Here is a 230,686-nt window from a genome sequence, read left to right on the forward strand (position 1 = left end):
CATGGGTGCCCCCGGGAGCAATACTGACCGTACTTAGCGGACCTCCGTAAGTCGTCTCAGAGCCAGGTGCCTGCGCTTTGGCTTTTATACTCCCCAAGACAATCATCCATAATAGCAATTTTATAAAAGTATTCATGATAATTTCAGTTTAGATCTCAAAATCAATAGATAGTAACCATATTTTCACTTTGGAGGAGCTCCCTAGTAATGGCTTTTACGGGGTTAGCGTAACTCTATACTTCCCTTTCCTAATTATCTAACTTTGGACCTTCTCATTTTTATCACTTGCTTACTCTTCATGAATTCACATGAAAGGCTTATTGGCAAGCAACTAGCGAATTGCCTTATCAGAATAATTACTATAGTGTCGGGAATATATAAACCTTAGAAGTTTGGATCCGCAACAATGGTAACATGATCAAACTGACTACCGTTAAAAGTAAGCGTAGCAGGCCCACTCGGAGAGTAGAGTCCTCCTCTTAGCTCTACTGTATAATTTCCAGGCTCCAGTACCAAACGAGCAGAACCGTTATGAAAATAGAATCCGGGAGAGCCTTCGTTAGACGTAGAGGTCATAGGAGTTCTAATATTTGCGAATGGTGTACCCAGCAAAATAGTACTCGCGGGGGCCTTAGAGGTGAATTCGAAATATGTAGCAGCCATTCTTGGCTGACCATTACTTATAGCAGACAAACTTCCCCAGGAATAACTGACATCATAATCAAATGTTACCAAAGACTTTTGAGTAATAGTAAATGTAAAGGATTTTAAAAGCGAGGAGGTAAACGAATTGCCCCCTGCCGGTGCCGTAATTACTGTCGTGGATGTAAAAGGTTTGGACAAATCTCCCCCCACCAATAAAGCATTTTGCTTAGGCATCGTTTTAAGAACCCCGTTTGCATCGGCAACGACCATTTTATCGGTGGAAGCTCCCGCTAAAGTATTAATATCCCGAATCCTGACATTACCAGCCCCAATATCCAGTTTTTGAGTGGGCGTCCCGGTAGCAATTCCAAAATCACCCGCCGAAGTAAGCGTGGCATTCGTATTACCATTGGTAACGAATGATAAATTTTGAGCATTATTTGTACCAAGCACTAGGCCTGTGGAAGTGCCTGAAGTAATTAATTGTCCCTTATTGCCATTATCAACATACATATCCAATATAGACCCCCCGGCGGCTACTGACATGGTTCCCCTATTAATGCCCGTATTTAAGATCCGGGCTTCCCCAAAATTATGGGTAAATAGAGTACTAGTTCCGGCATTATTCATCCTTAGGGTATTGCCAGCCATGGTCATTGTTCTATTAGATGTCAAAGTACCATTATCCTTGTAGATATGGATATCAGACGCTGAAGCACCTGATACCCAGCGTGTACCATCATTATAATAATATCCAGGTGTTACATCTCCAGAAGTTGCCGTATTATACACGGCCATCCCAGCAACATGAGCACTTAATGGTGCTGCCACAGTCGTACTGCTCAGTGCTACTCTAGGGAGTAACAGTCCTTTATTAGCACTTTCCAAGTCTAATATAGCGTTCGCATTGGGTAAGGAAGATGTTCCTGTAACGGTACCATCTTTGATCTTTGTCTGCGCTAATAAACTCGTGGAAGCCATTAATGATAATCCGAATAATAGAAATTGCTTTTTCATGATAAATGATTTTGATGAAATGGAAATGATTGAAAATATTTTACTAGGTTAAGGTCACATATTTGGCCAATATGGCCTAGCTACTTACATTATATAACTAACAAATCCTGGGAAGGGAATTGTCTTTCTACTTTCCGGGACGAATAAGGAAGTTTTAACAATTTTTATTTTTGGACCTTATCTACCGTAGATTCAATCCTGGAATACTATTAATACAACACTATCAAAATAAAATATGCGAGAAATAAAAATTCATTTCAGCGTTTGGCTAGCCCCTGCTACTGACCATCCCCGAACTACCAAAAATGAAATGAACATTCTTGATAAACCCATCTCACTAAACGTCAATTTATAGGCAGCTCACTCCTCAACATTAACTATTAATAACTTCTGATAGAAAATTTTCTATCAATTGATAAGACATATTGAAAATGTCAAAAAATAGAAATCTGTCTAATATTCTATAAGACTATCATCGAATTAACAAGTAACAAGTTTTCTAAAGTTTTTTATATTATAGGATGCACGCTCCCCAGAAACATAAAAAAAAGGCTGTCCTATCCAGACAGCCCTATTAAATTATTTAGTCCCTACTCTATTTAAGCTTAAATACTTTAAGTCTTTCCTGATTACCAGCTACAACAAGGGCATTCCTAGAGGGGGAAGGTCCTAAACGTATCAGGCCCATACCCCGAATATCTCCGTTCAATAAAAGACCTGAGTGCTGAGCAGTGACATAATCAGCAATCCCTTCCGGACCTCCTAAGGCGATCAACCCTGTTCCTGCATCGTTACGAGGTGTTTCTACCTCCGACTGGTATTGATTTCCAGCCAGTATAAAGTCAGGGAAAGGATCACCATTATAATCTATAGCCACAATCTGATTGATTGAACTAATCTGCCCTACTCTAGCCATGGGATGAATAATAAATTGACCTTTCCCATCATTTTCCATCCAAACGCTAGTAAAGGTATATGCCTTCAGGTGCAGGGAGGCATCTAACATTTTTTTCCCATAAATATCCTCTAGTGAGGCATCTGCAAATGAGGCATAAGTTTCGAATCGCTTGCCAATGGCCGGCACCTGTTGGGTAGAACATTGCCGTCCACGTAAAGGCAATCGGCGCCCTTTCTTTTCATAACTTAAAACGATATCCTGCTTGCCATTCTCATCAAAGTCATTAGCATATATTTCGAAAGGAGATTCCTGACTCGCATGATATTTATAATTTAGTCCTAGATTCCCAGCAATTAAGTCCATATCACCGTCTTGGTCGATATCAGCCACCTTCAGGCTATACCACCATCCATGGGTATCCATTAGTCCATATGATTCTGTTACTTCGGAAAACTTCCCCTGACTATTCTTCCAGATTTGGATGGGTGACCATTCTCCAGCAGTTACCAGATCGAGCTGCCCATCCTGATCAATATCACACCATTCGGCAGCTGTGACCAAGCCTGCTTTACTCAATTCCGGAGGTATGGACTGATCTTTTGTAAATTGTACGGCCTGATTTTTCCCACCCATGTTTTTCAAAAGATAGCTCTCGGGACTTGAAGGGTAGTTCCCAGGTACAAGACGCCCGGCGACAAATAAATCGAGGCGGCCATCCCCATTATAATCCGCAGCCCGGACAATCTGTCCACTGCTAGGCATATTTGGCAATGGTACGGGAACAAATCCTTCGGCTGTCTGCACGAAGAGCCGGTCCTGATAGAAATCCTTGGGTTGAGAAGGGTCATTCCCCCCACGCACTACATACAAGTCCAGATCGTTATCACCATCGATATCCAGAAATAATGCGCCCGTATCTTCCAGATTTACATCGTCCTCCCATGGGCCTGTCATGACCTCAAATTTCCCATTAGGTTGTTGCAGATATAGCCTTGCTTTAAATCCACTTCCATTGCCTACAAATAAATCTTCAAGGCCATCCCCATTCACATCGCCCATGGCTAAGGCTGGTCCTAGCCGACTATTCCGATGAGGAAGAAGAGGTTCGTTTTCGAAATCGTCGAAGGAATCTTCCTGATGCAGGAAATTCAGGCCCAATGCCTCACTTATTTCATCAAAATGAGACTTTTTATGGTTAGCTATTTTCATAGTTTTCGCCTTATCGTAGGCAATTACCAGTATATCCTTCTCAGAAATGTCATTGGTAACTTCGGTTATTTTTCCGTCTGGCCAGGTAATCCTGACCGACTTTATAGAAGCAGAGGCTCCATAACCAATATTCATTAGCGGGGAAAGGCTCGACTGGAACCCTCTGCTTAAGGTTAGCTGCTCGGTAATAATACGCTCATCACTCAAAACGATTTGCACCTTGCTATCTATTCCCAGCGGGTTGTTCCTAGGCCCCTGAAGTCGCAGCCTTATACTCCTGTTGTCTCCCTTTTCTGCCGTATTCTCATAGATAGAAGCGAAATCGTCAATATTATTAATGACCATATCTAGGTCCCCATCCCCATCAAAATCGGCATACGCTATACCATTCGAAAAGCCCTTATATTCAAATCCCCATTCCTTTGTACGGTCACTAAACTGGAAATCGCCTTCATTTTTAAAGATAAAATTATCTAAAGGGGTGCTTGGTAAATCTTCGTAGTTATAGTCTTCATTCTTTTCAAAAAAGCTCCGAGATTGAAATTGCTCATTCATGTCATTATTATTGACATCGCGCTTCATCCCATTGGTAACGACAATGTCCTTATTTCCATCCATATCGAAGTCAGCAAATAATACCCCCCAGCTCCAATCGGTAGTGGCGACTCCGGCCAATCGAGCTACATTTCCAAAAACAGGATGACCATTCGTATCATTTCCCTGATTGAGTTGCAGGCTATTTTGCATGTACTGGTAATGGAATCCGAAATCAATACCCTGGTAAAATGTCTGCGGACTCATGCTGGCCATATTGGTTTTAGCCCTTTTATAGTCCATCGGTGTCATGTCAACCTGAACAAGATCCATCAGACCATCATTATTGAAGTCGCTTGCATCGACTCCCATCCCAAACTGAGAATTCTGTCGGAAAGAATGTTGCAGGACTTCTGAAAATGTACCGTCTCCTTGATTTAAATAGAAATAATCAGGGACGTTAAAGTCATTGGATAGATATAAATCGGTTAGTCCATCACCATTAAAATCCTGGGCTAATACTCCCAGAGTTAGCCCGAACCTTTGCAAACCAGCTTCGGTGGTAACATCTTCGAAGTGCCCATTGCCTTGATTGCGATACAAATGACCTGACTCTTCATAACGATTTTCCTTTATTTTATCACGATAATAAGTATTACCCATACTCACATTAATAATGGGATAATTTCCTACAAAAACGTCTAGCAGCCCATCCTGATCATAATCAAAAAAAGTAGCCTGAATAGAATGAGAGGCATCTGCTAAGCCATATTCGGCAGCCTTTTCGGAAAACGTATTATTTTGATTATTAACAAAGAGTTGATTTTCTGTCGATCCATATTTTCCTGACACAGAGAGATATAAATCCAACCAGCCATCGGCATTGATATCAACCACCGTTACTCCTGCATACCAGCGGTCATCCCCAGCCAAGCCTGCTTGATCGGTAATATCTTCGAAGGTAAAAGGCAGTCCATCGCGCGCCCCCCGGTTCAAATACAGTTTGTTAGGGGTCATATTTCCGGTAAAGAATACATCCTCCAGACCATCATTATTGAAATCTCCTACAGCGACACCTCCTCCCATATAGAGATAGGGAAAAGAATAATAATTTAATGTGTCGTTTTCCAGAATGTTATTCTTAAACGGTATTCCTAATTTACTGGCTTCATGTCGTTTCAACAAAGATTCCTGCTTCTGTTCACAGCCCATTATCAATATAATGGCAATAAAGAAAAATGAGGATCTAAACCAGATCCGGGCAGCTGTTAATGGAGTCGTCAAAGCTTTGGTACTTGTCATTACATTCCTGGCGATAAAATAAAAAGGGGATGGGCGATCCTATCACTCGATTGCCCATCCACCTATCTGATCATGAATCAATATCCTGGATTATGCTTAAAATTCGGATTTCCGTCTATTTCATTCTGGGGTATATCAACATATTCGCGGCCAGGTTTATAGGATTTGGTCCCCCCGCTTTCCGATTTAAATTCAGGATGGTCGGCAATTCGCGACTTCACCATTCCCCAACGAAGTAGATCAAAATAGCGTGTACGCTCCAGTGTCAACTCTTTGACCCGCTCATCTGCCAAGTCCTGCATGGTCATATTAAGATCAAAAGGTTTCATATTGACCCTTTTACGAACCAGATTTACTGCGTCCACAGCAGCTTGGGTAGCAACATTTCCAGCCCAGCTTCCCATTTCGGCTTCAGCATACATTAATAGCACATCGGCATACCGCATTAGCCTTAAATTGTTGCCAGACTGATGCCATCCATTGGTCTGAGACGCCTGATATCCCTTTCGAGTATCCAAATGCTTGCTGGCAAATATTCTACCTACATTCTTGTCACCATATGCCTCTTTAAAAGATTTGTTTAAATAGGTATGGGAAGTCAGTACGCGTCCTGCATGGGTTGTCTTTTGATCTGTATCCCAGAACAGGGTCTCAAATGCCCGGGGATCTACTTGATTGTCAATGGTCTTTTCGTCTAAGAATAAATCAAGCACCCAACTATTGATACGCATCCCATCCTGACCCGTAAATCCGGCAGGAGCCAGGTCGGGATGAAAGGCAGCACCTTTGCCCACACCAGCCGCATCGCCCCCCCAGCCCTGGTTGCCGTCTGCTTTAAGCTGAATCTCAAAAATAGATTCGCTGTTATTTTCTTTGTCTTCAGTAAAGTTATCCCCATAATCCTTAGTCAAGGAATACAATCCACTGTCCATTATTTTTTTAAACTCGGTTTTGGCACTGGCGAAATTTTTTCGATATAAATAAGTTTTACCTAAATAAGCCGTAGCCGCTCCCCAGGTAGCACGTCCAACATTGGCATTGTCCCAAGTTTTCGGAAGCAGTTTTTGTGCTTCCTGAAAGTCCAAAACGATTTGAGCCCACACTTGTTCAGGATCCGCCTGAGTAATGGCTTCTGGATCTTTTATTTCTCCTATTGGCAAGGTTATCAATGGGACATTAAGCCAATTATTTACCAGCTGAAAATAATTATAGGCCCTTAAGAATCGCGCTTCGCCGAGGATAGCATTTTTGGCAGCTTCCTCCATCTGGATATTCGGCACATTAAAGAGTATTTCGTTGGCTCTGGTGATCGCCTGATAATTAGTGCTCCACACCCAAAACGTACCATTAGTAATAGAAACCCCATTGAAATTCCCTATGGCCGTTCTTTCGGAAGTGGCAAACCCATTCACCACGTCATCTCGGTAATCGGAAAGGAAAATCTCAAAACGAGAATAATTCCAAATATGGGTAAACGGGCTATAGGCGCCCAAAATGGCCTTATTTGCATCATCCGCTGATCTCCAAAAGGTCGAAGGGGTGAGGGCATTTGGATTGCTTTGGTCCAGAATATCTTCATTACAACTGGCCATTACACCTACCACAAGCAGTATGGTAGGAGCCAGCACCTTTTTTAGATTATTAAATTTCATATACGTATTGTTTATGCCTAACGGCTATTCATTTTTCTTAAAATCCAACCTGAATTCCTATCTGGAAGTTACGGGCCGTAGGGTATGAACTTTCGTCTACTCCTGCACTAAATAGTCGGGTGGCCGAACGGGTATTGCGCCCCACCTCGGGATAATAACCTGTATAACCCGTGATTGTAAATAGGTTCTGGCTCGAGAGATATAGACGCAGACGATTCATACCCACTTTTTCTATTATATTTTTGGGAAATGTATAGCCTATCTGGGCATTTCTTAAACGGAAATAAGCTCCACTTTCCAGATAAAAATCGGAGAACCGGCGATTAAACCCTGGATCTGTCTGAGTATTTCTAGGGATGTTGGTATCAGTATTATCCGGCGTCCAGGCATTCAGTGCATCGGCCAGATAATTACCTTCCGTGTCAAAATATCCTCTGTACTTGTTGGCATTCAAGTTTTTATTTCCTGCTACACCATTAAAAAACAAGGTAAAGTCGAAACCTTTATATCCTGCATTAACATTGAGGCCATAAATAAAGTTGGGGGTAGGATTTCCGATATATGACTGATCGGCCACATCAATTTTACCATCCCCATTCATATCTTTAAATTTTAAGTCACCCGCCTTAGGTGAATTGGCATCATTGGCGGCTGTAGCCTCGTCGTTGGTTTGGTATATCCCATCGACGGTATATCCATAAAATGAGCCGATTGGCTGTCCTACATCAGTCTTGGTGGAATTTAAACCATTAGAGGTAAATGAGCCCCCAATGATAGGAGTGGCACGCCCTAAGGCCGTTACTTCGTTGGAGAGGATGCTGAAATTACCCGATATATCATATGTAAATCCGTTATTGGCGGAGCCATAGTAGGTTGTAAGGAATTCAAATCCTTTGTTTTTTATACTGGCCGAATTGAAAGGTACTGGATTTCCAAATCCGGTATAGAGCGGAAGATTCAAGGATACCAATACATCGTCTGAATTTTTTATGAAATAGTCCATGGTAAACTGCAGCTTATTGTTCAGCATATTAAACTCCAAACCTATATCGGTAGTCCGGGTAGTTTCCCATTTTATATTTGGATTCACTCCTTTAGTTATCGAGTAGCCCTGCAAACGAGTCTGATCGGTCCCAATTATATAGTCAGAGTTCAGATTCAACTCAGGATTAATGGCATAAGGCACTACGTTATTTGAGCCAATTTCACCATAACTGGCTCGCAGCTTCATATTGGAAAAGCCTTTAAAATCCCTCATAAATGGCTCGTTAGAAATATTCCAGCCTAGGGCAGCAGAAGGAAATACTCCCCAGCGAAGATCCTCCCTAAATAAAGAAGATCCATCCCTACGTAAGGTAGCCGTAACAAGGTACCGATCGTCATAGGTGTAATTAACCCTTCCAAAATAGGACAATAGGCCTGTTACAGATTCATTCGAGGGCATTTGAGATCTATCTGCTGCTGCAGATGCCACGCGGATTTCGTTGGAAGGAAAATTCCTGGCGATTACTCCTAGAGATCGGAACTGGGTAGTCTGCGACGATTGTCCCAAAAGTATATCTAAACTGTGGCGATCGAATTTGCGGTTATAGTTCAGTGTATTTTCAATAAGTTTAGATAACAGATTTGAATTGGTCTCAGCGAGTTCGGCATAAGGAGTATTCCCTACCTGTGATCCATTGTAAAAATATTTAGGTGTAAACCGGTAATTATTATCTGCGGAATATTCCGCTCCAAAATTTAACTTATATGTAAGTCCTTTTACGAGTTCATATGAAGCATCAATATTTCCAATCAGACCATTGCTGGTCACCGTCCGATCTTCTAAGGTTGCAAGCCCCAGTGAATTGCCAATATTACCTACGCCGTAGTACCCCGCCAGGCTATAGGATGATCCTGCAGGTATATTATTGGCCGTGAAATTGCCCGAGGCATCACGAATAGCAATCGTTGGAAGCAAATCCCTCTCTCGGTTAAAATAATTATTTGGGTTATTGACTGTACGTGTTAAACCCATTGTCTGCTGTAATTTAAATTTCCCCTTCGAAAAAGCTGAATTCACCCTTGCATTAATCCGTTTAAAGTCCGATTCCTTTACAATACCCTTTTGGTCCAGGTAATTTAGTGAAACACTGTAGGTACCATATTCGCTGCCCCCCGAAATCCGTAAACCTGCATTGCTCATAGGAGCATTTCTTAAACTTTCACGTTGTATATCGGAACTGATGGCAGGGTTAAACTCACTGTCATTGGCCGGAAACCTTGGATTGCCATCATTATCCCTCGCCCGATTGACAATGTCGGCATATTGCCGGGCATTGGCCCAGTCCAGATACTTCGTTGGCGACTGCATAGCTGTGGACAGGTCAACATCTATATTCAAATGTCCGCTTTTTCCTTTCTTAGTAGTAATAATTACCACTCCATTGGCTGCCCGTGAACCGTAAATGGCACTTGCGGAAGCGTCTTTCAACACACTAATCGATTCAATATCCTGGGGATTAAGCGACCCCATTCCTCCTGTTAGCATTCCGTCTATCACATATAATGGGCCTGAGTCGGACAAGGTACCCGTCCCTCGTATGGTCACGAGCTGCGCCGCACCAGGTCCGCCACCATTGGCTGTAACGTTCACACCAGCTACCCTTCCTTGAATGGCTGAAGCCGCATTGGAGGTAACAAATTTAGATAACTCTTCACTCCCGATCGAAGCAACAGCACCGGTCATGTCACTTTTTTTCTGACTACCATAACCGACCACAACTACCTCCTGGAGACTTTTCTGATCTTCCACCAGTTGTATATCTATATTACTTCTGTTGCCAACGGATATCTTTTGAGGGATAAAGCTAATATAGCTAATGACCAGCGTATCGTTGCTTCCCGACACCATGATACTGTAATTGCCATCCATGTCAGTCACCACTCCCGTGGTTGTGCCGGCTAAGGTCACGTTGGCACTCGGCAATGCGCCTGAGTCTGATGCGGATGTCACCCTGCCTGTTACCTTTCTTTGCTGAGCGTGCAGGTGCAGTGTAGTCATTAAAAATGCAAGAAGGAACATCCCTAGCTTGACACCTGATGAGCATAATTTAAATTGTCGAATTTTGTCCATTTAGATAAAAGGCTTGATGAGCGAGAACCTGGAAGCGTCCAGCACAAAGTAGGGATATACGCTTATTGAGGTAAACCCCATATTTGGCTAGCAGACACCATCCAAGCAGAATCTTGATTAAGACGCCTTTGCAAAATTCTATTAAATGGCCATATACTACTATGATTAGCTCAGCATTTGCCTATACTATATTGGCAGAAATTGCTTTTAGATCCGAATCTATCATTGCTTAGGCCTCCCATGCCGAAATTGCCCAATAGCTTCGCTGACTCGCTGCACAGGAAGCTTACATACCTTATCCTTGCAAACAAAGATCATATTTCGGCCCAAAATATTCTTATCTTTCAATAATGGAATGGTATCAGAATTTCCTCCAGCGACCACGATATTCGGCAGATAATGTCTCTGAAAGGCCTGTCCCAGGGCTGAGGATGCCCCACCTGTAATGGCTACCTCATAAAACCCATAGCCATCATATGCCGCCAATTGAGCCCACGAGCTGTAAAATACCGGTTCAGTAGAAATAGTATTTTTCATTTGGTTTAATAAATTCGTCGATTCCAATAATAATGCATCGTCATAAAATATTTTCCCAAGTCGAAACTTCAGCTGAGCCATAATCGCAATGGGTGAGGGTAAAATCTGGTCGCTTACCACATGACTGGGAACAAGGGGCTTTTTATGATCAGTAGGGTTAAAAACATAAAAGGGATTTCCATCTTCCAGAAAGCGACGGTCAATGGTCATAACCAGGCTTTTAGACATGTCCAGCCAGTGTGCATCAAAAGTAGCCTGGTATAGGGCTAGATAAGCGTCCGCCAGGTAGGCATAATCTTCTAAAAAAGCAGTTCCAGATACCTTACCTTGTCGAAAAGTTCGAAATAATTTCAAATCCGGGGTCAGCATTTTCTTTTCTATAAACCTTGCCGTTTTAAGTGCGGAATGTAAATATTTATCCTTTCCGGTAGCCTGATAGGCCTCCGTCAGCCCTTTTATCATAAGGGCATTCCAGGCGGTCAATATTTTGTCGTCTGTGGCCGGGCGCTCCCTTTTCGAACGTAGTTTGTATAATTTGGCCTTTACTTTGGAAATTTCGCTTTGGTCCATGAGCGGGACATCTTGTTTTTTAAATAAAATGTTGGTCGACTTTTCCCAATTCCCTTCTTGACTTATTTCAAATACCCGTGATAAAAGATCAAACTCTTCGACGGTTAGGGCATGCTTCAGCTCATCGTATTTCCAGACATAAAAAGCCCCCTCATCTCCCCCACTGTCGGCACTGATAGACGAAAAGTATCCTCCATCTTCCTGCTCCATTTCCCGGGATAGCCAATCGTACATTTCGGTTATCACTTGTTCATAGCGCTTATCTGAGGTATACTGGTAGGCATGAGCGTATAGTTTCAAGAGTAAGGCGTTGTCATAAAGCATTTTTTCAAAATGAGGAATCTCCCATTTCTCATCGGTAGTGTACCTGAAAAAGCCACCTCCCAGTGCATCATAAATTCCGCCATTCATCATAGATGCCAGGGTGTTCTCAACGGCTTGCCACAAAATTTTATCCTTTTTCAGACTCGACATCTGCATCAAAAATTCCCATTGCTGTGGCTCCGGAAATTTTGAGGATCCCTTTAGTCCTCCATATTGATGATCATATTGCGACAAGAGACTATCTTTCACCAGAATAGCCAAATTATAATTACTTATGGAAAAATCTGTAGACCTTCCTGATTCAGTTTGTATTTTAACAATTTCCGCCGTAAGGTTTTCCGATTGTCTCCTTACCTTTTCATAATCCTTGGTATAAGCCTCCTGAATATTTTGCAATAAACGTAACCATTGAGGTTGAGTAAAATAAGTCCCGGCATAAAATGGTTTGCCATTTGGCAGAGTGAAGGCATTTAAGGGCCACCCTCCCTCACCATGAATAAGCTGTGCTGCATTCAGATAGATATCGTCCAGATCGGGACGCTCTTCACGATCTACTTTTATGGATACAAAATGGCGATTCATATAATTGGCCACCGCGGTATCCATAAACGATTCACGTTCCATGACATGGCACCAATGGCAGGAAGCATAGCCAATACTGACTATAATGGGTTTGTTTTCCCTTTCAGCCTTTTCAAGTGCCTCCTCTCCCCATTCGTACCAATTAACTGGATTATCGGCATGCCCAAGCAAATAGGGGCTTGTGGCTCCTCTTAGGCGATTGCCCTCCCTACCTTGCTTTTCTGATTGACAACAAACGACAAAGCCCATCAGTATCAGAGAAAAAAGTTGCAATCGCATAAGTAGACGTGTTAAAAAAAAAGGAATCTAAAGTTTCGAAGTTTTTGCTACAAAAAAAAGAAACCATCGGGAAACCCGATGGGATGCTTTGCACTAACTAACCATTTCAAAAAAAATATTTTCATATCACAGCTACGACTTCATCAAACAAGGACTGGGACAAGACCCCTGCTTTCCAATCCTGGAGGGTAGATTCGATCTGGTCTATATTTCTGGCGCCCATCACCACCCGATTTGCCTGCCGGGTAGAAAACAAAAAACGCTGAGCCAGCGATGACAGTTTCATCCCCTCTCGATAGGCAATAGCCTTGATTAACTGGGCATTATGAATATCCTGAGCACTTATCCAACCATCGTTCGGCGGGCACTGAACAAACTGCTCATATCGGTTGCCTAATAAGGAAAAATGAAGGGCAGAAGCTGCATAGTAGGCTACCTGCTCTCGTTCTATATGAGGAATATCTCTATCAAAAGCGCTAAAATTACAAGCATCTAATTTCAAAAAACCAGACACGACCTGAAAATTCTCCTTGGTAATATAAGGCCTAAACTCATCGGTAGGATTCCCTCCTACCCCTAGCATGCGACAGTATCCAGAATCAACAAAACCATGAAGGGTTTCCAGTACTTCACGTATCCGATCTAGAGGCACTAAATAAGGTTCGTGTAAGAATAAAAGATCTACTTGATCAACGCCCAGTGTGTCCAGACTCTCTAAAACACTCCGTCTCATACGTTCCGGACTATAGTCCACGATCGTCTTATGTGCATCAGAACTCTTCAGACGACCTACTTTGGTACTGATAAAAGGACGGGGGCCTTTCCACTTCGCTAAAGCTTTGCCAACTACCTTTTCCGATTCATTATAAGAAGGAGAGGTATCCAAAGCGCTGATCCCATTCTCAAAAGCATAGAGAAGGCAGTCTACAGACTCTTCATAATTGGTCGTTCCCCAGACACCACCTAGGCCGGAACATCCGTATACCAGCCGGCTACCATGGCCAAAATCGTAATGAGAATCATGAATATCAGATATATATGTGGGCTTCATAGCATTGAAGAAGATTGATAAATCAGGCCCTGTGATGCGTAAACTGACAATGAAAGTCATGAATTTACGGCCGATGGACTAAACGATGCAAAACTATGGAGAGTCCTCAATCATTTCCATGTCTATGTTGGCATGCAGTAGTACTATTTTAGTATATATTTTCATTTCCGGCTGAGATATATTACCCAGGAGATTAGGCATAGTAGATAGCTAGCCCCATGGCTTAAATACTATAGCCAGATCAGCCATTATATCGAAAATGGAAAGCATAGAGGATTCAGAACGTTTCTCAGCCCTGGATATTACTTCTTTAATATGCCCCGTTCAACACTTTTATCAAGAAGTTCTTCTGCGTATTCCCATAAACTATTTGAGCCTTGCTCGATTACCTTTTTCTTATTGTAAACCGCTTGATACTTCACACCAAACTCCTTCCAGGTTCCCCCGTTATTTGAAACATTCTGCAGCAGCGGTTCCAGCCGATCCATGGACTTTGCAAATTTTGCCTCATTACTATGTCCAGCTTCAAATTCTTTCCAAAGCTCCATCATTTCCTTTGCCTGAGCCTCGGGTAGCAGCCCAAATATTCTTTCCGCACCTTTCATCTCTTCGTCTGTATTGTCATGGTTCTTATGTTGATCATAAATAAAGGTATCACCCGCATCTATTTCGACGATATCGTGTATAAGAACCATTTTAATAACCTTTAGAAGATCAACTGGATCATCCGAATGTTCATGGAGAACCATGGCCATCATGGCCAGATGCCAGCTATGCTCTGCATCGTTTTCTCTTCGATCGCTATTAAACAGCTTCGTTTTCCTTTGAATATATTTTATTTTGTCAATTTCCCTTATAAAATCAATCTGCTGGAGCAATTTCTCATTTTTCATATTACTTTTCTGATTAGGAGCGCATGGCTCTGACTTTTACCAACTGTTGGTCTTTCAAAAAATTCTCGTACGCTTCAGTTTCCATACCATAAATGGCCACCCTGCCCATATGATCAAAATGAACCCCAAAACCATAATTTTTTGTCAGTGGCGAGGCCCGGAGACAGGCTTGGCCTTTGGAGAAAAACAGGTCTCTGGCAGGTAAATATTCCGATTCTCCCAAATCATTTCTATCGGCATATATCTGAAATAATATTTCATCCGAAGTAAACTGATAGGGCTGAGCAGATATGAGGGAATACTGTCTTTCGGCAATTGTCCTGTTCTGTCTGACCGGGGGAGCCACCCCACAAACAGCTTTTGTATTGGCAGCAACCTCAATAAAGGTATTAAAATAATTGGTGCTATGCTGTTTCATAATCCTAAGGTTTCTATATAACAAATGGTTGAATACCTTTATCCGTTCAAAAGCTAATCGCTTTCTATCAGCAAGTATATGGAATTCCCTTTCAACTGAGAACTATTTTGCATCAGAGACATACTGAGAAGGTGTCTTTCCGGCAATTTTTTTAAAATACCTGTTAAAATTCGAAAGGTTATTAAATCCACTCTCAAAACATATTTGAGAAATACTCAGATCCGTTTCCAGAAGCAGCTTACAGGCATGGCCAATTCGGACCTCTAAAAGAAAATTAGAGAACGTTTTGTTGGTTTTGGTTTTGAAATATCGGCAAAAGGAATTGACACTCAGATTGGCCACATTAGATATTTCATCAAGGGTGATTTCCTTATCGAAATTCCCTAATACGAAATGATAGATATTATTGAGACGCTCACTGTCTACGGCGTCGTATCGGTACATATAGCCAAAAGAAGCTAGCTTCGTTTCGGATATAGCGGTACTTAGCTCAGCAAATATGGTTAGCAGATTGATAATTCTGTAAATTCCGGAAGAATCATGGAGATCAGCCATCCTAGTCCCAAACTGGTCGGTGGCATCTTTCTTAATATGTATACCCTGCTGCGACTTCGCTATAAATTCTCTTGCGGCCTTCATTTCCGGAACCCTAAAAAATTCTTCACTAAGAAAATTGGGAAGAAAATGAATCACATATGCATCCGAATATATCTCTTCCTGATCGTGATCGTAACGAAATAAATGGGGAAGATTAGGACCCAGGACAAAGATATCATTAGCCTCAAATGAGGATATGCTATCTCCAATAATATAGGTTCCTTTGCCCTTTCTGATATGTATTATTTCTATCTCCGGATGATAGTGCCATCGATTATGATAAACGGGCACAATATCGTGTCGTATGCTAAAGGATTGCTCTAACTTATTAGATATTTTCAGTAACTGGGCTTTCATATCTGGGAATAGAATTGTTAAATTATGGCAATATAATATTACATAATGCCAACGATGGGGCTGTACGCTCCATCTTAAGGGACTAAATTTGCCAATATTCTTGACATAGCACTAGAATAGATCAAATTATTTAAATAAAAAGCAAAAATACGACCTTTCAAACTTACAAACTTTAATACTATTTAAACAAGCAGACTCCAAAAAATCAGCAAAAAAAATGTAATAATATGTCGCATTTAAGGCAAAATAGTACAGGTTTTTAGCAAAAACATATTCTGATTACCAACTCAAAATCCATATCCCAATAATGAAAAAATTATTTCTTTCTCTCCTATTTCTTCTGTGCCTGGTTGATCAGGTCTCAGCACAACAAAAATTTCAGGAAAATTGGCAGTCTATCAAGGACAACTATCAATATCCTGAATGGTTTAGGGACGCCAAACTAGGTATTTTTATTCACTGGGGCGTATACGCGGTACCTGCTTATGGCTCCGAGTGGTACCCCCGCAATATGTACCAGGACTCCATTATCAGGGGTGGACATGGTGAAATATTAAAAAAGCAGGCTTCACCTATCTACCAGTATCATATAGAAAAATATGGTCCTTTAGACCAGTTTGGATATAAAGACTTCATACCCCAATTTAAAGCCGAGAAGTTCGATGCCGAAGAATGGATAAGCCTATTTAAAGAATCGGGGGCAAAATATATCATTCCTGTTGCTGAGCATCACGATGCCTTTGCCATGTACAATTCGTCCTATACCCCCTGGAATTCTGTCGATATGGGTCCAGGTCGTGACTTCTTGAAAGAGCTTCGGGAGGAGACCTTGAAGCAGGGAATGAAATTTGGCGCATCTTCCCATCTCGCTTTCAACTGGGATTACTTTAACAAAAAACCTTCTTTTAATAATACTGCCCCCAAATACGATTTGCTATATGGTCCCAATCATGAGCCCTATGCCCCAGCATCAGCGGATTTCCGTAGTTTATGGTGGAAGAGAACCAAAGAGATTATTGACAATTACCAGCCGGATGTATTATGGTTCGACTTCGGTTTTGACCGTCCGGAATATGCCCCTCAACATCTGACACTAGCAAGTTATTACTATAATAAGGCTAATGAGTGGAACAAGGAAGTAGTCCTTCAATCTAAGAATCTTAAACATGAGTCCTTCCCCGAAGGTACACATATGCTCGATATTGAGCGAAGCAAACTGGCCGACATTCGTAAATTACCTTGGCAAACCGATACCTCTGTAGGAGCGAATTCATGGGGCTATGTTACCAATTGGGTCTCAAAGAATCCTAACACCATCGTAGATGATCTTGTAGACATTGTCAGCAAAAATGGTTGCCTGCTCCTGAATGTTGGTCCTCGTGCCGACGGAACCATCCCCGACGACCAGAAAGAAGTCCTAATGGAACTAGGAAAATGGCTCAAAATTAATGGAGAGGCCATTTACGGGACTCGCCCATTTAGCATCTATGGAGAAGGACCAACCAAGATCGTGGAAGGGCATTTGTCCGAAGAAAAGAACAAAGACCTTGGCGCGAAAGATATTCGGTACACGGTGAAAGGCGACCAGCTATACGCTACCATGATGGCCTGGCCTACAGATGGAAAAGCCAATATCCGTACTCTAGCTAAAGGTAATAAGCTAATGGCCAAGAAAGTATCAAAAGTTACTTTGATCGGGAACGAAGGAAACTTAAAATTTAAGCAAACCAAAGACGGACTATCTATTGAGATGCCTGCAAAGGAAGTCGGAAAATATGCGTATGTTTTCAAAATAAATTAATTGAAATATACCTCTCCAAGTGCACCATCGATCTGAAATCGGTGGTGTATTTTTTAACATTAATATGATCGTTTATGATTGAAATAATGGCTTAAAAGGTGTCGTAATGGGCCTTCACATGGAAAGATTCAGCAGTCCTGGCATGTACCTTATAATTTTATCAAACGATCCGGATTTATTATCCCAACCCTTACTCTTATCCCTCATCCTAAATAAAATATTCCGTGAAACCCCTTCCACATCACCGCCAAGGGAAAATGATTGTCATATTCATAAACATGCCCCTTTATTCTAGGAAACGGCATCCCGATATCGGAAGTGACGATGATCATGGTATTGTCCAGCTCTCCTTTTTTCTCTAATATATCTAGAATTCTGTCCAGATTCTGATTGAAATATTCTTCTTCACAAGCATAATCTAACCTGTCATTTCATACAGGGTATTCCGGTCATTTTTATAGATTAATTAATATTTCAAGGCAGCATTCGGAGGTAAGGGCACGGCATTGCTTTGCCTCCAGTGGACCAGATCGGCCAATAACCGTTTGGTAAGCAATGGCTCTTTCGTCACCAAATTGTCCGATTCCAGAGGGTCCTGAGCCAAATCGTAGAGCTCCAGCTCCCCACTGGCCAAAAACTGAATAAGCTTATAGGGACCACTTCGTATTACCGAGCAGGTGCCATGCTTATATTGACTGGCCAAGTGCCAATAAATATTTCTTTTTTGTAGTTTACGATCATCCTTTTTAAACAAGGAGGTCAAGGAATGACCATCCAGCGGGCCTGTATAATTGTCAACACCGGCTAGTTCCAGGAATGTAGGGTAATAATCGAGCACTGTAATAGGCACCTGGCTCCTACGGGGCTCCACTTGGCCTGGCCAGTTGATCAGCGCCGGAACCCGAATGCCTCCTTCGTAGATATACCCCTTCGAGCCGCGCATCAAATCGTTGCTACTCTGACCACCGTTATAGCCATTATCGGAAGTGAGAATGATGACGCTATTCTGGCGGAGGCCTTCGGCGTCAAGAAAATCGAGGATCCGTTGTAAGTTTTGATCTACCGATTCGACCATCGTAGCGTAAGCGGCCATTTCCTTTCGCCGTGGGCCAAGTCCTTGTCCGGTCACCGCATCCCCCTCTTTTCCCATATACTTATCCATCAGCGTTTGGCTACGGCTGGTTACAGGTCTGTGAACGGCATAGTAATGCAGGTTGACGAAGAAGGAGGAATCTTTATGCTCTTCCATAAATTCCAAGGCTTCGTCAGTCAGCCGATCGGTTAGCCAGGAATCGGTGGGCTTAGGCTCGATAAATGGATTACTAAATGGGGCGTGGTAGCCCATGGTTTCACTCTTATATCCACCGGCTTCGAGGGCAGGATCACCCCGATAGGTTCCCCCTACGTTCTTCACAAATCCCCGACCTTCAGGATAATATTCCTGAATGGCCTTGGACTTATGGGCAGCTACCCAGCTAAAATCGCCAGGTTGAGGTTGTGTTAGCTTTTCCTTAAGGGGGAACTTCATGTGTAACTCATGAAGTGGGTCGGGGCCCACAATATGCCACTTGCCCAGATGAATGGCCTGGTAGCCAGCCTCGGCCAGGGGCACCGAAAAAAGAGTATGCTTCTTTTCGACCGTCCAGCGAGAAAAAATATTCTCTTGGTCGGTTCCTGTTTCTAAGACGGGGACGGTATACACACCGGTCCTAAAGGACTGCTTTCCGGTAAAGAAGGCCGTTCGAGAAGGAGAGCAGGTCGGATACATATAGGCATTTTCCAGCACTAGGCTTTGCTTGGCGAGGGCATCCATAGTTGGAGTTTCGAACCATTTGGAACCATTAAAACCCACGTCGGCATATCCCAGGTCATCGACTAGTATAAATATTATATTGGGCTTCTTGGGCCTTTTTTCCGCATGCAGCAGGGAAGGGCAGCTTACCATGAACAGCCCCACTAAAATGCTTTTAAGATGGATTGGTTTCATTCTCACTAAAAAATTCATTTCTAAAAAAGAACACGCACATTACTTTAGTTTAATATTATATTTCAATACTCCTATACTTCATATTTGGATAGCGACATTAAAGGTAGAGCCAAGGTCTCATTTATTTGTACCTCCACGTACTTCCTTTGTAGTCCCCAGTAAACAATCCTTTAAATGAGTTAATTCGAAATATCTACTCCCCTATTTCCTATCTGACTCTCATACCCGTCCTAACAGATCACCTATACTATTTGAGAAGATAAATACGTAAAACAACATCTTGAGGACAATGGAATACGCTGTGTGTTTATATTGTTTAGAGTTTTGTGGCCGTACCTATTCTTAAACCTATACTGTTGAAACGTATTTGCTTCGATAGTATTGGAATACACTTGTCCATCGTCTTCTGCCAGATAAGCCTTTAAATACAGTATTATATTGTCATCCTTAACACCTATGAACAAGCTCACCCTAATTTTTAAAGTCTTCGGTTTATTGATCTTTCTCATTTTAGCCGGCACCTCATCCCTGGCTCAGCCCAACAGAAAACCCAATATCATCTAAATATTAGCCGACGATCTCGGTTATGGTGATTTGAGCTGTTATGGACAACAAAAATTCAGCACCCCCAACATCGACAAGCTGGCGAAGCAAGGTATCCGATTTACCAAATACTATAGCGGGTCCTCGGTATGTGCCCCTTCCCGGTCATCTCTGATGACAGGCCAACATATCAATCCTGAAAATAGGATAACCAGATTTTCCTTGTAATTCTCAGTATGTCGTTATAATTTTACCGATAGTATTTCGAATCGTTTCAAACGATACCAACCGGGTGTAGGCACCACGGTGGTAAAATAATACGGGTTTCAACCAAAAAAAACGTATCATCATCGCTTTCGTATCGAAATACAAATTCATTTATCTCTAACCATTTAAATTGTATTTGTATGTCCTTTTCCGATCAAAATTCTTTGACCCGGTTCTTCTCATCCCGCTTTCGCAAGGCCAGTGACCTTGAACTGATAGCGGACTTAAATCAGGAAATTCAATTAAAATCAAGTACCAGAGCGCGGGCAACCTACCTTCAGGAATTACAAAGAGAAATAAAAAGAAGGGGATGGGACTATAATTCGCTGACTGAAGGAGCTCGCCCCTATGCTCCACATCGAAATCAAGGATAGACCTTCACTACAACCATTTCTTGTAAGACTCCCCGCAGTATTTCTAATAAGGAATGGGTAATATTATAATGGTGCAGGGTGTATCGGCAATGGTCCGATACACCCTTTCATTTTGCCATTGATCTATCATAACAAAATCTTTGACATCCTCTTATTTCTCCCAAAATGCAGCAGGTAATATACAAGGATACCAGAAGTAGGAAGCTTCTATAATGGTCATATTGCCAATACTTTTAGTCTATTATTAAAATTATTTTAATCTTTTTTTAGCCCGTAATAATTACATTTTACCATTTTACCTTGACCGAAGCATCAAAGGCCTTCTCAGACTCCAAAAATGCATTTGCAACCGGTTGAAAATTTTTCGCTTCATTTTGAGGTACGTACACATGCGTCCTTATCCTCTTCAACCAATTTCGGATAAAATCCTATTTTACTATCCACGGTATATAGAATTACTTAGCAATCCATTACTCCTCCATCATTAGAATAAAACCTGGCTCAACTTTATATTAATTATAATATTCAATGATTTCTTTATAACGTACTAATCCAGATGCCTATGATAAAATATTAAAGAGTCATAATTTTCAATAACTATTCCTAAAAAACAGACGTATGAACAAAAGACTTCTACCACACACCTCAACGGTGTTGTACAGTGGTACCAGTAAAGTACTACTCTTTTCATTCTATTTATTATTCGTTTTACTGACAAAAGATGCTAATTCTTCAGGTTCTTATGCCGATAAAACCATCAGCGGTCGTGTAACCGACCCCGGAGACGATTCCGGGATTCCGGGAGTAACGGTATTGGTAAAAGGAACTACTCTTGGTGTCAATACCGATGCAGAAGGAAAGTATAGAATCACAGTACCCTCCAATCGAGACACCCTAATATTTTCTGCTGTCGGATATATTACACAGGAAGTAGTAATGGGCAACAAATCGGTGATCGATATCCAGCTACAAACCGACGAGAAGGCTCTGGATGAGGTGGTCGTGGTAGGATTCGGAACTATCAAAAAAGATGCCGTGGTTGGCGCCATGACTTCTGTCAAGCCTGGGGATCTAAAGGTTCCTGCCAGCAATCTTACCACTGCCTTGGCGGGCCGGGTTTCAGGTTTGATTTCATATCAAACTTCAGGAGAACCCGGAGCAAATAATGCCCAATTTTTTGTCCGTGGTGTGGCTTCCTTTAATAATCAGAATGGCCCCTTAATCCTGATTGACAATGTAGAGCTTACCGTGGACGACCTGGCACGCCTTCAGCCTGACGATATAGAGAGCTTTTCCGTGTTGAAAGACCCCACGACTACGGCAATCTATGGTGCACGAGGTGCAAATGGTGTAATATTAGTGAGCACCAAGTCGGGCAATAATGGTCCGGCGGTGGTAAGTGTACGGGTTGAAAATTCGATCAGCTCACCAGTTTCCCTCATCAAGATGGCCGACCCTATTACCTATATGCGGCTTCAGAACGAGGCCGAGAGGACTCGAGGGCGATTTGCTACCTATACAGAGGAGAAAATCAAGGGCACGGAAAGGGAATTAAATCCTAATGCCTACCCAGCCGTCGACTGGTACAAACTGCTGTTTAGAGAAGCTACCACACAACAACGTTTCAATATGAACGTCAGAGGTGGAGGGGTGAAAGCGAGATATTATGTGGCTGGATCCTACACACATGATAATGGGCTCATCCGGTCGGACCCTAACAACCCATTTCAGAGCAATATCAACCTTGACCGGTTCCTTCTACGGGCCAATGTAAATATAGACCTAACCCCCAAGACGGAGATGATTGTTCGTCTTCATTCTACTCTGGACAACCTTAAAGGACCTCTGCAGGGGGGGAATGCCATGTATAATGCGGCGGTACGAACGAGTCCCGTTCGATTTGCCCCGGTTATTACTCCTACGAGTAATTTAATTGGGGTTCCCCATATTACTTTCGGGAATGATTATGGACCCAGAGGATCGACCACCTCGGCCAACGAAGCCGCCTGGTTTAATCCATATGCGGAGCTGCAAAGAGGGTATCGCGATACCAGAAGACAACTGTCCCTGGTGCAGCTTGAGCTCAACCAAAAACTGGATGACATTACCAAAGGTCTGAATCTACGCTTTCTGGGCAATGCCAATACAACCTCCTATTTTGAGAATCGACGCTCCTACATACCATATTTCTATCGGGTGCAAAACTACGACCAGCTAAACGACACTTATAGCATGGTCAGAACCAAAGCCGGTTTGGAGGCATTACAACTAGAGCCCGGATATCGCGAAAACTCTTCTGTATTCTATGCTCAAACGGCTATTGACTATGTCCGATCCTTCAATAAGCATAATACGCAAGGGTTAATTGTGGCCCTTGCACAAGAATTTTTGAATGCGAATGCAAGCACTGTGTCGGCCTCACTACCCAGTCGAAACCTGGGTATATCCGGTCGTTTCAATTATGACTATAACAATACCTACTTCGCTGAAGTCAATTTCGGTTATAATGGTTCGGAACGCTTTGCCAGGAACAACAGGTGGGGTTTTTTCCCATCCTTTGGTGTAGGATGGTTGGTATCGAACGAAAAATTCTTTACAGATCTGGGCACAAAAATCAGCCGACTGAAGTTTAGAACCTCCTTCGGCTGGGTTGGGAACGATAAAATAGGTAGTTCTGCAGCCAGCGACAGATTTTTTTATCTCTCTGAAGTAAATCTGGCATCCGGGCAGGCAGGATCTGTATTTGGAAAACGCTTTGAAAAAAACATCAATGGGGTTTCTATTTCGAGGTACGCCAATGCAAAAGTAACTTGGGAAAGAGCACGTAAAATGAACGTCGGTATGGACCTTAATCTGCTGGAGGATGCCATTCAGCTCAGGGTAGATTATTTCAATGAAACCAGATCGAGTATACTTCAAACACGATCCGACATACCTTCCACCCTTGGACTTCAGGCTCTCCTTAAAAGCAATGTAGGATCTGTAGAGGCTTGGGGGGTAGACGGCTCCCTGGACATCAACCATAGTTTTGCTAACCAACTCTGGTTAACGGCTAGGGGCACTTACACCTTTTCGGACAATCGATATAAAATATTTGAAGAGCCCAATTATGCGGCGATCGGTGCTCCATGGGTATCTAATATTGGTAATAATGTCAATGTTCAAAAAGGCTTTATTGCGGAACGGCTTTTTGTAGATGATGAAGAAGCGCGGAATTCTCCTCAGCAATTTGGAACCCCGGGGCTCGATTATGGAGGCGGAGATATCAAATATAAGGACTTAAATAAAGACGGAGCTATCACCTCCCTTGATCGGGTCCCGATTGGCAAACCTACGGTTCCCAAGGTCACTTATGGTTTCGGTGCGTCAATGGGGTATAAGAAAATAGATTTTAATGTCTTTTTTCAAGGCCTAGCGGAAACATCTTTTTCCATAGATCCTCATCGTACCGGCCCCTTTGTAAATAGTATTACGGGGAGTCTCTCCAATGATCCGCTTACCCTCTCATCTGCCAACGGATTGCTTTCGGAAAATGGCCTCATTCAAGCATATGCTGATGATCACTGGTCGGAAGAGAACCCGAATATCTATGCCCTCTGGCCCCGCCTCTCCACTACGGTGAATGTCAATAATAATCAGAATAGCACCTGGTGGATCCGTGACGGCTCGTTTATTCGTCTCAAGCAACTGGAGGTGGGTTATACAGCCATCAAAAACACCAGAAAATGGGGTATGTCCAATCTTCGTGTTTATCTCACGGGAACTAACCTCCTGACCTGGTCTACATTTAAAATGTGGGACCCGGAGCTGGGTGGAAATGGCTTCAATTACCCACTTCAAAAGGTGTTTAATTTAGGAATTCAAGTTGGATTTTAATCTCGATAATTATGTTTAACAGATATAAAACAGTATTTCTCGCCCTACTAATAAGTCTGACGGGCGGATCCTGCGGAAAATTCCTGGATGTAGTGCCCAGCAATATTGCCGTCATCGAAGAGGCCTTCGAAACCAGAGACAACGCTGAACGCTTTTTGGCGACACTATACAATTATTTACCCCCGTTCGTATCGGATTTGAACCCTGCATTTACAGCCAGTGACGAGATTGCTGTAAATGAAAATATCTCCAGAAACTGGGCAGGCCACATACTTTCACGAGGTGGCCAAAATAAGGTCGCCCCTTTATTAGGATACTGGGGTAACACAGGGAGTGTCAGTAATTTATTTATAGCGCTTCGGGATTGCAATATTTTCCTGGAAAATGTAGACAAGCCTTTTGACATATTGCCCAGCGAACAGGAACGATGGACGGCCGAAGCAAAAATATTAAAGGCCTATTTCCATTTCTATCTGATGCGTATGTATGGGCCAATACCCATCATTCGTCGAAATATTGAGGTAAGTGAAGGGCTGGAGGCAGTTCGGGTATCCAGAGACCCGGTAGATCAGGTTACAGACTATATCATTTCATTACTAGACGAGGCTATAGAAAACCCCGAACTACCCCTTACCATCACGGATGTCGGAGCCGAACTAGGCCGACTTACCAAGGTGGCAGCCTATGCTTTAAAAGCCAGAGTTCTCGTTACGGCCGCCAGTCCGATGTTTAATGGAAATACCGATTATGCGGCCTTCACCAATAAGGATGGGACTCAGCTGTTTTCAACTGCTTATGATGAATCCAAATGGACCAAGGCCGCTGAGGCCTGTAAGCAGGCTATCGAAATAGCAGAGGGTAATGGCCACCATCTTTTTCGGTTCGACAAAAATGAAATGCCGGGTTCTAGTGACTCTACCTATACCAAATTAACGGTGCGAGGGGCACTCACAGAGCCTTGGAATAACGAATTGCTCTGGGGAGGGTCTAACAGCACCTTCACTCCAGGATTTCAGGGGCGTGCCCAAGCAAAAATAAACCCTTTGCTGACGGCAGAAAGCCGTGAAAGTACCAGCTCTTACTGGTCGCCCCCCCTTCGCATTGCCGAAATGTTTTACTCCAGCCATGGGGTACCTATTTCGGAAGACAAAACCTACAATTATGCTAACCGGTATCAGACCAGTACAGCAAAGGAAGATCATAAACATTATATTAAAGAAGGGAAGATCACGGCCAATCTTAACTATAATCGGGAACCTCGTTTCTACGGTTTCTTAGGCTTTGATAACGGCATCTGGGAAGGTCATGGTCAAACAGAAAAAAATTCATTTTTCGTGGAAGCCAAAAAGGGTCAGAGAGCAGGTATACTAGATGCTACACGCTATTCTCTGTCAGGTTATTTTACAAAAAAACTGGTGCATTATGAGGCGGTACAAAGTGCTCCTAATAGCGGCTATTCCGCTGAGCGCTATCCCTTTCCTATTATCCGCCTTGCCGACCTGTATCTGCTCTATGCAGAATCGCTTAACGAAATTGGTCAGACGGCAGAGGCTCATGTATGGATTGATAAGATCAGGGAGCGGGCAGGCTTAAAAGGCGTTGTGGATTCATGGAGAGATTTTTCCATCTCCAGCGCAAAACCCTTAAATAAAGAGGGATTGCGCGAGATAATTCATCAGGAGCGCATGATAGAACTATGTTTTGAAGGTCAACGGTTTTGGGATTTGCGCAGATGGAAAAAGGCAGAGGCCCTGATGAACTCAACGATCAGGGGATGGAATATACAGGGTGAAGACACGGAAAGTTATTATAATATAATCGTGTCGGGCCGGTATCAATTTTCAAGCAGGGACTATCTCTGGCCATTGTCCGAATCGGATATCCTTGCCAACCCTAATCTGGTTCAAAATCCTGGCTGGTAAATCATTAAACGATCAAGCATTATGAAACTATATGAAAATCTTAAGCGAATTTCTACGCTTTTAATGGTCGCCATGCTGCTCGCCTGCGGCGAAGAAAACAGCAGAGGTCCAATAGAAAAAGACAATACTCCCCCAGCCCCGGTTTCGGAGGTTTTGGTAAAAAACACCCCGGGAGGGGCAGAACTGGTGTATGTACTGCCCTCAGATCCAGATCTTTTGCGTGTTGAAGCGAGCTTTGTACGTGGAGATATCAAGATCACCAAAACCTCCTCGGTCTATAAGAATATGATAAGTCTGGATGGTCTAAAATCGGGTCAGCAACTGGAGGTTACGCTTACTACAGTCGATCGAAGTAACAACCATTCACAACCCGTTGTGGTGACGGTGAGTCCTCTGAAAGCCCCCATTGATGAACTTTACGATAGTTTTACCTTAAAAGAGGATTTTGGTGGAGTGAGGCTATCCTACGACAATAAGAACCAGGTTCAAGTAGAGCTTCAGATCCTAAAGAAGAATGGGCAGTCAGGTTTGTATGAATACCAGTCTTCTGCCTTTATTTCTAATAATCAGCGCTCTGGCTACAGCTTCCGGGGTTTTGATCCCACGGAAGCAGAATTTGCAGCAGTGGCCATCGATCGATGGAATAATATTAGCGATACCATCTACGCCAAAGTTACGCCCATCAAGGAGCAACTGTTGGATATTCAAAAGTTCAAGAAAGTAGTTCCCGCTATTCCCAACGACTCTAAAGACGCCTTTGGATGGGTTATTGAGAACCTTTGGAATAATAATGTGAATGGCTCCGGCTTCCATACCAGCCAAACGGACGCCGGCGCATTGATAGTACCATATACCGAACCATATCCTGCTTTTTCCTTTGATCTGGGCGTTACGGCTAATATCAGTAGAATAAAATTCTGGCAAAGACAAGGTACCTGGATTTTTGCGCATGGGAATCCCCGCTATTTTGAAATTTGGGGTATCGATAAAATACCGGATAATTACGATGGAACCTCCATGATCGGATGGACCAAACTCGTCGAAGATGGCGAAGTACTAAAACCATCGGGAGCTCCTTTAGGACAAAATAGTGCCGATGACGTAGCTCAGGCTGCTGCAGGGGAGGAATTTGAAAGCATCGACCCTTCCAAACCTATCAGATACATTCGGGTCATCAATAAGAAAAATTGGTCGGGTGCCAAATTCCTTCATTTGATGGAAATTAATTTATGGGGTAAAGTCATTGAATAGACTTCTTCAGTCATATCTAAAATTTACAAACATGATCTATAAACTAATTTTAAAATTGACGGGATCTGCCGTGCTGCTGATATTTATGGCGGCATGTACCTCACTAGAAAATACTTTTAGTGAATTCAGCAAGGTTCCAGAAGCCACCTATGTAGGCACAGCCGATACCATTATTACCCAATCAGGCAAGGAAAAAGTTCGCTTTTCTATCGTCTACAACGCTGATCCTAAGATAGCTAAAGGTAGTCTCCGTATCCTAAATAACACCTTGTCTCATCAGTTTGTCATCAATAGGCAACATAGCGGTAAAGACACGGCACGAGTGGACTTGGATCTGCAGGAGGGCACCTATCGATTTATAGCTACCTTAATGGATAACCATGGCAATATGTCTCTGGAAAAATCACTCCTGGTAACCGTTTTAGGGGATAGTTATATCAAAACTTTATTATCCAGAGAGATCAGCTCCGTTCAATTTCAAAAATCAGGGGAGCCTGGGAAAAGTGGTGCTCTAGTAAATTTTGGAAAAAGCCATGATGGCTTACAGGACGTACGCATCAAGTACACGGATTCAAAAGGAAAGCCTAAGGAGGTGATGTTAGGAAAATTCAATTCCAGTATCTTGATTACAGATTTTGAAGTAGGTGGAAGGTTAGTAGCCGAAACTATTTATGCACCCATCAATCCCTTTTACGAGTTTAAGCCACTTATATCTTCGGAAGGAGTATTTCCGGTCTGCAGCCAACTGGCTGAGGTGACGTCTACAAGGCCTGTATTAGACTTTGGGGTTACCAGTAAAGTAATAAGTAAAATCAACACGGCTCAGATCACGTCGACCGACTGTGTAATTGACAAGGTAAGTCTGTCTACATCGGCTCCATTCGGTCTTAGCACGTCGGAAAAGGGACCTTTTACCACCAGTATAACCTTAGATACAAGCGTGGTTAATAAGCCAATCTATGTGTCTTTCGCTCCAGTATCGGGCTCGGCCAAAACGTATGAGGGGGCAGTAACGGTTAGTGCCAAAAATGTGATGGATGTAACACTAATTACCTTAAAAGGAGTGGAAGAATAAGCCAGACGTCCTGTTCACGCAGTAGTTGGTCAGATTTAAGTTAGAAGGCCTGCCACCCCCTAAGGGAATAAGGGCAGGCCTTTTCCTATTTACTAAACTCTTATACTAATACTAGTCATTGGTATCCTTGCTTATTTTTTCATCGGCCTCTGCTTGTTCTTCCGCATCTGCCTCAGGCTCTTCCTGCTCCAAATGCGCAGCGGGCTCGTATTGCAAGGTAATCACGATTGGAAAGTGGTCAGAATTAAAATTGATTCCCCTGATCAGTTTAATTAATTTAAAATCTGTAGAACAGAACACATGATCCAGAGGAAATCGCAGTAAGAACATTTTGGCATGAAAGGTATTGAAAAATCCCCTCCCTACCCTGGGGTCAAGAAGTCCACTGATTTTAGTGAATAAATGAGTGGTATGAGACCAGGCCACATCGTTCAGGTCACCGATAACAATAGTGGGTTCATCTGCCTCCTTAGCCTCCTTACCAATCAGTAACAACTCTTTATCCCGTTCCGTGGATCGGACATTTTCGCCTGGAACAGGTGGCGTTGGGTGTACGCAATAGAGCCGTATAGACTCTCCAGACGGAAGCTCTACCCAAGTTTTAATGGATGGTATATCTTTCTCTACTAAAAACCGCTTTTCAGTATCTCTCAGTTTATACCTTGAATAAAATAGCATACCGTATGTATTTTCCTGAGGAATCAGCATAGAGTAAGGGTATTTTTCCTTTAATACCTCCGTCCCTTGTTTCCAGAATTCATTGGTCTCTAATAAAAGGAGGATGTCGGGATCATATTTTTCTAACATGTGCAAACATCCTGCAACATCAGTATTATCCTGAAATACATTGGAAGATACGATCCGCACCTGGTTTTTAGGATCGGACCTCTCCGCTCTTTTTATAACCGTATTGGCAAATATGGTAAATGGGAAAATCTGATAGATCAGATAGCAGGCATTGAGTAATAAGGCTCCAAATAAAAGGTGATCAAAACTGGTCTCCAAAAAATAATAACCAAAAATACTCACCAAAATAACATTCAAAGTCAGCTTCTGAATCCGAGGGTATTCAAATACCCTGAAAGTCCAGTAATCACTTCTGATCATCGGCATCAAGGTGATCAGGAGCACCACTACGCCCAATGTTTCTAAACAAATTTTTAGTATATACATCCAATAGAATTCCTTACTTGTTCATATTTTTTATAGAATAACACTAAATATTTTACTAGCGCTAACTCAAACTCTTAAAAAGTTGTTCAAGGTAGCATATTTGGAGCACAGGTTGTCCAAGGTACCCCAAATTTAACTGGTGAAAAATGTCTTAGAATAGTGTGCCTAAACACTTAGGTGACCTTATACAACTTATGCAAGGGCATAAATGTATGCAACGAATACCTATCCGAGCTAAGAATATGCTTATATTGTGAAGTTAATCCTTTCCCCGTTCAGTCCATTTTTCTAATGTCAGAGATACACTATTTGAATAGAATATTTAGTCCGGAAGATTTTACTACTTCCGAATTGAAAACTATATTATCAAAGTTCACTAGTGTTCAGTTTACTAAAAATTCATATTTCCTCCAGGAGGGCATCATAGAAAACCATTATTGGTTTATAGAGAAAGGTTTTGCCCGAGCCTATGCTACCGATCCGGAAGGAAGAGATATCACCACTCATTTCTTTACCCCGGGAGACATCGTTATTGACTGGCCATCAATTTTCCTAAGAAGCCCTACCCGGGAAAATATACAGGCACTCACGGATTGCTATTGCTGGCAAATTGACTATGAATCATTCCAGGAACTTTTTCACAGCATAAGAAATTTTCGGGAGCACGGCAGAAGCATTTTGGTATCCAGTTATTTCAGTCTAAAAAAACAGCGTGTCTCTATGATTTCAGACCAAGCCAGGGAAAGATATTTAAATATGCTTCACGAAAAGCCTGAACTAATTCAAAACGTTTCTCTAAAATATATAGCTACCTATTTGGGGATTACCGATACCTCCTTAAGCCGAATAAGGAAGGAAATTTCCGAGTGAAATGATTTTCTTGTCATAGGACAATTTTTTTATACGTCGGGCCTTTTAGTTTTGTCATTCACTATAACTATCAGGTATGAAATCTATTTTTGATCCCGAAACCCGTAAGGCTATCCTCGCCAGAATAAGCAATATTAGTGAACATGATACGGCCCTCTGGGGGAAAATGACACCATATCAAATGGTCAGACATTGCTATCTGACGGATGAAATGACCCAGGGGCACAGACAATACAAGCGCCTTCTGATAGGAAGGCTGTTCGGATCCTTGGCCCTTAAACAGATTCTGAAAGATGATCGGCCTATTTCAAAAAATCAGCCTACGCATCCTCAAATGAAAATAACCGATATGGGCGATCTGGAAACTGAGCGAAACAAATGGCTTGCCCTTATTGAGGACTACGCTCATTTTGAAAGGACAGAAATGATACATCCTTTTTTTGGCAAATTAAACAAGGATCAAATCGGAAGATTAGTCTTTAAGCATACCGATCATCATTTACGTCAATTCGGCAAGTAATTATGGAACTTAAGACTCCGGTGCTTTTTCTCGCAATTAGCCTTCTTGCTATCGTTCTGTTCTACCTGGCTTCGGGTCGAAAAAGATGGGTGCTAACGGGTAGCTTCATCTGGCTAACCGTCATTGGTCTATTAGCCTATTTCAGGGTTTTTATAGATACCAGCATACCACCTAGGATACTAATAGTAATCCTGACAGCTTTTATATTAGGCATATTCACATATAGAAAACTGGAGCTAAGCACCATGAGCCTGCCCTTCCTTATGGCCATTCACGGGCTACGTTTGCCAGTAGAAATCGTGTTACTTCAACTATATCACCAAGGACTTGTCCCCGAGGTGATGACCTTTCAAGGATGGAATTTTGATATTTTCATAGGTATTACCGGTCTATTATGGCTCCTGTTCCATGGAAGAATCAACATTTTGAACCATCCCATGCTTCTGCTAATATGGAATGTTCTGGGTTTTTGCATGTTAACGATCATAGTTCTTCTGGCCATTCTCACTTCTCCTCTTCCTTTTCAGGTCCTGGCCTTCGATCAGCCCAACAGAGCCGTGCTACAATTTCCTTATACCTTTCTACCCGCTTTTATTGTCCCCCTTGTTTATCTTGCTCATATATTAGAGATAAATAGATTAACAAAATATTTCCTTGCAAACACGTTTCTAGAAAAAAAATCCCTTTTCGGGGGAGTCACTTCTTCTAAGCTCAACATTACTGATAATTCGTCATTTGAATAATTTAAAGATATTATCCAAGAAAATCAATAATTGATAGCACGATTTTAATAACTTTTAAAACTATTTGCGGCCTCCCCCCTCTTCAATTTACCTGTTAGTACGAGTAAGGTACTGATACGTAAATTAAGAATTGATGAAGCATCATAAAGGAACCGGCTTTTTAGCTCTATTGCAGCGCTATATTGGCAATTCTACTACTTCCCAGGAAAAAAAGGCAATGGATATATGGTACGATTCCCTGGGAGATCCGTCGGAAAATATGCCAACCTCTGAAGAAAAGTCTGTGATAGAGAAGCGGATATGGGGAAACGTAGAAAAGTTAACCACAGATCGTAACCCGCTGCCTGCAAGTCGTCCTGTGAGCTATTGGAATCATGGCATCTTCCGGATTGGATTAGCAGCTTCTGTAATTCTGACGCTAGGATTTATATATTTCTTTACCGAATTAGGTCGAACCAGCAGCTTCCCCGCTGAGGTTATTTCTAAAGAAGAGATAGAATCCCTGGAGAAAGTCATCAATGATGGTTCAGCGCCGAAGACAGTAAATTTAGCTGATGGAAGTAGCGTTGTCTTAGATGCGGATGCCACCTTATATTTCCCCAAGACATTCCACGAATCGCATCGGACCGTTTATCTGGATGGTGATGGATTTTTCGACATTGCCAAAGACCCACAGAAACCGTTTTTAGTATACAGTGGGGATATCGTAACAAAGGTCCTGGGCACCAGTTTTACTATTCACCGGGATAAGGAATCAGGCAAGATGGAGGTGGCCGTGATTACCGGAAAAGTTATTGTAGAAAAATCAAATAAGAGCAGTAAATACTTCGAATCTAAAGATGAGGGATTTACGCTACGACCTAACGAAAAAGTATCCTATCTCCCCGAAAAACAGGAATATGTTACCGGATTGGTAGACAAACCCGTGTTGATCGAAAAAAGTGAAGGTTTCATAGCGCCTAGTGCATTTATTTTTGACGATACGGCCCTATCAACGATTTTGGGTAAGCTGGAAAGGGCTTACGGAGTGGAGATTCAAGTACAGAATAAAGCGATCATGAACTGCACGGTTACAGCGGATTTAGGAACTGACGACCTGTTCTCCCAACTCGATATACTCAATGCACTTCTAAATGCAGAATCAACCGTAACCGGAAAAGTGATCGTCATACGTGGCGGAGAGTGTAAGCCTTTTATTAATAAGAACCGTATGCCTATGTAAATACAAATTTTGCTACCAAAAAAACCGAAGATGTTACAGCATCTCCGGTTCAAATCAGCCCAAAAACCAGTTATCAAAAGGGTCCTTCATCTCTCACAATGAAGCCGGGCTCCTATTGTTGAACCTTTCGAAATCCAACTAAGACAAAACAATGAAAAAACCTAGACAATTCATAGCACCACTTGGTACTATTATGAAACTTTCATTTATTCAATTGATGTTGGCAGCCATTGCCAGTACCTCCTCCTTCGGCTATGAGGTGCGTGCGCAGGAGCTTTTAAATCAAAAAGTTAATTTATCTGTCCAACAGAAAGATATTAAAACCGTACTGGGAATATTAGAGGCCAAATCGAACATTAAATTCGTATACAGCCCCAAGTCTCTCCCGGTAGAGCGTCTGGTTACCCTTTCGCTTCAGAATAAAACCGTGGCCGAAGCCTTGGAGGAGCTTTTTCAACCCGACCAAATTACGACCAAACTGGTAAAGGATCGGATTGTGCTAAAACTAGCTAATGATGCGGAAACCGGTATGACACATCAAGCTCCAGCGTCGTATCAGTGGACCATCACGGGCAAGGTTACAGACGAAAAACAAGAGGCCCTGCCCGGTGTTAATATAGCCATAAAAGGCACCAATAAAGGAACTTCCACAGGCACAGATGGTAGCTACTCCCTTCAGATTCCGGAAGAAACTTCTGTATTGGTATTTTCGTATGTTGGATTTCTACCTACGGAAATTACTGTAACCAAGTCTGGCACAATCGATGTTGCTCTAAAAGTAGACACCAAGTCGTTGGAAGAAGTGGTGGTGGTAGGCTATGGTACCCAGAAAAAATCGACCCTTTCGGGTGCTGTTTACCAAGTTAGCGGCGATGAAGCCCTGCAAGGACGCGCTACCACTAACGCAGCAGCAGCTCTGCAGGGACAAATTCCGGGTTTAACAATCACCCGTTCCTCTTCGCGACCAGGTAATGAAGGAACAAATATATCCTTAAGAGGCGGAATTTCGGTTAATGCGGTAAGTCCCATGATCGTTATTGACGGTATCGCCTCCTACCAGTGGGAACTGTCTCAGATCAACCCTAATGACATCGAAAGCATCTCAGTACTGAAGGATGCTGCCGCATCCATTTACGGAACCCGTGCCGCTGGCGGGGTGATATTGGTCACCACCAAAAGAGGAGAAACGGGCAAGGTACAGGTAAAGTATACAGGCAGTGCGCATTTGAACTACATCGGCAACCGATTCCCTGTGGCCTCCGGCCAGGAATGGGCATTAATGAATATCGAAGCGAATAAGAACGATGCCATAGCCTCTGGAAGCCAGAACAACTGGTGGCTTTTCACAGAGGAAGAATATAGACGTCTGGCCAATAATGAGGCATTTTGGAGAAATGATGGCAAACTACGGTTAGACCCAACCGCTAATCAGTTTGATGCCGTGTATGGCAACACCTGGGGCCAAAACCATAACCTAAGTTTCTCTGGAGGAACAGACAAAATCCGAACCTATACTTCCCTTGGTTTTGCTAATGACCGCTCCTTGATCGATGTGGTATATGATGGCACAAAGAAGTACAATTTTAGAACGAACCTGGATTATACAGTCAATAAATTCCTAAAAGCGGAGGCCAATCTTTCTTATGATAAGCGTAAGGTAAGCTCACCATTAAGGGGAGTAGGAGAAGGTATTCAGGATATGTTTATCTTCCCACTGTACAACCCCGCAGGTCAGTTTTATGATGCTTTCGGAACCAACAACATTCTAGCCCGCCTCATCGAGGGGGGAAGAGCCAATAATACCGAAGCGTTTTTCCGATTGGCGGGTAATGCCACTCTGGACATGGGATTTGTAAGACCGCTAAAGGGACTATCCTTCACCGCCAATGCAAATGTGAAAGAACGCAATGGTATCGATATCGATCGTAGCAATATGGTAACCATGTATGACTGGGCGGGAGAACTGGGTAAGCCAGATAATATTTTCTTTCAAACAAAACCTAATGATCAATGGGTAACCAATACGAGTAGAAGAAATCTTTATACCAGTTATGGTGCATTTGTTAACTATAACAAGTCCATTAGCCGTCACAACTTCTCATTCCTGGGAGGGGTAACCAGCGAGATCGAGCAAAGCGATGATCTCTATGCCCGCCGAGCCTATATGGCTTCCAACGATCTGGACGCTATTAATACCGGCGATGCTACCTACGATGACAACAGTGGAAACTCCAACGCCTGGGCTTTAGTCTCCTATCTCGGCCGACTCAATTACGACTTCAATGAGACCCTTTTGTTACAGGTACAGTATCGTCGTGATGGTTCTTCCAAGCTTGCCGTAGAGAATAGATGGGCCGATTTTGTGGGTGCTGAAGCTGGTTTGAGGTTAACTCAATTTAAATTCATGCAAAACCAACGGTTTATAGATAATCTTAAACTTAGAGCATCCTATGGTGAACTGGGTTCCCTATCCGGAATAGGCAATTATGATTATGTTTCGGCCATTGCCATGGGAACGACTGTATTTGGCACTACACCAAGCCAGACCCTTACGGCCAGGGTTAACGGACTTTCTTTTCGCGACAGATCCTGGGAGCGGGTAGCCTCTACCAACCTGGCAGTTGACTTCGCCCTGTTACAGAATCGCTTGAGCGGATCCTTCGATTATTTCGTACGTAAGAACAAGGGTATGCTGGTGAAATTGGTATATCCCTCCACATTAGGTACCGGTTCCCCATTTACCAATGATGGACATTTTGTAGCAAAAGGTTTCGAAGCTACCCTAAACTGGCAAGATAGAATAGGTAAAGAACTTAGGTATAATATAGGTGTAAACCTTTCCGATGCTCGTACCGAGGTAACCAAATTTAATGGTACAGTGGCTATCAATGCCGGGACCAACAGTGTGATAGAAGGGAAACCCCTCAATTCCATATATGTTTATAGAACCAACGGCTTTTTACAAAATGAAGAGGCCGTAGCTGAATACTATAAGGCAAACAGTGGCCCGGGTTCTTTTATTCCCTTGAATGGAACCACCAACCGATTAATTCCTGGTAGCGCAGCCAAAGTGGACTTGAATAATGATGGTGCCATTACTACAGACGATTTAGACTATTATGGCGACGCCAATCCCCATTATACTTTTGGGATTAATATGGGTCTGGCCTACAAAGGATTCGACTTTAATGCCTTTTTCCAAGGGGTCGGCCAACAGTACCTGGTAAGAACCGATAAGATGTCGGCTCCGTTCCGTTGGGCATGGACCAACCAAAACAGAATATATTTGGGCAACACCTGGACACCAGAACATCCGGATGCCGATTTTCCGGTTCTGACGCGCAATGGTGGACGTAACGATTGGAATTACTCTAAAGTTAACGACTATAACGTTCAGAACATATCTTACGTACGCTGCAAGTCCATGATTTTGGGCTATACCATCCCCAACCCTTTGGTGAAGAAAGTGGGTCTTGAGCGCTTAAGGTTATGGGTATCCGGTGATAATTTGTTTGAATTCCATAATGTAAAAGATGGATTCGATCCTGAGAGCCAGGCCGGATCCGGTCAAGGCAGCGTAGATGTTTACTCTCGTACTGTTTCGTTTGGGATTGATTTAGGATTTTAATTTTGTCGTAATCAAAATGATGATAAAAATGTCACATAAAAATATATTGGCGGCTCTTATCGTATTAGCTACCGCTAACGGCTGCACCGACATACTTGACCAGGCTCCTCAAGCCACGTTAACAGAAGCGGCATATTTCAAAAATGTCAACGAAATAAAGGCCGGTGCCGACTTTCTCCATACTACGGTATATGCCTGGGATGGCAATACCACCTATGCTATCAACTTCGATTTTGGCTCAGACATTAGTGCTACCGCCGGGGAAGAAGGTAGTGGGATCAATACGGCCAATACTACCGATGTATATTGGGATAAGGCCTATTCTTCTTTAAGGTTTGTCAATGTATTTCTTTCCAAAGCGGAAGACTACAAGAACAAAGATGAAATAGCTGGCTATACCGGACAGGCATATTTCTTCCGTGCATGGCATCATTTCTTCTTGCTAAAACGTTATGGTGGAGTCCCTATCGCCACAGAGGTTACCGATCCGAACTCTGAAATTATCAATGGTCCCAGGGCATCGCGTTATCAGGTAATGAATCAGATTATGGCCGACCTTGACGCGGCCATCCAACTCATGACCAAAGCTGGTGTTACAAAAGCCAGTACTGCCAACGACGGTCATGTTACTGTAGAAGCCGCCAAGGCGTTAAAGGCGCGAATAGCATTATATGAAGGCACCTGGGAGAAGTATGTTAAAACAAGTACCGATGGTGATGGGTCACAATCGGGAGCTGGATCGGCCGGATATGATGCGAATAAGTATACCGAATATCTTACCATGGCTAAATCCTTGTCTAAGGAAATCATAGATGGCAAGCAATTCTCTTTATGGAAAGGCATGGAAAAAGTAACAGCGGGGGGCGTGGCCAATGCGGATATGTACAAAAACACCAGCACCTATTATCTGTTTAACCTGGAAGATGCCGGATCCAATCCCAACGGTCTGACTAAGGTTTCTAATAACGAGGCTATTTACAGAAGTGTTTATGATTTCAATCTTCGAAGAGGAGGTGTAAATATCACCCATAGTAAACCAGCCAAGCCCACCCGTAAGCTTATGGATATGGCCTTATGTACAGATGGGCTTCCAGTGCAATACTCCCCCCTGTTTAAGGGATATGATAGCATGACCTCAGAATTTGAGAATAGGGACTATCGTATTACCGCCAATGTAATGGCTCCAACAAAATGGTATTGGGGATGGGGCTCAATTAATGCAGGAGCAATGTATAATACGGATATCACTACCCTAGCCTCTCCAACCTACCAGTACTTCCCTAACCTGAATGGAATTGGAGGATATCTAAGCAGGAAATTCTCTACAGAAAGCAATGACAGGGTGACCAATCAGGAGTCTGCTGACTATCTGCACATTCGCCTGGCAGAAATCTATTTGATTTATGCTGAGGCTACGGCGGAATTGGGCGGGGGAGAAATTTCGGATGCTGACCTGGATTACAGCATTAATGTGGTTAGAGAGCGGGCAGGAGTGGCTCCTCTTAGCCATGCCTTGATAGCGCCTTACCCTCAGCTTTCATTGCTTGGAGAAATACGCAGGGAAAGGGCCGTGGAATTTCTTGGTGAAGGACACCGTATTTCTGATCTCTGTCGCTGGGGCATCGCTCAAGAAGAAATGGCTGGCCAACCGGTCTGTGGAGTATACATTCAGTATGAAGGTGACGAAACTCAATATTCAACCGCACTCAATCCAAATACCGGCAAACCCATTTTGACTAAGGCCGCCTACGGAGCATCTAATGTTGTACAGAATACAGTAGACGTTTCCAAATATGAAGGAATTGTAGACACTAAGCCAGGAGCTGTGATAACAGAACTAGCGGCTAACCGTAGATTTTCTCTTAAAAACTACCTACAGCCCATATCTACGACTCAGATTAATCTCAATCCTAATCTAAAACAAAATCCAGGCTGGTAGGTTAAAGAAAAAACTTGCTGACCTAGAAAATAATCCCTGCAGTCAACCGGCTGTCAGGGATTATTTTTTTGGATATAACACTTCAGAAATAGCTCCAGCCCAGAAGCTCAGCCGCTACAGAATCTCCTTTTTTCTATAGGTGGATCCTAAAACTAGTTACCGATTTTAATATTGAGGCAGAAGCAGATGTAAACTCATAAAGATCAGAGAATGCCAGAGCAGTTCCATCCATCATTTTCATTTCACCGTATACCGCAGCCGATTTTCCATGGGTAATGATACTTGTGATCCGTAACTCCGCAACTTTCGACTTTGTCAATGCCTCCACCTCTTTCAGGAAATTAGTTTTGCCTTTACAATGAGTCTGACCGACATTATCCCATTCCAACTCATCTGCTAAGTATGCACCCATTTCAGGTACATTACCTGAGGCCCACAATATCGTGAGCTTTAGTACTAACTTTTTTTTAGGTGCATTTTCACAATGCTGAGCGATATGTACCTTCATAGTTAATATTTTAGATTATTATTAATACTCGGCCTTCACATCTATCCAATTTTTTTGCATCAAATAAATATAAAAAAAATCCTCCTAAACAATCTGATCAAATATGTTATGGACTTTAATTTGCGAGAAATTCTGGTGTTATTTCAAGTCTAACTTCACTAAATAGCTTAAAAGTCTATTTTTCCGTTTGTCGTCTGTGCATTTTCTGCTGGAAATAGACCTCAGGTTTGTGCCATACCCCCGTATCCTTCATACGTGGGTCGTCAAGATCCAGACTCAGATCACAATCAAACCGTGCCATAATAGAGTATCCTTTTCCAGGTGATCCAGCGTTAATAAAATGGCAAAGTCCCCAGGATATTCCCCTACCATATTTACTATCAGTGAACATATCAGGCGCATAAGGAGCAGCTGCGGTTGGCGTTAACGAAAGTGTTGAAGCCACGCTAAAATTAACTCCGTCCGGAGCATACTGCATCGTTTCTCTTTCATTACCGTCTTTAATGGCCAAGGCTGCCACACCTTCTTTAAAGGGAAAATAAGTGGTTTCATGGCCAGAATTCAAAACTGGATTAAGCGCATGTTTGACGAATGGCCCCAACGGATCGGTTGCCGTAGCCAACCCCTGCGCCACAGCATAATGTTTGCGATTTTCCGGCCATTTATTGTAGGCAGACTTGTAATACATATAGATCTGTCCTCGATAAACGATTGGGTAAGGATCATGCGTAGCGTCCTGATCCCATTCCCCTTTCTTTCCAAACGGAATTATCTGATCGCCGCCATGCGTCCAGGGGCCATCGGGCGAATTTGCATAAGACACCGACACCGGGCACCAGTCTCCCTTTAAACCGCTTGGTTCATCAAAGGCTTGATAATACAGATAATATTTCCCCTTCCAGACAAGGATATCGGGTGTGCATACAGAACGCCATCCCGGCTTGGGTTTGGCAGGCCGTTCCACAGCCAAGCCCTGTTCCGTCCATTCTATGCCGTCTATGCTTGTTGCATACCAAATCTCTGCCAGGTCCCAGTCCGTAGAGGGTATTTCGTCGGTGGCCTCGTTAGCTCTTTCAGAACCTATAGGAGGAACCTTCGTATCCCGCTTGGTATACCAAATATAGTACAAGCTATCTACCTTGATAGGCCGGGACGGGTCGCGACGAGAAACTGTTCCGTCCCCTTGTCTGTAATCAAATCCCCGGAGTGGTGTGTATTTGAATTGAGAGAAAAGTTCATTGTCTTGTGCCCTGGGAGCGGGGTAGTCAAACATACGCGCTGTAGCGATGCTCATTGGAAAATCGGGCTTTTTATCAGGCATTTTATGTGGAAAAACCTGAGCCGTTTGCACGCCATTACTATTAGCGGTGTTGACGGGCCTCGAACATGACAAGAATCCATATGCCAGCAGTAGCCCTAAGACCATTCCTAAAATAAAGTTAATCCTATCCAGTTTCATTTATTGTCGCGTTTCAGTTGGGAAGTATCATGGTGGTATCTCTTGCCTAATTTTTCTATCAACAAAAAGTTCTCTTCCGAAATAATTATTTCTAAGGAATTCAGATGGTTCACCAGCGTTGTAAAAGATTCGTTACCGATTCCTGACAAAACCAGTGATAATATTCTTTGGTTTTGAAAGCCATTATCTTCCTGAATCAGGAAAATAAAATATTTCCGGAGTGAATCACCCAAGTTCACCAGCTTAAGTTTTTTCAAGATGGCTAGCTGGGCATAATAATCCAGCGTGTTATAATGGGAAATAATAAAATTTTGCACTGACAGTGTTTCGAAAAGTAGTTCGGGTAATTGTTCAATCGCGTTTTTGCTAAAATACCCCTTCCCCTCGGAAATAAGCATAAGAAGATCATCAATATGCTCTTTCATCTGCTGGCTATCCAACCAGTTAATCAAATAATAATGCACGAACTGATTTTCATCACTGAGCATTTTTTTGATTAAATCCCTGTTCAGAGATTTGTGGGTATGCTGTCTGATCGCATCGACTACCTCTCCATTTGCGATATGCCAGAGCGTATAACAGGTGTATAATGCTCCTTCAATCACTTCTTTTTTAACTGTTGCCTTCGTAGCTCCAGTATATCCGTCAACTTCCGAAGAGTCCGATTCAGTAACTAATTCATTTTTTGGAATGTGTACAAAACTCAGATCTTGATTGGAAAGGATTTGCTGTAATTTTTTATAATCCTCCGGAGCAAAGGGCTCATGATCCATCTTCGTGAGCGGATCATGTGCTGCTATTACAAACTTTTCAAACTGCCCAATCAAGTTCCAGCGAAAGCGAATATTTACATCATAACAAACACGATCCTCACACACCGGCGCCTTAATGTTTGCTTCATAGCATTGAAGCTGTCCCAGACTATCTCGAATGGTCCTTACATCAAAAATACCCCCATCCTCAATTTTTATATAAAAAGCGACCTCTCCCTGCCCTGAAGCAGTTCCGATGAAACCCGTATATAAAAAACAAAGTAATAAGGCGATTCTCATTTCTTCTTCATTTCCATCAATGTCGCCCCATTATTATAGCCCTGCACGTAAGGCAGAGTCGGATCACCCACCCCTTTCATCATCAAGGCTTCCAGTTGGTCGAAATACTTTTGATAAAGGCCTCGGGGAGTTGTATTTTCTTTTTTAATAACCGAGGCAGCCATACCCAGCACTTCTCCCATCATCCCAGTTGTTCGCATCACCCGAACGGTGCCTAATGCCACATGGGAAACACTAATGTTTCTACCAGCCATCATCAAATTATCAACATTGTTTGAGTACAGGCATCTAAAAGGAATGGGATATGGATAAATTTTGATATGTTTGGCAATGGATTTGAAGGCTGCTCCAGGAAACAATTTCGAATTTTCAGGATCGGGATAGTGTAAGTCTATCGTCCATGATGTAGGAGCCGTTCCATCAGGATATATTTTGCGTTCAGTCATATCTTGTTCGATCAGAACATAATCACCTTTCAGCCTCACGGACTCTCTTTTTCCGGCGATATACGCGACCCACTTAAGACTTTCGTGAGCAAATTTCTCTTTATTTTTAGAATGATTTTTAAGGTAATTCCAGTTGGAGTAAACCGCCAACATTCCATAATCTCGAATCTGTTCAAAATCCAATTTCATGTCAAGACCCATGCCTGTTTCCCATTCCCAATCTCCTTTGGTAATTTCCTCAGACTTCTCCTCGTCCCAATCCAGCGCCCATTTTATATTAGGGAAACTCACAGGTTTGTCTTTTTTTTCAGAAAACCACTGAACAGATGCGCCCATTGTCAGATTATCTGCCACTTCCGGTGCAGTCGGTTCGTTATAAACGGCCCTACTTTCCCTGCCTGTCATATAATCGGCCCCGGCCAAAAGACCAATGGTGCCATCGCCAGTACAATCAGCAAACAGCGGTGCCTTGAAGAGAACCTTTTCTCCAGTTTCGATATTGGTAGCAGTAATACGCTCGATCTTACCATTTTTTGTCTGAACTTCATTTGCATGATGGTTTAGAAATAAGGAGATATTGGGTTCATTCAATACCGCCCTCAGCTTCTTGTCGTCTTCATAAAATTCCTTGGGTTGCGCATTGCCACCTTCCTCAGGACCAATTTCATTGACTAAGTTTCCCAGAGCTGGATAAGGTTCGAGATTAATTCTCCCGCCCAGATGTACTCTCACTTCCGAACTATTATTCCCCCCTAGCACCGGCCTGTTTTGCACCAGCGCTACCTTAACACCATTGCGCGCAGCAGAAATGGCAGCGCAGGTCCCAGCCATTCCCCCTCCAACCACAACAAAATCGAAGTTTCCAGCATCTTTCGGATTTCGATCAAAACCGAAATAATCGTTGCGAAAATCACTTAGTTCATCAAGATTTTCAATAGGTTGGTAATTAAGATCTTTGGTGAATAAAATAGCATCGCAGCGCCCATTAAATCCCGTCAGATCTTTCAGTCCGAGTTCAATTTCTCCTTTTTCAATCTTTATCGTTCCTCCGTCTGTCCATGCCCATGCTTGTTGATCCTTGCCAAAAGTCTTTGGCAGAGCTCGCCCTCCTACTAACAGCTGAAACTGCCCCGCAGCCTCTTTCGTAGACCATTGCGCAGACCAGTTACGAGTCCGTATAAATACCTTGTAAGTACCCGCTTCCGCAAATTTCACCTTAGTGCTGGCATTTTCAACCGGGCTGCCCATTCCATGTGCCATCAGAAACGAAGAGCCCATTACATCCATAAATTGTTGATCGACCACCCATCCTCCTTTATTTTGGAAACTTTCTGCTTCAACAAAGACCGTGGCAAGCTTTTGAGCGTGGACTCCGGTGGCCCAGAAGAGTAGTAAGTAAATGATACTATTAAATTTTAGATTCATCAGGCAATGATTAGGGTAAGGGACAAAAAAATGAAAGTCAAATATTTATCAAATACATTTTTGAAAAACCCTAAAGCAATGACTGTCTAGAATTTACTTGATGGTCAGAAAATAATATTTCTTAAAAAGATAGGTAAGCTCTTAAAATTGCATCTAGCCCGCCCCCTCCAATTTTCTTTGAGAAGGTAAAATCTACTTAAGGAACAAAAGGGTGATCCTAAAGGGTGATCCTACCGGGCATTCGCAAAAAGGCAACAAAAAAACCACCCTCCCGCTTCTGTGAATGGATGCGAAAGGATGGTTGGAATCAAACTGCTTCGAAAGGGTTTAATTAAAATCGTTCAATAGATCTTTCAGATCCATAACCGGCCTTGACTTACTGTTTGAGGATGAAAGAATTGTTTTTGCATCGGAGTTAGATCCGTAAAAGGCAGAGTTGGCATTTGCATCAACGGCTAGAGCCGCTCCATTAAGCGTGATGCCTGCAAATAATCCTTTACTTCGTGAATAGGAATACACTTCTGCTTCCAATTTATAATCGGTTTGCGCTGAAGAGCTTCGGCCTATAGGGCCAGCCGCTACCGAAAGATCACCTCCCAGGGTAAAACTTCCTGTACCAATTTCTTTCAAGGTTTTGCTATTTTTAAACACCAGAATGAGGTCAGTTGACTGAACACCAATCTGAGCACCTACACTCCCACCCGTAATAGTAACGAAAATGGGATCGCTCCATTCACCGTTTTCACCTTTTATCATTGCGATGCCTTTACCCCTTTTACCCCCAATCATCAGGCCCGCATTAATCATTTTCGGAACGATAATTATACCTTGGGATATAGCCAAAAGCTGTTCAGGAATATTTTCTTCCATTTCAGAAAAACCAGATAGAACGGCAATAGAAGCCTTGATTTTTTCATTTTCCTTCTCTTGTGCATAAAGCGGAGAAGCGAGTAGGCCAATGACCATCATGGCCATTATAAACGGTTTCAATATTAATTTACTAGATAACATAAGTGGTTTTTGTTGATGGTAAAACTTATTTAACAATTGTAGAGCATGCCCTTTTAGAAACAAAGTCCAATAATCATGCCAATGCTGAGGTTTGCCGCTCAGTAAACGACTGACCTTTAGCTTTATTGAAAACCCTGGCTTTCATTCATTTAAATATTATCCTAAGTCATTATCCCATAAATACTTATAGGACTAAATTATTTTCCGTTAAAGAGAGCCATCTAATAATTAATCCCGTTTGAAAAAGGAATTCCTTGCCAGGAATGTGCTTTCGACTGGTTTTAGTATTTTTAGCTTTTAAAACTTTAAGTAAACTATCAACTTGAAATATTTACAGCTCCTTGAAAGGTGGACGAGACAATCTATTCAAGATGCCAAACTGATGATTTTGCTTGGTTCATTAGCCGCTGGGGCCACCTTTATTTCCTGGGTTTGGCCTTCTGCTTTTAGTGACGGACTATCTCTGCCCTTAGGTCTATTAGCCCTATTTTTATTATTTTACGGAGGCTTTACACTTAAAAATCGCCCCAAGATTGGCGGAGCGCTTTCAAAGGCGTTTCATGAGTCCCCTAAAGCCGCACTGAATGCCGAAAAACGAAGAGTTCTTCAACATCGAAATAGCCAGTACAAAGTATTGGGTTCCTGGGGGCTTATTATAATTGCTGGCTTCACCGGCTATCTTTTGGCACTGTCAGAATACCTGCAGGGGCTTGCCGTAGGTTTTATAGTATTAGGAGCCATACTTCTAATGAGCGATTTATGGTCATTGAAGCGGTTAAAATCGTACGCGGAATCTTTAGAGTCCTTGCAATAGGAATATTAGCCAGAATTAGCGGAGCCCAAAGGATTCAAATAATTATTCAGTGGTATCAGATGCCATTTAGCTCCACTCATATCCCGGTTGAGAGCCAATAACCACGGGGACTAATGGAAAGTCCTTAACTTGTAAGCCTGATAGTTTACTTCTGACGCATGCTCAATTCAGTACCCGAAAACAATAACCGGCTATCCCTACGATTGAGACGCATGACGGTGATCCACATTTTCTTATGGATGCTGCATGGCGCCAATGGAATGGCGAACCCATTCCAAGGATTAATTTATGGCACCATTACCCTTACAAATGGAACCACCAAGGTCGGTATCATACAAGGAAAAAACCGACAATTATTCTGGGAAGATATATTTATGACCGTCCGTAAAGACAATCCTTCTCTGGAATTTTTAAAGAATAGCGAAATCAGGAATCTTAGTGATCAGGAAAAAAAAGAAAAAATCGAGTGGGGTTTTATGCAAATATGGGAAAACAAATATCCCTCACGTACCAACCGATACAGCTGCCGATTTGGAGATATTGCTTCGATTACCCCTACCAAAAATCTGGAAGCTATTTTAAAATTAAAAAATGGGAGTAGTCTTCGCATAGAAGGCAATGATAGGTATAAGGATATTGGCAAATATTTTTATATCTCCAATCCGGCTGGCAATTGGCACCGAATCGAATGGAAGAAAATTCGAAGAATTGACTTTAGTCCGACACCCAAAAGCGCTCTTAATACGGCTGTAAGACCCCTCTTTGGCACCGTAAAAACTAGATATGGACAGCTGACGGGCTATATAAAATGGGATCAGGATGAAGGCATGACTTCTTCCATTTTAGATGGGAAAACGGAAGACAGCCTAAAAAAAATTCCGTTCTGGCAAATAGCCATGATCCGTCGTATTCATGAAAACAGCTCTGAAGTACGCCTGAAAAATGGCTCCCGACTAACCCTTTCGGATACGGACGATGTAGGGAAATCTAACCATGGTATCACCATATTTCTCAAAGATGTCGGCAATATCATAATCAAATGGAAGGACTTCCAAGAAATTATTTTCAGTTCGAATCAAGGAGCTCCCGCCTTACCTGGTTATGAATCCTTTAGGCCTAAAGAGGCACTGAATGGATCCGTTATCAGCCTCCATTCTGAAAAAATTTCAGGTCGTATCGTATACGATCTGGACGAACAGTGGGGCAGTGATATATTAGAAGGATATAAAAATGGACTTTACTACCGTATACCCTTTAGCAACATCCGGAACGTGGAAAGAAAAAATGACCAGCATTCTTTAATAGTCCTGAAAAATGGGCGAAAACTTTTGTTAGGAGGACAGTCGGATGTCAACGATAAAAACTGGGGCCTTCTGGTATGGAGCGGTCAGGAAAAGCCAAAATATATTCCATGGAAACAGGTAAAGCTTTTGCAACTGAAATAAGCGCCTATTTGAATAGCCAGGACGATGAAAAACAGACCCTTAACACGATTTCGGTGAACAAAATTCGAATCCTATTACTGCTCATAATCTCCTTGATCATGGTCGCTCTGGCGTTTCTTACCATGGCCTCAACCCTCCCTAGCTCCTATCTGATCGCCTTATTCTGGATCATTGGCGTTATTGCCGCCTTATGGTTTGGAAATCGATATATATCGGTATGGCTCAATAAAAATTACCCTTGGAACGATTACGATTCAAGGCGATTTTATATCCAAATTTTCCTCAGCACCGTATACTCCCTATTTTGTATCAACCTTAGCTATTACCCTGTCAAAACGGAGTTAATGGGCTTTCCACCCGATCAGGAACAACTCCTACTCCTTAATATCTATGGGCTTATTCTCACCGTTCCGATCCTGTCCATTCAATTTGGCATCTACTTTATGATGCGCTGGAAAAAAAACTTTAGTTATTCCAAAGAGTTGGAAAGTCAAAATCTTAAGGCCGAATTTGATTCCCTGAAAAGCCATATTTCCCCGCATTTCCTTTTCAACAACTTAAACATCCTTTCTTCACTAATTGATAAAAATCCGGCCATGGCTCAACAATTCCTGGAAAATTTCTCGGATGTATATCGCTACGTACTGCGGATTAATAAGCAGGAATTGGTTACCGTAAAATCCGAATTAGAGTTTATTGATGCATATATATTTATGTTAAAAATACGATTTGTTGATCAGATGCAAATCAGTATTTCCGTGTCATCGGACTACCATTCCCACCTATTACCTCCCCTATCCTTACAGGCCTTAGTAGAAAATGCCATCAAACATAATAAAGCTTCCGACTCTCAGCCACTAGCTATAGAAATATTTACGAGCGAACCAGGGCAACTGACCGTTAGAAATAACTTACAGCCGAAGAAGAAGGAGCGATATAGCTCCGAATCAGGATTAAAAAACTTAACAAAAAGATATGAGTTCCTGGCCAGTTCACCCATAGTTGTACAAAAGACCGATGCACATTTCAGCGTAATCCTCCCCCTAATCAGACCTTGAACCAGATATGCAAATCATTATAATAGAAGACGAAAATCTTGCTGCGGACCGGCTATTAGGTCTTGTTCAACAATATGACCCTGCGATTCGGATACAAGCGATCCTTTCTTCGGTAGAAAAGGCTATATTATGGTTAAAACAAAATCCTATGCCCGACCTGGCTTTCATGGATATCCAGCTTTCTGACGGCCTGTGTTTTGAAATTTTTGAAACAGTATCCGTAACCTGCCCAATCATTTTTACGACTTCGTATGAGCAGTACGCCCTGGAGGCATTCGGGGTCACCAGCGTGGCTTACCTGCTTAAACCGGTTAAGTATGGACAGCTTGTAAATAGCTTTCAAAAACTCGAAATAATGAAGCAGACCTTTTCCAAAGGGTTGGCACCGGTGACTGAATCTGGCATACATTCCATAGAGGCTCATTTTAAATCCCGGTTTTTGGTAAAGAATGGACTACATATTCGTGCCATCAAATGCGAGGAGATAGCCTATTTTTATTCAGAAGATAAGGTCAGCTTTCTGGTGAGCTTTAATAAACAAAAATTCCCCGTTGATTATTCTCTTGAAGAAATAGAAACGACACTCAATCCAGATATATTTTTTAGAATCAGCCGAAAGTACATCGTTCATGTGGATGCCATTCAGGAGATAAGACCGTACTTCAAAGGTCGCCTCTCGGTGGCTGTATCCCCTGCCGGTGAGGAAGACATTATAGTTAGTGCCGACCGTACCCCTTCTTTCAAAGCCTGGCTGGATCGGTAATCCCAACAGATTGAGGGCGGGTATTTCTCATTATGGAGGCAGAATAGACCGGTTCGTCGGAATTGTCTGTACTATCCAATGGATACACCGTATTTTTATATTTATAAACGTACCACCCCCAACCAAAATCATCTGGAAGCAATCCTACCTTCCTTACATTTAATATGGCAAAAAAGTATATACCTTCCTTATTGCTGCTCTTCATTATCGCCATTACCAATGGACATGGTCAAGGAACGAATATCAAGGGAAATGTTCTAAGTAAAACTGACTCAACAGCCCTTCCTGGTGCAACTGTAACCATTCAAAAGGAAAACGGAAAAATTGAACAGGGTGTAATGGCTAACCAGGAGGGAGCATTTCAACTTATCAAAGTTCAGAGCGGCGCCTATATACTTAAGGTAAGCTATATGGGGTTCCAGACTTACACAAAGGACCTCTTGCTCGTAAGCGGGCAGCAGCAAACCTTGGAAGTACTCCTAGAAGAAGAAGCCAATACCCTAACAGAAGTAAAAATTGTTGGCCAATTATCTGCAGGAGAACAAATCGGGGACAGTACCCAGTACAATGCTGATGCTTTCAAGACTACCGCAGATGCTTCTGCCCAGGAATTGATTGAAAAGCTACCTGGCATTACTATTGAAAATGGAAAAGTACAAGCCCAGGGTGAGCCAATTCAGCAAATTTTGGTGGATGGCAAAATGTATTTTGGCTCGGATGTGGCCAAAGCCTTACAGAACTTACCTGCAGAAGTGATCCAAAGTATCCAATTATTTGATAAAAAAAGTGATAAGTCGGAGCTTAGTGGCTTTGATGATGGAAACCAGATTAAGACTATCAATATTGTTACCAAGCCCAATCGCCGAAATGGACAGTTTGGAAAAGCATCTGCTGGATTGGGCACAGACCATCGATATGCTGCTGGGGCGAGTGTCAATCATTTTAACGAAGATATGCGGCTTACCTTCACCGGTCTGACCAATAATGTCAATACTACAACCTACCAGACGGGTCAAGGGAGCCAGGACGAAGATAGGCCCAGCAATGGAGTCATTGTAACGAACTCATTGGGCGTGAACTATTCGGGGAACTGGTCACCAAAGTTAGAAGCCAGTGGAAGTTATTCCTATACCAATAGCCATAATACCTCCCTGCAAACTAAATTCCGAACTTATGCCAATCCTGCAGATTCAGGCAGAGCCTATACCGAGCAGAATACACGCATCGACGAAGACCGAATTCACAGAGCCGAAATGCGCATTGACTACAAGATTACCGACCGGGATAGGCTACTAATCCGTCCCAATTTTTCACTTGTCGAAAACGATGACTTCTCTCACTTTACAGGGCGAACAGTGAATGAAAGTGCAGCGCTAAACCAAACGGAAAATCAATCTAAAGGCAAAAGCCATAATCTTTCTTTCAGTAACTCAATGGTATATAGCCATCGCTTTGAAAAACCAGGCAGAAGCGTCTCTATAAAGCTTAATACTGCTTACCGAACCAATGATTTTGCAGGAACCCGTGTTTCTGAGAATGTATACTTTCGACAACCCGATAGAAATAAAATCTTGAATCAATATACCAGATTCGATAAATCAGGTTTTTCTTGGGAAGGCGAAGTCTCATATTCAGAACCATTAGGCAACCACGGTCGCATGCAGCTTGGCCACGAGAGAGGCAATCGCCGAGATGATTCTGACCGGCAACTTTTTGATTATCAAGATCTAGAGAATGCCTATGATTCACTCAATATAGGCCTAAGCAATACTTTTAAAAGTGATTATTTAACAGAGCAAACAGAACTAACCTATCAATATCGTAAGGAAAAGGTTCGACTTCAGATATCGGGCAAATATGAAGTAGCAAATCTGCAAAACGAGCAGAAATTTCCGACTGAGTATAGCATGCGCAGAACTTTTCGGAATACACTCCCTGCCGCTCGTTTGGAATACCGCTTTTCCAAAACCCAAAACTTGCAGTTGGACTTCAGGACAAGTACCGATGCTCCCTCCATAAACGAGTTACAACAGGTAGTCAATATCTCGAATCCGCTCTATGTACGAAGTGGAAACCCGAATCTGGTACAATCGGTCAGGAATAGGCTTCAGGCTAAATATAGAACCCAAAATAGTGAAAAAAGCCGCACCTTTTTTGCCATGTTGGAGACATCGGTCATCCCCAACTTTCAAACTAACAGCACCTTTACAGCTCGCCATCCCATAGCACTTACCGTAACTGACACGCTGCAGACCGGGTCTCAGATGACTATGCCCATTAATATGAGTGGATATTGGACCGTAAATTCTTATTTTAATTATGGTCAGCCTTTCAATTTTATTAAGTCCAAGGTCAGTTTTAATGGCCAGGTCAATCATACCCAATTACCCAGTATGATAGATTCACTGCGCAATATGACTTATACCACCAACTTTAGAGTTGGTACCACGATAAGCAGTAATGTCAGTGAGAACCTAGACTTTCAAGTTTCAAGCCGGTCGGGATATAATATGGTAAAAAGAACGCTTCGTGAAACCCAGAACAACTCATTCAGTCAGACGAGTCGAATCAGGCTAACCTGGATTATATGGAAGGGGCTGGTATATCGCTCCGATGTAATTCACCAACTAAATTCCGGACTTTCAGCCGGTTTTAATACCAATTATACGATATGGAACATGAGCATTGGAAAGAAAATCCTTCCCAATAATCGTGGAGAAATTAGTCTGAACGTGTTCGACCTCCTTAAGCAGAATGTCAGTGTCAAACGATATATCTCTGACAGTTTCGTTCAGGATACCCAGTCCAATGTTCTTCAACGATATTTTCTGCTAACTTTCACGTATAATATCAGGCGCTTTCCTGACGGGGCCGAAAAGGGGCAGCTTGGCAAAAAGCCGCAGCACTAAGACTGCGGCTTAAGGAAAATTACCAACCAGGATTCTGAATTAGCTTTGGATTTAGGGATAGTTCGTCTAGGGGTAATGGAAGAAAATAGTTTTTATTCTCATCGTAGGTGCGTCCGGAGGGTAAGGATTTTCCATAGGGTAAAATATAACCTTCAGCGTTGACGAAAATACTACTGCCAATAACGGCTTTAGGATAGACAGACTGGATAAATTTCATACCTAAAACCGGCTTATTCAACAAGGCACCAGCCTTCCATCTTAACAAATCGTCGTATCGTAGAGCCTCAATGGCCAGCTCCACCCTTCGCTCCCGGCGTATTTCGTCTATTAAAACATCCAGTTGCGGAAAGTCAGACTGGCTATCTTTTTTCAACTCAGCTATGACCATATTGGGCATTCCCGCACGTTTGCGTAACAGGTTAATCGTCTTGTCTATTACCGACTGATTTGCCTGACCCAGTTCAGCATTGGCTTCCGCATTGATCAGGAGTACTTCCCCATATCTAAATATGGGAGCATCCAATATCCCATTCTGTATACGGACATACTCTTGCTGGTCTTCCACCCAGTATTTTTGTATTTGATAACCTGTAGGCACGATTCCCACCCCACTGATACCGGAACCAGAGATAGCCGGAATCTTCGACGTCTGTTGAATCCCCGTCCCGGGAAAGGTAATGGTCTGCTTCAATCGAGGGTCCCTATTAGTCATCTCCTCTTGAATAGACTGATCGCCCCTGTATAAGGGACTTTGGGAAATTGGCTTTCCGTCGGCACAGAGGTACGATTCTACCAAGGACTTGGAAGCACTGGTATTAAAATTATTACTCTGTAAGTTCCAGGATGTAGCCGTCCCTAGGAGCCCGGTGGCGTAAATCTTATATAATATCATTTCCTTATTGGTCCCAAGATCCAGAGAGTTGAATAGGGATGCATAATCCGTAGCGGGGTTGCCAGTTTCATGTATTTGATAATGGCCTTCTGTAATGAGTCTTTGAGAGGCCTGTACAGCTTCTTTCAGGAATTTTTCCCCACCTTCTATTCCTCGGTATTTGCGAAAAGTACCTTCGAAAAGACACATTCGGGCCTTCAAAAATAAGGCTACGTCCTTGTTGATACGTCCGGCATCGGCTACATTTTTAGCAGGAAGGGTAGCAATAGCCAAATCTATATTGGCTAATAAAGAATCCATCACCAGCACACGGCTGTCACGGGGAGCATAGAGCTCAGGAGAAGTAAGCTCTAAATCCTTAGTCAACCAGGGGACATCACCAAAATCCCGCACCTTTTCAAAATAATCCAATACCTTAAAGAAACGTATTTCTCCCGCATATTTATCTTTTGTTTCCTTCGCTATGGGGGTTTGGTTGTAGCGTTGTAGGAAATAATTGCAAGATCTTATGACCGTCCAGTTCCATCCACCACCAGAAGTTGGAACAATATTTTTTCCTGCCGCCACGAGATTAAAGTCCAAGGGAACCATATTGTCACTTTGATTGTCCCCGGTAATCAGAGGACTATGGCCCGTACCTGTATTATGGCCAGAAAAAACACGATAGAAATCGTTGGCATATTGCTTCAATTCGTTCTCGTTATGCCAAAAGTTTTCCTCGTTAAGGGAATCCGTTGGATATCGATTTAAAAAATCGTCATTACAGGCCGCTGACAATATTCCAAGAAAGAGTAAGAAGGATTTTATTATATTTTTTTTCATCATGAGGATCGATTAAAATGTTACTTGTAGACCAAAAGAGACAACTCTTTGAAGTGGATAAAATATTCCCAAGCCGCCATTCCCAATAACCTCAGGATCGAAATTGCCTTTTAATTTTGTATGTTCCCAAAGATTTTGGCCCGAAAAATAAACCCTTGTTTTCGAGAAGCCGGCATGCTTAACGAGTGAAGCAGGCAAGGAATATCCCACGGCCAGGTTCTTAAGACGGATATAAGCTGAGTTCTGCATATACCTTGTCTGAGCTTGAATATTATAATTAGAACCCGATTTATAAATAGGGTAATATGCATCTGGACGTTCGGGAGTCCAGGCGTTACGATATACTTCTTTGGTCCCCACAGCTCCTCCGTTATTTATAGCTCCCCAAAAATAGTTTCCAGTAGGAATATAATCCCGTTTACCCACTCCCTGCATTAACACGGCCAGGTCAAATCCTTTCCATGACATATTTGCAGTGATCCCGAATTGATACTGCGGAGTTGCATTACCAATAATCTTCTGATCCCCGGGATCGTCGACCGTATTAGCTCCTCTGGTAATCAGATTATCACCATTTAGATCCTTGTACTGAATATCTCCTGCTCCCCACTTGCCTGAATTTCCGATTTGGTTCTGATCGGCAGCATTGGCTACATCGCCGGCCTGCTGAAAGATACCTACCGTTTCGAATCCCCAAATTTCGTTTACATCCCGGCCCACATAATTGTTGCTGATGATTTTGTTAGGATTATTATCGAACTTGCTGATTATCGCCTTGTAGTTGGACAGAACTATGCCTACATCATACTGCAATTGATTGGCTACCACGTCGGTCCATTTGGCGCTAAATTCAAACCCTGTCGTTTCCAATTCGGCCCCATTGCGCTGTGGTACGGCTGTACCTAAAACCGCAGGTAACTTATCTCCCGCAACCAGCATTCCTGAAGTAACACGCTTGTACCAGTCAAAACCTAGATTTAGCTTTCCAAACAGATTGGCATCGGCACCGAAATCCAGGGTGGAAACCTTTTCCCATGATAAGTCAGGGCTTACCAATCCAGGGGCTGAAATTCCTAGTGGCAAAGCATCTCCTATGATATAGGGCACCTGATTGTTAATTCCAAACAGGGAGATATACGGAAAATTACTGGCAACCAGCTGATTGCCGAGGCTACCATAAGATGCCCTTAGCTTTAATTCGGGTAGCACTTTACGGAAGGGTTCCATAAATTTCTCTTTCGTGAGCCTCCACCCTGCCGAGACCGAAGGGAAAAAGCCAAAACGACGGTTTTGCGGGAAACGGGATGTTCCATCATAGCGACTATTGAATTCCAATAGATATTTACCCATAAAATCGTAATTTACCCGGGCAAAGACGCCACGTATGGCCCAGGCCGTTTCACTATCGTCGGTCGTAAGCAACCCAGTAGCCAGATTCAATACTGGCACCTCGCTACTAATCAGATCCTGCTTTTTCACCATGGTGCCCAAGGCCTGATACCATTCCTGATTATATCCTACCAGTGCAGAAAAAGTATGCTTATTGTCGATTACACGGCCATAATCGGCATATATATTGCCCGCAAAATAATCGGAAGAGTTGAAGTTACGTTGAACAAATGAAGGTGAAGTTCCTGAGATCTGAGGAATCCATGTATCTCTGATATATGGAAAGGCAACCTGATTTTCTTTGATATTCTGCCGGCGTGAAGTATAAGCGAAATTTCCACTGATCTTTAGATCTTTGAAGGGATATATTTCTGCATCGACGCTATAAATGCCTGTGGTGGCATTATCGACTCGCCTCGAGCCGCTTTGCAAAAAGTTGGCAAAATTTTCGGTCGCAATACCAGCTCCTACGGGAGAGTCGGCAGGTGTAAACTGTGGAAACAAAACCTGAGGCTCCCCTCTAGTCATCTGCTCCCACCAATCCGAACCCTTATTGGGGTATTTGTGAGGCTCATCATAGCCGGTAGAGGCGAAATTCACTTTCCCTCCCAGCTTGAACCAGTCGGTGATTTGTGTAGAAATATTGGTTGTGAAATTATATCTTTTGAAAACATCGGTTGAGGTTTTGAACAATCCATTTTGTTTGAGTACCGCACCAGAGAAGTAATACGAAGTTTTGGCATTCCCTCCTGTAACATTCAGGGTATGATTTTGCCCTGGAGCCCAAGGTTGTACCATGTTCTTGATCACATCATTGGGATAATTCCAGAAAATTTTTCCATTAGGCAAAATGTGATAACTGGGATTATTAATCGGATCATCAATATAATCCTGAACCCACTTAATCTGTTCATCACTATATTTCTGCCCACCATTAACGTTGAATTGTGCTACATTCTGAGATTCCAGAAACTCAGTTGTACTCAGTAAATCGGGCAGATAGGTTGGCTTATTAAACTGCACACTACCTGAATAACTAATCTGTGCCTTTCTATTGGTCGAGCCCTTTTTGGTGGTAACCAATATCACCCCAAACGCTCCCCGGGCACCATAAATGGCTGCGGAAGCGGCATCTTTAAGCACAGTAATACTTTCTATATCAGAAGGATTCAATAAATTCATATCCATCTGAATCCCATCTACCAGTACAAGGGCACTTCCACCACTTAATGAGGTAGTACCCCGAATGTTAAAACTAGGGTTAGCATTGGGGTTGCCGTCTGGGTTGGTTACGTTCAAATTAGGTATTAGACCTTGTAAGGCCTGGCCCACTTTTGTAATGGGACGGCTGGTAATGGCATCACCACTGATTTGTGCAATTGCACCCGTTACATCTTCCCGTTTTTTGGTCCCGTAACCTACTACTATTACCTCGTTCAATACGCTTTGGCTCGTTTCCATCAATACTGAAATAGTAGTTCTAGTGCCTACCGTAATTTCCTGACTATTAAAACCGACAAAGGAAAATATCAAAACGTCCTCAGGGCTGTTAATGTTGAGGGTGAACTTGCCTTCGACATCTGTGGTGGTGCCCACCGACGTTCCTTTAAGCACCACACTTACCCCGGGCAAAGCCTCTCCAGATTGATCTGTAACAGTTCCAGAAAGTCTCTCAACAGTAGCTTTTTGAACCTCTACTTCTGGAACTTCGTTTTTAATTTTTGGCACCGTTTGCGCCTTGGGAGCTTTCAGAATAATATAAGACCGTTCATTAGCCTTTTTATATTTTAGCCCCAGAGGAGTTAACAACTTGTGGAGATGGTACTCAATGCCTCCTTTCTCTTTAAAATTACCAATAGTTGCTTCCAGCCCTTGAACGGTAGCAGGTTCGTACATCAGCTCTACCTTATAGTGTTCCTTGAGTTCATTGAGCACCCCAGACAGAGACTTGGTAGCAGCGGAAGATCTGTCTTGGTTTGCAGTCTGCGAAAAGGCCAATATCTGCCCATGAGCATTCCAGCCCCAGAGTGTTAGAACGATCACAAGCCTGAGTAAGCCAGTTACTGATAAACGTTTCTTCATGATGGATTAATTAATAGTGGAATAATTAGATATAATATTGTTTCCCGCTCATGTGACTGGACCTTTCATTAAATGGTCAGTTCACAGGAGAAATACCGCAAGGAACGATGGCTCTGCGATGATCAGAACAGGTGAATAGGCAGCGCTAACCTTTTCAACCTTCTCTAAACTAAACTGACAAGACTCAGGAGGTAGAAAAACCCCTGAGTCCAGTGTAAATATTTTTAAAAAAAGTAGAAAGTATCTAAGGGATATAAAAAGAAGATTGTTGGGTCTGATGCATAATAGATATAAAAATGCCCCTGACCGCCAAGGCGACCAGGGGCAGAAAAATAAAAAATCGAGGCCATCAACATCCGACAACCCCGATTCTAATTCTCTCCATTTAAAGCAAACTGATAGCTAGTTAAAGCAAACTGATAGCTAGTATTCTATTGATAACCTTCATTTTGGGAAAATTGGTCACGGTTGGTTACGGCATCCAGCTGGGTTCGGGGAATAGGACGATTGACATGAAATGGTTGTATGGCTTTGGCACTTGGATTATAGGCCTTTACTCGATCCAGGAGTTTTCCCGTTCTTTTCAGATCGAACCATCTCATCTGCTCTCCGGCGAATTCCCGAGCCCTTTCATCCAATATAAAGTCTAGGGTAACTTGTGAAGGAGTAATTTGCATTTCCGCTGCTCTTCCAGGTTTCGCGGCACGGGTGCGGACAATGTTAATGTTGATCGCTGCCGAATCGAGCTTTCCCAGCTTCATTTGAGCCTCTGCGGCAATAAGATAAAGCTCAGCCAGTCGGATCACATAGGCATCCCGGGCGCTTTGAGCTTCGTTGGCACTGGAGCGTGTAGGATCCATATGTTTGGTCAGGGTTGGATATACCAAATTGTTTTTCGTAGTTCCATCTTCGTTATATATCGCATTGCGGTCTACCAAAGTATATAAAGCACCCGATGGCTTTGTCATGGCTTTTCGGGTAGCAATTACGGCCGTATCGCCAAGCTTCATGCCCGCTGGCCTGGTACCCGAATTGGCAAGCCATACTTCCATAAATGAACCCTCATAACGGGAATCGGCATCAGCATATAAGTCCAGTAGGAAACGGGTAGGCATATATCGGTTGAAGGGTCGGCCATAGGTTATGTCCCGAAGCATTCCAGGAAGGTTATCATATTTCATAAGAAAATGTAAATGACCATTATTACTTCCTCTACCATGCCCAGTTACATTGGTGCCCGAATTATATAAATCATTTAAGGTAAGATTGGAGGCATAGTTGACGGCATACAAAATCTCTTTGTTCTGGTTATTACTCATTTTCCATAAATCAGCGTACTGAGGCTCCAGTTTATATCCGAATCCACCATTTATAACAGCACTTGCCATATTATTCGCCTCCGCAAACATCCCCCTGGTCAGATACATTCTTGCCAAAAAAGCCATGGCAGCTGGTTTGGTTACACGACCATAGTCAGAAGTTGAATTTGCCAAATTCTTAGTGGCAAACTGAAGATCTTCAAAAATCTGCTTGTAAAAGGTTTCAACGGGAGTTTTATTAGCCGTGGTGGCAATACCCTTGGTTTCTTCTAAGGTAAAATGCACTCCTCCCCAAGTCTCTACAATATGCCAATAATAGAATGCTCTTAAGAAACGAAGTTCAGCTTCTCTTTGGGCTTTGACAACTGGGGTAAAATTCACCTTTTCGATTCGGTTTATACCAGCATTGCAAAGGTTGACGCCGGCATAAAGTGCTGACCATTCTGCAGCCAGGGGCGAATTGGTACCTTGTAAATTAATATATTGGGACAAATCGGGAAAGACGTCACCCGCCGCACTGGTCCAAATGTCGGTTCCCATTTCAGATATATTATAGGCCTCTTCTTTCCCATACCACCAACGTTGATAGCCATATGCCGCATTAACGAGGGATTCAAAACCTTCGGGCGTTGAATATACGGCTTCGGCTGTCAAGCCGCTAGGATTATATTCCGTAATTAAATCCTCGCAAGAGACAAATAGTACTGCGAGCAAAACGATTATTATTGATGTTCTTTTCATTTCAAACAGCTTTATTCTTGTTAAAATCCAATGTTAAGTCCAATCATAACATTTTTAAGCATAGGGCTACTTTCTCCACCACCTCGTTCCGGATCGTATTCAGTTAATTTGGCGCTTTTGGTCCAGGTGAACAGATTAGAACCAGTCACATACAGACGGATATTATCAAAATAAGCGCTCTTAATGGTCGGGAAAGTATATCCCATCGATAGGTTTCTAACTCTTAAGTAAGAACCATCTACATATCCAATGGTGCTCCAGTACAGGGTGGAAGCACCCGAAATATTGGCATTAGGACGAGGATATTCATTGGTAGGATTTTCTGGAGTCCAGTAATCAATAGCCTTGGAGCTGTTGCTCAAATTGGATTGACGATCGTACCTACCTAAAAAGGAAGGGTTGATGGTTTGTCCCCACCGTGCAAAGAGATATACGCTCAGATCAAAACCTTTATAGCTCAGCTTATTGTTCAGACCACCGAACCAGTTCGGACGGTTTTCCCCTGCCAGTACCACCCTATCGTTAACGGCGTCAATTTTTCCATCCCCATTTTGATCTTTAACTTTGATATCTCCGGGTTTTTGTCCAAAAACTGCCGCTTCTCCTTCCTCTGCCGTTTGCCAAATTCCTAATTTTTCGTAGTCATAAAAAACGCTGATAGGTTTACCCACAAACCATCCGTTCCCAATATCATCTATGCCTTCTGTAACCAAGGAAACGATGCGTTCCCTGTTGTGAGTAAAGGTAAGGGTGGTATTCCAGCTAAAATCGTTTGTGCGCACATTAACGGAATTAATTCCAATTTCTATTCCGTTATTTCTGGTTTTTCCAATATTTTGGTAAACCGTCTTCACACCCGTTGTCGGCGGCAATCCACGAGGCAATAACAGGTCCGAGGTACGCGTATCATAAATATCTATATTGGCAGTAAGGCGGCTCTTAAAGAAGCCCATATCAATCCCAAGGTTTTTAGTCTTAGACAACTCCCAACCAGCCTCAGCATTTCCGAGTAGAGGAGAAAAAGTAAACCCCTGGAAACTTGTCTCTCCAAATGCCATGGGGACACGGGTCAGGGTGCTTTGGGTACCATAAGGAGAAATTCCGGAATTACCCGCTACACCATAACTCAATCTAATTTTCAGATCAGAAAATATATTTTGACCCTCCATGAAAGCCTCATCTCCTACTTGCCAGGCTACCGCTGCCGAAGGGAAAAATGCCCATTTATTTCCAGCGGAAAGTCTGGAGGCTCCATCGGCTCGGTTGGTCAATGTCAGGAGATACTTACTCTTATAATTATAATTTAAGCGCCCGGCAAATGAGAGCACATTCCACTTTTCGTATTCACTACTGATCATGATATTAGTAGGTGCATTTCCTAGCGCATAGTATAACTGAGCAGGGAGTAGCTGCGATTGTCCCTGCGCCGATACCCCTTCCGAAATGTTCTGAACATAGCTGCTTAGCGCAGTTATGGAGAAAGAGTGGGCATCAACTTCCTTATTAAAAGTCAAAATATTATCCCAGTTAATAAAACTTCCGTTGCTGGCCGTAATAGAAGATTGACTGTTGCCGCCATTACGGCTAATGGTATTGGAGGCTTCAAATAAGCCAACTCTAGATGATCCTAAGTTAGCACCGAAATTAGAGCGGAATGTCAAACCTTTAAGCGGTTTTAGTTCAAAATAAGCATTGGCAATAATATTGGTTTTCCTGCCCGTGTTGGAGAATACATCGGGTTGTTCATCGGCTAAAGGACTTATGGATGACCCACTCAACGGATAGGGAATAAAATTGCCATCCTTATCGTAAATAGTACCTAAGGGAATGATCTTATTAGCCATATTTAAAGGGTCCCTTCTGTAACTTTCATCACGAAGGGTCACCTGACTTTGCAGTCCTACCTTTACCAAACGATTAATGGTTTGATCGATATTGGCTCTGAAGGAATATCGTTTCGCCTGATCAAATTTCAGTATTCCCTTTTCATTAAAATAGTCCAAGGAAAAAAACACTTTGGTCTTCTCGCTTCCTGCATTCACCCCTACATTATAATTTTGCTGAGAGCCGTTATGTAGCAATTCTTTCCGGTAGTCAATCCATTCGTTATTCTTTATGGCATCAAGTTCCTGAGTATTAAATATGGCGGCATCGTCTGCAACTGAATTCCATCTTCCTGCGGCTCTGTTTGCCTCCCGCTTGATGGCCACATAACCAGGACCGTCCAAAACTGAAGGGTATCTCGACACCTTAGAGACGCCATAATAAGTATTAAAGGTTACTCTGGGTTTACCTGAAGCACCTTTCTTCGTGGTTACAATAACGATCCCATTGGCTCCCTGCCAGCCATAAATAGCCGTAGAAGAGGCATCCTTTAAAAACTCCATTGATTCAATGTCGTTAGGATTGATATTATTGATATTGCCAGTCTGAATACCATCTACGATAAATAAGGGTCCATTTCCGGCACCAATAGATCGGTTTCCTCGGATGGTAATATTGATGCCCGAAGAGGCCGACCCGTTGCTTCGGGTAATATCTACACCGGCCACCTTACCTTGTATGGATTCCAATGGGCTCTGCGCCGGCACCTGTTTAATGTCTTCGCTTTTGATAGAAGTTACTGCCCCGGTCAAATCGCGTTTTTTTACTGTCCCATAGCCGATTACCACTACATCAGCCAATTGAGCGGCATCTTCTTCTAAGCGAATGTTAATAACCGTTTTCGAGTTGACTTCAACCTTCTGGGTCAGATAGCCTACGAAACTAAAAACAAGCTTTGCCGATTTGTTGGGAACACTAATACTGTAGTTTCCTTCCCCATCTGTTGTGGTGCCGGTATTGGCACCTTCTACAATAACTGAAGCTCCCGGGAGCCCTTCTCCCCCTTCTATCGTAACCTTTCCGCTTATCTTATTCTGTGCCATGATACCCGTTACGGAGGTGAACACTATGGCCAGTATCCAGAACAGTTTCCAGGCATAGTACGCCCTTTTCTTTCCTTCCGAATAAAAATGTAAAACATCTAACATCATAAAAATATGTTTATAAAAGTGATGAAAACGTTATAATCCCCTTTCTTTCAAAAAATTTCAATACTATTTTTTGAAGGAAAAAAGTAAATAATCGGATAAAAGTAGGTTATAAAATGGACCATAACAATATATTTTTATTATTTTTTTCTTTTATTATTTGTTTTATTTGTCTTTTAAGAAACATACAATAGTATTAGATAGTTTTCACACCATTAAAACCCGGATTTTCTCCTCGTGTGTTCGAACCAAAACCTTAATAATTATAGAATATTGATACTGAATAAAATACATGTTTTTTAGAAAAAATAATTGGAGTTATGGTGCTCATATTTGCATAAAAAAAATGAGCCTATAATTACAAATTAGTAATATAGGCTCGGGTCTAACTCCTTAATAATAATCTTTACATTCTAAATTTTACCATTCTTAAGGATTTAAAAGCATCTAAATTCCTTGCCAACCCTTTCATTTTAATACTTTATGATAAATTATAGTTAGTTTTAGAAAATATTCGTTAATGTTATTCAATCGTAATTATCAGCCGTTGATATCTGGTAAGTGCTGGCTCTCCACCATCTTTGACTTCACATATGATATGTATTTTATGGCCAGCCTTCGCATTGGTCGGAACCACCAGCGTTGCTCTGGGATTATTCGAACCTTGAATAGATACTTGAGACGGATATGAACCTGCCTCCCGATAAGGCCACCATTTAAATTCTAGCGGGTGCCCATCAGGATCTGAAGAGCTTGTAGCATCGAATTGGAGGCGCTCACCTGGTTTGGCATTAATATCCAAAGCTGAGTTCAAGCGAACAATCGGGGGGTGATTGGCTTCTGCATATAATTTGACACACCAATCGGCACGGGCAGCAAAATCATTCTGTAATACATCAGACCATTGCCAGGTAGGTTTAAAATAGGCTTTATACGCTTCATTATTATCTACCGTGGCACCTTCTCGGGTGGCGTTACGTCCCCAACCTGAACTACCATACCATCGACCTTCAGGATATACATAGTCCTTTAGAGGCACCGGGTCAAGCCAGGTATTTTCCCGCACCTTGACATACCGGCCACCCCAACCTCCCCAGTCTGGAGACTCCATACTACGCAGCCCGGTAGGAATTGTATGAATAAATGCTGGAGAATCACCTTCCGACCTAAAATCACCCCGTTCAAAGCCCTTTTCTCCTTCAACATGCGCCTTATACAAGGAACATAGCGCCCCATGACCATGTAAAATGTTCTCTTTCATCCATGAGGCTCTGAAGTAAGGTAGCATCTCTTTGGGCTGGATGGTTTTCCATCTATATGCCAAAGCTTCAAATTGATCCGAAATTATGGTGAGAATATTATATTTTCCCCATTGAGGCCGTATATAAGTTTGAAAGGTATCGTCTTGTTCCCAGATCAAAAACAACCTCATTTTATTGGCTACATACGACATTTTCTCGGGATGTTGCTCTTCAATTGTTTTCAGTGCGCGGGCAATCGTATTGGTTCCACCCCAGGCCTGAATCCAAACAGGACGATTGTCTGTTTGGTCGAGTAAGACTTTGACAATATGTGCGGAACCTTCCGTAACTTTTTCCATCTCCCCCTCACTTTCTACATTACCCAGAAAGTTGACCGATTTTAGATGAGCAGGAGTCGGAAATCCCGGATCATGCTTAATAAGATTTGGATATACTTCGGAGTAAGCCTTTAGATACGGATCTAACCAGTCGTCTCCAGCCCAATTATGGCCCTGCCAATGGTATTGCGAGCTGGAGGTGATGATCCCTTCTATATCCCATTCGTTAGCGTAGAGTAAGAAACGGACCATAGAGCACTCATCATCAATTTCCCCATCCGAAGTCACTATAACCCGGGGTTTATGGGTTCTTTCGGGATAGACCATCTGTCCCTCACATATAGTTAAGCCTGCCCACAAGAAGACTAGGCTATAGGAGAGTAATTTGGCTGCAATTTTCTTTGTTCTCATATTCCAATTAATATATACCACACTTATAATTTGTTTAACCCAAGTACAGACAATTACCCTCAGTCGTCTTTATTTAAATACAGCTCCAGCATCGTATATCCGCTGCCGTCTATACGATTTCCGTCTTTTGGATCATGAGGATCCAGCTTATATTTAAGCTCCCAATCATCAGGCATACCGTCATGATCTGTATCTGAAGGTGCCGCTGTCGTTTTCAGCACGGGCCAGCCCCCTACATCCACCTGGGAATCTATTATTCCTGTTTTTTCATAAGGATCGCTCAATTTTTTTGTTAAGCGGTAAGAGCTCCCTTCATAGGTTGCCGTACCCTGACGAACTTCATTGATAATCCTTTGGTCAACCTTATCTCTACGGGGCAGACTCGCACCTGCTTTGGCTAACACCAGTTGGTATGCCTCTACAGCCGTATGCTGCCGTATGGGCATAGACGTCCAAGGTTCATCCAGTTTTACATATTTCAAATTGGCTTCGCCACCTGTAGGCTGCACCCCTCCCTTCCAGTTATCTAACGTTACAGCATCACTACCTTCCAAAACATTTTCTGCCACATACCATTTTCCAAAATCTGACACAACTTTGCGCATAGATGGCGCCACTAGCCGATGAGCGTTAGTTCCAGGCTCCGTTCCCGGACCCGGTTTATAGTAATTGCCTACCATATTGATTAAGGACTTATTGTACTTCTCGTTGCCTACTTGCTGATTTTCACCTCCGTAACAACTATTATATCCCCAGTTGTAGACCACATTATTACGATAATCGGTATGACCTGAACCCGAAGCCATGCGCGGATTACGGCTTCCATGATGAGCCAAAAGATTGTGATGGTAAGAACTATAATCCCCTCCCCATATACCACCAAAACCATGGGCGCCCTTTATATGATTGGAATTGAACATGCTTTCTGAAATAATACAATATTGCACAGTTATACTATCACAGTGATATACCGACATGGTTTCATCTACACTCCAACTCGCAGATATATGATCGAGGATAATATTTTTGGTGTAGCGACTAGATACTGCATCCAGATCTTCACCGGACTCATTGCCCAGGCGAACCCGGAGGTATCTCAGAATGACGTGGTCAGCTTCAATCACAACGGGGTATTTTTTTATACAAATCCCATCCCCAGGGGCAGTCTGTCCGGCAATGGTCAGATATGGATGTTTTATACGCAGTGGCTGTTCGAGTGTAATAGTTCCTGACGTTCTAAAGACAACAGTACGAGGCCCTTCCGCCTCAACTGCGGCCCGCAAACTGCCTTCGCCCCGATCGTTAAGATTAGTCACTTCATATACCGTACCTCCACGCCCTCCTTTGGCAAACTTCCCATAGCCTTCTGCTGAAGGAAAAGCCAATTGTTGTGCTTTTGCATGGACAGACGTAAGTGCCAACACGAGCATAAAAATATGTCTAATTTTTTTCATTTTTTTTCATGTTTTATTTGAAGACCACATTAATTTCCCCTACCGCTCCCGACTTTTATTTCAGGTTGATAACCACACGTTGATATCGGGTCAATGTAGGTAAACCACTGTCGCTTACCTCAAATATCATATGAATCGTATTACCTGCTTGAGCATCAATAGGAATAAGTAATTTTGTTTTGGACCTTATTTTATCAGGAACATCAATATTGCCCCTATAGCTGCCGGCTTCCCGATCATGATACCATTTAAATGATAACTCATCACCATCCGGATCGAAACTTTCTTGCCCGTCCAATACAAGCTTCTGACCGGCTGCGGCGGTAATATTGATGTCGCTTTTTAAACGAACAACAGGAGGATGATTGGCTTCTGAATATGGTTTTACACACCAGTCGGCTCTAGCGGCAAAATCGTTCTGAATGGGCGCTATCCATCGGTACATCGGCTCCATATATGTCTTTAATAAAGAATCATTCGGAATTTCCAACTTCATTCTGTTCCGCCCCCAGGCAGATTTCGTCCACCAACGCCCTTCGGGATAGTTATAATCCTGAACTGGAACCGGATCCATCCAAGTATTACTTCTGACCCTTACATACCGTCCTCCCCAGCCACCATAATCAGGAGATTCCAGACTGCGCAATCCAGTGGGGATGGTGTGAAAAAATGCAGGAGAATCTCCTTCGGAGCGGAAATCTCCATTTTCATGCGCCTTATATAGACTACATAAAGGGCCATGGTGGGTTAAAATATGTTCGTTCATCCAGGTTCCTACCAGGTATTCTTGTTGCTGACGAGGCAGAAATTGCTTCCAATTGTAGAAATATGCAATAAATTGATCTGAAATGATGGTCAATATTCCATATTTACCCCAGTGGGGCTTGATATAATTCTGATAGGTTTCATCTTGTTCCCATATCAGATACAACCTAATTTTGGAAGCCACCGAACTCATTCTTTCCGGATGCTTCTCTTCAATAGTCTTTAGCGCTCGTGCTATAGTGTTAGTCCCGCCCCAAGCCTGAAGCCAGATTGGCCGCATATCAGACTCGTCCAAAAGGACTTTAACGATAAGTTCTGAGCCCGGTGTGATCTGTTCCATTTCGCCCTCTGCAGCAACATTGCCCAGTAACGTTCTTGACTGCAAATAGTTTGGGGAAGGATATCTAGCGTCATGTTGAATCAGATTCGGATATACCTCTTTATAGGCGTCCAGGTAGGGCTGAGTCCAATTATCTCCAGCCCACTTATGCCCTTGCCAGTGATATTGCGAACTACTCGTAATGATACCTTCCACATCAAACTCATTGGTATATAGCAGAAAACGCACTAAAGAACATTCATCATCGATTTCCCCATCAGTGGTCACCAGTACTCTTACTCTCTCCGATGACCTGGACTGATCAACCTGGGCTAAACTGGGAGAAAAAGAGAGAAAAAATAAAAAAACAACGCCTACGAATATACCTGGATGTAAAACCAAAAACCGCAAATTTCCAATTTTATGACTAAGCTTTAATTTTCGGAATTTAAAAATTACTTCCATTTTTATTAAGTCAATTTCTGTAGGGTACACCATAGTTGATTCGTCATTTATAATGTTGGTGGATCTAGGAAAGTAGTCCTTCCCTTTTCATCACCCAAACATATTTATATCTTTTCAAGGCAAAGGTATATGGTTATTCTAAATAATACACAACTTTTGTTTCGTTTTTTTATTTTTAATTTCGTTTGTTTTTCTTTTTTGTTATATTCGCTCCTCTTTTAATAAAATAATGATAATAATTCACAGGGTTTAATTCAGCTTGTATAAATGGCCTTTTCCTTAACATTAAGACGACCGACAAAAACATTATTGATTGTATTCTCTCTGATATATGGGCCCATTCTATCCCTATTCACCCCCCTCAGTGCCCAAACCGTACCCAAAAAGCGGGTAATTGTAAGTACAGACATCGGGGGTACGGACCCCGATGATTTTCAATCGATGATCCATTTAATGATGTACTCGGATTTATTCGAGCTGGAAGGTCTTATTTCCTCTCCATTTGGCGAGGGGACGACTAAGGATATATTAAAAATGATTGACTTGTACGAGCAAGACAGGCCTCAGCTGGCCCGACATATCAAAGGACTGGCAGCACCAGAATATTTACGGAAAATCACGAAACAAGGGGCTAAAAAAGAGGCTCCATTTCAAGGCTACACCAAGGCTACTGAAGGATCGGAATGGATAATCAGCTGTGCCAGGAAAAAAACCGATCAACCCTTATGGGTCTTAGTCTGGGGGGGTATAGAAGATATCGCCCAAGCCCTACATGATGCACCTGAAATTGAAAAAAATATCAGAGTATACTGGATTGGTGGACCAAACAAGAAATGGAGTGTAAATGCATATGCTTATTTGGCTGAGCACCACCCTAATCTGTATATGATCGAGTCGAATGCCACCTACAGAGGGTGGTTTATGGAAGATGAAAATGCCCCTGAAAACATGAGTGGAGGAGCCTACTATTCTAATTTCATAAAAGGGCATGGAGCAATGGCCGACAATTTCGTGGACCATTATAAGGGCCATATTAAGATGGGAGACACCCCTTCGCTAGCCTATCTGATGCAGGGCAACTCAGACGATCCTACCAGCGAAAGCTGGGGAGGGCGCTACAACCCGATTAACAGAAGTTCCAGATATATTCTGAAAGGCAATTCTGCAAATAAAGATACCGTGTCAGCTTATGGGGTAATTGAATGGCATTTCAGCGGCCCTGTTATCAATATTCCACCCGATTCAATATGCTTTACCCTTATGGTCCAGAATCAGGAATGGCCTGGGTATTATCTTGGCAATGGTCAGTATTCTGTTCGTTACTCCTCCAAAAAACCTGAGACAGGCACCTATGTAACAAAGAGCTCAATCAACGCACTTAATGGCCTGAAAGGTAAGTATATCAGCACGGCACCGTGGCCTGGCAAACCAGCGCCCCACGATTATCTGCTAGGCCCTCATTGGTATAGCGATCTGCCGGATGCCGAATATTTTCTGGAGGGGCAGCAAGGGGCACGAACGATCTCCAAATATCGTAAGGAATTTCTTTCCGACTGGGCCAGGCGTTGGTCTTATATTAAAAATTAAGAACTTATCCCTTCAGTAGCTATCAGACTGATCCGGTGTTTCCATTTATCTTTCCAATAACCCGCCTAAACTATGAGACCGATAATAATCAGCTTACTGGCATGTATTTTATCCAACTACAGCGATCTATATGGTCAAATTACCGAAAAAAACTGGTCGGAAGTCGTCTATAAGATGCCCAAGTCGTGGTATGGATCCGAGGAGGCAATCCGAATTGCCGAGAACCTGCTCATTGCGCAGAAAAGCATTGGGGGTTGGGAGAAAAACAAGCCCTATCACAAGATGCTAAGTACTCAGGAAAAGATTCAATATCACGACTCTAAGAATAAGCTTGGCGCCACATTCGATAATGGAGCAACTACAAGCGAAATGCTTTTTTTGGCAAAGGTATATGGGCAGACTCGCAAAGAATCATTTAGAGTAGCATTTAACAAGGGTTTAGACTATATCTACCTTTCGCAATATAAAAATGGCGGCTGGCCGCAGTTTTTCCCGGTTCGAACGGGGAGTGTGCAGTACTCGGCGCATATTACTTATAATGACGACGCAATGGTAAACATCATGAAATTCCTAAAAAAGGTCTACACCAATGATTCGGACATCACTCCTTTAGAACTAAGTCAATTAGATAAAGAAAGAGCTTTAAAAGCCTATAGAAATGGTATCCGGTGCATCCTCGATACCCAGATCCTAGTCAATGGAAAACCTACGGTCTGGTGTGCCCAGCATGACGAAAAAACACTGCTTCCAGCTCAGGCCAGAAGCTACGAATTACCCTCTTTTAGCGGAAGTGAGTCTGTAGGGATTGTAAACCTTCTGTTACAAGAAGAATATCCCAGTCAGAGAATAAAAGAAGCTGTTCAGGGTGCAATGATCTGGTTTGAGTCGCATAAGATAGAAGGCATACGGATAGAGACTGAAACTACAGCCCAAAATACCAAAAATCGGGTTGTGGTAACGGATCCCGATGCCCCTGCCGTCTGGGCCCGGTTTTATGACCTGGAAACGGCTCAACCCTTCTTCTGTGATAGGGACGGCATAAAGAAAAAATCACTGGCAGAAATCGGCGACAACCGACGCAACGGTTATAGCTGGTATACTTCCAGACCTGCCAGCCTATATTCACAGTATGCGCTTTGGAAGGAGAAATTTAATTAACACATAATCGCAGACCGGCCTTGGCCAAAATCCCCTGACAATGAAAACCACTGTATTCCTTTTTGCATTTTATTTATCCTCACTTCTGATTGCATCGGCACAAAATTCTGAAAAGAATCGAGTCATCATCCTGACCGACATTGAAGCGGATGTCGACGATGCACAATCATTGGTACGCCTATTATTATATTCCAATCAAATAGATATCAAAGGAATTGTAGCAACGACTTCCTGTTGGCAGCAAAACCGAATAGAACCTGAATCCATTCGAAAAATCTTTAGGGCATACGGAAAAGTGCAACCAAATTTACTCAAGCATGAGCCCGGCTATCCTACTGCTCATGCCCTAGAACGCCTACTTAAGAATGGCCTTCCTGTATATGGCATGCAAGGAGTAGGCGATGGTAAGGACTCCGAGGGCTCAGAATTGATCATCAGCGAACTAGAAGTAAAAGACCCCCGGCCCTTATGGATCTCCGTATGGGGGGGGGCCAATACCCTAGCACAGGCGTTGTTCAAGATAAAAGCCACGAGAAATGCAGAGGAAGCCAGGAAGTTAATAGCTCAGCTACGGGTCTATACAATATCGGATCAGGACGACTCAGGTATCTGGATTCGTAACAATTTTCCCGAATTGTTCTATATAGTCAGTCCTGGAGACGATTACGGTGCCGCCACCTGGACGGGCATCAATACCTTCGTGAAGGGTATTGACAATAAAACCATAGGAAATAGCTGGCTAGCCGAGCATATACAACAGGACCATGGCCCCCTAGGATTGGAGTATCCCGATGTAGCTTGGGGCGTAGAAGGGGACACTCCTGCCTTTCTTTCCCTGATTCCTAATGGCCTTAACAGGGCCGAACATCCCGAATGGGGTGGATGGGGCGGTCGCTACGAGCTATATAAACCCGATTTCTCCAAAGTGAAGGAGGGCGGATCTATCGTCAGAATCGCTCCCGAAACCAGGGCGATCTGGACCAACGCCATAGACCGCTACACTCCATATATTCCTAGTGAATATGGAAGGGCCATAAAAAAAGATAGTATTACCTTCACCAACGACAAAGTGACCTTATGGAGATGGAGAGACGATTTTCAGAATGACTTTGCAGCGAGAATGGATTGGTGCACGCAATCTTACGAGGCTGCCAACCACGCCCCATTGATTGTGCTCAAACATCCGGAAATACTAACAGTAAAATCTGGGGAGAACATCAGTCTGGATGCCTACGACACCATTGATCCTGATGGAGATAGCTTTAGCTTTCTCTGGTTTCATTACCCCGAGGCAGGTACCTACAAAAAAGAAATACCGGTACAAGGGGCTGAAAATATCCATAATGTCAATTTTAAAGCACCACAGGTTGACCAACCGTCCACGGCCCATTTTATATTAAAAGTTACCGACAAAGGCAGTCCGAGGCTAAGTAGCTACAAGAGAATTATCGTCACCATTTTACCTTAAAACAATCACCAGTTAAAGTAATCCTGAAGTAGATTAAAATAAATATCCTATGAAAATAAAATTGATGGCATTGGCTTTAATAGCGCTAACCTACCTAAATGGGAGGAATAGTATGGCCCAAAAGAGTAGAACAAGAGCACTGTATTCAGGTATCGAGTTTTCCATGCCACAGGTACAGGAGCCCAGGATTCCGAATAACACGGTCAATATTAAGGATTTCGGAGCCATTAGCGGGGGCGACTTTCTGAATACCCAGGCTATAGCGGAAGCCATTGATGCCGTCAGCAAAAAGGGAGGCGGCAAGGTTATAATCCCTGCCGGCATCTGGCTGACCGGGCCTATCATTCTCAAAAGTAATATTGAGCTTCACGCTTCCTCGGGAGCACTCATCCGTTTTTCTACAGATAAGGATTTATACCCGCTTATCGAAACCAGTTTCGAAGGACTGGATACCTGGCGTTGCCTGTCCCCTATCTATGGTAAGAACATCGAGAATATTGCCTTCACAGGTTCAGGCATATGGGATGGCTCAGGAGAAGCATGGCGCATGGTGAAAAAGAGCAAACTCACTGAAAGCGAATGGAAAAAACTAGTCGCTTCCGGAGGGGTTGTAGACCAAAAAAATGGGTATTGGTATCCATCGGAACAATTTAAAGTAGGCGCCAATGGGGCCGACCAGAACGTTCGTTTTGACCTAACAACTAAAGAAGAATTCCAAGCGATCCGAGACTTTTTAAGACCAGTAATGGTAAGTATTCAAAATGCCAAAAGAGTAAAATTTGATGGTCCCGTTTTTCAGAATTCACCAGCGTGGTGTCTGCATCCATTTATGATAGAAGACCTGATTGTACGCAATATCACGGTAAGAAACCCTTGGTATTCTCAGAATGGGGATGGTCTAGACGTGGAATCTTGTAAAAATGTCATCATAGAAAATTCAAGCTTCGATGTAGGTGATGATGCCATTTGTATCAAATCAGGAAAAGACCAGGATGGCAGGGATCGTGGAGTTGCCTGTGAAAACCTGATCATAAAAAACAATGTAGTGTATCACGGTCATGGGGGTGTAACTGTAGGAAGCGAAATGTCTGGAGGGGTAAAGAACATGCACGTATCTCATAATACGTTTATAGGCACCGACGTAGGACTACGTTTCAAAAGCACCAGAGGTCGAGGTGGAGTAGTCGAAAATATATACATCTCAGACATTTACATGGTTAATATCCCTTCTCAGGCCATCTCATTTAATCTATACTATGGAGGAAAATCGGCAGCGGAAGTCATGGCAGAAGGCGGAGATAAGCAACGTTCTACACCTATGGCCGTCACAGAGGAAACCCCACAATTCAAAAATATAAGCATCAAAAACATTGAAATCAAAGGAGCCCACCAGGCTGTACTATTGCAGGGACTTCCAGAGATGAACCTTGAGAATATCGAACTTAGCAACCTTACTATCGATGCAGACCAAGGCCTGGACATCGTGGATGTAAGTGGCTTGACGATTAATAACATGTCTATCCGTACCAAATCGCCACAGGTGCTGGAAATTTATAATAGCAAGGAGATCAACATTAATAATTTAAAGCATTATTCAACAGCCAAAAACGCATTTACTATAGGCGGACCGGAATCGAAGAAAATCCTGATCAAAGGTACCTCTCAGGCTGGTCAACAAACATCATTTGCCGAGGATCTCCCAAAAGATTCCGTTCAGTTTCAATAAATAAACCCAATGCAATCTGACTGAAATGAAATATATACAACTTTGTACTGCATTCTTTTTTATCCTGACAACTATAAGTTCTAGGGCTCAGCATACCAATAGCAAGCCTAGAATAATCGTTTTAACAGATATTGAAAACGAACCCGATGATGCCATGTCTTTGGTGCGGTACCTTACTTATGCCAACCAATTTGACACCGAAGGGCTGATCGCTACCACTTCTATACATCAGAAAAACAAGCTAGCCACCTGGCGGATAAGAGAGATAGTGCAAGCGTACAAGAAGGTCTATTCCAACTTGATTCAGCATGAGGATGGATACCCAAAGGCCGAAGTCTTATTGGGACTCATCAAGGAGGGTAAAGCAGATTATGGAATGCAGGCAGTGGGCAAGGGTATGGACTCTGAAGGCTCACAGCTTATCATAGATGCCGTTGATAACGATGACCCCCGCCCTGTCTGGGTACTTGCCTGGGGTGGGCCCAACTGTCTGGCACAGGCCCTATGGAAGGTAAAAGAAACACGAAGCCAGGCCCAGCAGAAAAAGTTCATTGCGAAACTTAGAATCTATACCATCTCCGATCAGGATGATTCCGGACCTTGGATACGCAAAAATTTCAAAGATCTATTCTATATCGTCAGTCCAGGATTTCATTCTCTAGGTGGTTATCATCATGCCACATGGACGGGAATTAGCGGCGACAAATTCCATGGTCGCTTTCCTGGCGCTAACTTCCCGATCGTTGACAACCCTTGGCTCGATACCCATATCCGAAGCAAAGGAGAATTAGGAAAGCAATACCCTCATATGGAGTTTCTGATGGAAGGTGACTCCCCAAGTTTTATGTATCTGATAAATAATGGACTCGGCAACGCCGAACATCCAGACTGGGGGAGTTGGGGCGGAAGATATGAACGATATCAACCCAGAACTGAAAAATGGTTTTTGGAGCCCGAAACGAGGCCAATATGGACCAATGCCCAAGACGAAGTCTTAGGAAAGGATGGTAGCTGGCATACGGGAAATAAGGAAACCATATGGAGATGGCGTGAGGCTTATCAAAATGATTTTGTTGCCCGAATGGACTGGACTATCCTACCTTTTGAAAAAGCCAACCATCCGCCGGTGGTAAACCTAAAGTCCGCTGAACTTATCAAAGCAAAGATCGGCGATAAAATTGAACTAGACGCCAGTGATTCCACCGATCCAGATGGAGATGTTCTACATTATAATTGGTTTCACTATGGAGAACCAGGCGGCTATACCATCTCGTCGGGACGAACCGCTGAACCTGTAAAGATAACGGATGCTAACAGAGCCAAAGCATCGCTAACCATCCCAAAAGCAGGGCGACTGGGCATGATGCATTTAATTGTCGCTGTAACAGACTCGGGGCAACCGGCACTTACCCGATACAAACGCGTGGTGATAGACGTACAGCCATAAAGACCCATAAAATTATTTACAAGGTAGATAACGGTTTCTTTTTACAGGGATCGCTATTTACCTTTTTTAGAGGATAGCACTACTGACGAGTTAAAACGCTCCACTTAAATTCAAGCGATCCAGGCATATGCGTAGTATAAAATGCTGAGGAAACGGAAATACTCATTTTCTTATTTCTTTACGATGCGCCATCCCCCACTCCGCCAGATCGTTGATGAGAGGAATTAATTTTTTGCCATATTCCGTTAATTCATAATTTACTTTAAGCGGACGGGTCGCTTCAATCCTTCTGATAACCAACAAATTCGTCTCCATATCCTTTAGCTCCCTACTTAACATTTTACCGGAAATACCAGTAATGGCTGAAAGGAGATCGGAAAACCGCTTCTCACCAAAACATAATGCAGCAATAATATGTATTTTCCATTTTCCACCTAACACATACATGGCATCATCTATCGCCATGATCTTGTGTTTGCAGGAATTTATACTTTCATGTTCTTTTTCCATTCCATGTTACTTGGTTACCTGAATGACACTGTTACTTTTTGTCACTTACTAACAAAAGTATCTAATTCAGCTGTAAATTTGTTATCCAAAACAAAAAACAAATGATATGGACTTAATAACAGCACTCAATTGGCGATATGCCGTCAAGAAATATAAAGATGAAAAAGTAACTGACCAAAAGATTCAGAAGATTTTGGAAGCCATACGACTATCTGCCTCCTCCATTGGTTTGCAACCTTATCGCGTTTTCGTGATCAAAAATGAAGAAATCAGGAAGAATTTAGGCAGCGATTCCTTTAACTCCCAGATTGTGGACGCCTCGCATTTAATAGCTTTTGCGGCTTTCGATTCAATTACAAAAGAAAGAACCAGTAGTCTAATTGCCCTCATGGCTAAAGAAAGAGGGGTCCCGGTTTCTGATTTGGCAGACTATCAACAAGCCATGGAAGGATACCTCTTGCCTCGCTCCGATGAGGAAAACTTTGTCTGGGCCTCCAAACAAGCCTATATTGCCCTCGGCACCGCTCTTATAGCTGCCGCCGAACTTGAGGTGGATTCTACTCCTATGGAAGGTTTTAATACGGAAAAATTGGACCAGCTATTAAATTTGAAAGATAAGGGTTTAAAAAGTGTGTTCCTTCTAGGATTGGGTTACCGGGATCCGGGTTCCGACATTTTGGCCAAGCAGAAAAAGGTTCGAATACCCATTCATGAACTGGTTACAGAGATTTAAGCCTCGCCCTTTACTAATAGGCTTTTATTGGGAACAATTTAAATTGTTCCCAATAAAAGCCTAGCATCTGTCAGATAAATAATGGATAGATCCTCATATCTTCCCCCGGTCATCAGTGGGGTATATCCTATTGAAGTAATCAAACCTGGCGGATCATATATCCAAAGAATTATTAATAATTTCTATAAATACTTGCTTATATCTAACCGATTGTTTAGTTTTGCATCATAGACGAATTAAATATGCCTAGAAAAAAGGAATATACAGAAGAGGAAGTAATTGAAAAAGCCATGCGCCTGTTCTGGCGAAATGGTTTTGAGAGCACTTCCATGCAGATGCTCGAAAAGGAAATGGGCATCAACAAATTTTCTATCTATTCCAGTTTCGGAAACAAACAAGGTGTTTTTACTGCTAGTTTAAAATGCTATAAGGATAAATTAGATGGCATATTTAAGAAGTTTAGAGAATCGTCAAACGGAGTGGAAGACATCAAAACTTTTTTTTATGACTCCGTCGAGATTAGCAATCGACCGGGCAACGAAAAAGGCTGTTTGGTAACCAGTACATATAATGAGTCTCACCGTCTGGAAGATCAGACGATCAAAAAAGATATGCAGGCTTTTATGGAAATCCTTCGGAATCTTTTTATCCAGAAACTAAGTATGGACAAATCTAAAACGGAGGAAGAAGTCTTAAAGCAGGCCAACTTCTTGCTCTTGGCCAAGCATGGTTTAGCCGCTGCTTCCCGGGTCAATACTGCTCAGGAAATCGAGGACTATATTGAATTGACTTTCAGAAACATCTAAAATTATTTTTTTACCCAATATCTAAACGATCGTTTAGATTAATTACTTCAATTTAAAATTAATATTCATGACTGCATTAACCATTCATAATTTAGAAACCGCACCAGAAGGCAGCAAAGCCTTGTTAGAACAATCCCTTAAGACCAATGGAATGATACCGGGTTTGCACGGAGTATTGGCTGGTGCTCCCGGTTTATTAGAAGCCTATCAAACCCTGCACAAATTATTTACACAATCATCCTTTAATAAAGAAGAGCTGACCGTTGTATGGCAGACTATTAACGTTGCGCATGAATGCCATTATTGCGTACCAGCACATACCGGTATAGCCCATATGATGAAAGTAGATCCGGATCTTAGTGAGGCCTTAAGAAACCACACGGCTATGCCTACTGAAAGGCTACAAGCGCTCCATGAATTCACCTTGAAGATGGTGCATAGCAGAGGCCGTGTTGACCAAGACGATCTGGATGCCTTTTTTGCAGCGGGGTACGAAGAAAGGCACGTTCTAGAAGTTATTTTAGGCTTGTCACAGAAGGTAATTAGTAATTATACCAATCATATTGCCAATACGCCCGTAGATGCACCGTTTGAAAAATACCTATGGTCCAAGGACGCTGTAAATTCATAAAATAGTGTTGCCTTGCCACAATTGTCTGATCTTCCGATTTTACCCGGAAGATCAGACTTTTTTAAGTAATAAATAAAGGATTTGACCTGCATCTGGCATCCTTTGAGGGCAGCTATATTACTCCACAAATCTAAAGTCTAAGTCCAAATGAGCCATCTAGGATAAGAGGGTCAACGATTATGGATGAGGGTTCTGACCTTAGCGGGTGGCAAGGGCTTTCAGACCGGTTTTAAGCCCACAAATAAAGTGATCGAACCGGGTATCATATCAGATTTTTTCCAACCAGCCTTGATAACCCTTCACTACCATTTCATTTGACGAATTCGGAATAATTTGGCCGGAATTTCCTGCAACTAATTTCTGGATAGTGTTCAAGCTTGGGAAAATCCCACTCTCCAGCCCTGCCAGGTAAGCGGCTCCAAGTGCGGAGACATCAGGATTCTCTTGCTTATTCAGCGGTATGCCAAGTAAATCGACCAAAAATCTAATTACAAAGTCATTCTTAGTCAGCCCTCCATTCACCGAGATGCTATGCAGATCAGCCCCCATATCCTGCCGCATAGCGCCAATAACGTCCTTTATTTGATAAGGTATACTTTCTAAAGCCGCTCTGACAATATGGTTTTTGGTGGTGCCAAAGGTCATTCCTTCTAACGAAGCCCTCCGATCCATCTGCCAGTGCGGAGCCCCCAAACCACTAAAGGCCGGAATCAGGTAAACTCCGGCATTATCCGGTATTTCGCTAGCCATCCGACTCGTTTCACTTAAGTCATCGAATAGAGATAGCTCATTTCTCAACCATTCTATAGTGGACCCACAGGCTACAATTGCCCCTTCCAGGGCGTAGCTTACTCCATGAGCCGAACTAAAGCAGATGGTCGTCAACATGCCGTTACCTGAGAAAATGGGTTCACGACCCGTATTCATCATAATTGAGCTGCCTGTCCCCAGGGTCACCTTCGCTGTACCCTGCTCGAAACATCCCTCCCCAAAGCTAGCTGCATGTGAGTCCCCTATAAGTGCAGTTACAGGCAATGACAACAGTACAGATTGGGGGCCAATTCCTAAATCCAAGATCAAATCGAGCTGAAAATTCCCATAGGAGGCAGAAGAAGCGCACACCTCGGGTAAGTGCAGGTTTTCCAACCCCCATTCAGCCAGAATTTCCTTATCCCAGTCTAAAGTCTTGATATTAAAAAGCAGGGTACGATGAGCATTGGTATGATCCGTTTTGTAGACCTTTCCACCCGTCAATTTATAGAGCAACCAACAGTCTACAGTACCAAAATACACTTCTCCTCTCTGCACCTTTTTCTTGAGTTCCGGATCGTTATAAATCAGCCAAAGCAACTTAGTAGCTGAAAAATACGGATCGATCTTAAGGCCTGTTTTTTGACTTATCCACTCGTCCTGGCCCCTGTTCACAAGATCCTGACAAATAGAAACAGACCTTTTACAGGCCCATACTATGGCCGGGGAGAGTGCCAGCCCCGACTGATCCCATAGGAGAAACGTTTCCCTTTGATTGCTGATGCCACAGGACTTTATTTGAGAAAGCTCGAACCCATTTAAAATGTAAGTCTGTATACAGAAGGTTAAGGAATCCAATACGTTTTTGTAAATACCTTCCGGGTCCTGCTCTACAAAACCATTATCATAATAATTAGTTTGCAAATCCACATGACCTTTGGCCACGGCCTTTCCCTCCCGATCGAATACGAGGGTTTTGGTACTACTAGTCCCTTGGTCAATAGCTAAAATATACTCCACGGAAATAACTGTATTTATATTAAATAGTTGGACCTATCGTTTACTTCTTTTATCGATAATGACGGCCAGTAAAATCACCAGCCCTTTCACTACTTGCTGCCAGAATGGTGAAACATTTAACAGTACAAGACCGTTATTCAATACGCCTATTATCACTGCCCCAATCACTGTTCCAGACACAGTGCCTACCCCACCCGATAGAGAAGTACCGCCAATAACGACAGCGGCAATGGCATCGAGTTCGTAACTTAACCCGGCGTTGGGCTGGGCAGAATTAAGCCGGGAAGTAACGAGAATACCCGCAACAGCCGCCATCATACCGGCAATCCCGTATACCGCAATTTTGACCTTATGAATACTAATTCCTGAAAGGAAGGAGGCTTTTTCATTGCCTCCAATGGCGTAAATATAACGTCCAAACACTGTTTTCTTAGTTATAAAGACCATAGCCAGCACCATGATTACGGAAATCCAAACGGGAACAGGAATTCCTAATATCCAGCCCGAACCAATAAATTCAAACCCTGAACCCAGATTGGAGATAGGTATTCCCTGAGTATAGAGCATAACGCCTCCTCTTGCGATGGTGAGCATTGCCAGGGTGGCCACAAAGGGTGGCAGGTCAAACTTGGTAATGACCCATCCATTGAAAAGTCCAAGCCCCGTTCCTACGGTAATAGCGGCCATAATACCTCCCAGGACCGTAAAGCCTATATAGATATCGAAGGCCGGAATGGCGATGCCGTGGCTAATAAGGCCTGCACAGATTGCCGAAGAGAAAGCCAGTATGGAACCCACTGAAAGGTCGATGCCCGCCATAAGAACAACCAAGGTCATCCCCATGGATATGCATACATTAACGGATATTTGCCTCAATACATTCCAGAGATTATTAGTCGTTAAAAACTTGTCCGACAAGAGACTGATCATCAGACATAGGATGAGAAGGGCAATAAGGGACTGCGTTTTTTTAAGTATTTCCTTGTTCATATTCAAAAAAGTAGGTCGGGCGGTAAGGCTTAAATAGCATATTTTAATAAATCATCTTCACGGGCTTCCCCTGCCGAAAACTCAGCGGTAATACGCCCCTCGGCCATTACCAGAATCCGATCGGACAGCGCTAATATTTCTGGTATTTCTGAGGAAACTAGAATAATGCTTTTCCCCGAGTTAGCCAGCCGTTGTATTAATTCGTAAATCTCACTTTTTGCATTGATATCAATTCCTCTGGTAGGCTCATCAAGTATTAGTATCTGCGGTTTCGTGGCCAACCATTTGGCCAAAACAACCTTCTGCTGATTCCCACCGCTTAAGTTATTACAAAACTGATCTTCGGACGGCGTTTTTATAGCCAGCTGCCTGATATAATCCTGAGCAAATTGTCTCTCCTGATCAGTATTCAATAACTCAGTGACTTTAAGAGTAGTTAAACTGATATTTGAGCTAATATCCATACCCAGAACCAAACCCTCCATCTTACGATCTTCTGTGGCAAATGCTAGTCCCTGGCTGATGGCATCTTTTGGGGAGTTGAATTGGCATGGTTTACCGTCAATCGCGAGCATGCCCGACATCCGATCGGGAACCATTCCAAAAAGACATTCCATTAATTCCGTACGACCGGCGCCCATCAGGCCAAAAAAGCCTAGAATCTCCCCTCTTTTAAGTTCGAAGGATATGTCGTGAAGTACATTCTTAGCCTTTACCAGGGGGTGTTGCAAATGTAGGTTCGCAACTTTAAGGATCGTAGAACTTTCCTTACATTTCTGACCCTTAGGCCTGATTACCACTTCCCGTCCTACCATTTTACGGATTAGATGAGCCTCCGACACTGCCTTCATTTCTCCAGCCTCCACGGTGATTCCATCACGTAAGACCGTATAATAGTCGGCAATACGAAATAGCTCTTCCATTTTATGAGAAATATAAACAATAGTCTTGCCTTCGGTCTTCAACTCCTGAATGATACGGTGCAAATTGTCTATTTCCGAATCACTCAATGCCGAAGTAGGCTCGTCCATTAATATAACCCCCGCATTGGCCAGCAAAGCCTTGGCAATTTCGATAAGTTGCTGTTCACCGACCTTCAAATTTTTGACCAGGGTGGAGGGATCCTTCTCCAGTTGCACCCTCCGTAACAAAGATCGCGCTACCGATTCCATTTCTGAAGTTCTCAGCACTCCCAGTGAATGATGGAGCTCTCTTCCTAAAAATAAATTTTCCGTGATACTCAGAGAGGGAATGAGATTGAGCTCCTGATGAATGATAGCAATACCTGCATGTTGAGCATCCTTAATATGTTTGAATTGCATATTCTCCCCATGAAGTCTTATTTGACCTTCAAAATCGCAATATACCCCTGTAAGAACCTTTAAAAGTGTTGACTTACCCGCACCATTCTCCCCCAGAATAGCGTTTACCTTGCCGGGATAAAATAAAAAATTGACCTTGTCAAGAACCTTCACACCCGGAAATGATTTGGAAATATTGATGGCCTCAAGCATAAGTATGTCAATAATTTGTTGATAGATTATCTGGCACCTGCGGCCACTATTTCAATTGGATAAATGCTAAATTCGGGCTTGCTCCTTTTGCTCAATTTTATTGCCCCCTTGTAGGTAATGACATCTCCAACTTTCAAAGCTCCTAACTGAGCGGGAAGGATTTGTTCCCTGATCAAAGTATTTAGGGCTTCTGTGAGCTCATTAAATTCCTTATTATTTTTAAAATCAGATAAGGATACTTTTTTTGAAGCATCACGAATAGCGTTGCCAAATAAAAACTTGGTCTCTAACTGTACCATTTGGCCTTCTGTGGACAGGACCGTTAAGCCCTCATTATTTTTTTGAATCACTTTGCCTGAATCCTTGACCATAAAGTAGGCCGATTGGCCAATACCCAATCGGTTCCCATGCCGGGCGAAGGCAGAATCAACGTTTTGATCGTATTTATTTAGTAGTTGACCCAGGCCAATAATTGAATCTTCTGGCAATATACCTTTATGAAATAAGGAATCGGCATAGGCGGTGAAGTCAAACTGATGGGATTGCTGGCTATGCATTTCACTTAATTTTTGGATATAAATGGCATTATAAACCAAAATCATGATGACTACTACCCCAGCTAATTTGTAATATATTTTATTCATACTAATATTCTTTAGCGTTTGCTGCGGTGATAAGCTCCACTTCTACCGGCACCCGCTGTGGAAACTCGCGTCGCCCTCGTAAATAATCCGCAGCAAATTGAGCAGCGGTTTGTGCCATGACCTTAGGAAATTGCATTCCCGTGGCTACTATTTTGCCTTCCTTTATCTTGTCGACTACCTCATCGGCTCCGTCAAAACCAAAGACTTTTACCTTGTCTGCTTTTCCAACTCCCTGGAGCGCTTGGTATGCACCTAAGGCCATTGCATCGTTACCGCAGAATACTGCTGCAATATCGGGATGTGCCTGCAAAACGGTCTCTAGTACTTCCATGGCCTTATTGCGATCGAAATCACCACTTTGTTGTGATACCATTTGTAGGCCAGGAAATTTATCGACCACCGAATGAAAGCCCCCAGATCGCGCCCAAGTATTATTATCTCCTACCAAGCCTATAATCTCGGCATATTTCCCTTTTTCATTCAGGGCTTTTACAAATTCAACTCCTAACTCTACACAGCCCGAATAATTGTCAGATAAAATTTGACTCGTTGCGGCGTCATCCGAATTCACCTCCCGGTCCATACAGAAAACAGGAATCCCTGCTGATTTCGCCTTGAGGATATTGGAAATGGATCCATCGGCATCCGTAGGATTAAATAATATCACATCGTAGCCCGATGCAATCAGATTTTCAAAATTATCGGATTCCAGGGCAGAGTTATTTTGAGAGTCAAATATCTTGGCCTCGTAGCCCAGCTGTTCTACACTGGCTGCTGCGGATTCCGCCATCACAACGAACCAGGGATTATTAAGGGTAGAAATAACCACAGCCACTTTTTGCTTTTCACTCTTCGTACCGCAGGAAATCAGCAGACACAAGGCCAGGGCGGCACAGAGAACGACGCTATATTTTTTCATATTATTTAAGGATTTCCAAGACTTCATGGGTCAAACCCTCGGCTGAAAGGCCATAATGACTAAATATTTCGGCCTGAGAACCTGAGACGGTATGATCATCGGGCAAGCCCATGATTTTAAACTTATTGTGACATCCCGACTGTAGTAATACAGAAGCAACTGCCTCGCCTAAACCGCCATGAACAGAGTGCTCCTCGACAGTGATGATGGGTTGTCCGGAGGAAGCTGATTCTAAGATCAGTCTAGTATCCAAAGGCTTAATGGTATGAATACTAATCACTTTACAAGATATATGATGCCGATCCTGGAGTAATTCCGCTGCCTCCATACAGGGTAAAACCCCTTCTCCACTAGCCATAAAAGTTAACTGTGTTCCATGACGAAGTATACGGCCTTTCCCTAACTGAAAATCATCGGTTTGCTCGCCCATACCCTGGCTATCTTCACCTGCCCCCCCTTCTACCTGCGATGGACGCCTAAAAAGTGTTTCGGGCATGGCCTTCTTTCCAAATCTTATATAAATGGGAGTCGTCATTTCTGCAGCGAGCCGGATCGCATGAGCTGTTTCATAATGGTCGGCCGGGGCAACAATGGTAATATTGTGAATAGCTCGAAGCACTGCATAGTCATGAAGGGAATGATGCGTGGTTCCCAGGGCCCCGTAACTGACACCGGCAGATATTCCCACCAGCTTCACTGCATTATCAGAATAGCAGACATCATTTTTAATTTGTTCTAAGCTCCTTGCTGTAAGAAAGCAGGCTGGAGAAACCGCAAAGGTCTTCTTGCCCATGCTGGCCAGACCACTGGCCACTCCCACCAAATTTTGTTCTGCAATACCTATTTCCACGATCTGATCCGGAAATCTTTGACCAAATGGCACCAGTTTACCGGAACCTCTTGAATCACTGGTCACCACCGTAATCTGTCGATCGGTTTCCGCCAGGTTCTGCAACGTTTCTGAAAAAATTTCTAAATTAGACTTGCTCATAATGAGATATTTAAGCCTTAATGGCCTGCTTGCCCTGAAGCTTGGATTTATAAGTGAAATACGGTACGGAATTTAAGCCAACTCCGTCATGGCTAGTTCATACTGCTCTTCGGTTGGCACGCCATGGTGCCACTTCAATACGTTTTCCATATAACTTACCCCTTTCCCTTTAATGGTATGCGCTATCACAAACGAAGGTTTCCCCTCTTCAAATGGCATGGCTTTAAAAGTTGCGGAAAGCTCTTCCAGGTTATGTCCATCCACATGTCTTACGGCCCAACCAAAAGCTTCCAGTTTCTTATCAATAGGTTCCAGTCCCATCACCTCAGAATTGCTGCTGGTAATCTGTAATTTATTGTAATCCAGCACCGCACAAAGATTATCCAGATGGTAATGGGCAGCAAACATCAACGCCTCCCAATTGGACCCTTCGGCTAGCTCTCCATCGCCCAAGATCGTGTAAACCTTCACGTCGGAATGGTCTTTCTTGGCGGCTAGTGCCATTCCGGCACAAATTGATAAACCATGACCCAGCCCTCCCGTATTTTGTTCAATACCATTCACATATTTTGTCGGGTGACCAATATACGCAGATTCATATTGACAGAGCGTACGCAGATCTTCCTCGGGGAAAAAGCCTAAATCAGCTAATACAACATACAGGGCCTCTACACAATGTCCTTTGGATTGCACATATCGATCCCTTGTGGGCGAAGTGAAATTTTCGGGAGAAACCTGCATAATCTCATTGTAAAGCACATTCAATATGTCGACTATGGACAAACTTCCACCCGTATGACCCGCCTTGGCATGATAGATATACTTGATAATATTACGTCTGTACAGCAGCGACTTCTCCCTTAGAGAGGTCGCAATTAAAGTGTCTTCTTTCATTTTCGTTAGATATTAATGATGTGCATATACGTCCCAGCCCATATAGTTCTGAAGGGCCTCTTCCAGAATGGAGGCAGTTTTGGAGGCATTCATCACTACATGATGCTCGAAACCATTTTTACAAATATGTTTCATAAGTCCCTGCAGATCGTTAATCTGGGCGACGGCCCTATTACCAAAGGTACTTAATGGATCGTTGGTCAATTCGCCTTCTCCTATATAGGCCTTAATAATTCCTTTAGGATCATCGGTACTAATCCGGCCATAGGTAAGAGGCATAGCAGGGGTTCGACCGTCTAACGCTCCATAGGTATTTTCTATTCCTACGGTAGTACCTAGTATGGGGGCATTGCTTATTTCTGCATCGGGGATAAAGGATTTGGCCCAGTTCCCGCAATGAAATAGCACGCATTTTTCTGGGTCGTCGGCATAATTATTATTCCAGTCAACTAGCGCACTAGGCGAGCCCGAGGCCAACTGCATCGCATACATACTCAAGGTACCTGTTACGTCGACTTCACAGGCACTGGGCAGCATATTTTCCGACATTATACTCATGCTGGTACATACATTACAACCGTAATTTTGCTGTAAAGAGGTCCAGCACTGGATGGCGGTAGCATCCAAGGCATATTCTTCCATAACCTCCTTGAGTACCACATCTAGTTTTGCTATCTGAATCATTGCCTCATTGGGTGTCTTACCCTTAGGGACGTAGGCATTGATTGCCTGAAGATGTTGCTTTACCTTTTCATCGGCTCCGTGCATTTTATTGGCCCTACCCAATATCTCTGATAGGTCGAAGGTGGTGACGGTAATCCCATTTCTTTGTAAAATTTTCTCGGAATATCTTACCGTGTTAAAGGCTCCAGGACGGGCTCCTATGGCACCAATACGTACCGTGCGCATTCCCTTTACGACCCTGCAAACCGATACAAAGTCTAATAAGTCCTTTTGAAAACCAAGAGAGGAAGGTAAGCTCACATGCTGGCTCGTCAGAGAATACTTGATTCCATACTGGTAAAGATTATTGCATACCGATATCTTTCCACACCAGGAATCCCGGCGGTTCGCCACGTTTAATTTGCTTAAATCGTCAGGATAAGCCTGAATTAAAACAGGGACATTCAGCCCGGCTAGTTTTAACGTATCGGCCACCCCCTTTTCATCCCCAAAATTGGGCAATAGCACTAATACACCAGCGATATCCTCGCGGTGTTTCTTAAAGAGTTGGGCACATTTATGTGCTTCATGGTATGTCTCTACCCCACCCAGCTTCGTTTCGGTGTTCTCCAGTACGACGGGAGTCAGATTCAATTTCTGGAATACATCCAAAATTTCGGTCCGAGCCTTTTCTACCAAACTATCAGGGAAAAAATCTCTGTTGCCAATTATAATACCAAGCGTCATGTAAGGTCTTTTAATATTGAAAAATACTATTCATTTAAACGTATCCACCTCACGCCTCGAATAGTACTTTTCAATACAATTACTACTGAGACGCTAGGCTATAATTACTTCAATTTCATTCTGTCTGAAAACTTCTCTGTGTTTCTCATCTAATTCCGGGTCGGTAATAATATAATCTATTAGCCCTAGTGCCCCCAAGCTAGCCAGAGCACTTTTGCCCATTTTGGTACTGTCTGCTACCAGGTATACGACCTCTGCGGACGTGATCATAGCCTTTTTTACAACCAGATCGCTAATGCTAGGGTATGTCAGACCGGCCTTCAAAGAAATTCCTGCTGTGGCCAGGAATAATTTCTGAACATTCAGGCCACTAAAAAAGTCTGCTGCCTTCTGGCCGGTCAGAGATAAAGTCGGGGGCTTAAATTCACCACCCGTCATAATCACCTCGATTCCCGGCTCCGCACCCAGCATCATAGCAATATTCAAAGCATTGGTAATTATGGTTAAACTCTTGTAATCCGCCGTTTTGATCTTTTTAGCTATCTCTGTTGTGGTCGTGCCAGAATCCAGAATGATGGTGTCTCCATCTTCAATGTACTCCAGACATTTTTCCGCCACCTGGGCCTTTTTATCCATATTGTCCTGGTTGACCAAAGAAAAACTCTTTACCTGATCCTCCACATTTTTCAAATAGGCCCCACCATGCTCCTTCACAATCAAGTCTTCCGCCTCCAACTTTTCAAGATCCTGCCTGATGGTCACTTCTGTAACCTTAAACAATCGCGCGAGATCTCCCACTTTTGCCGATCCATCTTCTTTCAAAAGATCCAGGATCTTCTCCCGCCTTTGATTTGGTAGTAATGCCATAATTACAAAACAAAAATAATCGAAAATATAATAAAATAAAAGAAACTAAACGTAAATTTTTATCCTGCTGCCAAAATTCCTGATGCTTCAATTCTTCAGTAAGAAAACGCCTCAACGTGGAAGTTATATCTTTTTTATCAATTCTGTCCAGTATTAAGTTAAAATTGATGCTATAAACGAAGAAAATCTCCTTAAGAATCTTATAATTCGTATGACTCTAATTTTTCAACTAATAAGACAAAGAAAGATAATGCAAACAAGAAATAGGTTTATCAAGGACCGTACGTATTGGTTTTCTGCCCAATCTTTTTATTACCAGAACTTGACTATGATCTTTTTTCACGAAGCGTATAAGAGCGTAAGGGTCTGATAAATCTCATTAATAATTAGATTGGAGACTTTGATACGATTTCTATTTTTATCATTTATATTTCGAATTACAAAAGGGAAGTTTAAACTATTTCAAACGAGGAATAATTCAACTACATTTCTATTAAGGCTGAATAGGAAATAGGCCATTTCCTATAAAATTGTATGGATAATGAACCAAACCAACCCTAGAAGTGCTTGTATCAGTTAATAAAGTTACATCATAGAAGGCCCAGTCAGATTGGAAAATGAAAATACTATTAGTAGAAGATGAGCCCAATGTTATTTCAGTGATTCAACGTAGTCTTACCCTGGCAGGGCATGAGATCACCGTAGCTATGGACGGCAGGTCGGGACTAGAAATGTCTAATAATCATCGATTCGACTTGATAATATTAGATCTGATGCTTCCAGTTATCAACGGAATGGAAGTGTGCCGAACGATTCGGCAAAAACACAACCGTGTTCCTATAATCATGCTTACTGCCTTAGGAAGCACGGAAAACATAGTGTCCGGATTGGATGCTGGTGCCGATGATTACCTAACAAAGCCTTTTAAGCTAGCTGAGCTGGAAGCGCGGATTCGGACTCTGACCCGTAGGGGACAAGAGATGGAGCCTCAGCAAAAAAGTAACGATCTATTGACTATTGACGACCTCACCCTGGACCGAACGGCAAAATTGGTTCACCGCAACTTGAAGCCCATCGAACTCACTGCTACAGAATTCAGGTTATTGGAGTTTCTCCTGATGCATCAAAATAGAGTCCTCAATCGCGTGGAGATCTTAGAAAGTGTCTGGGATATAAACTTTAATCTTGGTACCAATGTAGTAGACGTCTACATTAATTATTTACGTAAAAAGATCGATAAGAATTATGGTAGAAGGCTCATTCATACGGTTTTTGGCATGGGGTATGTAATGCGATTTGACTATGAAAATTCAAAATAGAATTACGCTTATCTTTACGATCCTAACGGCAGGGATCATTATTTCTCTGAGTATTTTCATCTATATCTTCACCTACGAAAGCACTCTCAGTAGCTTCTTTCATCGACTGGAAGTACGGGCCGATATCGTGGGTCATGCGGGCCTGGATGAAAATAAATCGCAAACTTCTATCTATTACGATATCAAAGAAAGACACCTGGGGGATCTTCCTGAAGAAGCACACCGAATATTAAAGAATCAGGATGCGGCCAGCATAAAGCGTTTAAAAAACTCCCTGCCCATGCCTCCTACTTTTTATGATCAGATTATTAGAAAGGTACCCGCCCGGTATTTCAAAAATGACACTTCCTATGTTGGCTTAAATATCACAGGAACTGGTGAAAACATTATTATCATATCTTCGGCTGTGGATCATTATGGCCTCGAAGAACTGAAAAATCTTAAAAAACTGCTGTTGATAGGATTCTTCATTTCCTTGATATTCGTTTTTACAATTGGTAAAATATTTTCGAAACAAGTATTTCTCCCTATACGGCGGATCATTAATAATGTTCAGGGAATTAGTGCCTATAACCTGAATCAGCGCTTAACTCATGATCAGAATGGGGATGAAATTTCGGATCTATCACGCACCTTTAATGATATGCTGAACCGGCTCGAAATCACTTTTGACATCCAAAACAATTTTGTAAGTAATGCTTCACATGAATTTAAAACCCCGTTAACGGTAATCAGCGGCGAGGCACAATTGGCCCTTTCCAACCCCTCCATCCCCCTTTCCGTTCAGGATTCATTCAGAACCGTACTAAGAGAATCAGAAAAACTCGAACTGCTCACCAATAGTATGCTAAGCCTGGCGCAAACCGGCTTCGACGGCAAAAAGGATGAAAAAGGACCAGTAAGGATAGACGAACTGATACTGTTGGTAAAATCCACTGCCGATCAGATAATACCTGATAATCAAATTCATATTAATTTTGACCACCTACCCGAAGACGAAAGAAAGCTGATCCTCCTGGGCAACGAGACTCTTTTGAAGGCGGCACTCTCCAATATTGTACTTAATGGCTGTAAATACTCGGATAATAAACCCTTACAAATAAGCATTATCACCGACGAAGAAAATATCATCGTTACCATTATTGATCAGGGAATAGGAATACCTGACCTGGAATTAAAGCAAATTTTCATCCCTTTCTTTCGCGCCTCCAATACCCGGAAATACAAAGGATATGGCATCGGTTTGCCACTTTCTAATAATATTATTCGGATGCATCATGGTCGGATTGTGGTAAAAAGTACCGTAGGGGTGGGCACTGAATTTGCCATTCATCTCCCCTTTCTCAAATAGATTCTAATCTGATTTTAATATTCTTAAAATATTTTAATGGGTTGCACATCATATCTTAATTTGGCTCTTAAACGATCTTAATGTTCCAGGCCTAATATTGCATTATCAATTTATTTATTGGTAATCAATCATTTAACCGAACATAAAGATTATGAAAACGATCGTAATTCCCTGTGATTTTAGTCGCCATTCCGTTCAAATTGCCGAGACAGTTCTCAGAAATTCGGAAGAACCTATTAAAATAATTTTCACCCACCTGTTCCGATTCGAGCATGATACTCACGAATTGCTCTTTTCTAACTTCCGGAGTAAAGAATACGAATATGTTTCTGAACAGTTTAAGCGTGAATGTCAAATGCTTCAAGACTTGTTTGCCGAAAAATTCATCAGTTACAGGGTAGAATTTTTCTATGGCAATCGATTGGCTCCATTCAAAAACTTTTTAGATTACCTAGAAGCCGACCATATCGCCTATTCATCCAAATATGGTGTCCCTGCCATCAGCAAAAGTAGCTTAGAGGCAATCGCTATCATACAAAAAGCAGGTCTTCCGCTCATAGATGTGAGTGTTCACCGAAGCGCAGTTGCAAAGGTCAGCTGAGTAACTGACGCCCTTTTTTCACGCCTTTAAATACCATTAGTATGCTATTAAAGAAGAATATTCCAATTGCCTACGTATTTGGAAAAATCAAATACGAGATCACCTTTGTAGCTTTATACGGTCTACTGGTCGAGGTTCTTTATCAACATTATCATATTACCAGTATCACCATTCCTATAACGGTTACTACAGTGCTTGGAACCATAATTTCACTCTTATTGGCCTTTCGCTCCAATCAGGCCTATGACCGTTGGTGGGAGGCGCGTATCATATGGGGCGCCATCGTCAATGACTCCCGGACACTAGCCCGGCAGACCTTGACCCTGATGGAAAGCCCCTACGGACAGGCAGATATTCAACCCTTTAAGAATCGAATGATTAATCGACAAATCGCTTGGTGTTATGCGCTGGGAAAAGGTTTAAGAAATACGGACCCCTTGCCATTAATCCGCAAATTCGTAAATGAAGATGAATACGAATTTGTAAAGGATTTCGAGAATAGACATGTGGGTCTTATACAGCTTCATGCCCGAGACCTGAATAATGCTCTGAAACAGGGTTGGGTAAATCCCTATCAACAAATCGAACTGGATAAAACCTTAACCAGATTATGCGACTCGATGGGAAAATGTGAAAGGATTAAAAACACCGTTTTCCCTTCTACCTATAGCCTTTATATCCATTTGGCTTTGATGTTTTTTATATTACTACTGCCTTTTGGACTGCTGGATTTATTCGGTTTTTTAATGGTTCCTGTCTTGGTAGTACTCTCTGCCTGCTTTCTTTTGATTGAAAAAATGGCCATTCATTTGCAGGATCCATTCGAGAACAAACCCACGGATACGCCAGTATTGGCAATTACCCGAAATATTGAAAGAGACCTAAAGCAACTCATGAGCGAGACCTATGTGCCACAAGCCCATATCCCTGATAAGTTCTATATTCTTTAATGGCTATTGAGTTCTCCTCGCAAATAAGTATGTACTTATAATCTAAGCAAAGCGTACTCCTTAGGCCATTGACCCTATACTGGCCTAAAGAGTACGCTCAAACTTAACCATTATTTGACGGCCCTGCTTTCAACCATAATTTTATTTACACCAGGAAGAAGACGCACACTACTGAATTGAGGATTGACAAGTGCACCATTCAGGGTGATTTCCTTATTTGAAAAATGTTCCACATCGAATACGCCAACCATATTGGAGGGGATAGTAATTCTGTACTCATCATATTTCATTTTCCGATCATATTCGGCTATGATAGCTCCCCGAATGGTTGGAAACTTAAGGGCATTTTTGGAAAGGGTGCCCATCTGCGGTTTGATTTTTACAATTTCAAAACCCGGCTCTATGGGATTGATGCCCCACATGCCTCTAGCGATAATATTTCCGGGAGTGGCACCCCAGGCATGATTCCAGTCTGCATTTACTTTATACTTCATATCCCATGCCTCTAAGGTCATGGTAGAGCCTATCTTAATCATATTATACCAACTCCGATCGTGCGTAGCAGCCATCAGACTGAGTGCATAATCTCCTTCCCCTGCCTTATATAATGCCTCCATAAGATACTGTGAGGCATAAACACTACAGGCCATACCGCGGGATTTAACAAAGGCTACCACACTTGCCATTCTACTTTCTGGTACCACATCGAAAGCTAAAAGTATCATATTAGCATGAAGTGAGGCATGATCCGTCCCTACCCCATCGACATAGTAGCCCTTTTTCTGATCGTATAGTTGCTCATTTATGGATTTTTTGACCCTTGCTGCCCTTAAATCAAAATCTAAGGCTTCATCTGGCTTTTGAAGGATACGAGCAAACTTGGCCATAATGATCATATTATGATAGTAAAATCCATTTACCACGGTATTGATTCGCTTGAAAACATAGCCATCCTGCTCTCCTTGCTGTGGCTTGTTGAATCCTCCAAAATTTTTTGATGGAGGTGGCCAGTCTACAATGTCCTTTAACCGCTGAGTAGAATCACTGAACCCTAATTGCGACATGAGTTCATTATTATGATTTTCCGATTCGATACTGATGAAACCATCCTCCACCTCTAAAGCCATAAGGGTTTTAGATTTCAAACGTTCATAATACTTCTCAATGAGTTCAGTGTTTCCTGTATACATATAATCCTGATACATCATCATGGCCACATGTAACTGCCATTCAGTAGGCCAGGTGGGCTTGCTCACAAAAAAATATTCTATTGTTTTTCTGGCTATAGCATACTCATTATCTACTGCATAATGGCTCAACTGGTTCAGATACGAATCTGCTTCATATGGAATGCGTTCCCTATCTCCATCCACATAATAGCCGGCGAAAGTAGTCGCCTTCATACTATACTTACATAGATCCCAGACTCGATTTAAAACGGTATCAGAACTTGAAAAGGAACTGGTGTTTGAATCAAAATAATTAAAATATGCGACCTGTTCCTGTTTAGTCGGATCCAAATGGGAAGTCATCCCTTCCACTTCGGCATATCTGAAAGGCAGAATCACAGGAAAGCTGTCGGGCATGGCCAGGGCCAGATGATTGGTATTACGTTTGTCTGGGAGCAGACTGATTGGGTAATTTTCCCTTCCGGGACTCACCTCTACCTGAACCTCCTGATAACGAATGGTTCCGCCGGGTTGACGATCAATCTGAACACCATCTAATTTTTCCCCTACTCTGACCGTTAGTATTTCCTTCTGTTTGGGTTGATAATGAAGGTTAAAGGTTGCGAAGGCCGCCTTTCCAAAATCAAGAAAATAACTACCATCAGCATTTTTTCTATGCTCAACCGGTTTAATATGCTCGATTTGTGCAATATTGGAGGTCGTAATTTTGTCCGAGTATATCCCTGTTCTAAACATCTGTGGTTGCGACCAGGCCGATACCTTTCCCTGCTGTCCATAACATCTCACCTTCCAGAAAAAATGCCGTGCTTCCGGCAAAGGCTGCCCCTTTAAACTTACGTTGGTAGACTGAGAACTCCGCACCCATCCGCTATCCCAGATGTCTCCCTGATTGGCTTCCAAAGCTTCCTTACTGGTGGCTACCAATATCTGATAACCCACTTGAAAGGCCATTTTTTTGGGTAAAAGCCAGCTAAATTCGGGGCGACTATCCATTAAGGGTGTATTTTCAGGTTTTCGAATAAATTCGACCGAAAGCCCATGAGGGATCTCTTCCGAGGCCATATTTACGTCGCTGACCTTAACCATTGGTAGGTCTGGATCTCCTGAATACACCAGCTCACTGGACAGGCAAATTAACAAGGCCGTACCCAAGAAATTTAAATATTTATTTTTCATCATTTATATTGTTGCATTGGTAAAACCTGAACCTCTTGATGGGTAACTTCCACATACCTTTGGTCTTGGTTATATACTGCTCCGAAGAACTAACTAACTATTACACTTTTTCCATCCCCCTTTCAACCGATCTTTGTGATCTTCAAAATAAAACTGAAAGGCCTATAAGGGTTAAGATCACTTATGGCATTTGGCAGTCCTCATCGGCGAAAGCCCCCCCAATCCATTCTGGTTCGGCTATTTAATTTTACGGGACATCCCACAAGTAACGTTTTTCAGGTATCGGGCCAAAGTCAGGTGCCCTCACTCTGGACATATTCCTTAGGCCGGAAGGGGCAGAATTATGAAAAAGTTTCCCCACTCCCATCTGGTGATACCCAATATTCCTGAAATACTCAGGCATTAATATGATCCCTTTCGTAACAGGATTTTCTGATCAAATTTTTTCCAAAATCCTATCATATCAATATTACCTCTTGAGACCCGTCGAAGGCTAACCACCCTCATGGCTCTCACCACCTAATACCTTCAAGCTAATATCGACTGCAGGCCCCAGGCATAGAACCCATTTTTTTCGATAAGTAGACCTATTCGTCTCTCTTTTTAAAAAATGATTTCCTGGAAGACCTTCCGAGGATCCGGAACAAAGCTATTTCAGAGAATTTTACCTTCCATCCTGTGGTATACTGCTATTAACCTTAAGCATTTTACTGAATACGGACGGCATATTCAATAGATACAAGGGCTCTAAAACCCGCATATATCCACTGGAACACTTTTGTTACTTAAAGTCAGGCAACTAAGCGCCTATTAAATATAAAATATTCAAAAACATGGAATTAAATCCTGAAGTAATTATACATGCGGCACGACTAGGTGAAGTTGCCGTTTTAGAAGAAATCATCAACAAGGGGGGAGAAGTAAATGTGCAGGATGAGAAAGGGTATAGCCCTCTGATTATTGCCTGTTATAATAATCATCCGGAGGCTGCTGCCCTACTTTTGAATGCCGGAGCGGATATTAACGCTTCCGATTTTGGAGGCAATACCGCACTTATGGGAGCCTCATTTAAAGGATACCGCCCTATTGTGCAAATGCTCATTGATCGGGGGGCCGATCTTAACTTACAACACGGAAATGGTGGTACTGCTTTGATGTTCGCTGCTATGTTTGGTAGAAATGAAATTGTGGAACTTTTAGTCGAAAGTGGAGCAGACTATAGTTTAGTAGACTCGCGTGGTATGACTGCCAAAGATCTGGCCATTCAGCAGGGGAACGAATTTGCGGTCAAATATTTATCTGCTCTGGAATCTACATTTTGATCCTTAACAATCAGGCAAATTAAAAGGGGCCTTCTGATAAAGAAAGCCCCTTTTACTATTATGTTCTCACCAATATTTTAAGCTTTGGCAACGTCACGTAGGGTTCTGATCCGGTCGTGAGCCATGTTGATTTGCTGTGCTTGAGCCCTAACGGTCTCTACCGCCCGAATAGGCAGTACACCCTCAGCAAGTGCATCCTGATAGGCCTTTTTGATAGCATCTTCGCCCCGCTCGGCTTCAGCCAGAATACTGGCACGATCGCTACCTCCAAATAAAGACTTTACATCGATCCAGGCACGGTGCAAGGTTCCGCTGACACTGTTTCCTGTTTCTACTTCGTCTACTGAGCCTACTAAAGCGGCAAGTTCCTGGCTGTTTTTACGACTTTGCTCGGCATAGCCTTGAAACAGCTCTTTTAAATCAATATTTTCGTCATCAATATCTGAAATTGCTTTTTCAAAACCCGCAATACGATCATTGTTAATTTCGATCAAATCATTAATTACATTGTTTGAATTTTCTGTAGTTGCCATAATCAATTTTTTTTATGTGAATTTTCATACGCTAATGACCTAGACTTTAAAAATACTGTGCCACCTCCACACTTTTTGGTTTGGGGAAATTCCCCCATCCCGGCGATTATGTTTCTATCAGGTACAGTTTTTTCTGACGTTTATTCTAAAGCTTACAACTTATGAATGACGATATTTCCAAAATACTTAAATGGGTACTCTTATTAATTGCCCTTCCTGCCGGCCTATATTTGGGCAAGGCGTTCCTGGCACCTCTGGCCATCGGCATAGTTCTCTCCATGATGCTTATCCCCATTATGGACTGGCTCATCAGCAAAGGTTTTAGTAAAGGCTGGGCTGTATTTGGCAGTACGCTTTTATTGATTCTCTTTTTCGGCTTTCTGGGCGCTCTGGTTTCCATTCAGGTCCGTATTATTTCTAAAGACTGGCCGCAGATTGAAGAAAAATCTGCTTCTTTGTTGGAAGACACTCAGTCTTTTATACAGGACAAAACTGGGGTGGATCCCGACAAGCAGTTACAGCAGGCAAAGAGTATATTATCTAATCTGGGTCAAGGGGGACCTGCCGCCCTGGGTAGTATAGGTGGCGCATTGACCAGCCTGATACTGGTGATCGTATATGTGGTACTCTTACTTTCGCAACGAGACAGATTTAAAGAATTTATTCTGATGTGGGTACCCAAATCTCAACAGGAAGAAGGAAGGCGGGCACTCAAGGAAATAAGAAAAACATCAGGAGGTTACTTTTGGGGTATGTTTAAAGCCATGCTCATATTAGCTGTTTTATACGGAACTGGATTCTTGATCGGGGGGGTAAAGTATGCCCTGTTATTGGCACTTATTGCCGCCGTATTCTCATTCATCCCATATCTGGGAAATGTACTGGGAGGAGGCTTGGCGGCAATATTGGCTCTCGTATCCGGAGGATTCTCCAGTGTTCTGGTAGTTTTTGGAGTGATGTTTGCCGCCCAAATGATCGATAATTACATTACCCAACCCTATGTGGTAGGTAAAGAGGTAGAGCTTAATCCCTTTGTTACAATCACTTCCGTCATTGGATTTGGAGTATTATGGGGCGTACCTGGAGCAATAATTGCAATCCCTATGACTGGAATGATCAGAGTGGCCTTTCAACATATGCCAAAATACAGACCTTTCGCATTCTTACTCGGAAATCAAAAACCTAGCGAACCCTGTGCTTAGCCTGCCTGCTAGCCTGTCAGGAGTTCTATTTTCCCATATTTATGATTCATCCGGGCCAGACTAACAGCTTCTGCGATTCGCTTGATACGGAATTTGGAACATTTAGCGGGAACTCCCCAAGGATGAATAGCCCAAGGGGAGGGACATATCCTATTTTCCTTTTCTCCTACTATTCCAACCCCTTTTTATCCGGACTCCAGAAGGGCTTTGTCTTGATCTGCTTACTTTCCCAGTTTAATTCCTTTCTCAGATATTGTGTAACAGCAATACATAACCTACTGTCTCCGGCAATATAAATTATCGCTTTGCCGGGTAGACCAGTGACAATTTCTTTAAGTTTAGGAATAACGAGTTCCCTGGGATAGGGAGCCATTTCGTAAAAATCGAATGGTTTACTTCCATCAACATCAGTAAATAACTGCTCATATTGTTGACTGTAAATAATACTTTGTACTTGTTTTCCCAAACCTAAATGACGATTGATCATATATAAATGGGAGAGCGCAGAAAGATCGCCGAGCAATAAATAGCTATCTGCCGAATCATCGACTAAGAATTTCCCCTTTTTTAATTTATAATAAACATTATCCCCCACCTTACAGTGCTTTGCCCACTGGGACCCAACTCCCCCGCTCAGGGTGGCGATAGCTATATCAATGGTGCCATTTGTGGTGTCAATATCCCATATGCTGTAACTCCTAACCTTATCGTTTAATGGCAGTTGTTCATTTTCAATACCAATTCCCAGCCGCAAAAAGTAACCTGGCACGAATGCTATTTTTTTTATACTATCTCCTTGAATTCTAATTTTTACAGCTGAATCGGAAAGCGTATTTTTCTCTATGATTGTGGCCTGATCCAGGACTACAGACTTTAAAATATTCTCTATGAAACTCATTTTATTTTTTATAAGTATTATGATGATAATTTTCCATCATCTGTTTTGGAGAAAGGTGACACCGACCACTAGCCTTATGATAATCCGAGTAAATATCGTAGGCACCGCTCCTTATTCCTTCATAAATACCTGCAACTACTTCACCTAGAAAATCACCTAGCTCGGCCTTCCGGTCCTCCTGATAGGACTCTACAGACATTGTCTGGTAGGTAAGCTCTGTACCAAACACTTCGTTGATCAATCCCGCCAGCTCAAACTGGGAAATAGCCTCCCCTACCAGATTGTAAGTTTGCCCGTGATGCTCATCACGGAGTAACATCTGGGCATAGGCGAATCCTAATTCTGCTCTGCTGGTATAAGCACACTTCCCTTTTGCGGCAGAGTTCCGAATCACCCCTTCCTGAATATAATGATTCAAATAATCTAAATCGGGTTCTATGTAGATACCGTTCCTACCAATTGCCCATTCCAATCCAGAAGAGCGAATATCTTCCTCGGTTCGCCGATTGCTACGCACCACAGGACTGAATGCATTACCCTCTTCATCCCCGATTATACTGGTGTATACCAACTTGCTGACTCCATTACTACGAGCGGCTTCAATCACATTACGATGCTGCTGGATACGTTTTTCGGGCGCATCCATTCCAGACACAAGCAAAAGCTTATCCACATCCTTTAATGCATGTTCAAAATCGGCTGGATTATTATAATCCCCTTTCCTGACTTCTACCCCCAACCCCATTGCTTTTTCTGGAGTTCGCGCAATGGCAACAACATGCTCTGTACCTATTTCTTCTATCAACGCCTTGACAATGGCAGCACCTAAGTGCCCACTGGCAGATGTTACAGCTATCTTCATCATAACAATTTATATTTAGGTTAAAAGAAACGAAGTACATACGATATATACTGGATTCAGCGCGTGATAGGCTGACTTCAATCGTCTCATTTTCGTGATACAAATTTCATATGATCGCTTCGCATATAAAAGGTAGATACTTCCTTGCGAATGGTAAATATGAAACCAGAAGCTTACAACAACGTTTTGTATTCCTTAGGGGTAACACCCATATTTTTTTTAAAGAACTTGGTAAAATTCGTTACCTCGTCGAAGCCACATTTAAAAGCGATCTCCTTAAGACTGAGTGTACTGCACACGATGTATCGCTTTATTTCAAGAATAATATACTGATCAATAAAATACTTGGCGGTATTGAGTGTAATCTCCCGGATAATACTATTGAGATGTTTGGCGGATATATTGAGTCGATCAGCATAATCTTTTACATTCCGGGAATTCCTATCCTCGCTCTCCAGCATCTCTTTAAACGCAAAAAAGATAGATTGGTGTTTATGGTTAAACGAAACATCAGGAGCATGTTGTTGGTTAGACAATCGCTCCAGTCTTAACAGAAACAATTCCATCATTTTGGCAATTATCTCCTTTTGTGCATAAGAATTTTGGATTTCTAGCTCCGCCCTAATCTGAGGCAAAAAATCCCTGATATAGGATTCTGCATGTATAAGCGGGGCTGAAATATGATAGTTATAAAACCGCGAAACAAAATCGATAGATGAGCCGGAAAAATACTTCAGAATAAACTCCTCGGTAAACACTACCAGATATCCCTGGTAAAGGAAATCCTCCTGAAATGCATGCACTTGTCCTTTCGCTATTTTCAAAACGTCCCCACTCTTAATAGGATAGTTCTGAAGATCGACCTGATGTACACCAGCCCCATCTGTTACTATCAAAAGGGCAAAAAATGAGATTCTATGTGGTAGCCGGGGATTATGTGTCGGGCTTTTATCAATTCTTGCAAATAGTTCAGTGAGAGGGAGGAATTCAATATCCGTAGCGCCTGCAGTACTCTTGAAGAATATTTTTGGAATCTTTTTCAAATTACTGTTATAGGTTTACCAGACAGACATGTTCTCTTATATCATTGCATTCAGAGTTCGTAGTTCAGTATCAAACAGGTAAGACAGATAATAATCACTAGTTGAAATCATGCCAATCGGATATACTGTATCAGACTTGTTATTGATAATATGGATAACAGTTATTGTATTGTACTATGCTTTAGATTTAAAGATTTTTTTAAATATTCCGACCATTAATACACCAAAGAGACCCGCGAGTAAACCCATGGCAACCTCCTTGACGGTGGATGGAAGCTGGGGAAAAAGGTGATGCAAGTATTCTATATTATGAACAAAAATACCGCCAGAAACGAGTATTAAAGCGATGGTTCCCACAATGCCTAGAAACTTAATGATAACAGGTAGTGCTTTCACCAATAACTTTCCCAGAGCGGTCAAAAAGCCCTTATTTTCGGAATGCTTGATCAACTTATAACCAGCATCATCCATTCTGACAATCAGGGCTACAATTCCATAGACACCTATGGTAGCCAGGAGTGCAACTACAGCTACAGTAGCGACCTGTATCTGCAAAGGCTGTTCGAGAACTGTTCCCAATGCAATGATGACTATTTCAACAGAGAGGATAAAATCGGTAGTAATGGCAGATTTGACTTTGGCTTTTTCCATTTCACCACTATCCATTACAATCTCTTCGATAACCTCTTGACCTTTTTTGGAACGGTGGAACAGGAACTCAATAATTTTCTCTACCCCTTCATAGGCAAGGTAAAATCCCCCCAGGATGAGAATGAATTTTATGGCCACCGGAAAGAAGGCATTTAACGCCAGGGCCACCGGAACAATAATCAATTTATTGAGTAAAGATCCTTTAGTAATCGCCCATAGCACAGGCACCTCTCTGGAGGCCAAAAATCCTGTTGCTTTTTCCGCATTTACCGCTAAGTCGTCGCCAAGAATCCCGGCGGTCTTTTGCGTAGCAATCTTACTCGCTACAGCTACATCGTCCATAAGGGCGGCAATATCATCTAAAACTGCAAAAAAACCTGATGCCATAATTCTATTAAGTCGTACGGGCGTAAAAGTATGAAAAAGTGATTACTTAACTAATATCGGTCCATTTTTTCCTTAAAAGCTTCGAATAAAAAGCATCAGGACCCAATTCTATAGAAGATACTGCTAACCGCCATTTTAGAAATGATGGAAAACGATCCTTAGTTCTAATAACACTGCTCCTTCCATTCAAATATCATACCTACAGGGTTTTTGCGTTCATAGAGTAGTACAGGGGGATGATTTTTAAAAAAAGAATTGTCTCAATGACTGGATTGCAAACGAAGAACTTAAGAAATTGCTAAACTTATGTTTGTCAATAATGAATTCCCAAATGAATTGATTGAAGGCCCCCCTTCTAATAATTACACTCCTCAACCTGATAGCAAAGAAGTAGTTTTAAGTTCGTTGGCCAACATAAAAGAGAGAATTATAAATTCTGAAACGCAAATTTCAAACAGTCGGTATAACGGCAAAACAAAGCATCCAGGTCTAAATTATTTTAATGCATCTGAATGGTTACCATTTATAGATATGCATTTCCGTCATCATTTACGACAAAGGGATAGAATAAAGACCAGCATAAAACTAAGCTGAGATAAGTAAATTCTAGAACATGCCTATTTTTGAAACGAACTCAAATGAAGGAGCCAGTATGAGTTAAAAAATGTAACTCATACTGACTCCAATACAGATGATTATAATACGTTTTTAGTACATTTCAGGTGGAAATTTCCCCTGTCTTGGATGGTGAAATGGCAATCCCGGCTTGGCATCCCACCAAATTCGGCTCATATAAGTATCCCCTTTGGAAAGGGCGCTGGCGGCCTTTTTAATATTGCTTTCGTTTTTAGTATATTCATCCAAAGGATAGGTCAATCTACGCGGTATTTCACCGCCGGTACTTCCCTTATCGCTACCTGTCCAAATTTTAGGGTAGCCCGTTCGCCTAAACTCTGCATATCCTTCATAAATCTGATAATAATTGGCTAAAAACTTTTGAAGAATTATTTGCTCCAGTTTTTGCTCATCTGTCCCTGCCAATTTAGTTTGTTCGGAGCTTAAATAACTTTTTTTCTCAGCCTCATTTACTTGATACTGCAGCAGTGAACTCGCAATTCCATTGGTAAACATTGTCTGTGCATTTTCAGTAGAGAATTTAAATAATGCGGCCTCTGCCCTAAGTAAAAATACTTCTGCAGCATTCATGACCATGATAGGATAGACGGCCTCCCTAAAAAATTGCCCCTGGCTTGCACTATTTTCAGATCCATACCCTTTTTCATCGGGCAAAGCAGCGATCGGCCTACCACGATATCCTGATATTGAATCTGGAGCGGGCTGGATAAAAATTCTTATCCGAGGGTCTTTCAACATTTTGAGCGTTTCGGTGACCGTAAAAGAAACGGATTGTGGATAATTATTAATTGGGTCATTCCATTGCGGATTTCTGTTTCTGGTATCAGAGCCATTAAGGGTTTTAAGAAATACGTTGAATGAATTGTCATCGATTAACGGGGCATTGATTACTTCCTGAATATGTTGCTTAGCCAAATTTTCATCTGCATAGCGAATACGCATAGCTAACCTTAATCGCAAAGAATTTGCGAATCGTCTCCATTTCACTACATTTCCTTGCATAAGTATATCGGCAGCCCCAAAAGAAGGCAGCTGAGGATCTTCATTCAATGCAGCACTAGCCTCCTTCAGCTCCTTTAGCATATCCGTATATATAGCCTTTTGCGTGTCATATTTCGGCTGATTAATGACCTGGTCCACTTTTTGGGCTGCTTCAAAATAAGGAACGTCTCCATATAAATCCGTCAATTGCGAATAAAGCCAGACTTTAAGGATTCTTGCCATAGAAGTCTGGTTAATCAACCGGGGATCCTTGGCGGTAAGTCTAATTATTTCAGAGGTATTGATAATATAGTTGCGATAGAAGGCATTATAAGGATCATTCCAGTTGGCACTTTGAAATATTGATCCCGATGCGCCATTTGAATAATAACCCGAATATTCGGCTATAATGCTTAAATTATAGGTACTATACACCGAATATTTCAGAACAGAAGTTAACAGCATGGAAGGCTTTATAATATCTTCTGTAACTAAGGTTGGATCCGTATTGATTTCATCAAAATCAGATGTACACGATCCGATGCATACGGCCAGGAACGCAAACAGTTTTATACGTACTTTTCTTGAATATATTTTCATGATATGTATTTTTGAATTTTGATTTAAAAGGAAAGGGAAAGATTAAAGCCCAAACTTCTAGTCGTTGGCATCGAAACGGTTTCATATCCCTGAGCCGCCGTAGCCGTACTGAAGGCAGTTTCGGGACTTATGCCCATAAGTTTAAACTCTGGATCACGATAGAAATAGAATAAATTTCTACCCACCAGCGAAACCCTAACTGTCTTAAAAAACTTACTTTCTTTCAACAAAGATTTTAGATTATAACCGATCGTAAATTCTCTAAAGGCGATATAGTCGGCATCAATTACCTGTGTTTCTCCTATATTGCTCCATGGACCTGCTTCGGCATAATAACTTTCGGCCGGTATCACTATATCACTTTTAACGTACTCCCCATTACCCGTCTTAATTACCCCATCGGCAATTAAATTTTCCCTATTTTCCGTAAACTTCCCAGTTCCTTTGGCCATTTGGTTTAATTTGGAATAGGACAGGATTTGACCTCCCTTCCGAACATCTATCAAGGCACTTACAGAAATAGCCTTATAGGTTATTGTATTGGTAAGTCCGGCCAGGTAGTCGGGCTGAATACGTCCTAATACTTCCAGATCCACACCACGCTGCCACTTACCCTCTGCAGTGAGGAGTTTATCTCCATTTTCATTTCTCAAAAATTTATAACCTACTATATTTCCGAAGGCCTCTCCTGTACGAGCCTGAATACTTGCCCCATAGCCTGGATCCATTAATGTTAAGGTGGTAATATTCGGAGCCAGAGATACTACCTTCGACTTATTTTTCGAGAGATTTAGAGAAACACTCCAGTCCAGATTCTTGGTTTTGACTGGAATTGTATTGAATAGAAGCTCAAATCCGCTATTTCTGATTTCGCCAGCGTTGATTAACCGGGTATCATAGCCTGTAGCAGCGGATATTTGCAAGGGTAAAATTTGATTGATGGTTGAAGAATTATAATAGGTAAGATCGACGGCTACCCTATCGTTCAAAAACCTTAATTCTGCACCAAATTCATAGGAGCGTTTCAGCTCATTTTTCAAATCAGTAAGCGGTATATTGCTACGTATATTAGCAAAGGGCTGGCCATTAAAGGTAGTACTGCTAGTGACGGTATATCCGGCCTTGGTCTGATACGGACTGGCATCGTTACCGGCTTCTGCATAGGAAGCTCGTAATTTTCCATAGCTAAGCACACGCTTATCCCATTTGGCTATATCCGAAAAGACGAAGCTGGAGGCAACAGAAGGATAAAAGAAGGATTGATTTTGGTTTCCCAGCGTTGAAGACCAGTCATTTCTTCCGGTAACATCTAGGAAAAGAAAGTTCTCATAGGCAAGTTGGCCGGTGAAGTATACAGAATTCATGCGTTTACGTACTGTATACTCACGTGGGGTAACATTCTGTGTATTTCCTATATAGTATAGACCAGGCACATTCAAATTGGTTCCGACATTACCTACTACTCGCTGATCACGACTCAAATGATTGGCCCCCAATGAAATGGATCCACTTAGCTTCTTACTTAGTTTGCCAAAGGCATTAAGTAATAAATCGCTATTTCCCTCTTTTACTAGGAATTGATTGTTGGTTACCCTGCCATTTTCCCCCGTGGTATATTGATTAATTTGTTCGTAACGTATGTCTGTATAAAAGTCGGTACCTGTTCTGGCCTGTAATGAGAGCCAGTTAGTAAATTTATATTTGGCAGAAATAAATCCTATTACCCGATCTCTGGTGTCAAAACCAGTCAGTTCATTAACGGTCCAGTAGGGATTCAACGAACCATTGACACGGGTCATGGTACCATCCGCCTTCTTATGATCTTTTAAGGTATTCAGATCCATAAACCTTGGCAGCAAATTCAATGCTGTCATTGGGTTCTGGGAATAAGAGTTAATCTGCGGACGGTTGGTGGCCTTTTGTCTTACATAATTGATCTTACTATCGATGGACAGGCTAGGTGAAACATCCGCAGATAACCTTAGATTAACCGTTTGTCTTTCGAATTTTGTGTTTGGAATAATGCCTTTATTATGCAAATCGGACAAAGAAACCCTGTAGGTAACGGTCCCTGCGCCACCGGAAACGCCTATGGTATTGGTTTTTGTTACACCCGTCTGAAAAAAGCTTTTGATATTATCAGAAGCCTGTCCCGTATAGGGCACCGGGCCTAGTTCCAACCATCGATCTATAACGATGGGTCTGCCATCCATTTTTCCACCCCAGCTATCGCCTAACCAACTGGGCCAGCTCGAATATGCAACTCCGTCTATGGTTTTAGTGCCCAGGGAACCATGGGTGCCTCCGTATCCTCCTCCCCAAACATTCTGCTGCGTCGGAATGACATTGGGTTTTTCGATGGTAAGGTTTGAATTAATATCTACACCTATACCTCTGCCACGTGTTCCCTTCTTCGTCGTGATTAGTATAACGCCATTCGACCCTCTGGCTCCATAAATAGAAGCCGCAGCAGGACCCTTGAGTACGGTTACGTTTTCTATGTCATCGGGGTTAATATTATTTATTCCGTCTCCATAGTCTCGTCCACTGGCTACAGTGGCGGCATCCAACGTTTGATTATCAATCGGAACACCGTCGACCACGTACAAGGGCTGTCCATTACCTGCTAAGGAGCTATTTCCTCGGATCATAACATAACTAGATCCACCTACTCCCCCACTCGATGGATTCACGTGGAGACCTGCCACCTTTCCTTTCAGGGAATTCGCAACATTGGATTCTCTGGCTTCGGTAAGCTTAGCACCGTCAACTACTTGAACAGAATAACCCAGTGCTTTCTTCTGCCTCTCAACACCAAAGGCAGTGACAACCACTTCGGACAATTGGTTTTCGTCTGGAACCAGCTGTACATTAATCACTGATCTGTTGGCGATCGAAACTTCCTGAGCCGAAAATCCGGTAAATGAAAACACCAGTGTTCCTGAATTCGTAGGAGCATCGATGGAGTAATTACCTTTTGCATCCGAAATAACCCCGACAGTTCCTCCTTTAATCAATATAGTCGTTCCTGGTAGGGCCTGATTTTCAGAATCTGTAACGGTTCCAGTTATCGTTCGTTTTTGCGAAAATACATCACTAATGCAGAGTACAAATACAATACACATGATGAGTGATCTAGGGAGTAGATTGCTTCTTTTCATCGATTCAATTTTTAAAGGTATACGTTATGGATTAGAAAATAGTAGTAATATAAAAACAGACTAGCTTTAAATTGATTATCAGGAACTTACCACTAAAAAGACCAGATTTACATTTTCATGTTTATTGAATCCACCTTAGAAGCATATCCATTTGCCTCTGTCTGTTCTCATTTCATAAGTCACACAAATTACATAACTCTTTTGGGTATACGTTTTCCGTTACAGAACCATACGCACTCTTTGTCCTGTCTAAAAAAACGTTATTCAGGTCAACGAATGAATGATCGAGTACTAACATCCTGAGGAATGCATGATCTGCTCGCGTCTGTGATGTATATGTCAAATAGTTTTTCCAAATATAACAATAAGTTTTTATTTTCTTATTGTTACTCATATATTTATTTATATAACCTTATGAATATAACATTTTTTCTTTCGTATTCTTATTATCAAGGCAAAAAGAACCTTCAATTCTGCAGATTTCATCACTCAATTCCACTATTTTGAGCAATTACATCCAATCCGACCGGTGGAAATCACGATATTGTCCATATATCGCTCTTGGTCTTGTACTGATCCAGTATTCCAATAATTTTCAAAGAAAACCCCATTTATTTTCATATTTTCAGGATCCTTATTCCAATCACCATGCCAGTTCATACGACTGGTTCTTCCCTGTAATTGATCATCCACCCAAAATTCAAATACACCATCTTTCTCACCAGGGGTATTAAGCTTAATATGCCCCTCAATACAAAACCATTTCCCTGCAGTTTCATCACTGTATATATCGGTCACCCCCAGTTTCTTACCGAGATTCCATCTTAAATTGTCGAAATCATTATATTTAGTACTAACTAATTCCCCGTCTTCATTTATACCGCTAGCTGGATCCATAACCAAGTAATTCCCATGGGACCATAAGTGTGCCATAGCTCCCTGAGCCCAGTTGCTGTTAGCCATCACAGTAGCGCGACTCAATTTATCACCACCTCCTCCTTTCCATCCTACCTGCCTCTTCAAATCAACACGCCAGTATATTTCATCAAAGTCTTTCGTGGGTTCTGAAGAATTTTTACTGATATAATCACCCGGCGCTCTTCCGATTGACTTACGCAAGGCGCCCACATCCACGGCTCCCTTCTTAAACATAACTTTCATCCCTCTACTTCCACCACGCCCAACGTTGTCACTAAGCACAAACATACCCCCTGCATCATTATACTCAAAATACTTGTCTTTGAGCGGTATAGTATTTTCAAAATCATCGCAAAAGATGGTTCCTACCGGTGCCTCAGCACAAGTAAAGCAATTGTCCTGGGCTGATGTTCGATCCAAATCACTTGCTGACTTACAAGCGAGAAATAAACTCACGAGGCTTATAAATAATCGTAACATGATCAATATTTAAATTAAAGTTTAAGTATCAATTTTAGATAAGCAGCACCGGTAGTGCAGACCTTTTAGTTAAAGGGTACTCGAATCAAAGAAGTATATGCCCAGTTAAAATTGTCTCTACAACCCTTACTTTACACTGCTACAATAGACCTGACACAAAATACAGTCCCCGGCAATAATTAGCGAACAAATACAAAACCCATCCTTGAGTTCATATTCCTGGCTTCAGCTTTTAATTATTGCACTTAGCTGTTAGATTGGTATAATAAAGCCCTACCATTTTGTTCTGTTTTAATTGCATATTTAAAGCCAAGGAACATTCGAATCAAAGCAAGTCCGATTACCTGAAGTTAAGCTTCTCCCCACTCCCCGGCCGTACCAATTGTGATTAACAACCTACATTTCATTCTGCCAAGATATAAATTGCCATAATGGCCAGTATCATTCCAATCAGAACCATATAATGTGGAAACACGGCATACAATACAAGAGAGATAATAATGGTCAATACGGGTGCCAGGGAAGTGATTGGCACCACCACAATCGATTTTCCATATCGTAGGGCGTATACCAGGGAAAGTGCTCCTATGGCATTGAAAATTTGAATAATAGCTGCCAGATAAGGTCCTTTAAAACCCCAATGGATAACTTTGGTAGAATCGGTCATCCAGAAAGCGAGAGGCGTGAGAGTCAAAGCAGAAAGTGTCATATAAAGAAAAATACTTTCGGCGGACATAGACTCATTACCAAATTTCATAGCGAAGGCCTGTATCCCCCACATCAGAAAAACGGCAATAGCCAAAAATAACCAATCATAACCCAGATGCATATTATGATTGGGCGACTGATAAGAAAGGAAAGGTATGGCTATCAGGGCAACCCCTATTCCAACCCACTGTTTCCGACTGGTTTGCTCCCTTAATATGGTTGCAGAAAGCACTATAGTAATTACCGGGAAAAGGGATACGATCGGGAAAACCAGATACGCCGGCCCACTTTCAAGCGCCTTGAATAAAATCAACTGACCCAAAGCGCCTAACAGCCCTACGGAACAACCGATTAAAATAGATTTCCGATCAAAATTCAGTTTCCATCCTACCATTTTTAATGCTACTGCTGCACAAGGAATCATCGTTAGTGCCCATACACAATAGCCAAGAGTGGCCGGAAAACCTGCTTTTTCCGGAATTTCAATAAGGGCACCCCAAATACCCCAAAAGAATGTTGTAATAAATGTATAAAAAACCCAAGTTCTCTTTTTCATCAATGACAAGCCATGATTTCATCAAACCTCTTTGTAGATAAATTTTACGGACTATTATTACTTATAAATCGTCTTTATCTTATAAGCAGTAATTATTTTTATGGGTATAAGGAAATTTTCATTTCGGTTTTAAGCACCAATCAATTATTTACATTTCCTTTTGTTTGCTAAACTACAGTATTTTTTCGAAAGGATAAAACATATCATAACATTTTTATGAAATATTTTGAAAGATACTATTTTACGTTACCTTTGTTTTGCCAACCTAAACCATTTTTACAAAAATGAAATCAACCATTTTTAAATTTTTATTTATTCTATTTGCTGGCAATGGCGTACTTGGAGACTGGCTGGGGACTAGTATTGCATGGGCACAAATCCCCAATAATGTAGCAAAAAATAATAGTTCCCTTCTTCCCTATCCCAAGCAAATCAATTCTGTCGGGCTTCCTTTCGAATTGAATCCTTCGGTAACGATTAGCTTAGACAAGAATGCTTCTGACCAGGACAAGTTCGCAGCCAGTGAACTTCAGTCCAGGATTAAAGCACTAACCGGTCTTCAACTGAGAATAACCAGCTCCAGGTCCAAAAGATCCATTTCTTTCCAAAGGCAAAAAGACATGATTACAAAGGGTAGTGAAAGTTACCAACTAGCATCGAACCAAAATCGAATTACCATTAAGGCCTCAGAAGATGCCGGACTTTTTTATGGGACACAGACTCTGTTACAGTTAATACAAAAGGATGGACAACGGTATATCATCCCGGGTCTGGTGATTCATGACTGGCCCGACACGCCTGAAAGGGCAGTACATTATGACACCAAACACCATCAGGACAAACGCAGCTATGTTGAAAGCCTTATAAAAGAGCTAGCTTCCTATAAAATAAACATGCTGATATGGGAGTGGGAAGATAAATTTGAATACCCCAGTCATCCTGAAATTGGGGCGCCCGGGGCGTTCACTTTAAAGGAAATGCAGGAAATAACGAGATATGCCAAAAAGTACCATATACAAATCGTACCGCTTGTACAAGGATTAGGCCACGTGAGTTTTATACTTAAATGGCCACAGTTTGCTCATTTAAGAGAAATACCTGCTTCGAACTTCGAATTCTGTCCTTTAAAAAATGGCACCTACGATTTACTGGAGGATCTATGGAAGGATGCAATGGAGGCGACTCCCGGATCCGAGTTTATCCATATTGGCTCTGACGAAACCTATGAATTGGGGGCCTGTGCAGCCTGCAAAAAAAAGGAGGCAGAAATAGGAAAAAGTGGTTTGTACCATTATTTTATCGATAAATCGGCCCAGCGTATAGAAGGTTCGGGCCGTTCAGTCATGACCTGGGAAGCACCCATGGGCTGGGATAAGGGTCGCCTGGAAGTGTACCACACAGGTATGAAACAGGACAAACCCGTAAAGCCTCGTAAAGGAATTTTACTTACAGAATCCTATGACTATGAAACTTCTGACTTGAAATATGCCAAACAAGCCAAGTCTATGGGACATCCTGTATATGCCTATGACCCTAATCCTGGTATAGAACAGCTATTCCTTCCCTATTTTTTTACAAAAAATGGCAAAGGTGTAAAGAGCCAGGGTAGTCTTGAAAATTCTTATAATTTTTTAAAGAAAACCATGGGAAAGGATGTATTCGACGGGGTAGTCAGAACTTCCTGGGATGACTCCGGACTACCCATGCAGGCGTGGATGTTGAGCTTCGCTACCACTGCCACCTTTTCCTGGAACGCCAACAGTTATTCTCTCCCCGAATTTACGAATGCCTTTTTCAATAACCGTTACGGACAAGCCTCCCAGGAAATAGACTCGCTTTACTATTTATTAAATGAGGGGGCCTATTTCTATATGGAGAGTTTTGAAAGGAGAGTCTGGGCTTGGGGTGACATTGGGAAAACACATTTGCCCGACCTTCCTCGTGGTGACGCCATAGAGTACGATCCGTTTTGGAATAAAAGATACGCCGATCGGTTGGCCACAGCAGAAGAATTCGTAATAAAAATGAATAAAGCCATCCAAATAGGCACCAACAATTTAAAGAGGGATATTCAAAACAAACATGACATCGAGGTGTTTCTTACACTAGCTAAACTCATTCGGCATACTGCCTATACCTACCAAGACCTATCTAAGGTGGAGTTTGCGATAAAGGAGGCTCATCAAAATCGCTATTTGGATGTGAATGCCTCATTGGTCGCATTAAAAAAAGCAGAAACCATTATTGCCAATAGCCTTACCAGAAGAGAAACCGTCTATACTAACCTGCTGGATACATGGCAAACAACCATGTTACCTAAAGGTATGTCTACCCAGACCAAGCACTATTTCTTCGAACAGGACCGAACTCGGCATTTCGCCAACCGAACTTCCGATATGACCTATTTGATTTATGACGAACAGTTACTGAACATGGAAGGCTACCTAGAAGAATTGCGTGACTATATTCAATTTTTCCAGCAACGTTTTATAAAATAGTCGAAATAATACATCCAAAATCTTAGCCCTAAAAAACATGCCAATTACCCGGAGAAGATTCGTAAAAAGTATTTCCATAGGTGCAGCCAGTCTTAGTCTGGCCAAGCCCATACAACAATTTGCAGGCACAACTCAACCAAAAGTAAAAATCGCCGTTATAGGTACGGGACTAAGAGGACAAGCACATATAAGCACTTTACTCAAGAGAAATGACTGTGTCATCACTGCCATTTGTGACATTGATGAGGGCATGTTGCAATTGAGCAATAAACTATTTTCGGAAGCTGGAAAACCCCTGCCAAAAATATACAAAGGGAATCCTCATGCATATAAACGGTTAGTGGAATCAGAAAAATTAGATGGGATCATTATTGCTACACCTTGGGAATGGCATACTCCCATGATAATCGACTCGATAGGAGCAGGTGTCAAATACGTTGCAACGGAGGTAGTGCTTGGCATCACATTGGAAGACCATTGGCAAGTAGTACGATGCACCGAAAAACATAACGCACAGGTCATGATGCTAGAAAATGCCTGTTACAGAAGGGATACCTTAGCGGTCTTAAATATGGTTCGTAAGGGACTTTTTGGCGAAATGATTCATTTACAGGGGGGCTATCAACATGACTTAAGAGGTGTAAAATTCAATAATGGCATTACACCGTATAATAGTGGTGCTGAATTTGGAGAGAAAGGCTATTCTGAAGCAAAATGGCGAACCAGTCACTCTGTTAACCGTAACGGTGATCTGTATCCTACACATGGTGTAGGCCCACTCGCCGTTATTCTTGACATAAACAGAGGAAATCGATTTGAATCCCTTTGTTCCTTTTCATCCAAATCGAGGGGATTACAGGAGTACCTCGTCAAGAAAGGAGGGGAAAATCACCCCAATACCAAGGTTCGGTTCAAATTAGGTGATGTGGTTACTACCAATATAAAATGCAGCAATGGAGAAACCATTTTACTACAGCACGACACTAACTTGCCTCGACCATACTCTTTGGGTTTTCGAGTACAGGGCACCAAGGGTATTTGGATGAACCTCAATAATGGCATGTATATCGAAGGGCAGTCAAAATACGATCATGAACGCTGGGATGATGCACAGCTGTGGTTTGAGAAATACGATCATCCTCTCTGGAAAAAATGGAATAAGCAGGCCTTAGAAACCGGCCATGACGGCATTGACTTCTTTGTCATCCACGCATTTATTGAATCCATAAAAGGGAATGCCGAAACGCCCATGGATGTCTATGATGCAGCTTCCTGGAGTGCTATCACTCCATTGAGTGAAACATCCATTGAGTTGGGCAATGAAACCGTTCCCTTCCCAGACTTTACAGGTGGAAAATGGATGACTAGAAAAAACAATTTTGCAGTGAATGATGCCTATTAATTCGATTTAATGACGTTTCTTTAAGGACTAAAGAGGTGGGGAATTTAACTTCCCAACCTCTTTTCAATTCAGCAGTTCCTGATTTAGTTCCAAAAATCCTCGAACAAAATCATCGTCAATTAGGTCTGGATAAGTCCTTAAGACCCGATCTATTTCGGTCGACTGCCCTTCCGACAATTTTTCTTTCGGATTAAGACACCAGGTCCCTTTCATAATCCCCTGCCTCCTTAATACTTCATGGATACCGGCAATACAGCCAAGAAAGCCATTTTCAGCATCAAATAGCACGGCATTCATGTCCGTAATAGCAATGCCCTTCGCCAGTAAAGCACCAGCACCATCGTACTCTCTGGAAACGCATATTTTGGTCTCTTCCAAAAGCTTCACCGCCCGACCCGTCCATACCGCCCAATGTCCCAGTAAGCCACCAACAAATCGTTTTTCTATCATTTCACCGCCGACCATAAACCGGTAAGGTGTCAATAGATCGGCCACAATATTGTCATCATTACCGGTATATAAGGCAATATCATGACACCGATCCGACTCGCATAGACCACGTACAGCCTCTAAGGTCTGATAGCGATTGAATGCAGCAATTTTTACGCCAACCACATTGGGAATTTCGGCCATCTTCCGCCAAAACTTATAACTCAATAGTCTACCGCCAACCGCCGGTTGCAGATAAAATCCAAAAACAGGGATCACCTCCGCGACGGCATGGATATGCTCTATCAACGCTTCGTCGGAGAAGGAGTTTAATCCTCCAAGACTTAGCAAACCTATGTGGTAACCGTGAGAAACAGCCAACTCTGCTTCCTTAATAGCTTGGGCAGTGGGTCCACAAACACCGGCAATCTTTAAAAATGGTCTTGCCAACTTGGCAGCATCAATTTCTTCACCAGCAAGCTGCAATACCCTGTCAAGAAGATTTATTTCTGGTTTTCGGATCTCAAACTGAGTCGTATGCACTCCTACCGCCAAGCCACCTGCACCACTAGCCATATAATACCGCGTAAGTAGTCTTTGTCGCTTTTCATCTAAAATGAAATCTTCATTTAATGCCAAGGGGTGTGCCGGTATAACCGTCCCTTGGTGCAAGTGGGTCTTAAGTTCGGGTTTCAATATGTTTTCCATAACAATTCAGTATTTTCCTTCTCTTTCCTGAAAATGAGTTTTTTTGTTTATAGTAGCCCCACCTTCCATCAGCCATTGATAGATCAATCGCATCATAAGTTTCGGCCCTGTTGCAGGATAGCCAAATAAATCCACACATTCACTCGCATTACTCAGTAAGGCTGTGGGTTGTTCGTTATTGACAAATACCGGATCAATGCCCGACATCTTACCAAACTGTTCGGCTATCCATCGGACAGACAACAATTCGGGCCCTGTCACATTGAGAATTTTAACTGGAGAAGAACAATGCAGGAGCGATCTGAGAGCGATTTCGTTGGCATCACCCTGCCAGATTACATTTACATTTCCCATGCTCAGATCTATTGGCTGCTCAGCTATTACCGATTTTGCCAATTCTAATAATACCCCATAAGAAACATCATTGGCATAATTCAGGCGATAGATTAATGCAGGCGTCTTATAACGCTTACTGCTATATTCAAAGATGCGTTCCCTTCCTAAGCAAGACTGAGCATATTCTCCCAATGGTTGGGTCGGCGAATTTTCAGTGGCTCCTCCCTGAATAACCGGGGTGAGAGGGTAAACATTCCCTGTGGAAAAGACCACTATCCTGGAATTTCTGAATTTTTCGGCTACTCTACCAGGCAAATAACTGTTCATAGCCCAGGTAAAAGACTCATTGCCCTGCGTGCCAAACTTGGTTCCGGCCAGATACAATACATTAGGCGCTTCGGGTAACGCCTGTAAATCCGCTTCAACCAGAAGATCAGCACTTATAGTTTCAATACCTGCCCGTTGGAGATCTTGGATAACGTTGGCATCTGAGAAACGAGAAACAGCAATTATATTCTTACTTAATCCTGCCTCTTCAACGGCTGTTTTTGCCAACTTTGCCAATGAAGGTCCCATTTTACCCCCTGCTCCTAAAATGATAATATCCCCTTCGATTCTGGAAATATCGGCTATCAGTGCCCGGGAAGGTCGTAAGAGCAATTCGTATTGTTTCTGTAATGGATTCATCTTTAACATGGTGATTCGATCTAGTCCCTAAATGGATTGATTTTTAGAAAAGCTTATTATTCGAATGGTTAGAAAAATAACGTTATAGCATTTACTAGGGCGAGACCAATTATCAAGGCCAGACCTAATCCGGCTAGGATTTTGGCTCTCGTGGTATTTTTCAAATGCCCCATAAGTTTTGCATCATTCGCTATTAAATACATGCTTATTCCAATAACAGGAACGATAAATATGGTTATGCTTTGAGCAAAGACGATGAGTTGCAAGGGGAGAGCACCAAATATAATGGCGATAATGGCACCAAATACCATCACGATAGCAATAAAAATCTTAGTCGGTATAGCACTCAACTGACTCCCATATCCCAGTGCATCACCCAATAAGGTTCCCCCTACGGTAGCATTGCCAATTATGGAAGAGAAAGCCGCCCCAAACAGTCCTGTCAAAAACAATAATGAAGCGTAAGGGTCAAAAATGGGTTCGAGCACCTTAGACATATCGGTCGCACTGGTGAGTGTCAAGCCCTGAGGATGTAATATAGTAGCAGCTGAAATCAATAATATGCCACTCATGACACCCAGCAACACAATACCGGTTATACTATCATTACCATTTTTAAAGACTACCTGAGATACTTTTTTTCGTTCCTGAACCAGGTAAGACTGGTAAAAGGCGCCGACTATGGAGACACAGGAGGCCATAAATGCAATTACTAATCCTGCTGAACCCTGTGGCAAGGCAGGTCTCAACCCCCGTACAATAGACCCCCATGGAGGCTGAACTGCTATGAGTGTGGTTATAAAGCAAATTAACATCAGAAGGATAAGAAGGATCATAGCCCTTTCCAACACCTTGTAAAAGCTTCTAAAAAATAACAAGCTAATCCCACAGGCCGAAAATAGTAGAACCCAGGGAGTCGAGGAGGTAGAGGTCATTTCACCTATGGCAATCCCAACTCCTATGGCATTGCCAGCCTGAAAGGAAATACAAACCAAAAAAATGCCCACTCCAACGGTTCTGGAAACGAACACCCCAAATTTTTTTCGAATTGAGGTTAATAAGGAAACATCTGTGGCCAGGCCGATTCGTGCCGACATGGTCGTAAATACCACCATAAATAGGATAGCAACTGGGACTATCCATATTAATTCGAAACCATATTCCGCTCCAAGTTTTGAAGTAATAGTTAACTTGCTGGGGCCAAATACCAAGGCGGCGGTAATAAGTCCCGGCCCTATGGTTTGCATCCATTTGGTCAATGATCTTAAAATCATAAGCCCTAAAAAAGTAAGATTTGCTGACAGATAACTATGCTATCCAGTATGGTGGAACTTTCGGCAAAATCATAATTTTATGATTTTGAAGCGGCACCTATTAGAATTGAAAACAAATTAACAAAAAATAATTCAAATAATAACGTTTCGAAAAAAATAATAGTAAAATTCCGAAGGAAATAGATATTAAAAATATATTGATATAAATAATTTTTTAAACGATCATCACTTTCACTCCAGCACTTTCTAATTTTCTTTGTTCTTCGATGGGAATACCGTCATCGGTGATAAGAATATCAATTTCAGAGATAGCTGCCATATAAGCGAAACTTCTTTTAAGAAACTTGCTCGAATCGGCAACGACAATAACCTGTTTTGAAATCGACATCATAACCCGGTTAAGGTGAGCTTCTTCTACATTAGGGGTTGACATTCCATAAATTACACTGAGACCATCAACGGCAAGAAACAGTTTGTCACAAAAGTAATTTTTAAAACTCTCCTCGGCAGTAGACCCAATCAGTGAGAGTGAGTTCTTTCGAAGAAAGCCCCCCGGAACTATCACATTCACCTTTGGATGCTGCGCGAGTTGATCCGCAATATTTAAGGCGTTAGTAATCACTGTCAGTTCAGCCAAATCATTTAAATTTTTGGAGATTTCAAGTGTTGTAGTACCCGAGTCCAAAATAATGGTATCGCCCTCTTCAATAAGCTCAGCAGCAGCTTTTCCAATTCGCTTTTTCTGATCGTAGTTCTGTTTATGCTTATCGGAAATGGCAAAATCGGTACCCACCCGATCCACCTTCATGGCACCTCCTCTGGCACGTATTAGGGCATTCTTTTGTTCGAGCCTCTTCAGGTCATTTCTTACTGTAACTTCACTTACTCCCAAAACCTTACTCAGTGTAATAACATCAACCTGCCCCTTTTCTTCGAGCATTTCCAATATGATTACACGTCTTTGTACGGTTGATTTTTCTCCTGCCTTACGCATACTTTTTTTTCTATAAAGGTACCAAAATCTTTCAGCTCTACTTCAAAAGCTTAATCCTGCACAAAACTAAGCTTATTAACTATATTATTTTCGTTTCCGCTCTAGAAATACAAAATTCAGATGATAAAATTTAATTATAAAAATTATTTGCTAGTTACGAAAGGAAATGATTAATTTTGCCATGAGCAGGAAATGAAACGAAACATATTATGCATACAGAAAGTAAGATTTTAAAAGATCAACCCTATAGTCCCCAAGAGCTGCTGGGTTATACTTACTCGGAACTTCTGGGTATTGGAGGATTCTATACCGCCAAGGAAATTGATCAACAACCGCACCTATGGAAAAAAATATGGCAGCTTTTAGATGACAAACAAGAAGAACTTGCATCGTTTCTAAAAACAGCTTTCCAGGAAGATGGTATGAGTATCCTGCTGACAGGGGCTGGAACCTCCGCATTTATAGGAAATGTACTGCAGGGAATATTTCAAAAAAACACGGGTATATCCTCAGCCGCAATCCCCTCTACAGACTTAGTGCTGTATCCTGAACAGTATTTTAATAAAAGGGCAACACTATTGGTTTCCTTTGCCCGGTCAGGTGACAGTCCCGAAAGCTTGGCTGCGGTGAAAATAGCAAATGAAGTTTGTGACAAAGTTTACCATCTTATTATTACCTGTAATCCATTGGGGCAACTCCTGATTTCGTCAGAAATTGGCAATAAGAACACCTATGTAATCTTGCTTCCAAAAGAAGCTAATGACAAAGGGCTTGCCATGACAGGTAGCTTTACATCCATGCTCCTAACTGGTCTACTTATATCGAGAATCGATGAAATGAATGCGCTTAAATCTCAGGTAGACATACTTTCTCAAGCAGGGAGCCATATTCTGCACAACTACAGTCAATCGTTGCGGAAAGTAGCCAAACTCCATTTCCATCGGGCCATATTTCTCGGTTCCGGACCTTTACGATCCGTGGCACAGGAATCTGACCTGAAATTACAGGAACTTACCGATGGTCAGGTGATCTGTAAATCAGACTCCTTTCTTGGTTTTAGACATGGGCCAAAAGCTGTAATCAATCCTGCCACTTTGTTGGTATACCTGTTTTCAAACAACAGGCATGTACATCTTTATGAAAAGGATCTTACAAGGGACATTAGCAAGGGCGAGAAAGGAATCTTACGTATAGGCATAATAGAAAAGAACCTTGGTGAAAACTTGGACGTGGACTTGCTAATTGAAATGTCACCTCATGCAGAAGAGATACAAGAAGAGTTCTTGACGGTCCTCAGCGTAATACCTGCACAAATATTAGGTTTCTACAAATCCATAGACTTCGGGCTCGCTCCCGACATGCCTTCCCGACAGGAAACCATTACTAGGGTAGTTAGAGGCGTTACTATATATCCTTTTCCAAAATAGTGTATACTCACTTAGCCGTAGGACATAACCTGAACTCAACCCTATCAAATGAAAAAATTCGACGTTTCTGTTATTGGAGAGCTTAATGTAGATTTTATTTTTAATGATCTGAATTCTTTCCCGAGCATCGGTAAAGAAATTATTTCAGGACAGATGGATCTTACATTAGGCAGTTCTTCTGCGATCTTAGCAAGTAACTTGAGTAGCCTAGGAGGAAAGATAAGCTTCGTAGGCAAAATTGGTACCGACTACTTTGGAGAGTTCATTCTTCAGTCACTTCAACATAGCGGAGTTCATACCCAGGCCATAATACGAAAGAATGGCCTAAAAACGGGCGCCACAATAGCCCTGAACTATGGGGATGAGCGAGCTATGATTACACATACCGGAGCGATGGACCATCTCTTCCCGGAAGATATAGACTGGTATTCTATTTCTCAATCAAAACACTTACATATCTCCTCCTACTTCATACAAAAAGGATTACAGAAGGATATCGTTTCTATTTTCAGGCAAGCAAAAATGATGGGGCTTTCGACATCCTTTGATCCGCAATGGGATCCATCTGAAAACTGGGACTTGGATCTGTCCAAAATTCTTCCCTTTGTTGATATCTTTTTGCCGAATCGGATCGAACTCTTAAAGCTTACTGATACCCAAAGTATCGATGAGGCATTGAAATGTACTGACTCCTTTGCCAATACAATAGTCGTCAAACTTGGCAGGGAAGGCTCCATAATCCACGTAAATGGAAAGTCGAATCATTTGCCCGCATTTCTTAATCAACAGGTTGTAGACGCTATTGGAGCCGGTGACAGCTTCAATGCCGGATACATATATCGGTATCTTCAAGGTTCAAATCCTATGGAATGTCAGGAATTCGGGAATATTATTGGTGCAATTTCAACGACGGCCAAGGGAGGAACCGGCGCCTTCAGCAATAGAGAAAAAATTTTTCAATTCATTAAAGAGAAATATGGCTATGTCGAAAAACAATATGATCAGTAAACTGCGAGAAATGCAGGCAAACAATGCCTGTCTGCTTGCTACCAATTTTTATAATTACGAAACCCTTAGGGGAATACTGAGAGCCGCGTCCAATCTTAACACACCAGTGATACTCCAACTTACCAAAAGCTCCATCGACTATATGGGGCTTTCGGTAGCAGTTAACCTGGCCAAATCATCTCTTGAAGAGTATAATGTGGAGGGTTGGCTACACCTGGATCATTCCATTACCTTCGAACTGGTACAGGAATGTCTGGATATGGGTTTCGATTCGGTGATGATCGATGCCAGCGAAAAACCTTTGGAAGAGAATATAGAAATCACCCAAAAAGTGGTGGAACTCGCTAAACAATACGGAGCCAACGTAGAAGCCGAATTAGGATATATCGCCAAACTAGGTCAGTCCAAAGAAAAAACAGGCTTCACCGATCCCGAGCAGGCCCGCTATTTTGTTCAACAAACGGGTATCAACGCTTTGGCCATCGCCATAGGTTCTGCTCATGGTTTTTACGTAACAGAGCCAAAACTTGACCTTAATCTATTAGCAAAAATACGAACCTCAACCAACATTCCTTTGGTTCTGCACGGTGGTTCGGGCATACCAGGAAATAGCCTTAAAGAAGCCATTAACCTGGGAATCTGCAAGATAAACCTGGCTACTGAAATTAAGAATATTTTTATGCAGACCTTAAAGAGTAGCATGTCGCATAACGAAGATATTGACCTAAGAAATGTATTCCCCTCGGCTATTGAAGCAGTAACAGAGTTGGTATCCGAAAAACTACGAATTGTAAACACTTAGTTTTATGAGAAAATATCTTTATTTTGGAATATTACCTTTTCTTTTCGCCATGCAAAATTGCACCAATAACCCAAATACAGAGTATTACAGTATAGACGACTATGCCACAGTCGAAAAGTATGATTCCCATGTACATATAAACTCACTCAATCCAGCATTTATAGAATTTGCGAAGGCGAGTAAATTTAAGTTGCTAAGCTTAAATGTAGCAGCCCCTGAATATCGTCCTATTGAAGAACAACAGGACGTTACGGTAGCACAACGCAATTTACATGAGGGCTTGCTATCCTATGCCTCTAGTTTTCATATAGAAAACATAGACGATCCACTTTGGCAAAAAAACACCATAGAATATCTGAGACAATCCTTTAAAAAGGGGGCTACAGGGGTTAAAGTCTGGAAAAATATCGGCATGGAGTATAAGGATTCCGCCGGAGACTTTGTGATGATTGACGACCCAAGGCTCGACCCTATATGGGACTTTATTGAAGCCAATAACAAGACATTAGTCGGCCATCTGGGTGAGCCTAAAAACTGTTGGCTACCCCTTGACCAAATGACGGTTGCCAACGATAAAGAATACTTCGAATCCCATCCGGAATATCATATGTTTTTGCACCCTGAATTTCCTAGTTATCAGAATCAGATTGATGCCCGGGATAATATGCTCGCTAAACATCCTGGTTTACGATTTGTTGGTGCGCATTTAGGAAGTTTGGAATGGAGTCTTGACGAGCTTGCCAAAACCCTGGACAAATACCCTAATATGGCAGTGGATATGGCCGAACGCATATCACATATCCAGTACCAAACCATTCAAAATCATCAAAAGGTCCATGATTTTTTCCTAAAATACCAAGATCGAATCCTATATTCAACGGATATCGTTTTTGATGATAGTGCTCCCGCCGATTACCTAATAGAACAGGCCGGCGCGCTATGGAAACGACACTGGGCATTTTTCACTTCGGATCAGACCATGGAAGCACCCGAATTAAAAGAATCATTTCAATCCTTGCATTTACCCAAAGAGGTTATCGATAAACTGTATCATAGCAACGCAAAAAAATGGTTTCCAGCTGCTATAAATTGACCAAAGGATGACATTCTTCTTACAGCTAATATCCAACCTTATGGTCATGCTTTTTAGCACCGGGCCGGCAAATGTGGACGGCAATAAATCCAGATTGTTAATTCCCAGATCGGAGGATTTTACCGTTACAGGCGATGGAAAGAGTAGCCAATGGAACAAAACCATCTGGATAGAGGTGCCACTCCTTTTTGCAAAATCAAACAATTATCAAACCAAGGTCAAAATTCTTTATTCGAAACGTGGTCTATATTTTTTGTTTTATTGTGAAGATAAACGCATTACGGCAACGATGCAAGGCGATTTTTTAGATCTATGGAACGAAGACGTAATTGAGATTTTCCTGCAACCTAATCCCAGTGTTCCCGAATATTTCGAATACGAGCTTTCACCACTTAATTATGAACTACCCATTTGCATATACAATCAAAATGGTAGCCTTAATAGCTGGATACCCTTTCACTATGAAGGAAGTCGAAAAACGCAGCATGGGGTGTCGGTTCAAGGAGGAGAGCAAAAAAGCAACGCAGAAATCCACGGCTGGACATCTGAAATATTTATGCCATTTGATCTACTGAAACCCATTATGAATAGCCCACCCGTTTCTGGGACAATATGGAAAGGCAATTTGAATCGAATAGATTACGACAATGGCGAGACCCTATGGAGCTGGCAAAGCAATAGCGGCGACTTTCACGAATATGCAAAATTTGGAATTTTTGAATTTGAATAAAACACATTTCAATATGAAAGAAATGAAACGAGCAGGACTACAAATCGCAAGACGTGATTTTTTAAAAGAATCGGCCCTTTTGGTAGGCGGAACATTAATTGGGGCCTCGCTTCCCAGAAATGCCAACGCCTGGAAGCTCAGTACTGATCCAATAAAAATTGCACTTATTGGTTGTGGAAGCAGAGGGGCAGGCGCAGTTTTGAATGCTTTAAGTACGAGTTCCAACGTCGAACTAGTCGCCATGGCCGATGTTTTTAAGGACAAACTGGATACTACCTATTCCAATCTGTTAAAAGTCGGCCGAATAAAAAACAGGATCAAAGTTCCAGAAAATCAAAAGTTTATTGGTTTTGATGCCTATCATAAAGCAATCGCCTGTGCCGATGCCGTACTCTTGGTGACGCCATCCGCATTTCGGCCTTCTCATTTCGAAGCTGCTGTAAAAGCCGGGAAGCATGTATTTATGGAAAAGCCACTTGCTTCGGACGCACCGGGCATTCGACAAATACTGGAAACTGGAAAGGAGGCCACTCGGAAGAATTTGAAAGTGGTCGTGGGCCTTCAAAATCGTTATGATCCAGGCTATCAGGAAATGGTGAAGCAAATTAAAGAAGGTGCCATTGGCAAATTAATTTCCGCCAGCGATTATTACTTAATTGGACCTCTTACCAATATCCCCCGAGAACCCGGTCAGACCGAGATGGAATACCAAATGCGCAATTGGCGTTATTTCAACTGGCTATGGGCAGGGTCGCCAGCAGGGCTGCAAATTCATAATACCGATGTTGTTAACTGGGTTAAAGATTCCTTTCCTATCCGTGCCCAGGGGATGGGGGGCCGATCTTCCTTAAAAGGTCCAAACCATGGCGATATATTTGATCATTTTTTTATTGAGTACGAATATGCCGACGGAACAAAATTAAACAGCCAGATTCGGCATGTAGGTGGTACCTGGAACAAAGGAGGGGCTACCTTTCAAGGTAGTTCGGGTACGGCAAGCCTTCAGGCAGGAATCAAAAATACTACCGGTGAAACGATCTGGCGAAACAGCAACAAAGATTCAGAAAATGCCTATCAGATAGAACACGATGTGTTATTCAAGGCCATTAGGGACAATACCCCTATTAACGACACAGAATGGGCTGCCAATAGTACTTTGACAACCATCATGGGGCGAATGGCAGTACATTCAGGTAAAATGGTAGAATGGGAAGCCGCCTTAAACTCCGACCTAAGTCTGATGCCAGCTCAGTTCGCATGGGAGGCCGAACCGCCCATTAAACCCGACCAAAACGGAGAATACCCCTACCCTATTCCTGGACTATCGCCCGTTATATAAAAATGATGAAAGAGCTAACCCTATTTCTACCCTTAATTTTATTGGCCATGGGCTGCCAGCGTTTCAAGCCCACAAAACTTTCTCCGGAAGCTGGAACTGAAGGTCTCTTATATCGAAAAACACCTATACAGAACCATGGATTCAAATCCCTGTACAATGGCAAAGACTTAACGGGTTGGCAGGAATTGCCAGGTCATCAAGGCCATTGGGTGGCTTCGGGCCATCGCATCGATTATGATGGCAAAAGTGAAGAAAAAGACAAATCTATATGGAGTAAGGAGTCCTACTGTGATTTTATATTAATAGCTGATGTACGTCTCACACGAAAACCAGAATTGGCAAAAAGTCAGGTGATTCTTCCCAATGGAGAAAACGAAAAAAACGCAGATGGGACCAACAAGGAGGTGGAAATACCTTACGCCGGAGACACAGGAATCTATTTAAGAGGTGACTCCAAAAATCAGGTAAACATTGGTTATCGTTACATCGGATCGGGTGAAATATACGGATATAGAACCGATAGGTCCTTACCAGGCCCTATTAGAGCGGCGGTCACGCCAAAACTTAAAGCCGACAATCCACCAGGGGAGTGGAATCGATTGATCATCAAAATGCAGAAAGACCGTATTACCGTCAATCTAAACGGGAAAACAGTCATTAAAAATGCCCAGCTTCCAGGAATTGCAGCTTGCGGTAAAATTGCACTTCAAGATGATCATGCAACTAACAATACCTTTCAGTTTGCAAATATCTACCTCAAGGAGCTCAAATAAACGGTTATGAAAAAGCGAATAATCCGTCAGGGAAGCCTATTTATCTATCTAATTTTTATTTCTTTAAATACTACTGGCAAATTATTGGCCCAGGCAGATACGAAAAAGGCTATTACGACCATCATTGACCGGGAGTATAAACCACTGGAAAATCTATATAAATACCTTCACCAGCATCCTGAGTTATCACTAGAGGAAGAAGAAACATCGAAAATATTAGCGAGGGAATTGGAAGTGGTGGGCTGTAGCGTTACGACCGGTATTGGTGGGTACGGCGTTGTCGGTGTGATGAAAAATGGTCCTGGCCCGGTGATAATGATCCGCACGGATATGGATGCCCTACCTATGCGAGAGCATACAGGGGTGGAATTTGCCAGTAATAAAACCATAAAAAATAAAAATGGTGAAGACATATCATTAATGCATGCCTGTGGCCACGACTTACATATGTCCTCCTGGGTTGGAGTTTCAAAAGTACTCAATGAGTTGAGAAAAGAATGGAAAGGCACGGTGGTATTTGTGGGCCAGCCAGCCGAAGAGAACGGCCAAGGAGCACGATCCATGTTGTCCGCGGGCTTATTTACCAGGTTCCCAAAACCAGACTACGCCCTGGCAATACATGTAAACTCTGCGCTGGAGTCGGGCAAAGTGGGACTTTGCTTCGGCCATGCATTAGCAAATATAGATGTTATTGATATTACTGTTAAAGGCAAAGGTGGGCATGGAGCCGTGCCACAACTTACAATTGATCCTATCGTGCTCGCCTCTAAAATGATCCTTGGTTTCCAAACCATTATAAGCAGGGAAATATCACCGCAAAAATCAGCCCTTATTTCCGTTGGCTCCATACACGGAGGCACCAATGCCAATATCATTCCAGATAAGGTCACTTTAAAACTATCCGTACGCTCCTTTGATGACGAGGTTCAAAAATCACTCATTGAAAAAATCATGAGAACATGTGAAGGTATTGCCTTTACAGCTGGTCTTGAGCCGGAAGATTATCCAATCATCGAAATTCGAAATGAATATACTCCAGCCGTATATAATGAACCGGAACTTACAAGCAAAATTTCGAATCACTTTAAGCAAATTCTGGGTCCTGAAAATGTGCTGACCCTGACTCCAGAAATGTTTGGCGAAGATTTTGGGTGGTACCACCGGGAAAATCCCAGCATTCCTACCTTGATCTATTCCGTAGGCTCTGTTCATCCACAAAAGATGGCAGAAGCATTAAAAAGCAACAAAACTTTGCCATCGACGCACTCCTCCCTCTACCTGCCAGATTTGGAGCCGAGCCTAAAAATGGGCATCCTGAGTATGTCGGCGGCAGTACTCCATCTCTTACCAAATTAACCTTCAATAAGAATATTAACGGCCATGAAAACAAAAGTTGCAATTCTTTTTGGAGGTCCATCCGACGAACATGAGGTATCACTTCATTCGGCATCGAATATCTTAAGAGCATTAGATCGTCAGCAATTTGAGCCCGTATTATTGGCACTGGATCGGCAATGTAATTGGTGCTATGATGCTCATTATGAATTAGAGGATATCGATCTTGTTAAAAATAATTATTTCCAAAATGCCTCTTTCGTATATTTAAAAAAAGTTGCGGGTGGTGTACAACTCATTGAAATTCAAAATCATCTGATTTTGTCCGAATTTCAGGTGGCATTTCCGATCATACATGGGGAATTCGGGGAGGATGGCACCCTTCAAGGAATTTTAAATTCTCTTGAAATACCTTTTGTAGGTCCCAGTTTACTTGGTTCCGCTATAGCGATGGACAAGGACATTACCAAAAGACTGCTACGTGATGCCAATATCCCGATTGCAGACTATATTACGCTCTACAGACATGAAGAATTGGATTATTCTTTTGAAACCATATCGGTTAAACTAGGAGTGCCCCTATTCGTAAAACCGGCAAATGCCGGCTCTTCGATTGGGGTCAGTAAAATAACCAATGTGGTTGAATTTAAACAAGCAATAAAACTTGCCTTTGAAATTGATAGTAAAATTCTGATCGAAGAGGCTGTTTTCGGAAAGGAGATTGAATGTGCCGTCTTAGGCAATACCAATGTGCAGGCTTCCGTCCTGGGGGAAATTATAACGGACGCACAGTTCTATTCGTATGATGACAAATACAATTCTATAGAAAGAATACAGACCAAAATCCCCGCAGAAATTGAACTAAATATTTCCGAAAAAATAAGAGAAATAGCCCTAAAAGCATTTCAAATACTGTCATGCGAAGGAATGTCCAGAATCGATTTCTTTTTGAGAGAGGATCATACTTTTGTATTAAATGAAGTTAACACACTGCCGGGTTTTACCAAAACCAGTATGTATCCGCAGTTATGGGAAAAATCTGGTCTGCCATTGCCAACACTCCTAACGAGATTGATCAAGCTGGCCTTCGAAAGACATTCTAAGTGAATGGACAAATCGCACATGTTCTGATTATATTCCTAAATACAACGATGAAGCTTCATCTTTTGAAGCTTCATCTTTTTGGTATAAAATTGAATTGAAACCGTTAAATAACTTTTGGTATTGATTACAGGAGATATGGGGTTATCGCTGTAAGAGCAACTCCTCATTAAACATGAAGAAATCCTAAAAAACCCATTAAAACCCCACAGCCCTCATTTCTTTAAGGAATCCTCCTTCGGGAAAAACAAATTTACTGGAGCAGAAGTCCTGTTTCGCTTTAAACCGATATTAAATATTAGGGATTAAGAAATAAGTAGCTTCCCTAATTTTATGATAATCAGCTTAATAGAAAAGCGTATTTAGTAATTCAAAAGACAGACTTCAGTAGAGCAATACAGTCCAATTAAATTCAAAAGTCTCAGCGCAAATTCGTGCTGTGACTTTTTGAATTATGGACGATAGAACTCAGATGATGCCCCCTTCCCCAGCGGAAAGGGGTCAGTATAGTCCAGAATATGTACTCAGTATTCAAAATGGATACATAAATCAATATTTTGACTACAGCGGATGATTAAGATAGCCCGAAATTTGTATCTCAATAAAACATAAAATCATGATACAAATGAGTAAGATTGCACTAGTAACAGGCGGTAGTAGGGGGCTTGGTAGAGACATGGTCATTAATCTGGCCAAAAACGGAAATGACATTATTTTCACCTATCATACGAATAAGGTCGAGGCAGATAAATTGGTAAAAGAAGTAGAATCAAATGGTCATAATGCTGTTGCATTCCAACTAGACGTGAGCAACATAAAGACCTTTGACACATTTGTGCAAGGCATTAGCCAGCATTTGATGCAGGCACAAGGTACTGCCAACTTCGATTTCCTTATTAACAATGCCGGAACTGGTATATATGGCAGTGTGGACGAAACTACGGAAGAAGCATTTGATGAAATGATGAACATTCATTTTAAAGGGGTTTATTTCTTAACCCAAAAACTGCTTCCCCTACTAAAGAAGGGTGGTAGAATTATTAACATATCAACAGGATTAACCAGGGTTTCCTTTCCCAATGTCTCGGCGTATGCCAGCATGAAGGGAGCTATAGAGACGTATACACGTTGTTTAGCCAAAGAACTTGGCACCCGGCAAATTACCGCTAATTCAGTAGCTCCCGGTGCGATAGCCACTGATTTCGGAGGAGGTTCCAACAAGTCCGATGAGGATAAAAGAACTGCCATTTCTTCCATTACTGCGCTAGGCCGAGTGGGTTTACCTGAAGATATTGGTGGAGTGGTCGCATTTTTGTGTACTCCGGAAGCAAGATGGATCAATGGACAAAGAATAGAGCTCTCAGGAGGAATGATGGTCTAATAATTCGTAATTTTGAAAAATGAGTCAACAACAGGTACATAGGGTAGAATCTATCGCTGATTTTCATAGGATGAAGGGATTGCCTTCGCCCCAGCATCCTCTGATCAGCTTGTTTGATTATAGTACTTTCGACTGCTCGGTAGAAATCAATCACAAAAATTTCGTATTCGATTTCTACCATATTTCAATAAAACGCAGTCTGGGTACGAAATACAAGTATGGACAGAATCATTACGATTTCAAGGATGGGATTATGTTTTTTATCGCACCGAACCAGATCTTTGGAATTGAAACGATTGAAGAGATAGCAACATCCAAAAGTGGCTGGGTCTTGATGATTCATCCGGATTTCTTATGGGGTACCCCATTGGCAAAAAGTATTAGCCAATACGAATTCTTTGATTATGCAGTAAATGAAGCGTTATTTCTTTCGGAAATGGAAGAAACAACGCTTCAAGCAATCGTTAAAAATATAGAGCGTGAGTATACCGGAAACCTGGATAAATTCAGTCAGGGAATTATCATTTCCCAAATAGAGACCTTGCTTAATTACTCCGATCGCTTTTATCAAAGGCAGTTCATAACCCGTAAGGTCATCAATCGCAAGATCCTTGCGAAGGTAGAACAAGCCATTAATGCGTATTTCAATGATGAAAACACCACTGGATTGCCTACTGTTCTGCATATTGCGGAGTCCGTCCATGTATCCCCAATGTATTTAAGTAGTTTGCTAAAATCATTAACGGGCTTGACTACGCAACAACATATTCACGAGAAACTAATTGAAAAAGCAAAAGAAAAACTATCAACTACTGAGTTAACGGTTTCAGAAATTGCCTTTGAACTGGGTTTTGAACATAGTCAGAGCTTTTCCAAATTATTCAAAAACAAAACCAATCTATCGCCGTTGGAATTCAGAAGCGCATTTAATTAAGAACTTCTTGGTTATTTCGGAGGGACCATGCCACCGCCTGTTTGAATTTGATAATGCGGTTGCTGAAAGCATTTTTAAGACCTTAAAAGCAGAATGTGTTTACCAAAACACTTTTATTAATAAACAGCAGGCAGCAATAATTGTATTTGAATATATTAAAACCTGGTATAATAGAAAGAGGCTTCATTCTGCCCTTGGGTACATGTCACCAAAAGAATTTGAAGAACTTTTAAATATGCAGAAAATTGCGGCTTAACTTTTTGTCCGCTTTATTGTAGCAATTCCAGTTAACGGTTGGGGGAATTGCGGGTCAATTACCACTAGACTCCATTCCAAACAATAATCTTCAAATTGAATTTCGTTTTCGACTGTCTTTTCAAGCCATCCTGCTTGTTCCGCGTTGATGATTTTTTCGCCTGCTTTCACACTGCCTTTTAATTCATATACTAAGCCACTGTAGTGCGGTGGAATATCTGGTAAAACCTCCCGCTTTCCAATCTTTTTCATTGCCTTCCAAAACCAAGATTAAAGTTTCAAATCCTGCGTGTAGATGTGCACCATCTACGGGTTCTCCGCCCGGAAGATTCAGGCTGTCGTCCATAAACAAAATGTAAGGGTCGCTGTCTTTATAAGGTACACCGTCCAATGCTGCCATTGCACGATGTCCTGTACCCAGTAATCCATTATGCCAATGGTATTGGGTAATCTTTGAAATGTTTCCGCGGATTATTATTGTTGTATTATTTTAGTTGAGAAAAGTCTTTGTTTTAATTCCGGGAAACGAATAAATGCTGTAATCAAAAGTAGGATTTGAATAATAACCGCTACAGCAATTGACTGTTGATGTTGCAAATGCGTAACAATAGCTCCGCCCATATAAGCTACTAATAGCATGGTTCCCAAAATACCCGTTCTTGGAATCATGAAGAGTATCAGCGAGATGATTTCAATAATCCCAATGAACAGATAAGTGGTGGCATCAATTCCAAACGAAGAAGCTTGTGCCATAGCCGTTTCGTTTTGCGTAAGTTTCATAAAGGCACTCATAGTAAATAAAAGTCCTAAAATAATGGTCATCGCCCATCCTGTGATTCTGATTGCTTTTTTTGACATAAGGTTTTGATTTTAAATGATGATGCAAACTTCAGAATAATTACTATACCTTTGTTACCTGTTACAAAAAGGATAGTACTTACAAAAAGAATAGTATATGGCAAAACACACGGTTGAAAGTTGCTCGAAAGCCAGAATGGCTATCAGGGACACGTTGGATGTGGTAGGTGGAAAATGGAAACTGGTATTAGTTTCGGTTTTACGAAGTGGTAAAAAGGGGTTTAACGAGTTGTCGAGAGAAGCGATGATTTCTCCACGAATTTTATCCAAAGAATTGCAGGAATTGGAAATGAACGGATTGGTCAGCAGAAAAGTCTGTGATACTAAACCTGTTACGGTTCAGTATGAGTTGACTTCTTATAGTGAAACTTTAGGTGAAGTTTTAGTTGCAATGGAAAAATGGGGTTATCAGCACAGGAACAAAATTATTCATGGGATTGAATAAATGTCAAACTCGTTTATGGTTGTCTTTTTGAAGTGCTTATAGCATTGCAAATAACCGTTTCGTGTATGAAGCGTAAGGGATTGCGGGCTTCGTTCCTATCCGCCGACACAAATGCCGATACGGGGCAGAACGATTAATTTAACCACCTAATCCCCAGTGCTTTATACACGAGGCTAGCAACTGTTTATTTAATTCCTGTCAGTACTTTTTCTAATATCAAATTAAATTCAGTAGGTTTTTCTATCATTGGATAATGTCCGGTTGCTGAGATAGTTTCCACTTGAAAACTATTTTTACAATGGTTTTTCAGTCCAGTTTCGTTTGTTGGAAAACCATCACTGTTTATTAAGTATAACTTATAATCAAGCTGTTCTAATCTTTGTGCATCGGTAGAGGCATATTGCATTTGGGTCATAATAGTTTTATAACCAATAACAGAATCGCTATTTGCAAAATCAGTTTTCACTCTGTCTTTCACTTCTTTTGATGTTGTTGGGTGAAAAAGCATCATATCAGCATATAGAGGTGCTGAATTTTTAAAATCTTTTTCAAGCATTGGAAAAAAGTCGGTCATTTGTTTCATTTGTTCTGGCGTAAATACAACGTCAATAATTTTGAAATTGTCAACACCTACAATACCAACTATTTCTTGATTGTTGGTTAATGCTATTTGCAACAAAATTTCACCTGCCATAGAATGTCCAATGATTACAAGATTTTTAAGATTCATTGTATCAATAAATGCTATTACATCATTGGCATACTCTTCAATTGTCCAGTTGGTTCTTACTGCTTTGGATTTACCAAATCCCGGCAGGTCAATTGCGTAAACATCGTAATTTTTAGAAAAATATTCTAGTTGATTTTCCCAATAAGTTCCGTCAATACACCAACCGTGCAAAAAAAGTAGTGTTCTTTCGCCTTGTCCTTGTTGAAAATAATTTATTTCAACTTGTTTGTCTCTGATTGTGACTTGTTTTGCTGTCATACTTTTTTGTGTTTGTGCCTTGCTCTCATTCGATAAAAATGAAGCAATGACAATTAATAAAATTGCTTTATACTCATTTTTGTTTGAATTCGAAGCAAAGATAAAAGGCACCTATGACAGCCCTTTGTCAGGAGTTTAAAAATAATCTTATTGAACGTTCTTCCATATAATGTCCCATGCTAAAAGTCTTGTCGGAATTGAAATGAGTTTGTTGTAATTTGAGTTCTTTTATTCGATCAAGGCGAAACTCTCTTATTTCTTGTCGAATTTCACAAAAAGCAATAATTGACCAAATAGCTCCACTGAAATAAATTGCATAAATTTAGATTAGTCGCTCTTTTAATTGATCTTCTCCTCTTGCCTGATATGTTATTTCCAGTTTCTGGTTATCTGTAATTGAATGCTGGATTGTATCTATATAAAAACTTGTCGGGGCCCAGGGTTTTTGATATCCGATTCTAGAATTTAATAATTCCAATTTGTATTTGTCTGTGAGTGACAAAACAGCTCTTAGCTTAAATATACAGATTCCTAATTTCGTCTAAGTGAGTCTTTGGTATGGTAATTCAAAATTTTACTTGTTGTTACTAAAGCTCTTGCTACATCAATTGTGAACGTCACAGGTGGCAATCTATAACCTTCAACTAAAAAATATACTTTTCCTTCTTCTTCTCCAATTGGAACGCCTGCAAGTCTTAATATTTGAATATCTCTCTAAATTGTCCTAATACTAACTTCAAACCGTACAGCTATTTCACGAGCAGTAATCATTCGCTTAGATTGAAGTTAAATGAGTATGTTTGCTAGTCTTTCAAGTCTATTCCCTTACATTATTCCAATGAGCACCTTCCGGAACCTGAAAATGGTGGTGTTCGGCAAAGGCAGCATATTCCATATCGCCATCGCTTTCTTTCAATGCTTTTTCAAATTCTTCGTCATACACATCGCAGATGCGTTTGAAGAAGAGTAGTGGAAAGATGTACTGCTTGTAGTCGCCTGCATCGATGGTGCCGCGGAGTAAGGTGGCTGCACCCCAGAGGTATTTTTCGAGTTGTTATTGGGTCATGTTATTGGCTGTTGGCTTTTAGCTGTTAACTTTTTGCTGTTGGATTTTTCGCTAATTACACTATTTACTTGCTTTTGAAGGCAGTGCAAATCAGTAATTAAATTTTCCAAGTTTTCATTTTTTATATAACCGATTTCGTTACAAAGAATCAATTGAGTTTCCAATTCAAATGAAGACCCAACGGCCATCTCTAAAAAACGTTTGAATTCTGTATCACTATTTTGACTGCAACCTTCTGCAATAATGGATGGATTGAAACGGCACATCGTTGCATTTTACTGATTAATCCAAATTTTTCCGTACGCGGAAGGGTTTCGGTCAAAGTATAAATATCTTTCACTATCGATATCCCCTTTTTCCATATTTCTAGTTTTCTAAAGAATCGCATGGCTTGGCTTTTGGCGATTGGATTCTAGCAGCTAAATGCTAATGGCAAATAGCTTCGTACGTACTGTTATTAATTCTTTGTAGTTATTCTTGTAGTCTTCGGTTAAAAATGAACTGTCTATCAGTTTAATAGCTTCAGGTAGCCATTTTTGCGGCCTTTTATACACCGCTTTGATTTGTTTATCATTTAATTTGAATACTGCCCCCAAACGGTCGAAATACCCTTTGTTGAAGTTTTCCTTTTTACCACCCAGCATTAAGGCTGTATCCTCCTTGTCTTTTGGTAAGATTATTTTCACATTCAACAAGTCGTAGAAAGGCGAAAGCACCCAACCCATTTCCGATAAGAACATCGAATAGTTTTTTAGGTGCATATCGTTGTTCCCGATGATATAGTTGAATACGGTTGATTCAAAAAAACGCAGCTTGTCCAATAAGGTGTTGGATGATAAGTCGCCAATGGTTTTTCCCAGCGTTTCCATGGTGCCCTTGTACTTATCTGCCAGCTCCAAAATTTGCAGAAAATCAATCATGTGGTTTTTGGATCCATCTGAGTTACGATCAATGCGTTTGGTAATGAAACAAAGTTCTCCCGATTGCAAGCGAATCATATTTACGGGCACAATTTCTATTTTGAACAATTCGGCCAGTTTCATGGAGAGGTGCTCTTTTTCGGGCATCTGCGGATAATCAGCATTTTGTGATTTCAAGATATAGTTCCCTTCTAAAGCATCCATAATGGTCAATCGCCCCTGATGGCCATTTTCCAGTGCTGTTTTGATCCACCCTAAAGACAATTTTGGCTGAACACCCGGAACAGTAATGGATAGCTCTGCTGCCTCCTTCGCCAGTTTTTCCATCTCTGATAAACGGTAGGGTAAAATCGGAGCATGTTTTGTTCCATAGAATGCCATCGTACACTTCGGGTGGTAGTCCACCTGATTTTCATCCAACTCCTTATAACAGTTTAGGCATCTAGGCACCTGTTTCAGGATTTACTGGGTGAACACTTACGGCACCAATAGCATTTTGACAACAGGCAAGCAGAAGACCCATGCGGTCATTCTTGTTAATTTTCCAGCTTTCTGCAGCTATATTCAACAGCCAACCTTCAGGAATTAGTCCATCAAAAAACGGGAATAGTCTTTTACTTCTGTATGGTCTGGTTGATACCGGCATTTGAAAGGTGACGAATTGGTTTGGTTAGTTTTGTACATTTATTTCGTCATATACAAAGAGATATTCTCCATTATCCTCTTCAGTTAGAAGACCGGCCTGTATTTTGTTGTATTTAACTATTCCTTGTCGCATCGTTCTCATTTATTGGACCTAAAACATGGCCAAACATGTGTAGCACCTGATTCACCTTTGACATATTGAGGTTTTCTTTTCCTTGTTCGATCTTTCGAATAACCGTAAGTGCAACCCCGGCCTTCTCAGCAAATTCTTCCTGTGTTAGGTCTAGTTGCTTTCTTTTGGTTTTCACAAAGTATGATAATTCACTCATGTTATATGTATTTACATATAAAGGTAATTGATTTTATTTAATTATACGTGATTGCATATATAAAAGGTTGTTTGAGCACATCTATATGCAGTTAGATATAATTTTTCAAAATTAACTTGAACTTTCCTCCGCTTGAAGACTCTTGTCCCAGGCGGTTTTTAAATCTGCAAGGGCTTCTTCCACACTGGGCAAGTTGTCTTCTATAAGCTTCTCCACATACAGCGGAATGTTCAGGTTGAAGTCATTCTCTTTAAGATCATCAAGTGAAGCCACCTTCACATAATTCTCTACATTGGAAAAAGCCCTGTACCAGTCAAAAATCTGGTTGACATGTTCAGGCTCCAGGTAGTTTTGAGCTCTGCCCACCCGCACCTGATGGGATGCATCAATGAAAAGTGGATATTTCGGAGGGACCGGTTCTTCATCATATTTGGGGAAACATTAACCAGTTTGAGATAGTATCACCTTCTTACGCAATAGGTCAAAGCAAGCCCTGCCATACATTTGTCTTTTTAACCCGTTGTGCGGGTTAAAATTCTTCTGTCATTATAGCCATGTATTGTCGGGATTTTCATTGTCGTGTAGGTTTTTCTACCATTGACTACAACGGTTAGTATATGAAAAGTAGGCGATTTCGAAGCACCGACCTTTCGGTTAAGCACCAAATTTGATTCAAGCTAAAAGCCTCAAATTTAGTACTGTTTCGCCTATTTTTGTCAACATTGTTATGTGCTGGGTTTATTCCTTAATTCGCTTTGGGTTTATAATAAAGTAATATTGTTCCACTTTTAAAAACTTTGCTTTTTGTCAGTTCGAGGTTTATATTATTACTCAGATTGTCCAAAATCGGTTCGCCTTTTTCAATGAATATCGGGTCAATCATTATTTGATATTCATCCACTAAATTCGCATCTGAAAGTTGTTTTAAAATCGTTCCGCTTCCTAAAAGTGTAATGTTCTTTTTACTCGTTTTTTTTAATTCCGTTATTCGTTCTATGAGGTTTTCATTGATGATTTGAGTGTTTTTCCAATCAGTTGATTGTAAGGTTTTTGATACGACAATTTTTTCAGAATTATTCATTCCATCTGCAACTTCGGGGAAAGAGTCATAAGCCATTTGAGTTGGCCAAAACCTTTTCATCATTTCGTAGGTCACTCTGCCGAATAAAAGAGTGTTGTTCGATTTTAAGCTCTCAACGGAATATTCCGCCTCTTCTCCTCCGTGTTGGTGCCAATTTATATCATCGTTAATTCCTTTATAAAATCCATTTAATGAAATAAATGTGAATGATGTCAATTTTGCCATAATTTTATTCTATCGTTGTTTTTTTAGCTGGCACATAATCGGGTCACGCAAAGGGATTTCACCTTCAAGTTCCCACAGAACTGTTCGGGAGGATCTCCCTTCATATGGCCGCTTCGGCGGTCCGATCTTCATGTTAATAATCACTCAAGGATATTGTATCTCTAGGGATGCGCCAATAAAAAAATTCAAATAGTTGGGATGTTCCTTGTACTTGGTTTGCAGGTATTTTATCGTTGCTTTCTTGTTCAAGTCTTTCTCCCATTTTACCCATTTAAGCAATCTTGCATTGAGTTGCTTCCACACTAAACGCATATCATTTTACTGAAATTGGTGGTAGTAATGGATAATGCCTCGTGCAACAGGATTCACCGGTCTGGCTACCGCCTCAGTTGGTCTGCGCCTTTTGTGTATTGCCAACTTAACCCCGGATGTCATATACCCGGTCATCAGGTGTCCGGTACACGCTTATTGCAAGTACAAACGTAACTACCTGCTTTCGACATCGTTTTTGTCCTTACCAGGCTTCATCATTGGTTCACTTGCCTTCAACTCACATCAGCTCACCGACAGTAATCGTTGTTACCGTATTTTCCTTATCGCTCACCACAGGTCAATTTATCAAGCCTGCAGCATAAGGTGGTTTGGAAACTACTCCTGAAAGTCGTCGCCGAGAGGCCTGCTCCCATCTGTTATAAAGTACCAATATCTTACTGGATATTGTTCAAGTCACACACGGTTTCGGGCTTGGCGAAGGTGGGCAATTTATACCACAAATATTGATGCGGAGAACCAATTTTTGATTAACCACAAATGTGTCTGCGGAGCACGGGACCGCCACTTTTGCCAAACCGCTGTTATGCCTTCGTTGTTTTCCCTTCAAAATGTTTTGTTTCTCTTCTTTGCACATTGAATACTGTTCCTGCTGGGTCTTGTATCCAATGCATATTTTTTGGAAGTTCTTCAAGTTCGTCACACGTTTCTACTCCGTTTGATTGCAAATAGTTTGTCGCTTCCTCTACGCTTGGAACTGTAAGCTGCAACCAAGTTTCAGAGTGAGTGTAGTTGTCAACGCAGTCCAACCAAATTATATTATTACCGAACTTCACTTCGTGAGTTCTGGAAATTGTTGGATTAACAATGGGTTTTTCTTCGACTTCCAATTTTAAAATATCTTTATAAAAAGCAACGGTTTTGTCATACTTGCTTTTTGGAATTTTTATTGCAATATTAATTCCAGCTTCAAATTTTATGTCCATTTTCTTAATGATTTTTCTATGCTAATTTAAGGTTTTCTTAATATATTGGGTTCTACCGTTATTCTTTTTACACATTATTATCCAAAATATCAGTCGCTTTTTTAATGCCAAGTTGTTCGGCTAAACCAACGAATAGTCCTTCTGTCCCACGTATGTAACAGAGATTGTAAATGTTCTCATAGTTTACTACTTCTCCCACCATTTCAACACCTTGTTTTGTAAGTCAGTTAAGTAATTCGTCAAGGTTGTCCACCCTGAACATAACACGGAGATAACCAACCTGAAACCGAAACCAGACATTGCATATGCATTATGCTAGCGGTTCGTTGTTATGATTCACTCATTAAAGTTGCTAATAATTCATCCAATTTTTCAAGTGTCATTGTCATACCTTGCTCCATTCCCATTTGTATTACGGCTTCTAATTCACTTAGTGAATTATATTGAACAATTGTCTCAACAAGAGTATTTCCTGATTTGTCCGAGAATGAAACTCTCCATTTTGCTCTTGGTAAGTCTTTGTTTACTTCTCCTTGTTCGTTACTAAAAGCATCAAGAGAAGTATAAAAGTCAATCGGTTGGATTGTTAGATATTCGGTATAACCCCAATATTCTGTTCCGTTAGCATCAACCATTGCATAATGCCAATGACCACCTTCTCTAAAATCCATTGTCTTTGTTTTGGTTGTCATTGGTTTTGGTGCAAACCATTTGTCAAGCAATTCACTTTTTGTGTAACAGTCCCAAACTAATTGTCTGTCAGCCAAAAATTCTCGTCTTAGAGTAAGTTGATTACTTTCTTTATCAACTATAAAGTCAAACTGTAAGTTAGATTTCATTTTTTCTTCTTTCCATTTAAATCGGTTAAGAGATTGTCTAATTGATTAAATCTGGTTTCCCAAATTGCTCTAAATTGCTCTAACCATTTATCAATCTCTTTCATCTTTTCAATTTCAAGTTGGTAGTATATTTCTCGTCCTTTTTGCTCTTGCTTAATTAATTCACATTCTGTTAAAATGCGTAAGTGTTTTGAAACTGCTTGACGTGTTGTGTCAAAATGTTCGGCAATGGCATTTGGTGTCATTGCTTGTAAAGCAATCAGTGTAATAATTGCCCTTCTTGTCGGGTCGGCAATGGCTTGAAAAATGTCTCTACGCATTTTACAAAGGTTTATATACAAGCACTATAATACCACAGTCGAAGTGTTTAGAAGAAACCAAGTTTAATTTTTGAATTGCATCTACATCTTGAAAAATTGGCATTCCTTTACCAAGTATTGCTGGATTGATAAACAAGTGCAACTCGTCAATAAGTTTTTCTTTGATTAAGGAAGAAACAAATTGACCACCACCATAAACAATAAGGTCTTTACCTGATTGATTTTTCAATGCGTTGATTTTCTCTATAAAATCTCCGTTTTCAACTTCCGTATTCTCCCATTCTGATTTAGTCAAGGTTTTACTAAATACAATTTTTGGTGTTTGAGAGTAAATTACCCCTGCTTCTTGTTCTGGATTGGTCTTGTCGTTAGCAATTGCTGCCCAATGTGGAATAAAACCTATTGCTAAATTTTTACCGAGTAGGATAGTGTCAACGGGTTTAGTGAATTCGTCAACATACTTTTTAATGTCGTCTGACCAATTAAAAGTCATCCAATCCATCTCATTGTTCAACCCTGAAATAAATCCGTCAACCGACATTTGCACTTGTAATTTTAATTTTCTCATTCTCTCTTGCTTTAAATTGTGAAACTAATCGGTTGCAAATATACGCAACCTTTTGGTTTCTCAAAATATTTCTTGATTTTTTTGGTGTCGGGTTAAAATTCTCTGTCTTGGTAGGTCGTCTTTACAATGCCCACTAACGTTTATGTTTGCGGTAGTTTTTAATGCTGTAATCTCAAATAGATTATATGTAATTCTGCTCACTACATTCTTAACTCTCGGTACGCTGTCCACCTTCAAGCAGTCGTTTAATACTTTGGCCATTACTTCAGATTTGTCTGGGTCAACAAGTTTAGGCTGATGTTTTTGAAACCAGAAACTTTGATTTTATCGACTACCTGTCGTTGTGCAATACTTTAGTCCATCAAGTGCAATTAAACTTAATGATCGTTCTGCTTCAATCCATTTTTTAGTTCTTGTCCAACTTAACTTAGATGCTGCTGTCAGTATCCCCCAAAACTCTGAAACATTTGTTATTCTGTCTTTAATGGATTCTATGGATACTACGGTTCGATTTGTGCCACGTATTTCGGTCGGATGGGTTCTTCCTTATATTTGGGGAAACATTAACCATTTTTAGATAGTATCACCTTCTTACGCAAGAGGTCAAAGCAAGCCCTGCCATACATTTGTCTTTTTAACCCGTTGTGCGGGTTAAAATTCTTCTGTCGTTATATCCATGTATTGTCGGGATTTTCATTGTCGTGTAGGTTTTTCTACCATTGACTACAACGGTTAGTATATGAAAAGTAGGCGATTTCGAAGCACGAAACTTTCGGCAAAGTACAAAGTTTGATAAGAGCCTAAAGCCTTGATTTTAAAACTGATTCGCCTATTTTTTATATACATTGTTAGCGGTTCGTTGTTTTTCTGCTGCATCTCTCAATGGCTAATTAATTATTTCCCCATTGTTATTTTCCAATTTCTCACGAAATTTTTGAAGTTCTTCAGGTGTTTGTCTAACCCATTCTGTTACTTCTCCAACGATTTTCAGGGGGGCTTTGGAACGATATGAACGTGAGGGATTACCAGGAAACTTTTTGTCTGTTAGATTTGGGTCATTTTCATAACTTCCGGTTGGCTCAACAATATAAACTCTTTCGTTTCGATCTCCTTTTGCTAGTGCAGCAGCAAGTCCAGCACCATTCACCAAAGCCGTAAAATAAATATGGTTCATTTTTAGTTCTGCCTTGTAATTGGAACCTCCCCCAGCGGGCAGTAAATCGCCAATTTGTAAATTCGCTTTTGTGCCGTGATAAAAAGGGCCTTTATCTGAGGGCTTATATTTATACGAACTTGCTAAATCGAAATTTGCTTTTGCTTTGTCTGAGTAGCCCAAAACTTCGTGACATTTGCCAATGTTCAAATAAAGAGAAGGCAAAGCACTATTAACTGCATCATTGTTTACCTTTAAAGCAAAATGCAAACCGGTTTCAAGCCAGTTTAATTTGTCAGAAACATTTTTTTGATGTCGGACTACATAATTAGCTGCAAGAAATTTTTCAAAGTCATTTGTCGCTTCATCCCAACTTTGGATAAATAATTTGCTTGCTTCTTCTGGTTTGCCTTTTTCTTCCATCTCCATCCCTTGAAGACAGAGTTTAACAATATTATTGAAAGGTGAAAATTCCATTTGTGAATTATTTTGGATGTTTATATTTTCCATTCAATTATCAGTTGTTCTCCTACTGACAATTGTCTCCAATTCTCCATTATTGAATTGATTTCATCTAAACAAGAGTTTAAAATATTTTCTGTCATAATGAAATCAAGGTGTCTGATATATTCATCAAAATTTTGCTTGGGTATATGCCCCCAATACACAGATTGTACAGGTCCAACAATTTGTTCTATAAATCTTAGTTCATTCGTCTGTGGATTGTCTTTACCGAACAGTTCTTTGAAAGAGTGTCCTTGCGACAACATACCCCAAAAGCCCTTTGAATATTGTAAATTCTTTTCTACCACAAAATGACAAATATCGTGAAGAAAATACGTTTTTGTTTCAAGGTTAATGAGCTCAATAGATTTGTCCTTTCTTGTTATTGTGTATTCAGACTGAAATTGAGTCTTCTTCTTAATTTCAATTTTCATTTGTTATCTTCAAACCATTTTACAATTGCTGGCATATCTCTTTCAAATCCACCAGGAATAAAAAAGTTGAGCAAGCCTGATTTTTCATTTGTCCTATTAGCAAAGTCGTGGATTGTCTTTGCAGGTATTCCTAAAAATGTCCCTTTACCAACTTCAAACCATTTGTCGCCAACAAGTATTGATGTAGTTCCTTCTATGCCGTAAAATATTTCGTCATTGTCTTCGTGTTGATGAGCACCAGGTCCGTCAGAGTTAGGTTCAAGCCACCATTCAGAAATGCTGTATTTGTCTGCTGTCTCATTTTCGTCTGCTTTAAAACTGCTGTCATTGTGCCGCAGTTATAAATTCTCCCTTCTCCCGCTTTTAGAAGTAATTTGTCAGTTTCGTTTTGTTTATGTTTCATTTTCTGTTAGTCAATTGCTATTAGTCGCGTTGTCCTCCCTAATTCGTTCTATAATGACCGCTAACGGTTTGGGTATTGCCGAAGGCGGGGAATTTTAGCACTAATGTTCAATCGAAGAACAAAAGTTGAACCTTGCACAAATGTCCAATCGAATCCGTTCAGCCCAACTTTTGGCAATACCTTGTTATTGGCTGGCGTTTTTGTCAGGCGTTATGTCCATAGTTTTATTACTGCCAAAATACTCATTATTAAAATTAGTCCACCAATTACCCATACAGAAATCTTAATTGTCTTTTGGTTATCTGTAAGTAACTGTGTCTGCTTGTTGGTTTCAGCTTCTATAACTTGTCTTAATTCTTTTGTGTTTTTAGCAAACTCAATTTCAAAAATTTGTTTGATGTGGTTTCGCTCGTTTTCAATTAGCTTTTTTATTTCAGATTTATTGTCGTCAAGCCTTATTTTGATTGTGCTTTCAAGGTCTTTATAAAAGTCCTTGTTTTCTTTTCGGATTTGGTCGGTTTTTTCTTCTACAAGTTTAGCAAGCTCGGTTTTATTCTGCTTATTAGAATTTTCAAGTACGATTAAACTTTGAGCAACTTTTTCCTGCTGTGCTTTTTGAAGTTCATTTATTTTGTCAAGCGTTTTGCTATTTTCGTCAAATTGCTTACTGATTACGTTATATGTGTCAGTTAAATGCTGTAACTTTTTGTAAGCACCCGAAACCTCTTTAAGTTGTCCAACTTCTTGGTTGAACTCTTCAAGGGTTTCATTAAATTTCTGCAAGTTGCTCATATAATTTCTTATTAAGTTTTTTTAGTTCTTGTAATTTTTGAGAATAAACATCATTGAGTAAATATGCCAAATCGTAATATTCCGCAAGCTCTTCCAACATTTCAGGATAGTATTCTGAAATGGACTGGCTTAATTCCAATTTTTGTTCTTCGGTTAAATGCTTTCCTAATACTTTCAAGCGATATAAAAAGTCGCTTTGTTCGTCTTCCGTAAAGGTTTGTTTGATACTTGATAATGCACTTTCAAAGCGTTCTTTTCCGTCACTATCTTCATAGTTATTCAACGCTAAACGAACAAAACCACTTAAAAAATTTAGTCCAACGTTATTACGATAACTCTCTAAAAATCGACTAATGCTGTCTTTTAGTTTTTCAAATTCAACCTTGTTTGGGAATTGGTTGTTAGTCGTCAAGACTTCAAACCATTTTTCATATACTTTTTGGTTTTCTGCAATATGCTGAAGTACAAAAGTTGTTTCGGAAAAAATAAAATAGCTATCAATTCTTTGCTTGAAACTTTCGCTGTCTTCAAACACCGAACACCAATCTGAAAGTGTTTTTAAAGATTGTTTTCGGCCATATGCGATATTTTCAAAAGTCCAATTCAGCAAATACCAAACTGATTTTTCTAAAATTGAATTTTGAGGAATTTTCTCAATTTCGGTTTTTACATCTGTGTTTGGTTCATACTTGATGATGTAATCCGAAACACTTTTTATGATGTGATTTTCATCAAGAGTTTTGAATTGAACTTCAAAATGGTCAATGAAATTCGTTGTCCAATCGGAAACAATTCCTAAAAGACTTAAACGATAAATTGCTTTTTGTAAAGTGTCGCTATTGATTTTCAATTTTGAATAAGCGTCATTCCAAAATATCCGAAGTTTTGAGTTTCCTCGGAAATAGTTTGTGATTACACCCAAAATGATTTCAAAATCTTTTTCAATATCGTTTTGTCCTTGTGTGAAAAGAAAGACTTGTTTAAAAATATCTCTTCCGTTCCATCTTACTTCATCGCTAATTTCTTTCATTTCGGCAAAAGTTGTATCTTTATGAAACAACCTTTGCACTCGTTCTTCATCGTGAATTTCGGGTGAATAAAGCACAAAACATTTCCCTATTTTATTTTTGTTTTCCTTTTTTCGTTTGTCCCAGCGTCCAGCTCTTCCAGCTTCTTGATACAAAGCTTCAACCGAACTTGGCAAACCGTAATGGAAAGTATAATGAATGTTTTGTTTGTCAATACCCATTCCAAAAGCTTTGGTAGCCACTAAAAGCTGATATTTATTTTCTTTAAAATCCTTCTGAACTTTTTGTTTGTATTTATTGAACTCATCTCTTGCCATTACTGGCTCTGTTCCTATTTTTCTCCCCGTGTTTTCGTCTATAATATCACGTTTGGGAATGTCTCCAGAAAACCAACCTACTTTGTTTGTATAAAAAGTATTTAATGTGTTTGAAACTTGATAACAACCATAAGCACCGTTTACATTTGGCGTAAATATCAAACCTGCTTTATCTGTTGTTTCAATAAAGCTTTCCGTGTCTTTTAAATCTTCAAGAATTTCTCGGATTTTTTGGCTTTTATTTCCGTTGTCGTTGATAACATTAAATTGTAATTCCTTTCTGCTATAATCTAAAAGTGATTTGATGTTTTCATCTTCCAAACGTTGCTTTTGTCTTGAAAATTCAATTTTAATGTCTTTCAAGACATTTACGGAAGCGGTTGCAGTTAAACCAATAAATTTGATTTTACCTTCTCCATTTTCATCTTTCGGACTTAATTTATCAATGGTTTTAGCTAAATTCAAATACGAAGTTCTGAAATCGTGTCCCCATTCGGAAAGGCAATGAACTTCATCTACAACTGCGTAAGCTATTGAAAAATTAGCAACAATCGCACTTATCTTTTCTCTGAAACTTGGGATTTGAAATTTTTCAGGGGAAATCCAAACAAACAAATATCGTCCCTGCTCAAAATTTCTTTCAATATCTCGTCTTTCGTCTGCTTCTAAATCGCTGGTAATGAAATTTACATTGGTTACAAGAGTTTTTACCAAATTATCGTTTTGGTCGTACATCAAAGATTTGATAGGACAAACTACAAAGTTGATACTTGGTTGTAGCAAGCAAGGAAGTTGGTAACACAAAGATTTTCCTCCACCAGTTGGCAAAAGTCCAATTGTGTCTTTTCTATTCAATACATTTGAAACTATTGGAAATTGTCCTTCTCTAAAATTTGCTTTGTCAAAAATATTATCAAGGAAAAACTCTAAAGTTGTTTTGTCTTCGTCCGTAATGTGGTAATTAATTGGCTCGGTTGTGCTAACTCTGAAATAGTTTTTGTCTTTTACGATGTCAAAATAATCATTACGAAGGAAAATTACATCTTTGCTGATTTTATTTTCGTCAGTGTAACGTTTGAACAGCGAAAAGTCAATGTTTATAGCTTTTGTTGTTGGTTGAAATTTCGTTTTGTCATTCCTAATTATAATGTTGAAATTTGGCTTTTTGAGTTCTTGTTTGTTTTTAAGTTGCCAAAGTTTATCAATCCAAATAAGCAAATCGTTTATTGCCAATTCTGCAAAATCGGGTAAATCTTCGTGAGTTAAAATATTGAAATTCCAATCTTCATCCAATGTCAAATACTTGTGAGTAAGTAACTCAATGAGCAAAACTTGAAAACGGATTATTGCCGTAGGCAATAATTTCGTTTTGATTTCTTCTTTGCTCATTTGGTTTTCTTCTATTTTTTCACAAGCATTTTTGTAGTAGGATAGAAGTTTCTCAAATCTTTCAAGATGATTTAATATCGTTTCAACTTTTGATACATAAGAACCATTTTGTAATTCTTTTGTATCAATTCTTATGGTTTTAATGCCTTTGCTTGATAAAAAGTTATCTCTTGTACTATCAGAAACTCGGGTAACTTCATTAAGTTTGTGTTGTTGTCCGTCAATTTCAATTACAAGTTTGGCTTGTGGTAAATAGAAATCGACTTGTTGGTTGATGAAGTTTTTATCTTCTTCGCCAATAATTTCATTGATTTGAATTTCGGGAATGAGCAACGATTGAATAAAAGAATATTCTCCAAGTTCATTTGGAATAATTCTTTCAAAAAAGTATTTTGCTGGGTAATAGTTATTGTCTTTGTCGCCTTTTATTGTGTCGTTCCAAATTGGAGTTTGGTTTGTCGCAAACAAAAAACGTTCTACATAGTTGTCAAGTTTGTGAATTTCGCCTAATTCGGATTGTAGATATTTTGAAAGAGTTGTTGGAAAACCACGTTGCAAAATGTTTTTTACAACATACAAAACTGGCAACAAGTCAGTATTAGTCTGATTTGTTATGAGGTTCTGAATTACAAAATTCGGATTAGTATATGTGTAGTTTGCAGTGTATTTCTTCATTCAATATTTCTGTCACTTGGTTTTGTCGGTGCGGTCGGATACGCTTGCCGCTAACACTGTTATTTGCGGCACTAGTTGCGTCTATATCGTATTAGTCAGTAGGTTACTATAATTATATCGAAATTTTCAAGAAAATCGAGCGGGCTATTGGCCGTTTTATTATTATTGGCCATAACCTGGGTATAAATATCCGTGGCCATGCTATTGTAAGGCCCATATATACGCTGTAACACTCTTCAATACACCCTTATTAAAGAGTTACAAAGGGCCGGCACCATCGCGACATTTTATTTGTTTGAACACTGTTTCCCAGCCACTTATGCTGTAGTTCCCCACCGAAACATTCCATATATAGAATAGATTGGCACGCCTCCCTCTATGGTCCTTAGCTTTAATGATTTTGTTTAAAACAATGTTACGCACAGAATCTACCTGAATTAATATCAGAAAAAGTTGAATTAGTTTTCTATAGATATTAAATAGAGGACCTTAGCTTTTAAAAAATCCTCCACGCTGCTGGAAAAGGTATTTATAGTCCACTGCAATGGCATTTATCACCGTATTATGCTTACAATCAGACCTATTAGATTTTTTTAATTACCAAACATGGTTTTCAAGCTCAAATTCCTCAATGGACGCCTTATGCAATTGCTCTTTGACGATGGATGCCTCGTTACTTATTCTATATTCCACAATAAAATCTTCACAATACTATTACCAAACACGCTAAACCCTATACGTGTTTACCAGTACCTCCTGATATGCCCTCCAGCTTTCTGGCCCCACCCTATTCCCGCCCCCAAAAGCAGGGTACCTAATAATCGAAAGTCTACCTTATAGGCAGTCCCCCATTCAATTAGAAAATGCCAATAATATGGGCAAGAAAAGAAGGAATAATAGCAATGGAGATTTCCTTAATGAAATCTGAAGCGGGCTTCCTGATACAAAGTTTTGATGTTCTGTAAGCAACAATATAGATATACCCTGGTGCCAGTAAGATAAAGATGATGATGGAGGTAAAGGCAAAATTCATTTTACCCCAATTTTTTCATCTGGTATATCTTGTCTTTGATTCTAACTCTTACTGGTTCGACACCTTGATCGTGCCGCAGACTAAAATCCACTAACGCACGGCCGATGGTAGGGTCGGACATCAACTCTTCTCCTAGCATATTGGCTTTGGATTTACTATTACCGAAAAACTTACTAAGTCGCTTCAACATAACTCATGAGCTAAAGATTGACAAAAGTTACTCCTTCACCGGCATCAGAAAGGCGATGAATGAAGTATAAATATAAGATGTTCTTTGAAATTTCCCTATCAAAACAATCTTAGAGTAGAAGAATAAAATCAATTCCCTAACTTTTCAGAGGCCTACCCTAGACATCAAAAAATCCCTGATAAGAATATGTAGTTACAGGCTCACTCATACGCTTTTTGCGAATTGATTTTGACCCTTTTTTTGGCGCAATAGTTGGCGCAATGGTACCTAGAAAAATACAAAGTCCTGATAATGAGATCATTACCAGGACAGTGTGGAGACGGAGGGATTCGAACCCTCGTCCAGATCAGGGAAACCCTGCGCCTTCTACATGCTTAGCCTTCGATTAGATTTTCGAGCCAGACAAGGTTCAAGGCAAACCCGCATCGTGGCCTTAGATACTGGTGTCTCGTTGGGTTTCCGTATCACTATACCAACCAGCGCTGCGTTTCGACACCCCTTATTCCACCCGGCAGCACGTGAGGTGGAGAGATGATGGCATTTGGTTAATCCTCCGGATTAAGCAGCCATGGCGTAATTAGATTCGCCTTTTACTATATGAGAATATTATTTCCGGGAGGTACTCTCAACTCCCGACATGCTTACTCACAGAACCTCAGCCCGCTGTCAAAACCGGTCGCCCCCGATTCTTTTGCAACCTTAATAACCTACTAACTTCCGTTCTAATTACGGTAGTTGGGTAGAGTTGCTTCAATACTACATTATTTAAGCCCCGTTAGTTCCGTTTCGTTATTTATTTTTAACCTTTTTATACAACCGACTGACCTCCAACTTCATGGCAGAAAACTAAAATTGTACCCTGTAGCTAAAAACGGGAATGAGTCCGAGCTGATATTGGCTCACCACTCCCTTCTGATATTGATCAAAATAGCTGTATGCCTCATTCCTGGATGAAGTCACGTTCTGCAGATCCAGGGAAAAGGTGCTGCTATGGCTGGACTTATTCCGCTTATAATAGATCCGGAGATCGGGACGAAAATAGTCTTTCATCTTCAGACTGAATGCACGATCCTCCTGATATACCGTACTACCACTGGCTGCAGAGGCCTGGATGTCGATGGGGGTATCTCTGAATCCTCCTATCCATAATATCTTTGCATTAACACCCCACACACGCTCCTCAGTGGAGCCAAATTCCTTTCCACCGGTAAAACTAAAGGTATGCCGTCCGTCGTAACGCGTGCTTCTCTGGATTCCGTCACTGCCTTTATAGGTCGACTCATAAACCGATCCGGAAATTAGAAAGTAAAGATCGTCAGTAAGATATTTCTGCCAAGACGCCTCTACCCCGATATTCCTCCCTGTGCCACGATTGACCAAAGGATGATAAGGGACAGACTCCAAAGCATTGATTGCCGAAAAGGCGGTTGGAATACCATCCCGAATCGGAACGTCAAACAGATCTTGCCAGTAGGCCTCCAGGTTAAGACTGCTATTTTTAGGTAGTTGAATTTTATAACCCAATACCAACTGACTGGAGCGCGACACCCCTATCTTACCGCCATTCAAGCGGCCGGCCAGGTAGACCTGGGGCAAAGGAACCTGGCTCTGCATGCCATAGGACAGGCTTAACTGGCTCCCCGTCTTTAACTGATAGCGAAGCGCTGCTCGCGGCTCCAGCACTCCCTGGCTACTTTTGGAATAATAAAGATAATGAACTCCAACTTCAGAACTAAACTTGGGTGACCATTGCATACTGGCCAAAGCGAAAGGTTGAATGATCAGCCCTTTCAGCGAAAAATCGACCGGGGCCTCGGTGCTTACCCTACTGAAATAATCGAGTCGATCGCTCTGCACCGTAATGGTGCCCCCAGCTTGGAGTCTTAGCCTATCGGTAGGTCTTATATTGAGCGCACTATTTATCGAGACCCTTCCTTTAGCCAGCTCATCGGTATCGAGGGGCCTTATGGAAAAATCGAGCGCATAGACCTGACTTGCCTCTCTTGTGGTTGTCAGTCCGGAAGCCACCAATGCCGTTCTCAATGCCATTTGTTTATTTATGGGCCAGTCGTGAGTTACTCCAATAGCGCCCATCTTATTTTTAAATTTAATATTCTGACCATCTTTCTGGAATTCCCAGGTAGAAGTGTCTTTGTCAGCTTTGAAAGTATTGCTGCTTATCCCGCCCATTCCAAAGACCGTAAAGGTTCCTGCTTTATTGGTAGGAAAATTGAGGTGAAAAGACAAATCCTGAAACCGAATATCTTCCCCACCAAAACTTACACCCATAGCCCCGAGTAGGCCCGTAAACGAATATCGGTAGTTGACCAGATACGACCCTTTATGTTGCTTGGAAAGTGGCCCCTCGGCAGCAAGATCTATGCCGATTAATCCGGCCTGACCCGTAAATTCAGTCTGCTCATTATTACCATTGCGCAGACGCATATCCATCACTGCAGACTGGGCGTTGCCATAATTTGCGGGAAGGGCCCCGTTCAGGAAATAGGATGTTCCCAAGAGCTGAGTGCTCAATATATTCACACCTCCACCAGTAGTAGTAGCACGATCGCTGAAAGTCCCCGCATTGGAAAGATGATTGGGGTTTACGATTTCCACCCCTTCCAGACGCCATTGCATATTATTGGGCGAATTACCTCGAACCACCAGCCCATTGGCCTGATCATTTGCAGCGGCTACTCCTGCAAAAGACGTAGCTACCCGTGCCGGGTCCAAATAGGTAGCCGCATAGCGTAAGGTCTGCTCGGTGGTAATCTCCTGAACACTATTATAGGCAGGCGTCCTGGAGCCGGCCACCGTGGCCGCCGGAAGCTGCAGGGCATTGGTAGACAACTGAATATTCAGAACCTGCTCCTTCCCTGACACCAGCAGAATTTCGGGTATGGTCAGCGTTTCGTAACCAATGTACTTTACGATGAGGACATAACGACCTACGGGTAAATCGTCGAAACGAAACAGGCCATTTTCATTACTGACTGTCTGGATGGGCAGGCCCGAAAGCAAAATACTGGCGCCTGCTAGACGCTGTCCATTGTCCCTATCTGTCACCGTACCCCGCAGGGTAGAAGTTAAGGTCTGCCCCAAAGATATCTGTGCAAAAAGTAAGAATAGACTTAAAAAACGAATCATAAAATAAGAGAGGAATATACTATTGACTAACCGCAAAAATACAACGTTCTTGGCAAGGAATGCTCCGCCATTGAGCAATTATCGTAATTTTGTTCGCCATACCAATTCGAACACTTATGCATATTGACCATATCATTACATTTTTTAAATCCTTACAAGACGATATATGCCAAGCCCTGGAGACTGAAGATGGGCAGGCGAAGTTTCAAGAAGACCTATGGGAACATCATTCCGGTGGAGGTGGCCGAACACGACTGATTCAGGATGGGGCGGTGATTGAAAAGGGAGGAGTGAACTTCTCATGTGTAAAAGGTGAAGTCCATCCCCGGTTAAGGGCGCAAATGGACCTTGGGGAAGATGACGACTACCATTTCACGGCGACTGGCGTCTCTATTGTGATGCATCCTAAAAATCCCAATGTCCCCATTATTCATATGAACGTGCGCTATTTTGAACTTAGCAATGGCACTTGTTGGTTCGGCGGTGGAATAGACCTTACACCGCATTATGTGGTGAAAGAAGATGCACAGTGGTTTCACCAATATTTAAAGTCGGCCTGCGATCAACACCATTCGGACTTCTATCCTGAATTCAAAAATTGGGCGGACGATTATTTTTTCATCCCGCACCGTAATGAAACGAGGGGAGTCGGGGGAATCTTTTTTGATTATTTAAAGCCAGATCAGGAAGGCAAATCCCAGGGGCTTGCCAAAGACGCTCTCTTTGCCTTCGTTAAAGATATTGGAGTGAGCTTTGCACCCATTTACACCCAACTAATGGCCAAATACAAGCACTCGGCTTTTACGCCCGAACAAAAGGAATGGCAATACATCCGCCGGGGGCGCTATGTGGAGTTTAATCTCGTATGGGATCGGGGAACCAAATTTGGTTTGGAAACCAATGGCAGAACCGAGTCGATACTGATGAGCCTACCACCGCAGGCCAATTGGGCTTATAATCTGATACCGGAAGCAGGTACGGCAGAGGCCCAGACGCTAGCCTTCCTCAAAAAGAACATTAATTGGGTTTAAAACGACAGGTACCAAGGGCCGCTGTCAAATATTTTGCCGGCGGCCTTTAGGATTAATTTCTTTTTTTTCTAAAAAATAGCACCCCAGCTGGAATCAGGGTGGTTCCAGAGGTAACCATCTTTCACTAGAAGTGGTGAATCAATATTATTGGAATAAAGCTGCCCCGTGCCCAGGCCCTGAGGTAAAGGGTTATGGTATTGAGCCGTAAATTGTGCAATGGCGTTTAGCCCGATATTGGATTCTAAGGCTGATGTTACCCACCATCTTACTCCTAGCCTTCCGGCAATTTCGATCCATTCCGCTGTAGACTGTAATCCACCCAAAAGTCCCGGTTTCAGAATAATATATGGGGGATTAAGATTTTTTAACAAATCGAACTTTTTACGATAATCTACGATTCCAATAAGCTCTTCATCGAGGGCGATCGGAACTGGAGAATTAGCACAAAGGTCGTGCATAAGCTCTGCCTGACCCGGCATAATGGGCTGCTCAATAGAATGCAGGTCATAGGTAGCAAGGCGATCGAGGCGGTCTCTGACGTTACCTGCATGAAAGGCTCCATTTGCATCTACCCGAAGCTCGATCTGATCTTTTTTATACCGGTTTCTGATATGTTCCAGGACAGCGCACTCTTCATCAAAATCGATGGCCCCTACTTTCAATTTAATGGTGTTAAAACCCGCTTCCAATTTTGCCTCTACCTGAGCCACCATATCATCGAAAGTGCCCATCCATATCAATCCATTCATCAAAATGCCTTTTTCTGAACGTGAGAAGGCATTATCGTATAATTTACGTTTCCCTCCGTTCATTATATCCAGCAGAGCGGTTTCGATTCCAAATCGAATGGAGGGAAAGTTTTCTGGAACAATTTGATTGAGAATGATGGCTAAATTGAAGGGAAAAACTTCCAAATCATAAGCGTTAAATTGGCTGCAGATTTTTTCCAGTTCATGCTCAAAATCTGGCCGATCATCGACGCTCAAGCCCGGTAACGGACCACATTCCCCATAGCCAAACAGTCCAGGCAGTTCAGTGTCCCGGACCTGAACCAGATGTATTTTTTTCTGGTTCAGAACACCACGGGAAGTGCCTGCTTGTTTCTTGAAATTGAGAATATGAGGTTGGGTCGTAATTCTTAATGGCATGTTGAGATTGATGTCAGATCAGCAAAGGGCGTCAAAATTAGCCAAAATTTATGTAATTATGCGGATAAGATGGAACAACCTACCTGGATCAAATATATATTATTTCCTTTTTCGATGCTCTACGGAGTGATCATGAGGATCCGTAATGCAGCATTCGACAGGGGATACCTGCCGAGCATGGCCCCTCCACAGTGGACCATATCGGTGGGTAACCTCACGGTAGGCGGCACCGGAAAAACCCCGGTCACCGAATATCTGGCCAGGCTATTAAAAGACACCTTTCCCCTGGCCATTTTAAGCAGGGGCTATGGTCGGAACACACGAGGATTTATTCTTGCCGATGAAATGGCTAATGCAGGCAGGATCGGAGACGAGCCCTACCAGTATTACCAGAAATTTGGACCTGATATTGCTGTTGCCGTCTGCGAGAAACGCATCGAAGGAGCATTGAAACTTGCCGAACTATTCCCGGAAAAAAGAACACTGCTTCTTGACGACGCCTATCAGCACAGAGCCATAAAACGAAATGTTAACTTACTCCTTAACGACTATTCAAGACCCTTTTACGAAGATCTACCCTTCCCTGCCGGCCGGCTCCGTGAAGGGAGGTATGGTGCTCGCCGAGCAGACGCTGTTGTGGTAACCAAGTGCCCCGCTCAGCTCCAGGATCAGGAAAGAACCCGTATCCAATTGGCGCTGGCTCCTTATATAAAACGCAACACGCCCGTATTTTTTGCGGGTATAAAATATGCACCGGCACGGCTGCTCTCACTGCAGGAACATGAGATAGTGGACGTTATGGTGGTCGCAGGGATTGCCAACCCTGGCCCATTTTTAACGGAAATGAATCAAAAATTTAAGGTAGTAGGCCAGAAACTATATCCCGACCATCACAATTATACCGATGTCGACATAAAAGAACTTATTCAAAACTTAAAAAACGATACTTTTGTAGTGACAACGGAAAAAGACATTGTAAAGCTAAAACCTCTTGCTGTCGGAACGGCCTTGTATGAGCGGCTGGCTTATGTACCCATTGAGATAGATCTGGGGAAAGATCAGGAAAGTTTCGAAAGATGGATACTAGCAAAAGTAAATCAGGTCTAATGCATTGGACGTTGCAATTGAGCACCATATATGAGATTTAAGATAATATTCCTTATAGGCTTAAGCCTATTTTTTATTGATACCCATCGAAGCTACGGTCAGATAAAATTACCTGCGGGCCTGCCTACTCCTGGAGGAAACTCCGGAGGCAGCAGTGGAGGCGGTGGTGGTGGAGCCGCGATTTTGGACGATAGTACCAAAACAATTTACGGACCCAGAACCACGGTACATTTTTTCGAAAAGGATATCCTGAACAACCGCGATTCGGTGCGCTACAGGGTAGACACTTCTCTTACCAACCTTCACCGCTGGACGCCTATTGACAAATCCTGGGGCACATGGGTGGATTTAGGAAACGTAGCCACAGCTTCAAACCCTATCTTCTTTCAGACCCGGGACGACATTGGCAAACAGCTGGGCATGCGCGCCTACGACGCTTATGCTATCAAGCCGGAAGAGGTATATTATTATAATACCAAATCACAGCATACTGACATTACCTTCGTTTCCGGAGCTAAGAAGACCTCCATGGGACGGTTTGGGTATACCCAAAATTTTGGCCCTCGCTTTAACCTGGGTATCAAGGCGCAACGACTGACTTCTAATAAGCAATATGGAACCTTCAGCACGCTCAATTCTGAATCACTTCTGGCTCAGAACTGGACCTTTCTCGCACAAGGCAGCTACTTTTCTAAAAATAATAAATACCTGATACTGGCACATTATCGACATCTAAATCAGAAAGTGAGAGAACAGGGAGGGGTCATTCCTGACTCTACCATCAATGGAGATGGGATCTATTCTTACGATGGAGGGGCCCGTATCAGCGACGATGCTAACTCCTGGGAACGCAGGCATGGATTTCACCTCTACCATCAATACCGCCTTGTAAATGGCTTTCAGCTTTTCCAGCAGATGGACTATCAAAGTACCATTAACCGATATACAGATCTGGATATTTCTAAGGGAATTGCCAATGGTATTTATGAAAATATATACTCCGACTCCAGCAAAACCCGACAGGACCTGTATTACAAACTATTTGACAATAAATTTGGGATAAAAGGAGTATTTTCGGGTTTTAACTATCGGGCTTATATACGGCAAAGATTGTATGGATTAAGTGGACAAAGTCAACCTGCAAACAGCACGGGAGAACCTTATACCCGTTACCGTACAGGACTGAAATTCGAAAATATGCTAGGTCTATGGCTGGGTTATTATTTCAAAGACTCTACCCAGTACCTCAGTGCCGAAGGAGAACACCTGGTTGGAAAGGACTTAAAACTTAAAGGAGAAATTACCACCAAATGGGCCAAAGCTGGATATCAAACTATACTTTGGTCACCAGATCTTCTGATGGACTATTATCATGGGAATAATTTTATCTGGAAAAATGATTTTAAAATGGAATGGGTAAATACCATCTATGGATCCATCCCAATTAAAACTGAAAAAATAAACTTCACGCCTGAAATTCAGTACCATCTCATCAGACAGCATATGTATTATGATGCGCAGGCAACACCCCAGCAATATGGAGGTACTATCAACTTATTCCGCATAGGAGCCACCGCAGATATCCAGCTCAATAAATGGACCCTGGCGGCCCGGACATATTATACGCTTAACGATACCAAGAGCATTATCCGAAATCCGGACTTTTATGCCAGTGGACAGGTTAGTTTCGACTTTACCTATTATAATGCCTTGTATATACAGTTGGGATTGTCCGCAACTTACCGATCTGCCTATGAGGCCTATGCCTATATGCCCGTTACCCAGCAGTTCCATCTCCCAAATGGATTGTACGCCCAGCAACAAACCAGAGATTATTTCACCTCGGAGGCTTTTGCCAACGTTCGGATCAAAAGGGTTCGTTTGTTTTTTAAATACTCTTACCTGAATATGGACCTCTATGGCTTATTTCCGAAAGGAAATTATCAGAGTCCCGGTTACCTGGACATCCCCCGATCCTTCAGCTTTGGAATCGTCTGGCCTATGTTCGATTAAATATTTTCAAGACCCTAATCTTTATGAATATCACCACGCTTGGTTTAGAACTTCCTACAGACCCCCGTTGGGTCAATATTGCCGCCATGCAACTTGGGGATATCCTCATCGATCACGCCTATTGCGAGCAAAAGGCTGCTTCATCCTGTATTTCATTAATTGTTCACTATCCTGAGAAAACCCGGCTTGTGGAAGTTCTCACTCCCATTGTAGCAGAAGAATGGGGCCATTTCCAACGTGTCTTAAAGGAATTGCGCAGTAGAGGACTCAGCTTAGGAAGGCAACGCAAAGACGAATATGTAGGCCAGCTTATGAAGTTGGTTCGTAACAAAGGTGATTATGAGGAGGCTTTATTGGACAAATTACTCGTTTGTGCCCTTGTTGAGGCACGGAGTTGTGAGCGTTTCAAACTCTTATCTGAAAAACTGGAAGATGCTAAACTGGTTAAATTTTACCGAGAATTGATGATTTCTGAGGCAGGGCATTATCGTACCTTTCTCGAGCTTGCCGAAACCTACTGCCCTAAAGAATTAGTAAGACAACGCTGGAAGGAATTTCTTCAGGCAGAGGCAGAAATTATCCAAGGGCTAAAGCCCCGCTCCGATCGCATGCACTAATTCTTATGTGAGCGGCCTCACTCAACTTATCACAAGCATTCCCATGACCCAGACATTTCTCAATCAGGTAGCTACGCATATTTTTAACCGACATGGCAAAAATTTAGGCCAGGTTGCCGTGATCGTACCTACCCGGCGTTCCGCATTTTTCTTGCTAAAAGAACTTGCCGAAATCACTGACCAGGCCGTATTGAGCCCTGAGGTGCTGGCAATCGACGATTTCGTTGAAAATGCTACCAGTCTGCAAATTGAAGATCCAGTCCATCTCATGTTGGAGCTGTATGAATCCTTCAAAGAAATCGATCCTACATTGGCCTTTGAAAGATTTATGGGATGGTCGGCGGTTTTGATGAGCGACCTCGATAAGATAGACCAGTATTTAGTGGATACAAGGTTCCTTTTCGACTATCTTTCGGAAGCAAAGGCACTGGAAAGATGGCAGGAAGCCCTTCCTTCGGGAAAGACCCTGGAAACCAAAGGTGGTACCAAAACTTATTTTGAGCTATTTCAAAATCTTCAAAACCTTTACCTGCGATTCAGGAAACGTCTCACTGAGAAGGGTAAAGCTTATCGGGGAATGATTTACAGACAATTAGCAGAAGATCCGGATGTCGACTTTTTGTCCAATAAACAATATGAAAAAGTATTCTTTGTAGGCTTTAATGCATTTACGGAGGCCGAAAAAAGAATTGTTCAAAGATTGGTAAAAAAGGATTTGGGAGAGGTTCTCTGGGATACCGATACGTATTATATGCGCCTTAATCAAGGGATGGAAGCCGGAAAAATCCTGCGCGACTATGAGCGCTCAGGAAAATTCGGCCCCTGGAACTGGACTACTGACCATCTGACCACTGGAGCAAAGGACATCACCCTCTATGGCGTCCCCAACAACACCTTACAAACCAAGGTCGCCGGCCAACTTTACCTGGACATGCTGGCAGAAGATCATCCCGAAAAACCCGTACTGACGGCCATAGTTCTCGCCGATGAAAATCTGCTCGTCCCCATGCTACATTCATTGGATCCGAGCATCAAAGATGTGAATGTCACCATGGGCCTATCCATGCGCAATTCCTTGTTATACACCCTGATAGACAGTATATTCGAGCTTCAGGAAAATGCCGTAACTTTCAAAAATAAAACTGGCAGACAGGTTACTGTTCCCAAGTTTAGTCATCACAGCATTGACAAAATCTTAAACCATCCCTTCATAAGACATTATGAAAATATAGCTCTGGAGAAAGACCAGGAAGGATTGACCATTCTGCAAAAAACACAGCACTATATTGCCAATAACAACAGGGTCTATCTGAGTAGTGCAGAATTGCTGGAATTGGCCGGGAATGAACCCATATTTAAGGTTCTGTTTACCCATTGGAATAAAAATCAGCCAGGGCAGGTTATCTCTACTTTCTATGCCTTAATTGACCTGTTAAGAGGGGTTTATAAAGCCTATAGTAATGCATTAGAAACTGAATATTTATACTTGTTTTATACGCTTTTACAGCAGTTTGAGCAAACCATTGCGGAGCGCCCGGAAATCCTCTCATTCCGGACCTTACGTGGCTTCCTATACGAACTTATCAGGCAGACTTCTATTCCTTTCAGTGGAGAACCGGTTAGCAATCTTCAGATATTAGGAATGCTGGAAACACGGGCTTTGGACTTTGAAAGAATTATCATTTTATCGGCTAATGAGGGCGTGTTGCCCAAGGCAAAAAGGCAAAACTCCTTAATTCCCTATGAAGCCTCACAGGTCGTCGGACTACCTACCCAGCTACACCAGGAGGCCGTCATGTCCTACCATTTCTATAGACTCCTGCAAAGAGCCTCTGAAGTGCATCTGTTATATGTAAATACCACAACTGCCTCCGGAACAGGCGAAAAGAGTAGATTTATTCAACAGATAGAACATGAACTGACGGCCTATAACGAAAATATCAAGTTAAAACATAAGGTCGTACAATTCGAGCCCAAGGAGCCCGTGAGCATCAATGAAACGATCGCGAAAGATGCTCAGGTCATTGCAAGCATCAAGGACTATCTTGGAGGGAAGGGACTTTATCCAACCCACCTCAACGAGCTAATCCGGTGTTCTATGCAGTTTTATCTTAAACATGTTGTGGGTGTTAAAGAAAAGCGGGAAGTAGAGGAAGAACTGGGTATGGACAAAATCGGAACTTGGCTGCATGAATCCATGGAACAGCTGGATCAGGAATATTTTATTCCAGGAATAGATCCATCCGAAGAAGAGATAAAAGTTATCCTGCATCGTAGATTTCAAGCCTTATTTTTGGGTTATGTTATCGATCAAGGCCTCAATCATATCTATTATCAGGTGGGAGAGCAGCAGGTTATTAAGTTTGTCCAGCATCAAATGCAGCAACAGCCCAGAAGAAAGATACTCGCAACAGAGCAGACACTTCGCACCACCTTATCTTTAAAGCTTCGGGGCGAATTATTAAAGGTAAATATAGGAGGAAAAATAGACCGGATCGAGCTTGATAAAGGAAATAAGTTGCTGGTTATGGACTATAAAACCGGCAGTGTAGATGTCAATAAGGGAACAAGGTTAAACGATCCAGGGCTTCAGGATGATTTATTGAAAACCAATTCCGACTTAAAAATGGGTTATGTGCGTCAGCTATGGATGTACGAATTTTTAGTCTATAGAAAGATGCTGGAGGAAAGTGGATTAGAACTGGGCGATCAACGCTATGCGCTTGCGGCTTATTCCGTACAATCTGGGTTTTACTCCTTCCGTAAGCCACAGGAGATTTTTGCCAATCCGCTTCAGCTAACTGGGGCAGAGCAAAACCCCCAAGCCTATATGGAAAAAACCCAGGAATTGCTCACTGAAATATTGGATTCATTGCTGGATCCCTCCATCCCATTCAGCAAGACAGAAGATAAAAATATCTGTCTGTACTGTGACTATAAGGGCATCTGTGGTCGCTAAGCTTCAGGTTCTAGCGGATAACGTCGGCGGGTTTCGTTAATCAGGAATTTTTTCTGCGCTGTAAAGCTGTCGGGATGCATACTGACAAAAATATGCGCCCATTCCCCATAGCGATCCGGGTCACTCATGCGAAATGTGTGACTATTAATTTTCTTTTGTAACAGGTATGCGTCGAAATCCATAATAAGGGCCATACGAAAAAATGCTTGAAGGTGCCTCCAGGGTTCCTTCAAGCATTTTCAGGGTATACTGATTTATCTCTTCTTAAACTCTAAATAATCGGTAACTACAGGCGACTTGCCTGGGTCGGTCAGCGTTAGGGTGATACCAATTTTGGTACTTCCTGCAGCATCTCTGATTTTCACGCCATCCCCACTTACCCTACGGATCTTCTCAAAACCATTATCTGAATAAACCGCATCTTCATTAATTTTAAAGTTGAGTGCATCAATAACGACAACCTCGTCAAAGGTATATTTATCGGTAACCTTAATCTCCTTTCCCAGATCCTTGAACGTGTACTCAACGGTATATTCTATCCCCAGGAGGTTTTTGTCCAGGCGAGAAACTACCCAGGTCTGTGCCGTGGAGTTATTACCGTTTACGGTATTGGTCCAATATTCGCCCACAAATTCATTGCTGTGGTCAGGGGCCGGTTCCTCACCCTTGTTATTATCCTTACAGGCACCCATGAAAATAATCAGACAGCAAAAAAGTACTTTTTTCATAATGTTAAATTTTAATTGGATCATAGCTTAGGGGCAAAATAAACATTCATTGATTCCCTTTATGCAGAACATAACGAAAAGTCTGTGCCAGACATATATCAATGAATCTACAATTTCACAAATCTAGGTAAATACCCGCTAAAAAGGCAAGTTTCCTAGATCCACATTTCCTCCGCTGACGATTACCCCTACCCTTTTTCCCTCAAAAAGCTTCTTGTGGCGTATAATGGCGGCCAAGGTTACTGCTCCAGAAGGCTCCACCACCAGTTTCATTCGTTCCCAGATCAACCGCATTGCCTCAACAATCTCCTGATCGGAAACCAGGACTATTTCTGAAACGAATTTGTGTATAACCGGAAAGGTTTTATCCCCTAAATAGGTAAGTAGTCCGTCGGCTATGGTATCGACGTAAGGAGCCTTTTGTATACTGCCTGATTGGAGTGAAAGAACAGCATCCGCCGCTCCTTCTGGCTCCGCCCCTATGACCAGGGTATTTTTAGAAAAATAATGGGCACTTAAGGCGGTCCCACTCAACAATCCTCCTCCGCCAACAGGAGCCAGCAAGTAGTCAAATGGCTCCGTAGAGTCTTCGATCATTTCCTTAGCTACTGTCGCCTGCCCTTCCATCACGCCATAATGATTGAAGGGGTGGATAAAGGTAGCTCCAGTTTCGGCCACTATTCGTGCCACAACAGCTTCCCTGTCTTCCGGGGTATTTTCGCAAAAGGTAATGGATGCTCCGTACCCCCTCACCGCACTCACCTTTACCTTAGGAGCATTATGGGGCATAACAATATAGGCCTTGATGCCCCTTAGCGCAGCCGCACATGCGATTGCCTGGGCATGATTCCCTGAAGAATGCGTGGCAAGCCCGTTGGCCAAAACTGCACTATCGAGGCTTAGCATGGCATTTAATGCGCCCCGTATTTTAAAAGCACCAATTTTCTGAAGATTCTCTGGTTTAAAAAATAAATGTGCTCCTGTCAGTTCATTCAACATCTGAGAGGTCATCAGTGGGGTACGATGAATGAAAGGGGTGATACGCTGATGCGCTTCCCGCAAATCATTTTCGGAAGGATAAGAATTGGCAAAATTGACGGTTCCATTCATGCTTTACAATCATTTATATCGGATAGGCCTTGGCAATATAGAAAAAAGGGCACACATCTGGAGATGTGTGCCCTTTTAGTTATTTTTCTACTAACAATTACTTACCAGCGTTCGGTGTGTAAAGGTTGAAGAATTGATCCAGCTTAGGAGTAATGATGATCTCCGTACGACGGTTCAAGCTTCTGTTAGCAGCGCTGTTATTATCCACCTTAGGTAGATACTCACCGCGTCCACCAGCTATCATACGTACTGGCTCAACACCATATTTCTTCTGAAGAGTACGCGCTACAGAAGTCGCACGCAATACGCTAAGATCCCAGTTGTCAGCAACTTTTTCAGTTGAAATGGGTACATTATCCGTGTGTCCTTCAATCAGGATTTCGATGTCTTTATAATCGTTCAAGATTTTGGCCACCTTGCCCAATACCGACTCGGCTTGGGTGTTGATCACAGAGCTTCCAGAACGGAATAGCATTTTGTCAGACAAAGATACGTAAACCACACCTTTCTTCACTTCGATCTGAACGTCTTCGTCGCTCACATCCTGAAGTGACCGTTTTAGATTCAATACCAAAGCCATGTTCAAAGAGTCCTTACGTTGAATGCTCTGGTTCAGATCCCGGATCTGAGTTCCCTGTGCATCCATCATGGCCAAAGATTTCTTGATACTCTCCGATCCTTCCTTGGAAATCACAGATAGATCAGACATACGATCCAAAAGATTGTTATTATTTTTCTTAAGGAAATCAATTTGATCCTGCATTTCCTTAAGTTTGGCGTTCTTAGACGTTAGCTCATCATTTTTAAGCTTTAGGTCATTATTTAGGCCAGCGGTTCTGCTATCGCAATCGTTCAAGTCGGCACGAGCCTTGTCCAGTTGAAGTTGAATTTCATTGGCTTTGTTCTCTGCCGAAAGTAATTTTTTCTTACTTGCACACGATCCGAGTACAAACAGCATAGCAACAGCTACAAGCGTATTTCTCATAATTAATAAAGGGTTATTGGTAGACGGTTAACACTGGTTATTTAAAATAAAACAAAACTTAAATTCAAGGATTATTAAAATCGGGCCAGAAACGGCTACCCATAATTTTAAATTGCAAAGGTATAAAAAAAGTCAGACTACGATATATAATCTGACTTTTTTGTCACATTTATTACTGTCAGAATTACTCTTTTGCTAATATCGTATAAAATAATATGGATTCCTATGAGATTTAATACTGTTACTGACAAATTCTGCTATCATTTTGTCATATTTTTCCTGATCAATTTTTTTCCCTTTCAGTTTCTTGGGAAGTTGTAACTGCTCGTCAACTGGCTTTTTTTCCACTTTTACCGCTTTTATGATGACTTCTCCGTCATTCACGTCTACTTCCAGAATGATACCAGGCAGTCCAAAATATCGTTCAGGACCTGCACTGCCCGCCAGGTCATTGGCAAACCAGGCCGTTACCTTTTGTCCCTTCAGAGTGTCCTCTGTAGTAGCCATCATACACAGATAGCCATTTACTTCCTTTATCTTGTTGAGCACCTTCCATTTCGGTGCCTTAAGACTATCAGAAATGATATAAGTCTTCCCCGAGAACTCTTCAATTTCTATTTTTTTCTCATTTTCATGATCATACTGTAATACATACTGCGATTTGCGCCATTGGTACCCCCCGTCCGCTTCTTTTTCTATATCTTCGTAATGGCTCATCTTCCCATTGGTAGCTAGTAATCCCCTATTTTTATCGCCCTCGTCATTGCTCCCCCAGCTCGTTTGAGCCCTACTCCGCTCCTCTTCCGTTAAGTAAGTGAGCTTGTTAAGGATTTTGGCCCAGTACGAAGTTTTCTCATAGGTAACTTCACCTTCGAAAATCTGTCCCACTGCTCTCAGCTGTATACACAACAGGCAGCAGACACTTAAAATTTTGTATTTCATCATTCGTAAAATTAAGAGAACTCAAAAATTATTATTTCTTCTGACACTATGATTCATCCCCCTCATATTATAGGATAAACTCAGCATAAAATACCTCCCCAAGGTACGAACAGACTCATAACTAACAATATTGCTGTAGGCCCCCTGATTAATCCCACGATTCTGATTGAATACATCGTAAGCAGAAAGTCGGATCTCACCCTTTTTCGATTTGAGGAAAGGTCGGTAAACCGAACAGTTTAGAATAGAAATGGATTGATCGAAATCGAACCGATCGTTCACATAGCTATTTAATCTAAAACTAGAATTAAAATATACTTCCATTGGCAACTTGATATTCATTTCAGCACCATATCCACTGTTGGTATACTTCTGATCTTGGGTGCTGCTAATAGAATAGGACGTATTACGGATATTCCAGTTTGCATCCGTATAAACCGTAAATTTATCACTTGGGGTGTAATCCAGCCTTAGACCTAAGCCATACCCGTTAGAAAGCGTTTTATTTAATACCCCGTTAATATTAGTCAGGTTGTTATCACGAGAATAATTAAGGTTGATATTAAGGTTGCTCTTGGTTTTGACAATGGGAAAACCATATGTTCCGTAAACTCCTAAACTTTTCCCTCCGTCGATATTCATCGGGGTGGTGGTGGTCACCAAATTTTCATCCACCTGCTGATTATAAATCACCTGGTTCTGATAGTAATTAAAGTATCCGCTTATATACATACGCACGAAACTGCTTGGGTTAAAACTATTGTATCCCAAATTGGCCGAGTGCCGTTTTGTGGGAACCAGATTGGGATTACCTACTCTGATATAGAGCGGATTGCTATAATCAATAATAGGTTGCAGGGCAGTTATCGCCGGTTCGTCTATGTTAACGCTATAACCTCCATACAAGAAACGGTTACTCTTCAAATCATAATTGATTGAGAAGTTGGGCGTCCAGTTCGCAAATTTTCTATCGATAAAGAAAATATTGTCCTCTCCCTTTTCTACTGCAAATTTCCCGTTCATTTCAATTTGCTGCCAGGCCAACCCACCGGCCAGATTAAATCCATTATTAGAGTAACGTAAGGAAGTTCCGACCCGATTAAAGCCGGTTTTATTTATATAGTACCTACTTAGATTCCGGTTCAACTCCCGTCCATCTGTCACATCATACACCTGACGATTGACATCATCCTTTTTCTGACTAAAATTATAGAACGATTCCAGCACGAATCTTTTGGATAAGGGTTCAATATATAATAAGCTGGCCTTTACCTGACTACGGAGGCTCTTGGTCAAATTATCTTGGCTCACGTCTCTATTGGTTGTACCTCCATCCTCTCTGAAGAATTTATTGGTTGAACGGAGGATTTCTTTCCCATCCGAATTATTAATGTTATACCCAAGGCTTACGGCAACATTTCTTCCTTTTTTGGCAAACTTTCTTCTATAGATTCCCGTATTACCCATGGCAAAGGCATCGAATTCATTATAATTATTGGTCGTGCTTAAGGTGGATAGCATAGTCTCCGTATCTTCTCCCCTAAAGAGTCGCTGACTGCTTTTATAATCACTGCTCCCATCGCCAATTCTGGAGTTCGAGAGCAAGATCAGGATATTTAGGGAGTCAATATTTTTCTCAAAGCGAATACCAAACCGATGGTTGCGATTCATATTGTTCCGAGAGTTGGTATCCAATGTGGTGAATTCCGAAGTATCCAAAAATCTCGTTTGCTTTTGAGTGGCATCCAGATCCTGATGATTTTCATTAAAATAGTAGCTGGTATTGATTTTCGTCTCCTTGGTATCATAATTATAATTGGCGCCTCCCGCAAAATTCTTATTATACCCTCGGTTCTGTCCTCCTCTTCCGGCCTGTATGGTTAAGCTTTCGTCGTCGCCCCCGAAGCTGATATACCGTCCCCCGCCAAAACCAAAATCACCGTCATCGCCCCAATTGAAGGATTGACTACCTTTGAAATCCTGATAATCATCCCAGGACATGCCTCCGGAATTGGTGTTATTTCCAAGGCCTATTATGGCAAATTGATTTTTCTCGTTAAAACGATTATAATTGATCTTTCCTGCCAGTCGCTTATCGGTACCAGCGGCGGCCGTTACCTTACCAAACCCTCCTTTCTTATGGCTGTCTTTTAGTTGCAGGTTTAATGTTTTATCGTGCTTGCCGTCGTCAATTCCCGTGAGTCGCGATTGTTCGGATTTTTCGTTAAAGACCTGAACCTTTTCTATGGCCTCAGCCGGTAAGTTCTTTGTAGCCGCTTTGGTATCGTCTCCAAAGAAGCGCTTCCCATCTACAGTAACTCTTTTAACAGTCTCGCCCTGAGCAGTAATACTCCCATCTTGCTCTACTTCCATTCCCGGCAACCGTCTCAATAGGTCCTCGACCGTGGAGCCTGGAGGAACTTTAAAGGAGCGGGGATCATATTCGACCGTATCCCCCCGTATACTTAAAGGGGCCCTGGCCGTTTTGATAACCACCTCATACAGATCCTGGTTGAGTTCCGCCATCTTGTTACTTCCCAAGTCAACTGTAGATTCCCCTGTGGGCTTCACCAAATACTGAAAGGGTAAATAACCTACATAAGTTGCCTTAAGTAAATAATCCTGGCGCTTTACATTTTTGAATACAAAGCCTCCTTCCTTGTCGCTCCTTTCAAATGTTGCCAAAGAAGAATCGGCTGGGAGCAATAACATGACCGTCGCTTCGGGCAACCCCTTTCCACTACTGTCGGTAAGAAAACCGCTAATGGTAATACGACTAGACGATTGAGCGAACCCTGTCATGCTAAGCAGGACGAGTAGCTGCACGAGTAGTAACTTTTTCATAATTAAAAGCAATTGTTTTCATGGTGATAAATCGTGCCGACCCTGGCCCACTTCCCCCTCTGCCCTATTACGTCACTATTCTATGCAAAATTTTACTTCTGCTAAGATAACATACAAACTTAAGAAAATATTATGTATAGGTTACATTAATATTAAGCTTTTGTAAAAAAATTGTGAAGCAGTCCCGGACATAAATTACCTTTGTCAAAAAGCTAAGAAGATTCATATATGACACGAATAGGGCTCCTCTCCGACACACATGGCTATCTAGACCCGAGAATACTAGAACATTTCGCTCAATGCGACGAGGTGTGGCATGCAGGAGATATAGGAAGTCTGGAAATAATCGATCAATTGGAGGCTTTCAAACCTTGTCGAATCGTATATGGCAATATTGATCATAAAGAAATTATGATCAGAACTCAGGAGAATTTACGATTCGAAATAGAAGGCTTCAATGTATGGATTACACATATTGGAGGAGCACCTCCCCGATACAATCCTTCTGTATTGCCTTTTTTGAAGTCGGAACTTCCAGACTTGTTTGTCTGTGGCCATTCTCATATACTGCGGGTAATCAGAGATAAGAGTCTGGACGATATGCTCTATATCAATCCAGGCGCCGCGGGTAAAGAAGGATTTCATAAGATCCGTACCCTCTTACGCTTTAACCTACACGAGGGAGTGATTAGCAGTATGGAAGTAGTGGAATTAGGCAAAAGAGGATCCTTAGAATCGTAGCCCTTATAGCTGTTCTTTAATTTCCACTAAAAATTTCCGCACCCGTACTAATCTTTGTACCAGGAGCTCGGCCTCTTCTTTCCTTCGGAGCTGCTCTCTTGCTCCTTTAATCGTCCTGCCTTGCTTTTCTTTTTGGTGCATAATTTTCCTGATCACCTCTATATCCTGCTCGGTGTATCGTCTTCTATTCCGTGAATCCCTTTTGGGAGCCAATTGAGGGAATTTTTTTTCCCAAAAACGAAGTGCTGAAGCCTCGCAGCCTACTAGCTCAGCTACCTCGTTGGTATCGTAATATAATTTCTGATGCTTTTCCATAGTATATAAGGCAAAAATATAAAATGCCTGATTAAGACCCAATTGGAGGCGCAGATTCCCGCTGATTACCTAATAATACTGATCTAATAATTAAGACTTTTTTTGTTAAACTTCTGATTATTAGAGATATAACACTTTTAGTCTACATCCAGAACCCTCTTAAGTTATTCTGGCACGATAATTTTAAACATAAAAGTAGGATTAAATCAACAGCGTTATGGACATGATCATATTATTAAAAGCCTTAGGCAATTTATTTTTTGCAGGCATTTTACTTTTTGCTATTTGTTTCTGGGGTGTTTTCTGCGGGGTTATCTATACCTTAGGAATGTTTGTGAAGGAGCAGCTAAGCTCCAATATCTCTAAATCGAGGGGATTAAAACATAAAGCTACTCCTTCAAGTTGGAAGGCCCCCTGGAAGGCCGCATGGAAGGCTGAGTCTGCCGGACGCTCCCTGTAAGCCCTTAATTCTGTTTAGGGATTTTCTATCTCATTTCTACTGATGTTAAGAAATCAGTTTTTGGCGGAGTAAAAATTCTAACTGCTCATTGACCTCCGTCAGGGTATCTATCAATCCCCTGTTTTTTTCTCTTAAACTAAAGATTTCGTAAGCATTTTTAATTACGATCTTCATCTGATCCTCATCCCAGGGTTTGTTGATATAGTAATAGATATGTCCTTTGTTGACTGCGTCTATTACAGCATTGACATCCGTATAGCCTGTCAAAAGTATTCTAATAGGGTCGGAATACTTTTTAAGAACTTCAATTAGAAAATCTACACCCGTCATCTCAGGCATTCTTTGATCGGTGATGATGACGTGAACGGTTTCCTTTGCCAAAATTTCCAGGCCTTCCGCTCCAGAGGTAGCGATCATCACGTTAAATTCCCTCCGGAATGCGGCTTTGAACGAATTGAGGTTGTTAAGCTCATCATCTACATAAAGTACGTTTACCTTTTCTGAACTATCCATATATGATTTAAAGGAGAAGCAATGAATAAAAAAACAAATTAATGAAGTTTGTTTGAATAAAATTCTATTGTGACATAATTTTAAGGATTAAATGTTAATTTCGACGGTCATTCTAATTCCTAAGTTTGAGATCAACGAAGATGTATAATGGGAACTTTTGTCTGTGCACCTGAGTAGCCTGTATAATTGGTTGAAAATAATGAAGAATTTCTCAGACCCAACTTATCGGTCCATGAAAATTAGACCCTTATAATATGAAAAGCTATCAATATTAAGAACTTCGTGCAACCCTACAATGCAATTAAATAAAAATCCGGATTATCTTCCGCAACTATTTCCCCATCACCAGGGACGGGATAGTAAGGAATTCTGGTTACTCAACGACCAACAAGAGTTAAATTTTCTCGATCTATTCGAAAACCAGAAAAAGGAACTCTTCAAAATTAAGAATCCAAAACGTCGATTCACGGCTCAACAACTCGACGAGCTCTATATGGATTGGGCCAGCCGCTGCGATGTGAACAGGGAGGGTACCTGGGTATACTATCCCTGGTCTCGGCGCATGCTCAGGATATTGGACGAAGCCGAATTCATCCAGCTCAGAACGAGTCGTAACCAACATAAGATCACCGCCTCTGAACAATCTGTACTCAAGGAAAAAACCATCGGAATCATCGGCTTGTCGGTAGGAAATGCTGTAGCCATGACGCTGGCCATTGAGCGGATCGGAGGGCATTTAAAACTCGCAGATTTTGACGAACTCGAACTTAGCAATCTCAATCGAATCAGAACAGGATTGCATCACTTAGGTTTGAACAAGGCAATTGTTACCGCACGGGAAATCGCAGAAATAGACCCCTACCTGAAGGTAACCTGTTATACTGAAGGAATTACTGCCTCGAATATCGATACTTTCCTGGGAGGAGATGATCCTATTGATTTGCTGATTGACGAGTGCGACGATTTGCAAGTGAAAATTCTTGCCCGCCTGAAAGCCAAAGCATATAGGCTCCCGTTAGTTATGGAGACCAGTGATCGGGGCATGCTGGATATAGAACGATTCGACCTGGATCCTGCCCTGGCCATATTCCATGGTAAGTTAGCAGACCTTTCTGATTCTTTTTTAAGGGAAGTGCCTGCCGAACATAAGATGGCCTTGATCATGCGGATTATCGATGCTCCCAATACTTCTGCACGGGGACGTGCCTCATTAATCGAACTGGGACAAACCATTGGCACCTGGCCTCAACTGGCCAGCGCAGTAGCTATGGGAGGAGGGGTGGTAGCCGATATCAGCCGCAAAATACTTCTGAATCAACACAGTACTTCCGGTAGATTTTATGTCGATCTAGATGAAATTTTGCCTGATAAAGCAGCCCGTAGGAAAAAATCGAACCCTGAGGAAGATTTCCCTCAGCATTCCACCCAAGTCGTCCCTACAGGTCAGGACGGCGCAATTAACCTCGATAAAAGCATAGCACTGAGTGCTGAAGAGGTAGCAAATCTTACCACCGGCCTTATCGGCCTTCCCCAGCAGGTAACCGGCTTAAATTATCATTGGTATTGGGATGGGAAACACTTACACCTGATTATTGACCCAGGCCAAAACAATAATTTCGCCCATTTCCATAATCTACCGGGAAAAATTTTGCTGGGCATAACCATGCACTCCCTGCAGCAAAAGGCGCTACAAAGAGGTTTGATGCTTACCACCCTCGACAGTCATGAAGATAACAGAGGCTTAATACATCATACCGTAGGTTTTAGCCGGAGCTCGAATGAGTTGACTGTGGACATCGAAATAAATAGACGTCGGACTTATTTCTTAGATAGCCTTCCCGCTTTACTATCTGCCAATCCAGTTGTTCCTCTGGGCTCTTATGTACTACCGGGATCCCCAGCTCTTTCTATCACCTGGATTACCGATCCGCAGGCCAAAGCGGCCATGGATCGGGCCTTAGGCAGGATGCGGGCCTTAATGATTTTGAACCCTCATGGACATTCTGATTTTTTTGCGCGCGCAATCATCACAGAAAAAGAAGGATTACCTAAATTTCCTGGTTTTGAATTCGACGAAAAAGCGCTTACAGCCTTTTCTATGATAGCTGATTACAAATCGGCAGCGGTACTGAAGTCAATCAATGGTGGCGAACTCTTTACAGGGATATTCACACAAGCCTATCAGTGTAAACTAGCCTACTTGCAGGTCGACCTACCTGATGATCCAGGACGCCTGGGCAGCATGTTGGTTGATCTGTTCCATGCGGCTTCAGACCTGGGGCTAACCGTGGAGCCCTTATGCTTCCCTACTACCCTGTCTAACCGGTCGGGTACCATGCCCGAAGGTATGGACTCCTTAGAACAAGACCGATTGATACAAATTCACCTGGATTTCTGTAAAGAAGCTTCCATGGAATTATCATTTGACCAATCGCTGTTTATCCGTATTGCCTATAGCCATGAGGAAACCGGTGGTCAACGACAGCTTCAGAAGCTAAATTTCGTCATTGATACGACTAACCCAACACATGAATGAGAGCCAGAATTAGAGCATACAAAGCCCCCGACGATGTTGATACAAGCCTTCGCTACGTAGACGGACACCGTAAGGTGCTAGAGTCCTATGGGGTGAAGCAGGTCTCCTCTGCCAATATAGAATGGCTGCACGATCCCGAAACCTATGTGATCATAGTGGAGTCAGAAGAAGGAGATAAAATCTATGGAGGTGGGCGACTTCAACTTCGTAGCCCTGGAATGAAGTTGCCTATGGAACACGGTATTGCAAAGATCGACAATAGCATTTACGACTATGTAGATCGTTTTGGTGATTGCAGAATAGCGGAATTTTGCGGATTATTTAACTCAAAGGAGGTAGCAGGATATGGAATTGGAAGCATTATTTTAGGACGTATTGGCGTGGCCATTTCGACTCAGATAAATCTTAAATACCTACTTGCCCTTTGCTCTCCCCCCACACTCCGAAATTGTACCCGGATTGGATTCGAAATTATTCGTGAGCTCGGCAACAACGGCACATTCTATTATCCAAAAGAAGGATTGGTTGCCACGGCCATCATTGTAAAGGATGTAAATCAAATTCCCCTTGCCAAAGATGATGAGAAAGATCGGATATTTGATTTACGGCAGAATCCACAGCAACTTACCAGTGAGAAAGGCCCTAAAGGCGAGATGATTATACAATACGACACCCTTATTGAATAAGTGTATATGAAATTAATATTTACCTGGGCTTTTCTTATTATCGGCATAATCTGCCAGGCTGAGACTGAGCCTATTCGCTTTACAGGAGGATCCCAGATTATTGGTAAAAACTTAGAAATATTTGAGGATACATCTGGCAAATTAACGATCAAGGAGATTCGTGAGCAGAACAATTTCATTAAAAACAATGAAGATGCTGCCAATATGGGACAAAGTGAATCGGCTTACTGGATACGATTCACAATAGACAATCTTACCCCCAACTCCGATTTATTTCTGGAACTGGCCTATCCGCTCATTCATCGTTGTGAATTATATTATTTCGCTGGGAAAGCCGCAATAGCACATAAATATTCCGAATACGACACCTTTGACAGCCGGGATGTCAAGCATCAGAATCTAATATTTCATCTTACCGTTCAGCCTAATGCCCAGCGGGAATACTATCTAAAAATAACAGGGGAAAGCCAGGTGATTCTGCCTTTGATTATTCATGATCAAAAGCATTTGTTCGAGTCCTCCTTATTCGCAGAAACCATTAATGGAATTTATGCGGGAATCATTCTGGTGATGATCTTATATAATTTATTTATCTATTTCTCTACCCGCGAGAAAAGCTACCTGTATTATGTACTCTATATATTATTTATAGGCTTGGCGCAAACTACCCTTTCTGGCTATGCCTATAAATATTTATGGCCATCCTACCCTGGCTTTAATTCAAATGCAGTAATCTGGTTTTCAGTAATCTCTGGAGTTTTTGCAGTATTTTTCTTTAAAAACTTCTTACAGGTAAAAGAAAAACTTCCAATAGGCATTCTGCTGTTAAACATTATGCTGACTCTTTATGTATTAACTGGATTGCTCAATGTCTTTGGTTATAAAGCCCTGAGCTTTAGAGGCGTGGACATATCGGGGGGGTATGCCGCATTGGCAACGACCTTTGTAGCCATAAAAATTGCCATGCAGGATTACCGTCCGGCCAAGTTTTTCCTGGCGGCCTGGTCCATCTTCTTATTGGGTCTGATATTGCTGGTTCTACGTAACATCAATATTTTGCCCTATAATATGTTCACGACCTATACCATGCAAACGGGTACCATATTTGAAGTGATACTGCTTTCCTTTGCCCTTGCTGACAAAATTAACATTCTCAAAAAAGAACGGGAAGCTTCCCAGGAACGAGCACTATTGATCAGTAAGGAAAATGAAAGAATTATTAAAGAACAAAATATTTCTTTGGAAGGCAAAGTACTGCAACGAACCAAAGAATTAAGCAAGACCAATGAAGAATTACAAAACACACTCAATCAACTGAAAGACGCACAGAGCCAGATCATAGAATCCGAAAAAATGGCCTCTCTTGGTCAGCTTACTGCTGGAATAGCCCATGAAATCAATAACCCGATCAACTTTGTCAGCTCCAATGTCCGACCATTGCGTCGGGATATTGATGATATTTTAGAAATGCTGGATGCCTATGGTGGCCTCGAAGAGTTTGAGTCTCAGGATATATTCAATAATAAGGTCGCACAGATAAGACGGTTAAAAAAGGATCTAGATATAGATTATCTAAAATCGGAACTGGATATGCTGCTTACAGGCATGGAAGATGGAGCCAAGAGAACAGTCGAAATTGTTAAAGGTTTGAAGATATTCTCCAGGGTAGACGAATATGATCTGAACCTGGTAGATATCAATGAAGGGATGGAATCTACCTTGGTTATCTTGAACTATCAGATAGGAAGTGAAATCACCCTTGAGAAGGACTTAGGGGAGATTTCTAAGGTAGAATGTTATGGTGGAAAGATCAACCAGTGCTTTATGAATATTCTCAGCAACTCAATTTATGCACTAAAGAACGATCCCGACCCCGCTAAGAAGCCCCTCTTATCGGTAAAAACCTGGCAGGTAGATGAGGATCATGTGGCCATATCCCTTAAGGATAATGGAACGGGTATTCCGCCGGAGGTTAAAAGTAAAATATTTGATCCATTTTTTACCACCAAACAGATAGGTGAAGGTACCGGATTAGGTCTTTCTATTGTGTTTAAAATTATTGAGGTTCATAATGGAACCTTACAGGTAAATTCTGAAGTTGGGGAAGGAACAGAATTTTTAATTACATTACCGGTACTAAAGAAAAAAAATACCAATTTGCATAACAATGAATGACAGCAAGATAAGGTTACTGTATATCGACGACGAAGAACATAATCTGCATTCTTTCAAAGCCAGCTTTCGAAAGCAGTATGATATATTCACTACAGTTTCTGTGGCTGAGGCTCAGGAATTGCTGGAAAATCATGTCTTCCATGTCGTGCTGGCCGATCAGAGAATGCCTGTCATGACCGGGGTTCAGTTTTTCGAAAAAATCCGCGATAAACATCCGGAAGTCATTCGCATCTTAATTACAGGACATACCGATATTTCTGCCGCCATTGATGCTATTAATAAAGGGGAAGTTTTTCGTTTTATAGATAAACCCTGGGACTATAAATATGTGGAGAACGCTATAACCCATGCCTACGAAATTTATAAAACAAGAGAAGATCTTAAACAAAGAAATCTAGAACTGGAAAAAGCCAATGAAGAGCTCGACAAATTTGTTTACAGCGCCTCACATGATCTCAGGGCGCCGCTAATGTCTATACTAGGAATTGTAAACTTAGCGCTAATCGAAGAGGACCTAAGCTCCCAAAATGAATATTTAGAATTAATTCGTCAGTCTGTCAAAAAATTAGATACATTTGTTATCAATATTATTGATTATTATAAAAATGCTCGTGGGGTACCCATTATAGGAAAGATCAATTTTGATGAATTAGTAACGGATGTATTAGCCACGATACAATATTTACCTGAAAGAGAACGTGTAGAATTTATTACGAATATAGAGCAAGACGGGCCATTTTACTCAGACGCTATGAAGCTCCGGATCATCTTTAACAACCTGATCAACAATGCAATCAAATTCCAGGATCAGAAAAAGACGAACCAAACCGTTAAATTAGAAGTTAAATGTGAGGCGGATGGAGCCAGAATAAAGATTGAAGACAATGGTATTGGTATATCCGACGAGGATAGAGTCAATATTTTTAAAATGTTTTATAGAGCGGGCGCCATAAAGAGCGGTTCGGGTATTGGATTATACATCGTGCAAGAAGCAATCAATAAATTAGAGGGTCGGATTGAAACCAAGTCGACTGTAGGTGAGGGAAGTGTTTTTGAGGTATTCATTCCTTGTATAACCAATGCTAAGGACTAGTCCATGAGAATTTCTACAAATTTTATATTGATCGACGATAGCTCGTTTGACTTGTTCATTTATGAAAAGCTTCTAATTAAATGCGGAATTGCCAGTACAGTACGAAAGTATTTTTCTGCAAAAGATGCCCATAGATGGTTAAGAGAAAATGGACCGACTCTCCCGGAGACCGTGATTTTGCTGGACCTGCAAATGCCCGATATGAATGGTTTCGAATTCATTGAGGCCTATCATCTCCTGGACGACTCCATCAAAAGTAAGGTAGATATTTTTATGCTCTCATCTACCATCGATAGCAGAGATATTGAAAGGGTAAAATCGAATCCTTACATTCTCGATTTACTTTCAAAGCCATTGGATATAGAAATTCTTCACGACAAATTAGTCGCTTTGAAACTCAAAGATTAAATTCCGGAATCATTTCCCGTATCTTATAATTTTACGAACAATTAATCGTCTCCGAACATGTTTTTTGCCCTATTTAATTTAGTAAAAGGCCGTTTTTCTAAAACGGCGATAGAAGAAGCGAAATCCAGCAAAAAAAAGATTACCCGCCAGGAAGCCCTTCAGCAGATGCGCAACCTCGCCCGGAAGTCCACAAATGATTAAAAGCCTTCCCTAACAGCCCTGGCCGTAATAGGCATCTTTTCCATGTTTCCGAAAATAATGCTTATTGATCAGCGCTTGCTTGATGGTTGTACTTTCTGGATTGATTTGCAGAGTAAGAAACGCCATTTTTGCGATTTCCTCCAGAACAACGGCATTATAAATGGCCTTGGCCGGATCCTTTCCCCAGCTGAATGGCCCATGACAGGCTACCAAAATCATTTCAATCTCTTGGTAGCTAAGGCCTTCTTCTCCCATTTTATGAATAATCTGATACCCTGTTTCCAGCTCATAATCTCCTTGTATGGCTGCATCGGTCATCACTTCAGTAACAGGAATGGCCTGTACCAAATGATCGGCATGGGTAGTCCCCAAGTTAGGGATCGCCTTCTGCGCCTGAGCCCAGGCCACGGCATAGGTGGAATGGGTATGGCAGACGCCCCCGATTTCCGGAAAATGCTTATACAGTAATGTATGGGTCTTAGTGTCTGAAGAAGGCCTCATCCCCCCTTCCAACACCTGATTGTCCAAATCCACCAGTACTATATCGGCTACGGTCAATTGATGGTACGGAACTCCACTGGGCTTAATGGCCACAACACCAGCTTCACGGTCGATGCCGCTCACATTTCCGAAGGTAACCTTAGCCAGGCGCTCCCTGGCTATCTCCATATTAGCCTCGTAGACCGCTTCTCTTAGATATTTGAACCCTGACATATCTTATTTTATAAACTTTAAAGTATCTTGAATATTTATATAACCTTACTGGTCACATATACTTCCTCTACAAAGGTCCCGGCCTGTAAGTATTTACCATATAAATGCTGATAAATTCTGGACTCTTCAGGCCGAGGGATATACACAGCATCGAAACCCGTACCCATTGCCTGCTGGGCCTGAGCTAAGTCTGAATGGATGCCCCCTACCACCGAGGCGAACATAGCAGCGCCCAAAGCGCAGGCCTGATCTGCTTTGGCAACCTTAATGGGCACCTGCAAAACATCCGAAAGAATCTGCATAACAAATTCGGATTTCCGCGCCACTCCGCCGATAGCGATCACCTCTTTAATAGGTACCCCCTCACTTTCAAATCGCTTGACTATACTTTTTGATCCAAATGCAGTGCTTTCCACTAAGGCTTTAAATATCTTAATGCTGTTGATTCCAAGGTCTAAGCCCATCATGGAGCCTTTCAGGGTATGGTTGGCATCGGGACTGCGACGGCCGTTAAGCCAATCGACTGCTACCATATCATCTTTTGTTACGGGGAGTGCCTTGGCTTTATCGGCCAGATAGGGGATAATTTTATCGTGAATTTCCCCTGCCAGCTCCATTCCTAATAAATCGCGGACTGGATTCAGGATTAACTGGGCAAACCAGGCATAAATGTCACCGAAAGCAGACTGCCCTGCCTCCATTCCCAGCATTCCGGGAATTACAGATCCATCTACCTGGCCACAAATCCCCTTTATCAATAAATGCCCCACGGATTCATTAGGAGCTACCAGAATGTCACAGGTAGAGGTGCCAATCACCTTACATAGCGCATAGGGTTCTATCATGGCACCGACGGCTCCCATATGGGCATCAAATGCTCCCACACCGATCTTTACATCTTCTGGAAGGCCTAAGCGGCTGGCCCATTCTTTAGAAATAGTGCCCATAGCCATATCTGCCGTATATGTTTCGGTATAAAGCCGACTTCGAAGTCCGGACAATAAAGGATCTAAGGCCGTCAGAAACGCTTCGGAAGGTAGTCCATCGTAGGTCTGATGCCACATGGCCTTATGGCCCGCAGCACAGCGCGAACGCCTGATGGTTAATGGGTCCGTTTCTCCCGTAAGTAACGCTGATATCCAGTCGCAGTGCTCCACCCAGGAGTAGGCAGCCTCTCTTACCTGATAATCAACTCGTAATGTTCGCAAAATCTTAGCCCAAAACCACTCCGATGAATATATTCCTCCCACATACTGGGTGAAGTCGATCTTAAATTGCCTTGCAAGATGATTAATTTCTTCCGCTTCGGCATTGGCCGTATGATCCTTCCAGAGAATAAACATTGCGTTGGGATTTTCAGCAAATTCGGGGAGCATAGCCAAAGCCGTCCCCTCCCGATCCACGGCTACCGGGGTGCTACCGGTAGTATCAATGGAAATTGCCTTGATCCGAGCCGCTACTTCAGGCTCACAGGCGGCCAAGGCATCCCGAACCGCCATTTCCAGCGATTCGATATAATCCAGGGGATGTTGTCGGAACTGAGACTTTCCGGCATCACAGTAGCGCTGAGCCTTCCATCGCGGATACTCACAGAGTGCGGTGGCACATTCACGCCCATCCCCAGCATCGACGATAAGCACCCGAACGGAGTCCGACCCAAAATCGATACCAATTACGTATTGGTCGTCCATTATTTTTCCAAGGATTTAGATTAACTGTTGCTTTTCAGAGAACAAATATAATCAAATATAACAATAGTGTTTTTTTGACACATTTATTTTTTTGAAAATAATTGCTTAGGCTCGGTCAAAATAGTGCCAGAGTCTATATCAACACCTTAAAAGAAAGGGATCAGGACTTTGAGCTATCGGCCATAAAATTCCAGAAAGCATGAAACTTTTCATTATAACGTACCTTATCCAGTCTGTATAAAGTCGCTTTTTTGGTAGTCGAATGAATATTCTTCATCCCAGTATCAATCAGCAAAGAGGTAGAAAGGAGTTTACGGCTAAAATTACGCCGATCGATGGGTACGTCATAGATAGCCTCATAAAGTTTTTGAAGTTGCGGTATGGTGAAAGTTTCTGAAAGAAGTTCGAAGCCGATCGGATGCAGGGCCGCTTTGTAGCGCAGGTGATCGATGGCGTCAAGGACCATTTGGTTATGGTCAAAAATCAGATCGGGACGCCTTTCCAGAACAATCCATGAGGCATTATGACTGCGTACAAGTTCTTCGTCGGACTCCTCGATTTTAATAAGGGCAAAATAAACTACAGATACCGTTCGCGCTCCGGGGTCTCGATTTTTATCCCCTTTTACGGTCAGTTGCTCACAATAAATATTGGTTAACCCAGTAAGTTCCTTCACTATTCGGCCTGCTCCCTGATCCAAGTCCTCATCTGGATACAGAAAACCACCCATTAATGACCAGTTTCCCTTTTGAGGTTCCAGATTACGTTTTACCAGCAATAGCTTGAGATCCCTTCCATCGAATCCAAAAATTATACAGTCAATAGCCACAAAGACTTTAAGGGCGGCAGGATACTTCACCATCAGGTTTAATTATAAAAAAGCAATACAGACTAATTAAAAAAAGTAAAAGGTTACCTCTTGGTTGAATTTCTAAATAGAAAGACATCATGACTTAAGATATACCATTTTTCTGGCCAAGGATATACAAATGTAAGATTATCATCATTTACGACAATTAATATCTATTTATTCCTAAACAAATTTTGCAGAGGCTCAAACATGCTGATTAGCGGAGCTCATATGTCAAATTTAGAACAGCAATAAAAGCAGTATGGGGGCCTCCCAGATCCACATAGGAATGCAACATTAGAAATAGCCATTCTCCTACTTTCTTCTTATAATAGCGCATAATTTTTGAAAACTGGTTCTAGGAGCCGGTTTGAGAAATTCCATATTTGTAATTTTAAACAATTCCTTAATACGTAAAGTATCACCTATTTGAACAAGAATTTCCAACTTTGCAGATAATCAATTATTAGGAAATAATCCTTTTGCAAGAAATAGTCATGACTTTTGATAGCGAAGCCAGTTCTGAAGAAATGTTGCTAGTCCGTTTTTGTAAACATGACGATCGAAAAGCTTTTGAGGCCTTATACCGTATTTATTCCATTCAAGTTTTCAATTATATTCATGCCAAGCTTCAAGATCGGGAAGTAGCCCAGGATCTTACCCAGGATTTATTTGTCAACTTATGGCACCGGCGACACCAACTAGAGATTTCTAAACTGGGCGCTTATTTATTTGGTGCAGCCAAGCATCTGATTATTAGCTACTATCGAAAACAACTTTCCAGAGAGCGCCAGACAGATTATTTCGTAAAACAGCATCCGATTACTGAAGAAACCACCTACCAGGACACTCTGGTAATGGATCTGAGGGGCCGTTACCAGCAAGCTCTGGAACTTCTTCCTTTAAAATGCCGGCAAGTTTACCTCTTAAGCCGAAACGGGCATAGCAATCGGGAGGTAGCCACGGAACTGGGCATATCCGAAAAAACAGTAGAACAACATATTAGCAAGGCATTGCGAACCCTTCGAACGTACCTTCAGGATCACTTGGTTTACCTCCCTTTACTCATCCTCCTTTCCTGATTTCTTGGCATAAGTTCATCAGTTTCATTTCCTAACTCTCATTTTGGATTTCCTAGAAATAATATTTTAACAAAAATGCGGTACTGACTAAGGGTCAGCCGCGATCTGATACGACCTGAAGATATAACGATCAGGCCGAACTAATGAGTCCTTTAAAAATCACTTCTGTATTATTAGAGAAATACCTGCAGGACTTATGTTCTCCCGCAGAAAAAAAAGTTGTTGAAGACTGGTATGCCAACTTAGGGGAGGATATAGGTAGGCCTAGTAAACCACTAAGTCATGAGGATCATCGACTAATGGACGAAATGCTCTTTAAAATATCTGGCCGCATCGAGCAAGAGACAGAAATACTTTCGCAACCACAGCGAGTGAATTGGTCTAGAATAATCAGTATTGCGGCGAGTATCTGCCTTATTTCAGGACTTATTGGGTACTTTTTTCTTAAACAACAACCCAACCACACTTCCTTGGCCTATGACAAGACAAATGTAACCAAGGCTGCTTTGAAGAGTGAGTCGGTGCGGTTTAGCAACGATAAGACACGCATTATTGCGCACCAGCTCCCCGACGGCTCCACCGTGTGGCTCCGACCAGGAGCCACGATCCAATATCCCAAGATTTTCTCGGGCCATATTAGAGAGGTAAGTTTTGAGGGTGAGGGATTTTTCGATGTTAAGAAAGACCGGACCCATCCTTTTGTCATACGGAGCGGGGCAATGACCATTGATGTCCTCGGTACGAGTTTTAATGTCAAAGCACACGCCAACGAATCTATACACGAGGTAAGTGTGGTCACGGGACGTGTATCCGTTTCCAGTTTAGGCCCACAACAGCAGAAGCAGCAGGTGGTCTTAGAACCTAATGAGCAAGCCATTCTCCAGACTACAACCCAACAGCTGGTTTCACAGAAAAAAATGGAGCATGTAAAAAAGGAAATCTATCAGCCTACAACAATCCGCTTCGAGGAATGCCCTGTAAGTCAGGTAATCACTAGTCTCGAGACCCGCTTCCGGATACATATCAAATTGAGTCATCAATCTTTAGGAAATTGCAAATTAAGCGCCGATTTCGAAAATCAGCCATTCCCAGTGATTATTGATATGCTGTGCAAGTCCCTGGAAAGCAACTATACCCTTGTTGGTGAAACGGTCACCATTCATGGCACCCCCTGTTCCTGATTAATCACTAAACCCACAAAATATGTCCTAAAAAAAACCTTAACATCCTAATTTACAAATCGACCCGGAAATGTTCCACCATTCCCGGATCGAAAAAACTTACGCCACTTACCCGTTCCACCAGGTAAAGAGGCAATTACTAACAGCGTTCAACTATTAGACTATCAAAATTATGCAAAAATTGGTACCAAACAAGCCTGTAAACTGGCGACTTATTATGCGAATAGGTTTGTTGCAATGGATTATGGCTCTCACAATGGCCACAATAAGTTATGCAAATGAGAGCTCCGCTCAATCGGTTCTGACCCAGGATATATCAGTAGACTTTACCAATATGCCCATCAAGTCTGCCTTAGAAGTGATTCAAAAAGACACTAAAGTCAAATTTGTCTATAGTAGCAAGGTAAATCTATCCACCAAGGTCAGTGCTCACAAAAGAAATGTTAGTCTAGCCTCTGTTCTGGACCAGATACTAATCAAGAACGGAATCCGCTATGAACTGGTAAATGGCCAGGTCTTACTCACCAATAAGAAAAATGAGGTGACCAGTAGCTTCTTGCCGCAAATTCAGCAGAAACTTCAGGAGACCATTCTCCCCGTTGACAGGCTAATTTCTGGAACGGTAGTTGGTGCGGAAGATAAACTCCCCCTTCCCGGTGTAAGTGTAGTACTTAAGGGAGGTCAGTCAGGCACGTCAACCGATGTAGATGGTAAGTTTCAGATAAGTATTCCTGGGGTAGAGTCTGTGTTGATCTTTAGCTTTGTTGGCTATACTTCTCAGGAGATACTGGTAGGAAATAAACAGCAGCTTGAAGTTGTTCTTTCAGAAGACAATAAGAGTCTTCAGGAATTGGTGGTGGTAGGCTACGGAACTCAGAAAAAAGTCAATCTCACAGGTGCTGTCAGCCAGATTCAGGCCAAAGATCTGGAAGACAGGCCCTTGAATAACATGAGTCAGATATTGCAAGGTATGGTACCCAACCTGAATATCACCTTCGGCACGGGGCAGCCCGGTGCAGCCGGTTCCTTAAACGTACGTGGCGAAACTTCCATTAACGGTGGAGGACCTCTGGTACTGGTAGATGGGATCCCCGGTGATATCAACCGGCTCAACCCCAATGATGTGGAATCTGTATCGGTATTAAAAGATGCTGCGGCCTCCGCCATCTACGGAGCCCGGGGCGCATTTGGCGTCATCTTGGTTACGACCAAATCGGCAAAAAACGGAAAAACCACTATTGGATATAGCAACAATTTTGGTTGGGCTTCCCCTACCGTTAGTACCGATTTCCTTACGACCGGTTACGATCACGTAAGACTCAACGATGAAGCATTTCGCAGAGCTACCGGAAATACCTACACACGTTATTCAGAGGAAGACTATCAGGAACTTGAGGCCCGTCGCTTCGACAAAACCGAACATCCCGATCGCCCCTGGACTGTCATTAAAAATGTTAATGGGAAAGACATCTATAATTATTATGGAAATTATGACTGGTGGAATACCCTTTTCCAAAAGGTTCAGACCAGTCAGCAACATAACCTAAACTTATCTGGAGGGACCGATAAGATTAATTATTTCGCTTCGGGCTCGGTATATCAGAAGCAAGGAATAATGCGCATTAATACGGATAAGTTTACCTCGTATAATCTTAGAACGAAGATTAATGCCCAAGTTTTACCTTGGCTAAAATTCAGTAATAACACCCAATATTTCACCTCTGAATATAGCTATCCGGGTAGAGAAGGAGGAGCTAATGCCAACTTTACGGCAATTACCGTACATGCCATGCCTGCTTATGCCCCCCGTAATCCAGATGGCACTGCTACTTATAATACGCTGAAAAACAACTATTCCATTGGAGACGGACTTTTCGCCAATTTATTGAATGGGGATTCCAAAGGCGCGAAACGTAACCATGAACTTCGTACTATTAACGAGGTTACCATTGACCTGAATCCAAATTGGAAAGTAATCGCCAATCATGCTTATTCATTTTATATAGCCCAAGACTGGTATCGAGCCGCTGTAGCCCAATATTCTATTCAGCCTGGCGTTCTCGAGCCCGTTCCTAACTATAATGTGGATCAGTTAAAAAACACGTTTTGGTTTGACCCTACGAATGTGGTTAACCTTTATAGCAGTTATAACAAAAGTGTTGGTAAACATTATATAGGTTTGACGGCCGGTATGAATTCAGAAACAAAAAAGCACCAACGCCTTTTTGGGGCTCGTAAGAACCTACTTTCTACCAATCTGAATGACCTGAATTTAGGTACCGGTGAACAACTTGCCGATGGCGATTCTTATGAATATGCCCTTTTTGGTGCCTTTTTCCGGGCCGCTTATGATTACGAAGGGAAATATCTTTTAGAGGTCAACGGCCGATATGATGGAACCTCCCGGTTTGGAAGTGGTCGTAGATATGGCTTTTTCCCTTCCCTTTCTGCAGGATGGCGTATTAGCGAGGAGAAGTTCTTCGACCCGGCTCGCAGTATAGTGAATAATCTGAAAATCAGGGCTTCCTACGGAACGCTGGGCAATCAGCTACCTTCTAATAATAGCTCTTCAAGCTATTATCCCTATATCTCAATGATGCCAACCAGTCAATCCAGTTGGTTGAATGATGGTCAGAAACTACAATACCTCAGCAGCCCCTCGCCCATTACTCCTACTCTGACCTGGGAAAAAGCGATTACGACCAACTTCGGTATTGATGCAGACTTTTTTAAGAGTAGACTGAATATTTCTGCAGACGCCTATGTACGGAAAACCATTGATATGCTTATTCCTGGAAAGGTACTACCTGCCGTTTACGGTGCTGCCGTACCTACGGAGAATGCGGGGGATCTTAGAACTCAGGGATTTGAATTGTCTCTGGGCTGGAATGACCAAAAGAAACTTGCCGGAAAACCCTTTGGATATAAGGCATCTTTTATACTGTCCGACGCCAAATCAGAAATTACAAGATATGACAATCCCAACAAAATCCTTTCCAAATATTATGAAGGACAGAAAATAGGAGAAATCTGGGGCTATAGCGTAGCCGGACTCTTTCAGAGCGACGAAGAGGCTAAGTCTTACGGCGTCGATCAGTCTCAGGTAAACCAGCGTAGGCTTAGTGCTCCAGGCGACTGGTCAAAACTTCAGGCTGGAGATATCAAATTCATCGATCTTAATGGCGATGGGAAAATTTCTGAGGGGTCTAATACCCTTGAAGATCACGGAGACTTAAAGATTATTGGCAATACTACCCCACGTTTCCGTTATGGTTTCAACCTGGGAGCCAACTGGAATGGGTTTGATTTCTCAGCCCTGGCTCAGGGAATCCTTCGTCGGAACTGGTACCCAGGCAGCAATGCCGATAAATTCTGGGGTCCATATTCGCGGCCATACTACAGCTTCATTCCTTCCGATTTCGAATCGGATATCTGGACGCCTGAAAATAAAGATGCTTACTATCCGCTTTTGAGAGGCTATACAGCATTAAATGGGAACAGTAGCCTGAGTGTATCCAACGACAGATATCTTCAGAAAGTAGGTTATTTGAGACTTAAAAATGTTGTGGTAGGCTATACCTTCCCTGCAGACTGGTCTAAGAAACTTGGAATCAGTCGCGCACGTATTTATCTAAGTGGCGAAAACCTGCTCACATTCACTCCATTCAGAACCAAATATATTGACCCGGAACAATTGGATGGAGACTTTACTAATGGCCGTACCTATCCCCTGTCAAAGACATTATCTGCCGGCTTAAGTCTTAATTTTTGATTTTGAAAACTGAAAATAAAATGAAAAAATTACTGATATTTTTAATTACGATCGGACTCATATCCTGTGACCTGGATCGGCTGCCACTCGATGCCATTTCTCCTGAAACATTTTTCAACAGTGAGAATGACCTGTTACTTTATACCAATTCCTTTTACAACATGCTGCCGTCGGCAGAAGACGTCTATAACGAAGACGCCGACAACGTCATAAAAAGTAGCATGCGTGCCGAAATACAGGGCAGCAGAATAGTACCAACCTCTGGAGGAGGCTGGTCGTGGAGCGAGCTGCGCAACATCAATTATTTCCTGGCCAATTCGAACAAATGCCCCGACAAAGCAGCCGTGGCCCGTTATAATGGCTTGGCCAGATTCTTCAGAGCCTATTTCTATTATGAAAAAGTAAGGCGTTTCGGCGATGTCCCCTGGTACTCAACCGTGGTAGAGATTAATGACGAAACCATGCTTACTAAGGCCAGAGATCCACGGACAATGGTCATGGATTCCGTACTTGCTGACCTGGATTATGCCATTGCCAATCTAGGGGGTACCCGTCAAATTACCACTATTACCAAATGGACTGCCCTCGCTTTAAAATCCAGAATTGGGCTGTATGAAGGTACATTTCGGAAATACCATCCGGAATTCAACCTTCCCAATGCTGAAAAGTTTTTGGACGCTTCTATAGCTGCTTCCGATGAATTGATCAAAAATAGTGGGTACAATATTTATATGGCCACCCCTGAAACGGCCTATCAGAAGCTATTTTCTGCTGATAATGCCATAGAGGAAGAAGTGATATTGGCTCGGAAATTCAGTGATGAACTACAGGTCTACCACAATCTGAACTATTATACCATGACCGCCTCCTACGGGAAGCCCGGACTTTCCAAAGAACTGGTTAACAGTTATCTTATGGCCGACGGAACTCGCTTTACAGACAAGCCAGGTTATGAAAAAATGACCTATAGCCAAGAAGTTAAAGATCGCGACCCTCGCTTGAGCCAAACCATTCGAACCCCGGGCTACACCCGCACCGGCCAAACTCAGACCCTTGTTCCTGAATTCGGGGCCACCGTCACTGGCTACCAGCTTATCAAGTTCGTTTCGGAACCCAAATGGGATACTTATAATAAGGATATTACCGATATGCCAGTTTTCAGATATGCAGAAGTGCTTCTAAACGATGCCGAAGCTAGGGCTGAAAAAGGAACGCTCACCCAGGCCGATTTGGATAGGACCATTCTACCAATAAGACAGCGAGTAGGGATGCCAGCACTTGACCTTGTAGCGGCTAATAAAAACCCGGACCCCTTTTTAGATGAGCAATATACCCACGTCTCTGGAGAAAATTCAGGGGTAATTCTGGAAATCAGAAGAGAACGAAGAATAGAACTCGTAATGGAAAACTATCTCCGATGGGACGATCTGATACGCTGGAAAGAGGGTCAACTGCTCACTCGGACTTTCGAAGGTATGTACTTCCCGGGCACGGGATCCTTCGACTTAGATGAAGATGGCAAAATTGATTTGATCATCTACAAAGGAACCAAGCCCACCGATAAAGGCCCACAATTATTAAAGCTCGGAAGTGAAATAACCCTGGCCAATGGTGAACAGGGCGGAAATATACTGGTGAACTCTCATATCAACAAAAAATTTGATGAAAGCCGGGATTATCTATACCCCCTACCAAAACAAGAACTTCAATTGAACCCCAATCTTACCCAGAATCCTAACTGGTAACACCCTGGAGGCTTCTTTCATCTTTGTGTGAAAGAAGCCTTTTACAATACCTCCTTATTTTCCTATTCCTAAACCCCTTTATATGAAAACTTCAAGACGTGCTTTTCTAGACAAGATAGCAGGCATCGGCGTTATTTCTATGGTGCCCGCCCTAGCGCATAGCCAGGAAAATAATCCTACCGATACTCTTAAGATGCTTTCTCAACCTTATCTACAGAATTTGTCAAGCAATGGAGTTACAATTATGTGGACTACCAGCGCCAATTGTTTCAGCTGGGTAGAGTATGGAGCCGGCAATTATACCAGTAAAAGAGCCGTCGCCTATGAAAACGGCCTCATTCAGGCCAACAACAGGGTCAACAAGATAAGACTCCCAGATTTAACCCCAGGGAAAGCCCATAAATACCGAGTCTTTTCCATAGCAATAATTGGATACCAGGGTTCAAAGGTACTCTTTGGGGAAACGGTAAGCAGCAAAATGATGTCCTTTACCACCCCACCCCTTCAAGAAGATGAAATCGGGCTGGTGGTATTAAACGATGTACACGACCGTCCACAGACCATTCCGCAGCTGTTATATCGCCATGGATATACAGGCAGTAAGCCTGATTTTGACTTTGTCGTATTCAATGGAGATGTTTTCGACTGGGTTTCTAGTGAGCAGCAAATGATCGATCATCTGATAGAACCATGCACGGAGATATTTGCCTCTTCCATTCCCTTCTTGCTTACACAGGGCAATCATGAGTGTAGAGGAAGCTTTTCCAGGAATATTACGCAATACTATGACTACCCAGAAAATCGCTATTATTACGCTTTCGATAGGGGCCCTATACGATTTGTAGTACTCGATTCCGGAGAAGACAAGACCGATGATAGTGTGGAATACGGTGGTCTATCAGCCTTCGACCGGTATCGTGAAGAGCAAGCCAGATGGCTGGAAAAAGAAGTGGCCTCTACTGCCTTTCAACAGGCTCCCTTTCGGGTAGTGCTCATTCATATTTCGCCTTACCATTCGGGGGATTGGCACGGAACATTGCACTGCCGCAAAGTTTTTGGCCCTATATTAGCTAAGGCTAAAATTGACTTGCAACTTTCGGGTCACACGCATCGATATGCCGTTCATCAGGCCGATAAGGATCATCCCTACCCCATCATAATTGGGGGTGGGCCACTGGAGGGTCAGAGGACCCTGATCAAAATACAGGCTTCAAAAAAAACCATGGAAGTAAAAATGATCCGGGACGATGACGAAGTCGTAGGGCTGCTATCCATTTCCGCAAAGAAAGCTTAGATTTGTAATTCATTATTTTAAACTATTTGACCATGAGAAAACTGGGATTTATCCTATTACTAACCCTATTTACTACGGTGACGGCGTCGGCGCAAAAGTCCAGCCCACTTACAATTGCCAGCTATAATCTGCGCTATAATAATGCCGGGGATGGTGTTAACGCCTGGCCCAATCGCAAAGAGGAAGTAAAGGCTTTAATACGGTATCACGACTTCGATTTGATGGGAACGCAGGAAGCACTTCGCGGACAACTCGACGATGTAGCAGAACTTCCAGTATACGCCTACGTAGGAAAAGGGCGTGACGACGGCAAACAGGGGGGTGAACATTCTGCTATTTTCTACAAAAAAGATCGTTTTAAGCTAATTAAGAATGGCGATTTCTGGCTCAGCGAAACCCCCGACACACCGGGCAAGGGCTGGGATGCCACCTGTTGTAACCGGATTACCAGCTGGGCTCAGTTTAAGGATCTGATTACGGGAAAAACATTCTATTTCTTTAACACGCATTTCGATCACCAGGGCGTTACTGCGCGAAAGGAATCGGGCAAACTAATTGCGGAAAAGGTAAAAGAAATAGCGGGTAAAGATGCGGCAATACTAACGGGGGACTTCAACTCTACCCCCGAAACCGAACAGATCAAAACGATTGGCAGCCTACTTCAGGATGCCTATTCTGCTACCGAGCAAGCTCCCTATGGTCCGGTTGGAACATTCAATAGCTTTAAGTTCGAAGCAGCTATGGACAAGCGAATCGATTACATCTTTGTTAGTAAACAAGTAAGGGTTCTGAAATATGCCGTGCTGACCGACTCTAAGAATCAAAGATATCCATCAGATCATCAGCCTGTGGTGATTAAGGCCATCATAAAATAAAGGAGAATAATTAAGATAATAGGCGGGTTCTGCCTATAACGGGACTTATAACAACCGGCACTAGGGAATGGCTAATACATCCGTTAGTGCCGGTTGGCCTTTATTTCAATTCGGCAATATATTTTTGTCCACCCAGATACTTCATTTGCCTCATGATCTGATTCGTCCTTTTCTGAACATAGGCTGAAGGATTTTTGATCGAAAATTTAATCGGATTAGGGAGTACAGCGGCAATACGGGCCGCCTCATGTCGTGTAAGGTTTTTGGCTGATTTATTATAAAACCGTAAGGAGGCCGCTTCGGCTCCGAAGGTCAGTCTACCCATTTCCGCTACATTCAGATATACTTCCAGGATTCGTTCTTTCCCCCAGATCAATTCAATCAATACGGTAAAATACGCCTCCAACCCCTTCCGTATATAACTTCTTCCATGCCATAGAAAAACATTTTTGGCCACTTGTTGTGAAATGGTACTAGCACCACGTGCACGCTTACGATCTTCCGTCATGGCGTCGTATATTTCATCGAAATCAAAGCCCCAGTGCGTAGGAAAATTCTGGTCTTCGGAAGCTACTACTGCCAAAGCGAGCTCCTTGGAAATATTTTCGTAAGGTTCCCAGTCCTTATGTAATTCTGCACTACCTTCCTCTTTGCTGACTTCCAATTTGGTGGCAATCATATATGGAGTGAACCATACGGGAATATACTTGAGAGATACTACCCATACCAAAGAGATGATGAAGAAGTATACCATGAGCCTTAAGGCAATGAAAACAATCCGACTTAACATATATTTTATAAGAATTCTACAGGAAGAACAGGCGATCCCTTTGGGACACAAAGTACCGAAACAAATTAGCCATAGACAACGGTTTCGGCCAATAATATGGGTATATTTATATTAACTAAAGCCTGTTGCTATGAACGAAGACATCCTCAGCTTTATATGGCAGTTCCAATATTTTGACAATAAAGATCTGCTTACCGACGGGGGCCAGGCCATTCGGGTGCTTCAGACTGGCCACCGCAACGCTAGCTCCGGACCCGATTTCTCTGGGGCTCGCATTGACCTGGACCGACTAACCTGGGTAGGTGATGTTGAAATACACGTAAATGCATCTGACTGGCATCGGCACAATCATGATCCCGATCCAGCATACGAATCGGTAATACTGCATGTCGTGTGGACCAACGACCAACCCATTCGTAGAGCTGACGGCACGCTTATCCCTACCCTGACATTAGATGGAAAAGTCAGACAATCCGTACTGCAACGTTATTTTCGACTCGTTGATTCTCAAAATTCTATTCCATGTGCTGACCAGTTTGGCAATACTGCACTTATCGACAAATATGGCATGCTGGACCGGGTGCTTTTGGAGCGCCTCGCCCGAAAGGCCGATGACATATTAGCCCTATGGACCGAGAACCTCTCTGACTGGGAAGAAACCAGTTATCAGGTCCTCGGTCAGCATTTTGGTTTCAAACTTAACGATGCTCCTTTCTTCCAACTTTGTAAGGCTATTCCCTGGAGAGTCATGCGCATGCAAAATAACCAGGTTTTCCCTATTGAGGCCCTCCTATTTGGACAATCGGGATTGCTGCCCGCCCATCCTAAGGACGATTATGGAAAAGCCCTGAGATCCGAACACCGTTTTCTGGTTAAGAAATATCGCCTGGGCCCTGCAATGGAAGCTACCGAGTGGCGTTTTCTGGGTCTGCGTCCCGTCGGTTTCCCCACCATACGCATTGCACAATTTGCACAATTTCTGGCCTGCTCTCCCAATATTTTTGCAGGGATGATCCATGCAGCCCGTATACTAGATTTTCAAAGAATGTTCAAGCTCCGCCAGACCGAATACTGGACTCTACACCACCATTTCGAGAAGCCATCAGGTAAAAAAATAGCCTTCATGGGCAGAGATGCCTCCAACAATCTGATCATTAACGTTGCTGTACCCTTGTTGACGGCCTACTCCCGATCACGAAAACTCCCCGAGTACTTGGACCGTGCTTTGGCATTTTTAACGGACCTACCCCCAGAAAATAACCGGATCACCCGGCTCTGGGAATCTCTGGAGATGCGGGTCAGTTCTGCCTCGGACTCCCAGGGATTACTGGAGTGGTATGGTCAATATTGCAGTCAGAAACGCTGCCTAAGCTGCAATATTGGGGCAAAAATCATCCGTCAAATTTAGGATCTGCTGATGAGATTGACCCCTGTTACCAGGAAAACAGTTCCCAAAAGAAAAGGAACAACAGAATTCCATTTACTGACTGTCAGGCCAAGTACAGGCTTATCGGAAAGGTAGGCCACACAGGCAAATAGCAGGACCGAAATCCCTAAAATTGTCAATAATGCTCCAAAGAAGCGTTTAAAGCGGGTACTTTCCATTTGTTAGCAGATATAGTATCAAAAAAATCCTTCAAAATTATAACTTTTCGTCTGGCTTTTCAACAGGTTCCAACCCCATTTCCCGACCGATTTTCAACAGGTATTCGTAGGCAGGTGGCAATTCGTTGGGAATTGTACCCTCCAGAATGGCCTCACGGACAGCCTCTTTGAGTATTCCCACCTCCCGAGTCGGTTTCAGATCGAAGGCTGCCATAATCTGCTCCCCACTAATAACGGGCTGAAAGTTGCGCAGCTTATCGCGTTCCTCCAAGTCCTTTAGATTCTGCTCAACCAAGTCGAAATTCTGTATGTATTTCTTAACTTTTAAGGGATTTTTAGAAGTAATATCAGCCCTACAAAGTTTCATCAAATCTTCAATATCCTCCCCTGCTTCCACCAGCAAACGCCGCATTGCCGAGTCGGTTATATTCTCTTTGGTCAGTACAATAGGACGTAAATGAAGGCGCACCAGTTTTTTCACAAAGCGCATTTTCTCATTTAATGGAAGCTTCATTCTTCTGAAGATAGTAGGCACCATTCTAGCCCCTACCTCCTCATGATTATGGAAAGTCCATCCCGATTTTTTATCAAATTTTTTGGTAGCCGGCTTGGCGATATCATGCAAAATAGCCGCCCAACGCAGCCACAAATCATCGGACACTTCCGAAACATTGTCCAAGACCTGAAGGGTATGATAAAAATTGTCCTTATGCCCTTTTCCATCTATGTTCTCCACTCCTTGGAGGTCTATCATCTCCGGGAAAATAATACCTAGAATGCCGGAGTGATATAGGAGTTTAAACCCATAAGAAGGCGTTTTGGAAAGTATAATTTTATTTAGTTCATCAGAAACCCGCTCCATAGACACTATGGATATTCTATCTTTCATGGCAATAATTGCGTCGAAAGTATCGGGTTCGATATCAAAATTAAGCTGAGTAGCAAACCGGATAGCGCGCATCATCCGAAGCGGGTCGTCGGAAAATGTAATGCCAGGTTCAAGAGGCGTTCTGATTATTTTCTTACGCAAATCACGAACCCCTTCAAAAGGATCTACCAACTCTCCAAAATTAGATTTGTTAAGGCTAATCCCCATCGCATTGATGGTGAAGTCCCTTCTGTTCTGATCGTCCTGCAAGGTACCGTCTTCAACAGCAGGTTTACGCGATTCTGAATGATAGGATTCTCGTCTGGCTCCTACAAACTCCACCTCTAGATCCCCTTGTTTGATCTGGGCAGTTCCAAAATTCTTAAATATATGAACCTGTACCCCCGGGCCAAGAAGTTCCGCAACTTTCTCGGCCAGTACAATACCGCTCCCTACTGTGACAATATCAATATCCTTACTGGGACGCTTGAGTATCAAATCTCTAACAAAACCACCTATCAAATATACCTCTTCACCTATACCCTCCGACGCTTGTAAAACAGTGTGTAGGATAGGATACTGTGTTAATTCTTCTTTAAAATTCATGCTACAAAGGTAATGTATCCTTATAATGAATGTATATGCCTTTATTATATGCTATAAAAAAAAATTGGTATTACGCATTTCTCGTGCTTCGATAGGGGTACATGATTATGATTCCCGGTTTACCATAAAGAAGGCTGTTTTAGGAAATCTGGCAAATAATTCTTCTTTCAACTCCTCCGTTAGGGGTAAGGATTCTACCGCTTTAGCCATACATTCCAGCCAGGCTACAGCATCTTCCTCTGCAATGGGATGAGGCAGATGGCGTGCACGCATCATCGGGTGCCCATGCACATCCGAATATGCTTGAGGGCCACCTAGAAACTGCGTTAGAAATAGTCGCTGCTTATCCTTGATTGTTTCCTTGTCTGTTTTGAAAAGATGTGAAATCTGATCATGATTAAAGACCAGATCGTAGAATCGATCTGTCAATATCTGGAGGGTATCATTTCCTCCTATCCGTTCGTATAAACTTACATGCTCCATGGTCAAAAATGGTGATATTTCCGTAACCATGCAAGTGTATAGCACCAGGCCCCAAACGTTTTATTTAGGCCAGTCCACTGAATTGAGCGGAATCTACCGGTAACTTATTGTATTTGTTCCGATAGGCCATGGGAGTCAGGCCGGTCAGCTTCTTGAAAACCAAGCGAAAAGCCTTGCTATCGGTATAACCGACTTCATACATCACATCCAGGACATTTTTCCTGCTATTTTCATAACTACGCTTAGCCGTTTCAATTTTCACCCTCTGGATATACTCCAGAACCGTATTTTTGGTGGCTGCCTTAAATCTCCTTTCGAAGCTTCGTCTTCCCAAGGCAGTTAGCTCGGCCAATTCGTCAATGGTAATACGACTATCTATATTTTCTTCTATATAATGCTGAGCCAATAGAATTTGGTGATCTTGATGTCCTTTCTGCCCCCTAAACAGGGAATAGGCTGCCTGGCTGTTGCGGTCTATATCGATGGCGAAATACTTAGAAGCCATCACAGCCGTTTCGCGGTCTACATACTTTTCTACCAAATGTAAAAGCAGATTCCAATACGAATTAGCCCCACCACTGGAATACAACCTTCCCTCTTCCGTCAATATGCTACCATCTATTACTTCAACGTCGGGAAACATGGTTCTGAACTCATCTGCAAAACCCCAATGAGTGGAACATTTTTTACCATCTAATAGCCCAGTTGCGGCGAGTAAAAATGCTCCCAAGCAAAGGGAGGCAACTTCCGCCCCTTGTTGGTATTGCTGTTTAATCCAGGGTATTAAGGCGGCGTTTTGGGTGATCGCATCTGTCAAATCACCAAATAACGCGGGAATGATGACCAGATCCGCCCGATGTGGGTCGCCAATCTGAAAATCCGTTTGAACGGTAAAAGCTCCATCATTAAGTACCACCTGTCTTTCTATTCCGACCAAACTCACCTCAAACTTAGCCTCTTTTCCTTGGTTGATTACAAAGCGATTAACTGCTGCAAACAAATACTGAGGATCGGCTGTTGCTTGAAGCACCGAAGACTTCGGCACCAGAATACTTATTTTTGTTTTGTGTGTGCTCATTTCCAATTGTTTACTTGCTCTATCACGGGAAATATATTCTCAATTATTGCAAGATTTAGAATTATTAACAATAATCCAATACCCAGCCGGGCTATAAACGTCCGCGCATACTTTTTTTGCTAGATTTAAGTATGATTCTTACTCCCCCTCTAAATCGCTATTAAACCCAGAAATATTCCTTTTATTTAAATTAGAAATTAACCATGGATAGAACAGAACAAACCAATCTAAAACCGGAAACACCTTATCGTTGTATAATTCAGTTAACTTCCTCTGATCCTAAGGTATATAAAAGTATTTTACGCCAAATAGAAAATCTTCTATTGTATTTACCCCAGAAAATCACTGTAGAAATGGTCTGCCACGGAGCATCCTCCCTGTTCTGCCGAAAAGATAATAATCCTAATATTGATGAAATAATGGCATTAAAAAAACGAGGAGTAGAAATATTAGTCTGTGCTAAAATGATGGAAGGGGCCAAATTAACGGAACAGGACCTGATTCCCACCCTGACCATTATTCCTTCGGGTATAGGTCAGCTGGTGGTACGACAGCAAGAAGGCTGGAGTTATGTCAAAGCTGGTTTCTAATGCTGATTACCTGGCTGAAGTACAATGAAATATACAAACAGCTAACATACAGAAATGTCCTTTAAAATTAATATATTAGTGATCAGAAAATAGGAGACAAAAGTCTAAGGTACGGGAATCACATACACAACTAATGCCATGAAAGAAACAGCAAAGGAGTTCAGCAACAATAATAACACCGTAGCCTATTGTCATTTGAAACAGGTTCCTATCAATCCATTACCCCCCGAGGTAGTGGGTTTCCGGGCCAGTATGATTCTACTATCCCGAAACAAATGGGTCAATGGCACGGAGCTAAAATATTATTTTTTCAATTCTGCAGAAGATGGGAGCCCCAGTAGCTGGACAGGGAGCGAGCAACAGGAAGAAGTAGTGCGTCAAGCCTTTTCTACCTGGAAAAATGTGGGAATTGGACTGGAATTTACTGAGACCACAGACCGCAGGGAAGCGGAAATAAGAATTGGATTTAAGCAGGGTGACGGCTCCTGGTCGTATTTGGGCCGGGATATCATCGATTATGTGCCTTCTCCAGACGAACGTACTATGAACTTCGGTTGGGACATCAGTAATGAGCTGGATACGGCCATACATGAAATTGGTCATACCTTAGGAGCCCCTCACGAACATCAAAATCCTTTTGCCGGAATAGTCTGGGACGAAGAAGCCGTTTATGCTGCCCTTGCCGCACCCCCAAATAACTGGTCTCGACAGACAACCTATCATAATATTATCCGAAAGTTAAACCCGGATGAAGTGGAAGGTTCCACCCATGACCCCGACTCAGTTATGCATTATCCCTTTGGCCCTGGACTTATTCTGGAGCCTGCCGCTTTCCAATCGGGAATTAGGCCGGCTGGCGGTTTATCAGAGAAAGACAAGGAATTTGTTAGGAAGTTCTACCCCCCTATTCCAGCGTCCGATTATCTAAGCCTTCAGATAGGTAAGTCGCAGCTCGTAAACATAAAGGCGGGAGAGCAACAAAACTTTATCTTCAGACCAGATTATTCTAAAAAATTCAAAATAGAAACATTTGGCAACATGGATACGGTCATGGTATTGCTGGAAAGAACAAACGCTGGAGATATCTATCTCTCAGGAGATGATGACAGTGGAACGATGTTTAACTCCCGAATTAAATATCGTTTAATCAAAGGTCGCGAATATATAATTCGCCTGCGCTTATTCTATTCCGAAAACAGTGGTACGGGATCCATTATGATTTTCTGAAAACTATTATTCCCTATAAAAGATCCAACTCCCTCCTTTCTGTTACCGCAGCCCATATAGTTAAGCTCAAAAAACTATATTTTACCAGTTGTATTGACCTCTACTGGTTTATTTCTATTTTTGAAATCGAATTTTATCAAGGTAATCAGGTAGGGATTATCAAAATCTCTTAAATTGATGACTGACCATATCCACCATTCTGCAATTCTAGACTAATGAAAACATCTATATATTTATTGAGGGTAGCCCTTATATTTTTTGTTATTACACCTGCTTTTTGTCAAAATGTCGATGAGATCATTGAGAAGCATGTTCAGGCTATGGGGGGAAAAGAAAATTTAAACAAGGTTAAAACCCTGATCACCGAACGAAGCATGTCTGCTTCCGGAGTCGATGTAACGATTACAAGTTCCATGATTGTAGGGAAATCGATTCGGAATGACTCCGAAATGATGGGCCATACTATCACACAGGTTTATCATAATGGAGAAGGATGGGTAATCCAACCCGCTATTATGGGGGGAGATGGCACCGCTCAGGACATGACCAAGGAGCAGGTTAAACAGCAATTAAGTCAGCTAGATCCTTTTGGGGCACTCATCAATTATCAACAAAAAGGGCATAAAGTCAAACTGGTGGGTAAGGAAAAATTGGGTCAGACTGATCACTTTCATATAATTGTTTATACGGCAGATGGCTTAGAAATTGATGAATATCTGAATACGGAAACCTATATGGTCACCAAGGTCTCCGTGCCAGGGAATGAGGAATTGGCAGATATCCGTTTCGAAGGTTTCGATGAAATAGAGGGCATAAAATTCCCTAAGAATATGTTAGTCAAGAGTCAGATGGGTACAATCAATTTCACTACCCAGAAAGTTTTGGTAAATCCGGCGATCAGCGAAGAGATCTTTGTAAAACCCGGCAAATAGGGTATTCAATATAGGCAGGGGGTAAGGATAACTCATCCCCTGCTGTTTGAAGATTAAAAATACATGCTCCCCAAAAGTCCTATGAACCCTAAACTAACAAGTCTTTCTCTGATTTTATTGTTTTATGCTTGTACTACTCAAAACAGTCGACTAGACCAGGATGAGGCAAGAAATGAAGTCAATACGCCAGAACAGAAGGTTGTTCATTATTATAAGCATACTAAAAAAGGTCGTAAAATACATGTTAAGGAGCTTCAGATAGAAGGGATGCCTTTGGTTGAGATCCAGATAATCCCCTCCGGGTATCCTAATAATCACCCTGTAGAAATAGGAGCTGTAGATCCCATAGACCATATTGAGCTGGCCGACCTCGACCGAAACGGAGAAGACGAGCTTTATATTTTTACTAGAGAAACCGGAATAGAAAAAAAAGGCAATTTCTACGTGTTTGCCCCATTAAAGGGTGAAAAGTTTGTTCAAATTGAAATGGAATTCCTGGATCCTAAGGAATTTCTCAAGGGTGGTAAACTGGAAGGATATCTGGGACACGACCAATTTGTTCTAGAAAAAGACCGGGTAATCAGAACTTATCCCATCTTCGAGTTCAACGACACCATCGTAAAAGCTACCGATGCACATCGAAAAGTAATCTACAAAATTAAAAACCATCAGATAAAAATGATGGATTCATACCGTTAACTGAAAAGGTAACCGCAAGGCGGATATTTACAGAACCGCTACTACCGGCTTACAAATTATATTTTTAGAGAAATTATTAAATTTTTCTATCAAATTTCGAGTACGTTTCCAGCCATAATTGTGATTGTAATTCTGGAAAGTATGGGAATTTCTCCCTGTTTACCTTCTTATTCCGTAAAAAAAATGGTTAATTGCAAAGCTGCATTAATTGTTCTTACAAAAAAGTACTTTCCGGACAATTTTAGTTAAATTCCAAAGGACCCCTTTATTCATCTTCATCAGCAGCTGGGGTTCTGAACTTTTCCATTAAATTATGTTTAACAAAATTTTACGTAGTAAGCATCTGGTGGTTAATCCACCTGTATTTTTTACGACGATTCTTCTTATTGTCATCAGTTTAACACTTTGTCTGCTGTACATCGACCAGGTAGATGCTTGGTTTTCGGCAGCGCAACTAGCGGCCACCCAAAGCCTCGGCTGGTTTCTGATTTTGGCTGTAAACATCATCTTAATCTTCTGTATCTACCTGGCTTTTAGCAAGTTTGGAAAAATCAAGCTGGGTGGTGATCAGGCTGAGCCTGAGTTCACCAATTTGTCCTGGTTTGCCATGCTGTTTAGTGCCGGTATGGGCATTGGAATTATGTTTTATGGAGTAGCCGAGCCGGTTTCCCATTTTGCCTCTCCCCCCCGCCCCACAGCCAATGCATTCGAGACGGCCATACAGGCCATGAACTTCACTGGTTTGCATTGGGGCTTACATGCCTGGGCCATTTATGCCATAGTAGGGTTGTCTCTGGCGTTCTTCGCTTACAACCGGAATTTGCCAATGACCTTTCGCTCCTTGTTCTATCCTTTCTTGGGTGAAAAAATCCATGGTTGGATTGGTCATTCCATTGATATTTTATCGGCATTGGCTACGATTTTCGGCCTTTCTACTTCCCTAGGTTACGGGGTTTCCCAGATTAGTGCGGGCTTGAACTTCCTCTTCGGATGGGAAATAACACCTATTTTCCAATCAGTTATGATTCTTGTCGTCATTTCTTTAGCGACAATTTCAGTGGTTTCAGGCCTGGATAAGGGAGTAAAAATCCTGAGTAACCTAAATATGTTCTTGGCAATAGGTCTTATGTTGCTTGTCTTTATTTTGGGGCCCACCCTATTTATTCTTAAAAGCTATGTACAAAATACAGGATCCTATTTTGTGAGCCTGATCGAAATGAGTACATGGAATGATACCTTTCAAGAAAGTGGTTGGCAAAATGCCTGGACCATTTTTTACTGGGCCTGGTGGATTGCCTGGTCACCATTTGTGGGCAGCTTTATAGCGCGTATCTCTAAAGGCCGTACGGTTAAGGAATTTATCCTGGGCGTATTGATCGTCCCAGCCCTTATTACCCTGCTTTGGATGAACGTCTTTGGCGGTAGTGCCATACACGGTATCCTCGCTGGAAATAATGATGTGCTGGCAGCCGTTCAAAACGACATTTCTACAGCCCTGTTTATATTTCTACAAGGCTTTCCTATGACAGATCTGCTTTCTATACTTTCTGTACTGCTGGTATTCTCCTTTTTTATCACCTCGTCGGATTCAGGATCCCTGGTAATTGACAATATCACCTCGGGAAGTGCCCCCAATTCCCCAGTGTGGCAAAGAATATTTTGGTCCTATGGCCAAGGATTTATAGCCATTATCCTTCTCTGGGGCGGAGGACTCAAAGCCCTGCAAACGGCAGTAATCATTACCGGTATCCCCTTCGCAATATTACTGCTAGTCATGTGCTTTAACTTATATAAAGGACTCGAAGATGAGATTAAAAAACAGGAAAAACGGCTAAAGTCCAAGCAAGAAAAAAGCTATAAAGAGATTATCTCCGAGTTGATCGAGGAGCAACAATCATAATACCAGTGCCATCATGAACAACCAATCAAAAAATATAAATATAATAGTAGGTCTCGACCTGTCTGAAATGGATCCTTATCTCATCCAGTATGCTCGACTACTCAATGAAATTTTGGACACGAGTAGGACCGTGTTTGTACACAATCTTAAAATAGGCGAGTTACCAAAAGAGTTACTCCCAGCAGACAAACTTGCACCTATTTCTAAAAGGATTCAGGAAAAACTTACTCAACAAATAAGAAATACGAATCCTAATTATACCTTCGAAGTAGAGGTAAAAACAGAAGCATATTCCGAACTTGCCTTTATGAGTCTGGCGAAATCGGTAAAACCAGATCTGCTGGTCCTGGGGAATAAACAACACCTGGAAGGAAACGGAGGTCTCGGCCAGAAACTGGTTCGGGTTCTGCCTTGTTCTACCTTGCTCATCCCTGAAACCTTCCGGTCACCTATTCACAAAATAGTGGATGCCATTGACTTTTCCCGTTATACACAACCCGTCATGGAATGGGCTGAACTGTTTAAAAGAAATGCGAAGGGTAAAGTTGTTGACCATTCCGCTATTCATGTTTCCAAGTTTAATTGGGGCTTTTTCCCTACGATGAGTGAGCAGGATATTAAAAGGGCCACCCAACAGGACATGGAAAAAAGACAACAGGAATGGGCAAAAAAATATGCTAACTTCTCAGATATCGCCATCGTTGCCGCCGAAGGCAAAAGTATCGCTTCTACCCTACTTCAATATGCTCAGAAAAGCAAAGCTGAAATGATGATATTGGGGGTAAAAGGCTCTACTTCAATATCAGACTTATTTATGGGAAGTGTGGCTAATGATCTGATCCAAAGGCCTACTGACATCTGCCTACTTTTCGCAAAACCCAAAAAGGATATATAGGCAAATTCCGGTAAACAGAACAGTAAGAAGCATCTTTCACGACCTGTGAAAGATGCTTTTATTATGATTATCCCCCATCATTTTCTTCATATTTACCCACACTTACACATCAGTGAAACATCTTCACACCATTTCTCATTTAAATTGCATAGCTTAGTCACCGTTTAGGGTTTATATATGGAACGTTTATCTGGCTTACTGAGCGCTAAAGATTCCCATTTTTAAGAAAGCCTGGGCTCTAATATGACAAACCTACCCAGCAAAATTTATTTTGATTCGTTATAAAAAATTGGCGGTTAATGAGTCATGGTTAAATGTTAGCAGTCTCGAGGTAATCTCTTGTTTTTACCAGCATACATGATGGATTTTGATACCATACTACACAATATTCATAGACATATCGAACTCACTCAGGCCGAAAGCCATCAGTTTTGTAATCTACTTAATTACAAGAAGATAACACGTAAAACACTCATTCAGGAAGCAGGCTCTCCTTGTCGGATCCTTAACTTTGTCATCAGTGGAGGACTGAGATCTTATTGCCAGAATCCTAATGGCAAGGAAGCCACGATAATGTTCTGTTTCAAGGATTGGTGGGTTACAGATATGTATTGTTTTATAAATCGCCAAACCGCTATGATGGAAATAGAAGCTATGGAAGATAGTGAGATATTCCAGCTTAGCAGAGATAATTTTGATAGGCTGCTGGAAATGAACCCCAAGTTTGAACGCTTTTTTCGGATTCTTATGCAGAATGCTTACAGCAGAGAGCAATTACGGATCATAGAAAACCTCACACTTCCGGCGGAAGAGAGATATTTCAACTTTATAGAAAAATATCCCTTCATTGCTAATCAAGTTACTCAGAAACAAATCGCATCCTATTTGGGCATAACCCCAGAGTTTCTGAGTGTTATTCGAAAAAATAAAGGGCGGGGCATTTCTTAAGGTACATTAATCCTTATTACAGCACTATACTTTTACTTTGTATTAATATCAAAAAATACTAAAATGTTGATACTCATAGCAGGACCTTATCGCGGTGGTACCAATGATGACCCCGAGCTTATTAAAAAAAATATGGATCGTCTGGAGGCTGTTGCCCTACCCATATTCAGAAAGGGGCATGTACCTATTATTGGGGAATGGCTCGCTCTTCCGCTGATGCACCTCGCTGGGTCTTCCCAAATCGGGGATGCCGCATGGGAGGAAATCCAATACCCCGTGGCCCATCGTATATTGGAGCGCTGCGACGCAGTACTGAGGATTCCAGGCACTTCTGCAGGGGCTGATCAGGATGTGGCCCTGGCGCATAAATGGGGATTAAAAGTTTATTATCATCTGGACGAAATCCCCATGGCTAATGAATAAAGTAAAGAATATAGAAACGGAGATTTTATCGGATAATTGGTATACCCTAAAGAAAATCTCTTTCGACTATTGCAAGAAAGATGGCAGCTGGCAAAGGCAGCAACGTGAAGCCTATGATCGAGGGAATGGGGCGGTAATTCTCCTCTATAATCAGGAGCAGCATACGGTCATCCTGACCCGACAGTTTCGTATGCCTACCTACATCAACGGAAATGAAAGCGGTATGCTCATCGAAGCTTGCGCAGGACTGTTAGACGGCAATAATCCGGAAGACTGCATACGCAAAGAAACAGAAGAAGAGACTGGATTTGTAATTGGGGAAATTACAAAAGTATTCGAAGCCTATATGTCACCCGGCTCCGTAACAGAGATTCTATATTTTTTTATAGCCTCCTATACCCCAAATATGAGAGAAAATTCGGGGGGAGGCCTGGACCTTGAACAGGAGGAAATAGAGGTCTTAGAGGTTACTTTCGACCAGGCCCTTCATTGGATAGACACTGGTGTTATTAAAGATGGAAAAACCATTTTACTCTTACAGCATCTCAGACTAAAAAGCATATTATAATAATGGTAGGAAACATGAACAATGAACCGTTAACCTGGCAACAATTTGAACAGGTAGAAATGAGAGTGGGAACCATTCTTACCGCCCAAGATCTTAAAGGAGCTCGTAAACCAGCCTACGAGCTTACTATAGATTTTGGCACTTTCGGAATTCGTAAATCATCGGCGCAAATAACAAAGCGATATAATGCGGAGGCTTTAATTGGACAACAGATTATTGCAGTCCTCAATTTCCCCCCCAAACAGATCGCCACTATCATGAGTGAATGTCTGGTTTTAGGAGCTATTGAAGCCGACCAACTCGTTACGCTCCTCAAGCCGGGTATGCCTGTGGAAAATGGAACCCGAATAGGATAGAAATGAAAGGAATGGTTTAGCTTTGCGACCTAAACCAATTCCATATCTGACGCTCTAAAAGATTATACCCACTTGCCATATGTTCATCTTATTTCTTACACTCCACTCTTTCGTACGATGGATACTGCTCCTTTTCCTTATTTATACAACGATCAAAGCTTACGCAGGATGGAAATCCGGTAAAGAATTTTCAGAGGCTGATCGCTGGCTTGGACATTGGACCAATACCTTCGCACAAGTGCAGCTGACCCTGGGCATTCTGGTCTTTGTGAAAAGTGCCCTGGCCAAATATTTCTGGGCAAATCTGAACGAGGTGGCATTAGATTCTGAAGCGACATTCTTTGGTCTTTTTCATATGGTAGGAATGGCACTCGCCGTCACAGTCATTTCCATTGCTGTCGGAAGCTCTAAACGACAGAAAGAAGATCAGGCAAAATTCAAAAAACTCTTTCAATGGTTTCTTTTGGCCATCATAATCATTCTTATATTCATACCTTGGCCATTCTCCCCACTGGCTAGTCGGCCTTGGATTCGATTGTGACTTTTTCCAGGCTATTATCCTTTTCCTGTTTGATAATAGATTTAGCATCACTTCGGGAAATTACTTGAAGCGTCACTAGCCCTAAGGTATTATCGATAAGGCTATCTAAACCTAATCGAAACTACCGATAATATCCCACAAAATAACCTATTAGTTATAAACTCATTTGTTTTTTTAATTTGGAATTATTCTTAATAAAACAGACTTAGTAATTTCTATGCCTTTACCTACTTCATCGACTCATGGTTCTCCTTGGCCAATTTTAAATATATATTGAATAACTTATTGATAAATGTACGACGGACAACTAAATATATGCGGTTATCAAGTCATCTAATTATCACAAAAATGGATTAGCTATATACGTTTATAAGATTAACAAATTGCTGGACTCGTCATGGAAGGTAAATCACGAAGTAATTAGGCAGCCATTTTTTTTGCATTGAATGTCTGAAAATTCGGGTATAAATCATTCAATCAGTTTATAAAGGCTAAAGAAATTATCAAAATGTAACATTTAGTCGATTCAGCATTACGTATGCCCTCTACCGTAACATCTTTTTAGATTCGATTCTAGTATACGTCTACATTTCTTCAAATTGGGATAAATTACTTTTAAAATAACAAAAGAATTATTTCTGTATGTTGAGATTGTCCTTCTACATAATCAAATCTTACTGATCAGGAATAGCCTCTTAATTTTATTCTGTCGATCCATTTCTATCCAGATTTTATCCAATCAAAAAATTAAGGTAAAACTCCTAAGATTCCAATATTTTATGCTTTCCATTTCTTTAAAGCCAGAAACTATCTAAAGTATAGTCAATAGAAACCGATTATCAATCAACAGGATGTAATTGACGTATACCTGTTTATTTCTGGTTTTGCACCTCCAAATTCCCAGCCTATATTTGCATGCGATAAGCCCATCGAAGCTATGTGGATATACTAATATTCACATTTTTTTGAGATGTAAAAGAACCCTTCTAAGAAGAAAAGTCACAAATAAAACATCTAGAATGTCTTATCGAATTTTAACCTTTAGCAATAATATGTGCCTGTAGAAATTTATATCATTTTTATCGGGCCTTAATTATTCATAACCTTAAACCTGACTAAATGACTAAAACTATACCTTAAGCGGAAATACAATCCAGCACCTGCTTGCGATCATCGGTCCAAGCCACTCACGAACAGTATAGCGCCAAAATGAAAGGCTGAATATGCCTATGGAATTGCTATGTCCTTACAAATCAATATTACCCTTTAATAATAACTTCTATCCTCTAATCGGATCATCATGAAAAAACACAAGCTAACAATTTATCCAGGCGGCGGAAAGCTCCTTGGATGGGTACAAAAGCTCAGCTTAGGCCTTCTATTGGGTTTGATGAGCTTTCAGACAGCACTGGCTACCAATGAAACGTTTCCGGCGGGTGCATTCATTGTCAACATGGGTGTCATGCCACAGACAACGGGAAATGGACTTAAGCCTTACGGTATGGTTTATGACCTTTTGAAAAATTATAATGTTAATGTACGCTGGGTCCTGGATGAGGGGAAAGCCAAAGACGGAATCGACTTTACACATAATGGGGTAAGTTATAAGGGTAGTGCCTTTATAATCCCGGCCAACATGCGTACTCCGGCAGTCAATGCAGCCATTAGCAGCTGGCAAAGCAAGGGTGTGGTGGGAGTCACGACCACTAGCAGCCTTACCGTAGACGTAGATTACGTATTGCGGGTGGCTCCTCGCTGGGTGCTCGATCAAAAGAATGGTAAAATTGCAGCTGGATTCTTTGAAGAGGCCGGCATACCCGCTACAGCCCATGGAGGAAGTAGCGATAAATATTGGAAAGAACCTTCGGCATTAAATAGCTGTGACGATATATTTGTTATGCCTCATGCCGACCCTACCTGGGAAACCCATAGCAACCTTTATTATTGGAACAAAGATTATAAAGGAGCGATTTGGGCCGGTTGTCATGCTGTGAGTGTATTAGAAAATGTAAAAAACCCTGGCAACACCATCCAACTGAACTTCCTTACATCAGGTGTACCTAATGGTGCATCGACAGGCTTGATAGACTTTGGCGATCATGATGATCCAGAGACACCCTACACCCATCAACTTCCAGGCAATCCGGTAGCACAATACCTGGGCATTACCGATGAGGCACAAACCAATGGTTCTGAACAAGTATACTTGCCAAAGGCAGGCGGCGGCTGGTTACCCAGCACCAATATGATTACCTATGCGACAATCATAAAAAAGACAACAGTACCACCAGGAACTGCTGCCATTAATATTTATGGACGCGCCTTCGGTGATAATACCCGTGGGCAGGTAATGTATCAGGCGGGCCACGATATAGGTGGTGATAAACCAGAAAATATCGCCGCACAGCGCATATTCTTCAACTGGAGCTTCCTGGCTATTATCGACAAAGCGCCTAATCTAAGCCTTACATTACCTCCGGGCTCCAGCGAGTTTGTAGGCGCAGGCTCAGCCATTCAACTTGGAGCGGTAAGCACCACTCCTGGCATCACCTATAAATGGACCAGCAGCTGTGGAGGGACCTTTAATAACAGCACCATCGCCAATCCTATCTATACAGCACCCAGCACGACTTCTAATACACCTTGTTTGATTTCCGTTACGGTAACAGATGCTTGTGGAAGAGAAACCGTAGAAACGAAGTCAATCACTGTTGTTTCCCCTATTACGTTCACGGGTTCAGTATTTAATGATCTTAACGGACTGACTGACAATAATGTTAACGGGACTAAAATTGGTAATCTGGCCTCAGCGCCATCAAATATCCCTTTATATGTAAATATCAGCAATGCTTCAGGTATAGTAGTAGGATCGGTAGCAGTAGATGCTTCAACTGGTAACTATGCCTGGACAACTTCTTCTTATAATAATGAAGCCTATACCTTTAGTCTTAGTACTGCACAGGCCCCTCTTAACCAACCCCGTCCCGCTAACCCAACCCAATTGATTGGCCAAACCGGAGACACCTGGGCGAATACAGGGGAAAATATAGGAACTGGTGCAGGAAGTGATGCAACACCAAATGGAGAAGTCGTAGCGGTAATTGCGGGTGCGGGCATTTCTAATATTAATTTTGGTATTGTGTTAGCCCCAAAAGCCGGCCAAGGAGCCAATACAACGGTAAATAAGCCAGGAACACAGTTTGTTGATGTACCATTAAATACTTTCGTCAATACGACACCAAGTTCAGGTGCGGTAAGTAAGATCAGGATTACTGCTATACCTTCTACAGCGACCGCACTTAAAATCAATGGCGTTACTTACGACTCCAGCAATCCCATACCGGCTGCTGGGATCGTGATCACTACCGACGCCACCGGTCTCCCTGTTTCTGGTACGACCATATCTATAGATCCGATCGCAGAGGGTGCCACATCGGTGACAATCCCATTTAAGGCTATCAACACCGCAGGTATTGACTCACCAAATACGGGCCAGGCTGTTATGACATTAACAGCACCTTCTATTATCATTTCAGGTTCTGTTTTCAATGATGCCAATGGCTTGAACGATCAAAAAGTAAACGGACTTCCCATTGGTAACCTGGGTACATCTGGCGAACCCATACCATTATATGTTAATGTGAGCAATGCCTCAGGAACCATTTTGGCCTCCCTACCTGTAGATCCTGTTCAAGGCCAGTATGCTTGGACGAATGCACCGGATGAGGCGGCAACCTATACCTTGGCTTTAAGCATGGTTCCAGCAACAGTAGGGCAGCCCCGACCCGCCAATCCCACTCTTTTAGTAGGAAAATTGGGTGATAAATGGGTAAACACCGGTGAAAATATAGGTACAGGCAATGGCAACGACGGCAATCCGAATGGAGAGCTATCCGTAACGACCAGCGGTGCAGGGGGAATTTCCGATGCGAATTTCGGAATAGAACTAGCGCCAATTGCAGGCCACGGAACTGCCACTGCGAATAACGCTCCTGGAGACGGTCTGGTAGAGGTGCCTATGACTGCATTTACAAGCGTGAAAAACAGTACGGATGCAGCTCCTGGAAACGTTGCCAAAATTGTGATTACTAGCATGCCAACCAACGCCACTGCCATCAAAATTAATGGAGTAACTTATGATAGCGTAAATCCATTCCCACTTTCAGGAGTGGAACTCGCAACGGATAATAATGGTCTACCGATTGCTGGTATCAGTATTTCAGTCGATCCTACCGTTAGTGGCCCTACCACGGTGACCATTCCTTTCAAGGCCATTGACAATGCGAATATACCATCCGACAATAAAGGGTCGGAAGGCACGGCTGTGCTGACCTTACTAGCCACTCCGGTAACCATTACCGGTCTGGTATGGAACGACGAAAACAGCAATGGACTTAGAGACGGTGGAGAGTCGGGCTCCAATGCAGGTGGCCTTTTTGTTAATTTGGTAGACAATACTAACCATATAATCGGGAGTGCGTCGGTAGCCAGCAACGGCACCTACCTGCTTGCCGACGTCCCATCTAACAAACAGGGGTACAAATTGGTATTAGCAGCAACTAATAATTCAACCTCACCATCCCTACCCACTAAAGACTGGATGAATACCGCCAAACAAGCTGGTTCAGGGAATGGTGCCACCCAAAGTCCTAACCTCGGTTCAATTGATCTAATTACGCAATATGATAATATTGCCAACCAGAACTTCGGTATCCATTATTCAACACCACTCCCGGTAAAACTTATAAGCTTCACAGCCAAGGGCAACGAAGGTGCGGTAAATCTTTCATGGGAAACTGCAGAAGAGGAGAATTTCTCCCACTTCGAAATAGAACGTAGTGCCGATGGAAAGCAGTTTGAAACTATGAAAGAAGTGCGTTTCCATGGCGAACACCTATATAGTATCATGGATGGGAATCCCCTAACCGGCAACAATTATTATCGTCTTAAAATGGTGGATCTGGATGGAAGTTTCGCTTACTCCAGAACACAGGTGATAAAAGTTAATGGAAATATTTCCCTGAAAATTTTCCCCAACCCAGTCGCCGACCGACTGTCAGTCCAGGCAACTGATTCAATAATTGTTAAGTTAATCGTATTGGATAAGTCGGGGAAGGTAGTCGCAGCAAGCAACGAATCAGCCGGAATCAATGTATCACAACTACCATCTGGAATGTATATACTTCAAGCTACCATGGATAATAATTCCGTGCAGCATAAGAAGTTTATTGTAAACAGATAAGGAGCGATATATCTCCCCATAAATTGGAAAAGCGGGTCTTTCAGTGTGGCAACATTGGAAGATCCGCTTTTCCTATTTATCCACTGTCCCAAACGACAAACTCGTAAGGTGTGATTCTCGAAATGGCTTAAAATAATTGACAGCATTAGCAGTATGCTAACCGAAATATCCCCAAATTGTAGTCTTAATCTGTGAAGTTGGAAAAGGATGATCAAAAGCATAAGCATTGAAGAGTATTTAACATTAGACCTGCCTATTCCCTTGGCGGATGTCCGAACTCCTGCTGAGTATACCCAGGGTCATATACCTGGCACTTTCAATTTACCCATTTTTAGTAATGAAGAAAGAGTAAAGGTAGGTACCACTTATAAGCAGGTAGGCAGGGAAGAGGCCATCCTTCTGGGCTTCGACCTTACCGGACCTAAATGGTCGGGATTTATCAAAGAGGCATTAATGGAGGCGCCGCACAAAAAAATAGCCGTACACTGTTGGCGAGGGGGCATGCGTAGCGGTGCCATGGCCTGGGCCCTGGACCTATATGGCTTTGAAGTGTTGTTGATAGAAGGAGGCTACAAAAGCTATAGAAGATGGTGTCTAGCACAATTCGAGCGTCCCTACAAATTACGCATATTAGGTGGTATGACGGGATCCGGAAAAACCCGTATACTGCAAAAGATGGCCAAATTAGGAGATCAGGTCATCGATTTGGAGGATCTGGCACAGCATCAGGGCTCTTCATTTGGCAGTATGAACCGTATGGTGCAGCCTAGTCAGGAGCAATTTGAAAATGATTTGGCATATCAACTCAAGAAATTAAATTTCGTCCAGCCCATTTGGGTAGAAGATGAGAGTCTGAATATAGGAAAGCGAAATATTCCCAGAGTATTTTTCAACCAGATGCAGTCTGCCCCTCTTCTCGATTTAAGAATTCCCTTAGAGCAACGGATAAAATTTCTGGTAAATGAATACGGAAGTCTGGACAAAACATTCCTGGAAGAAGGAACGCTCCGAATTCACAAACGCCTGGGTCCCTTGCAGACCAAACAAGCTATAGAAGCCATTTGGGACAATAGAATGGAGGACTTCATCCGTCTGGTTCTTGTCTATTATGACAAAGCCTATCTGAAAGCACTAGCCAAACGAACGGAGGCTAACTTGTATACCTTAGAATATAATTCGAATAATATTGAAGAAATCATAGTATTGATACAGCAGCAATCTGAGGCCTTTCAAAATATATAAATAACAGATTCCCCCCTTATGGAACATAGCAATATTAAACTTACACAGTACTCGCATGGAGCGGGTTGTGGCTGCAAAATCAGTCCTTCTATTCTCGATAAAATATTACATAGTGCCCAACCCTTCCCCACTGATCCTCGCTTACTGGTCGGTAATGACAAACGTGACGACGCTGCCGTTTTAGACCTGGGCAATGGGACTGCCCTGATTAGCACCACCGATTTTTTCATGCCCATTGTCGACGATGCATACGACTTCGGACGCATTGCTTCTGCCAATGCCATCAGTGATGTATATGCCATGGGAGGCAAGCCTGTCCTTGCCATAGCCATTCTGGGCTGGCCAATAGATAAGTTGGCACCCGAAGTTGCAAGGGAGGTACTAGAAGGCGCGCGCGCCATCTGTGCTGAGGCAGGCATTACCCTTGCCGGCGGACATAGCATCGATTGCCCCGAACCAGTATTTGGTTTATCTGTTAACGGCATCGTCCCTATTTCTCACCTGAAACAAAATGCTACGGCTGCAGCGGGATGTAAATTATATTTAACCAAGCCCCTAGGGGTGGGAATCCTTTCTACGGCTCAGAAAAGAGGAATCTTAAAACCTGAAGACGCCGCCATTGCCCTTAAAAGCATGGTCACTTTAAACAAATTAGGAGAAGTTTTTGCTCAAATGCCTGCTGTAACAGCTATGACCGATGTGACGGGGTTTGGACTCTTAGGACACCTTTCCGAAATGTGCGAAGGTAGTGGTGTGTCAGCGGAAATAGATTTTGACCTGGTGCCCACCATTCCTTCCCTCCCATTTTATCTGGATCAAAAATGCTTTCCAGGGGGCACCCAGCGAAACTGGGCTAGCTATGGACATAAAATAGGATCGCTCACCGATAGACAAAAATATATTTTGGCTGACCCTCAGACGAGCGGGGGCCTACTGGTAGCGGTGAAAGAGGCAGAGGCCACCGCCTTTGAAAAAACCATGATTGAGCTGGGGCAGTCCCTTACTTCATTTGGTCGACTGCTACTTGGCGAAAGTAAGAAAACAATCACTCTCCGATAAAGCTTAACTCCTGGTATTCTCGAGCGTTGCCCTACCCTACTTCTCGGTAGTGCAACGCATTTTTATTTGTGCCCCCCCTCACCCTGGCTGTTCAACATGCCTTTACCAGTTGTCCCATTTTTCCTGCCCTGACGTCGATTTCACGATATATTGCAGCAATCATTTATAAAAAGCTGACTAATAATGGGAAAGATCCGGATCTCATATGTAGAATAAGGGTTCTTTTTCTACAGTATATCAATTTACTAAATTCGAAAGATTATCTTCTGAAGCAAATCAGGGAGTTTTTTTATAAAATGAAACCTTTTACGTATAGTCTGGCATGACTTTAGAAGGATAGTTGGGTAAGGGGTAATTCTTCCATATTCCAATCCCTGAAATTTTAAGTTCCAAGCCTCACTCAGACCGTAAGGAATATGATACGTCTGCGTAAAAAACATAATATTTACCACCCAGCATGGCAAAAGCTCCAATAGATCGCATTATTGTCCCGGTACATAAGTTCATTAGCCAAGAATTTACCAGTGGGATCATTCTTTTTATTCAGGTAATCATCGCCATTATTTGGGTTAATTCACCATGGTCAGCCTCCTATCACCATACCTGGGCCACGGAACTAGGGATAAGTTTAGGCGATTTCACTTTCAATCAGTCCCTACATATTTGGATCAATGATGGGCTCATGGCCTTGTTTTTCTTTGTGATTGGCCTGGAACTCAAACGAGAATTCACTTCTGGGGAACTATCATCCATACAGCAGGCATCCTTACCCATGATGGCCGCCCTGGGCGGGATGGTCGTCCCGGCGGCCATATATATTCTTATTAACTTAAATAGAGCCTCTATACATGGATGGGGAATCCCCATGGCAACGGATATTGCCTTCGCCCTGGCGATCGTTTCTCTAGCTGGGAAATCTATTCCGAGCTCCGTAAAAGTTTTTTTATCGGCTCTGGCGGTTGCCGATGACCTTGGTGCCGTACTGGTTATTGCCTTTTTCTATACCCCTACCATCACATTTTTACCACTTCTGGTCGCGGGTATCTTACTATTGGTGCTCATTGCCGGTAATCTTTTAGGCATAAGAGGAATGCTCTTCTATGCATTGATCGGCATCGCCATCTGGGCAGGCTTCTTATTCTCGGGCGTCCATGCCACGATTGCCGGGGTTTTGGTAGCATTCACCATTCCCGCCAGAACTAAAATTAACGAGGAAGAATATGTTAAAAATATACGCAAAAACACCATGGATTTTGAGAATGCCATTCCACAGAACGGTTCATTGACAACCCCAGAACAGCATCAAATTATCGAAAACATTAAGAAACTAAGTACCGATGCAGAAACACCACTACAAAAACTGGAAAACAACCTCCATCCATGGGTAGCCTTCGTCATTATGCCGCTTTTCGCGCTTTCCAATGCAGGGATTCTAATTGGAAAGGACTTCTTCTCCATTTTAGTTAATCCCATTAGTTTAGGCGTAGGTATGGGACTTTTGATAGGAAAATGCTTAGGCATACTCCTATTCACCTGGATAATGGTACGTCTGAAATTTTCGTCGCTGCCAGAAGGGTCAACTTGGCCTCATATTGTAGGGGTTTCAATCCTGGCCGGTGTGGGCTTCACCATGTCCCTTTTTATTGCCGAACTCGCCTTCACGAACGAACTCATGATTAGCGAAGCTAAATACGGTATTTTGCTTGCTTCTCTGGTGGCCGGTGGCCTGGGATATACCATACTCAAACGGATTCCCAGCCCAAAAAATTAATCTGGCTCTTCTCTTTTTTTAATCTTTCCAATTCTTTTTTGGAACTTTTCTTGTTCCTCGTTAAAGATATTTCTGAATGCGCTAAAATCGATTTAGCCTAGGATTTAAACCTATTCCAGCGAGATTTTGACCCAATTATTTGAATTATACAAATAATTTATGATCAAATAATATTGGTAGTTTTACAAGTGTCGGCTTGACATTAAATTTATTTTCTATAGCTTTGTTCTATTCTATGAAAAAATAGAATTTTTAGATTCAGCTGAAAATAGTATATGTCCTCGCCGTTGCGCAGCGGAAGGACTTATTTATGGAGTAGTCATACCCAATTCTTTCCATGTAAACGAACATTCACATGCAGGTAAAAGTACGTCAAATCGTTAAAGTGTCATTATTACAGTTAATTACACTTTCCGGAATGTCAACGCCCTTATGGGCGAGCCCTACAATGGTTGCCCTGAGCAATAGGGCTACGCAGATGCGTAGTGCTATGGTGGCAGAGCAACAAGTGAGCGGCATAGTAAAGGATGAGGCTGGAAATGCCTTACCTGGAGTCAATGTAAAACTAAAAGGCAGTTCCCGGGGAACATCGACCGACGTCGATGGTTCATTTACTTTAAACGTAGATGGGAGTTCATCGGTGTTGGTTTTCTCATTCGTGGGTTATCTGGCCAAAGAGGTCCAGGTGGGCAGTGCCACACATCTGGATGTACAGTTGGAACCAGATACTAAGGCATTGGCCGAGATAGTAGTAGTAGGTTATGGAACGCAAAAGAAAGCCACTGTAACCGGGTCCATTAGCTCAATTAAAGGGGATGCAATCGCTCAAGTGCCCTCTCCCAATATTTCACAATCCTTAGCGGGACGAGTAGCCGGTGTAAGCATGCGTCCTAATGGTGGCCAACCTGGCAAAGACGATCCAGATATCCACATTCGCGGAATTGTTACCACAGGTAATAACAAACCTTTGGTAGTAGTAGATGGGGTACGCAGGGATAATATCCGCCAGATTGATCCCGCTAGCATAGAAACGATTACTATCCTAAAAGACGCCGCCGCCGTAGCGCCTTATGGTATCGGAGGCGCCAATGGGGTAATTATGATCACAACCAAGAAAGGGAAATCCGGTAAGCCAACCGTCAGGGTAAGTAGCTCCTATGGATTTCAAAACCCTACCTACTTACCAAAGGTACTGAATGCCAAGGATTACATGACCTTGCAAAATGAAGCCTATCTTAACCAGACTCCCGGTGGAACGAGTCTTCCCAATGACCCAGAGCTGATCAGCAATTATAACCAGCTACATCAAGAAGATCCTTGGAAATATCCGAATGCCAACTTCTTGGATGTTTTCAATAAAAATGTTCCGGTTCAAAACCACAATCTGGAAATGAGTGGGGGTAGCGACAAAGTTACCTACCATGCAGGCATAGGCTATTTCGATCAAAAGGGCATTTTTGACCCGGTAAGCTACTCCCGCTACAACTACAACCTAAGTCTAGAGATGGCGCCTACCAAGTCGACTAAAGTTGGGATGACGCTTTTTGGCAGTATCGAAAATACCAAGGACATCGATGCGGATGAGTCCACCTCTGGCCACCTGTTTCGTAGTTTCTATAAATTTCTGCCCACCCAAAGCTTGATATATCCCGAAGGTGATAAATGGGGAGAATCCTCGGCCAACACCCCGGTCGGCGTATTGAAATCGAATGGTTATAAGCGTACTAACGGCAATACCCTTTTAGGAACCTTATTTATTGAGCAGCAGCTTGCCAAGGGCTTAAGTGTGAAAGGTGTATTCAGTTATGACCCGTCCCAGACTCATATAAAGTCGTGGCATGAGCCCTTTGTTTATCACAAAATAGATTTGTCTCAAAAGCCATATACCTACACTGAGGCCATATCCCTGCAAGAAGGAAATGGCAAGCCCTTCCGCTGGTTGGCACTGGAAAATATTCGCCGAACTAATTTCACCTACCAGGGCTATCTGAACTATAACCGAACCTTTGGCCACCACGCCATCACAGGTCTTGCAGTAATGGAAGTGCGCCAAACGAAAGGTGACAATTTGTTTACACGTCGCAACAATTTTGCTATCGGAATTGACGAACTAAGTTTTGGTAGCTCCGATAAATTGGATTACGACAACTCGGGAAGTTCCTATACGGGAACTGAGATGGGCTATGTCTACCGACTTGGCTATACCTATAAAGACAAATATATTCTTGAAGCGGCAGGACGTTATGACGGACATTATTATTTCGCACCGGGAAAACGCTGGGGATATTTCCCTGCCTTCTCTGCAGCCTGGCGCTTATCAGAAGAAGATTTCATGAAGAATATCCGGGCAGTCGACGAATTGAAGCTTCGTGGATCCTGGGGTAAAGCGGGTATGCTCGCCGGTGGACCATTTCAATACCAGTCGGGCTACGAGCTTCGTGGAGGAGCCTATGCCTTTGGAAATGGAACCTTGGTTCAGGGATCGCGGGTGCCTCGTGAGGCCAACTCAGCCATTACCTGGGAGATTTCTACCAAAACAGATATCGGCTTCGACTTGAGCATGTTAAACTCTTTATTGACAGCGGAGTTCGACTTCTTTTACGAGAATCGTACCGGGATGCTGCTTGCACCACAGGTAACCTTACCTGTTGAATATGGACTCGATTTGTCACAGGAAAACAAAGGACGCATGACCAACCGTGGTTTTGAACTAAACCTGGGCACCCGCAAGCGTCTCACAAACGACTTCGATTTCTCGGTAAATGCCAATGTAAGTTATGCCAAAAACCGTATGCTCGAAGTGTTCCAATCCGATGCTGAACGCAACAATCCTAATCGTACCAGACTGAACCGATCATTTGGAACACCCTATGGCTTCAAATCACTCGGCTTGTTTACCACAGCCGACGATGTAAATGGTGATGGAATTATCAACGCGACGGATGGCTATAATGTTACCCAGTTTGGTGTGCTGCACCCCGGTGATATCAAATACGCCGATTTAAGTGGTCCGGATGGCGTACCCGATGGTGTTATCAATAATGATGACCTCACCGTCATTGGTCATCCAGTATATCCAGCGCTTACTTATGGTCTTACTCCTTCGGTAAACTATAAAGGCATAGACCTAACTTTATTCTTCCAGGGTGCAGGAAAGTCTAGCATTAATGTTCGTCAGTTTCAAACAGTACCCTTCGAAAATAATGGCAGTAACACCGGTTATGAATATTATAACAACCGTTGGACCCCTGACAATCAGAATGCCAAATACCCTAGATCCACACCGGCCCCTTATGCAAACAATACGAAAGATGCAGATTTTTGGTGGGCAGATTCGGGATATTTGCGCTTGAAGACGCTTAGCGTAGGCTATACCCTTCCTAAGAGTGTCCTTCAGAAGCTGAAGATGAGTTCTGCAAGAATCTATATGGTCTCTCAGAATCTATTTACAATAAGCAAGTTAAAGCATGTTGACCCAGAAATGGGCTATACCGATCGTGAAACTGCCTATCCCGTAATGAAGGCCACTACTTTTGGAATTGATTTAACTTTTTAAAAAAACCGATAAATCCTACGAGCATGAAATTTTCAATTAAGCAATATACAGCCACCGGGCTGAGCCTGATGCTGCTCCTTTCCTCGGTATCCTGTAATACGGACGATTTTCTGGAAAATATTAATAAATCTAACCTAAACGACCAGACTCAGTGGGCTTCGGAGACCAATGCCGATGTCTTCCTGAATGACGTATACAGTGAGATTCCTAATAAGCTTACCCAAGCAGAAACGCTGGATTATTATACCGATGACTATAATATCAGTCATTATTATACGGCATCAAACTGGCGGCAAGGGGTAGCAATCGTACCAGGCTCCAGTAACGATTCGCCCTGGGGTGGGACACATGGCCCAACCTATGGATACACCTGGCAGAACTTTTTTGTAAAAATTCGCAAGTGCAACACCTTTATTCAAAAAATTCAGGAGAATAAGGCGAATTATTCTGAATCCTATTTCAATAAGCGAATGGATGAGGCACGTTTCCTGCGGGCGTTTTTTTACAGCGAGTTTTTCGTACATATCGGCGGGCTACCTATCATTACTGAGCCCCTCGACCGGAATACCATGTCGGAAGCCGAATTACAGAAGCCGAGAGCTACTTTCACTGAAACCTATAATTTTATTGTAAGTGAATTAGAGGCTGTGGTAAATAATGCTTCCTTAAAGGTAAAATACAACGCCTCAGACAAAGAAGCCGGCCGGGCCACATTAGGCGCTGCGCTAGCACTGAAGGGTTGGGTAGAACTTTTCGGAGCTAGCCCCTTGTTCAATACCGCCCAGCCTTACTTAGCCGACCCAGGTAAGTTTGTTCATCATGGAAACGCTGATGCTTCCAGGTGGGCTAAGGCTGCAGCGACTAATAAGAAGTTTATCGATATGTATGGCAATGGTCAGGCCTATAACCTCTTCGGCGACCTGCCCAATTTTTGGCGGGTAAGCAACGAATATAACTCGGAAGTAATATGGGATCGCCAAATTGTTGCCAATGTCGCAAATATGGGTTCGAACTATGAGCGCAGAGGTGGACCTACCTACGTACTTGGAGAATACCAAAGCTGGGGTAATTATAACCCTACCCAAGAGCTGGTCGACCAGTTTGCCATGGCTAACGGAAAACTTATTACTGATCCCACCTCTGGATATGACCCTCAGAAACCATATGTTAACCGGGAGAAAAGGTTTTATGATTTTATCGTCTACGACGGTGCACCCTATAAGTTAGACTGGATGCCTCGTGCCGATACGATCTATACCAGAATCGACCAGACCTACCCCAATCCAGACAGAACCAATCAAATTGATTTGGCGGGAAAGACAGACGTAGGTGATTCTGGATATTACCAAAAGAAACGTCTTAATCCGGATGCAGCTCCGGGCAACGATGCCAGTGGCCAGAACTATGTTTTTATTCGGTATGCAGAGGTATTGCTGAACTACGCAGAAGCACAAAATGAAGCGGCAGGGCCAGATGCCTCCGTTTACGATGCGGTGAATAAGGTGCGCACCCGTTCCAAGCTTCCTGCCTTAGAAGCTGGGCTGAGCAAGTCACAAATGCGCGATGCTATCCGAAGAGAAAGAAGAGTCGAGCTTTGCTTTGAAGACAAGCGCTATCTGGATAGCAAAAGGTGGGCAATCACTGCCGAAACTATGGGTAAGCCACGGCATAATATGGTCATCCGCAATACGGTGCCTGCCAATAATTCGGGCAAGTGGGTATATAGCATAGAGGAAGAAGTAAAGTATAAGGTGAAGTTTGAACCTAAACAGTATATGAGTCCTATTCCACAGAATGCCATAGACCAAAACCGCAATATTCCTCAAAATCCAGGATACTGATAATAAGATTGTCCTTTGCCTGATACACCCTGCCTATAATAGGCGGGGTGTGGCATAAATGACCCTACCGTTTACTCATTGAGGTGTAGGTTTTACAACCATATTATAGAATAATTGGTCTGTAAAAATAAACGCCAAGTCATGAAGTATGCAATATTTACAAGTTTAACTTTTCTCATTCTTACTGGCTTATGTGCCTGTGAGAAGATCGTCTGTCCATATGAGCCCGAGCCCCAACCCGATACTAACCGGGTGGTAATAGAGGGTCACGCCTATCCTTATATTCGTATTGGAAACCAATTATGGACTACAGTAAATTACCGGTCGTTGACCGGGCTTCCGCATCCCGACCCCAAAAAGGAAATTTATGGCCACTACTACACTTTCCAGGAGGCAAGCTCCATTCCCCTCCCTCAGGGCTGGCGAATACCAACTCAGGAAGAGTATAAAGTCCTAGCTCAACGCCAGGGGGTCATATTTACCCAGGATAGAGCTTCCAACGAACCTGCTCTAAAAAAATTGCTGTCGGTAGAAAACTGGCTTCATATTCCGGGCAGCAATGCCAGCGGATTCAATGCTTTCCCGGCCGGTTATATGTTTAAAAATGAACCTCCTATAGATGGAGATATCTGCGAATTCTGGACAGTCAGTGGCATTACCGTGAGTATACAGGAGGGAGCTAACAGACTTAACCATTCGATGTCATTCTACGATTCTGAAAAAAACCCAATATATCGCTTTAACATTAGATTTGTAAAAGATGTATAATGCCATACATATGGCTATCGCTAGATCATATATAAAAATATAATTGCAAGAATAGCAGGCAGTGCCTGTACAAAGAAAATCTTCCTGCTAGCCGTTAGGGCACCAAAAATACCCGCTACGACCACGCATCCCAGGAAAAACAGGGCTATATACCGGCTCCATGCCGGATCCTGTACCAGCAAGGACCAAATGAGACCGGCAGATAAAAAACCATTGTACAATCCCTGATTGGCAGCCATGGTTTTGGTGGGGCGGAACAGTTCATCCGGCAAGGCTCCTTTAAATGTCTTCTTTCCCAATGTTTCCCAGGCGAACATTTCCATATACAGGATGTAGATATGCTCCAGAGCGACCAGAGCCACGAGCAGTTTGGCGATTAGTATCATACGTTAGTATCCTTTGTGAATACCTAAAGATAAGGGCTACATGGTTAATTCAAATAGAACCTCTTTACAATTCTTCTAATTGGTATACGTTAATGGAATTTTAATCCGATTTAGCGAAGCCCTCCTCCATCCTTTCTAATACATTCAAATACTAACTAACAAGCAATTATACCTGCTGACTTCAACTTAAACTAAGTTACTCCTGGTACATTGCTCTGTGCTAACGGTAAGCAGGAAATGCGTTGCAGCATTTGCTAGGATAGTCTCATTAATTTTGTTAAAAATCCGTTGAATTTTCACAGACATGCAAATATCCAAAGTCGCAAGTCCTTTTAAGTACCTGGCAATCCTGTATTTGCTAGTAAGCATCGCCCTAAGACTGGTATTCCTATTTCACCCCATTACGACCTCCAACTTTACACCCTCCGAATGGCTAAATATATTCGCCCTGGGGCTAACTTCAGACCTACTGGTATTCATCCTGGCCAGCGTCATTCTTTGGCTCTACTTACTCTTACTCTCCGAGTCGAAATACCATTCCCCATGGGGATATGTGATGTGGGGAGGTTATATATTACTATTTCTCTATATTCTTTCGGGGCATTCGATCCTGACAGAATATGGTGGCCCCCTTGCCTATGATAGGGCTTCTATTTGTAGGCCTGAAAACCGCTCTGGTGGGCATTATGCTTACCAAAACAGAGAAAGCACATCCGACTGGGTTTGTATGGCCTTACTATTTTCATTTTCGTGATAATCATCATCCAGAATGCCGAAAGCGAGTATTTTTTCTGGAATGAGTTTGGCGTCCGTTTTAATTTTATAGCGGTCGGTTATCTGGTCTACACCAATACGGTCATTGGCAATATAATGGAGTCCTATCCAGTAGTCCCTTTATTTACCAGTTTAGGTATCGTTTCCCTGCTGATTACCTACTGGATCATCAGGAAATCCCGTGCCTATCTGGAAGCATTACCCAGTTTTTTGGATAAGCTAAAAATCACAGCATTTACTATGGTTTTGGTGGCCGGCTCCCTACTAGCCCTTCCAATCATGGAACGTTTTCAACATTCTGATAATGTATTTTCAAATGAACTTCAAGCCAACGGTAATTATAAGTTCAACCAGGCCTTCCTTACAGTGAGCTCGACTTTTATACCTATTATACATCGCTAAACGACACCGAAGCCTTTGCCATCTTGAGCAACGATTTGCCCGGCCATCAGTCAAAAAGCATATACCACCAAATACCTTTAAGGAGAAGACGCATTCTTTGACAATATGAGCGACTTCTTTACCGGCAACGGCTATGATATCATCGATAAGTCCAGCTTCACAAAGGCTGAGATTACTTTTGCCAATATCTGTAGAGTTTGCGATAAAGACATGGCCGTAAAACCATCAAGACCATGAATGAGGAAGCACGTCAGGGAAAGCCCATCTTCAATCATTGGAGGACGGTGAGCGATCATAGGCCTTTTACCTACCCTGATGGAAAAATAGACATCCCCAGCGATTCCAAGTCACGAGAAGGGGGCATCAAATACACGGACTATTCCCTGAAGCAGTTTTTCAAAATGTCCCAAAACGAATCCTGGTTTGCAAATACCGTCTTCGTAATTGTTGCCGACCATTGCGCCTCTAGTGCCGGCAAAACAGAACTTCCGATGGACAAGTACCATATTCCGGCCATGATCTATGCCCCGGGTTTGGTGGATGAAGGCAATGAGGATAAGCTTATGTCGCAGATAGACCTGATGCCAACCCTGATGGGGCTGATGCATTTCTAGTATCAGAGCAAATTCTTTGGCCGTAATATCTATCGGGCCGACTATCAGCCCAGGGCATTTATAGCAACCTACCAGGATCTGGGTTATATCAAAGACGATATCCTAACAATATTATCACCCGTTAAAAAGCAAAAACAGTTTGACCTAAGCTTATCATCTCAAAATAAAATGAAGGGAGGATATCCCATTTATTATAAAGAAAAGCTAAAGAAAACCATGAATACCGCCCTACTAAACGAGGCCACCGCAGCGTACCAAACGGCTGCCTATATATTGAAATATAAAGGGTATCAGGAGTGAAACCTAACAAATTTGCGAGCACTTGTCCAGCTTTTGAACGGAAGGGGAATTAATAGTTACAAAAGAAGGGTTTTAGGCCTTTAGTGATGAAGGGATGATGTCCAATCACCAATACGGCCGTCTTCGTTTATTAAAGTCGGCTTCTTTTAATTGCCGCTGAAATGGGCGTCTAGCTAAAGAGTCCAGGCTTGACCAGAAACAAGAGGGTCGTTTTTACAAATACTGGTAAACACGAATATGGTTTACAGTAAATCGTATTGTCAGTGCGAATATTTTCATAATAGTATATAGAACAAGTAAGGAGTGCAGCGGCTTTAAAGCAAATACAAAAAGGATCCGTCTATATATAGGAATCTGCACGATTCCTTATAACCAATACTTCATCATCCGGAAACGCCAGACCAAAGGCTTTTTGAAGGGCCGAATGGTGAAAAATAATATACCAGTAGCATTCAAAGTGTATTGAGAAGTGCGGTGGATAAAAGCGGAGCAAATCCACGGTATCAACGCTTGCACTACGGCACAGTTTCTCGACGGGTGCGACCATTCTGTGCCTTGTTTATGAAGCTGTAAATCTAGGATTTATACAGAGCAAGTCGGCTCATAGCAATAAAATCAACGATTTTTATACCCAGATACTGTCTGTAAATAATAAAGTTGTAAAGCGTCCGCCTGATTATTTAGATAATTTCAATATTTTAAAGAAAAAATAGGTATTCACAATAATGATCTATATGACCTAGAGTATATTTAGGGAGTTTATACTCATGTTAGCGGTCATGATACATGGCGACAAAACATTAATAAGAAAAATAACAGACCTTACATTAGCCTACAACAAACATATATTTGACTACAAACGTCTTTCTGTTTCTGCGGAATTTTGTTGAGCAATTTTGCAATGAATATAAAAACAGAAAAGATGAAAATTACAATTGCAGGCTCATTGGGTCATATAGGTAAACCGCTAACTCAAGAGTTGGTCCAAAAAGGACATTTAGTAACAGTTATTAGCAGTAATGCTGAAAGGCAAAAAGACATTGAAGGTATGGGAGCGACAGCAGCAATTGGCTCTTTAGAAGAAGTTGGTTTTATTACTTCAGCATTTACAGGTGCTGATGCTATATTTTGTATGGTGCCACCGGCAAACTATTTTGATCACGACCTTGATTTACTTGCCTATTATAAAGGCCTGGGGAATAAATACCAACAAGCCATAACACAAAGTGGAGTAAAAAAAGTCGTTAATCTAAGTAGCATCGGAGCTCATATGAAGGAAGGTAACGGCATACTTCAGGGCACTTTTTATGTTGAAAGTATACTCAATGCATTACCTTCGGACGTTGCTCTTACTCACATTCGGCCTACCGAATTTTATTATAATTTGCTTTCACAGGTTAATTCCGCGAAGACTGATGGGTTTATAGCGTCTAATATTGGGGGTGAAGTTGTAAATGTGTGGGTATCACCAACGGATATTGCTAACGTTATTGCCGAGGAGATTACTTCACCACTTGCTGGCCGAAAAGTACGGTATGTGGCAAGTGATCAACTTACCTACAATGAATTGGTAACTATCTTAAGTGAATCAATAGGAAATCCACACCTTAAATGGGTAACCTTAACGGATGAACAGATGAGAGAAGGTCTGGAAGCTGCGGGCATGCAACCAGCCATTGCGGAGGGTATGACGGAAATGTATGCAGCTATAAACAGTGGTTTATTGTATGATCATTACAATTTTCACAAACCTGCCACGCTGGGCAAAGTTAAAATAAAAGATTTTGCTCAAGACTTTGCTGAAGCTTATAATCAACTATAGCAATAGATTATGAAAAACCTACCGCCTCTTCATATCAAAACAATTAGTGAGTATCATCGATTCAGAGGCTTACCTAAACCAGAACACCCATTAATGAGTGTTATAAATTTAGATGAAATAAGGAAGCTTTCAGCTGATGAGCATACCAATTGGATGTTTGACTTTTACTCAATTGCATTAAAAAGAAATGTTGATTCCAGGATAAAATATAAATATGGACAGCAAACCTACGATTTTGATGAAGGGGTCATGTTTTTCATTGCTCCCAAACAGATTTTTTCAGTCGAAACCGAGGGAGATTATAAGCTTTCGGGGTGGATGCTGCTCATTCATCCCGATTTTTTTTGGCAAAGTTCATTAGCAAAATCCATAAATCAATACGGGTTCTTTAGTTATTCGGCAAATGAAGCCTTACATCTTTCAGATAAAGAAGAGACTACAATTATCAATATTTTTCAAAGTATAAAGCAGGAGTATGTTTCCAATATTGATAAGTTTAGCCAACCCCTCATTATTGCCCAAATAGAAGTGTTACTCAATTATTCAGACAGATTTTATCATCGTCAATTCATAACTAGAAAAATATCCAACCATAAAATATTAAATCGTCTGGAAGAAATTCTTACACAATATTTCAATCAGGATAGCTTAATAGATAGTGGATTACCTACTGTTCAAAATATTGCTAAAAAACTAAATGTATCACCTAACTATTTAAGTGGTTTGTTGAAAACTTTGACGGGGCAAAGCACACAACAACATATCCACGAAAAATTGATTGAGAAAGCAAAAGAGAAATTATCAAATACCAACTTGTCAGTAAGTGAAATTGCTTATGCATTAGGCTTTGAACATTCACAGTCGTTCAGTAAGCTTTTCAAAAGCAAGACAAACCAAACACCACGAAATTACAGACAGAGGTTTAACTAAGAAAACACTACGGCTAATCAAGTAGACGGCCGCAGACCATAAAGCCTACGGTGCGCCTCTGGTACGCCAGCCCGGTCACAGCACTGTACGTACGGGTCTCGTATACAGCGGACTATGCACCCCAGTTATGAAACATGGGACTTACCTTTTCACAATAATCATTCATTCTCTTATAACCTCGCTTACTTAGTCGTGCTAGGGCAATGGTAGTGCTAAGTATTGGGTTTTGGGCAACGTATGGGCATGCCTAGTGCAGCCGCCTTTCCTTGTTCTGCTAAATTGATAAGCTCTGCCATAGGCTATACCCAGACGTATCAGGTTCTTTCGTTTTAGACAGGCGGGTATTTCGGAGGTACCATGCCACTAAAATGAGAGACTGTCGAACGACTCCAAGTCTGGCCAGAGTCCAGAAGCGCTTTTTCCGTGTACTGGTAAACACGTATATGGTTTAGCGTAATCCGTATTTCCGATACGCATATTTTCGTAATAGTATTTCGAACCAGTAAGGATTGCAGCGGCTTTGAAAAGCAATCACATAAAGGATCTGTTTATATTTAGAAACCTGTCCTATTCCTAATAACCAGTACTTCATCACCCGGAAACGCCCGACCAAAGGCTCTTTGAAGGGCAGTACGGTGGAAAATATTATGCCAAAAGCATTTAAAACCTATTGAGAAGTGTGGCGGAGAAAATCGGCGTAAATCACTGATTTAAAGCGCATATACAACGGCACAGTTTCGCGACGGGCTCGACCATTCGGCATCTTCTACAAGCAGCTGTAACTCTTCGCATGATACAGCGTATGATGGGCCATAGCAGTAAAACTACCGAAGTTTACACCCAGAGACTGGCCCATTGATCACAAATCAGCCAAAAGCCCGCTTGATTATTTAGATAATTTCGATATTATTGTGGAGAATCCTACTGACTAATACGAAATAGACGCATCTGGTTCCGTAAATAACGGTGTTACCGCCAAGTGTAGGACGACAAAACTGGATATAAACATTATACCAATATCTCTAAAAAAATATGTAAATGAATATAGAGTGGAACACGTTACGACCTCTTAATGGTGATGTGAAAAATGGTTTTGAAGAACTTGTATGTCAATTGGCAAGAGTTGAACAAATTTCAAATAAATCCAAATTTATCAGAGTTGCAGCACCTGATGGTGGAGTTGAGGCGTATTGTGTTCTTTCTGACAATTCAGAATACGGTTGGCAAGCAAAGTTTTTTACTACAATGGGCGATTCTCAATGGACACAACTTGATGAATCGTTTAAAACAGCTTTTGCAAAACGTCCGAATTTAATAAAGTATTACATATGCATTCCATTAGATAGACCAGACCCAAGAATAACCATCACAAAAGGAAAGCGAAGAGGGCAACAAGTGAACCATTTTATGGATAAATGGAATGCAAAAGTAGCAGAATGGGAAGCATTTGCTAAGTCAAACAACAGAACGATTAAATTTGAGTTTTGGGGAAATTCAGAAATTTTTGAGCGTTTAAGCAAAAAAGAAAACGAAGGCAAACTTTACTATTGGTTTGGTAAGGAAGAATTTTTCGAGGATTGGTTTAAACAAAAACTTGATGAGAATATCAAAAATCTTGACAAGCGCTACACACCCGAACTGAATTTTGAATTGCCAATTGCAAAGATATTTGACGGAATTAGCAGAGATAAATATTTCAACGAACAATTCAACTCATATCTAGATGATTTACTTAAACATTATAGAAAAGCAGTTACTCATTTAAAAGAAGCAAAAGTTAAAGACCATATTGATAGAATTGTCTCAACAATCACAACATTCAGACAACAATGTGAGCAAATTGATTATATTGAAATAAGCACTATTAATAATGTTGGTTTAAGTTCGCTATTAGAAGATGTGAGAAAAATCATTGACGATTTAATCCATAAACTATATGAAATAGATTCTACACTCAAGAAAGAAAAAAAAGAAAAAAGTAAATACGAGAGTGATACAAATAAATTTGGTTGGGATATAGAGTATTTCAGAAAACTAAATAGTTCAATTTATGAATTCATTGAATTTCTGAATAGCACAACAGTTCTTCTTTCAAACAATCCTTTTCTGCTTTTAACAGGCGAAGCAGGAAAAGGGAAATCTCATTTACTTGCCGATGTGGCAGTGAAAAGAAGAGAACGAAATCAATTTTCAATTTTATTGCTTGGTCAACATTTCACAGAGGAAGAACCTTGGAGTCAAATCAAAAAACAACTTCAATTAAATTGCGATAGAGATACGTTTCTTGCCTCCTTAAATGCAAAATCAGAAACAACACAAAGCAGAATTTTAATTCTGATAGATGCTATAAATGAAGGGAAAGGAAAAGAATTGTGGAAAAATTACATTTCAGGCTTCATTTCCGCAGTAAAGAAATATCCGAACATAGGTGTAGTCTTTAGCCTTAGAACTTCTTATGAAAAACTATTAATTCCTGAATCACTAACCGAAAAAAAAGAAGTCATAAAAGTTATTCATCACGGTTTTTCACATCACGAATACGAAGCATCAAAACATTTTTTTGAGTACTACGGAATTAAACAACCAAGTATTCCTTTACTTCACCCTGAATTCTCAAATCCATTATTCCTGAAATTATTTTGCGAAGGATTAAGCAAGAAAGGATTACACGAAGTACCCGATGGTTATGAAGGTATTTCTACTATTCTTAATTTCTATCTTGAAGCTATTAATAGTAAGGTTTCGGAAAAACACAGGTTGCCTGAAAACTTAAATCTAACTCAAAAGGTTGTAAAGAAAATTGCAAGCCAAATTGCTGACACGGGAAATACCTACATAAATTTTGAGGATGCGTATGCTACCGTTACTCAAATTGCCAAAGACAACTCAATTACAGAACCCGCACAGTTATTTGAAGATTTAATACGGGAAGGACTTCTCACTCAAAACGTATATTGGGAAGGAGGTGGAAATTCTTTTGACGGTGTTTATATTTCCTATGAAAGATTTAGCGATCATTTGGTTTGTGCCTACTTGTTGGAAAATCATTTTGACAAGAAGAATCCGACTAATTCTTTTGCTGTAGGAAATAAACTACATACACTACTTGAAGACCAACATAAATCTTATTACAACAAAGGAATTATTGAAGCTCTTTCAATTCAATTACCTGAATTGGTAGGTATAGAATTATTTGAAGCCGCACCATACTCAAAAGAATTTGATGTAGTCGCACAGACATTTGTTGAAAGTATCGTTTGGAGAAAGAAAGAAACAAACAATGATAAACTAAAAGTTTACATAAATGAAGTTGTAATTCAAAAACACGACTTGCACTACTATTTCATTAGCACAATTCTTTTAATCACATCACAGCCGAAACACTATTTCAATAGTGATTTTCTGCACAATCATTTAATGAGAATTAGCATGGCTGACAGAGATTCGTGGTGGACACCATTTATTCATCATCAATACCCAAGTTATCCTGATGAAATCACTTCTATCCAACGAATGATTGATTGGGCGTGGACAGATGATAAACGAGAAAACATTTCAGATGAATCAATTCGTTTAATGTGCCAAACATTGTTTTGGTTTACAACAAGCACTAACAGAGCGTTAAGAGATTCTACAACAAAAGCAATTATTTGTCTTTTAGAAGAGCGAATAAACGTTTTGATGCAACTCATTGAAACATTTGAAAAAGTCAATGACCCTTATGTTTTACAGCGAGTATATGCCGTTGCGTTTGGTTGCGCTATAAGAACAAGCAAAATAGAATCATTAAAAGATTTAGGAGTTTTTATTTATGAATCTGTTTTCAATACAAAAAATGTAGTTCCTGATATTTTACTGAGAGATTACGCAAGAGGAATTATTGACTTCGCTGTTTTCAAAGGACACAAGTTTGATTTTGATTTAAACAAAACGAAGCCGCCTTTTAAAAGCGATTTACCAACTTCATTTCCAAGCAATGAAGAAATTGAAAAATACGAATACAACTATAAGGCAAAAGATTTCAAAGACTACCATTGGAGTTTGAATTCTATTATTAGTTCTATGAAAACAAATGTTGGGGGGCAGATGTATGGAGATTTTGGTAGATATACATTTGAAAGTGCTTTTGACAATTGGAGAGTGAATGCACAGTTACTAAGTAATTTGGCTGTTAAATGGATTATTGAAAAATATGGTTACGATGTAGAAAAGCACGGAAAGTTTGATAGAAACATTCGCTACGATGGAAGACATTCGCATAAAGTAGAAAGAATTGGAAAAAAATATCAATGGATTGCGTTCTATGAGCTACTTGCAAGAGTTTCGGACAATCTCCCCTTTTACGAAGACTCATATAGTAAAAGTGCAAAGCCAATTCCATATATGGGACCTTGGGAACCCTATGTTAGAGATATTGACCCGACAATTACAATAAAGGGAAATCCAGAAAACAAGAATGAAAAGTTTTGGTGGAATCCTTCTGATTACAATAATTGGAAACTTCCAAACAAAGAGTGGATTTTTAAAACCGATGACTTACCAAGTCCATTGGAAATGATAAGTGTGTTTGACAAAGACGGTGTTGAATGGTTGGTGCTTGAAATGCACAAATCTTGGACTGAACCCGCAGACATCGGTGAAGATAAATATGAAAATCCGCATAAAAGTTTGTGGTATCAAATCAGAAGTTATATCTCTAAGAAAAAAGACCACGTCAAAATTTTGAAATGGTCAAAAGATAAGAACTTTATGGGAAGATGGATGCCTGAATCAACGAACAGATTTCAAATGTTTAGTAGAGAATTCTATTGGTCAGCAGCAAATGAAACTTTTAGCGACCCGTATTATAGTGGCGAAAGTTGGTCAGAAGTTTACGACAACACAACTCATCAACTTGTCGGTAAAGTTGCAGTAACAGCAGTCGATTATTTATGGGAAGAAGAATATGACGCATCAAAAGAATCTACTATTAGTTTTTACAAACCGACAGAAATTCTTTTCAATCTTCTTGACTTGCAATATTCAAAAATTGAAGGACAACTTTTAAGCAAAGACGGACAAATGATTTGCTTTGACCCTTGCGCAACACAACCAACTCATTCTTGTCTTATCGTAAGAAAAAATGACTTAGTTCAAAAATTAGAAGAAAACAATTTGAATATATTTTGGACTGTTTTAGGAGAGAAATTAATTATTGGTGGCGACCATAGAAACCGAGACCAATGGTTAGGGCGATTAAACATTTCGGGAGTTGTTCATTACGACAAGGACAAACTAAAACACATTCCATAATTTGTTGAAGAAAAATAAAAAAGCATATGGAAGATACGAAAGAACACCAAGCGGTAACAGCGTGTATGTGTCAATAGCGGGTGAGGTAGTTAATCGAAGGTCTATGCATCTAAGAAACTTTATGCTAAGCGGACAGGTAAGGGCTTCTAATCCGCTACTGCACATACACGCAAAACGTTAGGAGACAACCGCAAAAAAAACCGACACAACGAAGAAATGACAAAACATACAGAAAATGAGAGCAGATGTATATTCAAAATATGGACCACCAGAAGTGGCTTTATTTATGGAAGTTCCTAAACCACTCCCCAATGACAACGAAATATTGGTTAAGGTTTATGCATCGACAGTAAACCGTACTGACTCAGGTTTCCGTAGTGCCGAATATTTTATTTCAAGATTTTGGACTGGACTATTCCGACCTAAATATCAAATACTGGGTTGTGAGTTTGCTGGAATAATTGAAGAGATTGGACGTGACGTAACAACGTTCAAGTGAGGTGATAAAGTTTTTGGATTTAATGATAAAACCTGCGGTGGACACGGAGCGTATCTGACAATTGCTGAAACTGATGCGGTTATAAATATGCCAGACAATTTAAGCTTTGAAGAAGCGGCAGCTCTTACGGAAGGAGCCCATTATGCCTTAGTGGACATAAGAGCAGCAAAAGTTGAACGTGGACAAAATGTTTTAGTTTACGGAGCAACTGGTGCTATTGGTTCTGCGGCGGTGCAATTATTAAAACATTTTGGAGCAACAGTAACAGCAGTGTGTAATACAAAAAACGTAGGTCTGGTGAAATCTCTCGGTGCAGACACGGTTATAGATTATCAGACACAGGATTTTACAAAGGCAGAAGACAGGTTTGACTTCATTTTTGATGCGGTTGGAAAAAGTTCGTTTGGACAATGCAAACCTTTATTAACTAAAAAGGGAATTTACATTTCTACCGAATTAGGAAGAAATGGAGAGAACCTATTTCTTGCAGTAACCACACCTATTGGGGGTGGAAAAAGACTTTTATTTCCAATTCCGTCCATATCTAAACAAGACGTAGTATTTTTGAAAGAACTTGTTGAAAAAGGAGAATACAAGCCTGTTATTGATAGACACTATCATTTAGACCAAATTGTAGAGGCATATAAGTATGTTGAAACTGGGCAAAAGACTGGAAATGTTGTAATAAAAATGGCAGAATGACAGGAACAGCAGCCATTAACAGCAGATTTGTAATAGGTGGTAGTCATGCACCATAGGACAGTTTTGTGGTTGATCCAACATTAGGTTTTCAAATCAAGTTTTGTGGTAAAAGTCCCGCCCTTCGGTTAGCTGCAAAACGATATATGCGATTTTAAGGACGACCCCGACAGACAAGAACGAATGACAAAGATTTTGCAGGAAATGTTTTGCTTGGAAGTAACATAAGCAGTAAGTTATTAAAAACACAAGGCTTTCGCGGGACAATTTGCAGTGTTCCAGAACAAAAATACGCACTTGCAAAAATCAAGTGCGAACAAATGAAAGAAGTTGTTGAAGTCGAACAAGCAATGTGTAATCTAAAATCAAAACTGACTTTTTTAATTCAAAATTTGCAATGGAAAGACTTTGAAACTTTGGTTGACTTGATTTTCAGACAGGCAGGTTGGCAAAGAGTTGGCGATACGGGAAAAACTCAAAAGACGTTAGACCTTGAACTTTTTGCACCCGTGACAGGAGAAAGAGCAATTGTTCAGATTAAAGCTCAATCTGACTTACTACAATTTTTAGGTTATCAAGAACAGTTTGCGACTATGAACGACTATGACAAATTCTTCTATGTTGTTCATTCAGCAAAAAACAACTTGACGACTTATGAAAACGATACAGAAACAAAACTTTATCTCGTTGACAAAGTTGCGGAACTGACAATATCGGCAGGACTTGTGGAATGGGTCATTAAGAAGACTTCATAATGACGAGTGAAAGGAAAACCGCACACAATCAAGTAGACGGCCGCAGCCCATAAAGCCTACGGTGCGCCTCTGGTACGCCAGCCCGGTCACACCACTGTAGGTACGGGACTAGGTATCCCCGTCTGTCCAAATACAGTATCTTAGGCGGTTTCTCGCCCAGTTATCTACGGCTTTGTGTTAACTGCCAATATTTCCTAGTCTGAAGTAATTGACCCAGACTCGTTGTAGTAGTTTTAGCTTGGCGATACGAACATTACCGCCGCCAAGCCTGGTTTTTATCGTTAATTAAAATAAATCCCGAAGGGATGGTATGATTATAGAACCTTCGTGGTTATATACAAACTACCGACGACTTTCAATCGGACGGGACGCCTATC

Annotated in this window: 178 protein-coding genes, 1 other RNA gene, 4 pseudogenes and 1 riboswitch; of the genes and pseudogenes, 95 read left to right on the plus strand and 88 right to left on the minus strand. The window is 41.9% G+C overall.

The window, feature by feature from the left end; translation table 11 throughout:
- Positions 1–384: 384 nt before the first annotated feature.
- From X939_RS23805 to X939_RS0116720, 9 genes are all read right to left on the minus strand, one after another.
- Positions 385–1,662 carry a phage tail-like protein gene (locus X939_RS23805; protein WP_025764434.1) on the minus strand — a complete coding sequence of 426 codons (1,278 nt, stop codon included), beginning with the start codon at positions 1,660–1,662 and terminating at the stop codon, positions 385–387.
- 595 nt (positions 1,663–2,257) lie between these two features.
- On the minus strand, positions 2,258–5,605 hold the full coding sequence (locus X939_RS0116680) for a VCBS repeat-containing protein (protein ID WP_025764435.1): 3,348 nt from the start codon (positions 5,603–5,605) through the stop codon (positions 2,258–2,260).
- Between the two features lie 77 nt (positions 5,606–5,682).
- Positions 5,683–7,257: a RagB/SusD family nutrient uptake outer membrane protein gene (locus X939_RS0116685; protein WP_025764436.1), complete on the minus strand. Its 1,575-nt coding sequence runs from the start codon at positions 7,255–7,257 to the stop codon at positions 5,683–5,685.
- A gap of 37 nt (positions 7,258–7,294) precedes the next feature.
- Complete coding sequence (locus X939_RS0116690; RefSeq protein WP_229236079.1) at positions 7,295–10,300, minus strand: SusC/RagA family TonB-linked outer membrane protein; 3,006 nt, start codon at positions 10,298–10,300, stop codon at positions 7,295–7,297.
- Between the two features lie 294 nt (positions 10,301–10,594).
- On the minus strand, positions 10,595–12,664 hold the full coding sequence (locus X939_RS0116695) for a thioredoxin domain-containing protein (RefSeq protein ID WP_025764438.1): 2,070 nt from the start codon (positions 12,662–12,664) through the stop codon (positions 10,595–10,597).
- A gap of 121 nt (positions 12,665–12,785) precedes the next feature.
- The gene (locus tag X939_RS0116700) at positions 12,786–13,715 is read right to left on the minus strand and encodes an aldo/keto reductase (protein ID WP_052353484.1); all 930 of its coding nucleotides are present in this window, start codon (positions 13,713–13,715) and stop codon (positions 12,786–12,788) included.
- Positions 13,716–14,017: 302 nt separating this feature from the next.
- A complete protein-coding gene (locus tag X939_RS0116710) occupies positions 14,018–14,608 on the minus strand; it encodes an HD domain-containing protein (RefSeq protein WP_025764440.1) in 591 nt (196 codons plus the stop codon).
- 13 nt (positions 14,609–14,621) lie between these two features.
- Positions 14,622–15,026 carry a DUF6157 family protein gene (locus X939_RS22560; protein WP_044199866.1) on the minus strand — a complete coding sequence of 135 codons (405 nt, stop codon included), beginning with the start codon at positions 15,024–15,026 and terminating at the stop codon, positions 14,622–14,624.
- Between the two features lie 102 nt (positions 15,027–15,128).
- Complete coding sequence (locus X939_RS0116720; RefSeq protein ID WP_025764441.1) at positions 15,129–15,980, minus strand: AraC family transcriptional regulator; 852 nt, start codon at positions 15,978–15,980, stop codon at positions 15,129–15,131.
- Positions 15,981–16,287: 307 nt separating this feature from the next.
- On the opposite strand from X939_RS0116720, the gene X939_RS0116725 reads away from it, so the two are divergent.
- On the plus strand, positions 16,288–17,781 hold the full coding sequence (locus tag X939_RS0116725; protein WP_025764442.1) for an alpha-L-fucosidase: 1,494 nt from the start codon (positions 16,288–16,290) through the stop codon (positions 17,779–17,781).
- A gap of 466 nt (positions 17,782–18,247) precedes the next feature.
- Here the strand turns inward: X939_RS0116725 and X939_RS0116730 are convergent, their stop codons facing one another.
- Positions 18,248–19,768, minus strand: a complete 1,521-nt coding sequence (locus X939_RS0116730; protein WP_025764443.1) for a sulfatase — start codon at positions 19,766–19,768, stop codon at positions 18,248–18,250.
- A gap of 456 nt (positions 19,769–20,224) precedes the next feature.
- On the opposite strand from X939_RS0116730, the pseudogene X939_RS23430 reads away from it, so the two are divergent.
- From X939_RS23430 to X939_RS0116755, 6 genes and pseudogenes are all read left to right on the plus strand, one after another.
- Positions 20,225–20,500 (plus strand): annotated as a pseudogene (locus tag X939_RS23430) (sulfatase-like hydrolase/transferase); the annotation flags it as partial.
- 65 nt (positions 20,501–20,565) lie between these two features.
- Positions 20,566–20,659: riboswitch (SAM-I-IV-variant riboswitch) on the plus strand.
- A 59-nt stretch (positions 20,660–20,718) separates the two neighbouring features.
- Positions 20,719–20,952, plus strand: coding sequence for a hypothetical protein (locus X939_RS0116735; RefSeq protein ID WP_025764444.1), 234 nt, complete (start codon positions 20,719–20,721; stop codon positions 20,950–20,952).
- 618 nt (positions 20,953–21,570) lie between these two features.
- The gene (locus X939_RS0116740) at positions 21,571–24,828 is read left to right on the plus strand and encodes a SusC/RagA family TonB-linked outer membrane protein (protein WP_025764445.1); all 3,258 of its coding nucleotides are present in this window, start codon (positions 21,571–21,573) and stop codon (positions 24,826–24,828) included.
- Between the two features lie 11 nt (positions 24,829–24,839).
- On the plus strand, positions 24,840–26,750 hold the full coding sequence (locus X939_RS0116745) for a RagB/SusD family nutrient uptake outer membrane protein (RefSeq protein ID WP_025764446.1): 1,911 nt from the start codon (positions 24,840–24,842) through the stop codon (positions 26,748–26,750).
- A gap of 21 nt (positions 26,751–26,771) precedes the next feature.
- Entirely contained in the window at positions 26,772–28,001 is a 1,230-nt protein-coding gene (locus X939_RS0116750) for a DUF5000 domain-containing lipoprotein (RefSeq protein WP_025764447.1), read from the plus strand.
- A 31-nt stretch (positions 28,002–28,032) separates the two neighbouring features.
- A complete protein-coding gene (locus tag X939_RS0116755; RefSeq protein ID WP_025764448.1) occupies positions 28,033–29,076 on the plus strand; it encodes a DUF4998 domain-containing protein in 1,044 nt (347 codons plus the stop codon).
- 111 nt (positions 29,077–29,187) lie between these two features.
- On the opposite strand, the gene X939_RS0116760 is transcribed toward X939_RS0116755, so the two are convergent.
- The gene (locus X939_RS0116760; protein ID WP_025764449.1) at positions 29,188–30,249 is read right to left on the minus strand and encodes an endonuclease/exonuclease/phosphatase family protein; all 1,062 of its coding nucleotides are present in this window, start codon (positions 30,247–30,249) and stop codon (positions 29,188–29,190) included.
- A 291-nt stretch (positions 30,250–30,540) separates the two neighbouring features.
- On the opposite strand from X939_RS0116760, the gene X939_RS0116765 reads away from it, so the two are divergent.
- The 6 genes from X939_RS0116765 to X939_RS0116790 all read left to right on the plus strand — a co-directional run bounded on the left by X939_RS0116765 (position 30,541) and on the right by X939_RS0116790 (position 39,171).
- Positions 30,541–31,119: a Crp/Fnr family transcriptional regulator gene (locus X939_RS0116765; RefSeq protein WP_025764450.1), complete on the plus strand. Its 579-nt coding sequence runs from the start codon at positions 30,541–30,543 to the stop codon at positions 31,117–31,119.
- A 76-nt stretch (positions 31,120–31,195) separates the two neighbouring features.
- Positions 31,196–31,639 (plus strand): DUF1569 domain-containing protein, encoded by a 444-nt coding sequence (locus X939_RS0116770; RefSeq protein ID WP_025764451.1) that lies wholly within the window; start codon positions 31,196–31,198, stop codon positions 31,637–31,639.
- A 2-nt stretch (positions 31,640–31,641) separates the two neighbouring features.
- Positions 31,642–32,382, plus strand: coding sequence for a hypothetical protein (locus X939_RS22565; protein ID WP_025764452.1), 741 nt, complete (start codon positions 31,642–31,644; stop codon positions 32,380–32,382).
- Between the two features lie 133 nt (positions 32,383–32,515).
- Positions 32,516–33,604 (plus strand): FecR family protein, encoded by a 1,089-nt coding sequence (locus tag X939_RS0116780; protein WP_025764453.1) that lies wholly within the window; start codon positions 32,516–32,518, stop codon positions 33,602–33,604.
- Positions 33,605–33,755: 151 nt separating this feature from the next.
- Positions 33,756–37,232, plus strand: coding sequence for a TonB-dependent receptor (locus tag X939_RS0116785; protein ID WP_025764454.1), 3,477 nt, complete (start codon positions 33,756–33,758; stop codon positions 37,230–37,232).
- Between the two features lie 28 nt (positions 37,233–37,260).
- Positions 37,261–39,171, plus strand: a complete 1,911-nt coding sequence (locus X939_RS0116790) for a RagB/SusD family nutrient uptake outer membrane protein (protein WP_198034440.1) — start codon at positions 37,261–37,263, stop codon at positions 39,169–39,171.
- Between the two features lie 133 nt (positions 39,172–39,304).
- Here the strand turns inward: X939_RS0116790 and X939_RS0116795 are convergent, their stop codons facing one another.
- From X939_RS0116795 to X939_RS0116815, 5 genes are all read right to left on the minus strand, one after another.
- Complete coding sequence (locus X939_RS0116795; protein ID WP_025764456.1) at positions 39,305–39,679, minus strand: nuclear transport factor 2-like protein; 375 nt, start codon at positions 39,677–39,679, stop codon at positions 39,305–39,307.
- 175 nt (positions 39,680–39,854) lie between these two features.
- Entirely contained in the window at positions 39,855–41,138 is a 1,284-nt protein-coding gene (locus X939_RS0116800; protein ID WP_025764457.1) for a glycoside hydrolase family 117 protein, read from the minus strand.
- Positions 41,135–42,190, minus strand: coding sequence for a hypothetical protein (locus tag X939_RS0116805; RefSeq protein WP_025764458.1), 1,056 nt, complete (start codon positions 42,188–42,190; stop codon positions 41,135–41,137). Before X939_RS0116805 ends, X939_RS0116800 begins: the two co-directional genes overlap by 4 nt.
- A complete protein-coding gene (locus X939_RS0116810; protein WP_025764459.1) occupies positions 42,187–44,061 on the minus strand; it encodes an FAD-dependent oxidoreductase in 1,875 nt (624 codons plus the stop codon). Before X939_RS0116810 ends, X939_RS0116805 begins: the two co-directional genes overlap by 4 nt.
- A 327-nt stretch (positions 44,062–44,388) precedes the next feature.
- On the minus strand, positions 44,389–45,051 hold the full coding sequence (locus X939_RS0116815; RefSeq protein WP_025764460.1) for a lipid-binding SYLF domain-containing protein: 663 nt from the start codon (positions 45,049–45,051) through the stop codon (positions 44,389–44,391).
- 343 nt (positions 45,052–45,394) lie between these two features.
- On the opposite strand from X939_RS0116815, the gene X939_RS0116820 reads away from it, so the two are divergent.
- From X939_RS0116820 to X939_RS0116840, 5 genes are all read left to right on the plus strand, one after another.
- Positions 45,395–45,886 (plus strand): hypothetical protein, encoded by a 492-nt coding sequence (locus tag X939_RS0116820; protein ID WP_025764461.1) that lies wholly within the window; start codon positions 45,395–45,397, stop codon positions 45,884–45,886.
- 158 nt (positions 45,887–46,044) lie between these two features.
- On the plus strand, positions 46,045–47,331 hold the full coding sequence (locus X939_RS0116825) for a hypothetical protein (protein ID WP_131694802.1): 1,287 nt from the start codon (positions 46,045–46,047) through the stop codon (positions 47,329–47,331).
- Positions 47,298–48,389, plus strand: a complete 1,092-nt coding sequence (locus tag X939_RS0116830; RefSeq protein ID WP_025764463.1) for a sensor histidine kinase — start codon at positions 47,298–47,300, stop codon at positions 48,387–48,389. The genes X939_RS0116825 and X939_RS0116830 overlap by 34 nt, the downstream gene beginning before the upstream one ends.
- A 7-nt stretch (positions 48,390–48,396) precedes the next feature.
- Positions 48,397–49,152: a LytR/AlgR family response regulator transcription factor gene (locus tag X939_RS0116835; RefSeq protein WP_025764464.1), complete on the plus strand. Its 756-nt coding sequence runs from the start codon at positions 48,397–48,399 to the stop codon at positions 49,150–49,152.
- A 164-nt stretch (positions 49,153–49,316) separates the two neighbouring features.
- The gene (locus X939_RS0116840; RefSeq protein ID WP_025764465.1) at positions 49,317–52,061 is read left to right on the plus strand and encodes a TonB-dependent receptor; all 2,745 of its coding nucleotides are present in this window, start codon (positions 49,317–49,319) and stop codon (positions 52,059–52,061) included.
- A gap of 19 nt (positions 52,062–52,080) precedes the next feature.
- Here X939_RS0116840 and X939_RS0116845 read toward each other — a convergent pair whose 3' ends face one another.
- The 7 genes from X939_RS0116845 to X939_RS0116880 form a co-directional block, all read right to left on the minus strand.
- On the minus strand, positions 52,081–53,778 hold the full coding sequence (locus tag X939_RS0116845) for a RagB/SusD family nutrient uptake outer membrane protein (protein WP_044199871.1): 1,698 nt from the start codon (positions 53,776–53,778) through the stop codon (positions 52,081–52,083).
- Between the two features lie 9 nt (positions 53,779–53,787).
- Entirely contained in the window at positions 53,788–57,246 is a 3,459-nt protein-coding gene (locus tag X939_RS0116850; protein ID WP_025764467.1) for a SusC/RagA family TonB-linked outer membrane protein, read from the minus strand.
- Between the two features lie 431 nt (positions 57,247–57,677).
- Positions 57,678–59,306 (minus strand): RagB/SusD family nutrient uptake outer membrane protein, encoded by a 1,629-nt coding sequence (locus X939_RS0116860; RefSeq protein WP_025764468.1) that lies wholly within the window; start codon positions 59,304–59,306, stop codon positions 57,678–57,680.
- A 20-nt stretch (positions 59,307–59,326) separates the two neighbouring features.
- On the minus strand, positions 59,327–62,341 hold the full coding sequence (locus X939_RS0116865; protein WP_084299533.1) for a SusC/RagA family TonB-linked outer membrane protein: 3,015 nt from the start codon (positions 62,339–62,341) through the stop codon (positions 59,327–59,329).
- 520 nt (positions 62,342–62,861) lie between these two features.
- A complete protein-coding gene (locus tag X939_RS0116870) occupies positions 62,862–64,328 on the minus strand; it encodes a nucleoside hydrolase-like domain-containing protein (RefSeq protein ID WP_025764470.1) in 1,467 nt (488 codons plus the stop codon).
- 59 nt (positions 64,329–64,387) lie between these two features.
- Positions 64,388–65,782, minus strand: coding sequence for a pectate lyase family protein (locus tag X939_RS0116875; RefSeq protein WP_044199872.1), 1,395 nt, complete (start codon positions 65,780–65,782; stop codon positions 64,388–64,390).
- Between the two features lie 55 nt (positions 65,783–65,837).
- Complete coding sequence (locus tag X939_RS0116880; RefSeq protein ID WP_198034441.1) at positions 65,838–67,331, minus strand: nucleoside hydrolase-like domain-containing protein; 1,494 nt, start codon at positions 67,329–67,331, stop codon at positions 65,838–65,840.
- Positions 67,332–67,598: 267 nt separating this feature from the next.
- On the opposite strand from X939_RS0116880, the gene X939_RS0116885 reads away from it, so the two are divergent.
- The 5 genes from X939_RS0116885 (at position 67,599) to X939_RS0116905 (ending at position 74,717) form a co-directional block, all read left to right on the plus strand.
- Positions 67,599–68,918: a nucleoside hydrolase-like domain-containing protein gene (locus tag X939_RS0116885; protein ID WP_044199874.1), complete on the plus strand. Its 1,320-nt coding sequence runs from the start codon at positions 67,599–67,601 to the stop codon at positions 68,916–68,918.
- 72 nt (positions 68,919–68,990) lie between these two features.
- Positions 68,991–70,076, plus strand: coding sequence for a pectate lyase (gene pelA / locus X939_RS0116890; RefSeq protein WP_025764474.1), 1,086 nt, complete (start codon positions 68,991–68,993; stop codon positions 70,074–70,076).
- Between the two features lie 40 nt (positions 70,077–70,116).
- A complete protein-coding gene (locus X939_RS0116895) occupies positions 70,117–71,544 on the plus strand; it encodes a DUF1593 domain-containing protein (RefSeq protein WP_025764475.1) in 1,428 nt (475 codons plus the stop codon).
- A gap of 49 nt (positions 71,545–71,593) precedes the next feature.
- Positions 71,594–73,270 (plus strand): glycoside hydrolase family 28 protein, encoded by a 1,677-nt coding sequence (locus X939_RS0116900; RefSeq protein ID WP_025764476.1) that lies wholly within the window; start codon positions 71,594–71,596, stop codon positions 73,268–73,270.
- Positions 73,271–73,295: 25 nt separating this feature from the next.
- Positions 73,296–74,717: a DUF1593 domain-containing protein gene (locus tag X939_RS0116905; RefSeq protein ID WP_025764477.1), complete on the plus strand. Its 1,422-nt coding sequence runs from the start codon at positions 73,296–73,298 to the stop codon at positions 74,715–74,717.
- Positions 74,718–74,879: 162 nt separating this feature from the next.
- Here X939_RS0116905 and X939_RS0116910 read toward each other — a convergent pair whose 3' ends face one another.
- The gene (locus X939_RS0116910) at positions 74,880–75,227 is read right to left on the minus strand and encodes a winged helix-turn-helix transcriptional regulator (protein WP_025764478.1); all 348 of its coding nucleotides are present in this window, start codon (positions 75,225–75,227) and stop codon (positions 74,880–74,882) included.
- A 106-nt stretch (positions 75,228–75,333) separates the two neighbouring features.
- Between X939_RS0116910 and X939_RS0116915 the strand changes: the two genes are divergently transcribed.
- From X939_RS0116915 to X939_RS0116925, 3 genes are all read left to right on the plus strand, one after another.
- Positions 75,334–75,960, plus strand: a complete 627-nt coding sequence (locus X939_RS0116915) for an NAD(P)H-dependent oxidoreductase (protein WP_025764479.1) — start codon at positions 75,334–75,336, stop codon at positions 75,958–75,960.
- A gap of 242 nt (positions 75,961–76,202) precedes the next feature.
- Entirely contained in the window at positions 76,203–76,766 is a 564-nt protein-coding gene (locus tag X939_RS0116920) for a TetR/AcrR family transcriptional regulator (protein WP_025764480.1), read from the plus strand.
- 67 nt (positions 76,767–76,833) lie between these two features.
- On the plus strand, positions 76,834–77,397 hold the full coding sequence (locus tag X939_RS0116925; protein ID WP_025764481.1) for a carboxymuconolactone decarboxylase family protein: 564 nt from the start codon (positions 76,834–76,836) through the stop codon (positions 77,395–77,397).
- 267 nt (positions 77,398–77,664) lie between these two features.
- Here X939_RS0116925 and X939_RS0116930 read toward each other — a convergent pair whose 3' ends face one another.
- The 9 genes from X939_RS0116930 to X939_RS0116970 form a co-directional block, all read right to left on the minus strand.
- Positions 77,665–79,167 (minus strand): FGGY family carbohydrate kinase, encoded by a 1,503-nt coding sequence (locus X939_RS0116930; RefSeq protein ID WP_084299535.1) that lies wholly within the window; start codon positions 79,165–79,167, stop codon positions 77,665–77,667.
- Positions 79,168–79,200: 33 nt separating this feature from the next.
- Complete coding sequence (locus tag X939_RS0116935) at positions 79,201–80,157, minus strand: ABC transporter permease (protein ID WP_025764483.1); 957 nt, start codon at positions 80,155–80,157, stop codon at positions 79,201–79,203.
- Positions 80,158–80,186: 29 nt separating this feature from the next.
- Positions 80,187–81,671, minus strand: a complete 1,485-nt coding sequence (locus X939_RS0116940; RefSeq protein WP_025764484.1) for a sugar ABC transporter ATP-binding protein — start codon at positions 81,669–81,671, stop codon at positions 80,187–80,189.
- A gap of 26 nt (positions 81,672–81,697) precedes the next feature.
- Positions 81,698–82,315, minus strand: coding sequence for a DUF2291 family protein (locus X939_RS0116945; protein WP_025764485.1), 618 nt, complete (start codon positions 82,313–82,315; stop codon positions 81,698–81,700).
- Position 82,316: 1 nt separating this feature from the next.
- Positions 82,317–83,234, minus strand: coding sequence for a D-ribose ABC transporter substrate-binding protein (locus tag X939_RS0116950; RefSeq protein WP_025764486.1), 918 nt, complete (start codon positions 83,232–83,234; stop codon positions 82,317–82,319).
- Between the two features lies 1 nt (position 83,235).
- Positions 83,236–84,225, minus strand: coding sequence for a transketolase family protein (locus X939_RS0116955; RefSeq protein WP_025764487.1), 990 nt, complete (start codon positions 84,223–84,225; stop codon positions 83,236–83,238).
- 72 nt (positions 84,226–84,297) lie between these two features.
- On the minus strand, positions 84,298–85,119 hold the full coding sequence (locus tag X939_RS0116960; protein WP_025764488.1) for a transketolase: 822 nt from the start codon (positions 85,117–85,119) through the stop codon (positions 84,298–84,300).
- Positions 85,120–85,131: 12 nt separating this feature from the next.
- On the minus strand, positions 85,132–86,529 hold the full coding sequence (locus tag X939_RS0116965) for an L-fucose/L-arabinose isomerase family protein (RefSeq protein WP_044199876.1): 1,398 nt from the start codon (positions 86,527–86,529) through the stop codon (positions 85,132–85,134).
- 93 nt (positions 86,530–86,622) lie between these two features.
- Positions 86,623–87,396 (minus strand): DeoR/GlpR family DNA-binding transcription regulator, encoded by a 774-nt coding sequence (locus X939_RS0116970; RefSeq protein ID WP_025764490.1) that lies wholly within the window; start codon positions 87,394–87,396, stop codon positions 86,623–86,625.
- A gap of 617 nt (positions 87,397–88,013) precedes the next feature.
- Between X939_RS0116970 and X939_RS0116975 the strand changes: the two genes are divergently transcribed.
- The 4 genes from X939_RS0116975 (at position 88,014) to X939_RS0116990 (ending at position 91,617) form a co-directional block, all read left to right on the plus strand.
- Entirely contained in the window at positions 88,014–88,715 is a 702-nt protein-coding gene (locus tag X939_RS0116975; RefSeq protein ID WP_025764491.1) for a response regulator transcription factor, read from the plus strand.
- Positions 88,699–90,066 carry a HAMP domain-containing sensor histidine kinase gene (locus X939_RS0116980; protein ID WP_025764492.1) on the plus strand — a complete coding sequence of 456 codons (1,368 nt, stop codon included), beginning with the start codon at positions 88,699–88,701 and terminating at the stop codon, positions 90,064–90,066. The genes X939_RS0116975 and X939_RS0116980 overlap by 17 nt, the downstream gene beginning before the upstream one ends.
- 151 nt (positions 90,067–90,217) lie before the next feature.
- The gene (locus X939_RS0116985) at positions 90,218–90,667 is read left to right on the plus strand and encodes a hypothetical protein (RefSeq protein WP_025764493.1); all 450 of its coding nucleotides are present in this window, start codon (positions 90,218–90,220) and stop codon (positions 90,665–90,667) included.
- Between the two features lie 41 nt (positions 90,668–90,708).
- The gene (locus X939_RS0116990; RefSeq protein WP_025764494.1) at positions 90,709–91,617 is read left to right on the plus strand and encodes a bestrophin family protein; all 909 of its coding nucleotides are present in this window, start codon (positions 90,709–90,711) and stop codon (positions 91,615–91,617) included.
- A gap of 110 nt (positions 91,618–91,727) precedes the next feature.
- Here X939_RS0116990 and X939_RS0116995 read toward each other — a convergent pair whose 3' ends face one another.
- Entirely contained in the window at positions 91,728–93,986 is a 2,259-nt protein-coding gene (locus X939_RS0116995) for an alpha-L-rhamnosidase-related protein (protein ID WP_025764495.1), read from the minus strand.
- An 830-nt stretch (positions 93,987–94,816) separates the two neighbouring features.
- Here X939_RS0116995 and X939_RS0117005 point away from each other — a divergent pair.
- The gene (locus X939_RS0117005) at positions 94,817–95,305 is read left to right on the plus strand and encodes an ankyrin repeat domain-containing protein (RefSeq protein WP_025764497.1); all 489 of its coding nucleotides are present in this window, start codon (positions 94,817–94,819) and stop codon (positions 95,303–95,305) included.
- 77 nt (positions 95,306–95,382) lie between these two features.
- On the opposite strand, the gene X939_RS0117010 is transcribed toward X939_RS0117005, so the two are convergent.
- Entirely contained in the window at positions 95,383–95,838 is a 456-nt protein-coding gene (locus X939_RS0117010) for a ferritin-like domain-containing protein (RefSeq protein WP_025764498.1), read from the minus strand.
- 161 nt (positions 95,839–95,999) lie between these two features.
- On the opposite strand from X939_RS0117010, the gene X939_RS0117015 reads away from it, so the two are divergent.
- Positions 96,000–97,040, plus strand: a complete 1,041-nt coding sequence (locus tag X939_RS0117015; RefSeq protein WP_025764499.1) for an AI-2E family transporter — start codon at positions 96,000–96,002, stop codon at positions 97,038–97,040.
- A 169-nt stretch (positions 97,041–97,209) separates the two neighbouring features.
- Here the strand turns inward: X939_RS0117015 and X939_RS0117020 are convergent, their stop codons facing one another.
- The 4 genes from X939_RS0117020 to X939_RS0117035 all read right to left on the minus strand — a co-directional run bounded on the left by X939_RS0117020 (position 97,210) and on the right by X939_RS0117035 (position 100,881).
- Positions 97,210–97,938 carry a siderophore-interacting protein gene (locus X939_RS0117020; RefSeq protein WP_025764500.1) on the minus strand — a complete coding sequence of 243 codons (729 nt, stop codon included), beginning with the start codon at positions 97,936–97,938 and terminating at the stop codon, positions 97,210–97,212.
- Position 97,939: 1 nt separating this feature from the next.
- The gene (locus tag X939_RS0117025; protein ID WP_044199879.1) at positions 97,940–98,803 is read right to left on the minus strand and encodes an SDR family oxidoreductase; all 864 of its coding nucleotides are present in this window, start codon (positions 98,801–98,803) and stop codon (positions 97,940–97,942) included.
- Positions 98,804–98,973: 170 nt separating this feature from the next.
- Positions 98,974–99,843, minus strand: a complete 870-nt coding sequence (locus X939_RS0117030) for a helix-turn-helix domain-containing protein (RefSeq protein ID WP_025764502.1) — start codon at positions 99,841–99,843, stop codon at positions 98,974–98,976.
- Between the two features lie 174 nt (positions 99,844–100,017).
- Complete coding sequence (locus X939_RS0117035; protein WP_025764503.1) at positions 100,018–100,881, minus strand: DUF808 domain-containing protein; 864 nt, start codon at positions 100,879–100,881, stop codon at positions 100,018–100,020.
- Positions 100,882–101,187: 306 nt separating this feature from the next.
- Between X939_RS0117035 and X939_RS23685 the strand changes: the two genes are divergently transcribed.
- Positions 101,188–101,475 carry a hypothetical protein gene (locus X939_RS23685; protein WP_131694803.1) on the plus strand — a complete coding sequence of 96 codons (288 nt, stop codon included), beginning with the start codon at positions 101,188–101,190 and terminating at the stop codon, positions 101,473–101,475.
- Between the two features lie 114 nt (positions 101,476–101,589).
- On the opposite strand, the gene X939_RS0117040 is transcribed toward X939_RS23685, so the two are convergent.
- The 4 genes from X939_RS0117040 to X939_RS0117055 all read right to left on the minus strand — a co-directional run bounded on the left by X939_RS0117040 (position 101,590) and on the right by X939_RS0117055 (position 108,921).
- Positions 101,590–103,098: a SusD/RagB family nutrient-binding outer membrane lipoprotein gene (locus X939_RS0117040; RefSeq protein WP_025764504.1), complete on the minus strand. Its 1,509-nt coding sequence runs from the start codon at positions 103,096–103,098 to the stop codon at positions 101,590–101,592.
- Positions 103,099–103,121: 23 nt separating this feature from the next.
- Positions 103,122–106,259 carry a SusC/RagA family TonB-linked outer membrane protein gene (locus X939_RS0117045; RefSeq protein ID WP_025764505.1) on the minus strand — a complete coding sequence of 1,046 codons (3,138 nt, stop codon included), beginning with the start codon at positions 106,257–106,259 and terminating at the stop codon, positions 103,122–103,124.
- A gap of 498 nt (positions 106,260–106,757) precedes the next feature.
- Positions 106,758–107,657: a hypothetical protein gene (locus X939_RS0117050; protein ID WP_025764506.1), complete on the minus strand. Its 900-nt coding sequence runs from the start codon at positions 107,655–107,657 to the stop codon at positions 106,758–106,760.
- A 403-nt stretch (positions 107,658–108,060) separates the two neighbouring features.
- A complete protein-coding gene (locus X939_RS0117055; RefSeq protein ID WP_025764507.1) occupies positions 108,061–108,921 on the minus strand; it encodes a DMT family transporter in 861 nt (286 codons plus the stop codon).
- 284 nt (positions 108,922–109,205) lie between these two features.
- On the opposite strand from X939_RS0117055, the gene X939_RS0117060 reads away from it, so the two are divergent.
- The gene (locus X939_RS0117060; RefSeq protein WP_025764508.1) at positions 109,206–111,419 is read left to right on the plus strand and encodes a beta-N-acetylhexosaminidase; all 2,214 of its coding nucleotides are present in this window, start codon (positions 109,206–109,208) and stop codon (positions 111,417–111,419) included.
- A gap of 37 nt (positions 111,420–111,456) precedes the next feature.
- Complete coding sequence (locus tag X939_RS0117065; protein ID WP_131694804.1) at positions 111,457–112,821, plus strand: Gfo/Idh/MocA family protein; 1,365 nt, start codon at positions 111,457–111,459, stop codon at positions 112,819–112,821.
- A 63-nt stretch (positions 112,822–112,884) separates the two neighbouring features.
- Here the strand turns inward: X939_RS0117065 and X939_RS0117070 are convergent, their stop codons facing one another.
- The 4 genes from X939_RS0117070 to agaR form a co-directional block, all read right to left on the minus strand.
- A complete protein-coding gene (locus tag X939_RS0117070) occupies positions 112,885–113,958 on the minus strand; it encodes a dihydrodipicolinate synthase family protein (protein ID WP_025764510.1) in 1,074 nt (357 codons plus the stop codon).
- A 6-nt stretch (positions 113,959–113,964) separates the two neighbouring features.
- Positions 113,965–114,981, minus strand: a complete 1,017-nt coding sequence (locus tag X939_RS0117075; protein ID WP_025764511.1) for an NAD-dependent epimerase/dehydratase family protein — start codon at positions 114,979–114,981, stop codon at positions 113,965–113,967.
- 68 nt (positions 114,982–115,049) lie between these two features.
- Positions 115,050–116,255: an Nramp family divalent metal transporter gene (locus X939_RS0117080; protein ID WP_025764512.1), complete on the minus strand. Its 1,206-nt coding sequence runs from the start codon at positions 116,253–116,255 to the stop codon at positions 115,050–115,052.
- Between the two features lie 214 nt (positions 116,256–116,469).
- A complete protein-coding gene (gene agaR / locus X939_RS0117085; protein ID WP_025764513.1) occupies positions 116,470–117,249 on the minus strand; it encodes a transcriptional repressor AgaR in 780 nt (259 codons plus the stop codon).
- A 209-nt stretch (positions 117,250–117,458) separates the two neighbouring features.
- On the opposite strand from agaR, the gene X939_RS0117090 reads away from it, so the two are divergent.
- The 12 genes from X939_RS0117090 to X939_RS0117145 all read left to right on the plus strand — a co-directional run bounded on the left by X939_RS0117090 (position 117,459) and on the right by X939_RS0117145 (position 129,428).
- Positions 117,459–118,676 (plus strand): SIS domain-containing protein, encoded by a 1,218-nt coding sequence (locus X939_RS0117090; protein ID WP_044199883.1) that lies wholly within the window; start codon positions 117,459–117,461, stop codon positions 118,674–118,676.
- 48 nt (positions 118,677–118,724) lie between these two features.
- Complete coding sequence (locus tag X939_RS0117095; RefSeq protein ID WP_025764515.1) at positions 118,725–119,684, plus strand: carbohydrate kinase family protein; 960 nt, start codon at positions 118,725–118,727, stop codon at positions 119,682–119,684.
- Complete coding sequence (locus tag X939_RS0117100) at positions 119,674–120,486, plus strand: class II fructose-bisphosphate aldolase (protein ID WP_025764516.1); 813 nt, start codon at positions 119,674–119,676, stop codon at positions 120,484–120,486. Before X939_RS0117095 ends, X939_RS0117100 begins: the two co-directional genes overlap by 11 nt.
- 4 nt (positions 120,487–120,490) lie before the next feature.
- A complete protein-coding gene (locus X939_RS0117105) occupies positions 120,491–121,579 on the plus strand; it encodes an amidohydrolase family protein (protein WP_025764517.1) in 1,089 nt (362 codons plus the stop codon).
- A 7-nt stretch (positions 121,580–121,586) separates the two neighbouring features.
- Positions 121,587–122,309, plus strand: a complete 723-nt coding sequence (locus X939_RS0117110; RefSeq protein WP_025764518.1) for a carbohydrate-binding family 9-like protein — start codon at positions 121,587–121,589, stop codon at positions 122,307–122,309.
- Between the two features lie 13 nt (positions 122,310–122,322).
- Positions 122,323–123,648 (plus strand): Gfo/Idh/MocA family oxidoreductase, encoded by a 1,326-nt coding sequence (locus X939_RS0117115; RefSeq protein WP_229236080.1) that lies wholly within the window; start codon positions 122,323–122,325, stop codon positions 123,646–123,648.
- Positions 123,649–123,650: 2 nt separating this feature from the next.
- The gene (locus X939_RS0117120; protein ID WP_025764520.1) at positions 123,651–124,421 is read left to right on the plus strand and encodes a 3-keto-disaccharide hydrolase; all 771 of its coding nucleotides are present in this window, start codon (positions 123,651–123,653) and stop codon (positions 124,419–124,421) included.
- 6 nt (positions 124,422–124,427) lie between these two features.
- Positions 124,428–125,777, plus strand: coding sequence for an amidohydrolase (locus tag X939_RS0117125; protein ID WP_025764521.1), 1,350 nt, complete (start codon positions 124,428–124,430; stop codon positions 125,775–125,777).
- A 24-nt stretch (positions 125,778–125,801) separates the two neighbouring features.
- Complete coding sequence (locus X939_RS22570; RefSeq protein WP_044199885.1) at positions 125,802–126,863, plus strand: D-alanine--D-alanine ligase family protein; 1,062 nt, start codon at positions 125,802–125,804, stop codon at positions 126,861–126,863.
- A gap of 619 nt (positions 126,864–127,482) precedes the next feature.
- Positions 127,483–128,238, plus strand: a complete 756-nt coding sequence (locus X939_RS0117135) for an SDR family NAD(P)-dependent oxidoreductase (RefSeq protein ID WP_310588070.1) — start codon at positions 127,483–127,485, stop codon at positions 128,236–128,238.
- Between the two features lie 19 nt (positions 128,239–128,257).
- Positions 128,258–129,172: a helix-turn-helix domain-containing protein gene (locus tag X939_RS0117140; protein ID WP_025764523.1), complete on the plus strand. Its 915-nt coding sequence runs from the start codon at positions 128,258–128,260 to the stop codon at positions 129,170–129,172.
- A 7-nt stretch (positions 129,173–129,179) separates the two neighbouring features.
- The gene (locus X939_RS0117145) at positions 129,180–129,428 is read left to right on the plus strand and encodes an IS3 family transposase (protein ID WP_025764524.1); all 249 of its coding nucleotides are present in this window, start codon (positions 129,180–129,182) and stop codon (positions 129,426–129,428) included.
- Here the strand turns inward: X939_RS0117145 and X939_RS23810 are convergent.
- A complete protein-coding gene (locus tag X939_RS23810) occupies positions 129,425–129,679 on the minus strand; it encodes a hypothetical protein (protein WP_198034442.1) in 255 nt (84 codons plus the stop codon). The two genes, X939_RS0117145 and X939_RS23810, sit on opposite strands and share 4 nt — an antisense overlap.
- Before the next feature lie 222 nt (positions 129,680–129,901).
- Positions 129,902–130,285 carry a DoxX family protein gene (locus tag X939_RS0117160; RefSeq protein ID WP_025764526.1) on the minus strand — a complete coding sequence of 128 codons (384 nt, stop codon included), beginning with the start codon at positions 130,283–130,285 and terminating at the stop codon, positions 129,902–129,904.
- A 97-nt stretch (positions 130,286–130,382) separates the two neighbouring features.
- Here X939_RS0117160 and X939_RS0117165 point away from each other — a divergent pair, with 97 nt between their 5' ends.
- Positions 130,383–130,730, plus strand: coding sequence for a winged helix-turn-helix transcriptional regulator (locus X939_RS0117165; protein ID WP_025764527.1), 348 nt, complete (start codon positions 130,383–130,385; stop codon positions 130,728–130,730).
- A gap of 184 nt (positions 130,731–130,914) precedes the next feature.
- Here X939_RS0117165 and X939_RS0117170 read toward each other — a convergent pair whose 3' ends face one another.
- The 21 genes and pseudogenes from X939_RS0117170 to X939_RS0117280 all read right to left on the minus strand — a co-directional run bounded on the left by X939_RS0117170 (position 130,915) and on the right by X939_RS0117280 (position 150,032).
- Positions 130,915–131,718 carry an alpha/beta fold hydrolase gene (locus tag X939_RS0117170; protein ID WP_131694805.1) on the minus strand — a complete coding sequence of 268 codons (804 nt, stop codon included), beginning with the start codon at positions 131,716–131,718 and terminating at the stop codon, positions 130,915–130,917.
- Between the two features lie 127 nt (positions 131,719–131,845).
- On the minus strand, positions 131,846–132,040 hold the full coding sequence (locus X939_RS24135; RefSeq protein ID WP_084299549.1) for a WYL domain-containing protein: 195 nt from the start codon (positions 132,038–132,040) through the stop codon (positions 131,846–131,848).
- Between the two features lie 495 nt (positions 132,041–132,535).
- Positions 132,536–132,757 (minus strand): annotated as a pseudogene (locus tag X939_RS23450) (type I restriction-modification system subunit M N-terminal domain-containing protein); the annotation flags it as partial.
- Between the two features lie 23 nt (positions 132,758–132,780).
- Positions 132,781–133,172 (minus strand): annotated as a pseudogene (locus X939_RS22575) (four helix bundle protein).
- 31 nt (positions 133,173–133,203) lie between these two features.
- Positions 133,204–134,031: a HipA domain-containing protein gene (locus tag X939_RS22580; RefSeq protein WP_084299538.1), complete on the minus strand. Its 828-nt coding sequence runs from the start codon at positions 134,029–134,031 to the stop codon at positions 133,204–133,206.
- Between the two features lie 115 nt (positions 134,032–134,146).
- Positions 134,147–134,353, minus strand: a pseudogene (locus tag X939_RS23940) (HipA N-terminal domain-containing protein); the annotation flags it as partial.
- 109 nt (positions 134,354–134,462) lie between these two features.
- The gene (locus X939_RS0117195; RefSeq protein WP_025764530.1) at positions 134,463–134,678 is read right to left on the minus strand and encodes a helix-turn-helix transcriptional regulator; all 216 of its coding nucleotides are present in this window, start codon (positions 134,676–134,678) and stop codon (positions 134,463–134,465) included.
- A gap of 111 nt (positions 134,679–134,789) precedes the next feature.
- Complete coding sequence (locus X939_RS0117200; protein WP_084299540.1) at positions 134,790–135,068, minus strand: N-6 DNA methylase; 279 nt, start codon at positions 135,066–135,068, stop codon at positions 134,790–134,792.
- A 355-nt stretch (positions 135,069–135,423) separates the two neighbouring features.
- The gene (locus X939_RS0117205) at positions 135,424–135,984 is read right to left on the minus strand and encodes a dihydrofolate reductase family protein (RefSeq protein WP_025764532.1); all 561 of its coding nucleotides are present in this window, start codon (positions 135,982–135,984) and stop codon (positions 135,424–135,426) included.
- Between the two features lie 854 nt (positions 135,985–136,838).
- Positions 136,839–137,240: a VOC family protein gene (locus X939_RS0117215; RefSeq protein WP_025764533.1), complete on the minus strand. Its 402-nt coding sequence runs from the start codon at positions 137,238–137,240 to the stop codon at positions 136,839–136,841.
- Between the two features lie 329 nt (positions 137,241–137,569).
- On the minus strand, positions 137,570–138,079 hold the full coding sequence (locus X939_RS0117225; protein ID WP_025764534.1) for an SRPBCC family protein: 510 nt from the start codon (positions 138,077–138,079) through the stop codon (positions 137,570–137,572).
- Positions 138,076–138,399: an ArsR/SmtB family transcription factor gene (locus X939_RS0117230; RefSeq protein WP_025764535.1), complete on the minus strand. Its 324-nt coding sequence runs from the start codon at positions 138,397–138,399 to the stop codon at positions 138,076–138,078. The genes X939_RS0117225 and X939_RS0117230 overlap by 4 nt, the downstream gene beginning before the upstream one ends.
- A gap of 1 nt (position 138,400) precedes the next feature.
- Entirely contained in the window at positions 138,401–138,967 is a 567-nt protein-coding gene (locus X939_RS0117235; protein WP_025764536.1) for a dihydrofolate reductase family protein, read from the minus strand.
- 886 nt (positions 138,968–139,853) lie between these two features.
- Entirely contained in the window at positions 139,854–140,303 is a 450-nt protein-coding gene (gene arr, locus X939_RS24140; protein WP_374754302.1) for an NAD(+)--rifampin ADP-ribosyltransferase, read from the minus strand.
- Between the two features lie 314 nt (positions 140,304–140,617).
- A complete protein-coding gene (locus tag X939_RS0117245; protein WP_025764538.1) occupies positions 140,618–141,058 on the minus strand; it encodes a hypothetical protein in 441 nt (146 codons plus the stop codon).
- A complete protein-coding gene (locus tag X939_RS23945) occupies positions 141,055–141,267 on the minus strand; it encodes a cupin domain-containing protein (protein ID WP_229236092.1) in 213 nt (70 codons plus the stop codon). Before X939_RS23945 ends, X939_RS0117245 begins: the two co-directional genes overlap by 4 nt.
- Before the next feature lie 404 nt (positions 141,268–141,671).
- Positions 141,672–142,253: a hypothetical protein gene (locus X939_RS0117255; RefSeq protein ID WP_025764540.1), complete on the minus strand. Its 582-nt coding sequence runs from the start codon at positions 142,251–142,253 to the stop codon at positions 141,672–141,674.
- Positions 142,231–145,662 (minus strand): DEAD/DEAH box helicase, encoded by a 3,432-nt coding sequence (locus X939_RS0117260; protein ID WP_025764541.1) that lies wholly within the window; start codon positions 145,660–145,662, stop codon positions 142,231–142,233. The genes X939_RS0117255 and X939_RS0117260 overlap by 23 nt, the downstream gene beginning before the upstream one ends.
- A gap of 1,034 nt (positions 145,663–146,696) precedes the next feature.
- On the minus strand, positions 146,697–146,885 hold the full coding sequence (locus X939_RS0117275) for a hypothetical protein (RefSeq protein ID WP_025764542.1): 189 nt from the start codon (positions 146,883–146,885) through the stop codon (positions 146,697–146,699).
- Between the two features lie 311 nt (positions 146,886–147,196).
- Positions 147,197–147,569: a transfer-messenger RNA gene (ssrA, locus tag X939_RS23460) on the minus strand.
- Positions 147,570–147,731: 162 nt separating this feature from the next.
- Complete coding sequence (locus X939_RS0117280; RefSeq protein WP_025764543.1) at positions 147,732–150,032, minus strand: TonB-dependent receptor; 2,301 nt, start codon at positions 150,030–150,032, stop codon at positions 147,732–147,734.
- A 116-nt stretch (positions 150,033–150,148) separates the two neighbouring features.
- Between X939_RS0117280 and hemF the strand changes: the two genes are divergently transcribed.
- On the plus strand, positions 150,149–151,063 hold the full coding sequence (gene hemF / locus X939_RS0117285) for an oxygen-dependent coproporphyrinogen oxidase (RefSeq protein WP_025764544.1): 915 nt from the start codon (positions 150,149–150,151) through the stop codon (positions 151,061–151,063).
- A 68-nt stretch (positions 151,064–151,131) separates the two neighbouring features.
- Here the strand turns inward: hemF and X939_RS0117290 are convergent, their stop codons facing one another.
- Positions 151,132–152,211 (minus strand): o-succinylbenzoate synthase, encoded by a 1,080-nt coding sequence (locus tag X939_RS0117290; RefSeq protein ID WP_025764545.1) that lies wholly within the window; start codon positions 152,209–152,211, stop codon positions 151,132–151,134.
- Between the two features lie 69 nt (positions 152,212–152,280).
- On the opposite strand from X939_RS0117290, the gene lpxK reads away from it, so the two are divergent.
- Genes lpxK through X939_RS0117310 form a run of 4 tightly spaced genes read left to right on the plus strand, consistent with a single transcriptional unit; the run spans position 152,281 to position 158,907 of the window.
- Positions 152,281–153,318, plus strand: coding sequence for a tetraacyldisaccharide 4'-kinase (lpxK, locus tag X939_RS0117295; RefSeq protein WP_025764546.1), 1,038 nt, complete (start codon positions 152,281–152,283; stop codon positions 153,316–153,318).
- Between the two features lie 30 nt (positions 153,319–153,348).
- The gene (locus tag X939_RS0117300; protein WP_025764547.1) at positions 153,349–155,331 is read left to right on the plus strand and encodes a putative porin; all 1,983 of its coding nucleotides are present in this window, start codon (positions 153,349–153,351) and stop codon (positions 155,329–155,331) included.
- A 23-nt stretch (positions 155,332–155,354) separates the two neighbouring features.
- Positions 155,355–155,948, plus strand: coding sequence for a MiaE family protein (locus tag X939_RS0117305; protein WP_025764548.1), 594 nt, complete (start codon positions 155,355–155,357; stop codon positions 155,946–155,948).
- Between the two features lie 43 nt (positions 155,949–155,991).
- Positions 155,992–158,907, plus strand: coding sequence for a PD-(D/E)XK nuclease family protein (locus X939_RS0117310; protein WP_025764549.1), 2,916 nt, complete (start codon positions 155,992–155,994; stop codon positions 158,905–158,907).
- On the opposite strand, the gene X939_RS0117315 is transcribed toward X939_RS0117310, so the two are convergent.
- The 6 genes from X939_RS0117315 to X939_RS0117340 all read right to left on the minus strand — a co-directional run bounded on the left by X939_RS0117315 (position 158,904) and on the right by X939_RS0117340 (position 165,516).
- Positions 158,904–159,101: a hypothetical protein gene (locus tag X939_RS0117315; protein ID WP_310588073.1), complete on the minus strand. Its 198-nt coding sequence runs from the start codon at positions 159,099–159,101 to the stop codon at positions 158,904–158,906. The two genes, X939_RS0117310 and X939_RS0117315, sit on opposite strands and share 4 nt — an antisense overlap.
- 60 nt (positions 159,102–159,161) lie before the next feature.
- Complete coding sequence (locus X939_RS0117320; RefSeq protein ID WP_131694806.1) at positions 159,162–159,635, minus strand: hypothetical protein; 474 nt, start codon at positions 159,633–159,635, stop codon at positions 159,162–159,164.
- A gap of 138 nt (positions 159,636–159,773) precedes the next feature.
- A complete protein-coding gene (locus X939_RS0117325) occupies positions 159,774–160,745 on the minus strand; it encodes a pyridoxal-phosphate dependent enzyme (protein ID WP_025764552.1) in 972 nt (323 codons plus the stop codon).
- Positions 160,746–160,842: 97 nt separating this feature from the next.
- Complete coding sequence (locus tag X939_RS0117330; protein ID WP_025764553.1) at positions 160,843–161,730, minus strand: OmpA family protein; 888 nt, start codon at positions 161,728–161,730, stop codon at positions 160,843–160,845.
- A 195-nt stretch (positions 161,731–161,925) separates the two neighbouring features.
- The gene (locus X939_RS0117335; protein ID WP_229236083.1) at positions 161,926–162,675 is read right to left on the minus strand and encodes a GLPGLI family protein; all 750 of its coding nucleotides are present in this window, start codon (positions 162,673–162,675) and stop codon (positions 161,926–161,928) included.
- 18 nt (positions 162,676–162,693) lie between these two features.
- The gene (locus tag X939_RS0117340; protein WP_025764555.1) at positions 162,694–165,516 is read right to left on the minus strand and encodes a TonB-dependent receptor; all 2,823 of its coding nucleotides are present in this window, start codon (positions 165,514–165,516) and stop codon (positions 162,694–162,696) included.
- A 228-nt stretch (positions 165,517–165,744) separates the two neighbouring features.
- Here X939_RS0117340 and X939_RS0117345 point away from each other — a divergent pair, with 228 nt between their 5' ends.
- Entirely contained in the window at positions 165,745–166,257 is a 513-nt protein-coding gene (locus X939_RS0117345; protein ID WP_025764556.1) for a metallophosphoesterase family protein, read from the plus strand.
- A 3-nt stretch (positions 166,258–166,260) separates the two neighbouring features.
- Here the strand turns inward: X939_RS0117345 and X939_RS0117350 are convergent, their stop codons facing one another.
- The gene (locus X939_RS0117350; protein WP_025764557.1) at positions 166,261–166,572 is read right to left on the minus strand and encodes a MerR family transcriptional regulator; all 312 of its coding nucleotides are present in this window, start codon (positions 166,570–166,572) and stop codon (positions 166,261–166,263) included.
- A gap of 217 nt (positions 166,573–166,789) precedes the next feature.
- Here X939_RS0117350 and X939_RS0117355 point away from each other — a divergent pair, with 217 nt between their 5' ends.
- On the plus strand, positions 166,790–167,032 hold the full coding sequence (locus X939_RS0117355) for a hypothetical protein (protein WP_025764558.1): 243 nt from the start codon (positions 166,790–166,792) through the stop codon (positions 167,030–167,032).
- 45 nt (positions 167,033–167,077) lie between these two features.
- Here the strand turns inward: X939_RS0117355 and X939_RS0117360 are convergent, their stop codons facing one another.
- Positions 167,078–167,545: a response regulator gene (locus X939_RS0117360; RefSeq protein WP_025764559.1), complete on the minus strand. Its 468-nt coding sequence runs from the start codon at positions 167,543–167,545 to the stop codon at positions 167,078–167,080.
- 295 nt (positions 167,546–167,840) lie between these two features.
- Between X939_RS0117360 and X939_RS23180 the strand changes: the two genes are divergently transcribed.
- Genes X939_RS23180 through X939_RS23820 form a run of 6 tightly spaced genes read left to right on the plus strand, consistent with a single transcriptional unit; the run spans position 167,841 to position 174,644 of the window.
- On the plus strand, positions 167,841–170,081 hold the full coding sequence (locus tag X939_RS23180; protein ID WP_025764560.1) for an Rv1355c family protein: 2,241 nt from the start codon (positions 167,841–167,843) through the stop codon (positions 170,079–170,081).
- Complete coding sequence (locus X939_RS0117370; protein ID WP_025764561.1) at positions 170,078–170,767, plus strand: hypothetical protein; 690 nt, start codon at positions 170,078–170,080, stop codon at positions 170,765–170,767. Before X939_RS23180 ends, X939_RS0117370 begins: the two co-directional genes overlap by 4 nt.
- Before the next feature lie 6 nt (positions 170,768–170,773).
- A complete protein-coding gene (locus tag X939_RS0117375) occupies positions 170,774–172,942 on the plus strand; it encodes a sensor histidine kinase (RefSeq protein WP_025764562.1) in 2,169 nt (722 codons plus the stop codon).
- Positions 172,935–174,035: a hybrid sensor histidine kinase/response regulator gene (locus X939_RS0117380; RefSeq protein WP_025764563.1), complete on the plus strand. Its 1,101-nt coding sequence runs from the start codon at positions 172,935–172,937 to the stop codon at positions 174,033–174,035. The genes X939_RS0117375 and X939_RS0117380 overlap by 8 nt, the downstream gene beginning before the upstream one ends.
- A 3-nt stretch (positions 174,036–174,038) precedes the next feature.
- On the plus strand, positions 174,039–174,443 hold the full coding sequence (locus X939_RS0117385) for a response regulator (RefSeq protein WP_025764564.1): 405 nt from the start codon (positions 174,039–174,041) through the stop codon (positions 174,441–174,443).
- A gap of 57 nt (positions 174,444–174,500) precedes the next feature.
- Positions 174,501–174,644: a hypothetical protein gene (locus X939_RS23820; RefSeq protein WP_198034445.1), complete on the plus strand. Its 144-nt coding sequence runs from the start codon at positions 174,501–174,503 to the stop codon at positions 174,642–174,644.
- Between the two features lie 9 nt (positions 174,645–174,653).
- Here the strand turns inward: X939_RS23820 and araD are convergent, their stop codons facing one another.
- The 3 genes from araD to X939_RS0117405 form a co-directional block, all read right to left on the minus strand.
- Positions 174,654–175,358: an L-ribulose-5-phosphate 4-epimerase AraD gene (gene araD, locus X939_RS0117395; protein WP_025764565.1), complete on the minus strand. Its 705-nt coding sequence runs from the start codon at positions 175,356–175,358 to the stop codon at positions 174,654–174,656.
- 35 nt (positions 175,359–175,393) lie between these two features.
- On the minus strand, positions 175,394–177,049 hold the full coding sequence (locus X939_RS0117400) for a ribulokinase (protein ID WP_025764566.1): 1,656 nt from the start codon (positions 177,047–177,049) through the stop codon (positions 175,394–175,396).
- A gap of 160 nt (positions 177,050–177,209) precedes the next feature.
- The gene (locus tag X939_RS0117405) at positions 177,210–177,911 is read right to left on the minus strand and encodes an NUDIX hydrolase (RefSeq protein WP_025764567.1); all 702 of its coding nucleotides are present in this window, start codon (positions 177,909–177,911) and stop codon (positions 177,210–177,212) included.
- A 485-nt stretch (positions 177,912–178,396) separates the two neighbouring features.
- Here X939_RS0117405 and X939_RS0117415 point away from each other — a divergent pair, with 485 nt between their 5' ends.
- From X939_RS0117415 to X939_RS0117440, 6 genes are all read left to right on the plus strand, one after another.
- A complete protein-coding gene (locus X939_RS0117415) occupies positions 178,397–178,981 on the plus strand; it encodes an RNA polymerase sigma-70 factor (protein WP_025764568.1) in 585 nt (194 codons plus the stop codon).
- Between the two features lie 143 nt (positions 178,982–179,124).
- Positions 179,125–180,162 (plus strand): FecR family protein, encoded by a 1,038-nt coding sequence (locus X939_RS0117420; protein ID WP_025764569.1) that lies wholly within the window; start codon positions 179,125–179,127, stop codon positions 180,160–180,162.
- Between the two features lie 172 nt (positions 180,163–180,334).
- The gene (locus X939_RS0117425) at positions 180,335–183,934 is read left to right on the plus strand and encodes a TonB-dependent receptor (RefSeq protein WP_025764570.1); all 3,600 of its coding nucleotides are present in this window, start codon (positions 180,335–180,337) and stop codon (positions 183,932–183,934) included.
- Between the two features lie 20 nt (positions 183,935–183,954).
- Positions 183,955–185,679, plus strand: coding sequence for a RagB/SusD family nutrient uptake outer membrane protein (locus tag X939_RS0117430; protein ID WP_025764571.1), 1,725 nt, complete (start codon positions 183,955–183,957; stop codon positions 185,677–185,679).
- 82 nt (positions 185,680–185,761) lie between these two features.
- Positions 185,762–186,973 carry a metallophosphoesterase family protein gene (locus X939_RS0117435; RefSeq protein WP_025764572.1) on the plus strand — a complete coding sequence of 404 codons (1,212 nt, stop codon included), beginning with the start codon at positions 185,762–185,764 and terminating at the stop codon, positions 186,971–186,973.
- Between the two features lie 32 nt (positions 186,974–187,005).
- Entirely contained in the window at positions 187,006–187,848 is an 843-nt protein-coding gene (locus X939_RS0117440) for an endonuclease/exonuclease/phosphatase family protein (RefSeq protein WP_025764573.1), read from the plus strand.
- Between the two features lie 100 nt (positions 187,849–187,948).
- Here X939_RS0117440 and mtgA read toward each other — a convergent pair whose 3' ends face one another.
- On the minus strand, positions 187,949–188,638 hold the full coding sequence (gene mtgA, locus X939_RS0117445) for a monofunctional biosynthetic peptidoglycan transglycosylase (RefSeq protein WP_025764574.1): 690 nt from the start codon (positions 188,636–188,638) through the stop codon (positions 187,949–187,951).
- Between the two features lie 130 nt (positions 188,639–188,768).
- Between mtgA and X939_RS0117450 the strand changes: the two genes are divergently transcribed.
- Positions 188,769–190,046, plus strand: coding sequence for a DUF2851 family protein (locus X939_RS0117450; RefSeq protein ID WP_025764575.1), 1,278 nt, complete (start codon positions 188,769–188,771; stop codon positions 190,044–190,046).
- Here the strand turns inward: X939_RS0117450 and X939_RS0117455 are convergent.
- The 4 genes from X939_RS0117455 to X939_RS0117470 form a co-directional block, all read right to left on the minus strand.
- Entirely contained in the window at positions 190,043–190,243 is a 201-nt protein-coding gene (locus tag X939_RS0117455; protein WP_025764576.1) for a hypothetical protein, read from the minus strand. The genes X939_RS0117450 and X939_RS0117455 overlap by 4 nt on opposite strands.
- A gap of 37 nt (positions 190,244–190,280) precedes the next feature.
- Positions 190,281–191,717: a CCA tRNA nucleotidyltransferase gene (locus tag X939_RS0117460; protein ID WP_025764577.1), complete on the minus strand. Its 1,437-nt coding sequence runs from the start codon at positions 191,715–191,717 to the stop codon at positions 190,281–190,283.
- Positions 191,718–191,822: 105 nt separating this feature from the next.
- Positions 191,823–192,230, minus strand: coding sequence for a globin domain-containing protein (locus X939_RS0117465; RefSeq protein WP_229236084.1), 408 nt, complete (start codon positions 192,228–192,230; stop codon positions 191,823–191,825).
- 34 nt (positions 192,231–192,264) lie between these two features.
- On the minus strand, positions 192,265–193,278 hold the full coding sequence (locus tag X939_RS0117470) for a GlxA family transcriptional regulator (protein WP_025764579.1): 1,014 nt from the start codon (positions 193,276–193,278) through the stop codon (positions 192,265–192,267).
- Positions 193,279–193,481: 203 nt separating this feature from the next.
- Here X939_RS0117470 and X939_RS0117475 point away from each other — a divergent pair, with 203 nt between their 5' ends.
- The 18 genes from X939_RS0117475 to X939_RS0117565 all read left to right on the plus strand — a co-directional run bounded on the left by X939_RS0117475 (position 193,482) and on the right by X939_RS0117565 (position 217,836).
- Positions 193,482–193,868 (plus strand): DsrE family protein, encoded by a 387-nt coding sequence (locus X939_RS0117475; protein WP_025764580.1) that lies wholly within the window; start codon positions 193,482–193,484, stop codon positions 193,866–193,868.
- Positions 193,869–194,006: 138 nt separating this feature from the next.
- On the plus strand, positions 194,007–195,095 hold the full coding sequence (locus X939_RS0117480; RefSeq protein WP_025764581.1) for a matrixin family metalloprotease: 1,089 nt from the start codon (positions 194,007–194,009) through the stop codon (positions 195,093–195,095).
- A gap of 215 nt (positions 195,096–195,310) precedes the next feature.
- Positions 195,311–196,027 (plus strand): hypothetical protein, encoded by a 717-nt coding sequence (locus X939_RS0117485; RefSeq protein ID WP_025764582.1) that lies wholly within the window; start codon positions 195,311–195,313, stop codon positions 196,025–196,027.
- Between the two features lie 81 nt (positions 196,028–196,108).
- The gene (locus X939_RS0117490) at positions 196,109–196,726 is read left to right on the plus strand and encodes a hypothetical protein (RefSeq protein ID WP_131694807.1); all 618 of its coding nucleotides are present in this window, start codon (positions 196,109–196,111) and stop codon (positions 196,724–196,726) included.
- Between the two features lie 313 nt (positions 196,727–197,039).
- Positions 197,040–198,626 carry a BCCT family transporter gene (locus X939_RS0117495; RefSeq protein WP_025764584.1) on the plus strand — a complete coding sequence of 529 codons (1,587 nt, stop codon included), beginning with the start codon at positions 197,040–197,042 and terminating at the stop codon, positions 198,624–198,626.
- A 13-nt stretch (positions 198,627–198,639) separates the two neighbouring features.
- Positions 198,640–199,521: a universal stress protein gene (locus tag X939_RS0117500; RefSeq protein WP_025764585.1), complete on the plus strand. Its 882-nt coding sequence runs from the start codon at positions 198,640–198,642 to the stop codon at positions 199,519–199,521.
- A 357-nt stretch (positions 199,522–199,878) separates the two neighbouring features.
- Positions 199,879–200,469, plus strand: coding sequence for a Crp/Fnr family transcriptional regulator (locus tag X939_RS0117505; RefSeq protein WP_198034446.1), 591 nt, complete (start codon positions 199,879–199,881; stop codon positions 200,467–200,469).
- A 63-nt stretch (positions 200,470–200,532) separates the two neighbouring features.
- A complete protein-coding gene (locus X939_RS0117510) occupies positions 200,533–200,892 on the plus strand; it encodes a hypothetical protein (RefSeq protein WP_025764587.1) in 360 nt (119 codons plus the stop codon).
- Positions 200,885–201,460 (plus strand): GDP-mannose pyrophosphatase NudK, encoded by a 576-nt coding sequence (nudK, locus tag X939_RS0117515; RefSeq protein ID WP_025764588.1) that lies wholly within the window; start codon positions 200,885–200,887, stop codon positions 201,458–201,460. Before X939_RS0117510 ends, nudK begins: the two co-directional genes overlap by 8 nt.
- 14 nt (positions 201,461–201,474) lie before the next feature.
- Positions 201,475–201,816, plus strand: a complete 342-nt coding sequence (locus X939_RS0117520) for a tRNA-binding protein (protein ID WP_025764589.1) — start codon at positions 201,475–201,477, stop codon at positions 201,814–201,816.
- A gap of 79 nt (positions 201,817–201,895) precedes the next feature.
- Positions 201,896–202,357 (plus strand): hypothetical protein, encoded by a 462-nt coding sequence (locus X939_RS0117525; protein WP_025764590.1) that lies wholly within the window; start codon positions 201,896–201,898, stop codon positions 202,355–202,357.
- Between the two features lie 1,300 nt (positions 202,358–203,657).
- Positions 203,658–207,599 (plus strand): T9SS type A sorting domain-containing protein, encoded by a 3,942-nt coding sequence (locus X939_RS0117530; RefSeq protein ID WP_025764591.1) that lies wholly within the window; start codon positions 203,658–203,660, stop codon positions 207,597–207,599.
- A 207-nt stretch (positions 207,600–207,806) separates the two neighbouring features.
- On the plus strand, positions 207,807–208,841 hold the full coding sequence (gene mnmH, locus X939_RS0117535; RefSeq protein ID WP_025764592.1) for a tRNA 2-selenouridine(34) synthase MnmH: 1,035 nt from the start codon (positions 207,807–207,809) through the stop codon (positions 208,839–208,841).
- Between the two features lie 18 nt (positions 208,842–208,859).
- A complete protein-coding gene (gene selD, locus X939_RS0117540; protein WP_025764593.1) occupies positions 208,860–209,900 on the plus strand; it encodes a selenide, water dikinase SelD in 1,041 nt (346 codons plus the stop codon).
- 457 nt (positions 209,901–210,357) lie between these two features.
- Positions 210,358–211,671 carry a Na+/H+ antiporter NhaA gene (nhaA, locus tag X939_RS0117550; RefSeq protein WP_025764595.1) on the plus strand — a complete coding sequence of 438 codons (1,314 nt, stop codon included), beginning with the start codon at positions 210,358–210,360 and terminating at the stop codon, positions 211,669–211,671.
- Between the two features lie 355 nt (positions 211,672–212,026).
- Positions 212,027–215,227: a SusC/RagA family TonB-linked outer membrane protein gene (locus tag X939_RS0117555; RefSeq protein WP_229236085.1), complete on the plus strand. Its 3,201-nt coding sequence runs from the start codon at positions 212,027–212,029 to the stop codon at positions 215,225–215,227.
- A gap of 23 nt (positions 215,228–215,250) precedes the next feature.
- A complete protein-coding gene (locus tag X939_RS0117560; protein WP_025764597.1) occupies positions 215,251–217,068 on the plus strand; it encodes a RagB/SusD family nutrient uptake outer membrane protein in 1,818 nt (605 codons plus the stop codon).
- Positions 217,069–217,209: 141 nt separating this feature from the next.
- Complete coding sequence (locus X939_RS0117565; RefSeq protein WP_025764598.1) at positions 217,210–217,836, plus strand: FISUMP domain-containing protein; 627 nt, start codon at positions 217,210–217,212, stop codon at positions 217,834–217,836.
- Positions 217,837–217,856: 20 nt separating this feature from the next.
- On the opposite strand, the gene X939_RS0117570 is transcribed toward X939_RS0117565, so the two are convergent.
- A complete protein-coding gene (locus tag X939_RS0117570) occupies positions 217,857–218,222 on the minus strand; it encodes a DUF1304 domain-containing protein (RefSeq protein WP_025764599.1) in 366 nt (121 codons plus the stop codon).
- A gap of 304 nt (positions 218,223–218,526) precedes the next feature.
- Here X939_RS0117570 and X939_RS23825 point away from each other — a divergent pair, with 304 nt between their 5' ends.
- From X939_RS23825 to X939_RS0117620, 9 genes are all read left to right on the plus strand, one after another.
- Complete coding sequence (locus X939_RS23825) at positions 218,527–218,976, plus strand: hypothetical protein (protein ID WP_025764600.1); 450 nt, start codon at positions 218,527–218,529, stop codon at positions 218,974–218,976.
- The gene (locus X939_RS23830) at positions 218,973–219,398 is read left to right on the plus strand and encodes an LTA synthase family protein (protein WP_025764601.1); all 426 of its coding nucleotides are present in this window, start codon (positions 218,973–218,975) and stop codon (positions 219,396–219,398) included. The genes X939_RS23825 and X939_RS23830 overlap by 4 nt, the downstream gene beginning before the upstream one ends.
- A 233-nt stretch (positions 219,399–219,631) precedes the next feature.
- Entirely contained in the window at positions 219,632–220,012 is a 381-nt protein-coding gene (locus X939_RS23835; protein WP_025764602.1) for an LTA synthase family protein, read from the plus strand.
- A 1,201-nt stretch (positions 220,013–221,213) separates the two neighbouring features.
- Entirely contained in the window at positions 221,214–222,134 is a 921-nt protein-coding gene (locus X939_RS0117600) for an NmrA family NAD(P)-binding protein (RefSeq protein WP_229236086.1), read from the plus strand.
- A gap of 9 nt (positions 222,135–222,143) precedes the next feature.
- Positions 222,144–223,064: a helix-turn-helix domain-containing protein gene (locus X939_RS0117605; protein WP_025764604.1), complete on the plus strand. Its 921-nt coding sequence runs from the start codon at positions 222,144–222,146 to the stop codon at positions 223,062–223,064.
- 1,038 nt (positions 223,065–224,102) lie between these two features.
- Positions 224,103–228,356 (plus strand): NACHT domain-containing protein, encoded by a 4,254-nt coding sequence (locus X939_RS0117610; protein ID WP_025764605.1) that lies wholly within the window; start codon positions 224,103–224,105, stop codon positions 228,354–228,356.
- A 235-nt stretch (positions 228,357–228,591) separates the two neighbouring features.
- Positions 228,592–228,855, plus strand: coding sequence for an alcohol dehydrogenase catalytic domain-containing protein (locus tag X939_RS23950; RefSeq protein WP_229236087.1), 264 nt, complete (start codon positions 228,592–228,594; stop codon positions 228,853–228,855).
- A gap of 87 nt (positions 228,856–228,942) precedes the next feature.
- On the plus strand, positions 228,943–229,557 hold the full coding sequence (locus X939_RS23955) for an NAD(P)-dependent alcohol dehydrogenase (protein WP_229236088.1): 615 nt from the start codon (positions 228,943–228,945) through the stop codon (positions 229,555–229,557).
- Positions 229,558–229,874: 317 nt separating this feature from the next.
- Positions 229,875–230,309 (plus strand): restriction endonuclease, encoded by a 435-nt coding sequence (locus tag X939_RS0117620; RefSeq protein ID WP_131694808.1) that lies wholly within the window; start codon positions 229,875–229,877, stop codon positions 230,307–230,309.
- Positions 230,310–230,686: the final 377 nt, after the last annotated feature.

The sequence above is a fragment of the Dyadobacter tibetensis Y620-1 genome (assembly GCF_000566685.1).
Classification (GTDB): Bacteria; Bacteroidota; Bacteroidia; order Cytophagales; family Spirosomataceae; genus Dyadobacter; species Dyadobacter tibetensis.

Excerpts from the sequence above, each read along its gene's own strand:
- X939_RS0116780 (WP_025764453.1), top strand. The coding sequence starts at position 32,516 with ATGAAGCATCATAAAGGAACCGGCTTTTTAGCTCTATTGCAGCGCTAT.
- X939_RS0116745 (WP_025764446.1), top strand. The coding sequence starts at position 24,840 with ATGTTTAACAGATATAAAACAGTATTTCTCGCCCTACTAATAAGTCTG.
- X939_RS0117230 (WP_025764535.1), bottom strand. The coding sequence starts at position 138,399 with ATGCGTAGAGACATTTTTCAAGCCATTGCCGACCCGACAAGAAGGGCA.
- X939_RS0116975 (WP_025764491.1), top strand. The coding sequence starts at position 88,014 with ATGAAAATACTATTAGTAGAAGATGAGCCCAATGTTATTTCAGTGATT.
- X939_RS0117310 (WP_025764549.1), top strand. The coding sequence starts at position 155,992 with ATGACCCAGACATTTCTCAATCAGGTAGCTACGCATATTTTTAACCGA.
- X939_RS0117620 (WP_131694808.1), top strand. The coding sequence starts at position 229,875 with ATGAAAGAAGTTGTTGAAGTCGAACAAGCAATGTGTAATCTAAAATCA.
- X939_RS0117115 (WP_229236080.1), top strand. The coding sequence starts at position 122,323 with ATGAAAGAAATGAAACGAGCAGGACTACAAATCGCAAGACGTGATTTT.
- pelA (WP_025764474.1), top strand. The coding sequence starts at position 68,991 with ATGAGACCGATAATAATCAGCTTACTGGCATGTATTTTATCCAACTAC.
- mnmH (WP_025764592.1), top strand. The coding sequence starts at position 207,807 with ATGATCAAAAGCATAAGCATTGAAGAGTATTTAACATTAGACCTGCCT.
- X939_RS0116735 (WP_025764444.1), top strand. The coding sequence starts at position 20,719 with ATGTCCTTTTCCGATCAAAATTCTTTGACCCGGTTCTTCTCATCCCGC.
- X939_RS0117460 (WP_025764577.1), bottom strand. The coding sequence starts at position 191,717 with ATGAATTTTAAAGAAGAATTAACACAGTATCCTATCCTACACACTGTT.
- mtgA (WP_025764574.1), bottom strand. The coding sequence starts at position 188,638 with ATGTTAAGTCGGATTGTTTTCATTGCCTTAAGGCTCATGGTATACTTC.
- X939_RS0116900 (WP_025764476.1), top strand. The coding sequence starts at position 71,594 with ATGAAAATAAAATTGATGGCATTGGCTTTAATAGCGCTAACCTACCTA.
- X939_RS0117070 (WP_025764510.1), bottom strand. The coding sequence starts at position 113,958 with ATGGAAAACATATTGAAACCCGAACTTAAGACCCACTTGCACCAAGGG.
- X939_RS0116875 (WP_044199872.1), bottom strand. The coding sequence starts at position 65,782 with ATGAAAAAAATTAGACATATTTTTATGCTCGTGTTGGCACTTACGTCT.
- X939_RS0117600 (WP_229236086.1), top strand. The coding sequence starts at position 221,214 with ATGAATATAAAAACAGAAAAGATGAAAATTACAATTGCAGGCTCATTG.
- X939_RS0117560 (WP_025764597.1), top strand. The coding sequence starts at position 215,251 with ATGAAATTTTCAATTAAGCAATATACAGCCACCGGGCTGAGCCTGATG.
- X939_RS0116920 (WP_025764480.1), top strand. The coding sequence starts at position 76,203 with ATGCCTAGAAAAAAGGAATATACAGAAGAGGAAGTAATTGAAAAAGCC.
- X939_RS0117090 (WP_044199883.1), top strand. The coding sequence starts at position 117,459 with ATGCATACAGAAAGTAAGATTTTAAAAGATCAACCCTATAGTCCCCAA.
- X939_RS0117500 (WP_025764585.1), top strand. The coding sequence starts at position 198,640 with ATGAACAACCAATCAAAAAATATAAATATAATAGTAGGTCTCGACCTG.
- X939_RS0116940 (WP_025764484.1), bottom strand. The coding sequence starts at position 81,671 with ATGCTTGAGGCCATCAATATTTCCAAATCATTTCCGGGTGTGAAGGTT.
- X939_RS0117225 (WP_025764534.1), bottom strand. The coding sequence starts at position 138,079 with ATGAAATCTAACTTACAGTTTGACTTTATAGTTGATAAAGAAAGTAAT.
- X939_RS0116740 (WP_025764445.1), top strand. The coding sequence starts at position 21,571 with ATGAACAAAAGACTTCTACCACACACCTCAACGGTGTTGTACAGTGGT.
- X939_RS23955 (WP_229236088.1), top strand. The coding sequence starts at position 228,943 with ATGCCAGACAATTTAAGCTTTGAAGAAGCGGCAGCTCTTACGGAAGGA.
- X939_RS0117290 (WP_025764545.1), bottom strand. The coding sequence starts at position 152,211 with ATGCCATTAAGAATTACGACCCAACCTCATATTCTCAATTTCAAGAAA.
- X939_RS23835 (WP_025764602.1), top strand. The coding sequence starts at position 219,632 with ATGAATGAGGAAGCACGTCAGGGAAAGCCCATCTTCAATCATTGGAGG.
- X939_RS0116795 (WP_025764456.1), bottom strand. The coding sequence starts at position 39,679 with ATGAAGGTACATATCGCTCAGCATTGTGAAAATGCACCTAAAAAAAAG.
- X939_RS0117300 (WP_025764547.1), top strand. The coding sequence starts at position 153,349 with ATGAGATTTAAGATAATATTCCTTATAGGCTTAAGCCTATTTTTTATT.
- X939_RS22560 (WP_044199866.1), bottom strand. The coding sequence starts at position 15,026 with ATGAAACAGCATAGCACCAATTATTTTAATACCTTTATTGAGGTTGCT.
- X939_RS0117380 (WP_025764563.1), top strand. The coding sequence starts at position 172,935 with ATGAATGACAGCAAGATAAGGTTACTGTATATCGACGACGAAGAACAT.
- X939_RS0117105 (WP_025764517.1), top strand. The coding sequence starts at position 120,491 with ATGAGAAAATATCTTTATTTTGGAATATTACCTTTTCTTTTCGCCATG.
- X939_RS0117420 (WP_025764569.1), top strand. The coding sequence starts at position 179,125 with ATGAGTCCTTTAAAAATCACTTCTGTATTATTAGAGAAATACCTGCAG.
- X939_RS0117505 (WP_198034446.1), top strand. The coding sequence starts at position 199,879 with ATGATGGATTTTGATACCATACTACACAATATTCATAGACATATCGAA.
- X939_RS0116770 (WP_025764451.1), top strand. The coding sequence starts at position 31,196 with ATGAAATCTATTTTTGATCCCGAAACCCGTAAGGCTATCCTCGCCAGA.
- X939_RS0117005 (WP_025764497.1), top strand. The coding sequence starts at position 94,817 with ATGGAATTAAATCCTGAAGTAATTATACATGCGGCACGACTAGGTGAA.
- X939_RS0116830 (WP_025764463.1), top strand. The coding sequence starts at position 47,298 with ATGGAAACAGGTAAAGCTTTTGCAACTGAAATAAGCGCCTATTTGAAT.
- X939_RS0116850 (WP_025764467.1), bottom strand. The coding sequence starts at position 57,246 with ATGAAGAAACGTTTATCAGTAACTGGCTTACTCAGGCTTGTGATCGTT.
- X939_RS0116825 (WP_131694802.1), top strand. The coding sequence starts at position 46,045 with ATGCTCAATTCAGTACCCGAAAACAATAACCGGCTATCCCTACGATTG.
- X939_RS0117325 (WP_025764552.1), bottom strand. The coding sequence starts at position 160,745 with ATGAATGGAACCGTCAATTTTGCCAATTCTTATCCTTCCGAAAATGAT.
- X939_RS0116905 (WP_025764477.1), top strand. The coding sequence starts at position 73,296 with ATGAAATATATACAACTTTGTACTGCATTCTTTTTTATCCTGACAACT.
- X939_RS0117340 (WP_025764555.1), bottom strand. The coding sequence starts at position 165,516 with ATGAAAAAGTTACTACTCGTGCAGCTACTCGTCCTGCTTAGCATGACA.
- X939_RS0117120 (WP_025764520.1), top strand. The coding sequence starts at position 123,651 with ATGATGAAAGAGCTAACCCTATTTCTACCCTTAATTTTATTGGCCATG.
- X939_RS0117195 (WP_025764530.1), bottom strand. The coding sequence starts at position 134,678 with ATGAGTGAATTATCATACTTTGTGAAAACCAAAAGAAAGCAACTAGAC.
- X939_RS0116860 (WP_025764468.1), bottom strand. The coding sequence starts at position 59,306 with ATGAAAAGAACATCAATAATAATCGTTTTGCTCGCAGTACTATTTGTC.
- X939_RS0117555 (WP_229236085.1), top strand. The coding sequence starts at position 212,027 with ATGCAGGTAAAAGTACGTCAAATCGTTAAAGTGTCATTATTACAGTTA.
- X939_RS0116950 (WP_025764486.1), bottom strand. The coding sequence starts at position 83,234 with ATGAAAAAATATAGCGTCGTTCTCTGTGCCGCCCTGGCCTTGTGTCTG.
- X939_RS0117205 (WP_025764532.1), bottom strand. The coding sequence starts at position 135,984 with ATGGCAAAATTGACATCATTCACATTTATTTCATTAAATGGATTTTAT.
- X939_RS0116955 (WP_025764487.1), bottom strand. The coding sequence starts at position 84,225 with ATGAGCAAGTCTAATTTAGAAATTTTTTCAGAAACGTTGCAGAACCTG.
- X939_RS0117080 (WP_025764512.1), bottom strand. The coding sequence starts at position 116,255 with ATGATTTTAAGATCATTGACCAAATGGATGCAAACCATAGGGCCGGGA.
- X939_RS23685 (WP_131694803.1), top strand. The coding sequence starts at position 101,188 with ATGTTTGTCAATAATGAATTCCCAAATGAATTGATTGAAGGCCCCCCT.
- X939_RS0116960 (WP_025764488.1), bottom strand. The coding sequence starts at position 85,119 with ATGAAAGAAGACACTTTAATTGCGACCTCTCTAAGGGAGAAGTCGCTG.
- X939_RS0117475 (WP_025764580.1), top strand. The coding sequence starts at position 193,482 with ATGGATAGAACAGAACAAACCAATCTAAAACCGGAAACACCTTATCGT.
- X939_RS0116730 (WP_025764443.1), bottom strand. The coding sequence starts at position 19,768 with ATGAAACCAATCCATCTTAAAAGCATTTTAGTGGGGCTGTTCATGGTA.
- X939_RS0116945 (WP_025764485.1), bottom strand. The coding sequence starts at position 82,315 with ATGAATAAAATATATTACAAATTAGCTGGGGTAGTAGTCATCATGATT.
- X939_RS23950 (WP_229236087.1), top strand. The coding sequence starts at position 228,592 with ATGAGAGCAGATGTATATTCAAAATATGGACCACCAGAAGTGGCTTTA.
- X939_RS0116865 (WP_084299533.1), bottom strand. The coding sequence starts at position 62,341 with ATGATGTTAGATGTTTTACATTTTTATTCGGAAGGAAAGAAAAGGGCG.
- X939_RS0117010 (WP_025764498.1), bottom strand. The coding sequence starts at position 95,838 with ATGGCAACTACAGAAAATTCAAACAATGTAATTAATGATTTGATCGAA.
- X939_RS0117060 (WP_025764508.1), top strand. The coding sequence starts at position 109,206 with ATGAAATCAACCATTTTTAAATTTTTATTTATTCTATTTGCTGGCAAT.
- X939_RS0116835 (WP_025764464.1), top strand. The coding sequence starts at position 48,397 with ATGCAAATCATTATAATAGAAGACGAAAATCTTGCTGCGGACCGGCTA.
- X939_RS0117375 (WP_025764562.1), top strand. The coding sequence starts at position 170,774 with ATGAAATTAATATTTACCTGGGCTTTTCTTATTATCGGCATAATCTGC.
- X939_RS23825 (WP_025764600.1), top strand. The coding sequence starts at position 218,527 with ATGCAAATATCCAAAGTCGCAAGTCCTTTTAAGTACCTGGCAATCCTG.
- X939_RS0117165 (WP_025764527.1), top strand. The coding sequence starts at position 130,383 with ATGGCAAAACACACGGTTGAAAGTTGCTCGAAAGCCAGAATGGCTATC.
- X939_RS0117470 (WP_025764579.1), bottom strand. The coding sequence starts at position 193,278 with ATGAGCACACACAAAACAAAAATAAGTATTCTGGTGCCGAAGTCTTCG.
- X939_RS0117170 (WP_131694805.1), bottom strand. The coding sequence starts at position 131,718 with ATGACAGCAAAACAAGTCACAATCAGAGACAAACAAGTTGAAATAAAT.
- X939_RS0116895 (WP_025764475.1), top strand. The coding sequence starts at position 70,117 with ATGAAAACCACTGTATTCCTTTTTGCATTTTATTTATCCTCACTTCTG.
- X939_RS0117025 (WP_044199879.1), bottom strand. The coding sequence starts at position 98,803 with ATGATGAAGATAGCTGTAACATCTGCCAGTGGGCACTTAGGTGCTGCC.
- X939_RS0116845 (WP_044199871.1), bottom strand. The coding sequence starts at position 53,778 with ATGATGAAAAAAAATATAATAAAATCCTTCTTACTCTTTCTTGGAATA.
- X939_RS0117400 (WP_025764566.1), bottom strand. The coding sequence starts at position 177,049 with ATGGACGACCAATACGTAATTGGTATCGATTTTGGGTCGGACTCCGTT.
- X939_RS0116925 (WP_025764481.1), top strand. The coding sequence starts at position 76,834 with ATGACTGCATTAACCATTCATAATTTAGAAACCGCACCAGAAGGCAGC.
- X939_RS22580 (WP_084299538.1), bottom strand. The coding sequence starts at position 134,031 with ATGGAAAAACTGGCGAAGGAGGCAGCAGAGCTATCCATTACTGTTCCG.
- X939_RS0117245 (WP_025764538.1), bottom strand. The coding sequence starts at position 141,058 with ATGAAAATTGAAATTAAGAAGAAGACTCAATTTCAGTCTGAATACACA.
- X939_RS0116965 (WP_044199876.1), bottom strand. The coding sequence starts at position 86,529 with ATGACGCTTGGTATTATAATTGGCAACAGAGATTTTTTCCCTGATAGT.
- X939_RS0117015 (WP_025764499.1), top strand. The coding sequence starts at position 96,000 with ATGAATGACGATATTTCCAAAATACTTAAATGGGTACTCTTATTAATT.
- X939_RS0117315 (WP_310588073.1), bottom strand. The coding sequence starts at position 159,101 with ATGGCCCTTATTATGGATTTCGACGCATACCTGTTACAAAAGAAAATT.
- X939_RS0116995 (WP_025764495.1), bottom strand. The coding sequence starts at position 93,986 with ATGATGAAAAATAAATATTTAAATTTCTTGGGTACGGCCTTGTTAATT.
- araD (WP_025764565.1), bottom strand. The coding sequence starts at position 175,358 with ATGTCAGGGTTCAAATATCTAAGAGAAGCGGTCTACGAGGCTAATATG.
- X939_RS0116840 (WP_025764465.1), top strand. The coding sequence starts at position 49,317 with ATGGCAAAAAAGTATATACCTTCCTTATTGCTGCTCTTCATTATCGCC.
- X939_RS23805 (WP_025764434.1), bottom strand. The coding sequence starts at position 1,662 with ATGAAAAAGCAATTTCTATTATTCGGATTATCATTAATGGCTTCCACG.
- X939_RS22570 (WP_044199885.1), top strand. The coding sequence starts at position 125,802 with ATGAAAACAAAAGTTGCAATTCTTTTTGGAGGTCCATCCGACGAACAT.
- X939_RS0116710 (WP_025764440.1), bottom strand. The coding sequence starts at position 14,608 with ATGAAAAATGAGAAATTGCTCCAGCAGATTGATTTTATAAGGGAAATT.
- X939_RS0116760 (WP_025764449.1), bottom strand. The coding sequence starts at position 30,249 with ATGTATATACTAAAAATTTGTTTAGAAACATTGGGCGTAGTGGTGCTC.
- X939_RS0117160 (WP_025764526.1), bottom strand. The coding sequence starts at position 130,285 with ATGTCAAAAAAAGCAATCAGAATCACAGGATGGGCGATGACCATTATT.
- X939_RS0117455 (WP_025764576.1), bottom strand. The coding sequence starts at position 190,243 with ATGGAAAGTACCCGCTTTAAACGCTTCTTTGGAGCATTATTGACAATT.
- X939_RS0117095 (WP_025764515.1), top strand. The coding sequence starts at position 118,725 with ATGAAAAAATTCGACGTTTCTGTTATTGGAGAGCTTAATGTAGATTTT.
- X939_RS0116680 (WP_025764435.1), bottom strand. The coding sequence starts at position 5,605 with ATGACAAGTACCAAAGCTTTGACGACTCCATTAACAGCTGCCCGGATC.
- X939_RS0117360 (WP_025764559.1), bottom strand. The coding sequence starts at position 167,545 with ATGGATAGTTCAGAAAAGGTAAACGTACTTTATGTAGATGATGAGCTT.
- X939_RS0117305 (WP_025764548.1), top strand. The coding sequence starts at position 155,355 with ATGAATATCACCACGCTTGGTTTAGAACTTCCTACAGACCCCCGTTGG.
- X939_RS0117495 (WP_025764584.1), top strand. The coding sequence starts at position 197,040 with ATGTTTAACAAAATTTTACGTAGTAAGCATCTGGTGGTTAATCCACCT.
- X939_RS0116790 (WP_198034440.1), top strand. The coding sequence starts at position 37,261 with ATGTCACATAAAAATATATTGGCGGCTCTTATCGTATTAGCTACCGCT.
- X939_RS0117525 (WP_025764590.1), top strand. The coding sequence starts at position 201,896 with ATGTTCATCTTATTTCTTACACTCCACTCTTTCGTACGATGGATACTG.
- X939_RS0117465 (WP_229236084.1), bottom strand. The coding sequence starts at position 192,230 with ATGGTTACGGAAATATCACCATTTTTGACCATGGAGCATGTAAGTTTA.
- X939_RS0117335 (WP_229236083.1), bottom strand. The coding sequence starts at position 162,675 with ATGATGAAATACAAAATTTTAAGTGTCTGCTGCCTGTTGTGTATACAG.
- lpxK (WP_025764546.1), top strand. The coding sequence starts at position 152,281 with ATGGAACAACCTACCTGGATCAAATATATATTATTTCCTTTTTCGATG.
- nudK (WP_025764588.1), top strand. The coding sequence starts at position 200,885 with ATGAATAAAGTAAAGAATATAGAAACGGAGATTTTATCGGATAATTGG.
- X939_RS0117135 (WP_310588070.1), top strand. The coding sequence starts at position 127,483 with ATGAGTAAGATTGCACTAGTAACAGGCGGTAGTAGGGGGCTTGGTAGA.
- X939_RS0116690 (WP_229236079.1), bottom strand. The coding sequence starts at position 10,300 with ATGACTACACTGCACCTGCACGCTCAGCAAAGAAAGGTAACAGGCAGG.
- X939_RS0117415 (WP_025764568.1), top strand. The coding sequence starts at position 178,397 with ATGACTTTTGATAGCGAAGCCAGTTCTGAAGAAATGTTGCTAGTCCGT.
- X939_RS0117385 (WP_025764564.1), top strand. The coding sequence starts at position 174,039 with ATGAGAATTTCTACAAATTTTATATTGATCGACGATAGCTCGTTTGAC.
- X939_RS0117370 (WP_025764561.1), top strand. The coding sequence starts at position 170,078 with ATGAGAGCCAGAATTAGAGCATACAAAGCCCCCGACGATGTTGATACA.
- X939_RS0116805 (WP_025764458.1), bottom strand. The coding sequence starts at position 42,190 with ATGAGAATCGCCTTATTACTTTGTTTTTTATATACGGGTTTCATCGGA.
- X939_RS0116935 (WP_025764483.1), bottom strand. The coding sequence starts at position 80,157 with ATGAACAAGGAAATACTTAAAAAAACGCAGTCCCTTATTGCCCTTCTC.
- X939_RS0116800 (WP_025764457.1), bottom strand. The coding sequence starts at position 41,138 with ATGAAACTGGATAGGATTAACTTTATTTTAGGAATGGTCTTAGGGCTA.
- X939_RS0117605 (WP_025764604.1), top strand. The coding sequence starts at position 222,144 with ATGAAAAACCTACCGCCTCTTCATATCAAAACAATTAGTGAGTATCAT.
- X939_RS0117425 (WP_025764570.1), top strand. The coding sequence starts at position 180,335 with ATGCAAAAATTGGTACCAAACAAGCCTGTAAACTGGCGACTTATTATG.
- X939_RS23820 (WP_198034445.1), top strand. The coding sequence starts at position 174,501 with ATGTTTTTTGCCCTATTTAATTTAGTAAAAGGCCGTTTTTCTAAAACG.
- hemF (WP_025764544.1), top strand. The coding sequence starts at position 150,149 with ATGCATATTGACCATATCATTACATTTTTTAAATCCTTACAAGACGAT.
- X939_RS0117035 (WP_025764503.1), bottom strand. The coding sequence starts at position 100,881 with ATGGCATCAGGTTTTTTTGCAGTTTTAGATGATATTGCCGCCCTTATG.
- X939_RS0117440 (WP_025764573.1), top strand. The coding sequence starts at position 187,006 with ATGAGAAAACTGGGATTTATCCTATTACTAACCCTATTTACTACGGTG.
- X939_RS0116720 (WP_025764441.1), bottom strand. The coding sequence starts at position 15,980 with ATGAAAGCCCAGTTACTGAAAATATCTAATAAGTTAGAGCAATCCTTT.
- X939_RS0116910 (WP_025764478.1), bottom strand. The coding sequence starts at position 75,227 with ATGGAAAAAGAACATGAAAGTATAAATTCCTGCAAACACAAGATCATG.
- X939_RS0116885 (WP_044199874.1), top strand. The coding sequence starts at position 67,599 with ATGGCCTTTTCCTTAACATTAAGACGACCGACAAAAACATTATTGATT.
- X939_RS0116785 (WP_025764454.1), top strand. The coding sequence starts at position 33,756 with ATGAAAAAACCTAGACAATTCATAGCACCACTTGGTACTATTATGAAA.
- X939_RS0117490 (WP_131694807.1), top strand. The coding sequence starts at position 196,109 with ATGAACCCTAAACTAACAAGTCTTTCTCTGATTTTATTGTTTTATGCT.
- X939_RS0116685 (WP_025764436.1), bottom strand. The coding sequence starts at position 7,257 with ATGAAATTTAATAATCTAAAAAAGGTGCTGGCTCCTACCATACTGCTT.
- X939_RS0117485 (WP_025764582.1), top strand. The coding sequence starts at position 195,311 with ATGAAAACATCTATATATTTATTGAGGGTAGCCCTTATATTTTTTGTT.
- X939_RS0117260 (WP_025764541.1), bottom strand. The coding sequence starts at position 145,662 with ATGAAGAAATACACTGCAAACTACACATATACTAATCCGAATTTTGTA.
- X939_RS0117510 (WP_025764587.1), top strand. The coding sequence starts at position 200,533 with ATGTTGATACTCATAGCAGGACCTTATCGCGGTGGTACCAATGATGAC.
- X939_RS0117435 (WP_025764572.1), top strand. The coding sequence starts at position 185,762 with ATGAAAACTTCAAGACGTGCTTTTCTAGACAAGATAGCAGGCATCGGC.
- X939_RS0117530 (WP_025764591.1), top strand. The coding sequence starts at position 203,658 with ATGAAAAAACACAAGCTAACAATTTATCCAGGCGGCGGAAAGCTCCTT.
- X939_RS0116985 (WP_025764493.1), top strand. The coding sequence starts at position 90,218 with ATGAAAACGATCGTAATTCCCTGTGATTTTAGTCGCCATTCCGTTCAA.
- X939_RS0117215 (WP_025764533.1), bottom strand. The coding sequence starts at position 137,240 with ATGGACATAAAATTTGAAGCTGGAATTAATATTGCAATAAAAATTCCA.
- X939_RS0117565 (WP_025764598.1), top strand. The coding sequence starts at position 217,210 with ATGAAGTATGCAATATTTACAAGTTTAACTTTTCTCATTCTTACTGGC.
- X939_RS0117040 (WP_025764504.1), bottom strand. The coding sequence starts at position 103,098 with ATGAAAATATATTCAAGAAAAGTACGTATAAAACTGTTTGCGTTCCTG.
- X939_RS0117350 (WP_025764557.1), bottom strand. The coding sequence starts at position 166,572 with ATGGAAAAGCATCAGAAATTATATTACGATACCAACGAGGTAGCTGAG.
- X939_RS0116970 (WP_025764490.1), bottom strand. The coding sequence starts at position 87,396 with ATGGCATTACTACCAAATCAAAGGCGGGAGAAGATCCTGGATCTTTTG.
- X939_RS0117055 (WP_025764507.1), bottom strand. The coding sequence starts at position 108,921 with ATGAAAAAGAGAACTTGGGTTTTTTATACATTTATTACAACATTCTTT.
- X939_RS0117140 (WP_025764523.1), top strand. The coding sequence starts at position 128,258 with ATGAGTCAACAACAGGTACATAGGGTAGAATCTATCGCTGATTTTCAT.
- X939_RS0117235 (WP_025764536.1), bottom strand. The coding sequence starts at position 138,967 with ATGAGAAAATTAAAATTACAAGTGCAAATGTCGGTTGACGGATTTATT.
- X939_RS0117065 (WP_131694804.1), top strand. The coding sequence starts at position 111,457 with ATGCCAATTACCCGGAGAAGATTCGTAAAAAGTATTTCCATAGGTGCA.
- X939_RS0117610 (WP_025764605.1), top strand. The coding sequence starts at position 224,103 with ATGAATATAGAGTGGAACACGTTACGACCTCTTAATGGTGATGTGAAA.
- X939_RS0117020 (WP_025764500.1), bottom strand. The coding sequence starts at position 97,938 with ATGAGTTTCATAGAGAATATTTTAAAGTCTGTAGTCCTGGATCAGGCC.
- X939_RS0117450 (WP_025764575.1), top strand. The coding sequence starts at position 188,769 with ATGAACGAAGACATCCTCAGCTTTATATGGCAGTTCCAATATTTTGAC.
- X939_RS0117405 (WP_025764567.1), bottom strand. The coding sequence starts at position 177,911 with ATGGTGAAGTATCCTGCCGCCCTTAAAGTCTTTGTGGCTATTGACTGT.
- X939_RS0116990 (WP_025764494.1), top strand. The coding sequence starts at position 90,709 with ATGCTATTAAAGAAGAATATTCCAATTGCCTACGTATTTGGAAAAATC.
- X939_RS0117100 (WP_025764516.1), top strand. The coding sequence starts at position 119,674 with ATGATCAGTAAACTGCGAGAAATGCAGGCAAACAATGCCTGTCTGCTT.
- X939_RS0117255 (WP_025764540.1), bottom strand. The coding sequence starts at position 142,253 with ATGAGCAACTTGCAGAAATTTAATGAAACCCTTGAAGAGTTCAACCAA.
- X939_RS0117355 (WP_025764558.1), top strand. The coding sequence starts at position 166,790 with ATGGACATGATCATATTATTAAAAGCCTTAGGCAATTTATTTTTTGCA.
- X939_RS23180 (WP_025764560.1), top strand. The coding sequence starts at position 167,841 with ATGCAATTAAATAAAAATCCGGATTATCTTCCGCAACTATTTCCCCAT.
- X939_RS0116695 (WP_025764438.1), bottom strand. The coding sequence starts at position 12,664 with ATGCGATTGCAACTTTTTTCTCTGATACTGATGGGCTTTGTCGTTTGT.
- X939_RS22565 (WP_025764452.1), top strand. The coding sequence starts at position 31,642 with ATGGAACTTAAGACTCCGGTGCTTTTTCTCGCAATTAGCCTTCTTGCT.
- X939_RS0117045 (WP_025764505.1), bottom strand. The coding sequence starts at position 106,259 with ATGAAAAGAAGCAATCTACTCCCTAGATCACTCATCATGTGTATTGTA.
- X939_RS0117345 (WP_025764556.1), top strand. The coding sequence starts at position 165,745 with ATGACACGAATAGGGCTCCTCTCCGACACACATGGCTATCTAGACCCG.
- X939_RS0117480 (WP_025764581.1), top strand. The coding sequence starts at position 194,007 with ATGAAAGAAACAGCAAAGGAGTTCAGCAACAATAATAACACCGTAGCC.
- selD (WP_025764593.1), top strand. The coding sequence starts at position 208,860 with ATGGAACATAGCAATATTAAACTTACACAGTACTCGCATGGAGCGGGT.
- X939_RS0116725 (WP_025764442.1), top strand. The coding sequence starts at position 16,288 with ATGAAAAAATTATTTCTTTCTCTCCTATTTCTTCTGTGCCTGGTTGAT.
- X939_RS0117075 (WP_025764511.1), bottom strand. The coding sequence starts at position 114,981 with ATGAATCCATTACAGAAACAATACGAATTGCTCTTACGACCTTCCCGG.
- X939_RS0117275 (WP_025764542.1), bottom strand. The coding sequence starts at position 146,885 with ATGTTGAAGCGACTTAGTAAGTTTTTCGGTAATAGTAAATCCAAAGCC.
- X939_RS0117125 (WP_025764521.1), top strand. The coding sequence starts at position 124,428 with ATGAAAAAGCGAATAATCCGTCAGGGAAGCCTATTTATCTATCTAATT.
- X939_RS0116880 (WP_198034441.1), bottom strand. The coding sequence starts at position 67,331 with ATGGAAGTAATTTTTAAATTCCGAAAATTAAAGCTTAGTCATAAAATT.
- X939_RS0117330 (WP_025764553.1), bottom strand. The coding sequence starts at position 161,730 with ATGAGAAATACGCTTGTAGCTGTTGCTATGCTGTTTGTACTCGGATCG.
- X939_RS0117570 (WP_025764599.1), bottom strand. The coding sequence starts at position 218,222 with ATGATACTAATCGCCAAACTGCTCGTGGCTCTGGTCGCTCTGGAGCAT.
- X939_RS0116700 (WP_052353484.1), bottom strand. The coding sequence starts at position 13,715 with ATGAAGCCCACATATATATCTGATATTCATGATTCTCATTACGATTTT.
- X939_RS0116915 (WP_025764479.1), top strand. The coding sequence starts at position 75,334 with ATGGACTTAATAACAGCACTCAATTGGCGATATGCCGTCAAGAAATAT.
- X939_RS23810 (WP_198034442.1), bottom strand. The coding sequence starts at position 129,679 with ATGAAAAAGATTGGAAAGCGGGAGGTTTTACCAGATATTCCACCGCAC.
- X939_RS0117320 (WP_131694806.1), bottom strand. The coding sequence starts at position 159,635 with ATGAAAAAAGTACTTTTTTGCTGTCTGATTATTTTCATGGGTGCCTGT.
- X939_RS0117110 (WP_025764518.1), top strand. The coding sequence starts at position 121,587 with ATGACATTCTTCTTACAGCTAATATCCAACCTTATGGTCATGCTTTTT.
- X939_RS0116750 (WP_025764447.1), top strand. The coding sequence starts at position 26,772 with ATGAAACTATATGAAAATCTTAAGCGAATTTCTACGCTTTTAATGGTC.
- X939_RS0116810 (WP_025764459.1), bottom strand. The coding sequence starts at position 44,061 with ATGAATCTAAAATTTAATAGTATCATTTACTTACTACTCTTCTGGGCC.
- X939_RS0116870 (WP_025764470.1), bottom strand. The coding sequence starts at position 64,328 with ATGAGAACAAAGAAAATTGCAGCCAAATTACTCTCCTATAGCCTAGTC.
- X939_RS0116980 (WP_025764492.1), top strand. The coding sequence starts at position 88,699 with ATGAAAATTCAAAATAGAATTACGCTTATCTTTACGATCCTAACGGCA.
- X939_RS0117280 (WP_025764543.1), bottom strand. The coding sequence starts at position 150,032 with ATGATTCGTTTTTTAAGTCTATTCTTACTTTTTGCACAGATATCTTTG.
- X939_RS0117050 (WP_025764506.1), bottom strand. The coding sequence starts at position 107,657 with ATGTTACGATTATTTATAAGCCTCGTGAGTTTATTTCTCGCTTGTAAG.
- nhaA (WP_025764595.1), top strand. The coding sequence starts at position 210,358 with ATGGCAAAAGCTCCAATAGATCGCATTATTGTCCCGGTACATAAGTTC.
- X939_RS0117430 (WP_025764571.1), top strand. The coding sequence starts at position 183,955 with ATGAAAAAATTACTGATATTTTTAATTACGATCGGACTCATATCCTGT.
- X939_RS0116755 (WP_025764448.1), top strand. The coding sequence starts at position 28,033 with ATGATCTATAAACTAATTTTAAAATTGACGGGATCTGCCGTGCTGCTG.
- X939_RS0117520 (WP_025764589.1), top strand. The coding sequence starts at position 201,475 with ATGAACAATGAACCGTTAACCTGGCAACAATTTGAACAGGTAGAAATG.
- X939_RS0116765 (WP_025764450.1), top strand. The coding sequence starts at position 30,541 with ATGTCAGAGATACACTATTTGAATAGAATATTTAGTCCGGAAGATTTT.
- agaR (WP_025764513.1), bottom strand. The coding sequence starts at position 117,249 with ATGCGTAAGGCAGGAGAAAAATCAACCGTACAAAGACGTGTAATCATA.